The 230,686-nt window shown below is 40.4% G+C and carries 239 protein-coding genes, 1 pseudogene, 5 riboswitches and 1 other annotated feature (1 of these 246 cut by a window edge); of the genes and pseudogenes, 140 read left to right on the top strand and 100 right to left on the bottom strand.

Going from position 1 to position 230,686, the window contains the following annotated elements:
• Both I6758_RS10515 and rbsK read left to right on the top strand, forming a co-directional pair.
• On the top strand, positions 1 to 251 hold the final stretch of the coding sequence (locus I6758_RS10515) for an ABC transporter permease (RefSeq protein WP_330998047.1). The gene continues 835 nt to the left of window position 1, outside the view; only the last 251 of its 1,086 coding nucleotides appear in the window; the start codon falls outside the window, past its left edge; its stop codon occupies positions 249 to 251.
• Between the two features lie 42 nt (positions 252 to 293).
• Positions 294 to 1,214 (top strand): ribokinase, encoded by a 921-nt coding sequence (gene rbsK, locus I6758_RS10510; protein WP_196605209.1) that lies wholly within the window; start codon positions 294 to 296, stop codon positions 1,212 to 1,214.
• 58 nt (positions 1,215 to 1,272) lie between these two features.
• On the opposite strand, the gene I6758_RS10505 is transcribed toward rbsK, so the two are convergent.
• Entirely contained in the window at positions 1,273 to 1,929 is a 657-nt protein-coding gene (locus tag I6758_RS10505) for an RsiV family protein (protein ID WP_196605208.1), read from the bottom strand.
• A gap of 392 nt (positions 1,930 to 2,321) precedes the next feature.
• On the opposite strand from I6758_RS10505, the gene I6758_RS10500 reads away from it, so the two are divergent.
• Positions 2,322 to 3,422, top strand: a complete 1,101-nt coding sequence (locus tag I6758_RS10500; protein ID WP_196605207.1) for a pyridoxal-phosphate dependent enzyme — start codon at positions 2,322 to 2,324, stop codon at positions 3,420 to 3,422.
• An 88-nt stretch (positions 3,423 to 3,510) separates the two neighbouring features.
• Here the strand turns inward: I6758_RS10500 and I6758_RS10495 are convergent, their stop codons facing one another.
• Both I6758_RS10495 and murA read right to left on the bottom strand, forming a co-directional pair.
• Entirely contained in the window at positions 3,511 to 4,587 is a 1,077-nt protein-coding gene (locus I6758_RS10495; RefSeq protein WP_196605206.1) for an NADH:flavin oxidoreductase, read from the bottom strand.
• 151 nt (positions 4,588 to 4,738) lie between these two features.
• A complete protein-coding gene (murA, locus tag I6758_RS10490) occupies positions 4,739 to 6,004 on the bottom strand; it encodes a UDP-N-acetylglucosamine 1-carboxyvinyltransferase (RefSeq protein ID WP_196605205.1) in 1,266 nt (421 codons plus the stop codon).
• 203 nt (positions 6,005 to 6,207) lie between these two features.
• On the opposite strand from murA, the gene I6758_RS10485 reads away from it, so the two are divergent.
• Entirely contained in the window at positions 6,208 to 7,320 is a 1,113-nt protein-coding gene (locus I6758_RS10485; RefSeq protein ID WP_231038631.1) for an aminopeptidase, read from the top strand.
• Between the two features lie 123 nt (positions 7,321 to 7,443).
• On the opposite strand, the gene I6758_RS10480 is transcribed toward I6758_RS10485, so the two are convergent.
• The 6 genes from I6758_RS10480 to I6758_RS10455 form a co-directional block, all read right to left on the bottom strand.
• A complete protein-coding gene (locus I6758_RS10480) occupies positions 7,444 to 8,136 on the bottom strand; it encodes an HAD family hydrolase (protein ID WP_196605204.1) in 693 nt (230 codons plus the stop codon).
• A 181-nt stretch (positions 8,137 to 8,317) separates the two neighbouring features.
• Positions 8,318 to 9,577 carry a class II D-tagatose-bisphosphate aldolase non-catalytic subunit gene (locus tag I6758_RS10475; RefSeq protein WP_196605203.1) on the bottom strand — a complete coding sequence of 420 codons (1,260 nt, stop codon included), beginning with the start codon at positions 9,575 to 9,577 and terminating at the stop codon, positions 8,318 to 8,320.
• Positions 9,578 to 9,605: 28 nt separating this feature from the next.
• Positions 9,606 to 10,667, bottom strand: a complete 1,062-nt coding sequence (locus tag I6758_RS10470; RefSeq protein WP_196605202.1) for a PTS fructose transporter subunit IIC — start codon at positions 10,665 to 10,667, stop codon at positions 9,606 to 9,608.
• Positions 10,668 to 10,699: 32 nt separating this feature from the next.
• Positions 10,700 to 11,020 carry a PTS fructose transporter subunit IIB gene (locus tag I6758_RS10465; RefSeq protein WP_196605201.1) on the bottom strand — a complete coding sequence of 107 codons (321 nt, stop codon included), beginning with the start codon at positions 11,018 to 11,020 and terminating at the stop codon, positions 10,700 to 10,702.
• A gap of 32 nt (positions 11,021 to 11,052) precedes the next feature.
• On the bottom strand, positions 11,053 to 11,502 hold the full coding sequence (locus tag I6758_RS10460) for a fructose PTS transporter subunit IIA (protein WP_196605200.1): 450 nt from the start codon (positions 11,500 to 11,502) through the stop codon (positions 11,053 to 11,055).
• A gap of 17 nt (positions 11,503 to 11,519) precedes the next feature.
• Complete coding sequence (locus I6758_RS10455; protein WP_196605199.1) at positions 11,520 to 13,430, bottom strand: BglG family transcription antiterminator; 1,911 nt, start codon at positions 13,428 to 13,430, stop codon at positions 11,520 to 11,522.
• 340 nt (positions 13,431 to 13,770) lie between these two features.
• Here I6758_RS10455 and I6758_RS10450 point away from each other — a divergent pair, with 340 nt between their 5' ends.
• The 10 genes from I6758_RS10450 (at position 13,771) to I6758_RS10405 (ending at position 23,706) form a co-directional block, all read left to right on the top strand.
• Positions 13,771 to 14,331 (top strand): biotin transporter BioY, encoded by a 561-nt coding sequence (locus I6758_RS10450; protein WP_196605198.1) that lies wholly within the window; start codon positions 13,771 to 13,773, stop codon positions 14,329 to 14,331.
• A gap of 27 nt (positions 14,332 to 14,358) precedes the next feature.
• Entirely contained in the window at positions 14,359 to 15,036 is a 678-nt protein-coding gene (gene bioD, locus I6758_RS10445; RefSeq protein ID WP_196605197.1) for a dethiobiotin synthase, read from the top strand.
• A 22-nt stretch (positions 15,037 to 15,058) separates the two neighbouring features.
• Positions 15,059 to 16,402: an adenosylmethionine--8-amino-7-oxononanoate transaminase gene (bioA, locus tag I6758_RS10440; RefSeq protein WP_196605196.1), complete on the top strand. Its 1,344-nt coding sequence runs from the start codon at positions 15,059 to 15,061 to the stop codon at positions 16,400 to 16,402.
• 290 nt (positions 16,403 to 16,692) lie between these two features.
• Entirely contained in the window at positions 16,693 to 17,631 is a 939-nt protein-coding gene (locus I6758_RS10435; RefSeq protein ID WP_196605195.1) for an NAD(P)-dependent oxidoreductase, read from the top strand.
• Between the two features lie 422 nt (positions 17,632 to 18,053).
• Complete coding sequence (locus tag I6758_RS15155; protein ID WP_196605194.1) at positions 18,054 to 19,238, top strand: methyl-accepting chemotaxis protein; 1,185 nt, start codon at positions 18,054 to 18,056, stop codon at positions 19,236 to 19,238.
• A gap of 144 nt (positions 19,239 to 19,382) precedes the next feature.
• The gene (locus I6758_RS10425; protein WP_196605193.1) at positions 19,383 to 19,574 is read left to right on the top strand and encodes a YwbE family protein; all 192 of its coding nucleotides are present in this window, start codon (positions 19,383 to 19,385) and stop codon (positions 19,572 to 19,574) included.
• A 373-nt stretch (positions 19,575 to 19,947) separates the two neighbouring features.
• A complete protein-coding gene (fabF, locus tag I6758_RS10420) occupies positions 19,948 to 21,180 on the top strand; it encodes a beta-ketoacyl-ACP synthase II (RefSeq protein WP_196605247.1) in 1,233 nt (410 codons plus the stop codon).
• A 25-nt stretch (positions 21,181 to 21,205) separates the two neighbouring features.
• Positions 21,206 to 22,096, top strand: coding sequence for an AraC family transcriptional regulator (locus tag I6758_RS10415; protein WP_196605192.1), 891 nt, complete (start codon positions 21,206 to 21,208; stop codon positions 22,094 to 22,096).
• 223 nt (positions 22,097 to 22,319) lie between these two features.
• Positions 22,320 to 22,778, top strand: a complete 459-nt coding sequence (locus tag I6758_RS10410; protein WP_196605191.1) for a MarR family winged helix-turn-helix transcriptional regulator — start codon at positions 22,320 to 22,322, stop codon at positions 22,776 to 22,778.
• A 121-nt stretch (positions 22,779 to 22,899) separates the two neighbouring features.
• Entirely contained in the window at positions 22,900 to 23,706 is an 807-nt protein-coding gene (locus I6758_RS10405; RefSeq protein ID WP_231038629.1) for an epoxyqueuosine reductase, read from the top strand.
• 149 nt (positions 23,707 to 23,855) lie between these two features.
• Here I6758_RS10405 and I6758_RS10400 read toward each other — a convergent pair whose 3' ends face one another.
• From I6758_RS10400 to I6758_RS10305, 20 genes are all read right to left on the bottom strand, one after another.
• On the bottom strand, positions 23,856 to 24,542 hold the full coding sequence (locus tag I6758_RS10400; RefSeq protein WP_196605190.1) for an ABC transporter ATP-binding protein: 687 nt from the start codon (positions 24,540 to 24,542) through the stop codon (positions 23,856 to 23,858).
• A complete protein-coding gene (locus tag I6758_RS10395) occupies positions 24,535 to 25,479 on the bottom strand; it encodes an oligopeptide/dipeptide ABC transporter ATP-binding protein (RefSeq protein ID WP_196605189.1) in 945 nt (314 codons plus the stop codon). Before I6758_RS10395 ends, I6758_RS10400 begins: the two co-directional genes overlap by 8 nt.
• Positions 25,476 to 26,309, bottom strand: coding sequence for an ABC transporter permease (locus I6758_RS10390; RefSeq protein ID WP_196605188.1), 834 nt, complete (start codon positions 26,307 to 26,309; stop codon positions 25,476 to 25,478). The genes I6758_RS10395 and I6758_RS10390 overlap by 4 nt, the downstream gene beginning before the upstream one ends.
• Positions 26,309 to 27,250: an ABC transporter permease gene (locus I6758_RS10385; RefSeq protein WP_196605187.1), complete on the bottom strand. Its 942-nt coding sequence runs from the start codon at positions 27,248 to 27,250 to the stop codon at positions 26,309 to 26,311. Before I6758_RS10385 ends, I6758_RS10390 begins: the two co-directional genes overlap by 1 nt.
• Before the next feature lie 2 nt (positions 27,251 to 27,252).
• Positions 27,253 to 28,830 (bottom strand): ABC transporter substrate-binding protein, encoded by a 1,578-nt coding sequence (locus I6758_RS10380; RefSeq protein ID WP_231038628.1) that lies wholly within the window; start codon positions 28,828 to 28,830, stop codon positions 27,253 to 27,255.
• Positions 28,820 to 31,138, bottom strand: coding sequence for a TonB-dependent receptor (locus tag I6758_RS10375; RefSeq protein WP_196605186.1), 2,319 nt, complete (start codon positions 31,136 to 31,138; stop codon positions 28,820 to 28,822). The genes I6758_RS10380 and I6758_RS10375 overlap by 11 nt, the downstream gene beginning before the upstream one ends.
• A 138-nt stretch (positions 31,139 to 31,276) precedes the next feature.
• Positions 31,277 to 31,458, bottom strand: a riboswitch (cobalamin riboswitch).
• Between the two features lie 62 nt (positions 31,459 to 31,520).
• Complete coding sequence (locus tag I6758_RS10370) at positions 31,521 to 32,309, bottom strand: putative hydro-lyase (RefSeq protein WP_196605185.1); 789 nt, start codon at positions 32,307 to 32,309, stop codon at positions 31,521 to 31,523.
• Positions 32,310 to 32,382: 73 nt separating this feature from the next.
• Positions 32,383 to 33,753, bottom strand: a complete 1,371-nt coding sequence (accC, locus tag I6758_RS10365; RefSeq protein WP_196605184.1) for an acetyl-CoA carboxylase biotin carboxylase subunit — start codon at positions 33,751 to 33,753, stop codon at positions 32,383 to 32,385.
• 14 nt (positions 33,754 to 33,767) lie between these two features.
• Positions 33,768 to 34,196: an acetyl-CoA carboxylase biotin carboxyl carrier protein gene (gene accB, locus I6758_RS10360; protein WP_196605183.1), complete on the bottom strand. Its 429-nt coding sequence runs from the start codon at positions 34,194 to 34,196 to the stop codon at positions 33,768 to 33,770.
• 15 nt (positions 34,197 to 34,211) lie between these two features.
• A complete protein-coding gene (locus tag I6758_RS10355) occupies positions 34,212 to 35,216 on the bottom strand; it encodes a 5-oxoprolinase subunit C family protein (RefSeq protein WP_196605182.1) in 1,005 nt (334 codons plus the stop codon).
• Positions 35,213 to 35,938, bottom strand: coding sequence for a 5-oxoprolinase subunit PxpB (gene pxpB, locus I6758_RS10350; RefSeq protein ID WP_231038627.1), 726 nt, complete (start codon positions 35,936 to 35,938; stop codon positions 35,213 to 35,215). The genes I6758_RS10355 and pxpB overlap by 4 nt, the downstream gene beginning before the upstream one ends.
• Positions 35,939 to 36,002: 64 nt before the next feature.
• Complete coding sequence (locus tag I6758_RS10345; RefSeq protein ID WP_196605181.1) at positions 36,003 to 36,764, bottom strand: LamB/YcsF family protein; 762 nt, start codon at positions 36,762 to 36,764, stop codon at positions 36,003 to 36,005.
• Positions 36,765 to 37,124: 360 nt separating this feature from the next.
• Entirely contained in the window at positions 37,125 to 38,342 is a 1,218-nt protein-coding gene (locus I6758_RS10340) for an NRAMP family divalent metal transporter (RefSeq protein ID WP_196605180.1), read from the bottom strand.
• A 254-nt stretch (positions 38,343 to 38,596) separates the two neighbouring features.
• Positions 38,597 to 39,376, bottom strand: a complete 780-nt coding sequence (locus I6758_RS10335; protein WP_196605179.1) for an ABC transporter ATP-binding protein — start codon at positions 39,374 to 39,376, stop codon at positions 38,597 to 38,599.
• Positions 39,373 to 40,170: an ABC transporter permease gene (locus I6758_RS10330; RefSeq protein ID WP_196605178.1), complete on the bottom strand. Its 798-nt coding sequence runs from the start codon at positions 40,168 to 40,170 to the stop codon at positions 39,373 to 39,375. Before I6758_RS10330 ends, I6758_RS10335 begins: the two co-directional genes overlap by 4 nt.
• Positions 40,171 to 40,248: 78 nt before the next feature.
• On the bottom strand, positions 40,249 to 41,229 hold the full coding sequence (locus I6758_RS10325) for an ABC transporter substrate-binding protein (RefSeq protein WP_196605177.1): 981 nt from the start codon (positions 41,227 to 41,229) through the stop codon (positions 40,249 to 40,251).
• Between the two features lie 40 nt (positions 41,230 to 41,269).
• Positions 41,270 to 42,433 carry a UxaA family hydrolase gene (locus I6758_RS10320; RefSeq protein ID WP_196605176.1) on the bottom strand — a complete coding sequence of 388 codons (1,164 nt, stop codon included), beginning with the start codon at positions 42,431 to 42,433 and terminating at the stop codon, positions 41,270 to 41,272.
• Positions 42,434 to 42,455: 22 nt separating this feature from the next.
• Positions 42,456 to 42,767, bottom strand: a complete 312-nt coding sequence (locus tag I6758_RS10315; protein WP_231038626.1) for a UxaA family hydrolase — start codon at positions 42,765 to 42,767, stop codon at positions 42,456 to 42,458.
• A 65-nt stretch (positions 42,768 to 42,832) separates the two neighbouring features.
• The gene (locus I6758_RS10310) at positions 42,833 to 44,104 is read right to left on the bottom strand and encodes a radical SAM protein (RefSeq protein ID WP_196605175.1); all 1,272 of its coding nucleotides are present in this window, start codon (positions 44,102 to 44,104) and stop codon (positions 42,833 to 42,835) included.
• Between the two features lie 12 nt (positions 44,105 to 44,116).
• The gene (locus I6758_RS10305; RefSeq protein WP_196605174.1) at positions 44,117 to 44,572 is read right to left on the bottom strand and encodes a hypothetical protein; all 456 of its coding nucleotides are present in this window, start codon (positions 44,570 to 44,572) and stop codon (positions 44,117 to 44,119) included.
• A 411-nt stretch (positions 44,573 to 44,983) separates the two neighbouring features.
• On the opposite strand from I6758_RS10305, the gene ahpC reads away from it, so the two are divergent.
• The 6 genes from ahpC (at position 44,984) to hydF (ending at position 52,345) form a co-directional block, all read left to right on the top strand.
• Positions 44,984 to 45,547, top strand: coding sequence for an alkyl hydroperoxide reductase subunit C (gene ahpC / locus I6758_RS10300; protein WP_196605173.1), 564 nt, complete (start codon positions 44,984 to 44,986; stop codon positions 45,545 to 45,547).
• Between the two features lie 520 nt (positions 45,548 to 46,067).
• Entirely contained in the window at positions 46,068 to 46,565 is a 498-nt protein-coding gene (locus I6758_RS10295; RefSeq protein ID WP_196605172.1) for an NADH-quinone oxidoreductase subunit NuoE family protein, read from the top strand.
• Between the two features lie 19 nt (positions 46,566 to 46,584).
• Complete coding sequence (locus tag I6758_RS10290; protein WP_196605171.1) at positions 46,585 to 47,841, top strand: complex I 51 kDa subunit family protein; 1,257 nt, start codon at positions 46,585 to 46,587, stop codon at positions 47,839 to 47,841.
• Positions 47,841 to 49,583: an NADH-dependent [FeFe] hydrogenase, group A6 gene (locus I6758_RS10285; protein ID WP_196605170.1), complete on the top strand. Its 1,743-nt coding sequence runs from the start codon at positions 47,841 to 47,843 to the stop codon at positions 49,581 to 49,583. Before I6758_RS10290 ends, I6758_RS10285 begins: the two co-directional genes overlap by 1 nt.
• 89 nt (positions 49,584 to 49,672) lie before the next feature.
• The gene (gene hydG / locus I6758_RS10280) at positions 49,673 to 51,091 is read left to right on the top strand and encodes a [FeFe] hydrogenase H-cluster radical SAM maturase HydG (RefSeq protein ID WP_196605169.1); all 1,419 of its coding nucleotides are present in this window, start codon (positions 49,673 to 49,675) and stop codon (positions 51,089 to 51,091) included.
• 42 nt (positions 51,092 to 51,133) lie between these two features.
• Positions 51,134 to 52,345 carry a [FeFe] hydrogenase H-cluster maturation GTPase HydF gene (gene hydF / locus I6758_RS10275; RefSeq protein ID WP_196605168.1) on the top strand — a complete coding sequence of 404 codons (1,212 nt, stop codon included), beginning with the start codon at positions 51,134 to 51,136 and terminating at the stop codon, positions 52,343 to 52,345.
• Between the two features lie 123 nt (positions 52,346 to 52,468).
• Here hydF and I6758_RS10270 read toward each other — a convergent pair whose 3' ends face one another.
• The gene (locus I6758_RS10270) at positions 52,469 to 53,242 is read right to left on the bottom strand and encodes an NAD(P)H-dependent oxidoreductase (protein WP_196605167.1); all 774 of its coding nucleotides are present in this window, start codon (positions 53,240 to 53,242) and stop codon (positions 52,469 to 52,471) included.
• A 232-nt stretch (positions 53,243 to 53,474) separates the two neighbouring features.
• On the opposite strand from I6758_RS10270, the gene I6758_RS10265 reads away from it, so the two are divergent.
• A complete protein-coding gene (locus I6758_RS10265) occupies positions 53,475 to 53,831 on the top strand; it encodes a winged helix-turn-helix transcriptional regulator (protein ID WP_196605166.1) in 357 nt (118 codons plus the stop codon).
• 237 nt (positions 53,832 to 54,068) lie between these two features.
• The gene (locus I6758_RS10260) at positions 54,069 to 54,854 is read left to right on the top strand and encodes an enoyl-CoA hydratase/isomerase family protein (protein WP_196605165.1); all 786 of its coding nucleotides are present in this window, start codon (positions 54,069 to 54,071) and stop codon (positions 54,852 to 54,854) included.
• A 71-nt stretch (positions 54,855 to 54,925) separates the two neighbouring features.
• Here the strand turns inward: I6758_RS10260 and I6758_RS10255 are convergent, their stop codons facing one another.
• Positions 54,926 to 55,474, bottom strand: a complete 549-nt coding sequence (locus tag I6758_RS10255; protein WP_196605164.1) for a flavin reductase family protein — start codon at positions 55,472 to 55,474, stop codon at positions 54,926 to 54,928.
• Between the two features lie 139 nt (positions 55,475 to 55,613).
• Positions 55,614 to 56,825 (bottom strand): MFS transporter, encoded by a 1,212-nt coding sequence (locus tag I6758_RS10250; RefSeq protein WP_196605163.1) that lies wholly within the window; start codon positions 56,823 to 56,825, stop codon positions 55,614 to 55,616.
• A 132-nt stretch (positions 56,826 to 56,957) separates the two neighbouring features.
• Between I6758_RS10250 and I6758_RS10245 the strand changes: the two genes are divergently transcribed.
• Positions 56,958 to 57,842 carry a LysR family transcriptional regulator gene (locus I6758_RS10245; protein ID WP_196605162.1) on the top strand — a complete coding sequence of 295 codons (885 nt, stop codon included), beginning with the start codon at positions 56,958 to 56,960 and terminating at the stop codon, positions 57,840 to 57,842.
• 84 nt (positions 57,843 to 57,926) lie between these two features.
• On the opposite strand, the gene I6758_RS10240 is transcribed toward I6758_RS10245, so the two are convergent.
• From I6758_RS10240 to I6758_RS10225, 3 genes are read right to left on the bottom strand one after another with little or no spacing between them, the layout of a single operon-like run.
• Positions 57,927 to 58,367 (bottom strand): GNAT family N-acetyltransferase, encoded by a 441-nt coding sequence (locus I6758_RS10240; RefSeq protein ID WP_196605161.1) that lies wholly within the window; start codon positions 58,365 to 58,367, stop codon positions 57,927 to 57,929.
• Positions 58,368 to 58,405: 38 nt separating this feature from the next.
• A complete protein-coding gene (locus tag I6758_RS14920) occupies positions 58,406 to 59,269 on the bottom strand; it encodes a C40 family peptidase (RefSeq protein ID WP_231038625.1) in 864 nt (287 codons plus the stop codon).
• Between the two features lie 22 nt (positions 59,270 to 59,291).
• A complete protein-coding gene (locus I6758_RS10225; protein WP_196605241.1) occupies positions 59,292 to 59,603 on the bottom strand; it encodes an ArsR/SmtB family transcription factor in 312 nt (103 codons plus the stop codon).
• Between the two features lie 383 nt (positions 59,604 to 59,986).
• Positions 59,987 to 60,244, top strand: a binding site (T-box leader).
• 66 nt (positions 60,245 to 60,310) lie between these two features.
• Between I6758_RS10225 and trpE the strand changes: the two genes are divergently transcribed.
• The 7 genes from trpE to I6758_RS10190 all read left to right on the top strand — a co-directional run bounded on the left by trpE (position 60,311) and on the right by I6758_RS10190 (position 68,398).
• Complete coding sequence (trpE, locus tag I6758_RS10220) at positions 60,311 to 61,783, top strand: anthranilate synthase component I (protein WP_196605160.1); 1,473 nt, start codon at positions 60,311 to 60,313, stop codon at positions 61,781 to 61,783.
• Entirely contained in the window at positions 61,783 to 62,364 is a 582-nt protein-coding gene (locus I6758_RS10215; protein WP_196605159.1) for an anthranilate synthase component II, read from the top strand. Before trpE ends, I6758_RS10215 begins: the two co-directional genes overlap by 1 nt.
• Positions 62,361 to 63,371 carry an anthranilate phosphoribosyltransferase gene (gene trpD, locus I6758_RS10210; RefSeq protein WP_196605158.1) on the top strand — a complete coding sequence of 337 codons (1,011 nt, stop codon included), beginning with the start codon at positions 62,361 to 62,363 and terminating at the stop codon, positions 63,369 to 63,371. Before I6758_RS10215 ends, trpD begins: the two co-directional genes overlap by 4 nt.
• A gap of 5 nt (positions 63,372 to 63,376) precedes the next feature.
• On the top strand, positions 63,377 to 64,774 hold the full coding sequence (trpCF, locus tag I6758_RS10205; protein ID WP_196605157.1) for a bifunctional indole-3-glycerol-phosphate synthase TrpC/phosphoribosylanthranilate isomerase TrpF: 1,398 nt from the start codon (positions 63,377 to 63,379) through the stop codon (positions 64,772 to 64,774).
• Complete coding sequence (gene trpB / locus I6758_RS10200) at positions 64,771 to 65,958, top strand: tryptophan synthase subunit beta (RefSeq protein ID WP_196605156.1); 1,188 nt, start codon at positions 64,771 to 64,773, stop codon at positions 65,956 to 65,958. Before trpCF ends, trpB begins: the two co-directional genes overlap by 4 nt.
• On the top strand, positions 65,951 to 66,733 hold the full coding sequence (gene trpA / locus I6758_RS10195; protein ID WP_196605155.1) for a tryptophan synthase subunit alpha: 783 nt from the start codon (positions 65,951 to 65,953) through the stop codon (positions 66,731 to 66,733). Before trpB ends, trpA begins: the two co-directional genes overlap by 8 nt.
• 207 nt (positions 66,734 to 66,940) lie before the next feature.
• Positions 66,941 to 68,398, top strand: a complete 1,458-nt coding sequence (locus tag I6758_RS10190) for an HAD family hydrolase (RefSeq protein ID WP_196605154.1) — start codon at positions 66,941 to 66,943, stop codon at positions 68,396 to 68,398.
• 151 nt (positions 68,399 to 68,549) lie between these two features.
• Here I6758_RS10190 and I6758_RS10185 read toward each other — a convergent pair whose 3' ends face one another.
• A complete protein-coding gene (locus I6758_RS10185) occupies positions 68,550 to 69,494 on the bottom strand; it encodes a LysR family transcriptional regulator (RefSeq protein WP_196605153.1) in 945 nt (314 codons plus the stop codon).
• Between the two features lie 160 nt (positions 69,495 to 69,654).
• On the opposite strand from I6758_RS10185, the gene I6758_RS10180 reads away from it, so the two are divergent.
• Genes I6758_RS10180 through ttdB form a run of 3 tightly spaced genes read left to right on the top strand, consistent with a single transcriptional unit; the run spans position 69,655 to position 72,596 of the window.
• Complete coding sequence (locus tag I6758_RS10180; protein ID WP_196605152.1) at positions 69,655 to 71,055, top strand: anion permease; 1,401 nt, start codon at positions 69,655 to 69,657, stop codon at positions 71,053 to 71,055.
• 30 nt (positions 71,056 to 71,085) lie between these two features.
• Positions 71,086 to 71,985: a L(+)-tartrate dehydratase subunit alpha gene (gene ttdA, locus I6758_RS10175; protein WP_196605151.1), complete on the top strand. Its 900-nt coding sequence runs from the start codon at positions 71,086 to 71,088 to the stop codon at positions 71,983 to 71,985.
• The gene (gene ttdB / locus I6758_RS10170; RefSeq protein ID WP_196605150.1) at positions 71,985 to 72,596 is read left to right on the top strand and encodes a L(+)-tartrate dehydratase subunit beta; all 612 of its coding nucleotides are present in this window, start codon (positions 71,985 to 71,987) and stop codon (positions 72,594 to 72,596) included. The genes ttdA and ttdB overlap by 1 nt, the downstream gene beginning before the upstream one ends.
• A 108-nt stretch (positions 72,597 to 72,704) precedes the next feature.
• Here the strand turns inward: ttdB and I6758_RS10165 are convergent, their stop codons facing one another.
• The 8 genes from I6758_RS10165 to I6758_RS10130 form a co-directional block, all read right to left on the bottom strand.
• Entirely contained in the window at positions 72,705 to 73,547 is an 843-nt protein-coding gene (locus I6758_RS10165) for a class II fructose-bisphosphate aldolase (protein WP_196605149.1), read from the bottom strand.
• 30 nt (positions 73,548 to 73,577) lie between these two features.
• On the bottom strand, positions 73,578 to 74,222 hold the full coding sequence (locus I6758_RS10160) for a class II aldolase/adducin family protein (RefSeq protein WP_196605148.1): 645 nt from the start codon (positions 74,220 to 74,222) through the stop codon (positions 73,578 to 73,580).
• 1 nt (position 74,223) lies between these two features.
• Positions 74,224 to 74,709 (bottom strand): hypothetical protein, encoded by a 486-nt coding sequence (locus I6758_RS10155; protein WP_196605147.1) that lies wholly within the window; start codon positions 74,707 to 74,709, stop codon positions 74,224 to 74,226.
• 12 nt (positions 74,710 to 74,721) lie between these two features.
• Positions 74,722 to 76,089: a PTS galactitol transporter subunit IIC gene (locus tag I6758_RS10150; protein ID WP_196605146.1), complete on the bottom strand. Its 1,368-nt coding sequence runs from the start codon at positions 76,087 to 76,089 to the stop codon at positions 74,722 to 74,724.
• A gap of 29 nt (positions 76,090 to 76,118) precedes the next feature.
• A complete protein-coding gene (locus I6758_RS10145) occupies positions 76,119 to 76,400 on the bottom strand; it encodes a PTS sugar transporter subunit IIB (RefSeq protein WP_196605145.1) in 282 nt (93 codons plus the stop codon).
• Between the two features lie 9 nt (positions 76,401 to 76,409).
• Positions 76,410 to 76,895 (bottom strand): PTS sugar transporter subunit IIA, encoded by a 486-nt coding sequence (locus I6758_RS10140; RefSeq protein ID WP_196605144.1) that lies wholly within the window; start codon positions 76,893 to 76,895, stop codon positions 76,410 to 76,412.
• A gap of 19 nt (positions 76,896 to 76,914) precedes the next feature.
• Positions 76,915 to 78,864 carry a BglG family transcription antiterminator gene (locus I6758_RS10135; RefSeq protein WP_196605143.1) on the bottom strand — a complete coding sequence of 650 codons (1,950 nt, stop codon included), beginning with the start codon at positions 78,862 to 78,864 and terminating at the stop codon, positions 76,915 to 76,917.
• 1,036 nt (positions 78,865 to 79,900) lie between these two features.
• Positions 79,901 to 80,254, bottom strand: coding sequence for a MerR family transcriptional regulator (locus I6758_RS10130; RefSeq protein WP_196605142.1), 354 nt, complete (start codon positions 80,252 to 80,254; stop codon positions 79,901 to 79,903).
• An 87-nt stretch (positions 80,255 to 80,341) separates the two neighbouring features.
• On the opposite strand from I6758_RS10130, the gene I6758_RS10125 reads away from it, so the two are divergent.
• Positions 80,342 to 80,728, top strand: coding sequence for a carboxymuconolactone decarboxylase family protein (locus I6758_RS10125; RefSeq protein ID WP_196605141.1), 387 nt, complete (start codon positions 80,342 to 80,344; stop codon positions 80,726 to 80,728).
• Between the two features lie 44 nt (positions 80,729 to 80,772).
• Here the strand turns inward: I6758_RS10125 and I6758_RS10120 are convergent, their stop codons facing one another.
• The 15 genes from I6758_RS10120 to I6758_RS10050 all read right to left on the bottom strand — a co-directional run bounded on the left by I6758_RS10120 (position 80,773) and on the right by I6758_RS10050 (position 93,533).
• On the bottom strand, positions 80,773 to 81,204 hold the full coding sequence (locus I6758_RS10120) for a RidA family protein (protein WP_196605140.1): 432 nt from the start codon (positions 81,202 to 81,204) through the stop codon (positions 80,773 to 80,775).
• 18 nt (positions 81,205 to 81,222) lie between these two features.
• Positions 81,223 to 82,416, bottom strand: coding sequence for a trans-sulfuration enzyme family protein (locus I6758_RS10115; RefSeq protein WP_196605139.1), 1,194 nt, complete (start codon positions 82,414 to 82,416; stop codon positions 81,223 to 81,225).
• A gap of 22 nt (positions 82,417 to 82,438) precedes the next feature.
• On the bottom strand, positions 82,439 to 83,188 hold the full coding sequence (locus I6758_RS10110; RefSeq protein ID WP_196605138.1) for an amino acid ABC transporter ATP-binding protein: 750 nt from the start codon (positions 83,186 to 83,188) through the stop codon (positions 82,439 to 82,441).
• Positions 83,185 to 83,844: an amino acid ABC transporter permease gene (locus tag I6758_RS10105; RefSeq protein WP_196605137.1), complete on the bottom strand. Its 660-nt coding sequence runs from the start codon at positions 83,842 to 83,844 to the stop codon at positions 83,185 to 83,187. The genes I6758_RS10110 and I6758_RS10105 overlap by 4 nt, the downstream gene beginning before the upstream one ends.
• Positions 83,845 to 83,864: 20 nt before the next feature.
• The gene (locus tag I6758_RS10100) at positions 83,865 to 84,662 is read right to left on the bottom strand and encodes a transporter substrate-binding domain-containing protein (RefSeq protein WP_196605136.1); all 798 of its coding nucleotides are present in this window, start codon (positions 84,660 to 84,662) and stop codon (positions 83,865 to 83,867) included.
• Positions 84,663 to 84,941: 279 nt separating this feature from the next.
• Positions 84,942 to 85,820 (bottom strand): DMT family transporter, encoded by an 879-nt coding sequence (locus I6758_RS10095; protein ID WP_196605135.1) that lies wholly within the window; start codon positions 85,818 to 85,820, stop codon positions 84,942 to 84,944.
• On the bottom strand, positions 85,817 to 86,596 hold the full coding sequence (locus I6758_RS10090; protein ID WP_196605134.1) for a sel1 repeat family protein: 780 nt from the start codon (positions 86,594 to 86,596) through the stop codon (positions 85,817 to 85,819). The genes I6758_RS10095 and I6758_RS10090 overlap by 4 nt, the downstream gene beginning before the upstream one ends.
• Positions 86,597 to 86,606: 10 nt before the next feature.
• On the bottom strand, positions 86,607 to 87,335 hold the full coding sequence (locus I6758_RS10085; protein ID WP_196605133.1) for an epoxyqueuosine reductase: 729 nt from the start codon (positions 87,333 to 87,335) through the stop codon (positions 86,607 to 86,609).
• 21 nt (positions 87,336 to 87,356) lie between these two features.
• On the bottom strand, positions 87,357 to 88,553 hold the full coding sequence (locus tag I6758_RS10080; protein WP_196605132.1) for a trans-sulfuration enzyme family protein: 1,197 nt from the start codon (positions 88,551 to 88,553) through the stop codon (positions 87,357 to 87,359).
• 188 nt (positions 88,554 to 88,741) lie between these two features.
• Positions 88,742 to 89,533 (bottom strand): MerR family transcriptional regulator, encoded by a 792-nt coding sequence (locus tag I6758_RS10075; RefSeq protein ID WP_196605131.1) that lies wholly within the window; start codon positions 89,531 to 89,533, stop codon positions 88,742 to 88,744.
• 74 nt (positions 89,534 to 89,607) lie between these two features.
• A complete protein-coding gene (locus I6758_RS10070; protein ID WP_231038624.1) occupies positions 89,608 to 90,123 on the bottom strand; it encodes a chromate transporter in 516 nt (171 codons plus the stop codon).
• Complete coding sequence (locus tag I6758_RS10065) at positions 90,120 to 90,728, bottom strand: chromate transporter (protein ID WP_196605130.1); 609 nt, start codon at positions 90,726 to 90,728, stop codon at positions 90,120 to 90,122. Before I6758_RS10065 ends, I6758_RS10070 begins: the two co-directional genes overlap by 4 nt.
• Positions 90,729 to 90,794: 66 nt before the next feature.
• Entirely contained in the window at positions 90,795 to 91,553 is a 759-nt protein-coding gene (locus I6758_RS10060) for a sulfite exporter TauE/SafE family protein (protein WP_196605129.1), read from the bottom strand.
• 84 nt (positions 91,554 to 91,637) lie between these two features.
• Positions 91,638 to 92,111, bottom strand: a complete 474-nt coding sequence (locus I6758_RS10055; RefSeq protein ID WP_196605128.1) for a YbaK/EbsC family protein — start codon at positions 92,109 to 92,111, stop codon at positions 91,638 to 91,640.
• A 228-nt stretch (positions 92,112 to 92,339) separates the two neighbouring features.
• Complete coding sequence (locus tag I6758_RS10050; RefSeq protein WP_196605127.1) at positions 92,340 to 93,533, bottom strand: MFS transporter; 1,194 nt, start codon at positions 93,531 to 93,533, stop codon at positions 92,340 to 92,342.
• Positions 93,534 to 93,679: 146 nt separating this feature from the next.
• On the opposite strand from I6758_RS10050, the pseudogene I6758_RS10045 reads away from it, so the two are divergent.
• From I6758_RS10045 to I6758_RS09980, 13 genes and pseudogenes are all read left to right on the top strand, one after another.
• Positions 93,680 to 94,521, top strand: a pseudogene (locus tag I6758_RS10045) (helix-turn-helix transcriptional regulator).
• A 231-nt stretch (positions 94,522 to 94,752) separates the two neighbouring features.
• A complete protein-coding gene (locus I6758_RS10035; protein ID WP_196605239.1) occupies positions 94,753 to 95,733 on the top strand; it encodes a YeiH family protein in 981 nt (326 codons plus the stop codon).
• 79 nt (positions 95,734 to 95,812) lie between these two features.
• Positions 95,813 to 96,532 carry an orotidine-5'-phosphate decarboxylase gene (gene pyrF / locus I6758_RS10030; RefSeq protein WP_196605124.1) on the top strand — a complete coding sequence of 240 codons (720 nt, stop codon included), beginning with the start codon at positions 95,813 to 95,815 and terminating at the stop codon, positions 96,530 to 96,532.
• 9 nt (positions 96,533 to 96,541) lie between these two features.
• The gene (locus I6758_RS10025) at positions 96,542 to 97,108 is read left to right on the top strand and encodes a Maf family protein (protein WP_196605123.1); all 567 of its coding nucleotides are present in this window, start codon (positions 96,542 to 96,544) and stop codon (positions 97,106 to 97,108) included.
• 561 nt (positions 97,109 to 97,669) lie between these two features.
• Positions 97,670 to 99,019 (top strand): MFS transporter, encoded by a 1,350-nt coding sequence (locus I6758_RS10020; RefSeq protein WP_196605122.1) that lies wholly within the window; start codon positions 97,670 to 97,672, stop codon positions 99,017 to 99,019.
• Between the two features lie 201 nt (positions 99,020 to 99,220).
• Positions 99,221 to 100,354, top strand: coding sequence for a glycerophosphodiester phosphodiesterase (locus I6758_RS10015; protein WP_196605121.1), 1,134 nt, complete (start codon positions 99,221 to 99,223; stop codon positions 100,352 to 100,354).
• A 209-nt stretch (positions 100,355 to 100,563) separates the two neighbouring features.
• A riboswitch (cobalamin riboswitch) is annotated at positions 100,564 to 100,738 on the top strand.
• 509 nt (positions 100,739 to 101,247) lie between these two features.
• The gene (locus I6758_RS10010) at positions 101,248 to 101,856 is read left to right on the top strand and encodes a LysE family transporter (protein WP_196605120.1); all 609 of its coding nucleotides are present in this window, start codon (positions 101,248 to 101,250) and stop codon (positions 101,854 to 101,856) included.
• 57 nt (positions 101,857 to 101,913) lie between these two features.
• Positions 101,914 to 102,492, top strand: coding sequence for a radical SAM protein (locus I6758_RS10005; RefSeq protein WP_196605119.1), 579 nt, complete (start codon positions 101,914 to 101,916; stop codon positions 102,490 to 102,492).
• Positions 102,485 to 103,006 carry a hypothetical protein gene (locus tag I6758_RS10000; protein WP_196605118.1) on the top strand — a complete coding sequence of 174 codons (522 nt, stop codon included), beginning with the start codon at positions 102,485 to 102,487 and terminating at the stop codon, positions 103,004 to 103,006. The genes I6758_RS10005 and I6758_RS10000 overlap by 8 nt, the downstream gene beginning before the upstream one ends.
• Before the next feature lie 406 nt (positions 103,007 to 103,412).
• The gene (locus I6758_RS09995; RefSeq protein ID WP_196605117.1) at positions 103,413 to 103,703 is read left to right on the top strand and encodes a hypothetical protein; all 291 of its coding nucleotides are present in this window, start codon (positions 103,413 to 103,415) and stop codon (positions 103,701 to 103,703) included.
• 64 nt (positions 103,704 to 103,767) lie between these two features.
• Positions 103,768 to 103,942, top strand: a riboswitch (cobalamin riboswitch).
• Between the two features lie 110 nt (positions 103,943 to 104,052).
• On the top strand, positions 104,053 to 105,378 hold the full coding sequence (locus I6758_RS09990) for a PepSY-associated TM helix domain-containing protein (RefSeq protein ID WP_196605116.1): 1,326 nt from the start codon (positions 104,053 to 104,055) through the stop codon (positions 105,376 to 105,378).
• A 123-nt stretch (positions 105,379 to 105,501) separates the two neighbouring features.
• Positions 105,502 to 106,077 carry an orotate phosphoribosyltransferase gene (pyrE, locus tag I6758_RS09985; RefSeq protein WP_196605115.1) on the top strand — a complete coding sequence of 192 codons (576 nt, stop codon included), beginning with the start codon at positions 105,502 to 105,504 and terminating at the stop codon, positions 106,075 to 106,077.
• Positions 106,078 to 106,095: 18 nt separating this feature from the next.
• Entirely contained in the window at positions 106,096 to 106,779 is a 684-nt protein-coding gene (locus I6758_RS09980; protein ID WP_196605114.1) for a hypothetical protein, read from the top strand.
• Between the two features lie 65 nt (positions 106,780 to 106,844).
• On the opposite strand, the gene I6758_RS09975 is transcribed toward I6758_RS09980, so the two are convergent.
• From I6758_RS09975 to I6758_RS09965, 3 genes are all read right to left on the bottom strand, one after another.
• The gene (locus tag I6758_RS09975; RefSeq protein WP_196605113.1) at positions 106,845 to 108,251 is read right to left on the bottom strand and encodes a DHA2 family efflux MFS transporter permease subunit; all 1,407 of its coding nucleotides are present in this window, start codon (positions 108,249 to 108,251) and stop codon (positions 106,845 to 106,847) included.
• An 11-nt stretch (positions 108,252 to 108,262) separates the two neighbouring features.
• Positions 108,263 to 108,715, bottom strand: coding sequence for a MarR family winged helix-turn-helix transcriptional regulator (locus I6758_RS09970; protein ID WP_196605112.1), 453 nt, complete (start codon positions 108,713 to 108,715; stop codon positions 108,263 to 108,265).
• Between the two features lie 173 nt (positions 108,716 to 108,888).
• Complete coding sequence (locus I6758_RS09965; RefSeq protein WP_196605111.1) at positions 108,889 to 110,133, bottom strand: pyridoxal phosphate-dependent aminotransferase; 1,245 nt, start codon at positions 110,131 to 110,133, stop codon at positions 108,889 to 108,891.
• A gap of 275 nt (positions 110,134 to 110,408) precedes the next feature.
• Between I6758_RS09965 and tsaE the strand changes: the two genes are divergently transcribed.
• From tsaE to I6758_RS09920, 9 genes are all read left to right on the top strand, one after another.
• The gene (gene tsaE, locus I6758_RS09960; RefSeq protein ID WP_231038623.1) at positions 110,409 to 110,894 is read left to right on the top strand and encodes a tRNA (adenosine(37)-N6)-threonylcarbamoyltransferase complex ATPase subunit type 1 TsaE; all 486 of its coding nucleotides are present in this window, start codon (positions 110,409 to 110,411) and stop codon (positions 110,892 to 110,894) included.
• Positions 110,876 to 111,586 (top strand): tRNA (adenosine(37)-N6)-threonylcarbamoyltransferase complex dimerization subunit type 1 TsaB, encoded by a 711-nt coding sequence (tsaB, locus tag I6758_RS09955; protein WP_196605110.1) that lies wholly within the window; start codon positions 110,876 to 110,878, stop codon positions 111,584 to 111,586. Before tsaE ends, tsaB begins: the two co-directional genes overlap by 19 nt.
• Complete coding sequence (rimI, locus tag I6758_RS09950) at positions 111,583 to 112,035, top strand: ribosomal protein S18-alanine N-acetyltransferase (RefSeq protein ID WP_231038622.1); 453 nt, start codon at positions 111,583 to 111,585, stop codon at positions 112,033 to 112,035. Before tsaB ends, rimI begins: the two co-directional genes overlap by 4 nt.
• A 29-nt stretch (positions 112,036 to 112,064) precedes the next feature.
• The gene (gene lgt, locus I6758_RS09945) at positions 112,065 to 112,892 is read left to right on the top strand and encodes a prolipoprotein diacylglyceryl transferase (protein ID WP_196605109.1); all 828 of its coding nucleotides are present in this window, start codon (positions 112,065 to 112,067) and stop codon (positions 112,890 to 112,892) included.
• 33 nt (positions 112,893 to 112,925) lie between these two features.
• Complete coding sequence (locus I6758_RS09940) at positions 112,926 to 114,221, top strand: SpoIID/LytB domain-containing protein (RefSeq protein ID WP_196605108.1); 1,296 nt, start codon at positions 112,926 to 112,928, stop codon at positions 114,219 to 114,221.
• Between the two features lie 108 nt (positions 114,222 to 114,329).
• Positions 114,330 to 115,352 carry a tRNA preQ1(34) S-adenosylmethionine ribosyltransferase-isomerase QueA gene (queA, locus tag I6758_RS09935; protein WP_196605107.1) on the top strand — a complete coding sequence of 341 codons (1,023 nt, stop codon included), beginning with the start codon at positions 114,330 to 114,332 and terminating at the stop codon, positions 115,350 to 115,352.
• A 184-nt stretch (positions 115,353 to 115,536) separates the two neighbouring features.
• Positions 115,537 to 116,010 carry an IS200/IS605 family transposase gene (tnpA, locus tag I6758_RS09930; protein WP_196605106.1) on the top strand — a complete coding sequence of 158 codons (474 nt, stop codon included), beginning with the start codon at positions 115,537 to 115,539 and terminating at the stop codon, positions 116,008 to 116,010.
• A gap of 247 nt (positions 116,011 to 116,257) precedes the next feature.
• Positions 116,258 to 116,704 (top strand): DUF3290 domain-containing protein, encoded by a 447-nt coding sequence (locus I6758_RS09925; RefSeq protein WP_196605105.1) that lies wholly within the window; start codon positions 116,258 to 116,260, stop codon positions 116,702 to 116,704.
• A gap of 67 nt (positions 116,705 to 116,771) precedes the next feature.
• Entirely contained in the window at positions 116,772 to 117,398 is a 627-nt protein-coding gene (locus I6758_RS09920; protein ID WP_196605104.1) for a DUF421 domain-containing protein, read from the top strand.
• 159 nt (positions 117,399 to 117,557) lie between these two features.
• Here the strand turns inward: I6758_RS09920 and I6758_RS09915 are convergent, their stop codons facing one another.
• From I6758_RS09915 to I6758_RS09865, 11 genes are all read right to left on the bottom strand, one after another.
• Positions 117,558 to 118,895, bottom strand: coding sequence for a 4Fe-4S binding protein (locus I6758_RS09915; protein ID WP_196605103.1), 1,338 nt, complete (start codon positions 118,893 to 118,895; stop codon positions 117,558 to 117,560).
• The gene (locus I6758_RS09910; RefSeq protein WP_196605102.1) at positions 118,879 to 119,283 is read right to left on the bottom strand and encodes a hypothetical protein; all 405 of its coding nucleotides are present in this window, start codon (positions 119,281 to 119,283) and stop codon (positions 118,879 to 118,881) included. Before I6758_RS09910 ends, I6758_RS09915 begins: the two co-directional genes overlap by 17 nt.
• Before the next feature lie 337 nt (positions 119,284 to 119,620).
• Positions 119,621 to 120,817 (bottom strand): Na+/H+ antiporter NhaA, encoded by a 1,197-nt coding sequence (nhaA, locus tag I6758_RS09905; protein WP_231038621.1) that lies wholly within the window; start codon positions 120,815 to 120,817, stop codon positions 119,621 to 119,623.
• 392 nt (positions 120,818 to 121,209) lie between these two features.
• Positions 121,210 to 122,052: an aldo/keto reductase gene (locus I6758_RS09900; RefSeq protein ID WP_196605101.1), complete on the bottom strand. Its 843-nt coding sequence runs from the start codon at positions 122,050 to 122,052 to the stop codon at positions 121,210 to 121,212.
• 274 nt (positions 122,053 to 122,326) lie between these two features.
• Positions 122,327 to 122,629 carry a hypothetical protein gene (locus I6758_RS09895; RefSeq protein WP_196605100.1) on the bottom strand — a complete coding sequence of 101 codons (303 nt, stop codon included), beginning with the start codon at positions 122,627 to 122,629 and terminating at the stop codon, positions 122,327 to 122,329.
• 179 nt (positions 122,630 to 122,808) lie between these two features.
• Positions 122,809 to 123,954, bottom strand: a complete 1,146-nt coding sequence (locus I6758_RS09890) for a mannitol-1-phosphate 5-dehydrogenase (protein ID WP_196605099.1) — start codon at positions 123,952 to 123,954, stop codon at positions 122,809 to 122,811.
• An 83-nt stretch (positions 123,955 to 124,037) separates the two neighbouring features.
• A complete protein-coding gene (locus I6758_RS09885) occupies positions 124,038 to 125,930 on the bottom strand; it encodes a PTS mannitol transporter subunit IICBA (RefSeq protein WP_196605098.1) in 1,893 nt (630 codons plus the stop codon).
• Between the two features lie 47 nt (positions 125,931 to 125,977).
• Positions 125,978 to 128,086: a BglG family transcription antiterminator gene (locus I6758_RS09880; RefSeq protein ID WP_196605097.1), complete on the bottom strand. Its 2,109-nt coding sequence runs from the start codon at positions 128,084 to 128,086 to the stop codon at positions 125,978 to 125,980.
• Positions 128,087 to 128,396: 310 nt separating this feature from the next.
• On the bottom strand, positions 128,397 to 129,035 hold the full coding sequence (locus tag I6758_RS09875) for an HAD family hydrolase (RefSeq protein ID WP_196605096.1): 639 nt from the start codon (positions 129,033 to 129,035) through the stop codon (positions 128,397 to 128,399).
• A 124-nt stretch (positions 129,036 to 129,159) separates the two neighbouring features.
• Positions 129,160 to 130,989, bottom strand: a complete 1,830-nt coding sequence (gene glmS / locus I6758_RS09870) for a glutamine--fructose-6-phosphate transaminase (isomerizing) (RefSeq protein ID WP_196605095.1) — start codon at positions 130,987 to 130,989, stop codon at positions 129,160 to 129,162.
• Between the two features lie 373 nt (positions 130,990 to 131,362).
• The gene (locus tag I6758_RS09865) at positions 131,363 to 132,121 is read right to left on the bottom strand and encodes a DeoR/GlpR family DNA-binding transcription regulator (protein ID WP_196605094.1); all 759 of its coding nucleotides are present in this window, start codon (positions 132,119 to 132,121) and stop codon (positions 131,363 to 131,365) included.
• Between the two features lie 185 nt (positions 132,122 to 132,306).
• On the opposite strand from I6758_RS09865, the gene I6758_RS09860 reads away from it, so the two are divergent.
• From I6758_RS09860 to dhaL, 9 genes are read left to right on the top strand one after another with little or no spacing between them, the layout of a single operon-like run.
• Entirely contained in the window at positions 132,307 to 133,161 is an 855-nt protein-coding gene (locus tag I6758_RS09860; RefSeq protein WP_196605093.1) for a sugar phosphate isomerase/epimerase family protein, read from the top strand.
• Positions 133,162 to 133,196: 35 nt separating this feature from the next.
• The gene (locus tag I6758_RS09855) at positions 133,197 to 134,114 is read left to right on the top strand and encodes a cupin domain-containing protein (protein ID WP_196605092.1); all 918 of its coding nucleotides are present in this window, start codon (positions 133,197 to 133,199) and stop codon (positions 134,112 to 134,114) included.
• A gap of 26 nt (positions 134,115 to 134,140) precedes the next feature.
• Positions 134,141 to 135,010: a class II fructose-bisphosphate aldolase gene (locus tag I6758_RS09850; RefSeq protein ID WP_196605091.1), complete on the top strand. Its 870-nt coding sequence runs from the start codon at positions 134,141 to 134,143 to the stop codon at positions 135,008 to 135,010.
• A gap of 52 nt (positions 135,011 to 135,062) precedes the next feature.
• Positions 135,063 to 135,533 carry a PTS sugar transporter subunit IIA gene (locus I6758_RS09845; RefSeq protein WP_196605090.1) on the top strand — a complete coding sequence of 157 codons (471 nt, stop codon included), beginning with the start codon at positions 135,063 to 135,065 and terminating at the stop codon, positions 135,531 to 135,533.
• 59 nt (positions 135,534 to 135,592) lie between these two features.
• The gene (locus tag I6758_RS09840) at positions 135,593 to 135,901 is read left to right on the top strand and encodes a PTS fructose transporter subunit IIB (protein ID WP_196605089.1); all 309 of its coding nucleotides are present in this window, start codon (positions 135,593 to 135,595) and stop codon (positions 135,899 to 135,901) included.
• A gap of 1 nt (position 135,902) precedes the next feature.
• Positions 135,903 to 136,931, top strand: coding sequence for a PTS fructose transporter subunit IIC (locus I6758_RS09835; protein WP_231038620.1), 1,029 nt, complete (start codon positions 135,903 to 135,905; stop codon positions 136,929 to 136,931).
• Positions 136,932 to 136,952: 21 nt separating this feature from the next.
• Positions 136,953 to 137,627, top strand: a complete 675-nt coding sequence (locus I6758_RS09830; RefSeq protein WP_231038619.1) for an HAD family hydrolase — start codon at positions 136,953 to 136,955, stop codon at positions 137,625 to 137,627.
• A gap of 19 nt (positions 137,628 to 137,646) precedes the next feature.
• Complete coding sequence (locus tag I6758_RS09825; RefSeq protein WP_196605088.1) at positions 137,647 to 138,651, top strand: dihydroxyacetone kinase subunit DhaK; 1,005 nt, start codon at positions 137,647 to 137,649, stop codon at positions 138,649 to 138,651.
• Positions 138,648 to 139,289: a dihydroxyacetone kinase subunit DhaL gene (gene dhaL / locus I6758_RS09820; protein WP_196605087.1), complete on the top strand. Its 642-nt coding sequence runs from the start codon at positions 138,648 to 138,650 to the stop codon at positions 139,287 to 139,289. Before I6758_RS09825 ends, dhaL begins: the two co-directional genes overlap by 4 nt.
• Positions 139,290 to 139,303: 14 nt before the next feature.
• Here dhaL and I6758_RS09815 read toward each other — a convergent pair whose 3' ends face one another.
• From I6758_RS09815 to I6758_RS09790, 6 genes are all read right to left on the bottom strand, one after another.
• Entirely contained in the window at positions 139,304 to 140,149 is an 846-nt protein-coding gene (locus I6758_RS09815; protein WP_196605086.1) for a PHP domain-containing protein, read from the bottom strand.
• 134 nt (positions 140,150 to 140,283) lie between these two features.
• A complete protein-coding gene (gene thiC / locus I6758_RS09810; RefSeq protein WP_196605085.1) occupies positions 140,284 to 141,606 on the bottom strand; it encodes a phosphomethylpyrimidine synthase ThiC in 1,323 nt (440 codons plus the stop codon).
• 88 nt (positions 141,607 to 141,694) lie between these two features.
• A riboswitch (TPP riboswitch) is annotated at positions 141,695 to 141,793 on the bottom strand.
• A 104-nt stretch (positions 141,794 to 141,897) separates the two neighbouring features.
• On the bottom strand, positions 141,898 to 142,131 hold the full coding sequence (gene rpsR, locus I6758_RS09805) for a 30S ribosomal protein S18 (RefSeq protein WP_196605084.1): 234 nt from the start codon (positions 142,129 to 142,131) through the stop codon (positions 141,898 to 141,900).
• 17 nt (positions 142,132 to 142,148) lie between these two features.
• Positions 142,149 to 142,574: a single-stranded DNA-binding protein gene (locus I6758_RS09800; RefSeq protein ID WP_196605083.1), complete on the bottom strand. Its 426-nt coding sequence runs from the start codon at positions 142,572 to 142,574 to the stop codon at positions 142,149 to 142,151.
• Between the two features lie 22 nt (positions 142,575 to 142,596).
• A complete protein-coding gene (gene rpsF, locus I6758_RS09795; protein WP_196605082.1) occupies positions 142,597 to 142,884 on the bottom strand; it encodes a 30S ribosomal protein S6 in 288 nt (95 codons plus the stop codon).
• A 143-nt stretch (positions 142,885 to 143,027) separates the two neighbouring features.
• A complete protein-coding gene (locus I6758_RS09790) occupies positions 143,028 to 144,392 on the bottom strand; it encodes an MFS transporter (RefSeq protein ID WP_196605081.1) in 1,365 nt (454 codons plus the stop codon).
• Between the two features lie 378 nt (positions 144,393 to 144,770).
• Between I6758_RS09790 and cysK the strand changes: the two genes are divergently transcribed.
• The 42 genes from cysK to I6758_RS09580 all read left to right on the top strand — a co-directional run bounded on the left by cysK (position 144,771) and on the right by I6758_RS09580 (position 169,364).
• Positions 144,771 to 145,703, top strand: coding sequence for a cysteine synthase A (gene cysK / locus I6758_RS09785; RefSeq protein ID WP_196605080.1), 933 nt, complete (start codon positions 144,771 to 144,773; stop codon positions 145,701 to 145,703).
• 191 nt (positions 145,704 to 145,894) lie between these two features.
• Positions 145,895 to 146,080: a YjfB family protein gene (locus I6758_RS09780; RefSeq protein ID WP_196605079.1), complete on the top strand. Its 186-nt coding sequence runs from the start codon at positions 145,895 to 145,897 to the stop codon at positions 146,078 to 146,080.
• 110 nt (positions 146,081 to 146,190) lie between these two features.
• A complete protein-coding gene (locus I6758_RS09775) occupies positions 146,191 to 146,475 on the top strand; it encodes a zinc-ribbon domain containing protein (RefSeq protein ID WP_196605078.1) in 285 nt (94 codons plus the stop codon).
• Positions 146,476 to 146,611: 136 nt separating this feature from the next.
• Positions 146,612 to 147,412, top strand: a complete 801-nt coding sequence (locus I6758_RS09770) for a basic amino acid ABC transporter substrate-binding protein (protein WP_196605077.1) — start codon at positions 146,612 to 146,614, stop codon at positions 147,410 to 147,412.
• A 37-nt stretch (positions 147,413 to 147,449) separates the two neighbouring features.
• Positions 147,450 to 148,118 carry an amino acid ABC transporter permease gene (locus I6758_RS09765; protein ID WP_196605076.1) on the top strand — a complete coding sequence of 223 codons (669 nt, stop codon included), beginning with the start codon at positions 147,450 to 147,452 and terminating at the stop codon, positions 148,116 to 148,118.
• A complete protein-coding gene (locus I6758_RS09760) occupies positions 148,105 to 148,821 on the top strand; it encodes an amino acid ABC transporter ATP-binding protein (RefSeq protein ID WP_196605075.1) in 717 nt (238 codons plus the stop codon). The genes I6758_RS09765 and I6758_RS09760 overlap by 14 nt, the downstream gene beginning before the upstream one ends.
• 246 nt (positions 148,822 to 149,067) lie before the next feature.
• Complete coding sequence (locus I6758_RS09755; protein WP_196605074.1) at positions 149,068 to 149,313, top strand: L7Ae/L30e/S12e/Gadd45 family ribosomal protein; 246 nt, start codon at positions 149,068 to 149,070, stop codon at positions 149,311 to 149,313.
• Positions 149,314 to 149,363: 50 nt separating this feature from the next.
• Positions 149,364 to 149,741, top strand: coding sequence for a 30S ribosomal protein S12 (rpsL, locus tag I6758_RS09750; protein ID WP_132548344.1), 378 nt, complete (start codon positions 149,364 to 149,366; stop codon positions 149,739 to 149,741).
• 34 nt (positions 149,742 to 149,775) lie between these two features.
• Complete coding sequence (gene rpsG, locus I6758_RS09745; RefSeq protein ID WP_196605073.1) at positions 149,776 to 150,246, top strand: 30S ribosomal protein S7; 471 nt, start codon at positions 149,776 to 149,778, stop codon at positions 150,244 to 150,246.
• A 24-nt stretch (positions 150,247 to 150,270) separates the two neighbouring features.
• Complete coding sequence (gene fusA, locus I6758_RS09740; protein ID WP_196605072.1) at positions 150,271 to 152,349, top strand: elongation factor G; 2,079 nt, start codon at positions 150,271 to 150,273, stop codon at positions 152,347 to 152,349.
• Positions 152,350 to 152,366: 17 nt separating this feature from the next.
• Positions 152,367 to 153,554 (top strand): elongation factor Tu, encoded by a 1,188-nt coding sequence (gene tuf / locus I6758_RS09735; protein ID WP_196605071.1) that lies wholly within the window; start codon positions 152,367 to 152,369, stop codon positions 153,552 to 153,554.
• Positions 153,555 to 153,720: 166 nt separating this feature from the next.
• Positions 153,721 to 154,032, top strand: a complete 312-nt coding sequence (gene rpsJ, locus I6758_RS09730) for a 30S ribosomal protein S10 (protein WP_132548336.1) — start codon at positions 153,721 to 153,723, stop codon at positions 154,030 to 154,032.
• A gap of 15 nt (positions 154,033 to 154,047) precedes the next feature.
• Positions 154,048 to 154,692, top strand: coding sequence for a 50S ribosomal protein L3 (gene rplC, locus I6758_RS09725; RefSeq protein WP_196605070.1), 645 nt, complete (start codon positions 154,048 to 154,050; stop codon positions 154,690 to 154,692).
• Positions 154,693 to 154,716: 24 nt separating this feature from the next.
• Positions 154,717 to 155,340: a 50S ribosomal protein L4 gene (rplD, locus tag I6758_RS09720; RefSeq protein ID WP_196605069.1), complete on the top strand. Its 624-nt coding sequence runs from the start codon at positions 154,717 to 154,719 to the stop codon at positions 155,338 to 155,340.
• Positions 155,340 to 155,621, top strand: coding sequence for a 50S ribosomal protein L23 (gene rplW / locus I6758_RS09715; RefSeq protein ID WP_196605068.1), 282 nt, complete (start codon positions 155,340 to 155,342; stop codon positions 155,619 to 155,621). Before rplD ends, rplW begins: the two co-directional genes overlap by 1 nt.
• 24 nt (positions 155,622 to 155,645) lie before the next feature.
• Positions 155,646 to 156,485, top strand: a complete 840-nt coding sequence (rplB, locus tag I6758_RS09710) for a 50S ribosomal protein L2 (protein ID WP_196605067.1) — start codon at positions 155,646 to 155,648, stop codon at positions 156,483 to 156,485.
• Between the two features lie 54 nt (positions 156,486 to 156,539).
• The gene (rpsS, locus tag I6758_RS09705; protein WP_196605066.1) at positions 156,540 to 156,821 is read left to right on the top strand and encodes a 30S ribosomal protein S19; all 282 of its coding nucleotides are present in this window, start codon (positions 156,540 to 156,542) and stop codon (positions 156,819 to 156,821) included.
• Between the two features lie 21 nt (positions 156,822 to 156,842).
• Positions 156,843 to 157,175 (top strand): 50S ribosomal protein L22, encoded by a 333-nt coding sequence (gene rplV, locus I6758_RS09700; protein ID WP_196605065.1) that lies wholly within the window; start codon positions 156,843 to 156,845, stop codon positions 157,173 to 157,175.
• Positions 157,176 to 157,190: 15 nt separating this feature from the next.
• Positions 157,191 to 157,862, top strand: a complete 672-nt coding sequence (gene rpsC / locus I6758_RS09695) for a 30S ribosomal protein S3 (RefSeq protein ID WP_196605064.1) — start codon at positions 157,191 to 157,193, stop codon at positions 157,860 to 157,862.
• Positions 157,862 to 158,302, top strand: a complete 441-nt coding sequence (rplP, locus tag I6758_RS09690) for a 50S ribosomal protein L16 (RefSeq protein ID WP_196605063.1) — start codon at positions 157,862 to 157,864, stop codon at positions 158,300 to 158,302. The genes rpsC and rplP overlap by 1 nt, the downstream gene beginning before the upstream one ends.
• Entirely contained in the window at positions 158,292 to 158,492 is a 201-nt protein-coding gene (rpmC, locus tag I6758_RS09685; RefSeq protein WP_196605062.1) for a 50S ribosomal protein L29, read from the top strand. The genes rplP and rpmC overlap by 11 nt, the downstream gene beginning before the upstream one ends.
• 35 nt (positions 158,493 to 158,527) lie before the next feature.
• Positions 158,528 to 158,785 carry a 30S ribosomal protein S17 gene (gene rpsQ / locus I6758_RS09680; protein WP_196605061.1) on the top strand — a complete coding sequence of 86 codons (258 nt, stop codon included), beginning with the start codon at positions 158,528 to 158,530 and terminating at the stop codon, positions 158,783 to 158,785.
• Between the two features lie 42 nt (positions 158,786 to 158,827).
• On the top strand, positions 158,828 to 159,196 hold the full coding sequence (rplN, locus tag I6758_RS09675) for a 50S ribosomal protein L14 (protein ID WP_196605060.1): 369 nt from the start codon (positions 158,828 to 158,830) through the stop codon (positions 159,194 to 159,196).
• A gap of 18 nt (positions 159,197 to 159,214) precedes the next feature.
• The gene (rplX, locus tag I6758_RS09670) at positions 159,215 to 159,547 is read left to right on the top strand and encodes a 50S ribosomal protein L24 (RefSeq protein ID WP_196605059.1); all 333 of its coding nucleotides are present in this window, start codon (positions 159,215 to 159,217) and stop codon (positions 159,545 to 159,547) included.
• Between the two features lie 21 nt (positions 159,548 to 159,568).
• A complete protein-coding gene (gene rplE / locus I6758_RS09665) occupies positions 159,569 to 160,108 on the top strand; it encodes a 50S ribosomal protein L5 (RefSeq protein WP_196605058.1) in 540 nt (179 codons plus the stop codon).
• Between the two features lie 19 nt (positions 160,109 to 160,127).
• Complete coding sequence (locus tag I6758_RS09660) at positions 160,128 to 160,313, top strand: type Z 30S ribosomal protein S14 (RefSeq protein WP_132548308.1); 186 nt, start codon at positions 160,128 to 160,130, stop codon at positions 160,311 to 160,313.
• A gap of 29 nt (positions 160,314 to 160,342) precedes the next feature.
• Positions 160,343 to 160,741, top strand: a complete 399-nt coding sequence (rpsH, locus tag I6758_RS09655) for a 30S ribosomal protein S8 (RefSeq protein ID WP_196605057.1) — start codon at positions 160,343 to 160,345, stop codon at positions 160,739 to 160,741.
• A 24-nt stretch (positions 160,742 to 160,765) separates the two neighbouring features.
• A complete protein-coding gene (gene rplF, locus I6758_RS09650) occupies positions 160,766 to 161,317 on the top strand; it encodes a 50S ribosomal protein L6 (protein ID WP_196605056.1) in 552 nt (183 codons plus the stop codon).
• Between the two features lie 27 nt (positions 161,318 to 161,344).
• Positions 161,345 to 161,704, top strand: coding sequence for a 50S ribosomal protein L18 (gene rplR / locus I6758_RS09645; protein WP_196605055.1), 360 nt, complete (start codon positions 161,345 to 161,347; stop codon positions 161,702 to 161,704).
• Positions 161,705 to 161,727: 23 nt separating this feature from the next.
• A complete protein-coding gene (gene rpsE / locus I6758_RS09640; RefSeq protein ID WP_196605054.1) occupies positions 161,728 to 162,228 on the top strand; it encodes a 30S ribosomal protein S5 in 501 nt (166 codons plus the stop codon).
• A 13-nt stretch (positions 162,229 to 162,241) separates the two neighbouring features.
• Positions 162,242 to 162,427 (top strand): 50S ribosomal protein L30, encoded by a 186-nt coding sequence (gene rpmD, locus I6758_RS09635; protein WP_196605053.1) that lies wholly within the window; start codon positions 162,242 to 162,244, stop codon positions 162,425 to 162,427.
• Between the two features lie 24 nt (positions 162,428 to 162,451).
• Positions 162,452 to 162,892, top strand: coding sequence for a 50S ribosomal protein L15 (rplO, locus tag I6758_RS09630; RefSeq protein ID WP_196605052.1), 441 nt, complete (start codon positions 162,452 to 162,454; stop codon positions 162,890 to 162,892).
• 1 nt (position 162,893) lies between these two features.
• A complete protein-coding gene (gene secY / locus I6758_RS09625; protein WP_196605051.1) occupies positions 162,894 to 164,150 on the top strand; it encodes a preprotein translocase subunit SecY in 1,257 nt (418 codons plus the stop codon).
• 14 nt (positions 164,151 to 164,164) lie between these two features.
• Complete coding sequence (locus I6758_RS09620; RefSeq protein WP_196605050.1) at positions 164,165 to 164,809, top strand: adenylate kinase; 645 nt, start codon at positions 164,165 to 164,167, stop codon at positions 164,807 to 164,809.
• 150 nt (positions 164,810 to 164,959) lie between these two features.
• Complete coding sequence (gene infA, locus I6758_RS09615) at positions 164,960 to 165,178, top strand: translation initiation factor IF-1 (RefSeq protein ID WP_132548291.1); 219 nt, start codon at positions 164,960 to 164,962, stop codon at positions 165,176 to 165,178.
• Positions 165,179 to 165,224: 46 nt separating this feature from the next.
• Positions 165,225 to 165,338 (top strand): 50S ribosomal protein L36, encoded by a 114-nt coding sequence (rpmJ, locus tag I6758_RS09610; protein WP_196605049.1) that lies wholly within the window; start codon positions 165,225 to 165,227, stop codon positions 165,336 to 165,338.
• A gap of 18 nt (positions 165,339 to 165,356) precedes the next feature.
• Entirely contained in the window at positions 165,357 to 165,731 is a 375-nt protein-coding gene (rpsM, locus tag I6758_RS09605; RefSeq protein ID WP_196605048.1) for a 30S ribosomal protein S13, read from the top strand.
• Positions 165,732 to 165,743: 12 nt separating this feature from the next.
• On the top strand, positions 165,744 to 166,133 hold the full coding sequence (gene rpsK / locus I6758_RS09600) for a 30S ribosomal protein S11 (protein WP_196605047.1): 390 nt from the start codon (positions 165,744 to 165,746) through the stop codon (positions 166,131 to 166,133).
• A gap of 20 nt (positions 166,134 to 166,153) precedes the next feature.
• Positions 166,154 to 166,741: a 30S ribosomal protein S4 gene (gene rpsD / locus I6758_RS09595; RefSeq protein ID WP_196605046.1), complete on the top strand. Its 588-nt coding sequence runs from the start codon at positions 166,154 to 166,156 to the stop codon at positions 166,739 to 166,741.
• Positions 166,742 to 166,802: 61 nt separating this feature from the next.
• The gene (locus tag I6758_RS09590; RefSeq protein ID WP_196605045.1) at positions 166,803 to 167,762 is read left to right on the top strand and encodes a DNA-directed RNA polymerase subunit alpha; all 960 of its coding nucleotides are present in this window, start codon (positions 166,803 to 166,805) and stop codon (positions 167,760 to 167,762) included.
• 11 nt (positions 167,763 to 167,773) lie between these two features.
• Entirely contained in the window at positions 167,774 to 168,115 is a 342-nt protein-coding gene (gene rplQ / locus I6758_RS09585; protein WP_196605044.1) for a 50S ribosomal protein L17, read from the top strand.
• 181 nt (positions 168,116 to 168,296) lie between these two features.
• A complete protein-coding gene (locus tag I6758_RS09580; protein WP_330998045.1) occupies positions 168,297 to 169,364 on the top strand; it encodes a tartrate dehydrogenase in 1,068 nt (355 codons plus the stop codon).
• A 53-nt stretch (positions 169,365 to 169,417) separates the two neighbouring features.
• Here the strand turns inward: I6758_RS09580 and sufU are convergent, their stop codons facing one another.
• From sufU to I6758_RS09550, 6 genes are all read right to left on the bottom strand, one after another.
• Positions 169,418 to 169,900, bottom strand: coding sequence for a Fe-S cluster assembly sulfur transfer protein SufU (gene sufU, locus I6758_RS09575; RefSeq protein ID WP_196605042.1), 483 nt, complete (start codon positions 169,898 to 169,900; stop codon positions 169,418 to 169,420).
• Complete coding sequence (locus I6758_RS09570) at positions 169,887 to 171,101, bottom strand: SufS family cysteine desulfurase (protein WP_196605041.1); 1,215 nt, start codon at positions 171,099 to 171,101, stop codon at positions 169,887 to 169,889. The genes sufU and I6758_RS09570 overlap by 14 nt, the downstream gene beginning before the upstream one ends.
• Positions 171,088 to 172,161, bottom strand: coding sequence for a SufB/SufD family protein (locus tag I6758_RS09565; RefSeq protein WP_196605040.1), 1,074 nt, complete (start codon positions 172,159 to 172,161; stop codon positions 171,088 to 171,090). The genes I6758_RS09570 and I6758_RS09565 overlap by 14 nt, the downstream gene beginning before the upstream one ends.
• Positions 172,161 to 173,579, bottom strand: coding sequence for a Fe-S cluster assembly protein SufB (gene sufB / locus I6758_RS09560; protein ID WP_196605039.1), 1,419 nt, complete (start codon positions 173,577 to 173,579; stop codon positions 172,161 to 172,163). The genes I6758_RS09565 and sufB overlap by 1 nt, the downstream gene beginning before the upstream one ends.
• A complete protein-coding gene (sufC, locus tag I6758_RS09555; protein WP_196605038.1) occupies positions 173,572 to 174,336 on the bottom strand; it encodes a Fe-S cluster assembly ATPase SufC in 765 nt (254 codons plus the stop codon). The genes sufB and sufC overlap by 8 nt, the downstream gene beginning before the upstream one ends.
• Before the next feature lie 344 nt (positions 174,337 to 174,680).
• The gene (locus tag I6758_RS09550; RefSeq protein WP_196605037.1) at positions 174,681 to 175,637 is read right to left on the bottom strand and encodes an L-lactate dehydrogenase; all 957 of its coding nucleotides are present in this window, start codon (positions 175,635 to 175,637) and stop codon (positions 174,681 to 174,683) included.
• Positions 175,638 to 175,691: 54 nt separating this feature from the next.
• A riboswitch (cobalamin riboswitch) is annotated at positions 175,692 to 175,869 on the bottom strand.
• Between the two features lie 308 nt (positions 175,870 to 176,177).
• On the opposite strand from I6758_RS09550, the gene I6758_RS09545 reads away from it, so the two are divergent.
• Positions 176,178 to 177,008, top strand: a complete 831-nt coding sequence (locus I6758_RS09545) for an energy-coupling factor transporter ATPase (protein WP_196605036.1) — start codon at positions 176,178 to 176,180, stop codon at positions 177,006 to 177,008.
• A gap of 107 nt (positions 177,009 to 177,115) precedes the next feature.
• Here I6758_RS09545 and I6758_RS09540 read toward each other — a convergent pair whose 3' ends face one another.
• Together I6758_RS09540 and I6758_RS09535 are read right to left on the bottom strand one after the other, a co-directional pair.
• On the bottom strand, positions 177,116 to 178,126 hold the full coding sequence (locus I6758_RS09540; protein WP_196605035.1) for a virulence RhuM family protein: 1,011 nt from the start codon (positions 178,124 to 178,126) through the stop codon (positions 177,116 to 177,118).
• Between the two features lie 261 nt (positions 178,127 to 178,387).
• Positions 178,388 to 181,015, bottom strand: a complete 2,628-nt coding sequence (locus I6758_RS09535) for a sigma 54-interacting transcriptional regulator (RefSeq protein ID WP_196605034.1) — start codon at positions 181,013 to 181,015, stop codon at positions 178,388 to 178,390.
• Between the two features lie 245 nt (positions 181,016 to 181,260).
• On the opposite strand from I6758_RS09535, the gene I6758_RS09530 reads away from it, so the two are divergent.
• The 6 genes from I6758_RS09530 (at position 181,261) to I6758_RS09505 (ending at position 186,129) form a co-directional block, all read left to right on the top strand.
• Positions 181,261 to 181,674, top strand: coding sequence for a PTS sugar transporter subunit IIA (locus I6758_RS09530; RefSeq protein WP_196605033.1), 414 nt, complete (start codon positions 181,261 to 181,263; stop codon positions 181,672 to 181,674).
• Positions 181,675 to 181,689: 15 nt separating this feature from the next.
• Positions 181,690 to 182,163, top strand: coding sequence for a PTS system mannose/fructose/N-acetylgalactosamine-transporter subunit IIB (locus I6758_RS09525; RefSeq protein WP_196605032.1), 474 nt, complete (start codon positions 181,690 to 181,692; stop codon positions 182,161 to 182,163).
• 18 nt (positions 182,164 to 182,181) lie between these two features.
• The gene (locus I6758_RS09520; protein ID WP_196605031.1) at positions 182,182 to 182,943 is read left to right on the top strand and encodes a PTS mannose/fructose/sorbose/N-acetylgalactosamine transporter subunit IIC; all 762 of its coding nucleotides are present in this window, start codon (positions 182,182 to 182,184) and stop codon (positions 182,941 to 182,943) included.
• Complete coding sequence (locus tag I6758_RS09515; RefSeq protein WP_196605030.1) at positions 182,943 to 183,761, top strand: PTS system mannose/fructose/sorbose family transporter subunit IID; 819 nt, start codon at positions 182,943 to 182,945, stop codon at positions 183,759 to 183,761. The genes I6758_RS09520 and I6758_RS09515 overlap by 1 nt, the downstream gene beginning before the upstream one ends.
• 80 nt (positions 183,762 to 183,841) lie before the next feature.
• Positions 183,842 to 185,188 carry a sn-glycerol-1-phosphate dehydrogenase gene (locus tag I6758_RS09510; protein ID WP_231038617.1) on the top strand — a complete coding sequence of 449 codons (1,347 nt, stop codon included), beginning with the start codon at positions 183,842 to 183,844 and terminating at the stop codon, positions 185,186 to 185,188.
• Positions 185,189 to 185,463: 275 nt separating this feature from the next.
• Positions 185,464 to 186,129: a TMEM165/GDT1 family protein gene (locus tag I6758_RS09505; protein WP_196605029.1), complete on the top strand. Its 666-nt coding sequence runs from the start codon at positions 185,464 to 185,466 to the stop codon at positions 186,127 to 186,129.
• A gap of 261 nt (positions 186,130 to 186,390) precedes the next feature.
• Here the strand turns inward: I6758_RS09505 and I6758_RS09500 are convergent, their stop codons facing one another.
• Both I6758_RS09500 and I6758_RS09495 read right to left on the bottom strand, forming a co-directional pair.
• Positions 186,391 to 187,524 (bottom strand): SLC13 family permease, encoded by a 1,134-nt coding sequence (locus I6758_RS09500; protein WP_196605028.1) that lies wholly within the window; start codon positions 187,522 to 187,524, stop codon positions 186,391 to 186,393.
• Between the two features lie 35 nt (positions 187,525 to 187,559).
• A complete protein-coding gene (locus tag I6758_RS09495; protein WP_196605027.1) occupies positions 187,560 to 188,171 on the bottom strand; it encodes a MarR family winged helix-turn-helix transcriptional regulator in 612 nt (203 codons plus the stop codon).
• Positions 188,172 to 188,642: 471 nt separating this feature from the next.
• On the opposite strand from I6758_RS09495, the gene I6758_RS09490 reads away from it, so the two are divergent.
• From I6758_RS09490 to I6758_RS09460, 7 genes are all read left to right on the top strand, one after another.
• Complete coding sequence (locus I6758_RS09490; RefSeq protein ID WP_196605026.1) at positions 188,643 to 189,386, top strand: GntR family transcriptional regulator; 744 nt, start codon at positions 188,643 to 188,645, stop codon at positions 189,384 to 189,386.
• Between the two features lie 151 nt (positions 189,387 to 189,537).
• Positions 189,538 to 189,969 carry a PTS sugar transporter subunit IIA gene (locus I6758_RS09485; protein WP_196605025.1) on the top strand — a complete coding sequence of 144 codons (432 nt, stop codon included), beginning with the start codon at positions 189,538 to 189,540 and terminating at the stop codon, positions 189,967 to 189,969.
• A 37-nt stretch (positions 189,970 to 190,006) separates the two neighbouring features.
• On the top strand, positions 190,007 to 190,486 hold the full coding sequence (locus I6758_RS09480; protein ID WP_196605024.1) for a PTS sugar transporter subunit IIB: 480 nt from the start codon (positions 190,007 to 190,009) through the stop codon (positions 190,484 to 190,486).
• A gap of 27 nt (positions 190,487 to 190,513) precedes the next feature.
• Positions 190,514 to 191,320 carry a PTS mannose/fructose/sorbose/N-acetylgalactosamine transporter subunit IIC gene (locus I6758_RS09475; protein WP_196605023.1) on the top strand — a complete coding sequence of 269 codons (807 nt, stop codon included), beginning with the start codon at positions 190,514 to 190,516 and terminating at the stop codon, positions 191,318 to 191,320.
• A gap of 1 nt (position 191,321) precedes the next feature.
• Complete coding sequence (locus tag I6758_RS09470; RefSeq protein WP_196605022.1) at positions 191,322 to 192,146, top strand: PTS system mannose/fructose/sorbose family transporter subunit IID; 825 nt, start codon at positions 191,322 to 191,324, stop codon at positions 192,144 to 192,146.
• A 20-nt stretch (positions 192,147 to 192,166) separates the two neighbouring features.
• The gene (locus tag I6758_RS09465) at positions 192,167 to 193,210 is read left to right on the top strand and encodes a zinc-dependent alcohol dehydrogenase (protein WP_196605021.1); all 1,044 of its coding nucleotides are present in this window, start codon (positions 192,167 to 192,169) and stop codon (positions 193,208 to 193,210) included.
• Between the two features lie 28 nt (positions 193,211 to 193,238).
• A complete protein-coding gene (locus tag I6758_RS09460) occupies positions 193,239 to 194,114 on the top strand; it encodes a class II fructose-bisphosphate aldolase (protein ID WP_196605020.1) in 876 nt (291 codons plus the stop codon).
• Positions 194,115 to 194,607: 493 nt separating this feature from the next.
• Here I6758_RS09460 and I6758_RS09455 read toward each other — a convergent pair whose 3' ends face one another.
• A complete protein-coding gene (locus I6758_RS09455) occupies positions 194,608 to 195,378 on the bottom strand; it encodes a DeoR/GlpR family DNA-binding transcription regulator (protein ID WP_196605019.1) in 771 nt (256 codons plus the stop codon).
• Between the two features lie 387 nt (positions 195,379 to 195,765).
• Between I6758_RS09455 and I6758_RS09450 the strand changes: the two genes are divergently transcribed.
• The 5 genes from I6758_RS09450 (at position 195,766) to I6758_RS09430 (ending at position 200,908) form a co-directional block, all read left to right on the top strand.
• Positions 195,766 to 196,551 carry a triose-phosphate isomerase gene (locus tag I6758_RS09450; protein ID WP_196605018.1) on the top strand — a complete coding sequence of 262 codons (786 nt, stop codon included), beginning with the start codon at positions 195,766 to 195,768 and terminating at the stop codon, positions 196,549 to 196,551.
• Between the two features lie 19 nt (positions 196,552 to 196,570).
• Positions 196,571 to 197,896: an MFS transporter gene (locus I6758_RS09445; RefSeq protein WP_231038616.1), complete on the top strand. Its 1,326-nt coding sequence runs from the start codon at positions 196,571 to 196,573 to the stop codon at positions 197,894 to 197,896.
• 168 nt (positions 197,897 to 198,064) lie between these two features.
• On the top strand, positions 198,065 to 199,357 hold the full coding sequence (locus I6758_RS09440) for a four-carbon acid sugar kinase family protein (RefSeq protein ID WP_196605016.1): 1,293 nt from the start codon (positions 198,065 to 198,067) through the stop codon (positions 199,355 to 199,357).
• Positions 199,358 to 199,421: 64 nt separating this feature from the next.
• Positions 199,422 to 200,447 carry a 4-hydroxythreonine-4-phosphate dehydrogenase PdxA gene (pdxA, locus tag I6758_RS09435; protein WP_231038615.1) on the top strand — a complete coding sequence of 342 codons (1,026 nt, stop codon included), beginning with the start codon at positions 199,422 to 199,424 and terminating at the stop codon, positions 200,445 to 200,447.
• Positions 200,444 to 200,908: a PTS sugar transporter subunit IIA gene (locus I6758_RS09430; protein ID WP_196605015.1), complete on the top strand. Its 465-nt coding sequence runs from the start codon at positions 200,444 to 200,446 to the stop codon at positions 200,906 to 200,908. The genes pdxA and I6758_RS09430 overlap by 4 nt, the downstream gene beginning before the upstream one ends.
• A gap of 97 nt (positions 200,909 to 201,005) precedes the next feature.
• On the opposite strand, the gene I6758_RS09425 is transcribed toward I6758_RS09430, so the two are convergent.
• Positions 201,006 to 201,815, bottom strand: coding sequence for an HAD-IIA family hydrolase (locus I6758_RS09425; protein WP_196605014.1), 810 nt, complete (start codon positions 201,813 to 201,815; stop codon positions 201,006 to 201,008).
• A gap of 654 nt (positions 201,816 to 202,469) precedes the next feature.
• Between I6758_RS09425 and I6758_RS09420 the strand changes: the two genes are divergently transcribed.
• The 5 genes from I6758_RS09420 to I6758_RS09400 all read left to right on the top strand — a co-directional run bounded on the left by I6758_RS09420 (position 202,470) and on the right by I6758_RS09400 (position 206,428).
• Positions 202,470 to 203,840, top strand: coding sequence for a sn-glycerol-1-phosphate dehydrogenase (locus tag I6758_RS09420; RefSeq protein WP_196605013.1), 1,371 nt, complete (start codon positions 202,470 to 202,472; stop codon positions 203,838 to 203,840).
• A 64-nt stretch (positions 203,841 to 203,904) separates the two neighbouring features.
• A complete protein-coding gene (locus I6758_RS09415) occupies positions 203,905 to 204,270 on the top strand; it encodes a transcriptional regulator GutM (protein WP_196605012.1) in 366 nt (121 codons plus the stop codon).
• A gap of 241 nt (positions 204,271 to 204,511) precedes the next feature.
• On the top strand, positions 204,512 to 205,039 hold the full coding sequence (srlA, locus tag I6758_RS09410) for a PTS glucitol/sorbitol transporter subunit IIC (RefSeq protein WP_196605231.1): 528 nt from the start codon (positions 204,512 to 204,514) through the stop codon (positions 205,037 to 205,039).
• Positions 205,040 to 205,052: 13 nt separating this feature from the next.
• A complete protein-coding gene (srlE, locus tag I6758_RS09405) occupies positions 205,053 to 206,030 on the top strand; it encodes a PTS glucitol/sorbitol transporter subunit IIB (protein ID WP_196604290.1) in 978 nt (325 codons plus the stop codon).
• Between the two features lie 44 nt (positions 206,031 to 206,074).
• On the top strand, positions 206,075 to 206,428 hold the full coding sequence (locus tag I6758_RS09400) for a PTS glucitol/sorbitol transporter subunit IIA (protein ID WP_196605011.1): 354 nt from the start codon (positions 206,075 to 206,077) through the stop codon (positions 206,426 to 206,428).
• Positions 206,429 to 206,510: 82 nt separating this feature from the next.
• On the opposite strand, the gene I6758_RS09395 is transcribed toward I6758_RS09400, so the two are convergent.
• The 4 genes from I6758_RS09395 to I6758_RS09380 form a co-directional block, all read right to left on the bottom strand.
• Positions 206,511 to 206,813 (bottom strand): PTS sugar transporter subunit IIB, encoded by a 303-nt coding sequence (locus tag I6758_RS09395; protein ID WP_231038614.1) that lies wholly within the window; start codon positions 206,811 to 206,813, stop codon positions 206,511 to 206,513.
• A gap of 83 nt (positions 206,814 to 206,896) precedes the next feature.
• Positions 206,897 to 207,364 (bottom strand): PTS sugar transporter subunit IIA, encoded by a 468-nt coding sequence (locus I6758_RS09390; RefSeq protein WP_196605010.1) that lies wholly within the window; start codon positions 207,362 to 207,364, stop codon positions 206,897 to 206,899.
• 52 nt (positions 207,365 to 207,416) lie between these two features.
• Complete coding sequence (locus I6758_RS09385) at positions 207,417 to 208,496, bottom strand: NAD(P)H-dependent glycerol-3-phosphate dehydrogenase (protein ID WP_196605009.1); 1,080 nt, start codon at positions 208,494 to 208,496, stop codon at positions 207,417 to 207,419.
• A 238-nt stretch (positions 208,497 to 208,734) separates the two neighbouring features.
• Positions 208,735 to 209,997 carry a PTS galactitol transporter subunit IIC gene (locus I6758_RS09380; protein ID WP_196605008.1) on the bottom strand — a complete coding sequence of 421 codons (1,263 nt, stop codon included), beginning with the start codon at positions 209,995 to 209,997 and terminating at the stop codon, positions 208,735 to 208,737.
• A gap of 472 nt (positions 209,998 to 210,469) precedes the next feature.
• On the opposite strand from I6758_RS09380, the gene I6758_RS09375 reads away from it, so the two are divergent.
• Positions 210,470 to 213,256, top strand: coding sequence for a sigma 54-interacting transcriptional regulator (locus I6758_RS09375; RefSeq protein ID WP_196605007.1), 2,787 nt, complete (start codon positions 210,470 to 210,472; stop codon positions 213,254 to 213,256).
• A gap of 135 nt (positions 213,257 to 213,391) precedes the next feature.
• Here I6758_RS09375 and I6758_RS09370 read toward each other — a convergent pair whose 3' ends face one another.
• The 4 genes from I6758_RS09370 to I6758_RS09355 form a co-directional block, all read right to left on the bottom strand.
• Positions 213,392 to 214,831 (bottom strand): sugar porter family MFS transporter, encoded by a 1,440-nt coding sequence (locus I6758_RS09370; RefSeq protein WP_330998043.1) that lies wholly within the window; start codon positions 214,829 to 214,831, stop codon positions 213,392 to 213,394.
• Between the two features lie 276 nt (positions 214,832 to 215,107).
• Positions 215,108 to 216,286, bottom strand: coding sequence for a Gfo/Idh/MocA family protein (locus tag I6758_RS09365; protein WP_196605006.1), 1,179 nt, complete (start codon positions 216,284 to 216,286; stop codon positions 215,108 to 215,110).
• A 311-nt stretch (positions 216,287 to 216,597) separates the two neighbouring features.
• The gene (locus I6758_RS09360) at positions 216,598 to 217,494 is read right to left on the bottom strand and encodes a helix-turn-helix transcriptional regulator (protein ID WP_196605005.1); all 897 of its coding nucleotides are present in this window, start codon (positions 217,492 to 217,494) and stop codon (positions 216,598 to 216,600) included.
• Positions 217,495 to 217,927: 433 nt separating this feature from the next.
• Entirely contained in the window at positions 217,928 to 218,734 is an 807-nt protein-coding gene (locus I6758_RS09355; protein WP_196605004.1) for a DeoR/GlpR family DNA-binding transcription regulator, read from the bottom strand.
• 412 nt (positions 218,735 to 219,146) lie between these two features.
• Between I6758_RS09355 and I6758_RS09350 the strand changes: the two genes are divergently transcribed.
• The 7 genes from I6758_RS09350 (at position 219,147) to truA (ending at position 225,756) form a co-directional block, all read left to right on the top strand.
• Complete coding sequence (locus tag I6758_RS09350) at positions 219,147 to 219,977, top strand: transketolase (RefSeq protein ID WP_196605003.1); 831 nt, start codon at positions 219,147 to 219,149, stop codon at positions 219,975 to 219,977.
• Entirely contained in the window at positions 219,974 to 220,912 is a 939-nt protein-coding gene (locus tag I6758_RS09345; protein ID WP_196605002.1) for a transketolase family protein, read from the top strand. The genes I6758_RS09350 and I6758_RS09345 overlap by 4 nt, the downstream gene beginning before the upstream one ends.
• A gap of 25 nt (positions 220,913 to 220,937) precedes the next feature.
• Complete coding sequence (gene rpiB / locus I6758_RS09340) at positions 220,938 to 221,399, top strand: ribose 5-phosphate isomerase B (protein ID WP_196605001.1); 462 nt, start codon at positions 220,938 to 220,940, stop codon at positions 221,397 to 221,399.
• Positions 221,400 to 221,565: 166 nt separating this feature from the next.
• Positions 221,566 to 223,083 (top strand): phosphohexomutase domain-containing protein, encoded by a 1,518-nt coding sequence (locus tag I6758_RS09335; protein ID WP_196605000.1) that lies wholly within the window; start codon positions 221,566 to 221,568, stop codon positions 223,081 to 223,083.
• A 233-nt stretch (positions 223,084 to 223,316) separates the two neighbouring features.
• On the top strand, positions 223,317 to 224,186 hold the full coding sequence (locus I6758_RS09330; protein ID WP_196604999.1) for an energy-coupling factor transporter ATPase: 870 nt from the start codon (positions 223,317 to 223,319) through the stop codon (positions 224,184 to 224,186).
• Complete coding sequence (locus I6758_RS09325; RefSeq protein ID WP_196604998.1) at positions 224,176 to 224,979, top strand: energy-coupling factor transporter transmembrane component T family protein; 804 nt, start codon at positions 224,176 to 224,178, stop codon at positions 224,977 to 224,979. The genes I6758_RS09330 and I6758_RS09325 overlap by 11 nt, the downstream gene beginning before the upstream one ends.
• A gap of 3 nt (positions 224,980 to 224,982) precedes the next feature.
• Positions 224,983 to 225,756 carry a tRNA pseudouridine(38-40) synthase TruA gene (gene truA / locus I6758_RS09320; RefSeq protein ID WP_196604997.1) on the top strand — a complete coding sequence of 258 codons (774 nt, stop codon included), beginning with the start codon at positions 224,983 to 224,985 and terminating at the stop codon, positions 225,754 to 225,756.
• A gap of 112 nt (positions 225,757 to 225,868) precedes the next feature.
• Here truA and minD read toward each other — a convergent pair whose 3' ends face one another.
• On the bottom strand, positions 225,869 to 226,657 hold the full coding sequence (gene minD, locus I6758_RS09315; protein WP_196604996.1) for a septum site-determining protein MinD: 789 nt from the start codon (positions 226,655 to 226,657) through the stop codon (positions 225,869 to 225,871).
• A gap of 589 nt (positions 226,658 to 227,246) precedes the next feature.
• On the opposite strand from minD, the gene I6758_RS09310 reads away from it, so the two are divergent.
• Positions 227,247 to 230,686: acyl-CoA dehydratase activase-related protein (locus tag I6758_RS09310; RefSeq protein ID WP_196604995.1), on the top strand; the 3,440-nt coding region annotated here is incomplete at its 3' end.

Genomic DNA, 230,686 nt, shown 5'->3' with positions numbered 1-230,686 from the left:
CTATTGCCGCAGCTGTGCTGGGCGGAACATCCATGATGGGCGGTATCGGCACTATTGGCGGGACGATAATCGGTGCTTTTGTCATTGGTGTTATTTCGGATGGTATGGTCATGTGCGGGGTATCTGAATTCTGGCAGATGATAATTAAAGGCCTGGTTATTATTCTTGCTGTCATAGTAGATCAATTCCAACGTAATATGGAAGCGAAAATAGCATTGCAGGCAAGAAATGATACTAAAGGCGAAGAATAATGTAATATGTTTTTTTAACAAAATACTGCGGAGGAAAGAAGAATGAGAATTGCAGTAATCGGCTCAGTCATGATTGATTTGGTATCATATGCGGATAAAATCCCGGAAGCGGGAGAGACAAAAGAGGCCGATGATTTTTTTATAAATTGCGGCGGCAAAGGGGCCAATCAGGCAATTGCGGCGGCAAAGTCCGGAGCGGATGTGATGATGATCGCCAAGGTCGGGGATGATATGTTTGGAAAAACTGCTATGAGAAATTTCTCTCAATATAATGTAGATACGACATATGTGACAAAAGTACCGGGAGTGGGCAGCGGAATGGCTGCAATTCTTGTCGATGCATCCGCACAAAATCGTATTTTGATTTATAAAGGAGCTAATCTTCATCTTCAACCAGCTGATATTGAAAAATCGGCAGAAGCGCTGAAAAAATGTTCTTTGCTTATTCTGCAATTAGAAATACCATTGGAAACTGTCTGTACGGCTATAGAATTTGCCGGGGCGAATAACATTCCGATCTTGTTGAATCCTGCACCGGCTTGTAAAGAACTGCCTGTGGAAACAGCCTGCAAATGTGATTTCTTTGTTCCTAACGAAACAGAACTTGCTATTTTGACGGGGATGCCGGTTTCAACGGACGACGAAATATTGGCTGCCTCAGAAAAGCTTATAAAGCAAGGAATGAAAAATGTTATTGTCACCATGGGGGAAAAAGGGTCTTTGTGGATGGATGCAAAACACTGTGAAAAGATTGCTCCCTTTAAGGTGGTGCCGGTAGATACGACCGGAGCAGGAGATGCGTTTATCGGCAGTTTTGCTGCAAGTTATGTTGAGACAAGGGATATCCCTCTGTCCATGAGACGGGGATCTGCGTTTGCCGCAATGAGTGTGATGAAAAAAGGTGCTCAGATTTCCTTTCCTGTAAAAGAAGAGTTAGAGGATTTTATACAGGCTGATAATTGAATTAAGAATCAAAAAAGCTGCCGCAATTGTATTTGCAGCAGCTTTTTACTTAAATATTTCAGCCTTTAGGCATAGGAAGAACGATATGGATTATACCTGCAGCCCAAGGCGCAAGTTCATAAGGAGGGTATAAAAGCCCTATATACATGCCATCAGGACGCTTTAAAAGATAATAGTCAGCGGGGATATAAGTTATTTTACTGATTTCATCAGCCGAAAGAGAGGCTGTGCCATCTCCGCCATAGATTTTTGCAGTATTGTTATCAATGGATTCCTGAAGCTGCTGAGGAGTGAAAACAAGATAATGTTCCAAAGGTACCTGTTCTCCGGTAGTTTTATCATATACAGCACCATGGATATAGTAGCTGCCATGGGCGGCATGGTCGTGATACCGATATTCATTGAAGGTCAATGATAAGGTCTGGCTGTCCTCATAATGGAGCTTGTAACTGAAACTGCTGGTTACATCGTCGCTGCTGTCGAAAGCTGCACGCATATCGGCAAGATAAAGTTCTATGTCTTTGTTGATTTTGTAACTGGCATCAAAATCAGCTGTTCGCACGATTGGATATTCGGATTTTTCGTTGCCAAGATAGAAATTGACACTGGTGACGTCACTGGGAGTGATTTTTTTACTGCCGGCATAAACTGTACCCATACAGAGTAAAACAACGGTGAAGAGCATAAGAGTCAATTTAAAAATTACTTTTGGCATGGTGGTTCCTCCTTCATATATAATCTATTCATTATAATAAAAATAACATTAACGGATAGAATTAGTCAATGAAAAATCATTTTTTTTAGAGCATTTTGATATATTAAAAAAATAATATAATAAACAAAACAGTGTTTTTATATCATCAGCATATAGTTGCTATGCAAGAAAATCATAGAAGGTATTACTCCTTGGCATGATACACTTTACAGGAAGTTTTTTATGTTATAATGTGTACAAAAGATCTGTTGATGGAATTATCTTGCAGCGATTGGTATCGTCAGAATTGAGAAAAGGTCATCTGCCTGTATTCTGTGTCTGAAAATAATGGATTTGCAGAAGATAAAGTCATCATGCGGGTTATTTTCATCGGCTGATATGGAGGAATTTATATGAATTTTGTGTGTTCGGATTGCGGTCATAAGGAAAGTGCGGCAACCTATAAAGCTAAATGTGATAAATGTGGGGGATTGTGGAAGCTTGATTATACGGCTCCTAAATTTGATTTGGAGAAGATTGATAAGGACACTTGGAACATTTTTCGCTACCGGGAATTTATGCCTGTAGAGGGTGATTCCTGGCGGAATATTTCATTGGGGGAGGGCATGACCCCTATTATCAATTTCGATGATGATGTTTTGTTTAAAATGGACTATTATATGCCCACCTTATCTTTTAAAGATCGCGGCGCGGCAGTTCTTATATCGCATTGTCACAGCATAGGTGTGAAGGGCGTAGTGCAGGATTCCAGCGGCAATGCAGGAGACAGCGTGGCGGCATACTGCGGCAGGGCAGGCATAAATTGTGAAATATTTGTACCTGACAGTACATCGCCAAAAAAAGTAGGCATGATTCGTGCACATGGTGCTGTCTGCAATGTAATACAAGGGTCACGTGATGATTGTGCCAATGTGTGCCGGGCGAAAGTGGAAAAAGAAGGCGGCTATTATGCCAATCATGTGTATAATCCATTTTTTTATGAAGGAACAAAAACTTATATTTATGAAGTTTACGAACAATTAAAGAAAATCCCAGAAAATATTATAGTACCACTTGGCAACGGAACATTGCTCATCGGCGTGATCAAGGCACTTGAAGAATTTCTTTCGGCAGGTATTATTGATAAGATGCCAAAAATTATTGCAGTTCAAAGTGAAGCCTGCGCACCTTTTGTGGAAGCAGTGAAAAGAAAATCCGCAGTCCCGGTGCAAGTGCAGGTAAAACCAACTTTGGCGGAAGGTATTGCCGTCGGTGTACCGATGCGCGGCAAAGAGATATTGGAATATATTTATAAGTACGATATAACAGTACTTGCCGTTCCGGAAGAAATGATATTGCCGACACGCGGCAAGCTTGCGGCAAAGGGAATTTTTTGTGAGCATACAACAGCGGTCAGTTATGCGGCATATCAGCTTTACTGCAAACAATTCGGCAAAATGGGCAAGTGTCTCATTCCGATGTGTGGCGCAGGATTGAAATCTGAACCATGGTGATTTATTATATAATATAAGTATGCTGTTATTAAAAGGGTCAAACGCAGAGATTATTGAATTTCTGCGTTTGACCCTTTTAATGATTATTTTAACTTTCCTGTTGTTTGCGGATGTCGCGCCAATGCAGGATACAGCGCACTCCATGATGCAGATGAGGTACGGCAAAACAGCGATTGCAGGCAAGGCAGGAAGACTTTTCAGCCGTCCCCGCCGCAAACCTTGTCAATATGTCCGGCTCGCAGATCAATGGACGGGCCAAAGAAATAAGCGGTATTTTGCTGTCAAGCACTTTTGCTATGTCATCGACGCTTTTGATGCCGCCGACAATGCTTATCGGCAGAGGCGCACTCCTGGCAAATTCCGCTATTCTGTCAAAATAGTACAGGGAGTCTGCACGTGGCTGATTGATAAAGTCCACGCCGCTCCATTCGACAAATTCCACGTCTAATTCACGGCATTTATTCATAACATAATTCATATCTGCGGCATAATCGTTGTTATCTGTATCGGTATCGTTATTTATTTTAATGGATACCGGAAAATCAGGACCGCATTTTTCTTTTATGCCGGCTATAATTTGTGCGCACAGACGAAATCGGTTTTCAATATTGCCGCCGTATTCGTCACGGCGTTTGTTAAAAGTTTTATCTATAAAGCGTGATAAAAGATAACTGTGTGCTCCGTGTAGTTGTACACCGTCGACACCGGCCCGCTTCAGGCGGCTGGCTGCATTGATAAATGCTGTTTTTATATGACTGATTTGTTTAAGTGACAGCTCTTCTGCATGGTGATTTTTGGGTAAATCACCTGCACTGACATCGAAAAATTCCTCTGTATCGATAGCACGCGGTCCGGCATGATTTATTTGCGGCATGAAAAGACAGTTATTATGATGTATTAGCGCTGCTGCTTTGCTGAATTGAGCGATATATTTGTCATCGTCAATACGTATCTGTTCTTTGTTAGCAAGGCCGCCGGCAAGTACACAGCAATGTCCGCTTATGATAAGGGCGATATTATTGCTGGAAAGTTTTTCATACATTTGAAATTCCAGATCCGTCATGAAACCGTCTTCCGAGCCTAAAAAACTATGTACGGCTGAGCGAATGAAGGGGTTTTTTAATGTTAAATGCGAAAGTTTTGCAGGTTTGTCTAGGGGAATCATTTCTTACGTCCTTTACAAAAAAATAATGAGAATGTGTTGAAAGAATTTTGGCTGTTGAGGAAGTTGTAGATACTAATACGTATCCGCTCTGTATGAATGCTGATTTTCATAAGAGCGGATTGGATGAGAACAGTTATTTATTATTATTAGTTCAATCGTTTATACGTTTTATGTTTGCGCCCAGGCTGCAAAGTTTGCCGACAAGATTGTCATAGCCGCGGTCAATGTGATGTATATAGCCGATTCTCGTTTCGCCGTCAGCTACAAGTCCGGCCAGCACCATAGCAGCTCCTGCCCGCAGATCAGTAGCTTTTACCTGACAGCCGAGAAGATGGGCAACTCCTTCAACGACAGAAGTTCGTCCTTCTATCTTTATATTGGCGCCCATTCTTTTTAATTCATCAACATGCATGAATCTGTTTTCGAAGACGGTTTCGGTTACGAGACCGGTGCCTTCGGCAACGGTCAGCATGGCCATGAATTGTGCCTGCATATCTGTAGGAAAACCGGGATACGGCATGGTTTTAACATCGACAGCCTTAAGCTTTTTAGTGCCTTTTACACGAATGCCCTTTACGTCTTCAATGATTTCGGCACCGGCTTCCGACAGTTTTGCGATGACTGGTTTAAGATGCTCGCTGATAGCGTTTTCAATATATATGTCTCCCATAGTCATTGCGGCGGCGACCATGTAAGTGCCGGCCTCAATACGGTCGGGAATTATAGTATAATTGCAGCCGGTCAGTTTTTTTACGCCTTCAATCTTAATGACGTTGGTGCCGGCACCGCGGATATTGGCCCCCATCATATTGAGAAAGTTAGCTAAATCAATGATCTCAGGTTCCTGTGCAGGATTCTCCAGAAGAGTTTTTCCCTCTGCCATACATGCGGCCATCATGATATTTTCTGTGGCACCGACGCTTGGAAAATCCAGATAGATTTTAGCACCGCGCAGTTTATCCGGAACGGTGGCATTAATAAAACCATGACCTATTTCTATTTGCGCCCCCAAAGCTTCAAAGCCTTTCAGATGGAGATCTATAGGGCGTGTACCGATCGCGCAGCCGCCGGGCAGAGAAATCTTTGAATGTCCGCAGCGCGAAAGCAAAGGACCCATAATGAGAAAAGAAGCCCTCATTTTACGTATAAGTTCATATGGAGCTTCACATGAGGCTATATTTGTACTGTCGGCTGTAAAGGTATGATTGGTTTCATCAAATTTTACAGTAACGCCAAGTTCGTTTAAAACTTCAGAAATCGTTTCGACGTCGTCCAGACAGGGAACTTCTTCCAAAATACAAGGATGGTCCTGACCCAATAATGTTGCAGCGATAATAGGCAGGACAGCATTTTTTGCACCGCTTATTTTAACACGGCCGCAGAGTTTTCTGCCACCGTTTATGACTAATTTTTCCAATTTATATCCCCCGAAAAATGCTTATATCTCATATAGTTTACCATTTAAAAATACATATGGCAAGCCTTATCTTACGGGCTGTAAACGCTTTGTAAAACAGGCAGGAAGGAGCATTGCCGCAAATGTATTTTTGCGATCGCTGTTGAAAAAAAAGACAGTATGCACTACACTTTTATTGAAACTAATATGAGGGGGAATTTATTTTGGATAAACGTATAGAAACACTGGCACATAATCTTATAAATTATTCTACACACCTCGAGGTAAATGAAAAAATACTTATCGAGGTATTTGACGATGGAATAGAGCTGGGCAAGGCATTGGTAAGAGAAGCCTATAAGGCTGGTGCGGTGCCTTTTCTTAGTGTAAAAATGCAGGAATTGCAGCGGGAATTAATTATGGGTGCTAAAAAAGAGCAACTGCAGTTCATTGCGGATTATGAGTCTATGCGCATGAAAGGGATGAGTGCTTATATCGCGGTGCGCGGCAGCAATAACGTCAGTGAAATGAGCGATGTTCCGCAGGAAGAGATGAAGCTTTATCAAATGTATTGGCTCAAACCGGTACATGGTGATATCAGAGTACCGCAGACAAAATGGTGTATCCTGCGTTATCCGAATTCAGCTATGGCGCAATTGGCGAATATGAGCACAGAAAAATTTACGGATTACTTTTTTGACGTATGCAATCTCGATTATGGCAAAATGCATGAAGCTATGACACCGCTGAAGAAACGTATGGAGAAAACGGATAAGGTTCATATAAAAGGACCGGGCACGGACATAAGTTTTTCCATAAAAAATATGCCGGCTGTAAAATGCTCCGGTGAATGCAATATACCTGACGGAGAATTGTACACGGCACCTGTAAAAAATTCTGTAAACGGAACTATAACCTATAATACGCCGGCGGTTTATCAAGGGGTTACTTTTGAAAATATATCACTTACTTTTAGAGACGGAAAAATAATAGAAGCAACAGCAAATAAAACCGCAGAACTGAATAAAATTCTCGATACGGATGAAGGTGCCCGCTATATAGGCGAATTTTCTTTTGGTTTGAATCCATATATAACTTTTCCAATGAAGGATACCTTGTTTGATGAAAAAATAAGTGGCAGCCTGCATTTTACACCGGGCTGTGCCTATGATGACGCCGATAATACAAATCGGTCATCCGTTCATTGGGATCTTGTGCTGATTCAGACGGAAGCTTATGGCGGTGGAGAAATATATCTTGACGGTGAGCTGATAAGAAAAGATGGCATATTTCTTCCCGACGATCTGCAATGTCTCAATCCGGAAAACTTGAAATAGTATTTTGTGACAGATTGGCAAACCATACTCATGAAATGGCAGGCAGCTTTATTCTCCATATTGAAGTGCCTGCCATTTGTAATATATGGCAGATAAGACAATTTTGATTCTGCGCGTAATATTTTATAAAAGGTTCTTTATCGCAGACAGCAGCATAGAACCGTTGTGCACTTCCCTGTCGGCAAGACTGGGAACGGGGCAAGTACGCTTTCTATGGTTAAACCATATGGTTTTCCAGCCAGCACCATTTGCGCCCTGGATGTCAGTTTCATATGTATCGCCTATATACCAGGTTTCGGCAGCGGATATGCCTAATTTCCTTTCAACAAATTTGAAGATTTTTGCATCTGGTTTCAGATAACCAGTATCTTCCGATATAAAAATTCTGTCAGGGGAAAACCATTGCTCTAAATGCAGAGCGTTGATCTTTAGATACTGAGACTTTCGCATGCCGTTTGAAAGCAAAGCAATAAATATGTGTTTTGTCCTGCAAAAATTGAGTATTTTAACTATATGCTCCGGAATTGATATATGGGACTGATAATACCGATATTTCGTTTCAAAACATTCCGCGGCTTTTCTTGATATTTGAATGCCAACGTCATGGTATGTCTTTTTTATACGGAGATAAAAACAGTCCTCATGAGGAATAAGCCCCTTTTTTTCTGCTTCAAGTATTTGGTCCGAATATATTCTGGAGAGCATAAACAATTTATTACAATCTATATTTTTGTCGTAATATAAATCTTCATGAGCTTGCCGGAAGGGCTGCATCAAATTGTAAAGAGTATCATCCATATCAAAAATAATATTCAAAGTAGCGCTCCTTTTCTATTTAAGGTAAATTTGCAGAGAAAAGTAAATTGGACAGAATATAAAAACCGAATACAGCAAGGCCGGACGCACCTGCAATTATGATACAGCATAGTAATGATTATAGCAATGAAGGCAGAATATTACGTCTATTCTGCCTTCATTGCTGTTCTGTTATATCATGTCACTTCATTAGTTTGGAAGTAAGGCCTTTTAGGTTAAAGCATTCAACATAACGGTCAATAGAATTTTTAATTTTATATATTACATATTTTTCTCCGTCGATTCCGTTGGCGGCCAGATTATCATATAATTTTGCTGTTTCCTGTTTTACTCGATCATTGTTGAATGTGTAATGCCCGCTTATTTCAGTGATAAGAAGCGTTAATTTCTTATCTTTAAAAATTTCTTCGGGGGATAATTTGTCTTTACCGTCAACCATCCATTTTTTCCAACGACCGCTTTTTACGGCTTCTTCCTGTAAGGCTTTACGCAGATCGGAAGCTTTATCCAGAAGTCCCTGTTCTGTCAGTCTGTTTTCGACCTGAGTGAGTTTCAGATATGCCTGCGTTTCAACGGTACCGAATTCAGGAGCCACATTCATTGCTGTTACCCCGAGTGCAGGGTGCTCCAGTAAAATCGCATCGTCAAGATAATCGCCATTATGTTCTTTCAGGCCTACATCATATTTTTTTGCTATTGAAGACAGTTTTTTGCATGAGGTAGAATCAACATGCCCCACATTCTCGGTGAGACGCGTGAGAGTTCCTGTATTTCCCACAATAAACGCAGGGTGGGGGAGATTCCTTTCATCAAGCCGTGAGGTCAACGCTTTTATAAATTTTTCGTAGTTTTCACTGGAAGTCAGCCCGCCGTTAGTTTCTTCTGTTCCCACTTCATAACTGATAGCCGGAAGGCTGCGTGCTATACGTTCTTTTTCTACATACTCTATTAATTCTACGGTGCGATCAATATTGACGTTCATGTCAATAACTTTACCGACGGTATAAGGGTCTTTTGTAGGATCAATATGCAGAAGATCGAAGTTATTTATCAAATCTATTATATATGATTTTTTGCCAAGTGTCATAGCTTCTTTCTCAGGCAAATGCGCGTTGCGTTCGCTGTCACGCTGCCAGGGACCGCCATGATCGCGGCAGAGGTAATAAAGGCCGGTATAGTTTATTTCATCTGCTGCCTTTTTAATTGCGTCAGAAAAACGTTTTTGGTCCCAGCTGCATACATAACCACCGCCTAATTCATCGGCATCCACTTGATTACGGCTGGCGATAAACATTAAGGGAAAATCTTTTTCCTTGGCAAGCAGCATGGAGGCCTTCAGCAAATTTATTGACATCGGTCCGATACCCAGCAAACTGGCTTTGTTTTTGCCTTTCAGGGTTAACATTTTTTTTACGACTTCATTTAACGTAATTTTATGCATTGTGAAGAACTCCTTTGCGTTTACTATATTATTTTATATCATTGGTCTCTATATTCGGCCGCAGGATATGCAGACAGATGGCTGTGACTACCACACCCACAGCCATATCAACGGCATACCATAATGGGGCTTTATTGACTGCTGCGATGACGATGAGTCCTCCGTGCGGGACCATGCATTCAACACCATGCATCATGCCGAGGCCGGCGCCAACGGCACTGCCGATCATTATGGATGGGATGACTGTTTTCAGACTTTTAACGGCAAAGGGTATAGCACCCTCGGTGATGCCGATAAGTCCCATAAAAGCCGCAGATGGTCCCATCCGGCGGTCATCCGCCCCCCATTTGCTGCGTGATACAAAAGTGGATAATGCTATACCGAGCGGAGGGACTGCAACTGCGATGCGATAAGCTCCGTTCGGACCGTATATTCCTTCTGCCATAAGTGCCAGCGTAAAAGCTGTTGCGGTCTTATTGACAGGACCACCCATGTCGAAGGCCGCCATGGCACCGAGAATCAATCCCAGGATTAAAGCGCTGCCTCCCTGCATTCCGGACAATAGGTCTATCAACCATCTCATGGCAGCCCCTATCGGTCCTACCAGTATATATATATATATCAGGGCAACGATCACTGTGGTGACAATGGGGATTATCAATATCGGCATGATCGCTTTGACAGTATCACTGACCTTCCATTTTTTCACCCATCTGGCAAGAAAGCCGCATAATACTCCCAACAGCATTGCTCCCAGAAAACCGGTCTGTACATGATTTTCTCCTATTGGGGTATTGGCTATGAAGCCGGTGATCATACCGGGGGTTATGCCGGGTTTCCCTGCAACAGAATAAGCGATATAGCCAGACAATATCGGGATCATCATGGAGAAACCGGCACTGCCGATAATGCCGATATTTTGTAAAAACGGGTTCGTGACTACCATACCCTTGCCTGCGGTGGCATCGCCGCCGGCTAACGAGAGCGCAAGACATATACCGCCGACAACGACCGTGGGCATCATATAAGAAACGCCTGTACTGAATGCTTTAGTCAAGTCGTCGATGAAGTTTTTCATAGTAGCGGACATCGTTCCATCCTCCTTAATATATGCAATATAAATTATTTTATTAGACCTATTGCTTTGTCGATGACAGCGGCGGGGTTGCGAATGACTTCTGCTGGATTCAATGTCAGGATTCTGCCCTCATCATCTTTTTCTTCAAAACGTTCTTCTCCTTCTATACCTATAGCTATAGCCATGATCACAACGTCAGCATCGGCAATTTCTTCTTCGCTCAGCTCGTTGTCAATCCCCATACCGCCCTGAGTTTCGACTTTTACGTCATAGCCTCTTTTCTTACATTCTTGTTCAATGGCTTCCTGCGCCATATATGTGTGGGCCACGCCCGTTATACAGGCAGCTACTCCTACAATTTTCATATAAATCAAGCTCCTTGTGTTTTAATAATGAATTAAAATTCCCGGTTAATAGAATTTAAAAGACTGAAGGCATCTTCATTTGTTTCACAGTCGAACAGCTTTTTTCTGAATTCATCGTTTATAAGTTTTTTGCTGACTTCGGAAATGGCCTTCAGATGTAATTTATCAGTATTTTTTTTTGGTACACCTATGAGAAATATTGCTTTTACACGATCTTTTGTGTCAGAGTCCCATTCAAACGGTTTTTTTACGGTTGCATAGGCAATAAATGCCTCTTTTACAGCATCTGTTTTCCCATGAGGGATGGCAATCGCATAGCCTATCGAAGTAGAAATTTCCGATTCGCGGCGCAGCACAGTTTTGATAAATTCGTGTTGGTCAGTTAATAGCTTGGCTTCATCAGCTTTTGAAGCAATAAAGCTGATGACTTCGGAACGATTTCGGAATGGCTGGTTAATAAAAATCAGATTTTGTCTGATCACTTTTCACATCTCCCATGTTATGAACTCAGCAAATGAGCTAATTTTTTTCTGAAAATTTTTGCATCTTCATGACCAAATTTTTTGATTTCACTTCTTATATTTGAATGGACCATTTTCTTGTAAAAGGTTGAAAACAATGTCAAATTTGTCACAAATTGCTCCTTGGAAACGGCAAACATAAAAACATAGCGCACATCCGATATTTCCCAGTGTATTGGTTTGTGAAGACGGACGATAACCAATTTACTTTCTTTGACAAAATCTGGATTACCATGCGGGATCGCGATCGAGTCTACATCTGTCGAAGAGATATTTTCTCTTTCTATGACGCTTGCCAAATAGTTTTCTGTTACTAAATTGTCGTCATGAAGTGCGGCAACGGCACTTTTTATGATGTCATTACGTGAGTCGGCCTTTTCCACATCCAGTATTATTGCGTGCATAATGAAAAGTGCTAATAAATTATTGATGCAGTGCATTTCTATAAAATATTTTATTTGCCTGAGTTCATTTTGTGTAAGCAAAGGAGAAATGTAAATTACAGGAATACTTTCTGATTTTATGTTTTCTGTACACAAAACAAGATCAGCATCAATTGTTTTCAGCTGCAGAAAATGCTGAATGGATATGGTATCGGCAATTTCCACGGCGTGAAAGATTCTCTCGACCTTGGTTGCGATCAGACTTGCGGCAGCCATGCCGTAATGACATACAACCAGAATACGAAGTTTTTTTTCACCGCTTTTCATTCGTTCGATTCCCGCCTGAAAATGCAAGGTCAAATAAATCATCTCATCATTGGAGACCTTGTATGAAAATCTTGATGAAATCACTTCAGCTGCAACAGTGGAAATTTCGAAACCGAGTGGATATTGATGCATTATATCGTGCCAGCTGTAATCAGGAGAAAATGCTTTTAATAAATCTCTGCGCAGAACTGTGGTGTAAATATGGATGGAAAGGCCGTTAAGCAGTTCATGATCGGAACTGAAATCTATTGATGTGCGTTCGAGAATTTTTTGAAATATCTCATTTATTACGTCACTCATATCCTGTACAAAGCGAGCGCTGTCTGACATTCTTTGTTTGCGCAGTGTCATAAATAAATAACAAAAATAAAAGGTTTCATTTTTATCACTGAGACACAGTATGGAAGACATTTTTTCAGCTGCCGACAAATATTCTCTTTCTTTATGCATGCCGTGAACAATATCAAAGAAAGCAGCTTCTATACGCATTTTTGGATAATTACGATGATAAAAGCGGATATAGAGGATCTGCAGAAAGAGCTGGCATACCGCTTCGTCAGTGAAGGTAAAAGCTGAAATGCCTTGAAGATAATTAAGCGCATCCGTCCCTTTCGAGATATCGTCAGAAGTAATATACCGCAGAATGGGGAAGTGTCTGACATGAAATTGTTTCAGCTCTTCATTAAAATCGATGCCTTGAATATACGGCTTCATAATCTCCGCGAAGCGGCTTCTTCTTTCGGCTTGGGTGGCAGTGCTGCGGATGCCGTAATGACGTACTGACTGCAATTCCTCAGGGTATTTTTTTAATAAGGCTGCCATAATTTTTTCGATAAGTGATTTGCTGACATATAAGGTATCAGCTATATCCTGCAAAACAATGAAACTATCATTAAAAAGCAGCATTAAGATTATTTGTTTCTCAAGCGGAAATTCAAGCATCAGGCCGGCAGTTTTTAATATATAAGGCATGTTCTCTATACCGTATATATGCAGCTGGCTTCCCGGCAATACTTCCGCCGTGGTACCATAACCCTGCATGAAATCGTTTATGTTTTGCAGATCTGATTTGACGGTTTGCATAGAAATATTCATAATTTCGCCAAGTTCCTTCAAGCCGGCTTTCGGGTTCTCAAGTATGTATTTCATGAGATTTACTTGTCGTCTTATTAATTTCATGTTATTCCCTCCGTCTGGACCAATCATAACAAATCTCTCCTTTCAGTAAAACTCAATATAATTTTGCAAATCCCAAAAAAAATGTGGGTTTTATTTTTTTATGTAATAATAAAAAAATCTTGCAAAAGCAATGATCCATATAAAAAACTACTATTGCGATATATATTCTAACATTTAGAAATGTTTATCAAAATAGAAAAGATTTTAAGCTATTGTTAACTTTTAAAATTATATAGTTGACTATAGCTTATTTTTATGATTTAATAATTAACGAAAAGGAAGAGCTGGCTTGATATATATGTTTTTATTGATAAATTAATAATGCAGGAGTTGGTGAAGTATGTTTGAAAAAATAAATCAACGAGAAATCGTTTTATGCGGACTGTTTACGGCATTGATAGCGATAGGAGCATTTATAAGAATTCCGGTGCCGGTTGTACCGTTTACTCTGCAATTTTTATTTACGATGCTGGCTGGACTTTTGCTCGGCGGCAGATTTGGGGCTATCAGCGTAGGTGTATATGTACTGCTGGGGCTTATCGGTATGCCGATTTTTACTGAGGGTGGAGGTCCGGGGTATATATTGCAGCCTACCTTTGGTTATCTGATCGGTTTTGTCCTGGGCAGTTATTTGACAGGCTGTATTGCCAAAACTAAAAATTGCCCGTCATATAAAAGGCTTTTGGCGGCAAATTTGGCGGGGCTTATCATTGTTTATGCATGCGGATTGTTATACTGTTATTTTATTAGCAATTTTTATCTTGGAAAGTCAGTAAGTGCATGGATGGTATTTTTGTATGGGTTTGTTCTGGCTGTGCCGGGAGATTTTATACTATGTGTATTGGCAGCTGTACTGGGGAAAAAGATGATTCCTGTTTCTTGGTTGATATTGAGAAAATAATGCATTGAGGGGAGAAGTATTATCAGAATGAAAAGAAAAGCAAAAGGGCTGTTTATAACAGCTACGGGAACGGATGTCGGCAAAACATATGTAACGGGATTGATAATAAAAAAACTGCGTGAAGCAGGCTTGAATTGTGGTTATTATAAAGCAGCTATAAGCGGAGCGGACAGTGTGGGTGAAAGTGACGCCGGGTATGTAAATCGTATTGCCAATATTGGACAAACCGATAAAATGCTGGTGCCATATCTTTACAAAGAAGCTGTATCACCTCATTTGGCAGCACGCATAGAAAAAAATCCCGTAGAACTGTCTGTGGTAAAAGAAGGTTTTAGTAAAAACGCACAGCAATTTGATTATCTTACAATGGAGGGCAGCGGCGGTATAATCTGCCCTATTCGCTATGATGCGCGGCAAAAATTGTTTCTGGAAGATTTTATTAAAGAATTCTCTCTGCCGTCTGTTATTGTAGCGGATGCGGGGCTTGGTACAATAAATGCGGTTGTGCTTACGGTGGAGTATATGAAAAATCGTTCTTTGCCAGTAAAAGGGATCATTCTTAATAATTATATGGGGGGAACTATGCAGGAGGATAATATCAGGATGATTGAGGCTATGACAGGGATAAAGATCGCGGCACTTGTGAAGGATGGCGACAAAGATCTTGATATAGAGGCAGAGGCGTTAGCTGCATTTTATGAATGATAATAAAGGTGAGGTGTATTGAATGAATAAGCTTGTTGAAGATGATCTGAAGTATATATGGCATCCATGTTCGCAAATGAAAGATTATGAGGAACTGCCGCCTATAGTTATTGATCATGGAAAAGGCAGCTATCTCTATGACATCAACGGCAATGAATATATAGATATTATCAGCTCCTGGTGGTGTAATTTATTGGGGCACTGCAATCAGGATATAAATGACGCAGTAAAAAAGCAACTCGATAAATTGGAGCATGTTATTTTTGCCAACTTGTCACATGCAGCGGCTATTGAATTATGCAGAGAACTGATAAAAATAGTGCCGAAAGGATTGACTAAATTTAATTTTTCTGATAATGGTTCAGCATCAGTGGAATGTGCATTGAAAATGGCATTTCAATATCATGCTCAAACCGGGCAGTCAAGGCGGACAGGCTTCATGTGTCTGTCTGAAGGATATCACGGTGAAACGATAGGTGCGCTGTCAGTGGGCAGCATGGATCTTTATGCTAAAATCTATAAACCTATGCTCATGGAAACGATCCATGTAGAAGCACCGGACTGCTATCGCTGCCCGTATGATAAAAAGAGAGAAATATGCGGTTGCGAGTGTTTTGAGAAAGCCGAGGCAGCATTTGCCCGTTATGGGCAGGAAACAGCTGCGATGATCATTGAACCTCTGCTGCAGGGAAGCGCGGGGATGAGGATATATCCGCCCCTTTACTTGAGGAAACTGCGGAAGCTTTGCGATGAAACGGGTGTGCTGCTTATCGTCGATGAAATAGCCACAGGTTTCGGACGCACAGGAAAGATGTTTGCCTGTGATTATGCAGGGATAACTCCCGACATTATGTGTATTTCCAAGGGATTGACCGGCGGCTATATGCCGATGGCAATGACAATAACTACTGAAAGGATTTATGCTGCTTTTTATGCGGATTACAGTGAAGGGCGGGCTTTTATGCACAGCCATACATACAGCGGCAATCCTCTCGGCTGCAGTGCGGCGCTGGCAGTGCAGAAAATACTGCGTGAAGGCCGGGTATTGGAACATGCACAAACTACGGGCAGGTATTTACATGCTAAACTCAAGGAAGCTCTGGGAGACTATAAGAATGTCGGAGAGATACGCCATATAGGACTTATTAACGCTATTGAACTGGTTCGAGACAAAGACAGCAAAGAACCATTTGATGCCGGACTGCGTACAGGCTATCAGATATATAAAGAAGCTTTGGAAAAAGGATTATTGCTGAGACCGCTTGGCGATGTGCTGTATTTTAATCCGGCGCTTAATATAGACGAAAAAACACTGGATAAAGCTGTGGAGAAATGTGAAGCGGCAATACGGATGATATTGGGCTGATACATATTTTTGTAATGTATCATTTAAAGAAAACCGGGAGATTTTTACCGGTTTCTTTTTATCCGGGGACTACTATTCATGGTATTTTATTTGCACATTCAAATATTATAAAAGTTATTTCTGGTTGTGTTGCAGCGATAATTGTTTTAAAATAATTTTTGTAGCAGGAAAATATAATTTGACGCTGCACAAATGGTGCATGGCGAAGAGAAACACTAAAATTTCGTATAAACCGAAATATAGGGTGAATTCTCAAAATAATATGTAAAATTAAATTGAGGAGGAATTTTATGAAATTATCAATAGTGGAGTCCATAGGAATTGATGAGAAAAAATGTCAGGAGCTTACAAGGAAGATATTGCATGACAGGATTGAAGTGGCATATTATAACAGCCCCGCCGATGACAAAGAAAAGATAAAGCGTTCTCAGGGAGCGCAGGCAGTTATGATTGCAAACAGGCCCTATAAGGACAATATTCTTGAAAAATGTCCGGAACTTGAAATGCTTTCAGTTGCATTCACCGGTGTTGATCATGTGGGGATGGAATATTGTCATAAGAAGAATATAATAGTGTCAAATTGTGCCGGTTATGCCAATGAAGCTGTAAGCGAGCTAGTCCTTGGCATGTGTATTGCGCTGTATAGAAAATTGGCTGAATGCGGCAAGGCTGTATACGAGGGAAAGACAGGAGCGGGACTTTTAGGACTGGAGCTTGCGGGCAAAACATTCGGTATTATCGGGGCCGGTGCTATCGGGATGAAAACAGCTGCATTGGCAAAGGCCTTTGGCTGTGAGGTATATTGTTATAAAAGAACTCCTCCGCAAAACAGCGAGTATAAATTTTCTGACATGGATAGTATTTTGCGTACTTGCGATATAATTTCTTTGCATATGCCGCTTAACGACAGCACACGCGGAATGATAAATGCCGAAAAAATAGAATTGATGAAAAAAAATGCTATTCTGATAAATACAGCAAGAGGACCTATAGTTGATGCAAAAGCGTTGGCGCAGGCACTTGAAAACGGACAGATTGCAGGTGCAGGGATTGATGTTTTTGATGGTGAACCGCCTATACCGGAAGACAATCCTTTGCTGAAAGCACCAAATATTGTGCTGACACCGCATATAGGTTTTGCCACGAAAGAAGCATTGGAAAAAAGAGCTGTTATTGCATTTGAAAATGTGGCTGAGTGGCTTGATGGAAAACCGCAGAATGTAATGTAGCAGTATGAAATAATTGTTTTGACGGGCATTATCGGCAGAAATTGAAAGGAATATCAACTTTTTTTATCTGGTTGAATAGAAAGTATAAATATGTAAAAGGATTATTATATCTGGGGATAAATATGATGCTTATCGGCATCATAGCATTTTTGAAAACCTTCAGGCTGATATGGATAGAATCAGCCTGAAGGTTTTATCTATTTAATTTCGATATGATATAGTAATTACAGGCTATAGAAAAATAAATCTAAATGTGAAAATATTAACATATAATGATAATTATTTTCACATTTAGATTGTATAAGAACGTAATATATTGTAGACTATTTAAGTAAATAAAATTGAATTATTCATAGCTAAGTGTAATAATTTCAATGGTTCATGGGTTATAAAATAAATGTATGCAATAAAGGGTGAACTTGATGATTTTTTCCAGAGTTAAAAAAGTAGATGAACGGGCTGATGTGGATGCATTGTTACAAAAAATGAAGATCGTACGGGATAATCTCAGCCGGAAAAATTATAAGCAGCAAATCAGCATTGCCAGTGATGATGACAGAGTACTGCAGATAGCAGCGGTGCTGAACGATATTGTTTCCATGTGCGGGCCGGGACAGGAAAAAGTCGTGGTAAAGAATGATTACGCCGAACAGTTGGCGCATGCAGAGACAGAAAATCAAAAGCTCAGGGAAAATATAGCTAATATAGAAACAAGGCTGAAGCTGGTTAACAGCGCTTCGCAAGTTGGATTATGGGATTTGAGTCTTATAGGCGGTAATCCGGATAATCCGGACAATATTTACTGGTGGTCTGATGAATTTCGTCATTTATTGGGCTATACTGATGAAACTGATTTTCCAAATGTTCTTGAAAGTTGGAGTGATTCATTGCATATTGAGGATAAAAACAGAATATTGACCGATTTGTCAGGACATCTGCATAATTTGTCGGGGAAAAATCCTTATCCGATGGAATATAGACTTAAGCTTAAAAATGGAGAATATCATTGGTTCAGAGCCGATGGCGCTACTATTCGCAATGATAAGGGTATACCAGTCAGGGTCGCTGGTTCAATGTATGACATAACGGAAGAAAAGAATAAGCAGGAGCGGGAAAAGCAGTTGGTAGTACATTCCGAGCAGTTTTCTCAGGCAATTAAGCAATTGTCAGATACAGTGGGCAGTATTGCCGAGTCTGCACAGCGTATGACGTCCGCGCAGCAGACAACAATAGGAATGGTTAAAAAAACAAATCAGAGTGTCGAAGTGGCACAAGGTATAACTTTATTGATAAAAGGATTGGCAGACCAAACTAATTTATTAGGTTTGAATGCCGCAATAGAGGCAGCAAGAGCAGGACAGGAGGGCCGCGGTTTCCAGGTAGTGGCAGAGGAAATAAGAAAACTGGCGGGAGAAAGCACAGAAGCTGTAGGAAAAGTTGACAGCAGTTTGAATGAAATGGTGATCTCTGCAAAATCCATTTCCGAACAGGTACATAGCATGGATGAATACATACAAGTTCAGGCTGCTACTACGCAGGAAGTGAATGCCAGCGTCGAAGAAATAAATTCGATGTTTCAAAGTATATTGAGCTTGGTCAGAGAGTAACAGAACCTTTGGGTCTAAAAATATAAAATAACGGATAGATCTTGTTGAAAATATCTGTTTGGGACTGTATCTGTAAAACTATGTTATACTATATTCGATCAGTCACGTTAAAGGGTATAATAATTAGTAGAAATGAGGAATACGATGAACGGAACAGAACGAAAAAATATTCATCCTGGAAGCAGGGTAAAAATAGTACAGAAACAGCATCAAAAGACAGGTCAATTGACCGAAGGTCTCGTAAAAGATATTTTGACTAATAGTCAGGTGCATCACAGGGGAATAAAGGTGCGGCTTGACAACGGCATTATCGGAAGAGTCCAAGAAATTTTATAAGTGGTCAAAATATATCAGTTTATTCAATATATAGCAGCTTTTGCCGGATTGAGGACAATGGCAGCCGTGAAAAATAGAGACATTAACCAGGTTATTCAGAGCCAGCCTGTTATATGTCTCTATTTTTTATCGGCAGTATGAAGTTTTTATGTGTATAAATATTCCATCATGAATTTTGGCAAATAATATTGCTGCAGAGAACGTATATTTTATAGTTAAGAAGCTTGCTGAAATATTCTTAGAAAAAGTGGAGAATATATGTATTTTCAAATAAAAGCAAGGAATGTTCATTTCTAAAATTATTTCTATGATATATTTATTTCAGGCTGATGAGCCTTTGGTTAAATTTAGGAATGAACGGAGCTAATTAATGATAAAGCGAAGAGTTGTTATTACAGGTATGGGAGCGATTACCTCACAAGGTGTCGGTGTACCTGAGATTTGGAAGAAAGTAAAAAAAGGGATATCTGGTATCAGCAGGATTGAAAAATTTGATATAGAAAGATTTCCATCTAAAAATGCCGCAGAAATAAAAGTGTTCAATGCACAGGATTTCCTCAGCAAAAAGGATATAAATCACATGGATTTATTCATACAATATGCATTGGCTGCCTCTAAATTAGCCGTTGAAGAAAGTAAGTTTACTGCAGCGAGTATGGACAGCAGGAGGGCAGGTTCTATTATTGGAACAGGTATTGGCGGTATAGGAACGATAGAAAAGCAATGTAACATTTTGCATAATAAGGGCATCGGACGAGTCAGCCCTTTTTTGATTCCGATGATGCTTCCGAATATGGCAAATGGGCAGATTGCGATAAAGTATGGACTGGAAGGGTTTTCCGAGTGCGTTGTTACCGCATGTGCGTCATCCAATAATGCTATTGGTGATGCATTTCAGTTGATTCGTGATGACAAAATGGATTTTATGCTGGCAGGAGGGGCAGAAGCCCCGATCACTGAGCTTACTATAGCAGGTTTTACAGCAATGAAGGCTATGTCAAAAACAGAGGATGCAGTTACCGCAAGCCGCCCGTTTGATCTTTTCAGAGATGGTTTTGTTATAGGTGAAGGAGCGGCAATACTCGTATTAGAAGAGTTGGAGCATGCCCGCGGCAGGGGAGCGGACATCATTGCTGAAATTGTTGGATATGGCTGTAATAATGATGCTTTTCATATTACGGCCAATAAGCCGGAAGGAATAGCCGAGTGTATGAGGATGGCATTGGCAGACGCGGAAATTTCTCCAAATCAAATTGATTATATAAATGCACATGCAACGTCTACGCCTTTAGGTGATAAGAACGAAACGGAGGCAATTAAAAAGGTTTTCAGCCGGCATGCAAAAAAGATAGCTGTCAGTGCAACAAAATCCATGACGGGACATCTATTGGGAGCAGCGGGCGGCATTGAAACGATATTAACTGCCAAGGCAATACAGGAGCAATATTTACCGCCGACTATTAATTATAAAGCAGCTGATCCTGATTGTGATTTGGATTATATTCCCAATAGAGGACGCTGTCAAAAATGTTTTGCTGCGTTGACAAATTCTTTCGGTTTTGGCGGACAAAATGCTGCACTGGTACTTCGCCGGATTCAAGAGTGAAAATAACTTTTAGGAGCAGTATTCTATGGTCGATACAAGAGACACCATCAATCGCTGCATTTCATTCATAGAAAAAAATATTACAGGAAAACTTAGTTTGGATGAGATAGCGGCACATAGCTTAATATCAAAGTATCATTTGCATCGTATGTTCAGAGCACTGACAGGAGCACCTCTGATGGACTATGTTCACGCAAGAAAATTATCGGAAAGTATAGCCGATTTAATTTACAGTGATTTACGTATTTTGGATATTGCATTAAAGTACGGTTTTGAATATGAGCAGTCCTATATTCGTGCTTTTCGGCAAAATTTTAAGTGTACACCCCAGCAGGCACGCCGTGGAAAAGCATCGCTGAGGATTGTTGAAAAAATGAATATAAATGATATATATGGAGTAGAAAATTCAGCGATCTACAAACCTTTTTTTGTATTTCGCCCAAAGACCTATCTGATAGGAAAAAAGACTAAAATTGTAAATAAATCGGGTGATCGTGCAGCGAATGAACTGGGGAAAAAATTTTTTTATGGTGAACGAAGAAAGATTAAAAATGTATTAAATGAAAATATATATTATGGATATACAGATTGGAGTAATAGTAAAAATGGTTATATTTATTATATGCCTGCAGCACAGGTAGAAAATTTACAGGATGTACCGAAGGATATGGCAGGGATCGAGATTCCTGCCGGTAAGTATGTTGTTTTTCGTTTTGTTGGTTTTTTTCGACCTGAAGATCTTAATGGCCGCAAGATAGGAAGACTTTTAGTGCATATGTATACTAAATGGATTTTTGGCTCAGGCTATCGCTTCTCTGTCCCATTCCGTTTTGAATTAATTGACAGCAGTATAGCCGCTGATGATTACTGCGAGTTGGATATATATCAGCCAATTGAATCGGATCATAAAAATTAGTAAAAGCTGCATTGATATCAAGTAATATTATAGCAATGCAGCTTTTACTGACAGTTTTTTGAAAATAGTCTTGAGCGCTGTCATGCAGCCGCCGGGGTAGCATGGTCGGGAATTTTTTGTATACTGATGCTTGACATGAAGTGAAAAAAAATAGTATTATTATAAATAATAGTGTATATACACATAGACTATATAGAACAAAAACAGCGGAGGCAGTTTATCTATGAAGGAACAAATGAATGAAGTATATCCTAAGCAACCCAGTCGATGTAATTGCATGAATCTTCGCAGAGCCTCCAGAGCGATTACCCAGTTTTATGATGATACACTGAAACCGAGTGGACTCACCGTTACGCAATTGTCCCTTTTGCGGCATCTTGGAACGGTGAAAACAGCCACTATCAGTGAATTGGCAAAAATGGTGCAAATAGATCGCACGACCCTGAATCGGAACATGAAACCGCTGATCAGAGAGGAATTTATTGATGTCAGGCAGGGCAGGGATTCACGTACACGACAGGTAGCATTGACAATTCAAGGAGAAAATGCAGCAATCAGAGGCGCGGAATTATGGGAAGAAGCGCAGAATTCAGTAAAAGAATATATGGGAGATGATTTAACCAGACTTGTTCAATTGCTTTTAAAGTTGGAAACAATTGCGCACTATGAAGAAAAAAGATAGTATGTATGAAAATTCTAGAGCAAAAGTACTATATATGAATATACGTGTATGTGCACGCATTGATCTGTATACAACAGATAGAGATAATATAATAAATAATATTAAGCGGAGTGGGAATAATATGCTGATAAATGATATAAAAGAAAAAGTTAATGAATTTGTTTTAAAAAATCACCTGAATATAGTAGAACATCTTGATACTCTGTCCTCACCGCCAACTTCTTTTGAGCCTATGCAGATATATGAATTACCATTGATTGGTATTGCCGACGCTGAAGATTCATTATGGAATACATTCAAGAGCGTTGATGTGATTGGACCTGATCATATGTCTCCCGGTGAATGGCTTCCCGGAGCCAAGTCTGTGATCTCATATTTTTTGCCATATACCGAGAGAATCCGTGAGGCAAACAGAATTGAAAGGATGACAGCAACAGAGTGGCTTTATGGCCGCTGGGAGGGCGAATTATTCAATCAGGCATTGCGCCGGGTTATTATTGAATTAGTCGAAGAAAATGGCGGTCATGCGATGGCACCTGCTTTGAATGAACGATTTGCTGTCAAAAATCTTCGCGCAAATTGGTCGGAACGGCACGCGGCCTTTGTGGCAGGCTTGGGAACCTTCAGCTTGAGTCGATCGATGATTACAGCAAAAGGCGCCGCCGGACGGTTTGGAAGCGTGATAGTTGATTTTCCATTGGAACCGACGCAGCGATCCTATACGGAATTTGACGAGTATTGTATAAAATGTATGGCCTGTGTCCGCCGCTGTCCGCCGCAGGCTATTGATAAAACGGGAAAGGATAATGAACGCTGTAGAGTGTATATTGCTAAAGAAAAGGAAATGTACACTCCCCGCTACGGATGTGCCAAATGTCAAACAAAAGTACCCTGTGAAAATAGAATTCCGAACAATCGGCTGAGATAAAAATAATATTTCCGGCAAATATATACATTTGCCAGTTGTATTTTAATGCTTTTTGGGGCTGAGGCTGTGGGAAGGTCAATATATAATAATAAATACATTAGGTGTGAGAATTTTACCGGATCTATCGAAAATGGTCTGACTTTATAAAATTATTCAGACACGAATAATTTACCTTGCCTAAGATTTAAAGTTTCATCACAAAACCATTGCAGAATGGTCCGATCATGCGATATAAACAAATAGGTCATGTCCTTTTCAGTTTTTAATTTGCGCAGAAGCTGCATAATTTGCGCTTGAACGGATACATCCAGCATTGAGACAGGTTCATCAAGAATCAATATTTGTGGTTCAAGTAAAAGTGATCTGCAGATACTCAAACGCTGGAGTTCACCACCACTAAGCTGATGGGGATAACGTGACAGCAGCTGTCTGCGAATTTTAACCCAATATAAATATTTATCAATAAATATAGTCCACTCATCTTTTCTGCATAGACTATGTATCTTTATAACTTCTTCCAGCGATTTACCTACCGTAAATCTTGGTTCCCAAAAACATTCCGGTGACTGAGAAATAAATTGTACACGTCGTCTGAAGTGGAGCCAATTTTTGCGGTTGAAAGAGTTTAATGGCTGTCCGTCAAAAAATATTTTTCCTATATCTGGTGATGCAAGACCCAGTAAAATCCTTGCAAGGGTACTTTTCCCTGATCCACTCGTCCCCATTAGACCCAAGGACTGACCTTGCTTTAATTTTAAATTGCAGTGATCTAAAACCAAGTTGGGCGAACCGGCTTTATTTTGCCATGATTTTGTGATGTTCCGCGCTTCAAGCATATAAAAAACACCTGACCTTATGCATGTCGTCAACACTATATAGATTTGGATGGCTGTGTTTGCATTGTTTACTTGCATATGCGCAATGCGGTGCGAATCTGCATTGTCGGGATGACCCGTTTTTGACTGGACCATCTGGAATAGGATTAAAACCGTTTATTGGCAGGGCAGCGATTAACGCCCGAGTATATGGGTGTAAACCATTTGTATATACACTATTGGTGATTTCCATAATTTCTCCCGCATACATAACAACGACAACTTCACATATTTCTTCGGTTAAAGGCAGATCATGTGTAATCAATATCATACTTTGGGTTTTTTTTGTTTTTAAATGCAGCAGATTATGACTTACTTGCTGTCTGCTTTGCTCATCCAATCCTTTTGTCGGTTCATCTGCAAATACCCATTCGGGCTCACAGCATACTGCCATTGCAAATAATATTCTTTGCAGCATTCCTCCGCTCAGTTCATGGGGATACGACTGTAATATTCTTTCTATATCTGATAGACCCAATGAAGTTAAACTATCGCAAAGTTCCTCAACAGAAAAATTCCCTCGGCTTGCATTTTTACCGATATCATCAAACTGTTTTTTAATTTTTCTTATAGGATTTAAAGCGTCACTTGGTGATTGAGGGATAATGCCCCAGTGTTTTGATAAATTTGACTGTATTATAGCAAAGGGAACAGATAAAACATCAAAGCTATTATAAAAAATATGGCCGTGCACAGATGCGTACTTTGGTAATAGGCCTAAAAGGGCCAAAACCAGCACAGATTTACCGCAACCGCTTTCGCCTATGACCGCAGCAGCTATTCCATGACGGAAAACTACATTTATATCGGATAAAACATTAGCAGATTTCATAGAATTTGGGAATGCTACACACAAATGGTCAACACAAAAATCAGAAGTGATTTGTATGTCCTTCATCTTGTGACCTCATTGAAACGAACATCAAATGCCTCACGTAATGACTCACCAACAGCGTTTAAAGAATATATGAGAGCAAGGATACATCCTCCCGGAATCAAAAGTAAGTGAGGATAACTGCGATAATATACCAGAGCATCGCTGACCATAACGCTCCAATCAGGAGCCGGGGGTTGTACGCCGAGGCCCAGAAAACTTAATGCTGATATGGATAAAATACTTCTGCTCATGCGCATTGTGCCCAGAATCAGCAAGCTGCTGAACATATTGGGGACAATATGATTTATAATAATGCGCCGATTGCTGCAGCCGATGCATATGAGGCCCTCAATAAAAGGCTCCCCCTTGAGCTTTAGCGTCTCGGTCCGAATGATTCGTGAAAAATCAACCCATGAAGTAATTATCAGTGCTGTCAGCAAACTTGGCAAACCCGGTCCAAAAAAACCGGCTATAGCTACCATAAAACAGATTCCGGGGATCCCCTGAAAAATATTGCTAAGCAGCATAATGATCGTATCCGGCCACTTGCCATAATATCCGGCCAGGCAGCCTATGGCTGTGCCCAATAAGACTGCTGCCAGACTGGACAGCAGTGCCAATAAAATTGTGTAGCGACTGCCAAATAATATTCTGCTGAATAAATCTCTCCCCAATGAATCTGTGCCAAATAAATGTGTTGCGCCGGGGAACTGTAAACGATGCAGTATATCGGGCTGGAATGGATTAAATGGTACCAGCAGCGGTGCCGCAATTCCGGCAATTATAATTGTAGTTAAAATAAGCACTGCCAATTTAAATTTAATCGTCTTGAAAACAGTTTTATTTATCATCAATATTCCTCGAATCTTATTTTGGGGTTTAAGAGGTAGAGCAGTAAATCAAGTACCAGAGAAATAAGTACATATGTGCAGCCGGTAAACAATACATATCCCTGTAACAATGGATAATCTCTGAAGCGGATTGCCTCTATCGCCATTGAACCGAGTCCGGGCAGGGCAAAAATATTTTCTATTATAATTGAGCCGCCCAATATTTCCCCAAAAAAATTTCCCAAAATCGCTATTATAGGTAAAATAATATTGGGCAGTGCATATAAAAAAACAATCTGTCTATGCTGTATTCCGTGTGCCAAAGCTATAAAGCAGTAAGGTTTTCGTATTTCTTCAGCCAGCTTGTTTTTTACCAGACGACCGACAACTGCTATCGTTGTAATTGACAGGGCCATGGTCGGCAGTAAATAGCCTTTGTAATCTGTCACACCGCTGGTAGGTAGCAGCCGCAAAATTTCACCCATCACAAAAATCAGCAGCAATGCCAGCAAAAATCGAGGTGTCGCTAAAAAAATATCAAATAGATGCGAAAGTATCCTTATTGGCAGTGTCTTGGGGTCTAAAGCGCATAAAGTTCCCAAGATAATACCGCCTAAACCGGTGAGAAGCAATGCCGGTACTGCCAGCTGCAAGGTGACCGGCACTCGCATCCGCAATTCGGATAAAACACTGTTTTTATTGTGATAAGAATGTCCTAAGTCTCCGTATAAAGCCTTCTTGATCCATGAAAAATATTGGCTGTGCCAAGATGCATTAACCCCCATAGTTACGCGCATCTGTTCTATTTGTTCCTGCGTCGGAAAATATATGCCATTTTGGTCAAGGGTCATTTCTGCAGGATCTCCCGGTGCTAAAAAGGCAATGCTAAAGGTGATAATACTTATGCCAAATAAAACAGGAATAACAGACAGCACTCTCTTTACGATAAAATTCATTTTCATATTCATTCGTCCATTTCAATAGCCGACAAAGTAATTCCGTAGGGTTTGGCATCATAGCCGTGCAGACGGCGATCATAAGCAACAATAGTAACATCATTAAACAAAGGAATCACCGGTTGCTGCTCAACTGATATGTCCTGCAGGTGATCGAAAATTTCTTTGCGCTTTTTTTCATCCACGCAATACTTGACTTCCTGCATATATCTGCTGGCCGCTTCATCGTAGAAGCCTATATGGTCACTGACATTTCTGTTCCCCTGCGGCATCATAAAAGAGTGGAAAATAAAATACGGATCTCCATTTGGCATTCCTTGCTGTGATCTGGCCAAATCATATCTGCCATGTCTGAGCGCAGACAACATACTGGAATATTCCATAGACTGAATTTTTATATCAAGGCCAATTTCACTCAGCCAGAAAGCAATGAGTTCAGCTTCGCCTTTTTGTGTAACATCCGCTCCATTGATGCAATATACCATTGTATATTTTTTCCCCTGCAGCACTTCTGCGGCCAGGTGTTTTGCTTTTTCCAGATCATACGCAACTGGAATTTTTTTATAATACGAACTTGTATAATTGAGGATATTCACAGTAGGCGATGCATATCCTGCATATAACGTCTGCACCAATGCAGTACGATTTATCGCCAGACTGACCGCCCTGCGCATCCGTGGGTCATTGAATGGGAACTTTGTGCCATTTACCAATAAAAATCTTATTATCATTGACTTACTGACAGAAACAGCAAATCTATTATCTTTTTTTAATTCCTCTGCTAATACAGGGGTTATTGCATCCAGATCCATAACGCCCATGATTTCGCCTGATTTCAGCGCTGAATAACGAACCTCCGCATTAGGAATATTTTTGACAACGATTTTTTTAGTTTTTGCTGGAATACCATAATAATCGTCATTTCGTTCAAGCTTTACATATTTATTCATATTATTTTCTGTTATTTTGAACGGACCTGTACCAACAGCTGGTCCGTTAAAATTGCCGTCGTCATCAAAACATGCCGGGCTGTATATAGCGCTGCCATAATTCATCATATTATATGGTTGGGTGGCATTTGGCTGCTTAAATGTAAGACAGATAGTGTAATCATCAAATTTTTCATATTTTTCCAATCCCGGATAAAAAGAATCAATGTTCAGCAGATAAAAGTTTGATGTTTTTATTCCCTTTTTCATACGGTCAAAGTTTTTCAGTACAGCATCTGCGTTGAAACTTGTTCCGTCTTGAAAGCGCACACCTTTTTGCAGAGTGAACAGCCATACTTTTCCATTGTCGCGCATCTCCCAGCTGGTCGCAAGGCATGACTGCGGCCTGCCCGTTAATTCGTTGTCAGTGATCAATGGTTCCCATACCTGCAGGATTTTGCTGCAATAGTATCCGTCTTTTTCTCCCGGGGCCAGATGGCGGCCGGCAGCCAGAATAACAGTACTGGCTTCGGAGGAAGTTTCTGTCGGCTTATAATATTTTCCACAGCTGCAGATTAGTATAGTTATACATATGCAGCCAATTATGAAAATAGATTTTTTTAATGTATCCATATTGTCCAATTTTTTAAAAATCAATGCTGACACTTAATGATAAGGTGCGCGGTGTGGACAAATAAAGATTATCACCACGGGCAATCATCCAGTAATCTTTATTCAGCAAATTATAACACATAAGACTTATAGTGGCCGGATATTTCATTATCCTGGTTTTATAATTCACGCCTAAGTCGAAAGTCGTGTATGAAGGTGCCCATAATTTTTCATATAGGACAGGACTACGTCCGGTATACATAATACGACCAATCACATCAAAAGCATTGTCTGCCGCATATTTCAGAACCCCCACTGCGCTCCATGCCGGTCGTCCTGACTCCTGTATGCCATTATATTGGCCGTTTGCACTTTCTTCATATTTGGCGTTTAAATACGATATGCCCCCCATTGCACTCCATTTACGGGCAAAATTACCGCTTACTGCCAATTCAATACCCCGATGACGTAAGCTGCCCTCTTGTTCGTAATATGTCGATGAATCTTGTATAACATCAATATTATTTGCCTGCTTGATATCAAAAGCACTTAAGGTTGTAAGAAACCCTTTATTTGTGTATTTAATGCCGATTTCATTTTGTTTTGTCTTTGCGGGGGGCAAAATGGTTCCGGCATTTTTATATGTCGTACCGACCGGTGTACCCACATCAAAATTTTCGGAATGACTGGCATAAAAATATATATTTTCTGTTGGTTTATATGATACTGCGTATGTCGGACATATCGCATCGCTTTCCATATGTGAAGAAAGAGCGCCGGTGGCTGTATTGTAAGCATCGACCCTGCCATTGTGTTTGTGGACGCCGACCAGCAAATTAAATTTTTTATAATCGATGGAATCAAGAACGGACACGCCCCAAATGTTTGTTTTATTAGATAATGCTTTAAGATAATAGCCATTTGCATCACTCAGCTGATCAATAATACCGGTGTAGATATTTCCCGTGCCGATCATGTATGTATTGACGGACTTAGCCGCTTCGCGCTGGCGCCAGGTGCGGTCGGCGGCAATGGTAACCGTATGCCCTAGTTCCCCTGTTTTAAATGTTCCGGTTGCACCGGTTTGCAGATAATAAGACTCTTGTGGTGTGGTGGTGCTCTGGGTTTTTATTGCAAAATTTCCGGCATTATCGTTCAATGTCACGGCACTGTTTGCATACATGAGATTTTTATCCAGATTATTGCGCATAAAACCAGCGTTGAAAAATACCTTCCACTGTTTATTAAGTACTTGTTCATGGTTTAAAGCAGCGACCCAGCCGTATGAACCTTTTATCATGCCATCGAAAGAGTAATTTTTGCTGGCATCCGGCACAGAAGGAAACCTTGTTACATTATTTCCCAATAAAAACCAGCGCTGTCCATTAGTTATTTCGATATCGCGATACGACATAAACAGATTTGTAGTGCTTTTGGCACTGCGGTGATCAATATCCATAGATATACCCTTGGCTTTTACCTTCTCTTTGTCGATTGAAGTCTGACCGTTCAAATTCTCAGCGTTGATCTGTATGCCCCATTCATTGTCTCTGCCGAATCTCTGACCGATATCTAAATATTCACCCCATAGACTGCTGCCGGAAAAGGTTTGTGTATACCGGTTTAGCGGTTTATCACCGGCACGCTTTGTAACAAAATTTATAATTCCGCCGGCTGTATTCGATTCGTATTGTGTACCTGTTCCGCTGATACCGCTGTTAGGACCTGAAATTATTTCGACTTTTTCCACTACATTTGTAGGTGCGTTAAATTGGGTCCAGATCCCGGGAATACCGTTTACATATGAACTTGTGCCATTGGCTCGGAAACCTCTGAAAGTAAAATCGTTATGCAGCAGACTGCCGGATTGTCGTATAGAAGGCACATTTGCCAGTATACTGTCCAATGGCTGTGTTGGATCGCCAAAAGCTTCTATTGTTTTTTCCGATAAAAAGTAGGAGGAAAATGGGGTGTTCATTGTATCCTGCCTGCCCAGAAAACCGATATTTCCATATCTTTCTGCAAAACCGCCCGCATAAAAACTCCGGGTACCCTTTATCGTAATATCTTCTAAAATATATGCATCTAGAGCTGGCTTTACCGATGGTTTGCTGTTTTCCGATTGGATTGATGTTTCGCCGTGCTGCACGGTTTCAGATACATTTCTTGCGGCTGTCTTTTGCTTCTGACTTGCGCCGGCAGTATCTTTTTTATCCATGTCAGAAGAATCAGTTGAGGCGTTTTGTTGTGTTGCTGCATCAGCAGCAATACATACCGGGGATGTTGCCATACCTCCCAATAAAAAAAATGAACCGGAAAAAACACTTAAAATTAATTGCCTGGTCTTAATCATATTTTTCCTCCTTAAAATAGTTTCCATTGCATTTTATTGCGGAGGAGGAAAAACAAAAAAATTCTTCTGTGAAAAACAACAGAAGAATTAAAAAATGACAAAATAATAATACTATTCCCCTCCTATCACTCGTAGGTCAGCGGTAATGTTAAGCAGGCAGTTCTCCTGACTTAGGATCATCGTCCAAATGAGCCTTCCCAAAATTTTCATTTCAGTGACATTATTCAAATGGACTCTCCATCACAGTGGCGGGACCGTGCTGGTTTTACACCAGCTTCTCTATTGAGCCCGAAAGGGCACCTTACTCCTTACGATATTCAATTTTCCATGTTCAATTATAGTATGTAAAAAAAACACCGTCAAGCAGAATATGGGATCTTTTTTACATTATTGCAAGCTGCGAGTTTGGAATATCAGTTATAAACATGTAGCCAGGAGCATGCGTTATCATAAGCTCTGGCTTAACAGTCATTGCAATTGATTGCGGAGTTACACCGCAGGCCCAGAATACAGGAATCTCTCCGTCCTGTATTTCCGAGCGTTCACCGAAATCGGGTTTGTTGATATCCTTGATGCCGATTGCGGCGGGATCTCCCAGATGGATAGGCGCGCCATGGACAAAAGGCATACGCGTAGTTATCTGCACCGCACGGATCGCATCGGCAGGTTTCATGGGACGCATAGATACGACCATTGGTCCATGAAAAACACCGGCCGGGACACATTCGATATTTGTTCGATACATGGGAACGTTATGATTGTCTGTTATATGGCGCACTTCGAGACCGTCATCCAGCATAGGGCTTTCAAAGGAGAAGCTGCAGCCTAAGAGAAAGGCCACAAGATCATCCGTCCAATATTTTTCCAGAGTAGTAGTTTCTTCAGTCATTTCACCGTGCCTGTAGATACGGTAACGGGGGATATCATAACGCAGATCGGCATTAGGGGCAGTCAGCTTTGGAACAGGGCTGCCGGCCTCTGTGACATCAAGTACAGGACAAGGTTTTTTATTGCGCTGACAAAATAAAAGAAAATCAAATGCCAGCTCCTTAGGCAAAATGGCCATATTTGCCTGAGCATAGCCGTTACACATGCCACTGGTAGGCATATCTATTTTGCCGCTGCGGACAAGATCACGCACCTGGGCCGGTGAGAAATTACTGTAATCCATAGTTTATCCTCCTAAAATAATAAAGATTTTTCAACAGATGATTGGACTTCATACTGAATGTTTAACAGAACTGTTATTTATTTGGCAGCGGTTTTTTTAATATATTTTCGAGATGATCTTCCAGATAATTGGTATCGACTTTTCCCGCACAGAATGTTTCATCAGCAAGCAGGCTGCGATGCATATCTATAGTTGTTTTCACACCGGTAATGGTAAAGTTTTTCAGTGCATCAGACATTTTTTCAATGGCTTTGCCGCGGGTTGGCGCCCATACAATGACTTTGGCTATCATCGAGTCATAAAATGGGGTGATGATATTCCCTGCGTACATGGCGCTGTCAACACGGACACCGCTTCCTGCGGGCGGTTTATATGACTGTATTGTACCGGGGCATGGCATAAAATTATTATAGGGATCTTCTGCGTTGATACGACATTCTATTGCCCAGCCGTTTATATGAATGTCTTCCTGTGTCCATGGCAGAGTTTCACCGGCGGCGACAAGTATTTGGGCTTTTATCAAATCTGTGCCGGTTATCATTTCGGTGACAGGATGTTCTACTTGGATGCGTGTGTTCATTTCCATAAAATAGAAGTTTTTTTGTTCGTCTACGATAAATTCGACAGTGCCGGCCCCGCTGTAATTGACGGCTTTCGCGGCCGAAACGGCAGCCTGGCCCATTTTCTCGCGCAGCTGTTCCGTCATGACAGGAGATGGAGCTTCTTCAAGCAGCTTTTGGTGGCGCCTTTGCAGAGAACAGTCTCTCTCCCCGAGATAGACTGCATGACCGTAGTTGTCCGCCATGATTTGTATTTCTACGTGACGGGAATGAGTCAGATATTTTTCGAGATAAACTCCCGCATTGCCGAAGGACCTTTCAGCTTCCTGCGCAGCCTGATGGAGTGCTTTTTCCAGATCGGCGCTGCTGTCAACGACACGCATGCCTTTGCCGCCTCCGCCAGCGGTAGCCTTTATTAAAACAGGATAACCGATATTGTCGGCTATTTTTTTTGCCTCATTAAAATCAGTTATTAGATCTTTTGTTCCGGGAATGATCGGGACCAGTGCCGCAGACATGGTTCGGCGGGCGATGGCTTTATCCCCCATGCTGGAAATGGCATTGCTTGAAGGACCGACAAAGATTATACCCGCGTTGACACAGGCTTTTGCGAAATTGGCGTTTTCGGCCAAAAATCCATAACCCGGATGGATTGCATCGGCTTTGGCATGAATAGCTATGGTTATTATTCTTGAAATGTCCAGATAGCTTTTTTTTGCCTGAGAGGCACCGATGCAGTAAGCTTCGTCTGCCAGTTTTACATGAAGTGAATTTTTATCAGCCTCTGAATAAACGGCTACTGATAAAATACCCAGCTCGCGGCAGGATTTTATTATACGGACTGCTATTTCACCGCGATTGGCAATAAGAATTTTCCTTAACATGAGTACCTCTGTTTTTAATAAGTTTTTATTTTGAATAACGGTTGACCATATTCAACAAAGTCACCGTCTTTTACGAGAACTTCCACGATTTCGCCTTCTGCCTGCGCCTCAATTTCAGAAAATAGTTTCATGGCTTCTAAAATGCAAATAACTGTATTAGGATGAACTTTGCTTCCGGGCTGGACAAAAGAAGGCATATTAGGTTCGGGCGAACTATAAAAGGTGCCCACCATCGGTGCTGTTATTTCCTCTATTTTGTCGCTTTCTTTATTTACCGCTATTGCCGGAGCAGTGACGTCATCTTTTTTGACAGGGGCAAAATCGGATGGTACACTGTTTTTTTCTAGTACTATTTCTCCGTCACTGAATTTCACTTTAAGACGGTTCAGGGAAGAATGTTCCAGAGCATGCATCAAATCTTTTATTTCATCTAATTCAAACAAAGCATATTCCTCCTGCTAATTTTGCAGCTTGGCATTTACTGCTATTTTAATATTTTCCATATATTTTTCCATTTCGATGAACAGCCTTTCACTCTCTTCGTTGCTGATGAGCTTGAAATGGATATGATCATTGGGCTTCATTTGGGCAATGCGTGCGGCATCAACTGCTATTGCCTGAGCTATGACGGGATAGCCTGCAACGGATTGGTGATCAGCCATCAGTATTATTGGCATGCCCTGAGGAGGAACTTGGATAGTACCGAGGCCGATAGCCTCAGAAATGATTTCCAATGGTTTTTCCGTTTTCAGTGAATCACCTTTTAAACGATAGCCCATTCTGTCTGCATTATTAGTGATAATATAATCAGATGAGAAAAAACTGTATTTTGATTGCTGGTCAAAATATTTATAGTGGAGACCTGCCGTAACACGTATAGGTTTGTGCAGACTTTCCGCAGAAACATGTGTTTTGCCGATGTACCAGCGGGCTTCGGCGAACGACTGGGCGCCGCGGGATAGTAAATGAAAAAGCATTTGCTGTCCGAAAGGGTTAGGCGAGCCTGTATTGAGGCTGTCTCCCTTTTGCAGGGCACGTCCTTTGAAACCGCCGATGCCGGCCCGCATATAAGTGCTTTTGCTGCCCATAACAGCGGTGATATCAAATCCGCCGGCAACGGCAATATAGGCACGGCAGCCTGTATGACAGCTGCCGAATTTCATAATGGCACCTGCTTTTACAGCAACAGGACGCATATAAGGCACGGGCATGCCGTCTATTATCGGTTGAAAATCACCGCCGGTAACAGCAATAAGAGTATCAGCAGTAAATTCTATAGTGGGTCCGAGCAGAGTGATTTCCAATGTGCCTTCATTTTCATCATTGCCGACGAGTATATTGGCAATGCGCATGGAATAAACATCCATGGCGCCGGATACGAGCACACCTATTTTCTGATAACCGTAGCGGCCGGTATCCTGAATACTAGTGAGCAGACCGGGACGGATTATTTGTAAACTCATGATTTATCCCCCTTTAGCTGCTGATATTTTTCCGGTGAAATGGAAATGAACTTCACCATATCTCCAGAATGAAGCAGGCTGGGAGTGAGTGAGTCGGGGCGGAATAAGTCAATTGGTGTGCGGCCGATAAGCTGCCAGCCGCCGGGAGTGCTGATCGGGTAGCCGCCTGTCTGTTTACCGGCTATACCGATGCTGCCTGCGGGAATGGATAAACGCGGTTCCGCTCTGCGCGGTGTGGCGATTCTTTCGTCCATACCGCCAAGATAAGGGAATCCGGGGCAGAAGCCTATCATATAAACTAAATAAGTATTCTGTGAGTGGATCTCGATCACTTCATCGACAGCCAGTTTATTGTGGTCCGCTACGAAGGATATATCAGGACCGTAATCGCCGCCATAGCATACGGGAATTTCTACTGTGTGCGGTTGTGGCTGCGGCAGACGGGAGGCTGCAGTGATATACGATTCGATTATTTCTGAAACGATTTTATATGCAGTTTTATCTTTTGCAGCGTTCTCATTTTTTATAATAAAAGGATTATAAAAAACAGCCACGCTGGTATAAGAAATAACATATTCATAAAATCCGCTAAAAGAATGTTTTTCTATATAATCAGCCAGATTTTTTACTTTTTTATGGATCTGCGGACTTATCTGGTCACCAAAAGTTACTATAAGTCCTGTTTCACCGAGAGGTCTTATAATGTAAGATGTTTTATCCAAAATTTTCCTCCGAGGATAACAATTTTTGAATTCCGCTGGAATGAAAACAGAACAACAAATAAAATCAATCTTTAAATGATTTTATTGATATGCCGGCTTCATTTAAAGCGTTATTTACCTTTTCAGCAAAAAGAAGAGCTTTGGCATTATCACCATGAATGCAGATCGTATCAGTCTGTACCGATATTTCACTGCCGTCTGACGTTGTTACAGTTCCTGTTGTAACCATTTGCAGCACCTGAGAAATAGCTGTTTTATCATCAGAAAAAACAGCACCTGGCAGATTGCGAGGCATCAGGCTGCCGTCAGGCATGTACGCTCTGTCGGCAAATACTTCACTTGCTGTTTTGAGACCTGCATGACTGCCGGCTTTTATAAGTTCGCTGCCGGCAAGACCGTATAAAATGAGACTGCTGTCTATATCATAAACGGCATTGGCAATACCTTCAGCCAGCGCTGCGTCCTTAGCCGCCATATTATAGAGCGCGCCATGCGGCTTGACATGCTGTATTTGTGCGCCTGCTGCTTTGACAAAAGCATATAAGGCACCCACTTGATAGAGCGTTATTTCATAGGCATCCTGCGGTGTTATGTTTATATTGCGGCGGCCGAAGCCGTTCAGATCCATAAGACCGGGATGTGCGCCTATCGCAGTGTGATTTTCAAGAGCCAGAGCAACTGTTTTGTGCATAACATGAGGATCACCGGCGTGAAAACCGCAGGCTATATTTGCTGAGGAGACATATTGCAAAACAGCACTGTCGTTGCCGATTTTATATGCACCAAAACTTTCGCCAAGATCGCTGTTTAAATCTATTTTTTTCATAAAAGACAATCCTTTCTCAAATTATGATCAGCTGAAGAAATGATAGGTATTTATCCGATGACTAACCCGTTCTAATATTCCCTGGATAATTTCGTACTATTCAGGAGGTGTCAAAACGCTGTCTGAATTAAGTCCTCATTTATAAAACATAACAGTTTAAATTTGATTTTTATTGACCAAGAGTAATGAAGAGTAATTATAAAATATATATTATAATTATACAATTTGGAAAAGAAAACTGCCATATCCGATATGGCAGTTTTTCCTCAGAATGGTCCTACGCAGCAGAACCGCGTCTTGGAAAATAAATGATATGAACTTTCTCACAGCGTAAAACTATTATGATGTGAAATTATCCAGTCAGCCAAGAAATTGGTTCATGAACGTATGCACACTCATATATCCCATCATGATGACAACTAAAATACCCGTTACGGTCATCCAAACAGGATGGCGGTATTCACCGACGATTTTTCTGCTGTAAGCTCCGACCAATATGGAAGCTAAAGCCAGCGGAAGGATAAAACCATTGATCGTTCCGACGATGATGAGGACTTTTACCGGCTGACCGATGATAACGAAAACAAGTGTAGAGAATATGATAAAGCCAATAATGATTTTACTGTAATAGGCATCGATTTTACTGCTGAAGGATTTTAAGAAGGACACCGATGTGTAAGCACAGCCTATGACCGAAGTAGTGCCGGCAGACCATATAACAATACCGAAAAGTTTGTAGCCAATGTCACCTGCCGCTGCCTGAAAGACCGATGCCGCCGGATTTGCCGGATCAATGGCATAACCGTGAGTGATTACGCCCAATGCACCAAGAAATAAAACTATACGCATGACGCCGGTTATCAATATACCGCTGATGGCACTTCTTGTAGCCTGCGGTATAAATTTTAATCCTTTTATACCTGAATCAAGGAGCCGGTGGCCGCCGGCAAAGGTTATATAACCGCCGACACTGCCGCCTATCAATGTTATGAGAGCCATGATGTCAATTGTGTCAGGCACAAACGTTTTGACCACAGCATCACCGACAGGCGGAAGAGCTGCCACGGCCACAAATACTGCCAAAAGAATGCGGACAATGCCGAATGTGCTGACAAATTTGTCCATGATTTCACCGATCTGTTTAAAACAAAAAATAGATAATGCAATGATGCCGCAGACTATAGCTGCCGCCTTTACCGGAACGCCGAAAAGAACATTAAGACCGAGAGCCGCACCGGCAACATTGCCGATGTTAAAACACAGACCGCCGATAATAATAAGGACTGAAATAAAATAACCGAGACCGGGAAGAACGGCATTGCCGATTTCCTGCCCGCGTTTGCCGGAGGCTACGATGATTCGCCAAACATTTATCTGTACGATGATGTCGATGACCACCGAAGCCAGGATAACAAAACCAAAACTGGCGCCAGATTTTTGAGTGAATACTGTAGTTTGCATCAGGAAACCGGGACCGATCGCCGTTATAGCCATCAGAAAAATTGCACCGATGTAAGAACGGAGCTGGGTCTTTACTTTAAACCGGTCAGCTTCCTTTTGTATTTGATTTTCTGCCATAAAAATCTAACCTTTCCAATTGTTTTAAATGAGAATAATATAAAAACAGCACTTAAAGCAAAATTATTTACTTCAAGCGCCGTTGCTATAAATAATAATATCATTAAAATGACACATTGTAAATTGAAAAAAGTTATCATTTAATAAAATATTTTATTTGAATTATTTTATATATTAAGAAAAGATGCAAATTACAATAATAAATTTAATAAGATTTCAATTTAAATTATTGTCCCGTTCTGATTTAAAATATTTTATATGTTGAAAGAAAAAGGTATTTCAATTTCATCAAAAAATTCTTTATAGATTTTTTTGCGCAGCAGCAGAAAGTCATAACCATTTCTGTCACGCGGTCTGGGCAGTTCCACTGGTATGATCTTTTTGATAGTCGCCGGCCTGTTGGACATGACTATTACACGATCACTGAGGAATATGGCCTCGTCAATGTCATGAGTAACTAACAATATAGTACTTTTTTCAGTCTGCCATATACGAGTTATTTCCTGCTGCATATGAATACGTGTTATTGCATCCAGTGCACCGAAGGGTTCATCAAGCAGCAATACCTTAGGATGGCTTATGAGGGCACGGGCAATACTCACACGCTGCTGCATACCGCCGGATAATTGCGAAGGATAAGCATCAGCAAAACTTTCCAGGCCTACAAGTTTAATATGCTTTTGGACATCGTTCTTATCATCTTTCGACAATTGCTTATTTTCCAGTCCGAAAGTAATGTTTTTATATACTGATAACCAGGGGAATAAGCGTGCCTCCTGAAAAACAATGCCGATGTCGTGGGTGGAGTATTGCAATTCATGCCCACCCAATAAAATACTGCCGGCAGTCTGACTGCTGAGGCCGATAATCAACTTCAGCAATGTACTTTTTCCGCAGCCGCTTGGACCGATAATACTTACAAATTCACCCGGAGAAACGTCCAGATTTACATCATTGAGAACATCAATTTTTTTATCCTTGATAAAAAAAGATTTACTTATGTTAAGCAATGACAATTTTTCTAAGTTTTTCATATTTTTCTTGTCACTTCTTCCTGGTAAATATTAGTATTCCACCGCAAAAGATGACGTTCGGCCATCTTTACCAACTCTTCGATGACTATACCCGTCAGCCCGATGGAAAACACTCCTACCAGAACGATATCAATCTGAAATAATTCACGGGCGTACATGATCATATAGCCAATACCTGCTGAAGCGGCAATGAGTTCAGCTGCTATCACACTTCGCCAAGCTACATCAATACCGATCCGTATACCCGTAAAAATTTCCGGCAGCGTTGAAGGCAGTATCACGTCAAGCATTGTTGTCTTGTAGTCTTTTCGTAAAACTTTAGCCACTTCCAGATATTTCTTATCCACATTCCTTATTGCCTGAACTACGCTGACTAAAACTGACCAAAAGCTGCCGATGGATATTGCCGCTATTTTGGAAGATTCATCAATACCCAGCCACAATATTAATACAGGAATCCATGCGATGACTGGAATAGGTCTTAAAATACCAAAAATAAAGCGGACTGATTTTTGCAGATTTTTATTTAATGCAACCTGAATACCGACAATTATACCTAAACTGACACCAATGAAAAATCCTTCTGCAACGCGTATTATACTGATAAGCAGGTTTCTTACCAGTTCGCCGTTAGACAGAAGAATGAAGAATTCTTTTATGATCCATGAAGGTGATGGTAAAAATTTGGTTTCTATCAGGTTGAAACGACTGCAAGACTCCCATATAAGCAATAAAATTAAAGGAACTATTATCGATAAATAATTTTCAGTGAACCATAAATATATTTTTTTCATGATATTATCCTAAATATAATTTATTAACGCAGCCAATAAATTATATTTCATAATTGGCTGCGTTCAATTTGGATTAACTTAATTGAGGAAGGATTGATCTACAAAATCATTTATATCAAAATCTTTTTTTATCTTTCCGTCGGCCTTCATCAAATCTTTTATTTTAGTGAAAGTATTGAGATCGTCCTGTGTGAAATATATATCCCAATTAATTGTCTGCAACGATTTTTTCAATGGAGCCTCCGGTATTTTGCTATCATCGGCTATCAATTTCAGGGATTCGTCGGGATGTTCCTTCAAATAGGTGACAGTATCATTGTGTGCCTTTAGAAATCCCTTGACCAGATCGGGATGTTCTTTAGTAAATTCAGTCCTCATTAAATATACGCCGGCTGTTTTTATAATGCCTTTGGAGCTGATCAAAGTTTTACCTGCCTGATCAAGTTCGATATCGGCAACAAAAGGCTGCCATGTAACAACTGCATCGACATTACCGGCCTGCAAGGCGGTTTTTTGATCAGAGGTGGTCATATTTACTATATTAAAATCATTTTGTGTCAAATTATTTTGTTCGATGAGAAACAGGAAAAAAACATAAGCACCTGAACCAAGCTGAACACCGATTTTCTTACCTTTAAGATCGTTCAAGGAGGAAATATTTGCATCGGGACGAACTAACAGGCTGTAATAATAATCATCCGAGTAGGATCTGCCTACTGCCTTTACATCAATGCCATTGCCTTTAGCCGAGATCGCAGGAAGCGGGCCCATGTTGGCCACATCGATCTGCCCGCTGGCGAGTGCCTCATTCATCGGCGGCCCTGCTAAAAATAGTCTGTATTCTATTTTCACATTATCTTTCGCAAATTCATTTTCTAAAATCTTCTTTTGCTTTTGCAGGACAGTCAGTGAGCTGCTGGCCTGATAACCTACCCTTATCACTTTGGTACTGCCGTCCTGAGCCGGCTGGCTGGTCTGTGCCTGTTGAAAGGATAAAGCCGCCTTGATACCGGCTATGACTACTATCGCTATTAATATACCAATAATGACCTTTTTCATATGTATGCTCCTGCTCTGAATAATTTATTTGCGAATTATATCATGCACTGGGATATAATCTGGTTAACACAAATTCCTGCTGACCGAGGACCTCGGCTGCCGTATACTGTCCGCGAGCCGCAGCAGTGAGAGCATCAAGAACTTTATCAGCAGCTTGATCCAAATTGATTTCATGAGTAAGTACACTGCTGATATCTACATCGATATGCTCTGACATTTCGGCTGCTGTTTTAGGATTCGCGGTAATTTTAATTACTGGGACTATCGGATTACCGACAATATTGCCTTGTCCCGTAATAAATAAGTGTAATGCTGCTCCCGCGGCGCCCATAAGTGTTATATATTCTGCCGCAGCTGATGAGCTGTCCATAAAATGAAGACCTTTAGTGTGCGGTTTTTCTGCCAGATCGAGCACACTTTGGATAAGAATTTTTTCCTTGCGGCCGGCTTTTTGAATATTGCCTAAAGCTTTTTCTTCTATAGTAGTGAGTCCGCCGGCAATATTGCCTTCGGTAGGCTGTGAACCCAATAGATCTTCTCCGCTGGCTTCGATAATTTTCAGGTAGTTGCGATGAATTTGCAGGTATTTATCACTTAATTCTTTTGAAGCAAAATGCTGCGCCAATATATGTTCGGCACCAGTGGTTTCTGATGTTTCGCCTATTATAACTGTGCCGCCTTCATTAACTAAATGCTCTGCAACACGGCCTGCTGTCGGATTTCCAGCCAGACCACTGGTAGTATCGGATTCACCGCATTTGAAACTTATTATCAAATCAGCCAAATTTGCTTCTGTTTTTTCCTGTGCGGTGGCAAATTGAACGAATTCTTTTGCTTTACGGGAAGCTCGTTCGATTGTTTTAAGCAAGCCGTAACCTTCGATGCCAAAATATGCCACCGGTTTTCCGGTTTGGGCAATCCCGTCGGCAATTTTTTTTGCCCAGTTCGGCTCAATCCCAATGACGATAGCAGCTGCAACATTAGGATTGGCACCATTTCCGATCAGAGTACGAAAATGCAGATCAAGGTCTTCGCCAAACTGCAAACGTCCATACGGATGGGATAAAGCTATGGTGCCGTTTATTATTTTTGCAACAGATTCGGCGGCGTTATTTGACAGATCGTCAACAGGAATAATTGCTACATAATTGCGTATTCCCAAACTGCCATTTTCTCTTTTATATGCCAAAATTTTTTTACTCATATCTATTATCTCCAGATTTTAATTATTTTTTTACCCAATGGATACTTTTCAAATTATGTGTATGAACCCAGCTGCCTTGGTTGATATCCTTAAAGGCACGACCAATTTTTTCTCCGTATTCGATTATAAATTCACCGGATTTTATAGAATTCAGAGCTATCTTATGACCAAGAGGAATAGAATCAGCAGCGGTTATATTAAGAACACCCTCATCTGCCAAAAAAACACCCTTGACGAATTCGCCCTTTTTTATATCGGTTATTGCGACACCAACACTGTCTTTTTTTTCATGAACTAAAAATTTGTGGTAGGCCATATTATAATCTCCTGTCATTTTTGATAATTCGCCTGATAAGCGAGTTTTATTTATATTTTTTCCGGATATTGTAAAAAAGCTGTTTATAAAATCCTGGCGAGATCAGAATCAGGATGATTGCCGCAGCGTCTGTAATCGTCATGATCAAGACGCAACTTATATTTTTTCCTGAGAGCATGCAGTCCCGAGGCCAATCGAATGTAATATTCCAGTGAAGCGTTTTTTTGATTGCCTATTATTGAGCCCGGACGGGGTGACCAGACGGTAAAAACAGTGTTGACTCCATCTGCAGCGAGGTCCTCAGCTTCTTCCAGAACATTTTTTAAAGCTTCATCTTCGCTTTTAAATCCATAAGGCTGCGCAAGTTCTATTCCAGCAACGATGCAGGTATTTACATAACCGCGGCCAAATATAGGAACAGCTTCCTTAAGTCTTTTTTTCCATTCTTTGTAGCCCACCCAATGAGCTTTTCCGGGACAAAGCCAATTGAACAAGCGCTCGTTAAGTACTTCAATATCAGGAGTGTAGCTTAATATACCTGTCTGCTCATAAAGTCTGCCAAGCTGATCCTGATTAAAAGCCGTAGCAATTAACTGACTGGGGAATTTTTTTGTTTTGAAATTTTTTCCGACGGCTTTTAAAATTTCAATATAATAATCAGTTTCACGGTCAAAAGCATTGACACCGTTGAAATCAGAGCCGGATGTCAAACAAATTGCGGTAAAACGGCCTTTTTGTTTTAAAGCTTCACTGATTGTTTCTTCAACATCTTCTGGCTTTAAGCGTGTAGGCATGCTTAGTTCTTTTTTTTGTTTTTGCAGGTTATTAACAATGTCGCAGAACAGACAATTTTGTTTATCGCTCCAGAAAAAACAATAGCGGTTGGGCATTATGTAAATGCGCTGAGGTCTGGCGCTGGCTATTAAATTCATTGGTATGCCGCTTTTTGTGGTTTTGTCATAAAAATCGGGTTTTGTCCAATATTCTATTTCTTCAAGCTCGTTCTGTCCGTCTACAAGAGTCAATTTGTCATTTCTCAGATCAATTATATAAGGGTTCTGCTCCAGCGGAGTCGGTGTAGTAAGAACAGAGGTGCCGTCACGCAGCATAAATGCTTCAGGCCGATGGGTCAGAATACCATCACGTGTTCCGAAAATATGTGTACCGGCTAACTGATGAACAGTAGGATCGGCTTTTTTCAAAGCTTCATGAGTATAATAAATGCCGCGCCTTTGGATATCTGTTTTTAACATTATAAGATATGGAAACTGCGCATATTTTTGAGTGAGGCTTTTTAGTTCACTGGATAAAGGATATTCAGTGCTGATTTTGTTTTTTAATGAAATTGATACCAATATATTCTCTCCTTATAAAGCCAGTCTGTCTAAATGTTTAAAATAAGGTCTTTGGGCACGTTCTTCTTTTTGTCGTACCGATAAAGTCTCATTGACAACTGCATCCGGTTCAAAGATCCATATAGCAGCCAGATCAGTGTCATTATGTTTTTGCAGAGTTTCAGTATAAAATTTTTGAAATACGGGGCCGCTGACGATGCATTTTACCGGAGTGACATTTATTTGATATGAGGTTTTATTTTCGCTTAAAATAAGAACAGTAACAGAGTTTTTAAACCACATACTGAAAGTCAAATTTCTATTTGTAGTAGATGACTCCAGATATTCCAGATACAGCAGCTGATCATCGCAGATCTGCAGAGAATCCTTTATTACAGTGTGGATTTGATTATTCTCATTTATGGTTGATAAAATTTTTATAGTGCTTTCCTTTTTTAACAGTTCGTAAACTTTTGGATTTAATAACATTTTTTACTCCTTTGCTTTAATAATTTTTGATGTGAAATAATATCGTCAAATAAAAAAAATAAAGACCAGGCGCATGCCCAGTCTTCATTTTTATGATCAACTGTGTAGAATAATTGATTGTATATGAGATAATCACGATCAGCGATAAATTATGTACCAAAATAATAATAGCATTTTTAGAATAAAAAGTATGTCGCAGAAACGACAGTGTACAGATAAATTTTTCATATTATAGATGATATCTAATAATATTTTGCAAAAAAAGTATTGGGATAGTGAATATACTTCATCGCATAAACATATTTTAATTGAATTATTGCAAATTTGATATGAGTTTGATATAATAACCATCAGTAGATGATATTAATTATCATTAGGTACAAACATTATTTATTTGTAAGGAGGAATATTATGTCGTTGATTAATAAGGAAGTCGGTGAATTTTCTACTGAGGCGTATATTGATGAGATGTTCACTACTGTAAGCAAAAAAGATATTCTGGGCAAGTGGTCGGTATTTTTCTTTTATCCTGCTGACTTTACTTTTGTGTGTCCTACAGAACTTGAAGATCTGGCAAACACATATGATAAATTCAAGGAAATCGGTTGTGAAATATATTCTGTTTCATGCGATACCTATTTTGTTCATAAGGCATGGCATGATGCTTCGGATACAATAAAGAAGATAAGATTTCCTATGCTGGGTGATCCCACAGGCACCCTTGCCAGAGATTTTGATGTACTTATTGAAGATTCGGGAGTTGCTGACCGAGGCTCATTTATAATCAATCCGGAAGGAAAGATTGTTGGCTATGAAGTAATTGAAGGCAGCGTCGGGCGTAATGCGGAAGAACTTCTGCGCAGAGTGCAGGCAGCGCAATTTGTAGCTAAACACGGCAGCGAAGTATGTCCTGCCAATTGGCATCCTGGCGCAAAGACATTAAAACCGGGCATTGATTTGGTCGGAGAAATATAGAACCTGTAATAATAATCAAGCTGTAATTGTGTCCGCCTCAAAGCGAAAGAAATGAGCGGACCATATATAAGATTTCTGTCGGCTGATTTTGCAAAAAGCACCCTTTAGAACAAGTTATTTGGGGTGATATCCATAAGTTAGATTTTAGGTTTAACTTTATGGAATCACTTCAATTGTTCTGAGGGGTGTTTTTTTGCTGCTGTTTGCTGGTAAAAACATAACTTAGTGAAATTTTTATTTTGCAGAAGAACTTTTATTTTCTATAAGCATAGAGTATACTAAATTTATCTGATGATTAATACTAATAATATTAAATTTTTCGAAAACTATAATGATATAAAAGACTTTTTAAATAAAAAATGACAAAAAATTTTTATTTATTTTAGTTTAAACAGGCTGAGTTCTATTCTTTTTTTTCATAAGTGATAATGTCAACTGACTGGTATATCAATATTTTCCGAATATCTAAAGCTTTGCAAGTGTATACAGCTAAAAAATAATTTGAAAGCAGGTTGTATTTATGATTGAGGACAGCAGTAAATTTGAAATTACAGATGAGTTAAAAAGCAAAATTGAAAAAATTTTGGACAATCATTATCATGATTTTACTCAGATTGTCGGTATCCTTCTTGATGTGCAGGATGAAATACCGCAGCATTATATTCCTAAGGCGGCAGCATTTTATATTGCTGAGAAATTACCGTTGAAATTATCGGTAATATATGACTGCATAACTTTTTATGACGCACTCAATGAGGAACCGCGCGGCCGTTATCCCATCGAAATTTGTGACAGTGTTGCATGTAAGGTAAACGATAACGATTTTTTATTAGGGTCACTAAAAGAACTTTTAGGTATAGATTTTGGTACAGTAACCTACGATGGAAGATTCACGATAGAGAAAGTTTCTTGTTTTGGTGCCTGTGATCGTGCACCTGCGGTGAGAATCAATAAAACGGTATACGGACCGTTGAAAACAAAAGAACAAGTACGCAAATTGCTTGAGCAGTTTGTTTGAATTATCTGGAGGATTGTTTATGCAGAAGATTAATTATATAACAGAAAACTTTGGTAAGTACGATGTCTTTTCCATAGATTCATATATGAATATTGGCGGGTTTCAGTCTTTGCAGAAAGCGATTGATATGGAAGGGGAGGACATTGCCGCAGTTTTATCAGACGCGGGGATAAAAGGACGCGGCGGTGCGGAATACCCAATGGGCAGAAAATGGAGCCAGGCTCGAGCGGTAAAGAGACCGCATCATTGTGTCATTTGCAACGCGGATGAAGGCGAAACATGTACTTTCAAAGATCGTGAACTTATTACAAATGATCCATTTAATCTGATCGAAGCGATGGTGATCGCAGGCTGGGCCGTTAATGCGGAGGATGGTTATATTTATATGCGCGCTGAATATTCTCATCTGAGGCCAAGACTCATAAATGCTATAAAGCAGGCAAAAGAACGCGGTTTTTTAGGAAAAAATATTCTGGGTACAGGATGGGATTATGATGTACATTTATACAGCGGCGCCGGTGCTTATGTATGCGGAGAAGGAACGGCGCTTATTCGTTCTATAGAAGGAAAGGCGGGAAGACCGCGGATGAAGCCTCCTTTCATGAAGCAAAGCGGACTGTTTGCCCGGCCAACATGTATCAATAATGTGGAGAGTCTGTCTATTGTGCCTCATCTTTTGCATGATGCGGTGCCGTATATGCAGGCAGGAACGAAAGAGTCAATAGGGACAAAAATGGTCAGTGTGGGTGGAAATGTCAATAAACCGGGAGTATATGAAGTTCCCTTTGGTATAACAGTGCGTGATATAGTTTACGGGCTGGCGGGCGGAATACAGGAAGATCACAAAATCAGATTGATACAGTTTGGCGGTGCATCAGGAAAAATATCGGATGACCGTATACTTGACATATCATACAGTTATGAAGATTTTGCAAAAAATAATTTAATAATCGGATCAGGGTCAATATTGGTAATAGATGAACGCACCAGTGTCATAGATTTTCTGCGTTATACGCAGGATTTTTTCCTGCATGAAAGCTGCGGACAGTGCACGCCGTGCCGTGAAGGCAACAGGCATATAAGAATATTTCTGGAGAAAATAAAAAATGGGACTTATACTGATGAAGATATACAGACGATGAAAACCTTTGCCAGAGTTATGCCTATGTCATCTTTGTGCGGGTTAGGAGAAACGGCGCAGAATGCTTTAAAATCGGCATTTGATGTTTTCCCTGAGGTTTTTGCATCAAAAACACAAACGGAGGCTGTTGGCTGATGGAAGAAAAGATTACCTTAAAAATAAATGGTATGCCTGTGGAAGTTAAAAAGGGGACTAAGATATTGGAAGCAGCTAAAGTGCTGCACATTGATATTCCGCATTTGTGTTATCATCCTGATCAGAGAGTCAAGGCCCGCTGCCGTATTTGTTCTGTGGAGGTGGTAGGGAAAAAACGCCTTTTGGCAGCTTGTGCCACTGAATGCTGGGACGGTATGGAAGTTTTTACTGATACAAAAGTAGTACGCGATACACAAAGAGGGATTTTACAGCTGATAATGGCTGACCATGAAGAAAATTGTCTGACGTGTCCGCGTAATGGAAATTGCGTGCTGCAGCATTTATGCAGTCGCTTTAATGTACTTCGTCCTAATTTGACACATGTTGCCGAATCAATACCAGTGAAAACGACTAATCCGAGCCTTGTTCATGATCCGGAAAAATGTGTGAAATGCGGGCGCTGTATACGTGTCTGCAAGGATGTGCAGGGAATAGAGGCAATTGGTTTTGCGGGAAGAAGTACGGGTCTGAAGGTTACTACTCCTTATGAGGAGGAATTTAATAAGACTGACTGTGTCTTATGCGGACAATGCACAGTTGTCTGTCCTGTCGGAGCATTAGTAGAAAAAGACGATACAGACAGGGTTTTGGATGCTATCTTTGATCCTGATAAAACTGTTATAGTGCAGACGGCTCCTTCTGTGCGTGTGGCGCTCGGTGATGCATTTGGGCTGCCGGACGGCAGTATCGTGACGAAGAAAATGGTTTCAGCGCTTCGGATGATTGGCTTTGATAAAGTATTCGACACAAATTACGGTGCGGATCTGACCATAACGGAAGAAGCAGGGGAACTCATTGACAGGCTGAAAAATAATAAAACAATGCCGATGACGACATCCTGCTGTCCGGCCTGGGTCAATTTTATGGAAAAGCACTATCCCGATAAGATCGCACATCTGTCTACAACAAAATCTCCTATGGCTATTTTTTCAGCTATAGCTAAAACACAATATGCCAAACAGGAAAATATAGCTTCGAAAAATGTCTTTTCGGTGGCAATTATGCCATGCATAGCAAAAAAATATGAGGCGAAACGTCAGGAATTGACACAAAACGGGCTTTTCGATACCGATGCAGTTATAACGACACGTGGATTGATAAAGCTCATAAAATATATTGGTATAGATTTCAATAATTTGCCGGAAAGCGAGTTTGATAACCCCATGGGCGAGTCTACAGGCGCCGGAGCTATTTTCGGAGCCACCGGCGGTGTTATGGAGGCAGCTTTGCGCACGGCTTATGAATGGATGACGGATAAGCCGATGCCTACACTGGAATATACACCTGTCAGGGGATTTGAGGGTATAAAGGAAGCCCAGGTGGAAATTGGCGGGCATAATTTAAAGATCGCGGTAGTGCACACTTTGAAGAATGCCGCACTCATCATGGATAAACTGCGTGACGGTAAATGCGACTATGATTTTATTGAAGTAATGGCCTGCCCCGGGGGGTGTGTAGGCGGCGGCGGACAGCCGGTGACTACTACTTTTGCGGCTACAAAAGAACGCATAAAAGCACTTTATACGATAGATAGAAGCAGCAAATTGCGTAAATCACATGAAAATCCTTATCTGAAAAAATTATATGCTGAATTTTTGGAGGCACCGGGCAGTGAAACCGCACATAAACTGCTGCACACGCATTATCATGCAAGAGAAAAGGAATTTGATTTTAGCAAATGAAGAAGATAGAGCGCAGGGCAGGTAATATGCAGGTTTTATCTGGAAACTAATAATTTATGAAGAAGCTGTTTTAGAAAGAAGACGATTTTGTGTATGAGGCCAAGTCAGAACATGCAGATGATTTTATAAACCATGAGGAAGTTATGGAAACTCTCGGCTATGCGGAGAAAAATAAACATAACCGGGTGATGCTTGAAGAAATTTTAGAAAAAGCGCAAAAGAACAAAGGACTGTCGCATCGTGAAGCTTCCGTGCTTTTAGCATGCGATATACCGGAGTTGAACGAGCAGATTTTCAAATTGGCAAAAAAGATAAAAGAGGACTTCTACGGGGACAGGATAGTTTTGTTTGCACCTTTGTATCTGTCCAATTATTGCGTGAACGGTTGTGTATATTGCCCTTATCATGCAAAAAATAAACATATATGCCGACGTAAATTGACGCAGGAGGATATAAAGACAGAAGTAATAGCCTTGCAGGATATGGGACATAAACGTCTTGCCATAGAATGCGGCGAAGATCCTGTGAATAATCCCATTGAGTATATACTGGATAGTATCCATACTATATATAATATAAAGCATAAGAATGGTGCCATACGACGTGTGAATGTCAATATTGCGGCGACTACGCTGGAAGAGTACAGAATGCTCAAAAAAGCACAGATAGGAACTTATATTCTTTTTCAGGAAACGTATCATAAAGAAAATTACGGGAAACTTCATCCGACAGGCCCAAAACATAATTACGATTATCATACAGAAGCTATGGACAGAGCGATGCTGGGCGGTATAGACGATGTAGGCTGCGGCGTGCTGTTTGGACTGTCTACATATAAGTATGAATTTGCCGGCCTTTTAATGCATGCGGAGCATTTGGAGGCACGTTTCGGTGTGGGACCGCATACAATAAGTGTTCCACGCATAAGGCGGGCTGAAGATATTGATCCGGAGACCTTTGATAATGGCATATCCGATGATGTTTTTGCTAAAATAGTAGCGTGTATACGAGTGGCTGTGCCTTATACAGGCATGATAGTTTCTACACGTGAAAGCAGAAAATGTCGCGAAAAAGTATTGGAACTCGGTATATCACAGATCAGCGGCGGTTCGAGGACAAGCGTCGGCGGTTATGCGGAAGAAGAAGCAGAAGAGGATAATTCCAAACAGTTCGATGTCAGCGATAACAGAAGTCTTGATGAAGTGGTTGACTGGCTGATGGAACGTGGTTTTGTACCGAGCTTCTGCACAGCCTGCTATCGTGCCGGACGTGTAGGTGACCGCTTTATGAGTTTGTGCAAAAGCGGTCAGATATCGAACTGTTGTCTGCCGAACGCACTGCTGACGCTCAAGGAGTATTTGTGTGATTATGCAGGGAATGACACAAAGGCGCTTGGGCTTAAAGTAATAGACAAGCAAATAGCGCATATCACTCGGGAGAACGTAGTTAATAAAGTTCGCGAGGAACTCGCGCTTATTGAAGACGGAGCGAGAGATTTTCGTTTTTAAGTGAGCTTTTATATACAGATAAAAAAGTGAAGGAGAGCTTTTATGGATTTGAATGCCACACCTTCGGCGAATCGTACGCATATAGCCTTCTTTGGCGTAAGAAATGCCGGCAAATCAAGTGTTATGAATGCCGTTACAGGGCAGAATATAGCCATTGTTTCTGATATCAAAGGTACAACGACAGATCCGGTGTATAAGGCTATGGAACTTTTACCGCTGGGACCGGTGACAATTATTGATACACCGGGAATAGATGATGAGGGCACATTGGGACAGCTGCGTATTGAAAAAACCAAACAGGTGCTGCGTAAGACAGATATTGCCGTGCTTATTGTTGATGCGGCGAAAAACATGACCTCTGCTGATCATGATATGTTGAAACTGTTCAAAGAGCAAAAAATTCCTTATGTCGTTGCGTACAATAAAATAGATAAAGGTACTGTTCCGCCAGTAAATACAGACAATGAGCATATAGTATTCATCAGTGCAAAGGAAAACAAGGGGATATTTGAACTTAAGGAACGTTTGGCCCATCTTGTAAAAAACGAAGATGAAAAAACCTTGCTTAAAGATATAGTATCCTCGGATGATACAGTCATTCTGGTGATACCCATTGATAAGGCAGCACCGAAGGGGCGGCTTATTTTACCGCAGCAGCAGACCATACGGGAAATACTTGATGTAGGGGCCACTGCGGTAATAACACAGGATGATAAGCTGGCGAAAACAATTTCAGAACTCAACGTGAAACCTAAATTGGTGATCACAGACAGTCAGGCCTTTGAAAATGTGAATAAACAAACACCGAAGGATATATTGCTGACATCTTTTTCCATATTATTTTCACGTTATAAGGGGAATCTTCTTTCACAGATGAAGGCTGTAAAAACTTTTGATTTTTTGAAGGACGGCGATGAAGTATTGGTCGCTGAAGGCTGTACACATCATCGGCAATGTGATGATATAGGTACGGTAAAACTGCCCCGCTGGATAAAAGATTATACTAAAACGGAACCAAAGTTTGTATTTTCCAGCGGAACACAGTTCCCCGACAACTTAGAAAAATATAAATTGATCATCCATTGCGGCGGGTGCATGCTCAATGAAAAGGAAATGCAGTACAGATTAGCTTGCGCCAAAAAGCAGAAGGTGCCGATGACCAATTATGGAACGGCCATAGCGTATATGAACGGCATATTAAAACGTTCGGTGCAGGTGTTTGCCGACATTGATGAGCATTATACCGATTTTTAAGCAGAGATAAGAAAATAGAGGAGTGATATGTATTGCCGGAGCGGAAGAGATTATGTACCTGAAAACAAAAATGGGCGGCTGCACAAATAAAATGCAGCTGCCCATTTTTTGACGGTGTATTATTTATTCTTTTATATGAGCGGACAGTCCGGTCTTACCGACAGCAATATGATCTGCGAGTACATGATGGTCCGGATAATCTCCGTCATTTTGCTGGCGGAAAGCAATAGGTGTCTCTTCAAAGAGATGCTCAAGACGTGACTGCCAGGCCGATTCAGCTGACACTACATCAGTCTGAGTGAGCCGAACCGTTCCATAGACCGCATAGGTTGGCAATACATCCATACCCGAGAAAAAAAGCATTCCGTGCGTGATCGGGAACAGGAGTTGATTCAACGGTCCATTGATACCGCGCGGTGAATAATCCTTTTCTGACCCGCCTGCACATACTGATAATATAGCCCGTTTTCCTTTGAAACCGCCTTCACCATATCGGAAACGATTTCCCGCATCTTTATAACCGTAAGCCAAACCGTAAGCGAATACCCGATCTATCCACCCCTTTAAAATTGCCGGCATACTAAACCACCAAAGAGGAAAATGAAATATAACGGCATCTGCACAAAGGAGTTTTTTTTGCTCTGCTGTAACATCGGTTGTCTGTTGATTTGTCAGAAAGGCATGCCTTGATTCGTCAATGAAGGATAAGCGTTCGGAAAGAACTCTGCCGGGAAAATCATCTTTATCAAAAACTGCCTTCCATTTCATATTATAGAGATCGGATATCATAACATTGTCTCCACGATTCTGAAATGTTTGTTTTGATACATTAACCAATTGACATGTTAACGATGTTGGTTCCGGATGTGCAAAAACGATTAGTATATTTTTTTTCATAATTTACCTCATTCCTCATTTGCATTTTGCAGACAATACTTAAATAAAAGCTGATTGTTTTTATATATATTTAATACATTTATTATCAGGCACAGGCCGATCTTTGTAAATACACACAATAAAGTCACTGAATACTTACTTGCAGGTATGTACTGAAATCAACAGAAAAATGTGCAATAATAAGTGTGTCAGCTGAATTTGGTGGACTAACCAGAAATAAAGAGGTAATTTTATGAAAAAATATCGTTTGGGTATTGAGGCAACCCTTGAAATACTCGGCGGAAAATGGAAAGCGCTAATTATATGCTTATTGATGTCCGGTACAAAAAGAACAGGGGAGCTGCAGCGTCTTATCCCCGGAATTTCCCAAAAAGTTCTTGTACAGCAGCTCCGTGAACTTGAAAGAGATGGTGTTGTGGGACGCCATGAATACAGCGAAATGCCGCCGAAAGTTGAGTATTATATGACTGAATACGGGGTTACGGCAAATAAAATCATTGATATTATGTGTTCATGGGGCAGAGATAATATTAAAATACGGCAACAGCAAGGAGAAGATATAGAATTGTTAGGAAAAGAACAAAAATAAAAATCTTTACTCTTGCTGCTTGGATAGTTTAGATCAAATAGACAGCTTGTGAATCAATTATTGATAGAAAAAATGTTTAGTGCAACAGTTCCGTTAGATATTAAATATGGTTTATGGTAAAATTTATTGAAGTCATTTGTTTTAAAAAAATTTATGTATAATCATCATTTGATTGTTAAATTGATGATTATACAGTTTCGAGCAGGTAGAAATAGAAAAATAGAGGAGTGATATGTATTGCCGGAGCAAAATGACACCGTGATTTTGGAAATAAAAGAAAACATTGCAGTGATTATCTTGAATAGACCAAGGGTAATGAATGCTTTTAATGATGAATTGGTGAAGATGTTTTACAGTATCCTCAAGAAAATAGCCAATGATAGTTCTATAAGAGCAGTTGTTATCACAGGTGCCGGAAAAGCATTTTCGGCAGGTGGTGATCTCAATTATCTTTCGTCTCTCGGACCTGCTGAAGCGAGAGAGTTTATAAAATCGGTAGGAGATATTGTCAGGGAAATAATGACAATGGAAAAACCAGTTGTTGCGATGGTAAACGGAGTGGCTGCGGGTGCTGGTTTTAATCTGGCTTTAGCCTGTGATATTGTTTTTTGCGCTGACTCAGCACGCTTTGGACAAAGCTTTGCAAAGGTGGGACTTATACCTGATTGCGGCGGTCTTTATCTTTTACCGCGGGCTGTGGGCATATATAAAGCAAAAGAATTGATGTTTACAGGTAAACTTATCGAAGCAAAGGAAGCGCTGCATCTGGGAATTGTGAATCAAATTATAGAAAAAGAAAAGTTGCAGGAATTTGTTTGTCAATTCGCACGTGATTTGGCAGAAGGTTCTCCGCTGGCGCTGTCAATTACAAAATCTATGCTTAATCGCAGCGGAGGGATGACGCTTGATGATGTACTTGAAGGTGAAAATGCTCAGCAAACTGTTTGTATGCAGACGGAGGATTTTAGGGAAGGTACAGCTGCGTTCAGAGAAAAAAGAAAACCGGTATTTAAGGGTCGATAATTAAGTATAGAATAAAATCGGCAGCTGCATTTGTTTATGCAGCTGCCAATTTTATTTTTCTATAAAGATCTCTAGACACCGGCAGGAAGTTTATCTTCCATTAGATTTCGCAGGTCAAGTGTCGGTCCGTCAGTGACAAATGTTCCGTCTCCGTTGGCGTGAAATTTACGAATTTCTTTGTGCTCTTCATCATACCAGGCATTGATGCCCTGCAGCACAAAGAAATTTTGTGATTCCAGATAATCAGTTACTTTACATTCGATACAGGCAAGGCATTCACCTATAAGGGGTGCTTTGATCTTTTCAGCAGGTAAAGCAGTAAGACCAAATTGCTGAAATTTGTCTATGGTTTTACCGGAACAATCACCTATATGAACTGTTTTTTCGGCTAATTCTATGGTAGGGACGGCAAGAACACATTCCCTGTTTTTGAGAAGCGCATTGAAGGAATAGTTCCAAGGTCCGGTTGCCACGGCTATTTTTGGTGTGAAATCAAGAACCATATGCCAGGTTATAGCCATAATGTTATAACGGGATTCGTTGTAAGTGGTCACTAAGAGCACAGGACCGGGTTCGATAAAGGTAAATGCTTTTTCAAGCGGATACGATTTCATAGCCATTATAAATTGTCCTCCTGTCGGTAAAATAATATCAATGAATTCGCATGCCATATTGTTTAGGGAAACTGTCTTCATGATAATATTATTATTGTCAGGTTACAATGTATTTTTTGTAAATGATAAATTAAATTTTGTGTATTTAAGCATGAGCCTTTTGCAATGATACGTGCTTTTTCCATAAAAGAGCATTGGATAAGAATAATGCCAGTATTATTGCGCAGCTCAAAAGCAGCACTACACCGATCCAGCCCTGCCAGATAAGGAATTTACCGCCCAATGCACCGATAATACTGGAACCTACATAATAAAACAGCAGATATAATGCAGAGGACTGCGCTTTCCCGGTGGGACTTAATTTTACAACCATACTGCTGGCTATAGAATGACTGCCGAAAAAACCGAAGGTAAAAAGCGCAATACCGAGTATTTTGAGCCAAAGAGGCATAAAAAGAGTGAGCAAAACGCCGGCAAGCATGAAACATAAAGAAATATCCAGCATCTTGAAAGCTCCCCGGTTATTTGCCAGACGCCCCATCAGTGTTGAACTGAATGTACCGACAAGATAGATAACAAAAATGAAGCCGACAATAGTCTGGCTCAGTGAATAAGGTGGATTTATCAGCGGATATTCGACATAATTGTATAATGCCACAAAGCTTCCCATAATAAGAAAACCAATCATATATATACAAAGAAGATTGCCGACCTTTAGATTTGCAGAAAATTGACGGACGATGTCATGAATTTCAAGAGTACGCCTGGTGAAGTTTCGAGAAACGGGAAGATTCCTGAAAAACCAGATACTTATTAGGAGACTTAAAATACTTAATACAGCAATAGCCGCATGCCAGGAAAAAAAATCAGAAATGGTACTGATGATAATTCTGCCGAGAAGACCGCCTATTGAATTGCCACTGACAAAAATACCCATTACAATTGCCGTAATGGAAGGATGAAATTCTTCCTGTATATATGTCATCGCAATAGCCGGATAGCCTGCTAAAAATATTCCCTGAAGAATGCGCAGTGGAAGTATCGCTGAAAAATTATCCGTGCAGGCAACAATTCCCGTTAAAATCGTAGAGCCGATAAGAGAAATGCTCATTATTGTTTTTCTGCCAAATTTATCCGACAGCGAAGGTGTAAGAAGCATTGCCACAGCAAGACTGGCAGTAGCCGTCGAGATGGAAAGACTCGCGGTAGACGGAGAAATAGAATATTCTGAAGAAAAAATAGGAATAAGCGGTTGATAACAATAAAGCAGAGCAAAAGTTACAAAGCTGCCAAAGAATAAGGCAATAATTGTTGACCAATATTCCTTGTCGCCTTTTTGGATGAAATTAGAAGACACTATTATGCAATCCTTTCAATATGAACAGATACTTTTTTTTTAATAATAAATAGTATACAATACAAATTAATATGCGGGAAGAAACAAATTTGCACATGCATTGTGAGTAAATGTCATAGAAGGAGAATGGCGATGGACATAATTAAATGCAAAGTTCTGCTGACAGCAGTCGATGCAGGGAGTTTTTCTGCTGCGGCAACGATCTTGGGGTATACGCCGTCAGGGGTGACCCGAATAATAAATGCTTTGGAAAAAGAAATAGGCTTCGCAATTCTTATGAGAAGTCACAAAGGAGTAAAAATTACGAAGGATGGAGCGCAAATGCTGCCCCTTCTGCGTAAGCTGGTGCATTTTCATGAACAAACAGAACAGCTGGGAGCACAGATTCGCGGGCTTGATGTTGGAAATCTGACAATTGGCACATTTTATAGCATCGCTGCGTGCTGGCTGCCGGAAATAATCAAAGCCTTTCAGTCTGACTACCCTGGCATTAAAGTGCATACAATGGAGGGGGCAAACAGTGACCTGCTGCATTGGTTTGAAGAACATCGGATCGATTGCTGTTTTTTCAGCGAATATCCCGTAGAAGGAGACTGGATACCGTTAAAACGAGATCGGCTTGTCGTTTGGCTGCCGCAGGATCATCCCAAGGCTGATTTATCTGTTTTTCCTATAGAAGAAATTAACGGCGCTCCGTTTATAGAAACATTGCCTGACTGCAACACGGATATTGAACGTTTTCTGCGGGAAAAAAAACTTCGTCCTGATATACGTTTTACGACGATAGATAATTATACAACCTATTCAATGGTCGCAGCGGGACTGGGCATCAGTCTGAACAAGGAACTGATGTCAGTCAATTGGTCAGGCAATGTGGCAATAAAGCCGCTTGATCCGCCATATTATATAACACTGGGAATAGCACTGCCCTCCCTGCATAATGCGTCGCCGGCAACAAAAAAATTTATTGCCTATGCACAAAAAGTGATTCAGAATAAATATGGTGAAAAGATGTGAGTGTTTTTGGGCGCCGACAGAAATTTATCTTCAACAGCATTGGTGAATGTGGGCAGCTGTGTGTTCATATGGAAAGGTATATGATCAAATAATTGTAAGAGTCATCTGGATGTGCGGTATGTCGCATTCGAGAAATTCATCAGAGGTTTGTTGGAAGCCAGCTTTTTCATATAAAGTTTTCACATATAATTGCGCTGCTATTTTTATTTTATCCGCTTTCATTCGCTCTTTTGCAACTTGGATACCGCTGGCAACAATTTTACTGCCTAAACCGCATCTCCTTTTCATGGTCAAAACGCGGCCGATAGTGACTTCTGGAAAAGCAAATCCCCTATCTATCACGCGCAGATAAGCTTGTACCGTATTTTCATCGCGTAAAAATACATGATAGGCATGCAGATCTTTGTCGTCAAGATCTTGATATAAGCATTTCTGTTCCACGACAAACACAGCAAACCGAGCTTTCAATATTTCATAGAGTTCCGAGGTCGATAGTTCTTCAAAACGTTTGACAACTAATTCCATATAAGAGTTTCTCCCGAGTAAAAATATTAATTTATCGTTTATTTTACGATATGTTTGCCGCCTATGAAATAATTTTTCCAATAATCATTATCCAGACGATCGATGCGAACGCCTTTACTGGTGGAAGCATGGATAAATTGGCCGCTTCCCAGGTAAATGCCGCAATGGCTGATATCTGTGAGATCGGTAGAAAAAAATACCAGATCGCCCGGCTGCAATTGATTTACAGGAACTTTTTTGCCGATTTTATATTGTTCATCGGCGGTACGCGGAATAATAATATTATTTTGCTTAAAGATGTACTGCAGATACCCGGAACAATCAAAGCCCTTCGGTGTTTCTCCGCCGTAAATATATGGTGTTCCCATATATTTTTTTGCGGTGGATATTATAGAACCCACTTTGCCGGAAGGAAGAAATACAGGTGTTTCAGGAACGCTTCGGGCGCGGATAGCAGCAATGGCCGCAGCTTCAGACTGTGGCTTTTTTGTGCCTGCGGAGGCAGACTTTTTTTGCACAGGAGGCACATAAACGGAAGCAGTCGTCTGCGGTTTGGCGGCAATATGATTGCCGACGGGAGAAATCGGAGCTGCTGCAGAAACAGAGGCTGGTCTGCCGGTGTCTTTTTCTCCGGTCAGCAGCCACCATGTTTTCCTGTCGACAATACCGGTATCCGGTAAGTTGTTGTCAGCTTGAAAGGCTTTGACTGTTTTTTGTGTGGACTCGTCAAAAATGCCGGTTACACTGACGGTATAATTGCCCTTTAATAATAGCTGTTGCAGCACGGTTACATCATGGCCTTCTGAATGCAGCTTCAGGATCGGTGCAGCATGTAATGTACCAATAGGTGAAAGAAAAAAAATGAATACAGCAGGGATGATGCCTCTTATTATTTTATTCATGGCCGAAAAATCCTTTCTGTTCTCAGTCATGCAATATGTGCTGTAATCCCTGCTTCAGCAATATGACAACATGGTTGTCGTCAAGCGAATACCATGCTTCCTTGCCTTCACGGCGGAATTTTACCAGACGGGCACCGCGCAGAAGCCGCAGCTGATGCGAAATCGCTGATTGTCCCATCTGCAATGTTGCAGCTATATCGCAGACACACATTTCATCATTTGACAAGATGGTAAGTATTTTAATCCGAGTAGGGTCACCAAGAATTTTAAAAGTATCAGCCAGATGGCCCGTTGTTTTTTCGTCTAAAAGATGCAGCTTTGATTTATTGATCATATCCTGATGAACATGGTAGATTTCACACATGTCACAGTCTTTGCTTTCAGGTTCTTTTGGCATAAGTTCTCCTTGTTGTTCGGGAAAATAATTATTAACTAAGTATAGTATAGCAGAATTTTAAGCAGGCACAAAGCAAATATATTAATTTTGATGTTTGGCAAATCAGCGCAGGGATGGGCCTGTATGACATAGAAATTGATTATAGAATAATACTGGGATGGTTATTATTGGGTGAACATATTTTTGTCAGCTTTTTGTTTGGGGCGTCGCTGATTATCTGCAGTGTTTATTTATCTGTAAAATTCACCAAATAATTTTGATATACTCTTGACAACTTTACATCCTCATAGTAGAATAAAACCAAATTAAATATCTGCCTTAAGAAACCATTGATGCGGAGATAAAAATACATCGTGCACTTACAGAGAGCCATCGTTGCTGAGAGATGGCAGGACGCAGGGTATTAAATGGACCGCAGAGGGCACAGTCAAAGGAAGAGAGCAGTCTCTGCCGAGTATTCTGTGACGCAGCACAGGCGTTATCTGTGAGGGATATGTTGGTATCCTGCATTGAGAGGGAAAGTTTTTTCCAAGCAAGGTGGCACCGCGAGTAATTGAAAATATATACTCGTCCTTGACAAAGTAATTTGTCTTAGGGCGGGTATTTTTATTTTGTCCATTTACTATAAAGGGGTGCATAAATAAATGATAAACTACAAACCGGGTCTGGCAGAATTGAAAAAAATGGCAGATAGTTATGATGTGCTGCCGGTGAGCAGAACGCTTTTCGCTGATATTAAAACGCCTATAGCTGTGTTAAAAGCAATGAAAAATGTCAGTGATTGCTGTTTTTTGCTGGAAAGTGTGGAAAGCGGTGAGAAATGGGGCCGTTATTCGTTCCTGGGTTTTGATCCGTCGGTAGAGATAAAATGCAAGGATCATAAAATGATGATCAAAGATAAAAATGGTGAAAAGTCATTTTATACGGAAAATCCTTCTAAAGAACTACGTACTCTGCTGCAGCAGTACAAAAGTCCGCGATTTGATTTTCTGCCGCCGCTGACGGGTGGATTAATAGGTTATTTTTCTTACGAATATATACGATACAGTGAAAAAAAATTAAATTTTGCCGGTAAACAACAAGAGCTTAATGATGTGGATCTGATGCTTTTCGATAAGATCGTCGCTTTTGACAATCTGAAGCAGAAAATATTTTTGATCGCCAATATACGGACGGATGATTTAGAAAAGAACTACGAAAAAGCGCAGGAAGAGCTGGATAATTTAGCAATGCTCGTCAGTAACGGTGCACCATGCAATGAGCAGCCGGGAAAACTTACTACTCCCTTCAGCGGGGAAATGACGGCAAAGGAATATGAAAAATTAGTCGAAAAAACAAAAGTGTATATAAAAGAGGGCGATATATTCCAGGCAGTTCCTTCCAATCGACAGGAAGCCGGATTTACGGGAAGTCTGCTCAATGCTTACCGTATGCTGCGCACGAGCAATCCGTCTCCATATATGTTTTATTTGAGCGGCAGACAGATAGAGCTGACCGGAGCATCACCGGAAACTTTGGTAAAACTCAAAGACGGTGAACTTTCTACTTTTCCGATAGCAGGTACTATGCCGCGCGGGAAAAATGCGGCAGAGGATGCGGCATTGGAAGAAAAATTATGCCATGATGAAAAAGAGCTGGCAGAACACAATATGCTGGTCGATCTAGGGCGAAATGATCTTGGCAAGATAAGTGAATTCGGCACCGTAAAAGTCAAAAATTTTCATAAGATAGAACGCTTTTCTCATGTTATGCACATAACATCGACAGTTACCGGCAGAATACGCAAGGATAAGGATGCACTTGATGCCATAGAGGCCACGCTGCCCGCGGGAACGCTGTCAGGGGCGCCTAAGGTCAGGGCCGTGCAGATTTTGCATGAATTGGAAAAAAGCATGCGCGGCATTTATGGGGGAGCGGTCGGTTATATAGATTTTACCGGCAACATGGATGTATGCATAGGCATACGAATGGCTGTTGCCTATGATAACAAGGTCTATGTCCGTTCCGGCGGCGGCGTCGTTTTTGACAGTGTGCCGCAGACAGAATATATGGAGTCGCAGAATAAGGCCAGAGCTATGATCGAGGCAATTGAAAGAACACAGGAGGTCGGAGAATAATGCTGCTGTTAATAGATAATTATGATAGTTTTTCCTACAATCTTTATCAGCTTTTGGGTGAAATAGACGCTGATATAAAAGTAATCAGAAATGATGAATTGACCGTTGAAGAGATCAGAGCGCTTTCTCCGGCTCGAATCGTTCTGTCACCTGGACCGGGCAGACCGGAGGATGCCGGTATCTGTAAGGATGTCGTGCGCACACTGGGCAGTAAGATTCCCATATTAGGTGTCTGTCTGGGACATCAGGCTATCGGTGAGGTATTTTCGGCAACAGTCGGTTATGCGAAGAAAATCATGCACGGTAAAAAAAGCATGATCACAGTAACAGGCAACATGCCCATTTTCAAGGGAATGCCGGAAAAATTTGAGGCGGCCAGATATCATTCGCTTGCGGTTGACAGGAATACTATTACCGATGAACTGATAGTGACGGCACAGACTGATGACGGTGAAGTAATGGCTATGAGGCATCGCGATTATCCTATTTACGGTGTGCAGTTTCATCCGGAATCTATTCTGACATTTGGCGGAAAATGTATTTTGCAGAACTTTTTGCAGACAGGTGGTGCGGTACAATGATAAAAGAAGCTATTCATCAAATAGTAAAGGGAAATGATCTGGATTATAAAACTGCTAATACAGCCATGCTGGAAATAATGGAAGGTAAAGCTACAAATGCACAGATAGGCGGTTTTTTGACAGCTCTTCGTCTAAAGGGAGAAACAGTCGACGAAATAGCAGCCTGTGCCGCAGCCATGAGGGAAAAATGCACACAGGTAGGACACCGGAGTGACGATGTTTTGGAAATAGTAGGCACCGGCGGTGATGAAGCGAATACTTTCAATATTTCAACCACGGCTTCCTTTGTTGTCGCGGCCGCCGGTGTAACTGTGGCAAAGCATGGCAATCGCAGTGTCTCAAGCAAATGCGGGGCTGCCGATTGTCTGGAATCGCTTGGTGCCAGGTTGGAGCTTGACGCTCTGCAGAATAAAAAAATGCTGGATGATATAGGTATGTGCTTCATGTATGCACCCGTTTACCATGCATCCATGAAATATGCGGCGCCTGTACGAAAAGAGCTGGGTGTCAGAACCATTTTTAATATACTGGGACCATTGGGTAATCCGGCAGCAGCCAATATACAGCTCATGGGTGTTTATGACAAAGAGCTTATACGTCCTATGGCAAAAGTTTTGGCAAAACTGGGAGTGCAAAGAGGTGCCGTGGTCTACGGTGACGGACTTGATGAAATTACAGTGTGCGGCAAAACAACTGTGTGTGAAATTGCTGGCGGCAAATTCAATGAATATGAAATAGATCCTAAAAATTATGATATGGAATATGCTGCACTCAGTGAGCTGGTCGGCGGTGCGGGCATGGAGAACGCGCAGATCACGAAAACGGTTTTATCAGGTGCTCCGGGCGCAAAAAGAGATGCCGTGCTTTTAAACGCGGGAATGTCATTATATTTGGCGGGCAGGGCAGCAAATCTGGCAGACGGCATGGAAAAAGCAGCAAATGCAATTGACAGCGGAAACGCTTATAAAAAGATGGAAGAATTTATAAAAACAACCAACGAGGTGTGACGAGTATGATCCTGGAAAAAATTGCCGCAAAAACACGCATCCGTGTGGAAGAACGCAAGCGGCAAAAATCGCTCGAAAAAGTGAAGAAGGAGGCATATGGCAGAAAAAACAAAAATCCGTTCTTATTTGAAAAAGCTTTGCGTGGAAAAGATATATCCTTTATTTGCGAGGTGAAGAAGGCATCACCGTCAAAAGGCATTATTGCGGAAGATTTCCCTTATCTTGATATTGCCAGGGATTATGAAAAAGCGGGTGCGGCGGCTATTTCTGTATTGACAGAGCCGGAGTTTTTTCTGGGGAGTGACGTATACCTGCGCGAGATAGCCGCTGCTGTGGACATCCCGGTACTGCGCAAGGATTTTACAGTGGATGAATATCAGATTTATGAAGCGGCTATTCTGGGTGCGGGAGCGGTTTTACTGATCTGCGCGCTGCTTTTAACCGAACAGCTGATTCGTTTTCGGCAGATAGCTGATGAACTGGGAATTTCGTGTCTTATAGAGGCACATGACGATGCCGAAATAAAAAAGGCTTTGGCCGCAGGAGCACGTATAATCGGGGTCAATAACCGCGATCTGCGTGATTTTTCGGTGGATATAAACAACAGTATAAACCTCCGCAAAGAGGTGCCGGCAGATGTTATATTCATATCGGAAAGCGGCATTAAAACAGCAGAAAATATTGAAAGATTGCGGAAAAATAATGTACAGGGAGCGCTGATCGGTGAGACATTCATGCGCAGCGCAGACAAAGTGAAGGAACTGACGAAGCTGTATGGGCCGGTCAGGATACCCCGTACGAAAATATGCGGTGTTTCCCGTATGGAGGATATTGATGCGATAAATATGGTCCAGCCGGATTACATAGGCTTTATTTTTGCACCAAGCAGAAGACAGGTCACTTCGTCGCGTGTCCATGAAATGAAAGTGCCGCTTTCATCTTCAATAGATGCGGCAGGTGTTTTTGTCAATGAAGTAACAGCGGCCATAATCAATGCGGCACATTCGCTTGCGCTGGATGTGATACAGCTGCACGGTGATGAAACGGAAGAGGATATCATCCGCATAAAAAAAGAAACAGGCTGTGCTGTATGGAAGGCGGTTCGTGTCAAGGACAGCAGTGATATAGATAAATGGCAAAACTCAGCGGCTGATTTGCTGCTTTTTGATACATTTTCGGGAACTGAAGCAGGCGGTACCGGGCATAGTTTTGATTGGTCACTTCTGGAAAGAGTTGACAGACCCTTTATGCTGGCAGGCGGTCTCAGCAGTAAAAATATTGCCAGAGCAATAAGACAGGCTGCTCCGTGGGGCGTAGATATCAACAGCGGTGTGGAAACAGACGGTGTGAAAGATGCGGTAAAAATAAAAGAAATAATGTCGATCATAAGGAGATTGAAATGAGTAAAAAAGGCAGATTTGGCATTCACGGCGGACAGTATATACCGGAAACACTGATGAATGCTGTAATAGAACTGGAAGAAACTTATAATGAATATAAGAACAATGAAGCATTTGTAAAAGAACTGGACGATTTATTGAAAACATACGCAGGCAGGCCTTCTCTTTTATATTATGCCGATCGTATGACAAGAGATCTGGGCGGTGCAAAGATATATATAAAACGTGAAGATCTCAATCATACAGGCTCACATAAAATAAATAATGCATTGGGGCAGATCCTGCTGGCAAAAAAAATGGGCAAGACACGCGTCATTGCCGAAACGGGAGCCGGACAGCACGGTGTTGCCACGGCAACAGCTGCGGCTTTTATGGGAATGGAATGCGAAATTTTTATGGGCAGGGAGGATACCGATCGACAGCGGCTCAATGTTTATCGTATGGAACTTTTAGGTGCGAAAGTGCACGCAGTGACAAGCGGGACACAAACGCTGAAAGATGCAGTCAACGAAACGATGCGTGAATGGACAAAACGGATTGATGATACACATTATGTACTGGGGTCGGTAATGGGACCTCATCCTTTTCCGACAATTGTCAGGGACTTCCAGAGTATTATAAGTAAAGAAGCAAGACAGCAGATCCTTGATACGGAAGGCAGGCTGCCTGATGTTGTAATGGCGTGTGTCGGCGGCGGCAGCAACGCTATGGGCATGTTCTATAATTTTATCAATGATAAGAGTGTGCGTCTTATCGGCTGTGAAGCGGCAGGGCGAGGTATTGAGACGGGTAAGCACGCAGCGACGCTGACTACCGGTACGGAGGGAATATTCCACGGCATGAAATCCTATTTCTGCCAGGATGAATACGGGCAGATAGCACCTGTATATTCTATTTCGGCAGGCCTGGATTATCCGGGAATAGGACCGGAACACGCATATCTGCATGACACGGGCCGTGCGGAGTATGTGCCGGTAACGGATGATGAAGCGGTAGACGCCTTTGAGTACCTGTCACATGTAGAAGGTATAATACCGGCCATAGAAAGCGCTCATGCAGTGGCGCATGCTATAAAAATAGCGCCAAAAATGAAAAAAGACGCAGTGATGATTATCTGCCTGTCAGGCCGTGGTGATAAGGATGTGGCAGCAATAGCGCGTTACAGGGGGATAGATATACATGACTAAAGTACAGGACGCATTCAAAAATAAAAAAGCCTTTATTGCCTTTATCACCGCAGGTGATCCTGATATGGAAACCACGGAAAAAATAATTATTTCGATGGCGGAAAATGGTGCCGATCTGATAGAAATAGGCATACCTTTTTCTGATCCGGTTGCGGAAGGACCTGTCATAGAACAGGCTAGTCTGCGATCTCTTGCCAACGGCACGACAACTGATAAGATTTTTGCCATGGTGAAAAAAGTACGAGAGAAAGTACAGATACCGATGGCCTTTATGACATATGCCAATCTGCTGTTTGTTTACGGGAAAGAAAAATTTTTTGCCAAATGCCGTGAAGCGGACATAAATGCTATCATTATTCCTGATATCCCTTTTGAAGAAAAAGATGAACTTATATCATACGCAAATAAAGAGGGGGTTGAAATGGTGTCATTGATAGCACCTACTTCTCTGCAGCGTATAGGCATGATAGCAAAAGAAGCGCAGGGCTTTATTTATCTCGTATCTTCATTGGGGGTAACAGGTGTGAGAAGCGAAATAAAGACAGATCTTGCCGGTATAGTAAAAGTTATCCGCCAAAACAGTAAGATTCCAGTCGGCATCGGTTTCGGCATAGCGACTCCGGAACAGGCATATAAAGCGGCAAAAACAGCTGATGCAGCTATAGTGGGCAGTGCAATAGTAAATATTATAGCGCAGCATGGCAGGAATGCACCGGAACCTGTCGGTGCATATGTGAGAAAAATGAAAGAAGCGGTTATGCGGGCGGCAGAATAAAAGCAGATAAAAATAACGTATATATGTTTGCAGCTGCATACTGGATATTCCGGCAAAAAGCTCTCTGATTTCAGAGGGCTTTTTGTTGTTGATAAAAGTTCTTCCAATGTGAAGAATATAATAAAAAAATAATATATTGATAATCAAACATGACTTTAACAATTATATTATAACAGTATAAATATGCTGAAAAAGGAGTTTTAAACCATGAGGCTTTTAAAAAATTTCCGTATGCTGGGTGTTGCTTTGGCAATGACGGTAATCTGTGTATTGGTAAGCCCCCCAGTTACTGAAGGAGCTGCGGCAGTTTCAGAAACAGAAACTGCCAGCACACCGCAGCTGCAAAGTGAGAATTGGGCGCCGGAAGTCAGAGGCACACTAAATGATTTTTTGCTGACTTACGGAAAATATTCACCAAACTATGATAAACATGAGCGTCCCTATGCCGTTTTTGATTTTGATAATACGACATCGGTTTTGGATGTGGAAGAACAGCTGATGATCTGGCAGCTTGAACATCTGGCATTTGCCGTTCCTCCTCAGAAATTGGCTGAAGTACTGGAAACAGGCATACCAATCGAAAAATTATCCTTGACATATGGGGCTGATGACGGTTCCGGTCGGCCTGTGACGATCCAAGCCGGTATAAATGATGCGGTCAGGGCTTATGCTTCTCTCTATAAGGCGGGAGTGGTTTCAGCTGAAGGACGGGAACAGTCCGGACAGATCAAACAGAGTTTTGAATATCAGGAATTTGTCACTAAAATGCGTTGGTTATATGATGCTATATCAGAAACGATGGACACATCGGTCTCTTATCCGTGGGTGACATACTGGTTTACAGGTATGACGCCGGGGCAGGTTTATAATCTTGCTTATGCCTGTGACAGCTATTATGGTGATCCGGCCAAAGCACAAACATGGTCAAAAGGGAAATATACAAGTCCGGCTGACAGAAAAAGTGATACCGGTGTTATTACCGTGTCATATAATCAGGGAATCACCGTTACACCGGAAATCAAGGAGCTATATAAAGCCTTGGCTCAAAACGGTATGGATGTCTGGATCAATTCGGCCTCGGCAATTGACGTAATACGTGCCGCTGTGAAGTATTTTGATATACCGGGGGTAAAAGGCATCGTGGCAATGACTAACCGGCTCGGCAGTGATGGTAAATATATCAATGCCTATGATTATAATGCACATCCTCAGACGCAGGGAGTGGGCAAATCACTGACGATCGAAAAAGTTATCGCGCCGTTATATCATGGGAGAGGTCCGATTTTTACGGCAATGGATTCGCAGGGGGATTTCAACTTTTGTACAGAATTCAAGGATACTAAAGCTGTACTCATTATGAATCGCCGCCGTAAGGACGACGCTGCTTTATGTGCGGCTGTAGCGGAATATCAAAAAAGCCATAACATAACATTGCAGCAGGCCAATGCGGCAGGTGATACGAAATTCGTTCTGCAGGGACGCAACGAAAACACAGGGCGGCTTTGGCCTGATGACCAAACTTTGCTGCTGGGGAAACAGGATAAAGTATTTTTGTCTGATAAAGCAGATAAAGCTGTTACCGAGTTAAATAACGGTGCAAGTATTGCTGAAGTTCTGCAGAAAAACACCAAATTGAAGGACTATAAAGGATATAAGACGCGCTGAGAGAAGCGGATTGGAAATTTGAATAAGCATGGAAATACTCCCTGACTTTTTTAGTCCGGGAGTATTTTTTTCGAAAGAACTGTTTACATATTTTGATTAAGTGAGACAGTTTTTTGTTTTGCCCATAAGGAGATGTGGCATTGAATATTGCTCAAGTAGAGGACTCTTTTTCTTTAGTGGATTGAGCGCAAAAATTCTTTAGCAAACAAATGAATTTTTGTGCAGCCCTGGATAAATAACGATTTTTACGCCAAATGACAATAGCTATGCGGGATGGTTTTTCGATAAGCGATGTATAGCAAGGTGCCAACTTAGGCTGCACAGATTGGATTAATGTGTGAGGTAAAAGTGTGACGCCGATACCTGCTCCAGCAAGCGCCTGTGCAGCATCCATGCTTTGTGTTTCCAGTTTGATCTGAGGAGAAAAACCAGCTTGACGGCATAATTCAAGTAATGTGCAATGCAATTTTTGACCCTGTTCCATCAGAATGAAAGGAGTGTTTTTTAATTTTGATAAATTAATTATTGGCGGTTTTGAGAAAATACCGGGAGATAGATTATATTCACGACAGATAGGGTGATACGGCGGAATGGCTAAGAGGAGTCTTTCCTTAAATAGTTCCTCATAAGAAAAATTTTTTTTGTTAATTGGCAAAAGAGAAATTGATATATCTGTTTCTCCATTTAGGGCAAGTTCTTCCAGCCGTAAAGTCGTATCTTCACATAATTCCAAGGTAATAGCAGGATATTTTTTCTGAAAATAAGGGATAAATTTAGCTAATAAATATGTACTGCGAAATGGAGAGCATCCTATTGTAATATGTCCTTGATTTAAATGCATAACGTCATCTACCTGTTGGTAGAATTGTTCACTTGAGTCAAGAATCTGCCGTGCTGTATTTACATATAATTCACCGATATAAGTTAACTTTAAAGGAGTTACACTTCTGTCAAATATAGGAGCACCAATTTTTTTTTCTACAGTCAATAATAATTGACTTAAAGATGGTTGTGATATATAGAGTTTTTTTGCCGCCAATGAAATGTTTTTTTCTTCAGCTATTTTTAGGACATAACGTAATTGTCTATATTCCATAAATATAAGCGACCTCCATAGGCTTTATACTATGATAATCATAATAAAACAAGTATTTTACTTATATTATATTATAATCTACAATAATTTCATAGAAATATTTATTTTTTTCTATAAAAACTAAATATTGAAATAAATTTAATGCATTAGAGGTGATAAGATGAATCGTTTAGTACGAGGCAGCATCGTATTGGTATCATTAATGTTGATATGGTTGCTTCCTGTTCCTGCTGGTCTTACTGTAGAAGCATGGCATATATTTGCCATTTTTGCAGCTGTAATTTTAGGATTTATTTTGCAGCCAATGCCATTGGGAGCAGTCGCATTGGCAGGTGTTACTTATCCGGCACTTATTGGATTATTGAAACCATCAGAAGTACTTGCCGGTTTCAGTAATACAACAATATGGCTTATAATATCGGCGTTTTTATTTGCAAAAGGTTTTATCAAAACAGGTCTGGGGAAACGTATTGCTTACAAATTAATTTTTTGGTTTGGCAGTAGTAGCTTGAAACTCAGTTATACGCTTGTTATCAGTGACTTCATTATTAGCCCGGCGACACCCTCAAACACAGCACGGTCTGGGGGGATAATGTTTCCTATTGTGAGAAGTCTGGCATCGGTATTTGATTCAGAACCAGGCCCCACTGCCCGCAAGATAGGGGCGTTTCTTTTAGCTGTTTCCTTTCAGGCTGATGCGCCTATTGCAGCAATTTTTTTGACTGCATGCGCACCGAATCCCCTGATGGCTACGTTAGCTAAACAAACTGCAAATTTAGATATTACGTGGGGCCTTTGGGCGATAGCGGGTATTGTACCGGGGATTATTTCTATTATTGTAATTCCCTTCTTCCTTTATCGGACATATACACCAGAAATAAAAGATACACCTGAGGCACAACAGCTTGCGGGAAAAGAACTTAAAAATATGGGTGAAATGACACATAATGAAAAAATTATAAGCGGTGTTTTTATCGGAGCACTGCTCCTCTGGAGTACATCACAATATACACATATAGATGCCACAATAGTTGCCTTACTGGGAGTGTCGGTTATGCTGATATTTCATGTACTCGAGTGGGAGGATGTTATCAGTGAAAAGGGCGCATGGGATAGTATGATGTGGATGGGAGGAATCATCGGTCTTGCTGAGGCACTAAATAAATCGGGTTTTATTCAATGGTTCGCCCAAAATGTTACACAATCATTGAACGGAGTGTCTTGGGTAATAACACTTGGTGTACTTTTTCTTGTATATCTTTATAGTCACTATGCATTTGCAAGTCTTTCCGCTCATGCAACTGCTATATATGCCCCCTTTTTAGCAGTTGCCGTTGCAGCAGGTGCACCGCCTTATTTTGCTGCAATTGGTCTTGCTGTACTTTCAAATCTTATGGCAGGACTTACTCATTATGCTACAGGAGCTGCGCCGGTCTATTTTGGTGCAGGATTTATAGGCCAGAAAGACTGGTGGAGAATTGGTTTCACATGTTCAATAATAAATTTCATCATTTGGATCGGTATTGGTTCGCTTTGGTGGAAACTTATTGGTATTTGGTAGTAATTAATTTTACTAAAGAGGGATGGTATTATGATAGAAAAAGAAGCCGCAGAAAAAATTACGGATACGATGGTAAAATTTATAGATTATACGGGTAAATGTTTGCCCGATGATGTGCGTGGAAAACTTGATGAACTTAGCAGACAGGAAACTATTCCACTGGCAAAAATAATTTATGATACAATGATGAAAAATCAAAAACTTGCGATAGATTTGGATAGACCAAGTTGCCAGGATACAGGAGCTATACAATTTTTCATAAAATGCGGTGCGAAATTTCCTTATATTGGAGAGCTGCCGGCGTTATTGAAAGATGCCACAATGCGTGCAACCAAAGCAGCACCTCTCAGACATAATTGTGTGGAAACTTTTGACGAATATAATACAGGTAAAAATGTGGGAACAGATATTCCCTCAATTTTTTGGGATATTATACCTGATACCGATAAACTTGATATTAACACTTATATGGCAGGTGGAGGATGTTCTCTGCCCGGAAAAGCTATGGTATTAATGCCGGGAGAAGGATATGAGGGTGTCACGAAGTTTGTACTGGACCAAATGACGACGTATGGACTAAATGCATGTCCGCCGCTTTTGGTCGGAGTCGGCATTGGAACCTCTGTCGAAGTTGCAGCTGTGCTGTCTAAGAAAGCACTCATGAGGCCTTTGGGATCACATAATAAGAATGCACGTGCAGCTGAAATGGAAAAACTTTTAGAGGAAGGTATAAATAAAATAGGACTTGGACCACAGGGACTCATGGGGAAAAATTCCGTAATGGGTGTCCATATTGAGAATGCTGCACGTCATCCATCCGTTATAGGTGTGGCTGTAAATGTGGGTTGTTGGTCTCATCGCCGCGGACATATTGTGTTTGACCGTGAACTGAATTATGTTATCGACTCACATTCGGGGGTGAATTTTTAATGGATAAAAAAATATTAACAACACCAATTCAGGCAGAAGATCTTGAAGATATAAATGTAGGAGATATTATATATCTTAACGGATATATCACGACTTGCCGTGATGTCGCACACAGAAGGCTCATTGAAGAAAAACGTGATCTGCCTATTGATATTCGTGGAGGAGCAATTCTACATGCAGGGCCAATAATACGTACATTGGATGAAGATAAATATGAAATGGTTTCGGTAGGACCTACAACCAGCATGCGTATGGAAAAATTTGAAGAAGAATTTATAAAAAAAACAGGTGTTCGGTTGATTGTCGGCAAAGGAGGTATGGGGAAAGGCACTATGGCAGGATGCCAAAAGTATAAGGCATTACATGTGGTTTTTCCTGCCGGATGTGCTGTAGTAGCTGCGAAATGTGTAGAATATATTGAAAGTGCAAAGTGGAAGGACTTAGGGATGCCCGAAACACTTTGGACCTGTAAGGTAAAAGAATTCGGGCCGCTTATAGTATCAATAGACACACACGGACGCAATCTTTTTGAGGAAAATAAGATTATTTATGATAAACGAAAAGATGAAGCGTATAAAGAAATATGCAAGCATGTAAGCTTTATAAAATGAGAGGATATATTATGTTTTTCCCTCTGAGTAATCAGAGGGCTTTTTTCTTTGCCAGAACATGAGCCGGGATATTTCGCGTGAAATGAACTTTACACTGACTTTTAACTATTATATTTTTTGGGTATGAAATACTTTATAATAATGTTCCAGCGTATCTGCCATGCCCTGCTCTATAGAATCTCTTACTTCAAAATAGTTTTCAGGCAGATTTTGTCTTAACCTGGTATAAGCATTAACTATAAAATCAGTATAGATATTTATCTTAGCTATACCGCCAAGTGCACATTTTTCCAAATTTTCGTAACCTGAAGATGAACCTCCGTGCAGTACCAATGGCACATCTATATGTTCTGCTAATTCGCCCAGTCTGGCAAAATTTATTTTTGGCGTTCCTTTATAAAGGCCGTGTGCAGTGCCTATAGAGACGGCCAGACTGTCAAGACCGCTCTGTTCAGCAATTTTTTTTGCTTCGTTAACAGTCGTATAAATACTATTATCACCAAGGTCAGTTTCTCCCTGTCCAACATTTATGCCCGTCCCTACATGACCTATTTCTGCTTCTACTGTTATATTATGCCTGTGGGCGAACATGACGACCTTTTTTGTTATTTCTATATTTCCTGCAAGATCATGCATTGAAGCGTCAATCATTACTGATGTAAAACCAAGTTCCACGGCTCTTTCTATAAAGGCAAGATCCATTCCGTGATCCAAGTGTAAAGCCACTGGGACGGAAGCCTTCTTTATATACAATTTTCCTAGAAGTGCGGCTTCCTCTATATCTAGATATATTGAGTGTGCTTGTGCATATGATAATATCAAAGGCAGTCCCAATTTTTGGGCAGTTCTTATGTGTGTTCTAACCGATAATTGGTCGACAAAATTTGCCGATGGTATTGCAAAACCCCGCTTCTTTGCCTCTTGCAGCATCTCTTTTGTTGATACAAGCATATTATTACCTCTTTTTATAGTTTTATTCGATTATTTATTTTGCCCATAATGATCAAAAATTTTGATAGCCTGACTGATTTGTTCTTTGGTCAGAAAGGCTATATCACTACTGACAGCTCTGGCGGAAAGATAGGTTTTAGCGGCTTCTTCCAAATAAACACAGGAGCAGAGTGCCTGTTTCAAATCTGTTCCTACGGATATTACGCCATGATTTTTTAATATTACCGCCAATTTTTCTCCAATATTTTTTACGGTTTCCACACCCATTTGTTTGCTGGCTGCAGAGCTGAACTTACAGACTTTCACACTGCCCTTGACGGCATTTGCCAATGTCGTAAGAACGCATGGTAATTCATCGGCAACAAGACCGACTGCAGTTGCGTATGGCTGGTGTGTATGAATAATTGAGTTAATATGAGGCATATTATTATATATATACAATAATGCTATTGTATCAACTGAAGGACGTCTTGTACCTTCTAAAATTTTTCCGTCAATGTCCATCATCAGAATATCGTCTGCCGTGAGTTCTTCATACACCATTCCTGAAGGAGTCACCAGGATTTCTCCCGAGGGCATGCGCCAGCTTACATTCCCGCCTGAAAGGGCAATAAGACCATAACGATCAATTTTTATACCCGTATCAATAATTTGCTGCTTTTCTTCTTCAAACAATTTATCTTCCCTCCACATGTGAACACCGATTACCTGCAATGCTTTTCAATGATTCAGGATGTATCCTGTTTTCAAGATTTGTTATATATTTATACAGAGCATTGCCATTGTTAAAACTGTTTGCATTAAACCAAAATCGTCCTTTACCGAATAATGGTTTATTTATTCTAATGAACATATCTCTTGAATATCTTGATTCCCTTACTTTAAAATATTTTATGCTGCAGTAACTATAGTACTGAACTCTTCCCATAGAATAAAATGAAATGTAATCATCAGCTATGATAATTTTATCAGGATAACTGCCGGCAAAAAAAGTATTATAAACAGTATACAGAGATATTATTCCCGCCAAAAGGCAAAACGTGCTGTATTCTGGATAAATAAATAATACTGTCATACAAGCTGTTAATCCGCATACAGAAGTTGCTGCAGGAATTAAAATCCGAAAAATAAATTCTTTTTTCGAACAAATATATATTTTCATAATATTAAACACCTAATTATCATTTACTGCATGTAGTTCGTCAGCTTCTTTCATAATTCTTTTTCTGTTCATCACGGCCATTATTAATGCTACTGCTGCCAATATACATACACCGATCACACCTATATCGCTTAAATGAACAATAGCCCATGTAAGTGGATTAGCTCCATCACAAATACTTGAAATAGCCATAGCTCCTTCCGGCATTTTAAATTTGGCGTTTATTGCCGCTGTGGTCATCAATGGTGAGAGATTCGTAGCAATCAGAAGGCCTGCTGCTATGGTTAAAATGCCTGTCACTAATGCTCTGAAACCGTTGCCGTTTACCATCGGTATTATCAATACAAACATAAAAGGTATGACTGCGAGATCAGCAAAGGGAAGAACTTTGTTTCCCGGAAGTATAACTGCCATAAATACTGTCAATGGTACGAGAATAAGTGAAACTGCCAGTGTTATCGGATGACCTATCCCTATCGCCGAATCAAGGCCGATATAAATCTTACCTCTGTTTTTAAATCTTTTTTCTATGAACTCAGAAGCTGCATCTGATATAGGCAGCAGTCCTTCCATCAGCATTGCCGCCATTTTAGGAATAAGTACAAGAACTCCGCCGAGTGTTATACCAAGAGTGAGTACAGGACCTATATCATACCCGGCAACTATACCTATAATCAAGCCCAGTACACTTCCCACTAAAACAGGCTCTCCGAACACACCAAACTTATTTTGTATTTTATTGAGATCAATATTTATATTCCTCACCACGGGAATCATATCTATCATTTTATTAATTATTAAAGCAATTGGAACATATGCTCCGCTGAAGCCATGTGGCAGCGATATTCCCGCCAGATCGTTGGTTTTTTCCAGTGCCGGTGCAGTATAATCTGCTATGACCATTATTATTATCATATTCAATACAGCTGCTATAATGCCAAATATCTGGCTGTCAGTGATTATCGCAACCAATGCACCGGTGAAAGCAAAATGCCAATAATCCCATATATCGACATCCACCGTCTGTGTCGTATTCGTAAGTAGCATAATAATATTTATCAGCAAACACAACGGTATTATTACCGTTCCTACCGTAGATGCAAAAGCTATAGCCGCCGCTGCCGGCCAGCCTACGTCAATTACTGACAGACTCAAGCCATATCTTTCCACCATCTGCTGTGCCGCCGGACCGAGATTTGAGCTCATAAGACCAATTACCAGATTCAACCCGATAAATCCTATACCTACGGTCAACCCTGCTCTTATTGCTTTTCCTACACCTGTTTTCAGGATGACTCCAAGAATAAATATTATTATGGGCATCATTACTGACGGTCCCAGACCTTGCACAAATTTAAAAGCAGCCAATACAGTATCCATTATTTTCCGCCTTTCTAATTTATCAATTATTATTTTTTCAGTTCAGTAAAAATTTTTTTTACAGTATCTTCAAGACCCCGTCCCGTTAAAAAAGCAATTCCCATTATAAAGGGACATTTTACCTCGGAAACCATTGTGGTGGCCACACACAAATCAAAACTTGATGATTTTGAAGGCACTTCTGCAATTTTGCACTGAGCTAATTCATACTGTCCCTTAAAACCATTATCATCAAGAATTTTTTTCATTTTACTCAATACTGCGGTAGAGGTGCAAACACCGGCGCCGCATGCTACAAGAATTTTTTTCATAATTTTCTCCTACTTTCTTAAAAGTATCTTAAACTTATTTAATAACTCATTCTTTGATTCGCTTTGAATTAAACTTGTTAATACACCATTTTTTTGAAATTCAGTCATCAATGTCTGTAAAAATTCTACTTGGCTATGGGCGGCTTTTATTGCCAGCATAAATATTATTTCTACATTCACTTTTGTCCCAGGTGTGCCCATTTCCTGAAAACTCAAAGGATTTTTTAATACTGCAATACTCACTGCAGGTAAATTGACATGCTGTGTATCGGTATGCGGAATAGCTATTCCTGCTTCGTCAAATTGTAGTCCTGTGCAAAATTTTTTTTCTCGTTCTAAAATAGCTGATATAAAACTTTCTTTTACAACTCCTTCCTTATTCAAATTTGCAGCCATTTTTTTTATCGCATCCATGTCATTCTCAGCCTCAAAATCCATAAATATATATTTAGGATCTATATGCATATCCAATGAGTTGTCATCTTGGAATATCATTAAAATACCTCCTGATTTTTTATTTTTTTAATTCTGTAATCAATGTTTCAAACAGAGGTGATTTTAATAGATTTTCACCGCTGTTTCCTTCTATGAAATTATCATATATTTTTTTGAATATACTTTCCCAAACGCTATGGAGTCTCTGTGGTATTCCCAATAAAAATACTATCTGCACCTTTTCCTTATTCCATAAAACAGGATCCCTCAAAATCGCTGCTGCTATCGCCGGTTTTTCCATATTATTTTCCAAAGGATGAGGAATTGCTATAAAATTAGAAAACTCGGTAGAAGCCATATTTTCTCTGTCAAAAATCGACTTTTTAATTTTTTTGTCAATGTAGCCTGCCTTAATCATATTGTCAGCTATTTTTTCAATAACTTCATTTGATGATGTTGCATTTAAAGAAGAAAAAAATAAACTTTTCTTAAAAAATTCATCATAATTAATATCATTTTTTTCAGATGAGACATTGTTTATTCTTTTTTCTATCTTTGCAAGATCATATTCCGTCATTATAGGCTCTACACGAATTATCTTATCTGATTTTATATGTTCTACCGGTACTGTCGTAAATATAAAATCAGTGTCATTTATTGTCTGACTGTTAAGTTCATAACAGCTCATTACTTTTTTTATCTGCAATATACCGCCAAATCTTCTCTGCAGTTTGCTTTTCAGCAGCAGAGCGGCAGAGAGACCTGTTCCGCAGACAATAACAGCTGTTTTGCCCATTTGATTATTAAGCTTATTACGTTCCAGAGCGGCTCCGAAATGAATAGCCAAAAATCCTATTTCGTTTTCATTGGTTTTTACATTTTCTTCCCGCTCCATTATTTCACTGGCTATCACTGCCATATCAAATGCCAGAGGATAATTATTCTTAATTGAATGTAAAATATCATTTCGTATATTCATATTAAATCTTAGTCTGCTGATTGCGGCTATCAAATGGATCATTATACCGGAAAACAGTTCATCGTCATCAAATAAATTTATTCCGATGGTTTCTTTTATTTTCAATAAAATATCATTAATCAATTTTTGAAAATCATCTCTGTTTTTCGATGATTCGATAAATTTTTGACTGGCAATAAAATGCTGCGTCAAATAATATATTTCATTATTAATATCCACACCAAGCTGTTCTTCAACAATATTAAGTATTTCAGCCGCCGGCAAAAAATACGCTGACTGTTTTAACTTCATACGTTCATTTTCAGTGTATTCTACCGTATTTTTTTTACCTGAGCGTCGCATAGTTATGATAATATGAACCAGCAAATTCTTAAAAGCTATATCAGTCAAATGAATATTATGCTGTAGAATCACTTTCAGCAAAATATGTTTTACCGCTTCAATCTCCTGTCTGGGAAATATATCATTAAAAAATTTATTATTCGACAAATTTAATAACTCGTCTCGATTAAAAACATATTCGGATATGCAATATCTTATCTGTGCCTCATTGCCATTTATCTTTATACCGTTTTTCCTATCGGCAGTAAGTTCAAGATTGAAGCGGGCAACACTCCTTTTTATATCACCGAGATACTTTTTTAACGTTGACAGACTGATAAATAATTCATCAGAGAGGTCTTCCTGTCTGACTACTTTGTTGTGCAATGAATTCAGCAAAATTCTGGCAATGATAAAAGATATACGATCGTTATAGTCTGAAGGAACGATATTTATTCCCTTGTAATCCCTAGATGCATTAATGGAATGTTCATCAATGAAATTTTCGTATTTTTTTTCATCATCAACAATCAATAAATATCCACTGCCCGTTTCAGCAGTGATATGTGCTCCTTTATTCTTTAGAAAACAAGCAACCTCTTTCATATCGGTTCTTATCGTGCGACTGCTCACCCCAATCGAATCTGCCAGATGTTTTCCTGTAATAATTTTGTTACTCTTATTAAGCAATCTCAAAATATGCAAAATTCTTTTATTTTGAATAACCATTTTTATATCCTCCAATATTGTCATTATATAAATATTATTATGATAATTCCAGCTATTAAATTTCCTTAACCTGCGGAAATAAAAGATTTTCTTTTATAGTATCATATTCGTAATATCGGTTATGGATAGTAAAATGTATACGAATCTTTGGATTGAGTTGAAGAGTTGTATATGACGTGCTTTTACAATAAAATGTTATTTTTCTGAGAAATAAACTTTGAACAACAATGATTTCACCGCTTAGTACGAATAGCTTTTTGGCAGTAATAGTAATTTTACATTTAATCCACATTTTTGATTAATTATGCGGAACGCAAATAAATAACAAAAACAGCCAAGCTTTAAAATAGCGCTGGCTGTTTTTGTTGCAGCATTTAAAAAAAGCAATTTATCCCCAATTTTTCAACTGCCCAATATCTGGTGTTTTATGGAACTATTTTTCATATATTTCTTTGTATTTGCCACTTTGGTAAAGATGTTCTAGGTAGCATCTAAAAAAATGTGTAAACCTCCAAAAACAGGTGTAAAGTAAAAATATCTGAACATGGAGGCTTTACTTATGAAAAAAAGACAGCAGTAAACTAAGGGAAATAATCGCCGAACATGTCGTCAAAAGCATGACTGATATCCATGAATTCATCAAAATGCTCACTGCCGAAAATGATGATAAACCAAATTAAGAGAAAATCCTCAATACGACCATTCCTGTAGATACTCCCTAACAAGCAGTGCAAGCGCTATTTAGTAGAGAACCTCAAAATATTCAAATTATGTAGGTTCTATATATCCGATATAACTCTATTTTCATTCAATCGAAGTAAAGTTTTTAAAGGGCATCACTTTTACAAGCAATCCCCTTAAAATATATTACTATTAATTTTATATTAGCTTTTAGGGTTTACACAAAACTTGAAGAACTCTCGAGTATAGACTTACGACCTCCTACGCTATCACAGGAGGTCGTTTTCGCTGTTCACAAATATAAGATTTTTTATTCATGCCCTGTCATCATGCGGTGAATGCATTTTGACGATACTTACTTATTAATTTCTTCTTGGTAAAAAGAAATTTTACTATCAAGATTTTTTAAGTATTCTGCCCATTTTCTTTGTTCGCGAAGAATGTATACTCTATGTTCTTGAAGCATTGCCAAGCGTTCGGGCATGGTAGAATCTCCTTCGTAGCGAAGTTCAGCATATTTTTCGATATCTTTAAGGAGCATACCGGTATCTTTTAATCGCTTTATAAAAAAAATCCAACTAATGTCATTTTCGGCGTAACAGCGTCTGCCTATCCTGTCACGGCTGACGCGCAATAATCTTTTTTTTTCATAATAGCGTAAAGTATACTCACTTATATTTGTTTTTTTAGATAATTCTCCAATTGTCATATATTATATCTCCTATAAAAAATATTGACTTACAGTATAGTCTAAGTAATACAGTTATATTGTAATAATCTAAGGAGGTAACTGCAAATGGAAAAAACACGATTTGAACGCGGTATGGAGCAATTAAAAAGTATTGATGGATTAGGCGGAGAAAAAGTTATTGAATCATTGGAGGATATATCTCCAGATCTGGGAAGGTATATCGTAGAATTTGCATTCGGGGATATTTATACAAGAAACGGGCTGAATTTGCAAGAAAGGGAGCTTATAACAATTACCAGCCTGCTTACTGCCGGTGGATGTGAGCCGCAGCTAGCAGTTCACATTAATGGAGCGTTAAATGTGAAAATTCCACCACAAAAAATAATAGAGACTTTTTTGCAATGTATTCCATATACAGGTTTTCCAAAAGTATTAAATGCTGTGTTTGTGGCCAAAAAGATATTCAAGGAAAAGGGGTTACGGATATTATAAAAAAACAGCTTAATATATGCAAGATAAATATGAAGACACAAAAATTATTTTGCCGCCACAATATCAATTTCGAAATTTGCCCCACCGGGCAGACGGCTGACCTCCATACATGATCTGGCGGGATAGGAGACAGTGAACATTTCCTGATAGACACGATTGATAACAGGAAAATCATCTAAGTCAGTCATATATATATTGACTTTAATTGCTCTTTTCAGACTTGAACCGGCCTGCTTAAGAACGATTTCAGCATTTTTTATTGCCTGTCTGACCTGAGATTCTATATCAGAAGGAATTTTACCTGTGGCAGGATCTATGGCTATCTGTCCGGATATAAATACCAGATCGCCATAGATCATTGCCTGTACATAAGGACCTATTATAGTAGGGGTGTTTTCGTCCATTATGCTTTGTAAGGATTTATCATATTTATTTTCCATTAATTTTATTCTCATGTCATTTTGTATATTTGCCATGAGGCCCCTTTCTTCTTATTATGCATAGACAGACAGTGCCTGGAGAAAATCTTCCACCAGATCGCCGCTGTTTTCAATGCCAACGGAAATACGCATCATACCGTTGGTAATACCGATTTTTAAGCGATCCTTTTCCGGCATATCATAATGAGAGGACAGGACCGGATAAGACAGTGTGGTACGATAACCACCGAGTGTCATTGCGTAATGGGCAAGATTCAGCCTGCGCATGAAAGCATTCATTTTTTTCCTGTCTTCCGGTAAAATAATGCTCATCATACCGCCGAAGCCGTTGGTGAATAATTTGCTGGCCAATTCATATTGTTTATGGGATTTTAATCCGGGATAATTAACTTTTTCTACATATGGAGATTCTTCCAGTGCCTCTGCCAGTTTCAGGGCATTTGCCATTTGTTTTTCGACACGCAGATGTATAGTTCTCATACCGCGTGAAACGAGCCATGAAGTAAAAGGGTCTGCTGTGCAGCCGGTAAGAATCTGCATTTTATATGCCTGCGCTATCAGTTCACTTTTACCGACGATGGCGCCGCATACGGCATCACTGTGCCCGTTGGCAAACTTGGTCAGGCTGATGACTGTCAGATCAGCATTATGCTCAAGCGGTCTGAAACCGACTGCGGTCATAAAGGTATTATCAACCACAAGAAAGGCATTATTAGCATGAGCAATATTGCCAAGCTCATCGATATCAGCAACAGTAATCATTGGATTAGCAATTGTTTCTGTATAGAACAGCTTTGTATTAGAACGAATATTTGCCTTTACCATGTTAAGGTCTGTGAAATCGGTAAAAGTGGTTTCTATACCGTAATTTTTCATTATCTCTGTGAATATTTCTATCGTTTCACCATATAGTGTCTGGTCAGCGATAATATGGTCTCCCGCCTTAACTATAGAGATGATCGAAGTATAGATAGCTGCCATTCCTGATGAACAGACGATTGTATCATCACCGTTTTCTGCCTGTGTGAGCAGTTCTGCCAGAGCACTGCGATTGGCATTGCGATTGCGGTTATAACAAAATCCTTTTTCTTTATATCTTTGTTCAAGATCATCTAAGTCCTCTACATTAAAAGCTGTGGTCATATAGATGGGCATAGCTTCTGGATTGGTCACCGGATAGCGGGTGTATGCGCCGCTGCGTAATAATTCAGTTTCAAAAGAAAATTTTTTATTTGTTTCTTTAAACATTATGAATACCCTCCTGTATTTTCTACAACGGCAGTTTATTGTTTTGGGAAGACAATATCTTGCTTAGAAATGCTTTTGTACGTTCTTTTTGAGGGTGAGAGAAGAGCTCCTGCGGAGAATTTTCTTCAACGATGTATCCTCTGTCCATAAAAATAATACGGCTGCCGACTTCACGGGCAAAACCCATCTCATGTGTTACTACTACCATAGTCATACCCTCTTTAGCCAGATTCTGCATGACTGTTAAAACTTCACCGACCATTTCAGGATCAAGTGCTGAGGTAGGCTCATCAAAAAGCATAATGTCGGGTTTCATGGCCAGCGCTCTGGCTATGGCTATGCGCTGTTTTTGACCGCCTGACAGATCGTCAGGGTAAGCGTCAGCTTTATTGGCAAGTCCTACTTTGGTTAAAAGCTGTGAGGCTGTTTCATAAGCTGTATCGCGGGATTCTTTTTTTACTTTTATCGGCGAGATCATGATATTCTCCAGAACGGTCATATGCGGGAATAGATTGAAGTCCTGAAAAACCATACCGATTTTTTGGCGTATTTTATTTATGTCTACTTTAGGATCAGTTATGTCCTGCGCATTGATATAGACATGACCGCTGTTAATGGTTTCGAGTTTATTCAAACAGCGAAGAAATGTTGATTTACCGGCTCCTGACGGGCCTATGAGCACGACGACTTCTTGAGCTTTAACAGTTAGGCTGATACCTTTTAAAATGACATTTTCATCAAAAGATTTTTTCAGATCTTCTATTTTTATCATTTTACGGGCACCTTCTTTTCGAAATGTTTGAGTATAAAATTGGCGGTAAGAGTGAGTATAAGATAGATTAACGCCACAGATACATAAGATTCCCATACACGGTAATACTGGGCATTCATTGACTGAGCCCAATACATCAATTCTGGAGTAGCTATGGTCGAAGCAAGCGAGGAATCCTTGATAAGACTGATAAATTCATTACCCAATGCAGGAAGAATGCGGCGTATTGCCTGCGGAAGTATGATATAGCGCATGGACTGAATTTTAGTCATTCCCAGAGATCGTGATGCTTCAGACTGTCCTCGGTTTATCGATTGGATACCGGCACGGATTGTTTCGGCGATATAGGCCCCGGCATTCATAGATAATGCCGCAATAGCTGAGACAATACCATTGGCTTCACCAAAAAGAGCGGGAATAACACCAAAATAAATGATAAGTATTTGCACGAAAAGAGGAGTACCACGAAAAAAACCTACATAAGCCTTGAAAATAAAAGCAATAAATTTATTTTCAAGCAGTTCTCCTATGGCAATAAATAATCCCATCAGTGAACCAAGAAAAACTCCTGCTAAAGATAGGCCTATAGTCAATAATGTTCCCATGAGAAAAAAATGGGAGTATTCCGCAATGATATCGAAGCGAAAATCCATCATTTATATGTCCTCCTTCAAGATTATTTTTGCTGTGCCTTAAGTTCATCCAGATTTGGTGCGGTTTTAAACCATTTTTGATAGATTTCAGCATATTTATCATTATTAATGATATGCTGGAGTGATTCATTCATCTTCACAGCCAGATCACTCCCCTTAGGGAACATTATGCCAAAATATTCGGGAGAAAAATTTTCTTTGTCTTCAATGATTTTAAGTTGTTCATCAGGATTTTCCTGAATAAAAATCTTGTTTGCAGTGTCATCGCCGACAACCGCTTTAGCGGTGCCGTGAAGTAATTCTATATAAGTCAGCCCGCCTTTTATTTTCTTGATATGTTCATCATTTTTGCCCATCAGTTTTTCCACGGCCTCCTGCCCGGTGCTGCCACTTTGTACGGCTACCACTTTATCTGTCAGATCACGGGCGCTTTGGATATTGCTGCCATCCTTAACCACTATGGACTGTCTGGAAATAAAGTAAGGATTGGAGAAATCATATGTCTGTCTGCGGTCATCAGTAATGGTAATACCTGCAATTGCTGCATCAGCTGATTTGTCCTTGATCTGAACAAACATCGGATCCCAGCCCACATCCTGAACTGTACAGTCATATCCGGCATCTGCGGCCAGCGCATTAATAAGATCAATATCAAAACCAACTACTTTACCATTGTCCACATATTCAAAAGGATTCCATTTTGCGTATGTGACTACTTTGATGTTTTTCTTGCTGTCCGCCTGGCCGGCAGAAGAACCGCAGCCGGTCATAAGTAATCCGAAAAGGGATAGAATGATCCCTGCAATAATAAATTTTTTCATTTAGTATGCACTCACTTTCTTTTAAAAGGTTGACGATATATATTGCAGAAAAATAATGTGAAGAAAACCCTCCTTAAAATAAACAAAAAGATGTTTCGGAAAATTTTCAAAAAAGAAAACTACCCAAAACATCTTTGTTTTGTCTGTTATTAAACTAAAGTCAATAATAAAAATACAGCCGTTAAACAGGTGGCAGATATTTACTGCAAAAAGTCTGTCAATCTGCTATGGACACATCATAATCTCTATATTTGATACAGAGTCAACAAGAAAATAAAATTATTTTTGCCAGATAAGAATATAGATGCCGCAGATGACTGCTGCGAGTCCGATAATATCGGAACTGCTGATGACCTCACCTAAAATTAGGTTGCCGAAGATAAGTCCGGTGAAAGGTGTGACATTGTTGAATACAGCACCCTTGACACCGATGAGTTCAATGCCCTTATTCCATGCCAGCATGGCTAAAACACCGCCGAAAATAACAACAAATATATATGAAAGCACAGATGTCATATTCGGTACTGTCCAGCTTAAATTTCCTATGCTTAAGATGTAGGGAATAAAAGTGCCTATCCCGGTAAAGCTTGCCAGAGCGGTGACTTGTAATGGCGGCAGGTTTTTCAGAACATAACGGCTGGCTATGATATAAACAGACCAGGACACTTCATTGATAAAGAAAAGCAGATCACCGATGTTAAGAGATTCGTACCAAATATTGCCTATATTGCCTTTGGTCAGCATAAATATGACACCAAAGAAGGAAAGCAGGATGCCGCCCCACTGCAATAAAGAAAGCTGATCCTTGAGAAATATTCTGGCCAGAAATGCTGTAATGGCAGGGACTGCAGCACTGAATAAGACACAGTGGAAAACAGGAGCGTAGCGCAGGCCCTCATATTGAGAAATGCTGCAAATGGTGGTTCCGGTAAGTCCCATTAATATTAAAATAGACCATTCTTTTTTTGACAGCGCAGGCCATAGATTCATATTTTTGACTTTTATTAATGCAAAATAAAAAAGCAGCATAGCAGCAGAGCGAAAAAGAATTATGGTAGATGTCGAATATTGCAGCAATAGCATTTTTAAGGCGATCGGCTGTATTCCCCAAAAAAAAGTGGCGGAAATCAGAGGCAGAATTTTCCCGATATTAGTCAAGTGGCATCATCCTCGATAGGTAATATTTCGGCAAACCTTTTATATTCATCTGCCAAACGCAGAAACTTTTTTCTGTTGCCGGGAGAATCATCAGGGAAACCCTGTCTGTAGCAGTCAGAAAGACGCAGATAATATTCACGGCAGGGCGATTTTTCGGCAGCTCGCAATATTCTGCCAAGACGCCATGAGTAGGCCTGTACTAATTCTGTATGATCAGGATAATCTTTTTTATATAGGTGAAATAAATCTTCCATGGCGAAGACGGCTCTTTCTTCACCCATATCATAGGCTTTGCGCAGATAAAAAACAGCGTTTGGCAGATCTTTGGCAAAGGATTTTCTGTCATCAATAAAAAATAAACCCTGCTCATAAAGTGCAGCTTCGATTTTTTCTGAACAGTTTGCAAATAAGTACCAGATATGTTCTTCGTCTTTAAGGGAATCTGAACCGTAAAGATAACACATGCCTATGTAATAACGGTGACGGGCCTCTTTTTCGCTGGCAGATTTAAGCAGTCTGCCGAAGCAGCTTGCGGCTTTCCGTTTATCTGTGGCAGTACCGTAGCCGTGCATAAAGCACCAGCCAAGCTTGAATAAAGCACCGATTTCTTCATTTGCTGCGTGTTTATAGGCAGCAAAGGCCTTGCGAAATTCGTACAAGCGAAAAGCGTATTCACCATAGAGAAAGAATTCAGCAGCTGTTTCAGGCGGATGTACTAGCCAATGAAGTGTAGCCAAACGTCCTTTTTCATGCTCATTATCTGTATAAAAACTCATGCGGTACTCCTTAAAAACCTTTGTCAGCACATGGCCCGGAGCTGCACACGGGGCAGCCCTGCTGATCATCACGTATATTTTTTCCATCCAGATAGGCATTACAGCGAAACCTGTCGAAAAATTCTTCTGTAAGAGCACCACTGGGGCATTTTTCTGCACAAACCCGGCATTTCCCGGATTTGTAATAAAGACAGTATGATGAGGACGGACGCGTGGATGGCGGTATGGCTGCGTTTATGATCACGCTGCCCAGTCTTCCCGCGGTGCCGAGACGTGTGATAAGCAGATGATTAAGACCAAATGTACCGATTCCGGCAATAACGGCGGATGCTTTGTGGGCCCAGTGCCCTGTGAGCGAAATAGAATCAAAATTTTCTGTCGGCGGGTCCATTGCTCCTTTGATATTAAGAGCAGACATTTTTATCAGGATGTTTTTGCCAATTTTTTCGAGTAATTCGTTCGTGGTGTCGTAGTATTGCGACCACATGGGAACAATATGCTGCTTTTGTCTGATGGCATGTATCAAAGATAATGGAAACGGGATAAAATAGACAATAACTGTTTTGGCGTCCGGCAGCATTTCTTTTGGATGAAACTGTCTGGCGCCGATTTTGTCGTCCAATGTGGCATAGAGAGGATCATCAGCTGCCGCATAGCCTATTATCGGTTCACGATATTCGAGAAAATTATTTGTTACTTCAGTACGGACGATTTTTTCGATTGTATGCGATAGTTTCATAAAATTTTCTCCTGTATAGGATCAGTCTGAGAAGACACTCAGTGCCTGAGTGAAATCCGCTATGAGATCGTCAGCTTCTTCAATGCCGACAGATATACGCATAAGACCGTAAGATATGCCCATCTTTTTCAATTCGTCCTTTGGAACATGATGATGTGAAGAGTGAAGCGGATGAGAAAGTGTAGTCCGTATACCGCCGAGGGTAGGCGCGTAATGAGCCAGATGAAGCCGGTTCATAAAACAGTTTATTTTTGAGGGATCATCTGGCATTTCGAAGCTGAGCATGCCGGTCATAGTGTACTTGTCTTTAAAAAGCTTTTTCGCCAATTCTTTTTGCGGAAAGTTGTCCAAGGAAGGATGATTCACATGCAGGATCTTCGGATGTTTGGCCAGTGCTGCCGCCAAAAGCGCAGCATTTTTCATTTGCTTGCGGACACGCAGATCAAGTGTGTGAATGCCTCGATAAACAAGCCATGCGGCAAACGGACTGCCGGAAGTTCCGGTCAGCATGCGCACAGAATGTATGATATCAAAAATTTTTTCATCTTTTACGGTAATTGATCCGAGCAGAGCATCGCTGTGTCCGTTCATAAATTTTGTAAGACTGCTTATGACTATGTCGGCACCAAGTGCCAGCGGTTTTATCCCTATAGGCGTGGTAAAAGTATTGTCCACCATCATCAGCGCATTTTTTGTGTGGGCTATATCTGCCAGAGCGCTGATATCAGCGAGTCTGTCTGTGGGATTAGAAGCAACCTCTGTATAAACAATGCGAGTATTGCTGCGAATTGCTTTTTTTACCGCGTCAAGATCAGAAAAGTCTACAAAGTCAACATCAACATGCATCTTTTTCAGAAAGATGTTGATGGCATCGAAGGTTTCTCCGTAAATATTTTCATTGGCAAGGAAATGGTCGCCCGGGGCCAAAAGGGCAAAATACGTTGTCGTTATAGCGGCCATTCCTGATGAGCAAATAAGGGTGTTTTTGCCTTTTTCCAGGAAGGAAATCAATTCTCCCAGCGAACGCCTGTTGGGATTTCTCGTACGGATATATGTATAGCCTTTTTTATCATAAGTTTGCTGTACGTCATCAAGATCGCCCATATTGAAAGCTGTGGTCATATAAATAGGCGATGCCTCAGGCTTTAGATGCTGTGAGTAATCTTCACCCTGATATAAAATTTCTGTAGCTTCGGAAAAATTTGTGGAATCTTCCATGTTACATCCTCCTTAATATGAATGCGGATTTAACCGTCAATGCAGGAAGCGGAATCTGTACTGAGGTATGAATTAAGTCTAAAGTCTATAGCAGTTATAAAGTCAAGCTGTTTTTGCCTGTTTCGTAAAAATGGCCTCAGGCGGTATTTTATTGTAAAAATACAAACCTGGGGCCGTCAAAAAACAGTTTACGTTATTAATGCCTGAATTTCATACGGACAATGATGATATTCAATCAGACTGTCTTCATATTCATTAGCAACAGCAAAAGAAGGAGAAGGATGTTCAGCAAAAAACTTTTTTACCAGTTCAGCTTTTATGGCAGAACGATCAGTGACCCACAGACAAAGATAGAGTCCGGCCGGAAGATTCAGATACTTGCCATTGATATCATCCTCAGGTTTCTCTTTTAGATATGTGAAATATTTCTGGGGAGTGAATTTGCCGTTTAGAAAATCGGGAAAATCAATTACGTAACCATACTGGCGCCGATATGGTATATTGGCCTTATTTTTCAATTTTGCCAATCTTGTTTCGACACTTTCAATAGTATCTTGACGGAGATGGTCCACATACATCAGGTGACGTGCCTCGAACTGCAGAATATAAGGAACATTTTCTATACGGTATCGTCCAAGATAACGGAAATAATCTATGTACCATTCAATATCTTCGTAGCGTTCTACCATTTCTTTGAGTTCCCATACAAGCTTTTTTTTCTGTGCCTCAAGATGAATAAGCAGTTTTTCCGGTTTTCCGGCCCGGAGAATTTCCGCTATTTCTGCCAATGACATGCCAAGCGAGCGTAGATATTTGATACGGTCAATATAGTGAAATTGTTTAAAAGAATAGTAACGGTAGCCTGTCTCAAGGTCTATATGCTGCGGGATAACGAGGTTCATATTGGTGTAATTGCGCAAGGTTTGTACGGAAATACCCATAATTTTTGCAGTGTCGCCTATGGAATAAAGTTCCTGCATATTATTACCACATCCTTTCCTGGAAATTGAAAAGACGCATACGGCAAATTTTATGATCTGCCGTAAAGTTTTGATCAGTGGAAAAAAAGAGCACCCGCCGCAGCAGAAATTATCAGAATAAGATTGACCGATATCCGTTTCGTATAGGCAAGAAAAGCACTTGCAGCCGTGATAAAGAGCAGAATGATATCAGGACTGCTGTTGAAATATATAGTTGCAAGGACAACGATACTGAAAGTTGAAACCACAAGTACCATTCCGTCAAGTATTCCCTGTGTGGAAGGGTAAAATCTTATCCGGGCATAAAATTTTCTGACGAGAAGAATAAAAAAAGGAGGCAGTATTAAAGCTATGGCACCAAGAACAGCACCTGTCATGCCGCCCGCCAGATTGGCAAGACTGACAACCCACAAGCCATTGGGGCCGGGAGCAATCTGCCCTATGGCGATAGCTTCGGCAAACTGCTGCTCAGTAGCCCAGCCATTGGCAAGAAAATCGGCATGAAGTGACGGTAAAGGGCCGAAGCCGCCGGTAGAAAATAATACAGCTTTCAGGATAGTCAGAAAAAACAGGCACCAATAGATTATCATTTAGGCGACCTCGGTTTCTTTTTTATAATAAAGGTATAGACAAATATTCCCGAAATGCTTCCCATTATATAGAGCAGGATGACAGAAACGTGAAAAACACAATATAATATGGCCGTAGCAGTCATTATGAGTAAAAAGGAAAGCAGCGGCAGAGCGCCTTCATGGCAGCCGTGCTGCAGAATAGGTTTTATATTGCGCCAGTTAGTGACTATCGATACTCCAAAAATCGCGGCAAATGCAGCTTTCAGACCGTTCTGGACGGCGGGATACTGACTTATGTTCAAATACACTGCAGATAAAGCAAGCGTTATGGCGGCACTGGGGATGATAAGACCCAGTACGGATAAAATACTGCCGCGCCAGCCGGCAAGCTTTCTGCCGATTAAAATAGTATAAGCCAGAATATTGATACCGGGAGTGATCTGTCCGATACCGATAATAGTGGTGTACTCTGCTTCTGTAAGCCAGTGATGTTTGTATATGAATTTATCCTGGATCAGAAATTGAGTGATGGCACCGCCGCCGAAAGAAGTAATGCCAATGCTGCACCATGTAAAAAAAAGTTTTTTCATTGAAAAAGGAGAAATATCACATACTTTTTCCATATAAATATCCTTTGCGAAAGTAAAATTCGGACAGACCAGGACGAGTGTCACCGGCTGATTCCGGCATCAACGGGAAAACATCAGTATAACACCGCCTAGTACAGGCATAGCCACCATGAAAAACCTTAATACAGGCAGGGAAACCATACGGGTGAATTTTGCCCCGATGAAAGCACCCGCCATCAACCCAAGTAATGTCTGAACGAAAAGAGAAAGTTCCAGATGCCCCGAAATGAGGTAACCGAGGCCGCCGAAGGCAGATATAGGGATAATGATCATCATGGTTGTGCCCACCGCTTTATATAAGGGCAGACCAAATATAAGCAGCATGCTGAGCTGAATGAAAGCGGCAGCGCCGATACCAAAGGCTCCTGATAAAAAACCATTTATTATACCTGTAATAAGAGCGATGATCCAAAAGCGGGAAGGAGAGGAAAATGAATGATTTATATGCAAAGTACTCGTTGTAAACTGAGAGTGAAAAAGTCTTACATACAAAAGAAGTGCAGAAATAAGCATCATCGCAGCTGTGGCTGCTTTTAAATCAGCGGAAGAAATATAATTGGAAACGCCGGCACCTATAAAAGCACCGATGGCGCCGCCTATGCCCATGGCACAACCAATTTTTAAATCTACGTTGCCTTCGCGCAAATGGCTTATCGCTCCGGATAAAGTAGTAAACATCATGGTACCGAGAGCTATGCCAAGAGCTGTATGGATTTTCACACCGAAGCCGACAGTCAGAAGTGTGATTGCCACACCGGCGCCGCCGGCACCGACAAAACCTATCATCGTACCCAGTATGAGCATGGCAGCAAATATCATGTAATCGCCTCGCAATTAATATTATCAGCAAAAAAATGAAGCATCATGATACGGAACGCTTCATTAAAAACAAATCGTTGATTTTTAGTGGTCAGAAGTTTTGCTTATATCGATCCAGCCGACAGCATGCGAGTATTTTTCCAACTCAGCTGTTGTCAGTTCAATTGCACTGTTGGAACTGCCGCATGCGGGGAACACAGTGGAAAATCGTTTAAGTGATTCATCCAGATATGTTTTTATTCCTTCTTTCACGGCAAAAGGGCATACTCCGCCTATAGGATGCCCTGTCAAATTTTCGACTTCATCGGCTTTAAGCATAGCAGCCTTTTTACCAAAAAACTGTTTATATTTATGATTGTCAATTTTTTTGTCTCCGGCAACAACGATCAATATGGCTTTATCATTTAATTTTAAAGATAAAGTTTTTGCTATACGTGCTTCGTCACAATTCACCGCTCTGGCTGCCTCTGCGACGGTTGCACTTGAAACAGGAAATTCCATGACAGAATCTGCTCTGCCCAGTTGAGAAAAATAAGCCTTTACGTTATCAATAGACATTTTTACTGCCTCATTTCATACAATATGTTAACAATTATAGTGCAAAAATGTTTAAGCGTAAAGTTTATTAAATATTGGGGCATAAAAAAGATGATCTTTCATGTTTATATGGCTGCCGAAGATTTATATTATCTAAGTAAAATAGAAATTGATAATTGCACTCCTGAAAGAATGCAGTGACAGTTTATTTTTTTGTGCGGAATATCAGCCTGCCGAACGGCAATAAACCTAATCTTTAAACAAGTGTGCACACACAGCGACAGACTGCGATGTCAGTCCGACAATGCATGTTCCGATCCAGCCGAAATGTTGAAATGCCCATGCACCTGTATACGTTCCCAATGCTCCGCCAATAAAAAAAGTAATCATGTATATTGCTGTGATGCGGCTTCGCGCCTTTTCGCTCAATTGCTGAATTTTAGTCTGGCTGCTGATATTACAGCACTGTACACCGATATCCAGCAAAATGATGCCTGTGATCAATCCCCATAAATGATAGCCCCAGATAATAAATACAATATATGAAAAAATAATAATTGATATACTGATGCCAATACTAAAATTTGGTCCTTTTCTGTCTGAAATACTCCCTGCCATCGGAGCCAGTAAAGCTCCCGCAATACCTATTAAACCAAACAGACCGGCAAAATTTGATCCCAGATGGTAATTTTCCTGTAATAAAAATGTGAGCGATGTCCAAAATGCACTGAATGCGCAAAATGCCATCGCACCTATAAGACTTGCCTTGCGCAGTCCCCGAAAATTTTTGACTATTGGAATAATAGACCGCAGCGATTCACTGTAAGTTATTTTTGATAAAGCATCAAACCGAGGCAATTCCAGATGCAAAATTATCATAAGACAGAGCATCATCAATGCCGCTATGAAATAGATGGTTCGCCAATTATATATTTGGGCGATAAAACCGCTTGCCACACGAGATAATAATATCCCCGTGAGGATTCCGCTCATAATACTGCCAATAACTCTGCCTCGCTCTTTTGGCGCAGCTAATTGAGCGCCGAAAGGAAGCAGGATTTGTCCTATAACTGAAGTGAATCCGACCAAAAGTGATGCGGCAGCTGTTACATACAAATCTGGTGAAAAATATATGGTCATAAGCGCACAGCCTGAAGAAAACAGGACAAACAGAACAAGCCGGCGCCTTTCCAGTATATCGGCCAGCGGTAAAATGAAAAAAAAGCCTAACGCCAGACCCAGCTGTGTCAATGTTGCAGTTAATGCGGCACTTGACTGCGTGATATGATACTCAGCGGCCAGCTGATAAAGCAACGGCTGCATATAATAAAGATTGGCCGTCACAATACCGCTGGCTGCCGCCATAACCCAAATAAGTCTTTTTGTGAGCCGAATCTGACCTTCCGGTAAATTTTGTTTGCTGTGTATAAATATTTTTTCCATAAAAGATTCCCGGCTTTCCTGTAGTTTTTAATTTATCACTATATATTGTTTTTTTATAAAAATAACTATACAATGTTTTTATCCTATTACAAGAAGACCAATTATCATAGTATAATTTCTATTAGTATATAACAGGGGGAATTATTATGGATGATAACATAATACAGCGCAGAGAATTAGGAAATTTCTTAAAGACGCGCAGGGAAAAAATACGTCCGCCGCAGGTCGGTCTGCCGGACAGCACGAGGCGCCGCACTCCGGGTCTGCGGCGTGAAGAAGTTGCCTTGCTGGCAGGGGTCAGTGTCACTTGGTATACATGGCTTGAGCAGGGACGTTCCATAAAGGTTTCAGATGAAGTAATGCACAGTATTGCCAGAGCATTGATGCTGAATTCTCATGAAATAGCCTATATCTTCGAATTGTCGCAATCATCCTTGAGACATAATATATCGGGCATGAAGACAGCACATTCTATATTTCAGAATGTATTGGACAGTCTTGTCTGTTCGCCATCAACTATGATGGATAAATATTGGAATGTGATTGCCTGGAACAAGGCTGCTAACGCTGTATTCGTAGATTTCGATAAGCTTGATGTCGTTAACAGGAATATTATCCAACTGATGTTTACCAACGAAAAATATCAAAGCTTATTTCCTGATTGGCCCACAAAGGCAAAAAAATGCTTGCTGTTTTTCGTGTCTCCTGCGCCGAATTTATCAATGACCAGTGGTTAAAGGAATTTGGTGGTTCTTTGCAGGCAAAGAGCAAATACTTCCAACAATGGTGGCCGCTGCATAATGTGGCCGCAGAACAGGAATTGAAAAAAATTATTCGGCATCCGACTATAGGAAAATTGTATTTTGAACATACTGTTTTTTTGACACCGGAAAATAATTTTAAAATATATATTAATACACCTGCAACAGGTACAAAAACAAAAGAAAAAATTGAAAAACTGCTTAACGTGCAGCAGAAAAATATCTAAACAAGACCTTATAATGCGCCTGATATGATTCATAGTCTGCCGTTTAAGAAGAGTCTCCAGTCGACACTGTGCTTTTATTTGGCAGCTATGAATAAATTTGTGCCATATTTATCTTCAGGGAACACTGTTGTTTTTATCCATATTAATTTACCTATGATAAATATAATATATTTGTATTTTACTTATGGATGAACGGCAGGTATACTTATCCTCAGTTGGAAGGAGAGGATAATAGTGCGGAAATATATCAAAGGAACTTTATATGCACTCGTTTTTGCGGTTCCCGCTTATTTTCTTGGGAATATGTTTCCTATTATAGGTGGGCCGGTTTTTGGCATACTTTTGGGAATACTTGCCTCAGGTTTCAGACGGCCGAAATCTTTTGAAGCAGGCATAAAATTTACAGGGAAAAAAATACTGCAATATTCCATAATTCTTTTAGGATTTGAAATGAACCTGTTCAATGTGCTGAAAGTCGGATCACATTCTCTTTATGTAATGATTTTTACACTGCTGACGGCATTTTTGACGGCGTGGCTGATAGGTAAATATCTGGGTCTTGACTATGATACGACTATACTTATCGGTGCGGGTACAGCCATATGCGGCGGTTCAGCAATAGCTGCCCTGGCTCCTGTCATAGGGGCAAAGGATAAGGATATAGCTTTTTCTATATCGACGATTTTTCTTTTTAATGTTATTGCCGTTTTTCTTTTCCCGTTTCTGGGACATACAATGGGAATGTCTGATACAGGATTCGGTATGTGGGCAGGAACAGCTATCAATGATACTTCTTCTGTGGTTGCGGCAGGTTATTCCTACAGTACTGCGGCAGGAGGGTATGCCACTATTGTAAAATTGACACGTGCATTGATGATTGTTCCTGCTTGTATATTTTTCGCGGCACTAACTATGCATAAAGGAAATAAAAACAGAAATTTCAGTATAATAAAAATTTTTCCGTGGTTCATCTTATGGTTTGTCACAGCGGCTGTTGTCAATACAACAGGCATTCTTTCTCCGCAGTTTTCACATACTCTGGCAGGAACAGGAAAATTTTGCATAATATTGGCGATGAGTGCGATCGGTTTGAACACAAATCTTCGATTATTGGTAAAAAATGGTTTTCGGCCTATCTTTCTGGGGTTGTGCTGTTGGTTTGCCGTCGCGGTGGTTTCGCTTGTTGTTCAGCACATGGTGGGGCTTGTATGAGCAGAAGGGAAATATAAAAGATTATCAGTCTATGCTATAATGAATGGCAGAATATAAGTTTATAGGTGGAGGTATAACAATGGCGGATGAAAGAATTATCGCAGCACTTGATGTACGGACGCTGGCAGAAGCTGAGAAACTGGTGGAAAAGCTTGGTGACAGTATCGTCTTCTATAAGGTTGGCATGGAGCTTTTTTATGCCGTCGGTCCGGAGATAATAAAATATTTGAAAGGGAAAAACAAGAAAATATTTCTTGATCTGAAGCTGCATGATATACCCAATACGGTGGCTGAAGGTCTCGTTTCGCTCATGAGGCTTGGTGTCGATATTTTCAATGTTCATGCTTCAGGCGGTTTTACCATGATGAGCAGAGCGGCACAGCGGGTGAGGGAAGAAGCGGATAAAATGGGAATAAACCCTCCCAAATTGATTGCTATAACAGTACTCACAAGTATGGACGGAGATGATTGGGATGGGCTCGGTATGCACATGCCTATAGATGAACAGGCGGTGCGGCTGGCGCTTTTATCTAAGGATGCAGGGCTTGACGGTGTTGTGGCATCTCCTCATGAAGCCGCAAGGATACGAAGGGCATGCGGAAAAAACTTTATGATCGTGACTCCTGGGGTGCGGCCGACAGGCAGTACTGCGGATGATCAAAGCCGTATTGCAACACCTGAGCAGGCATTGAAAAATGGGGCCAGCCAGATTGTCGTCGGCAGACCTATTTATAAGGCTGATGATCCGCGTAAGGCGGCGGAACAAATACTTGCAGAAATAAATCCAGCAGACTGTTGAGAGGTAATTATGATAATATTGGCATCGGCATCACCAAGGCGCAGAGAATTATTGACACAGATAGGCTGTGAATTCATTTTCGAACCATCTGAGACAGAAGAGGTAAAGACAGGCTCTCCTAAGAAACTGGTATGTGAGAATGCTTTATTGAAAGCCGGACAGATAGCGGCAACGCATAAGGACATGTGGGTAATAGGAGCAGATACCGTCGTGGCAATCGGCGAAGAAGTATATGGTAAGCCTGCCGATGAAGCTGATGCCATTTCTATGCTCCGAAAGTTGTCAGGCAGATCACATCAAGTTTATACTGGGATTGCGCTGGTTTATAATGATAAATACTGGCAGGATTTTTCTGTCACTGAAGTTGAAATGGCAGTCCTGACAGAAAAAGAAATAGAAAGATATGCGGCCAGCGGAGAATCTTTGGATAAAGCGGGATCATATGCTATACAGGGGAAAAGTGCAGTTTTTATAAAAAAAATAGATGGTTCATACTCAAATGTAGTGGGACTGCCTCTGCATAAATTATATGCGCTTTGCAAAAAAGCGGGCTGCAATCTGATAGAGGAAAACTAACACATAACTCAGCCGTTTGCCTATATAGTTAGAAAAAAACCGCCAGTCTTCAATGGTGACATTGGGCGAAGCTTCTTCTTCATGGGGCAAGGGTTCACCTTTAGAAAAGTCGATGTAAGAATCATATGCATCAGAGCGAGAATAATTAAAAAAAGATGAAGAAAAGGATCAGAACAAGCAGCAAGGAAATGCAGTACCTGTTGTTGAAATGGTGTATGAGCATAATAACAGCCTTCGTATGTTTTTTAATTGTATATAAAAAACGTATGAGTGTAAGGGAAACACGCTTGATCCGCACAAAAAACATATGAACTTGATTTTATTAAACATCAGGAGTTTCCTCAGTCAGCCGTTATGGACTGGGGGATTTTTCATTTTATGACGGCTGTTATTGCCTGTGTGGCAGCTTCTTTATGTCAGAAAAATTCTTACAAGAAAATCAGATTTTTTCTGCTATATATGTTAAAAATAATGTACTATACTGGCATTGTCAGTAGTGGAAGCGGATTCAACTAAAAGAACAGGTTGAGTTTCATCCATCAAAAAGAAAGGAGTTTTTTTATGTTCAATCTATTATATCAATTTTTTAAAACCGGTCCGGATATCGAACAAATCAAGGAAAACGGAGCTGTCAAGAAAAAATTCAACAGCATGCGTTGGCGTGTATTTGCCTCTATCACGATCGGATACGCATTTTACTACATCATTCGCCAGAGCTATTCGGTCATCAAAAAACCGCTTTTGTCTTCCGGTATTGTAACCCCTGAGCAAGTAGGCATTATTGGCTCTATTTTTTTTATTACTTACGGCTTGGGCAAATTTACCAACAGTTTCCTTGCCGACCGCATGAACAATAAACGGTTTTTTTCATTCGGTCTTTTCATTTCATCTTTGACAATGGTCGGTATGGGGCTTGTAAATTCGTTTGTTCCGTTGGCAGTCCTATGGGGGTTAAACGGATGGTTTCAATCCTATGGCGCGGGTCCATCTATCGTTGCATTGAATCAGTGGTTCAGCAACAAAGAGCGGGGCACTTTGTACGGTGTATGGTTCACGAGCCACAATTTAGGTTCTTCCTTTGCATACTTTGCTATTGCGGCTGTTGTATCTGCTTATAATTGGTCCATGGGATTTATTGCTGCAGGAAGTATCTCTTTAATCGGTACAGCCTTCATTTATTTTGGCATGAGTGATCGCCCGGAAACACAGGGCCTCCCCAATGGGGCTGTTTATTATGGAGAAAAAACGCAAGCGCAGGCAGAGGCAGAAAAACAAAAATCCGTTGGTGCTATGCAATGGAATACCGTTGTCAAAAATCCGGCGGTCTGGATCCTCGGATTTTCTTCTCTTTGTGTATATATTGCCCGATATGCCGTTGAAAGCTGGGGCGTTGTATATCTTACTTCTCAAAAAGGCTATGATATGATGGGAGCTGCCGGCGTCATGGCATATATGCAGGTGGCTGGTATCTTCGGGGCACTGCTGTGTGGTGTTATTTCCGATAAATTTTTTAATCATAAACGGAATGCACCGGCGCTTATTTATGGCATATTATACTCTTTATCAATTGCTGGTTTTGTATGGGCTCCCCAGTCCTTCACCATGGATCTTTTCTGCATGACCTTCTACGGCTTTACTATGGGAGCATTGGTTTGCTATATGGGTGGCCTTATGGCCGTCGATATCGTACCGAAGCGCGTTACTGGTGCTGCTATGGGGATGATTGGTCTGCTGAGCTACGCCGGTGCCGCTATTCAGGAATTCGTCACGGGCAAATTGATGACCATTTCTGTCGTAAACGGTGTTAAAGTATATGATTTTGGCTTGGCAACAGAATTCTGGGTTGGTGCAGCCGTTGTTTCCACCTTACTGGCACTTTTTGTTTGGAATACCAAACCCAGGGAAGATTAACAAGTTGTCTTTTTCCTCTGGATATTGCAGCTTTAGCGTGGGACGGAGGATTACGATTGGATAAACTTAACGGGAATATGTGTATAAAATGCAGAATTTACTTAAGATTAATACAAAAGGGTGGACAGTGTGCTATAGTTGATTAAGCATATGAATAGATTAAGCATACTATACTTGAAGTTTAAAGGAGAGCGTACAGGAATGAAGAGAAAAAAACTTATAATGACTGGGCTTGTGGCAATCAGCCTTTATTGCGGTGCAGGAGTAATATATACGCCGGCTGCACAGGCAAAGGTATCCTATGATGTATTCGATTTTGAAGCGCATCGGGGCGGACGTGATGCCAGACCGGAAAATACGCTGTATTCCTATGCTTATGCAATGGAAATGGGAGCGACATCTATCGAATGCGATATGCAGCTCACAAAAGATGGACAAATAGTTATGAGTCATAATCCGATACTGAATCCTGATATAACCCGTGATGAAACAGGTAAATATGTGTCCGGAGGGAAATATGACATACGTACAATGACAATTGACCAACTGCGCAAATTCGATGTAGGTGTGATGGACCCTAAGAATGGCGAATACTATGATCTGCACGGGCGTACACAAATAACGCATGACGCCAAGATCCCCACGCTTGAAGAGCTGCTGCAGCTTATACAATCCTATGGGGATAAAAAAATCATACTTAATATAGAAACTAAATCTTATCCTGACCCGGCTAGTATAGGCTATAAAAATAATGCCGATCCGAAAAAATTTGTTCAAGTATTCAATGATATCATAAAGAAGTATGGTATGGAAAATCGTGTGGTGCTCCAATCCTTCGATTGGCAGACATTAATCGAAATGAAAAAATTAAACCCCAATATTACTACATCAGCATTATGGCAGGAGCAGCCCTCTTGGGGACGGGATTCCGAATCACTGCGCCGTTATGAGAAAGCGAAGTCGCCCTGGCTTGGAGGGCTTGACATAAAGGACTATAACGGTGACCCTGTGCGCGCAGCGCATGCCATCGGAATGGATATAATATCGCCGTATTTTACAGAACTGTCTAAGCAGGATGTGGAGGAAGCGCATTCACTGGGCATGAAGGTAGTACCGTGGACAGTGAACAAAGAAAGCGATATAAAAATGTTGCTGGATATGGGTGTAGATGGAATAATATCCGACAAACCATGGGTTTTGAAAAAAGTATTGGAAGACCGCAAAATAAAATTGCATGATCCGGTAGTTAATGTACAAAGTCCATACCATACGGGGACAGCCCATAATGAAACAATATCCGGTGAAAGAAAAGGCGGCAATGATGCGGCTTACTGATTCATCAAATGAAAAATAGTTTACAATAATATGGGAGACAAGTAAATATAAGCTTGTTTCCCATATTTATTGGTACAGCTAAGCAGATTGGAAATAATTTAATGTCCATTGAATCTTTTCCCTTGAGATTAAAATTAATACAATTTATCGTGGTATATTTACTGCTGGTCATTGACAATTATAGGAAAGGAAAGTATATTTTTATTGTAACTGAATATTGTTGAACAGGTGTCGTAAGACTTGATAGAGAAGCCGGTAAAAGCCGGCACGGTCCCGCCACTGTAAGGGGAGCTTATCGCATGATGTCACTGGAAATTTTTTCCGGGAAGGCGCGAATGGGCAATGAACCTGAGTCAGGAGAACTGCCTGTTTGAAAATCACCATTATTACCTGCGAGCGATAGGGAGGAGATTATCTTGGTCACTTCATAGATAAAAGCCGTTTCTTTTTAGGAAGGGCTTATTTTTTTGCTGTTTTTCAAGGGAAAAATTTATTACCCAATAATGTAGATCCTGGAATTTTAATAAGAATATAACAAACAAAGAAGTCAAAATATATCATAGAAAGAATAGTTACTAAATTGGAAAAAGTAAATAGGAACATCTGCCTAGTATAATTTTCTATCTAAAATTGTCATGTTTCCGACTGACAAATTGTTATCCTAGGCATATTCTTAAAATATCATTTTTATTATGTAATTGTTTTCTAGCATCATATATTTTGTAAGAAATAATTGTTTATGAGAAAAAGACATAAAATGAGAGTTATTTGGGCAGATATAGTTTAAAATACTAAATTTTATTTCCAATTACTTAATAAATAATGAAAATAGAAGAGATACATAAAACTTTAAATATTGCATATCTTTACTTATTATGTGGAAAGAGTTAAACATGGATTTTTTTGATGGTCTTATTTTAGGATTTACACTGCAGCTTTCAATAGGGCCTGTTTTTATTGCTGTACTGCACCACTCCATTACAAGAGGCTCTATTGAAGCAATTAAAATGGTATTTGGTGTTGCGTTAGTGGATTTTTGTTATATTCTTTTATCAGCAGGAGTTGTTGCTAATTTAATTCAATTACCATCTGTGAATCATATCTTCACTATAATTGCTGCAATAGGACTAATTTTATTTGGAATATCTTATATTGTAACTGGGCTAAGAAAGAAAAACAGTGATATAGGGGAGAAAGAAAAAAATGTCTGCAATAGTTTTTTATATGGCATTAAACTTACATCCATTAATCCACTTACAATAGTTTTATGGGCAAGTACGCTTGGCGCTCTGCTCAGTTTAAAAAAGATCAGTGGATTAATAAATATTGCGTTAACTATATTGGGGTGTGTTTCTGCTACTATTATATTCTTAGGCGCAGTTTCAATTGCCGGAGGGAGGATCAAAAAACACTTGAATATCAAGCTTGTACAACATTTGGATATTGGTGCAGGTGCAATTTTAATTGCTTTTGGTATTACTATTATATCTGGATTCAATTAATATAGCATAGCATTACATATTGTTTGAATAAGTTGAAATTGTCAGGGAGGTATAAGCATGAGTAATGTCTATTCAACAAATTCTCCAAAATATAATTTACATTTAAAATGGAATGATACGAGAAAAGAGGCGTATTTGTATGAAAAATTGCAAAATCAAAAGGTTCAATGTGGATTATGTCCACGTAAATGTGTAATCCAGTCTAACTCTGTTGGTTTTTGTAAGGTGAGAAAAAATATAAACGGAAAATTATATGCTCAGTCGTATGGTAAGGCCGCCCATGTCACGGTCGAAAAAATTGAAACAGAGGCATTATTTAATTATGCTCCTGGAGCACAAATATTATCACTTGGAAATTTTGGATGCAATTTGGATTGCGATTATTGTCAGAATTGGATGTATTCTCAATTTCAATATACTAAACCAGAATATATTCACGAGTACACTACACAGTCTATTGTTGAAATAACCTTAAAAAATAATGTAAAAATACTATCTTGGACGTATAATGATCCTGCAGTTTGGTTCGAATTTGTAATTGATACTGCACGAGAAGCGAAGAAATACGGAATAAAAAGCCTATTTAAATCGGCGTTTTTTCTATCGAGAGATGCCGTAATACAATTATGTGATTGATATTTTTGCTATTTCTATTAAAGCTATGGACGAAGCTTATTATAAACAATTTACAAAGGGATGGTTATTGCCCGTATTGGAAAATACCAAATATATACATTCTACCGGGATACATTATGAACTCAGTAATTTGGTGGTTACTGGTCTAACAAACAATGTTAATAACTACGATAAAATGATTGATTTTATTCTCAGTGAATTATCTCCGGATATCCCTATTCATTTTACAAGGTTTCATCCTGATTACAAATATATGCAATATGCTAAAACTCCAGTTGAAGATGTTATGGAAGCGCGTAAGCGTGCATTAAAACGTGGGTTAAAATATGCATACATTGGAAATGTTTTTGAAAGTATTGGGTTAAATACTTATTGCCCAAATTGTAAAGAACTGCTTGTGGAAAGATATGGTTTGTGCACATATGTAAAAGATTCATTGCTTTCCAACGGTAAATGTTATAAGTGTGGGTATCAAACGGGAATTGAAGAACCATATTTAATGACCAAGAAATAATCTGGTAATATGTTAAATCCATAAAAATAAAGAAAACATTCAATGCTGAGTATTATTTGCACAAGATGAATATGGAAGCACAATAAACAAAGGCAAGAAAAGATGTTACCAGCTTTTCATAGTGAGTAGCAACTCTACGAAAAATTTTGCCATATGACTTATCGTCCAAGATATTACTATCTTTCATTTCATGTAACTTTTATCTATAGTATAAGGTAGTTGTTAAGCTTTTAAGCAAAAACTACAGGGTTTAGCCAGAGGAGGAAAAAGAGGTAACATTTGCCAAAATTACTATATCTATTGCAGTATCAAAATTTTTTAAACAACATGTAATAAAAAGGAAATACGCTTTGTACGTTGGCAGATTTCTGCTTACAAAACTTATTATACAAGGAGAAATTGCAATATGAAGAAACTAGAGCATATTTGGGATAATGAGTTCTTTTTAATGCATATAGAGTTAGAGTCTCAGAGTGATAAATCATATTTTATCTATATAAAGCGGAAATTAGGTTATGAGATATTGGTTGAAGAAAAACATTTTGATAAAACTAACAGTAGGCCAAGGTTTATTATTTCAAGAACACATCCTAAAGAAAAAGGCCTAATCATTGAATATCCTGATGAAATTATTTTGACTGCATATAAAATTGATGATAGAGCTTATTATCCCACACAATACTTTTATAGATTTTAAGTTAGTACATATTTGCAGTAATTTATTGACAATTATAAGAAAGGAAAGTATATTTGTTATTGTAACTGAATATTGTTGAACAGGTGTCGTAAGACTTGATAGAGAAGCCGGTAAAAGCCGGCACGGTCCCGCCACTGTAAGGGGAGCTTATCGCATGATGTCACTGGAAATTTTTTCCGGGAAGGCGCGAATGGGCAATGAACCTGAGTCAGGAGAACTGCCTGTTTGAAAATCACCATTATTACCTGCGAGCGATAGGGAGGAGATTATCTTGGTCACTTCATAGATAAAAGCCGTTTCTTTTCAGGAAGGGCTTATTTTTTTGCTGTTTTTCAGGGAGATGACGAATTTGCGATACTGGTATAAGCTTCATCGATGGATCAGCCTGATTTGTGTAATATTTTTTTTGATGCTTTGCATCACGGGGCTGCCCCTTTTATTTAAAATGGAAATACATGATCACAATATGATGCAGGAAAATATGTACCATAAGGCATTTGACTATTCTTCTGTATGGGATTATGCAGAGACAGGTGCTGATACAATATTGAACAAATATCCGGATAAGGTCGTACGGGCAGTCTCTGTACAGCCGGAGGAAGGGCGTATGCTCTACCGGGTGCAGGATAAATATAGTAAAAAGCTGGTGGATGCACGCTTGAGCATGGGCGGAGAGCAGATCGCGTTTTATCCGGATACGGCTGCGCTGCAAAACTGGCACAGAGAGGACGTAAAATCACAATTCATTGCCCAATTTATGCATGAAATGCATGTGCTGCATATGTATATGGGCTTTGGTAAGGGGGGGATGATATTTTTAGGATTTATGTGTCTGCTGAGTTTTATATCGGTGGTATCGGGAATGTTTATTTACGGACCGTTTATGAAAAAAAATAGATTTGGCAAAATAGACAATAGGACATCGTCTGCAAAGTGGTTCGGTTGGCACAAGTTTTTGGGGATTGCCACAGCGGCGTGGGCGGCACTTTTATGTTTCAGCGGTGTAATGATAGTTATCTTTTCTCTTGGTTATGGAAGTTACATCAGCAGTGCAAAAGCGGAAGCGGCAAAAAATATGTCTGCGCAGGTAACTGCTGACAATATTGGACTTCCGGCAGCGATCAGTTTCATTAATCAGCAATTCAGCAAAGATTATATTTTATCGGTTGATATGCCCGATAAAAAATTGAATCATTCGCGTTATGTTTTTTATATGACACCGGCTAAGGACAGACCCACAGAGTTTATGGGCCAATTGGTTTTTGTCGGCGCCGATGCACAGGGAAATATGCAGTATTATACAAAAGAGCTGCCGGTTTATTTGTCAGCTGCTGCAGCTTCACTGGATCTGCACGTGCATAATCATGATACATTGGCACTTAAAATTATCTGGGCAATTTTAGATATAATCACAATAGTTGTTATCATAGCAGGCTTTGCAGGATGGTGGAAACGTGCAGCAAAAGTAAATAATACTTCTGCGAAAAGCAATTTTTCCGCAGAAGTCCTATCAAATCAAAATATTTGGTTAATGCCTGTTTGGATATTTGGGCTGAGTGTGGCCGGTATGGTATTGCCTTTGTACGGCGCTGCTGGAAATATGGAAGGCAGTGCGGCGTGGACAGCAGCCTTTGTGTTGTGTTTTTGGCAATGGTTCAGAAAAAAGCAGCAGTGAGATGGGGGCAGTCTTTTCAGGATATCTATTTACGCGGGCTTAGAGTATTGTATAGTGGCAAGTGCATGACAAAAATTTTGCTAAATGATATAATAACGTAAATAAGAATTAGGAGAGATAATAATGACCGAACAGGAAGTAAAAGATCTGCTGATGCAAACAAATGCTGTAATGGAGGGACATTTTCTGCTTACGTCTGGATTGCACAGCCCAATGTATGTGGAAAAATTCAACGTGTTGCAGCATCCCAGGTATACGGAGGCTCTTTGTAAAGAGCTGGCTGAACGTTTTGCTGATATGCAGGTTCAGACTGTGGTCGGTCCTATGACAGGCGGTATTTTATTGGCTCACGAGGTCGGCAAGGCATTGGGGACACGAGCTATTTTTACTGAACGTGTAGATGGAAAAATGGCTTTTCGCCGCGGTTTTTCACTTAAAAGGGGAGAACGTGTTCTTATCGTTGAAGATATAGTTACGACCGGCGGTTCAGTCAAGGAAGTTATTGACGTCGTCCGCAGTGAAGGGGCTGTACCTGTCGGTGTAGGGCTGCTTGTCGACAGAAGCGGCGGTAAGGCTGATTTTGGGGATGTGCCTCATAAAGCTCTTCTGAATCTTAGCGTTACAGCTTATAAACCGGAGGAATGTCCTCTTTGCAAAAATAACATTCCAATGACAAAACGCGGTCGTACGGGTAAATAAAATTACAGCGGTGGTAGTATGAAGGCGGCAACAAAAGAAAAAATACTGTCTCAGGTCAAAGCATGGGATTATATGAAAAACCTGCCGGAACAGATGCATGGGTTCAACTATGTTCTGCTGATGGAAGAAAAGGGAGATGTGCTGGATCTTTATCGTTACGAAAATAAAGAAGCACACCGCAGTATAACGGTATATTACCATGAAGAGACCAGTGAGTATAAGCTGCGTATGCGGATTGGGCTGACAGAATTTTGTGTCATAGAATATATTTATGCTGAACTTGAAGCTTTTCAGGAAATACTTCAGGAGAGATGTTCTGGCCTGCTGGCTGATATGCAGACTTTTAATCCGGAACATATAACTTCCATCATTCATGACAAAAAAATTATGCAATGGGATTATAAGAAAAAATTGCCGGAAACTTTTGCAGGATTCAGATTGTTTATAACGCCTGATCAGCCTGTTCGTATTATAAATGGTTCATATATTGTTTTTGATTACAGCGATTTTACCAGCAAAAGTAATTTTATAATTTATTATAATGTTTTTCGTAATGAATTTTTTGGGGAAAGCCGTATTTTTGATATCCCTGAGGTCAGCTATGATTTTGACTCGCATGAATTGCAGGAACTTATCAATAAACTGGATGTGAAGCTTTTTCCTTATTTGCAGGAAATAAGGACGCGGATTGACTCAAAATAATGAAAATCAGCTCTGCCGGTGGTATAGGCAGAGCTGATTTTTATTTTCTGACATAGGGAATACATTCAACTGCGCTGCAGTTTTTTTATATCGCGGAAGATAATAACGGAGCAAATAAGAGCAGCGCATGCCAGAATGAACAATAAAAATAATGCATTTTGACTGCCCAGCATAGTAGCATAAGGCAGCTGGTCCGGCAGACGTTTTTGTTCGGCAGAAATCAAGGCACTGACAACGGCTGTGCCAATTGCTCCCGATAGTTGCTGGAATGTTGTACATACGGCATTTCCATCGGCTCGTAATTTTGCCGGAAGCTGCCGCAGGCCATTCGTCATTGATGTACCGCTGCTGAATCCCTGACCGATTGTGAATATCGTATAGATGAGTACAAAAAGCATTGTTGTCAGATGCTGCGCCAGTATACTGTATAAAAAGGTTGCTGCGATCATGCAGATATTTCCTATGATAATGGGTTTTCTGGCACCGATACGATCCATTATCCGACCGCTTAATGGAGTAATGAAAGCACCGATAATACAGCCTGGCAGCAGCAACAGCCCGGCCACCAATGCTTTTTCCCCGGAAACAAGCTGTGAATAATTGGGGATCAAAAAACCAAGGCCGAGACAGAGAAACTGCACGATGCCTATGACTATTACACTAAGTGTAAATGTTCTTATATGAAAAACAGACGGATAAAAGATGGGATGCGCGCTTTTGCCTGCATACTTATAAAAAATTATAAAAGTCATAATACATATGAAAAATGCACCAAGAATAAAGGGATCGTTCCAGCCAGTGTTCCCTGAAGCGCCGGCAGCAAAAATGAGGCAGCTGAAACTGATGGACAGAAGAAGGAACCCGAGCCAATCAAAAGGTGTCCGCACAGGATTTGCAGTAGAACGTATAGAAAATACACCGACAAAAAAGGCGGCGGCAAGCAGAGGCAGCAGGGCAATAAAAATCATTCTCCAGCCCCAGTAGTTGATGATAAAACCACCGAAGGAAGGCCCGACAGCCGGAGAAATAGCAATTATAAGGGTTGCTGCTCCCATCATTGTGCCCAGATGATTCAGGGGGACCTGATCCAAAACTATGTTGAACATCAGAGGCAGAGCAATTCCTGCCCCAAAACCTTGCAGAATTCTGCCTGCGAGAAGAATAAAGAAGCTTGGGGCAAATGCATCAAGAATTGTACCGGCTGTAAAAAAAATTTCAGCGGTTATGAATAAGGATTTTAATGTGAAATTTTTTTTGAAATAGGAAGAAGCGGGGATAATTACTGAAAGAATCAGCAGATAACCAGTAGTAAGCCATTGTACGGTTGAGGTGTTTATTTGAAATTCTCGCATAAGTGTGGGAAAGGTAACATTCATGGCTGTTTCGATGACGACACCGGTAAATGCCATAATACCTGTGGCAATGATTGACATAATTAATTTTGTATCAATTTTTCGTTCGTAATTTTCCATATGAAAAATTCCTATAATTTAAATTGTATTGGGTGTTTTTCCATGAGCTGCGCCATAATTTTCAAAGTATGGACAGTAGTACGACAGTCCTGCTCATTAAGGGAGCTGAGTAGTTCAGCAAGTTTACAATGATATTGATGGATATATTTGGCAACATATTTTTTGCCAAGCGGTGTCAAGTTGACAGTTGTAACGCGATGATCTTTGCTATAGGCACGGTTTTTGATCAATGTATCAAGTTCTTCAAGCTCATTAATCAATTTTGTGATGCTGGGCATAGTGGTACGGAGAACTTTACTTACATCACTAATGCGTACAATATCCTGGGCTGATAAAATCTCAACGGCATGTAGCACGTGCAGATGGCGCGGTTTCATCCCAAGCGGCAGAGCCGGCATCTTTTCAATAATTTGTTTGCCGTAAAAGCAGGCATCAAGCAGTTCTCTGATTAAATTTGGAGTCATAAATACCACACTTTATAAATAATTATTAAAAGTAATTACTAACAGTAAATATTATAACGGACTTTTTACAAATAGTAAATCCAAAATATAAAAACAGCCTTGGATATTATCCAAAGCTGTCAAAAAAATATTCAGTTCCTAATGATGGATAATTGTAAATAGATGGCTTTGTATCATTCTGCGCTATGCAGAGCCTTCAGCACTTTTACTGCCATTCCACGCATTTTATCGGTGGGAACAGAACAGACAGCAATGCGAACACCTGCCTTAAGCGGTACGGCAAAGATAAGATCATCGTGCATTTTATCACATACTGCGGCGGAATCCTTGGCGGGAATTGAAAGGAAAAAGCCTGCCTTATATGGCAATGCATTCAGGCCGCATGCTTTTGCCTCTTCCATGAATATGGCACCGCGGCGGCGTGTCATTTGATAAAGAGCGTCACGTTCTGCCTCAAATTGTTTTTGGAGAGCAGTATCCTTGTTTATGGCAACGAGCAGAGCCATAGCACCATGATTTATGTTGGACCAGGTGGAACGGCTTGTATATTTGTTTATATCAGCAAACTCTGTGATGACTTCTTTGGAGGATGACAGGCCTATCATCGCCCCGCAGCGCTGACCATAAACAGTATAGCCTTTGGACATGCTAAAGGTAAATATTGTGAGGATATTATCAGGAAGATCAGAGAATTGGCGCATAAACTTGCGTGTTTCATTTTTTTCACCGGCGAAATCAATGTAAGCAATATCGACCATTATGGTAATTTTCTTATCCGATTTTTTTGCATGCTCTCTGCAGACGTCAAGGACATCCGACCAATCTGTTTCAGTGAGGCTGTAACCTGTAGGATTATGTGCAGGGGTATTTATTATTATCAGCAGAGAATTCTGCTTGGACATGAGTTTATCTACTTCAGCGGTAAAACCTGCTATATTGAAATTTTGTTTTTCGTCAAAAAGTGGATAGGTTACGAGCTTTCTGCCCACTTCACGGCAAAGCATATTATATGTACCCCAAAACCAGTCAGAAGTTAGTACGCTGTCACCTGTTTCGGTGTAATTCCAGATTGTATGATGAATACCGCCTGTGCCGCCGGCAGTAGCCACTGCGGCCGTGTACCCGTCTGGCCTATGGTCGCCGAATGTGAGTGAGGTAGTCATATCAAGATAATCGGGAACACCGGAAATAGGAGCGTAAGAAATAAGATCATTTATGGGCAGTGTGCGCAGGACTTTTTCTACGATCGGTATGCAAGCCAATTGCCCATTATCATCCATGATAGCGCCGATTGTTGCGTTTGTTACTTTAGCACTGCCATACTTATCGACAGCTTTCCTGCAAGCAGCGCTTGCTCCGAAAATGACATCCTTTGCTACCTTTCCCACTGAATGAGAGGCGGCCATGCTTGAAGTCAAAATAATTCCCCCTAAAATTTTAATTAATGCAATATTGTTATGAATTTATAAACTTCTGGATAAACTACAGATATCCTGCCAATTTAAAAGAGTATTCTTGTATACTTCTGTATTCTTTAGGATTGCAGAGGAAAAAACTATATGGTCAGGGCAAGCAGCAAAAGAGCATCTGAAGCAAAGGACGATGCTCTTTTTAGACTGCGAAATTTTTGATATTATGCTATAATTAATGAATTAAGATTCGTTATATCAGGCTTGGACAGGGTGTGTAGATATTGGAAGAAAAAATTTTTTTATTGTATACGGATAATCCTGCGCAGACAAAACGTCTGGGAGCTTTTTTGGGAGAAGCCGGCCGCAGTGGTATAGTTGTCTGCCTTGAGGGAGAGCTTGGTGCAGGAAAAACGACGCTTACACAGGGGATGGCAGCTTTTTTGCACTGCAACAGCGCGTCAAGTCCTACTTTTAATTTAATGAATGTGTACGAAGGCGATGTATCTATTTATCATTTTGATCTGTATCGGCTCAACTCAGAAGATGACTTGTATGAAATCGGTTTTTATGAATATGTGCAGGAAAATGGAGAAATAATAATTATTGAATGGCCGGACAGATTTTCTGATGCCCTGCCCGAAGATAATCTATATATCAGAATGTGTGAACAAAAAGACGGAAGACGTAAAATAACTGTAACGCTGAACGGCATGAAATACCAAAAACAGTATGAGGAGTTGAAATATTTATGCCAGTCCTTGCGATAGATGCGGCAACGATGGTTTCTAGTGCTGCCGTGGCAACGAAGGATAGATTGCTCGCGGAAGTTGTTATGCAGCTAAAGAAGCCTCAGTCTGAGGTGCTTATGGGACATATAATGGATGCATTGGCAATAGCGCATGTTGATAAAAGTGAATTGACAGGTATTGCGGTCAATATAGGGCCAGGTTCATTTACAGGTTTGAGAATTGGTCTGGCAGCGGCTAAAATGATGGCCTATGCGCTGGACATACCTATAGCGGGGATCAGGATTGATGAGGTACTGGCCTATCATTATCCTGTCGAAAATATCTACTCAGCAGCTTTTGTTGATGCTCAAAAGGGAAATGTCTATTTTTCTCTTCAAAAATGGGATAAAGGATGTCTGCAGACTGTACGGGAAATGACTGTACTTGAAATGGCTGAGGCTGTAGATATTTGTGAAGGCATGGACAGACCGGTTGTTGCTATGGGGGATGTTGTGCAGCGGCGACTGGATGAATTTGCGCGGTGCCTTAATACCAGACCGGCGCTGCCGCATCATATAATGCCTCGGGCGGCAAATACTGCATTTGCAGGTATACATAGATTGGCATCCGGCAGGTGTGACAATGTCATGACATTGGAACCGTTATATATAAGACGTTCCGAGGCTGAAGAACTCTGGGAAAAGAGACGGAAAGAGCAGGATAAGAATTGAAAATAGGCTTTAGAAGAATGTTGCCTGAAGATGCAGAAGGGGTAGAAAAAGTGGAAAAATCCTGCTTTTCCATGCCATGGTCAAGACAGTCGTTCTGGGAAGAAGCGGCAAAAGAGGATGCCTGTTATTTGCTGGCAGTGGATGAAGAAGGCGGCAGTGAACAAATAATCGGTTATGCGGGAATGTGGCTGGTGTTCGGTGAAGGACAAATCACCAATGTAGCTTTGCTTCCGAAATACAGGGGCAGAAGGATAGCAGGATTATTGCTGAAAAAAATGATAGAAACAGCGAAGATAAAGGATATTTCATCTATAACACTGGAAGTTCGCCCCAGTAATGAAAAAGCAATCCGCCTGTATGAAAAATTTGGTTTTAAAAGTGTCGGCAGGCGCCCGCATTATTATCTGGACAATAATGAAGACGCCGAAATAATGTGGCTGATATTTTGAATGTATTATATGGATGGAGATGATAATAAATGCATCAGTATTTATTTTATATAGGTGATTTTCCCATACGTTCTTATGGTCTGGTCTTGTCGCTGAGTATCATTCTTGCTGTAGGTGTGGGATATTTTCTGGCAAAGCAGGATGGAAGATGGCATGAACATATAGTCGATCTGGGAATTTATTCCGGTGTGGCCGGTATTTTAGGTGCACGCTTGTGGGATGTCTTCTTTTTTGACTGGGACTATTACGGAAATCATATTACAGAAATATTCAATGTATGGCAGGGCGGAATGGCTATACAGGGAGGCGTGTTTTTAGGAACGATAGCGGGGATTATATATGCAAGAAAGCATAATATAGATGTATTGGCATTGGCGGATATTCTGGCACCGGCTATAATTTTGGGTCAGGCGATAGGGCGATGTGCAAATCTGCTCAATGGTGATGCTTTTGGTACACCGACTGGTACAGGATACGGAATTATATACCCTGCTACTACTTTGGCACATCACGTATATGGCAGTCAGCCTCTCTGGCCGGCAGAAGTTTGGGAAGGTCAGCTGGATATGGTCATTTTTGCACTGCTGCTGCTTTTCCGTTCGTTTAAGCATGGCAGAGGACAGGCCTTTACTCTTTATGTGATGCTGTATTCGGCAGCCAGATTTTTTCTCGAATTTTTGCGCGGTGACTACAGTGAATTGGTTTTCGGTATATGTACATCAGCTCAGATGACAAGCATTATAGCGTTTGTACTTGCGCTTGCCGGCTTTATTTACTGTGGCTGGAGAGACAGAAATAGAAAAGATACTGCAGAACCTATAAAAACAGGCAGGACATCTAAAACGAAAAGAAGATAATCTGCTCAGGGCAGCAGTGAAGGAGGCGAAAGTATGAAATGTCTGAAAATGATTGTACGGTTTTTACTCATAACAATTGCCGTGTCAATATCTTCTTCTACCTCGGTATTGGCAGCGGAAGCAAATATCCGCGTTGGTTTGTGGACAGGTCAGTCAAGTATAATGATCTCTGCCAATAAGGTTTTTTCAGTAAAGGATCCAGGGACGAATGATATATTCGGCAAGTATAATGCCGGTGAAAAAATATTGGTAACACAAAAAAACGGACGTCTGTATATAAATAATCTTCCTGCTAAAAGCATGGTGCTTTCTGTTCAGGCAGAGGGAGAAGATGGCCGTACAGAAGTAAATAAGAAAGCATATCGTGGGAGGATTCTCATAAAAAAGGCAGCTGAAGGAATGACAGTTGTAAATGACCTGCCGCTTGAGCAGTATCTGTACAGTGTGGTCCCGGAGGAAATGCCGTCAACATGGCCGGCGGAGGCATTAAAGGCACAGGCTGTAGCGGCGAGAAGCTACGCACTGTATAGTCTTAATCGTCATGAAAATGAAGGGTTTGATGTCTGCGCGCTGGCACATTGTCAGGTGTACGGCGGCAGTAACGTAGAAAATGATATAGCAAAAAAAGCGGTGGATGATACAAGAGGGCAAGTATTGGTTTATGCGCATAAACCTATTTTTGCGGCTTTTCATGCCAGCTCTGGCGGAAATACAGAAAACAGCGAGGATATATGGGGAACCTATATTCCCTATTTGCGCTCAGTAAAAGACTACGACCAGAAATCGCCCGCTTATCATTGGACTTTACAGATATCGCCCACAGACTTGAGTGAAAAATTGAGACAGTATGGCTATGATATAGGAAATCTCCAGACTGTGACATTGTCAGGATTTGGCAGCGGTCAGTCTGACCGGTCTGAAAACGGTGCAGTAAAGACAGTTATATTCAGCGGTGATAAAAGCATTGTAAAATTGACGGGCAGCGAAGTACGCCGTGTAATGGGATTAAAAAGCACTAAATTTGCAATTGATGTAATCATACCTTCTCCAAAAAAAATAAATGTGACAATTGATCAATATTCTGGGTACAGCAAGGATATTGATGTTGATCTGCCGGATTACAAAGTTCCTAAGATGATGACGGGAGCGGGCAACATACACCCGATCACGAATCGCAGCGGAGAAGTTGTGGAAATAGAAGGATATGGATCAGGACACAGAGTGGGCATGTCACAATGGGGTGCAAAGGCACTTTCTGAACAGGGCTATGATTATCAGGCTATTCTGTATGCATACTATAGTGATGTTTCTATAGAAGATTGGTATTGATCAATATCAGTCGGCGGTGCTGTTTCTGCCGCAGCAATGATTATTGTGAATGAATTGGAATCGGCTCTGCAGGACAGGCTGATTAAAAAGGAGATTTAAATACTATCCATGTTATTGACAGATTTTGATTACGATTTGCCCGAAAACCTTATCGCACAGACACCGGGCCCGCAACGTGACCATTCGAGGCTCATGGTGCTGAACAGAAATGATGAAACTATAAAGCATCAGCATTTTTTTGAATTGAAGAAATATCTCAAGGCAGGAGATACGTTAGTTTTTAACAATACAAGAGTAATTCCTGCCAGACTTATCGGCAGGCGGGAAAAAACAGGTGGGAAAGTAGAGGTCTTCCTCCTGCGCAGACTTGAAGGCGATGCATGGGAAGTGCTGGTAAAGCCCGGAAAGAAAGCACTTGTCGGCAGTTTGATAAATTTTGGCACGGAGCTTAGCTGCGAAATAAAAGAAAACACTGATTTCGGCGGCAGAATTGCCGAATTTTCTTATGAGGGCATATGGGAAGAGATACTTGATCGGCTTGGACAAACACCTCTTCCACCTTATATTCATGAGAAACTTGAAGATAAAGAACGTTATCAGACAGTTTATGCCAGAGAAAATGGATCGGCAGCTGCTCCTACAGCAGGTCTCCATTTTACCGAGGACCTTTTGGCTGAATTGAGGGACATGGGAGTGAATCTGGAATTTGTGACACTGCATGTCGGGTTGGGTACTTTTCGTCCGGTTAATGAAAATAATATCGAAGATCATGTGATGCATAAGGAATATTTTCATATTGACAGCCAGACTGCGGCACGGATAAATGATGCGAGAGCACGGGGCGGAAGGATAATTGCAGTTGGCACCACATCAATAAGAACTCTTGAATCGGCAGCTGCGGACGATGGTACTTTACCGGCCAAAAGCGGTGAAACGGGGATTTTTATCTATCCTGGCTACAAATTCAAAATAGTAGATGGGATGATAACGAATTTTCATCTACCAAAATCAACTTTGATCATGCTCATAAGCGCCTTTGCCGGACGGGAATATGTTTTGCGGGCATATAACACTGCTGTCCAGGAAAAATACAGATTTTTCAGCTTTGGTGACGCAATGTTGATATTATAACAACATAAACAATAAGACACGAAATGCCCTGCAGACTTGCGCTGCAGGGCATTTTCTTGTATAAAAGAAAACCACGCGATAGTCGCGTGGTTCAAAAAAGCTTAAGCGGTGAGTCCTAATGTGCTAACCTGAAAATAAGCCTGCCAGCTTAAAATACAGATTATACATTAGGAGATGCCACTAAATGCCGAAACAAGAAAATAATGACACACATAGTTTAGCACATACGAAGTGGAATTGTAAGTATCACATAGTTTTTGCCCCGAAGTATCGTAGAAAGGTATTTTATAAGGAAAAACGGCAAGAACTGCGAGATATAATGAGAACTTTATGTGAATGGAAAGATGTAGAAATTATTGAGGGAGAAATATGTCCAGATCATATACATTTGTTAGTTTGTATACCACCAAAGATAAGTGTTTCAGGATTTATGGGATATCTAAAAGGGAAAAGCAGCTTAATGATCTTTCAAAAATTTGGGAATATGAAATTTGCGTATAGAAACCGCGAATTTTGGTGCAAAGGGTACTATGTAGATACAGTTGGAAAAGACACAAAAGCTATAACAGAATATATAGCAAATCAGTTAAAACGAGATAAGGAAGCAGACCAATTAAGTTTATTTGATCAAAGAGACCCGTTTACGGGTAGCAAATAAAAGTTGCATGGCTGGCAGGCCAATAAAAGGCGCATTTATGCGCAGCCAGTGAAAAAGGGCTATGCCCGAAAAGGAAAAACCACCCGCTATGCGGGTGGATAATTATTACTTATAGAAAAACTAAATGCCATTATATGTGAATATTTTCGTTCATATAATCAGAAGGTTCTTTTAATTTTAGAAAAATTTTTATATAATAGCAATATGAACATACATAATTAAATCATGTGTGAAGGGAAGAAATAATTTGGATTTTTATACTTATAATTTTATTGAAAATCAATCACAGATAAATTATTTCCTTGAATATACTGTATCTTTTTTGATTTTGAGCGGATTTCTCTTTGCCAGTATTAAATATATGCGCAATCGTTTAAAAACAAAAAATAGAGATTTGCTTATTATATTTTTATTATTGATTATTTTATTAATAGGTTTTCAAATGACTGATTATCAAAAAAGTCAGACTGACGCGGAACAAACATCTCAAATGATAGCGTTCATTAAAAGCGTGGCAGAAGAAAGACGTGTTTCTAAAGATATAATAAGTGCTAATTCATCACGTATAAAGAATGAAATGATTATTTGCATAGGGGATTCTTTTTATCAGGTGAACTTCTTTTCGAATTACAGCGCATATGAATTAAAAAGTATTTCTATCATAAGTCCCGATATACGGTTTATTGATAAATAGGGCGTATGAACAATAAAATTTGAAGAAAGGATTATGGTATTTTCCTATATCAATATCATAGAAAAATATGCTTATTTATTATCCTATAATTATGAAACTGACATTGGGTTTATTATGTCTGATACTGCAGATCAATGTACTGGGTAAAGGCAATCTTGCACCAACGTCGGCAATGGATCAAATCCAGAATTATGTTCTGGGCGGTATAATTGGCGGTGTCATTTACAATGACAATATAAGTGTATGGCAGTTCGTTTTAATATTAATGATTTGGACATTATTGGTCCTGGTATTAAAATTTATAAAAACAAATAGCCATCTGGCAAAAGTGCTAATTGACGGACGTCCTGTGCTGCTGATTTTGAATGGTAAAATTTTTGTAAAGCAGTGTATGCTGTATGGAATATCCGCACATGATCTTATTTTGAAACTTAGAGTGTCGGGTGTTTATCATATAAAGAACGTTAAACGGGCGGTCATGGAGCAAAATGGGCAATTAACAATTATCCAGTATGGAGAAAAGGATGTCCATTATCCGCTTATCCTTGATGGGCAAGTTGATGAAACTATCTTAGAATTGATTAATCATGATAAGCTCTGGCTTTTAAATGAGGTCCAAAAAGCTGGTTATCACATTGATGAAATTTATCTAGCTGAGTATATTTCCAATGAATTACATATATACTCCTATTAGACAAATAATATTACAGTGGAAAATATCGAGCCGCAATGTAAAAGGAAGTCATTGTTTGACAGCAGCCGTCGATGCAAAAATCAATACAGCAAAACCGGAGAGAAATGATAAATATTGCAGATATCAGTTCTCTACGGTTTTTTGTGAAGTTTTTATTGCTCAGGTGCGGTGTGCCATTGGTAAAAGGAATATATAGATATTGAGCAGTGTCAACAGAATAAGCAGTACAGCGTAAGGAATATAAGAATTTTTCTTTCTTACGGTCTGACCATAGCTGGATTTAGCTATACGATAAGCGGTGTAAACTGAACCCGCTGCGCCTAAAAACAGTAATAAGAACTGCATTATTTCTATAGTACCTGAAGAGAGTACGGCTGTGGATGCGGGATGACTGGTAAAGCCGAACATTGACAGTGCCGAGTAGAATACGGATTTTCCCTCTGCGAATAAATGAAATAAATTATGAGCCATATGACCGGCAAAGTCCAAGGGAATCAAAGCATAACCGAAGCGTGCAAAATTCATATGCACAGAATCTTTATTGAGACGAGAGCCAAACCAGCTGGCTGCGTAAAGCAACGCAACGGGGATCGACATAGCTACAGCAAAAATTACGGTGAAGGTTATCGCATAATTATTTGTTCCTAAAAATACCTCCAGATGATGCTGTGCTTGTGCCCAGATATCAAGCATTGTAATATTTTGCACAAAGACGATTCCCATAATTATAACGGCTAAAAAGGCTTCATCAAATCTTGGTTTGCGAATGAACCAAAGCTCTTTGGAAGGGATACGCACGGAAAGTTTGATGGAATCATTAGGGCAGTTCTTTACGCAATAACCGCAAAAATTGCAGCGGGCATTGCTTTGCATTGTCCTCGGAAACTCGAACATAGGGCAGCCGGGGGCTTTTTCTCCGCCTTTATAGCAGGCAGCTACCGTACATTTTTGACATTTTTCCGGTGTGCCTCTGAGTTCAAGCGAGGCGCTTCGTGAATAATTTCCGGATAATCCGCCGAGAAAACAAAGATATCGGCACCAGGTTCTTCGTTCAAAGAATGCACCTGAGATGATGACTCCGGTAATGAGCAGCAGCATAATGATTCCGGAGCCGCGCGGATTTTCTACCATGCCAAAGACATGGTCGTTCCACGTGATTAGAATATACAAAAAATCAATGATCCATATGCCATATTTTTTTAAAAAACGAGGTACCGGCCGATGGTTTCCCACAAATTTTTGAATAACGTCACTCAATGTGGCGAACGGACAGATGGCACACCAAAATCTGCCTAACACCAAAAATGTCAGGGGGATTATTGACCACCAGAAAATCCATGTCATGGCCGTTCCAAAATTGTCATGAGGGGAGGAGTCCCCAAATAAAAGTTGATATACGATGACGGCAAATACAGCTGCCGTCGGCCAACGAAATATTCCGGGATACCATCGGCTTTTTAGAAGCTCTTTTAAAAAAATGTTAATTTTTGTCTGCATGATGATATACCCTCTTCTTTTTATACTTCATTGCAGCGGCAACCGCAATGGCAATGATGTTGACAGTTAAAAATACATAAATGAACGGCCAGTCAGGACCGATTCCTGATTTTCCGGTAGTTCTTTCATCATGCGTGTGTCCTTCGGGTTTATCTCCGTGATTGTGTTCTTCCGTGCCTGAATTTTCGACAGCAGAATGGTTCATTTCATCACTTTTCATCTGCATGCTTCCGTTCATGTGCATTTGCTGGTCCATGTTGTCTCCGTGACTGTGTTCTTCCATGGCATGGGGCTGATGTTCAACGTTTTGTTCGGCGGCATAAACATGCGGGTAGATACTGCCCATGATTATAAACAGCACAAAAAATCCCATAAAAAATTTCCGCAAAATTTTGACCTTCTTCCTCAAGATAATTTAGGAACAGACGTGCTTATCAGATTATGTAGCCAGTTATATCAGTATTGTTGACTGAGAAAAAGGATCTACATCAAATAATTTTACAATTTAAATATGCAGAAAATATGGAGAAGCTATGTGAAAGCTATGTGAAATTTACCATGAAATAAAAATAAAACCGCAGCATTATATGCATTTTTATAAGTATATGCATAATGCTGCGGTTTTTTATCTAAGGGACAATTGTTATTTAAGCAAATTAGGCGGTTGGTTTTTGATCCGAAAACAGCTCTTTATCGGATAAGCTGCGTAAGATAAATCGAATAGGCTACGTTGTTCTGTAATCTATGAATTTGAATATAAAGGCACCTGCAAGTCCTGATAAAATTGAACCCAGAATGATCCCCAATTTGGCAGTTGTAAGGTATTCCGGAATATCTGCAAAGGCCAGCGAGGCTATAAAAAAGGACATAGTAAAGCCAATACCGCTTAATACACCTGCCCCCAAAAAATGACTGTAAGTGGTTGATTCTGGCATTTTTATGAAGCCTGTTTTAAATAATAAAAAAACTGTACCAAATATACCCAATGGTTTGCCCAAAGCCAGGCCAGCCAATATTCCTATGCCTTCGTGTGTAAACAGATCGTTTATTTCGGAAAAGTTCAGTTTTATGCCGGCATTAGCTAGAGCGAAAGCAGGCATGATAAACCATGCTGACCATGGAGCGAGAATGTGCTCCAGTCTGTGCAGAAGTGATTTTTTCATGTCTTGTGCGGCATTGGCAGGAATGATCAAGCCTAATGCAACCCCGGCTATAGTCGGATGTATACCGGCATTGTAAAAGGAAAACCAGGCTGCCAGACCTGTGAGCAGGTAGATGGTAATATACTTGCAGTTGTATCTGCTGAAGAGGGCGGCTGTCAATAAGGAGGCCAATCCGCAGCTGAGTGCCGAGATTTGGATATCAGTGCTGTAGAATAAAGCAATTATAATAATGGCGCCCAGATCGTCTACTATTGCCAGTGCAGTTAAAAATATTGCTATACTACGTGGTGCACTGCCTGCTGCCAATGATAAAATACCCAGTGAAAACGCTATGTCAGTAGCCATTGGAATACCCCAGCCTATTGAGGTAGGTTCACCTTGATTGATAATATAATATATACACGCAGGAACGAGCATGCCACCTATGGCAGCTGCAATCGGCAAAACCGTAGCAGATAGAGATTTAAGCTCGCCAAAGAGAAATTCACGTTTTATCTCCAGGCCGATTACGAAAAAAAATATTGTCATCAGCCCATCATTTACCCAATGTAAGACAGACAACTTGATGATGCCCATTGAAAAATACGAATTTAATACTGCTTGATATTCAGCGGATATGCCGCTATTGGCAAGCAGCATTGCTAATATGGCGAATAATAGTAATATTACACTGCTAGAGGATTTGTGCCTGAAAAAATGATTAAAAGGCTTTAGCAGAACAGTAGCTTTTTGGGTTATATTGTATTTCCAATATTTCAATGATATATTCCTTTTATATTTTTGATAATATGATAACTAAAAAAATTTTACTATGGAAGGTAAGCGAATATGTAAATACTGAGGATCAGTGAATATAAAAACGGCACCTTTCACTGGCAGCAGATGCCGTTTTTATATTTGGTGCATGAAAAAAACTCAAAGTCAAATTATATATTGATTATACTATCTATCAGCAGCATAACAGTTACCAAAACTGGTATGATTGAACCCAAAATATCAAACAGAAAATCCTGAATCATTTTCATTCGTAAAATCCTTTTCGATTTATCAAATTGATCAATTAAATTACTTTGTTAATCGGCTCACGAGCTGTAACAGATAAATGTGGAAGACATATTAATTGAATGGCCATTTTTGAGAGCTTATATTATTTAAAACTCCTCATAGACAGCCGGATCCTGAGCGAAGCTGCGGCCGTCAGTCCGAGTCAAACCTGAAATTTGGAGCATTTCTTCATCGGATAATTGAAAATTAAAAATATCAATGTTTTCACGCTGATGAGTAATGCCGGAGGCTTTTGGAATAGGCAGCGCATTGAGCTGTACATGCCAGCGGAGAATAATTTGCGATACGGATTTTTGATGTGTATTGGCAATATTGGCAATGACCGGGTCTGTGAGTAAGGCGTTGCCACGGCCCAAAGGACTCCATGACTGGGTGACAATATGATGGCTGCTGTTATAGTTTCGCTGAAGTTCTTGGTTGAAGTATGGGTGTAATTCAATTTGATTAATACAAGGGCATACATCAGTTTCCTTAAGCAGCCGGTCAATATGTTCAGGAAGAAAATTGCATACACCTATAGAGCGTATATAGCCTCTTTTTCTTGCTTCTATGAAAGCCTGCCATGCTTCCACGTATTGATCGATACGTGGATTCGGCCAATGGATAAGATAAAGATCGTAGTAGTCGAGATCGGCTCTGTAAAGAGATTCTTCGATCGTTTCCAGGGCTTCCCGATAAGCTTGGCGGCGTCCCGGAAGCTTGGAGCAGACAAACAGCTTGTCTCGTCCGATAAAGCATTTTTTTATAGCGTGTCCTACTGTGCCTTCATTTTCGTAATTGAAAGCAGAATCAAGCAGGCGATAGCCTGCATTGACAGCATCTTGTATAGATTTGATGCCGTTTTTACCTTTCAATGTATATGTGCCGAAGCCTATTGCCGGTATTTTAAAACCGTCGTTCAATGTTATATCAGGTATTGTTTTACACATATAATTCACCTCACTATTAATTTTATATAATAATAGTTCTATATTGATGCAATATCCCCTCTTACCGGTGATATATTATCTATTGGCACGGACCGATTATTTATAAAGCAGAAAAATATAAAACGGCAGACCAGGCAAAAAAAGACAAGGATAATTAAGCGCAGGTTTAATTTGCAGCTTTAGTGTAAATAAATCCCGCTGCTTTGAAAAATGGCAGCGGGATTTATCGACAACAAAAGCAAAAGACAAATTTTATTGCAAAATATTAAGGAATTCAGGCAGTAACGGGAAGCTGTTTCCATAAGCGGCGAAAAGCACTTTTTTGAACTTCCGGTGTGCGGATTATCCTTTTTTCCAGTTCATCTTCAGTTTTTATTTCTCTGACAGCAGCATACAGATCATCTAATTTTTTAAAATCTTCCATACGCAACGAATTCAAATAGGCATATTCTGGGATAGCATCCATTTTTTTGCGCAAACGATCACGATAGGCATCGGCATTGGCATTGTGTACACCGTTAACTATTTCGGCAAGTTCCTTTAAATCAAGCATTTCACGCATAGAATCGCTCATCATAACAATATCAAATCCCTTCGTACTTATTAAAAAATATATATTAATTATACTGCGTTGTTTTTTTAGAAGCAATATTTATTGTAAACAAAGTTTTGCTAAAAAGGATGGTGCTAATACCGGGCAATATAAAAGGCACGGTATCGTTTAAATGATGCCGTGCCTTCTTATAAAAATTGTTGCTATATATTATTGTAAGCAGATACTATTTTTCCAAATAAAGGATCGCTGCTTGTAAGCTGAGAATATTTTTCCACAGCTTTTTCGATGCCATTGCTTTTTATGAAATTTTGAATTTCCGCGGCCTGTTCATCTTCTGCGTAATCAAAGTGATATCCGGCGGCGATGGCTGCTGCCAAGTGTTCATTAGGAAGAGCATATTCCTGAGCCAGCATGGCAGGGCCGACCAAACGATCTTTTCTGCCAAGTTTCCTGATCGGTGAACGGCCGACACGGGTAACTTCATCATGCAGATCTTTAAGTGAGATACGTTTCAATATTTTTTGGATGAAGGTTTCCAGCTCTTCTGTTGTGAAAGGAAATTTCTTTGTCATCATGACAGCAGATTCGCGCATGGCAGCTACTACAGAAGCGTAAATGGCCTTATCATTCAACGCGTCATAAATTGTCGGTAATTTTTTTGCATAGCCAAGATATGCTGCCGTAGCATGTCCGCAGTTGAATACATAAAGTTTTCTTTCCAGATACATACCAAGATTGTCAGCGTATTCAGCTCCCTTGATGGGTTGGCTTGACGGATCTTTAAGTTTGTTTTTTTCGATGACAAGTTCAAAAGAAATCTCTATCTGCGGAATACGAATGCCGTCCTGCTCTGTGCTTAATGCAATGCGGTCGACGGCTACGTTAGGAAAACAGCCGATAGAATCAAGCTCTTCTTCCGTCAAAGCGAATTTACATTCTGTCAGAGCTTTTTTCAGCATATCAGTGGCGTAAAATGCGTTTTCGCATGATAAAATATTTACTTTGCTTCCACTTTTAGCAAGACGTTCCTTAAGTCCTTTTGCCAAAGTGCCGGCAATTTTCGGCAGATTATCGACACAAACGGACGTGGTTATTATATCCGCTGCAATGATTGCATCAATAGCCTTTTTCTCATCAGTTATGGGGGAAACCGCACAAACATTATCAATTACTTCTTTACGATAGTTGTCGTTGATAATATATACATCATAACTGTTGGTTTTATTTATATAATCTACTGTGTGTTTGTCTACTTCGATAAAAGTGATCTCAAAGCCGGAATTATGGAGCAGTTCTCCTATAAAACCACGGCCGATATTGCCTGCACCAAAATGTACTGCTTTCAATGTGAACTCCTCCTGAATAGTTGTGTTTAATTTCTGATCAGCCTGAGAAAGATATATCTGTCTCAGAAAAGCTTTATCAATAATTATTTCGTGAATAGATCATAGATTTCCTGCGGTGTTTTTGCATTCTTAAGGATCGTTACGGCATTTTCATTTTCATCCAGCATAGTGGCTATATTGGAAAGTATAGTTAAATGCTCGTTGCCTATGCCGGCTATGCCGATAACTATATAGGCTGTTTCGTCGCCAAATTTCACACCCTGCGGAAATTGCAGTACGGAAAGTCCGGAAGCTTTGATTTCGCCTTTGGCGCTGCTGTCACCGTGCGGTATGGAGACGCCCTTGCCGATGTAGGTACTGATCTGTTCTTCGCGGCGCAGCATGGCGGCAATATAGTCGTTATTTACATATCCGCCGTCTACGAGGATTTGTCCGGCCATTTTGATGGCTTCATCGTGGGAAACGGTGTTTAGGCCGATTTTGATATTTTCGATCTTCAAGACACTGCCGTTAAAAGCAGCCGGTTTGTCATCTGGAACAGCGGCGGGGACATCAGCGGCAGCTGAATTTTGACGTATTCGCTGGGCCAAAAGATCAAAGACATTGTTCTGCAGAAAATCAGTGACGAAGATATGTTCTGCCTGCGGAGATGCTTTTTCTGCCCGTTCCGCCAATTTTTCATGGGAAACGACTATCTGGGCATCGGCAGGAATATTTTCGATGGCGCAATTAGTTATGGAAATATTAGTAAAGCCGGCTTTTTTGAATTTGTTCCGCAGAGCGCTCGCACCCATTGCGGAAGATCCCATTCCTGCGTCGCAGGCATAGATGATTTTCTTTATTTGTGTGCCGGGAATAATTTTATTTTCATTTGAAGCCTTACCAAGATTTTTCATTGATTTCATATCTGCCTTAGCAGCTTCCAGTGCGGTATTGTCCCCAGTATCTTTGGAAGATTTGAGAATGATCGAAGCTATGATGAAAGAGACTGCTGTGGCAACTACTACGGCCGCTATATTGGCAAAATATGCGCCTTTTGGTGTCATGGCCAAAACGGCGAAAATGCTGCCGGGAGAAGCGGGAGCTATGAGACCGCCATTTAAGATATGCAATGTCAGAACACCGCACATACCAGCAGGGATTAAAGCCAGCAGAAGCATTGGTTTCATGAGGATATAAGGAAAATATATTTCATGTATACCGCCGAGAAAATGGATTATGACGGCACCGGGGGCAGAACCTTTGGCACTGCCCTTGCCAAACAGGCAGAAAGCAAGAAGAACACCAAGACCGGGACCAGGATTTGCTTCAATCAGGAAAAATAAAGATTTACCGAAGTTTTGCGATTCTTGAATTCCTATAGGTGTAAAAATGCCATGATTGATCGCATTGTTCAGGAAAAGTATTTTTCCCGGTTCAACGAGTATGGAAACAAGAGGAATAAGGTTTATATTTACGAGAAACTCGACGGCAGCCCGCAGGATATTGTTTAAACCGAGCACGATCGGACCTACGACTACATAGGCAAGCACAGCAAGTATAGCGCCGATGATACCTGCGGAAAAATTGTTGACCAGCATTTCAAAACCGGCAGGGATGCTTTCCTGAAAAGCATCATCAAATTTTTTGATGACCCATCCGCCTAAAGGTCCCATTATCATGGAACCAAGAAACATCGGTATATCCGCACCGGCGATGACACCAGCCGTTGCTATGGCACCTACTACACCGCCTCTGTGATCATATACAGCCCGTCCGCCGCTGTAACCTATCAGTAAAGGTATAAGCCATTGGACCATTGGACCGCTGGCTTTGGCAAGATATTCGTTAGGCAGCCAGCCCGTGGGTATGAATAAAGCTGTCAGCAAGCCCCAGGCAATAAAAGCACCTATATTGGGCATTACCATACCGCTTAGAAAGCGGCCAAAAACCTGAATGCTTTCCTGAATGGTATTTGTTTTAGCATTTTCATTCATGATGTTAATACCTCCGTTTTGTAATTTTTAATAAAATTAATAATAATTTAGGTTAGCAATAGATTGATCTTTTTTTGCAGGAAACTTTTTAGAATTGTTTCCAAAGCTTTTAGAATATCATTTTTTGTCCCATTAGTTATTGTGGAAGAAAAAAGCCAATTTTCGGCCATCGCCTCAGTTATGGCACCCATTGTTTCGGCATTTTCCTGATAACCGTTGATCGGGATGACCAGCGCCACCGCAGCTGTGAGCTTGACAGAAGCATCCGTGTGCGAAAAACCATTTTCTATTCTTGCAATAGACAGACGCGAAGAGCTCACGGGAGCGCGGCAATGCAGAAGCATGATTTTCTGGTCATAAAGAAAGGTACTGCCGTATTTTTCCCTCTCCCATATTGCCTGGGTAACAGCGTCATCGGCATTGTCATCGCTTAGCAAAGATCCTATTTTTTTGATAAGATCATTCACATGTATTGGCCCGGTTTCATCAATAAAGATAAATTTGTTTAGTATATCAAAGATAGCGGTTTGATAGTGAGTAAGCTGCAATAAAGCGTCCTGAAAGGGAAGCTGCTCTTTTGAAGCGGAACGTATATTTTTTGAAGAAGACTTACAGACTAAAAGAAATTTATTGATGGAATGAATATCCTCGGAACGAAGCAGAGCATTTACTACCAAAACGGGAAGCGAAGCGTCGGGAATAGGGACTGTGGATATAATAAAGTCAATATTTTCCTTTGAAAGTTTGTTCGAGTCAAGACGCAGGGCAGAAATAATATCCACGATGTGGATCCTATTAAATTCATGCTTTATGCGAGAGGCAAGAAGTTTAGAAGACCCCAGTCCTGTCGGGCATGCTATGGCCACATGATATTTTGTCTGGGAAGTGTGCTTTGTGTCTTCTAAGGCAGCACCAAGATGCATGGCAATATAAGCTACTTCAGAATCAGGAATATGCGGGCCGACTATTTTATATAAAGGTGTGCAGCATATGCGGCTGAGCTGCATGAGCTGTGCATAATCTTTTTTTATATCGGACAGCAGGGGATTGCGTATTTCCATACCCATTTTCAATCGGCTTATGGATGGACCGAGATGATTTACAAGACCGATAAGCAGTTTTTCGTTATTCTCAAGCTTTTGACCAGTCTCAGCCTGAGCAGTTTTTATAATTTTTTTTGCCAGCTGTACGAGCTGGAAATTGGGAATAAAAGGAGTGCTGCCGGTGTAATATTCATTCCGTGTTCCGAGCAGATGCATTGCGATATATCCTATTTCTTCGCGCGGAACACTGATGCTGAACATTTTTTCTATTGATAAGGCTATTTGTTTGCTGATCGTAAATTCTTTTTTCCCGGAAAGCTGCTTTAAAAATGAATCATCAAAACTTATTTTTTCGTTTTGTCCCATACGCTGTATTGCCAGTGCAAGATGAATCAGCAGACCGACATAGGCATTGTCGGATAATTTAAAAGAATCCTTTGTTTCGATTTGCCGAAGAACGGTTTCCAGCCTGTGCAGGACATGAGTGTCAACAAGATTCAAAAGTCTTTGTGAAGATTGATCGACCAGGTTTTTTACGTCATGTTTTCGGGAAAGTGTATCATGAAGGATACTTACCAAAGATTTTTCATCAATATTTTCATAAATACAATGAAGGATAGCTTTGCGTATATTTTTTTCCGAGCCGCTCACATATACGCCGAGCCCCGGTTTGCGTATGAGTATAAGCTTATGTTTGATAAACCAATCTTCGAGCTTGTCCAGATCACTGCTTATGGTGCTTTCAGCGACATTGAGTTCCGTTGAAAGTTCAAAAAGTTTGATAGGAGCCTGATTTTGCAGCAGCCGTGCTGTTAAAAAGGTAGAGCGTTCTTTGGGTTGATAAATAAGTTTTTCCGGAGCTGTGTCAAATGCTGCTTTTATCCTTATTAAAACATCTTCACTGCCTTGCAGACAAATGCCAACACCCTGTTTTTTGTCCAGATGTGCATGATATTTTCCTATAAGTTTTTCTATTTCTGGAAGATCGCGTATTACTGTTTTTGTACTGACAGATAGCTTAACAGCGATAGCTCTTATCGTCATAAAATTTTTCTGGGCGCACAAAATAAGAATAATGCTTTTTACTCTTGGACTTATTTCCCCTTTATTCAATTTTCATCCTCCTAATGATCACTCAGAAGATTCATCGTTGACAAATTGCTTAATTAAGTTATTTTAATTATAGAATATAATAAAAATATATACAATCAAAAGACATATTGATAAGTACCAATCAATTTAAGACAAAATCGAATAGATAAATTTAATATTTGGAATATACATTGCAAATAATATAATTTTTTGCTGTAAATAAAAGATAGGGGATAGTTATCTTATTGGTTGATAATAAATAAAAAGCCTGCCAAAATGGCAGACTCAAAGAAGGCAATCTTGCATAAAATATATTGTGATGAATAATAAATTAAAGAACCGAAATGTCAATTTGAGTCACACTGTCAACGATCATATCAGCCTTGCTGATATCCTGAGTGCCGCTGTTGGGGTTCTGGAAACCTATACAGGTCATGCCGGCAGACTTTGCCGCAGTGACACCATTATGCGAATCCTCAAGAACGATACATTCCTGAGGCAGGACGTCAAGTCGCTGTGCCGCTGTGAGATAAATGTCAGGAGCGGGTTTGCCGTGCTTTACCTCATTCCCGCTGAGCAGAAATTGAAAATATGCGTTAAAGTTTAGTCTGCTTATATTGGCCTCGATAAATTCAATAGGAGAAGATGACGCAACGGCAGTTGGTACATTATGTTTTTTAAGATCAAGCAATAATTTGTAAATACCATTGATAGCTTCTATTTTATTTGTTTGGACATGTGATAAAATTCTGCTGTTGTATTCATTGATAAATATATCAGCGGGGATCAAGAGTCCCTTTTCTTTTTTCACTTTACGATACATCGCACTGATATTAAGGCCGCTTAGTGTGAACATATATTCTTCATCTGCGGTGATATTGTATTCTTTCAGCATTTCTGAAAGAGTCGCGTTATGCATCGGTTCACTGTCAATAATAACTCCGTCCATATCAAAAATAAATGCTTTCATAAAAACCTCCTGATAATATGCAGTTTAATAATATTGCAGCGGTAAATATGGACTGCGCTGATGAGAAGATATACAAAATGGAAAAGGCTGCCGCAATCAGCTGCGGCAGCCTGCGAATAACTATTTACTCAACTGTTACGGATTTTGCCAAATTGCGAGGTTTATCTACATCGCAACCACGGGTAATAGCAGCATAATACGCCAACAATTGAAGAGGGACTACTGTCAAAAGCGGGATCAAAAGTTCATCGGTAGCAGGAACCTTTATCACATGATCGACGCATTTTATCAGATCATTATTGTTTTCTGAGGTAATACCGATAACAACAGCATCACGCGCTTTTATTTCCTTAATGTTGCTGATGGTTTTTTCATAAACACTTTTCTGTGTTGCCAGCGCTATAACCGGTACACCCTTAATTATAAGTGCCAGCGTGCCATGTTTCAGTTCGCCGGCAGCGTAAGCTTCAGCGTGAATATAAGAAATTTCTTTCAGTTTTAAAGCACCTTCAAGAGCAACGTTATAATCCAAGGACCGGCCTATAAAGAAAACATCCTCGTTAAAGCCATATTGCTTGGCAAATGTTTTGATTGGTTCTGTATCTTCCAGTGTTCTATCAATTTGAGCAGGCAGTTCGCGAAGTTGTTTTAAAAGCTGTTCGGTACGATCGGCAGAGATGCATTTTTTTATTCCGGCCATGTACATTGCCAATAGGAACATAGTCACGAGCTGGGTTGTATATGCTTTTGTAGAAGCAACAGCTATTTCAGGACCAGCCCATGTATAAATGACTTCATCCGCATCTCGAGCAATAGAAGAGCCCACTACATTGGTAATAGCCAATGTTTTTGCACCAAGTCGTTTTGTTTCTTTTAATGCAGCCAAGGTGTCAATAGTTTCGCCTGACTGGCTTATAACTATTACCAGCGTATGTTCATCAACTATCGGATCACGATAGCGGAATTCTGATGCTATATCTAGTTCAACAGGTATGCGGGCAAGTTTTTCAATATAGTATTTGCCGACGAGTCCTGCATGATAAGCTGTACCGCAGGCAACGATAAAAATTTTGTGGAAGGAATCAAGGTATTCTTTATTCCATTTTAATTCGTCAAGCACCACACTGAGATTATCCTTGGCAATACGAGGCATTACTGTGTCACGAACAGCTTTAGGCTGTTCGTATATTTCCTTGAGCATGAAGTGCTCATAGCCGCCTTTTTCAGCAGCTTCTGCATTCCAATTTACTTCAAAAACTTTTTTCGTTACGGGCAGGCCCTCATGATTAGTTATCCATATAGAATCTTTTTTTACTACAGCTATTTCGCCGTCATTGATTATATAATTGCGGCGTGTATAGCCAATTATAGCCGGGATATCCGAAGCTATGAAGTTTTCTCCGTCACCAAGTCCGACAATAAGCGGATTATCCTTTTTGGTGCAGATAAGCTTATCAGGGTCTTTTCTCGACATGAACAGCAGAGAGTATGAACCTTCAATCCTCTTCAGAACTTCGCGGACAGCAGTTTCAAAATCCCCGTCATATATGTCTTCAAGCAAGTGAACTACTACTTCTGTATCCGTTTCGGATAAAAATTTATGGCCTTTTTCTATGAGCTCATCTTTAAGCTGCATGTAATTTTCAATAATGCCGTTATGGACGACAGCAAAGTCACCCTTGCAGTCCATATGCGGATGGGCGTTGATGTCGGACGGACCACCGTGGGTAGCCCATCTCGTATGACCGATGCCAATGACGCCTTTCGGTTCATGTCCCTTGATTTTTGATTTTAACGCATCAAGACGGCCAACTGATTTTTCCAGATTGATTTTATCGCCGTCAAAAACAGCGATTCCGGCAGAATCATAGCCGCGATATTCGAGTTTGGTCAAACCGTCAATGAGAAACGGTTCAGCCTGTTTGCTTCCTACATAACCAACAATTCCACACATAAAGATACCTCCAAAATAAAATAATTATTAAAGATGTATCTGCCGATCCTTATTCTCTGTATTGTGCCATGGGTTATCCCGTGGTTTTGCCAGATTTTGACGACCGGATCACGGCCGAGAGGCATCCGCTGAATAATTCGACGACCTCTTCCTCGTCCTCTCAATAACAAGAGCCAGCGCTAAGCGATATGCTTTTGGGTGAAGCCTGAAACCTCCTTTGCTGATCATCTGTCTGTACCGCGGCAGATTGCAGTACATAGATATGATGGATGCAGAGAAACGCGATGTTTCTGTGTCTTCCATATTCTAATATATACTTGTAATTTGGTCAAGTTATTTGTTAATGGTGATATCTGTGCATGATGCGATGGGCTTAACAAATAGTGATGCTTTTAAGATCAGCATATTTTTCCAGCTCTTCATCATGAAGGGCTCTTTCTGTTACAAAGGCGCTGAAATTATAAAAATCTGCATAACGGTATAGACTTCGGCGCTGAAATTTTGATGTATCTGCAAGTAATATATTTGTGTCGGCTTTTTTTATAATATCTTGTTTTATGCTGAGTTCTCTGAAGGAGTCAATGGAAGGACCTTTTTCTTGAAAACCGCTACAGGATAAAAATGCAATATCAATTTTTATTTGTTCAATAGCCATATGTGTCCATGGGCCAACATAGGATAGGCTCTTTTTTCTTAATTCACCGCCGGTAATCAATATTTGGCAGGAAGCATTGTATAAATTCGCACCAATAATAGCTGAATTTGAGACAATAATTATGTCATCACGCACGGACAATATTTTTGCCAGTTGTAAAGTAGTTGATCCCGAATCTAAAAAGACAACATTATTTTCTCTGATAAGACCAGCTGCTTTTTTAGCTATCAGAGTTTTAGCTTTGAGATTTTTTTCTTCCTTCAGGGAAAAGCTATTTTCGGTATAACTCTTTGCAATATTAACGATTCCATGTCCTTTTTCAAGGAGATTATTGGAGGTAAGATAATCAAGATCTTTTCTCATTGTTACCATAGACACATCAAAATTTTTTGCTAACTCACTAACTGTCACAGAGCCTTTAGCAAGCACATATTGAACTATCTGATTGCGTCTTTCTAAATTTATAGGCTTGGCCATATTTACAAGTCCTTTTTTATTTTTATATACATATTAGCCCAAATGTTAAAAAAAAGCAATAAGAAAGTTAAAAGAAAATAAAAACATCTTTACAGAAGAAATAAAGTGTGATATCATTTCTTTAAAGTTATTTATAAGCTTATTTAATTTCTTTTTAATTTCTTTTATAAGGAGGACATATGGATATGAAATTTGGAGTAGATACCTTTATATGGACAGAGGTATTTACTGAAAAAGATTTGTGGATAATAAAGAAAGCCGAGAATTTAGGATTTAAGGCAATTGATTTTGCTATCGCTCATCCGGAAACATTTCCTACGGAAAAAGTAATAATAGAATTGAAAAAAACCAGACTTGAACCGGTGACAAGTACGACCTTAAATGCTGATAACAGTATTATTTCGATGGATTCTCAAATAAGAAAAAAAGGTATTGATTCATTAAAGAAGCTGATAGATATAAACAGAGCTATCGGTTCTAAAATATTGGGCGGTGTAAATTATGCGGGCTGGGGATGTCTGACCGGCAGGCCGCGTACGGAAATAGAATGGACGCACTCCGTAAATGCGATGCAGGAGGCCGCAGAATATGCGCTTAAAGTACATCCGGAGCTGAAGATTTGTGTTGAGCCGGTAAATAGGTTTGAAACACATTTCATCAATATTGCAGAAGATGGCGTAAAGTATTGCCAGGATGTGGGAACAGGAAATATGGCAGTGCATCTCGATTGCTTTCATATGATCAGAGAGGAGGAAAGCTACACAAAGGCTGTGGAGATATGCGGAGTAAAATATTTAGGCTATGTGCATGTATGCGAAAGCAATCGTGGGATTCCGGGGACAGGGATGGTGCCGTTCAAGGAGTTTTTTACTGCACTAAAAAATATAGGGTATAAAGGACCATGCGTGATAGAATCATTCGATCCAGGTTTTGAAGAACTGAATGGGCAGTGCGCTATTTGGCGGAAGTTTGCAGATACAGGAGAAGAATTGGCAGTTAAGGGATTAGCCAATTTAGAAGCTATTGCAGTCAGAATTTGATTGGCAGAAAAATTATAAATTATGAGGTGTAATAATTGGCGAAATTATTAGATATTTTAGAAAATTTTCCCTTCAAAGTAAAAGATAAAAAACCTATGTTGATAAAAAGAACAGAATATTCTACAGCATTATATCCGCCTGATAATGCATTTACCAGTGATAATACGTTTACGCTTGTATCAACAGATACATTTATGCTGGGAATTTATGAGTTGGGTCCGGGTGGAGTATTTGCTCCGCTTGATATACATCCGGGCGATGAATCGTATTATATCCTTCAAGGACCTGTGGTACAGAGAAGCGGTAATGGACAGTTTGCCTATCTCAGAACAGGAGAAGGGTTATTTATGCCTGAAGGAGCATGGCACTGCTGTCATAATTTTTCTGATGATAAGGCACGCATACTTTATTTCATAACACCTAAGGCTTGGAGTACAGAGATCCCTCCGGCGATTATACCTACTGACGAAGAAACTAAATTTTATAAAGGGCCAAATAACGATAAACTGCCCAACATGAATGAGAAAATATATGATATTTCCAGACAGGGATGTACCGATGATATAGGAAAATGGCCCGTAGATGCAAAAGAGGCAAGACGGACGGGAGCAGTATATGGTGTGCGTGACTTTGAAAAGCTCAATAATGTTCACGGAACAAAACATCCAATGCTTATGCGATTTATTACCAGCAATGATTACGGGCACTTTGGCGAATTTATTCTGCCAAACGGCGGCGGATATGGACCACGCTGTTCAGATATTGATTCACATGAAGGCGATGCAGCTATTTTTTGTATAGATGGTCCTATTACTATAAATCTTCCTGATCTACAAGAAAGTTTTGTATTAGAACGAGAAGATACATTTTTTATACCGGCCAAAGTAAAATATCAATTGGTTAACTTTGAAAAACATCAAATTAAGGCTGTATTTGCAATAACAAAACTTTAATTTTATTAAACATGGGAGGTCATATAATGTTAGTTAATATGCGTGAAATTCTTGAGGATGCCGAAAAAAATCATTATGCAATCGGATGCATAAATTCGCCAAATGAAGAAACGATCAGAGGGCTTATAAAAGCCGCAGAAGAGATGAATACACCGCTTATTATAGATCATGCGCAAGTGCATGACCAGCTCATTCCTATTGAAAGAATAGGTCCGTTAATGATAAAGTATGCTGAAAAAGCCAAAGTACCTATCTGTGTGCATCTTGACCATGGCAGTGATTTTACGTTTGTGATGCGCGCTATACGATGTGGTTTTCCTTCTATTATGTATGACTGCAGTGCAATGTCGTTTGAAAAAAATGTTGAGGAATTGGCAGCTTTTACCAAGATTGCGCATAAGCTTAATATAACAGTTGAAGCTGAACTGGGAGTCATGTCAAGTACGGAAGAAGATTCTCATGGAGGTAAACCGCTTACACGTGAAGATATTAAAAAAAGCTTTACTGATCCGGCTCAGGCTGCTGAATTTGCTGAACGTACAGGTATTGATGCACTGGCAGTATGCTTCGGAACTATGCATGGAATCTATGCGGAGGAGCCGTTGCTTGATATTGAACGTGTGAAGGAAATAAGAAAGCAAGTTAATGACAAGTGCCGGATAGTAATGCACGGGGGCAGCGGTGTAGATGCAGATCAGGTACAGCAGGCCATAACTGCAGGGTGTTCGAAAATAAATTATTATTCTTATATGGCTAAAGCCACAAGCAAACATGTTTGGGAAAAGTTGAACGCAGCGAAGGGCAGTATGTTCTATCATGAAGTTCAAGAAGATGCGTATCATTTTATTAAAGATTATGCTCAAGATATAATAAAAATGTTTCGTAATAATAAATAAATGAGGAGGATGGCATAATGTCAATAATTGTTGGCATTATGCCGATAAACAAATGGGAAAGGTTCTAATATCAAATGCATTGCAAAAAAATGCTGTCGTGTTGAATGTTGATTCATTTAATGACAAAGAGGCAGTCTTTGATTTTTTGGCTGACAGATTAGAGCAGGTGCAGGTTGTGAAAAATAAGGACGATTTTGTTGCTGCTCTTAATTACAGAGAGAAATTGGGACCAACCTATATGGGGAATTTTATTGCCATACCACATGGTAAAAGTAAAACGGTTGTTAATCCGGGAGTGGCTTTTTGCAGATGCAGAAAACCTTTTATCTATAAAAGCGCTGATACGGCAGGAGAGGTGAAATATATTTTTATGCTGGCTATTCCGGAAAGTCAGGCAGCAAATGATTACCTTAGAGTGTTGGCGGCATTAGCAGGGATGCTGGTACATCAGGAATTTATAGATGCGCTGGAAACTATCGAGTCATATGAGCAGCTTCTGCTGATAATTGAAAAATGGCAGTAAAATACAAATAAAGTAAAGAAAATTTGCTTAATTCTTATAATATTAACAGGAGGTTCTGTATGCAGGTTATAGCAATTACTTCTTGTGCTACCGGAGTAGCACACACATACATGGCCGCAGAAGCCATAAAAAAAATATGCAAAGAAAAAAATTATTCCTGTAAAGTAGAAATGCAGGGAGCATTGGGGTTAGAAAATAAATTATCACCCGCTGAAATAGAAAATGCCGATTTAATTGTTTTTGCTAATGATATAAAGGTCGTTAAGGCAGAGAGATTTGATGAATATAAGGATAAAATCGTAAAAGTCAAACCGCATGAAGTAATTCAAAACCCAGAAATAATCTTTAAAAATATAGTGGAGGGATAACATGATGAAGGAGCGACTGCGTGAAATTCAGGAAGCATTATTGTCAGGAGTTTCCTATATGCTGCCATTTGTTATATCAGGAGGAATTTTGATAGCAGTAGGGTTTGCAATCGGCGGTTATAATATACCTGATTCGGTTGAAAAATACGGCGATCTTGCATCAACATCATTTTGGGTGGGTAAGACGGCGTTTTCATTGATGTGTCCGGTGCTGGCTGCTTATGTGGCATATTCAATAGCCGATAAACCTGGAATTTCCGCAGGTATGGTAGGGGGACTTTTGGCATCGGATCAAGGATCGGGTTTTTTAGGAGCATTGATAGCAGGGATTATAGCAGGATATATTGTTAATCAGCTGAAACGAATACCGCTGCCGATGTCCTTGCGATCACTTTTGGCCACACTTATAATTCCTTTGCTGGGAGTCGGTATTATGGGGCTTATAATGGTATATATTATAGGCGGCCCGATTTCATGGCTGAATAAATTTTTACAGGACTTTTTAAATGGATTAAGCGGTAGCGGGTTGGTAGTTTTGGGTATTATTCAAGGTTGCATGCTGGCATTTGATATGGGCGGTCCCTGCAATAAAGTAGCCTATGCATTTGCGATAGCAGCTTCGGAAGCCGGTAATTGGGCCCCGATGTCGGCTAATTTTATTGCGTCAATGTCGCCGCCATTGGGGATTGCTATCGCATGCATGCTGGCAAAAAATAAATTTACAGGTGCTGAAAAGGCGTCGGTACCGGGACTTTTTGCAGGAGCCTTTGGAATGATAACTGAGTTTGCCATTCCGTTTGCGGCATCCGATCCGTTTAGGGTCATTCCAGCATTGATGGCAGGTTCGGCGGTGGGGGCAGTGTTGTCCTACTCATTTGATCTTACAATGAATGCGCCGCATGGTGGTTTGTTTGTGTTTTTTCTCTGCAATAATATATTGTTATTTTTACTGGCATTGATTATCGCAGGTTTTGTAACAGCGGGATGCTTGATTTTGTTCAAAAAGAATACGGAAAATGAAAAGTTATAATAGCGGTGGTGAATAAAAAATATGAATATGTTGAAATACGATGGAATTATTTTTGACTTGGACGGGACATTGCTGGATACACTGGAAGATTTATCAAATAGTGTAAACGAAGCATTAGGTATGTATGGCTATAAAAGATATGCGAAAGAAGATTATAAATTAAAAATTGGCGGCGGATTCAGAGATTTGCTGGAACGCAGTTTACCGACAGATACTCCGGCAGAAATGATTGATAGAATTTTAAGCAGTTTTTTGGCAGTATACGATAAAAATTATAGAAAAAATACAAAACCTTATAATGGTATCGGGCAAACATTGATAAAACTCAGAGATGCAGGAATGTCACTGGCGGTTAATTCCAATAAACGAGATGATTACACCAAAATATTACTGAGTGATAAACTGTCAATGATTTCATTTATTGCCATATACGGGGAAAGAACAAATATTCCTAAAAAACCAGATCCCGCAGCTGCAGAGATAATAATAAAAACAATGAATATTCCCAAAAGCAAAATTATATATGTCGGAGATTCAAAAACAGATATATTAACAGCCAAGAATGCAGGAATAGAAAGTATTGGTGTTACCTGGGGATTCAGAGACAGAAAGGAACTTGAAAAGTATGGGGCAGTGTATATAGCGGACAGACCAGAAGATATTTTAAATATAGTGGGTACCGATATAATAAATTGATTCTAAATAGGAGGACAGTATGCAGAGAATAATAAATGACCCTGATAATATAGTGGATGAAATGCTGGAGGGATTTTTAAAGGCACATGCCGATATTGTGGAAGCGACTGCCAATCCTCGCGTGATAAAAGCCAGGAACATCCCGGGAGCCAAGGTTGGGATAATAACCGGCGGCGGCAGCGGACACAAACCTGCCTTTATCGGCTATGTGGGCAAAAATATGTGCGATGCCGCAGCTGTCGGCGAAATATTTTCCTCCCCTACAGCCGCCGCTTTTCTTGACGCGGCCAAAGTCGCCGATCAGAAAAAGGGCGTGGCCTGTCTCTACGGGAATTACTCCGGTGATAATATGAACGTCAAAATGGCTGTTGCTATGGCAAAAAAAGAAGGAATTGCCATAAAGACCGTAATTGCCAATGATGATGTGGCATCAGCTCCGGCAGACCAGCGGGAGAAACGCCGCGGTGTGGCCGGAGAGATTTTTATGTGGAAGGTCGGTGCTGCCAAAGCGGCACAGGGTGCTTCGCTTGACGAGGTAATAGCCGCAGCGCAAAAAGCCGTGGATTCTACCCGAAGTGTCGGTATAGGCCTGTCTCCATGCACACTGCCGGCTGCCGACCATCCTAACTTTGCAATAAAACCTTCAACGATGGAGATCGGTATAGGACATCACGGAGAGCCCGGCATGAAAGTAGAACCTCTTGGTTCAGCCGAAGATATTGCCAAAATAATGGTCAATATAGTGCTTCCAGATTATCCTTTCAAAGAAGGTGATCAGACTGCCGTGCTTGTTTCCGGACTGGGTGCGACCCCGGTAATGGAGCTTTATGTACTGTACAATGAAATTGAAAAACTGCTTCAGCAAAAAGGAATAAAAATCTATAAAAACTATGTCGGCAACTATTTCACATCCCTGGAAATGAAAGGAGCGACCTTTACAATGATGAAGCTCGACGACGAACTAAAGGAGCTCATCGATATGCCTGCCTGCAGTATGGGGCTTAAAGAGGGCGTCTGCTCATGACAGCATTTGATAATAAAAAAGGCCGTTCTATCCTGCAGGCAATGGTGCGGAGCATACAACAGAACAAAACACATCTAAGCGATATTGACGGACTGATCGGTGACGGCGACCACGGTATAAACATGAACAAAGGATTTTCTCTGTTTGAGAAGGAATATAAAGACAAAGAACTCAGTTTCAATGAAGGACTCGAAAAACTGGGAACAACCCTAATGAATAAAATCGGCGGTTCTATGGGGTCGATATACGGCACATTGTTTATCGGAATGGGTGAAGCTGGCAGCCGGCTGACCAAGATAAGCCTGGCGGATCTCACAGCGATGATCGAAAAAGGATACAGCAAACTCAGTGAAATAATCGAAGCCCGCCCCGGCGATAAAACCCTTATTGATACGCTCGCTCCGGCACTTGAAAGCCTCAAAAAAAGCACCGAGAAAAAGGAAGACTTTAAGACAGCCCTGATAAAAATGAAAGCTGCGGCAAAAGCCGGCAGCGATTCCACCAGAGAGCTTAAGGCCAGATACGGCAGAGCCAGCCGACTGGGCGAGCGCAGCATCGGCGTGCCCGATGCTGGTTCGGTATCCTGCCGGCTGCTGCTGGCAGCTATGGGTGATGCCATTGTTGAGCTGCTGGAATAAAAACAATAGAAAGACTAGTTCCAAGATTTAAATTTTTGCAGATTCTCTATCAGTTTTTCGTCGTGAAAGTTTAAGTTATTATTTATACCTGTTCCAAGTTTAATGGATGGTTTTATTTTTTCACCATGAAAGTCGCTGCCTCCAGTAATAAGAAGGTCATATTTGTGGGCGAAAGCCAGATATTTTTCTATGTCGTTTTTTGAATGTTCGCTATGATAACATTCTATGCCGGCAAGTCCTGTATTTTTTAAATGGACAATCAATGCTTCGATTTCTTTATCTGATTTTTTCTGTAATGCAGGATGTGCAAGGACCGGAATGCCAGACATGGTTTCTATCATTTTTATTGCCTCTTCGGCAGTTGGGCGGGGACGTTTTATTTTGCGGAATTCCTCGGTATCAAGATATCGTTCGAAGGCTTCACTGACCGTAGAAATATAACCTTGTTCGATCATTGCCCGGGCAAAATGCGGTCTTGCAAATATACCGCCGGGAGCATATTTTTCAATGTCTGCCCAAGTCAGATAAATATTTTTATCCGCCAAATAATCAAATATCATTTTGGCTCTTTTTCTGCGCATTTGTTTGTTGGCAGCACAAATATCCTGCGTAGCAGAGCTCTTATAATTGATATTATAGCCTAATATGTGAACATTTTTTCCTTGGGCGTTTATTTCAATCCCGGGGATGAAACGTATGCGGGACTCCTTAGCTGACAATTCTCCCTGCCAGAGGCTGTCTACAGTATCATGATCCGTTATGGCAAGAACAGTAATGCCGGTTTTTTTCGCTAGTTTTATGAGCTGAACAGGAGAGTATTGTCCGTCCGATGCTGCGGTATGACAGTGCAAATCCATCATAATATTAAAACCTCACAATAAAAAGATAATAATATTGTAACGAAAAATAATGATCTAGACAAGTGAAAACAGGAGTTTGCAAATCAAGCTGCAAACTCTTGCTGTGATACTGTTGTGTAATAAGCAAAGGTGGGTCAGCTGCAATCGCCGTCCTCGTCACAGAAAATAACTTTTTCACCGCTGAGAATTTTATTCGTTGTGCGTACTGCACACATTTTGCCGCACATGGAACAGGTATGTTTTTGTGCGAGCGGCACGCTTTCATAATAGCGTTTGGCTTTTTCAGGATCTATAGCTTCTTTGAACATAGCGTCCCAATCTAGTTTTTGACGGGCATCCGCCATACGATTGTCCTGATCTCTGGCACCGGGAAGTTTATTGGCAATGTCGGCAGCGTGCGCAGCAATTTTAGCGGCTATAATGCCGTCACGAACATCAGTCAGATCCGGCAGGCGCAGATGTTCGGCCGGAGTGACATAGCATAAAAAATTTGCACCGTTTGAAGCGGCGATGGCACCGCCGATTGCAGAGGTTATATGATCATAGCCGGGGGCTATATCAGTGACTAATGGGCCCAGTACATAGAAAGGTGCATTATGGCAAAGTCTTTTCTGAAGCTTCATATTGGCGGCGATTTCATCTATGGCCATATGTCCGGGGCCTTCGACCAGCACTTGAACACCGGCTTTCCAAGCACGGTCGGTGAGATAACCAATCTCTATAAGTTCACCGATCTGCCCCGCATCGGTGGAATCGTCAAGACAGCCGGGACGCAATGAATCTCCTATAGAAATAACGGCGTCATGCTCATGGAGTATTTCTAAAACATCATCATAATGTTCAAAAAATGGATTTTCGTTGCCTGTCATTTCCATCCAGGCGAACAGAAGCGAACCGCCGCGGGAAACGATATTCATGCGGCGTCCTGATCTCTTGAAGCCTTCTATTGCGCGGCGATTGATACCGGCATGGATAGTCATGAAGTCAACGCCTTCTTTTGCATGTGCTTCCACCACGCGGAGAAAGTCGTCAGCGGTCATTTTCAGCAGATCCTTCTCCAGATAGCCTATGGCATCATACATGGGAACTGTTCCTATCATAGCAGGTGAATATTCGATAAGTTTTTCGCGAAATTCATGTGTCTTTCCGTAATTGGAGAGATCCATGATAGATTCGGCCCCCATTTTGACGGCCATTTTTACTTTATTCATTTCTAAATCATAATTTTTAGCATCACCTGATATACCCAGATTTACGTTGATTTTTGTTTTTAATCCATCACCGATGCCTTCAGCTGAAAGTGACTGATGGTGGATATTAGCGGGAATAGTAATAACTCCGTTGGCAAGACGCTCTCTGATCCATTCTGCCGAACGGTTTTCTTTTTCTGCAGCCAGTTTGACCTGATCCGTTAAGATACCCTGTTTTGCTGCTTCTATCTGTGTTTTGTAATGCATGTAGTCCTCTTTTCTGCCTTTTGCGGCTTCATATTACAGATAATTTATCCAAATAAAAAAGTCTGCCTTCATAAGAGAAAGCAGACGGTAGATGACAATGTCAGCTTCCCTACGATGGTATTAACCAACAGGTTCAAAGGGTTGGGCAAAATTGCCCTCTCAGCATAAAGCACCCCTGCTGCGTTCAGTCTAGCAAAATAAACAATTAGTGTCAAGGTTCTATCAGTAACTGCTGAATAGATTTTGCAGAATAAATAAAAAGTCGGCGCAAAACTTGCACCGACTTTTTATTTATTCTGCTGTGAAAGGCAATAAAGCAATATTACGGGCACGTTTGATCGCTAAAGTTACCTGACGTTGATGATGTGCACAGTTACCAGAGATACGGCGCGGTAAAATCTTGCCGCGTTCGGTAATGAAACGACGTAATTTAGCAACGTCTTTATAATCAATTGCTTCTACTTTATCTGCGCAGAAACTGCAAACTTTTCTCTTTGGTCTTCTACCTCTATCACGTTTAACCAATGGTATATACCTCCTAATTAAAATGGAATCTCTTCGTCAGGGGGCAGTTCCGAACCGAATGAGGAAGCCGGACTAGATGCGGCAGGCTGCTGGCTTGGTGCTCCGGAATAGTCATTGTCGGAATGAGCCGGGCGTGTACCCATAAATTCTATATCGTTAGCCACTATTTCAGTCACATAACGCTTGGAACCGTCCTGAGCGTCATAATTACGTACCTGCAAATAGCCGTCCACTAGAATTTGGCTGCCTTTAACCAGATTATTACCGCATATTTCCGCTAATTTCTGCCATGCGATGATGGAGAAAAAATCAGCTGTATTCTGCTGATCACGGGAAAATCTTTTGTTTACAGCCAGACGGAACGAAGCTACAGCTTTCCCTGTCTGAGTATAACGAACCTCAGGATCAGTAGCAAGTCGTCCTGCCAGGATGACTTTATTCATATGCGTTTCCCCCCTAAACGAATCATTTTTCGTCTAATCTAACAATCATGTGCTTTAAGATTTCATCAGTAATTTTCATTACACGATCAATTTCATCAGCACAAGCAGATTCAGCACTGATATGAAGCAGACAATAAAAACCGTCCATACTGCCTTTTATTTCATAGGCAAGACGTTTTTTGCCCCAGCGATCTTCTTTATCGATGGTGCCACCGTTGTCAGTGATAAGTTTAGAAAACTTTTCAATTACGGTATTGGTCTGTTCTTCTTCCATTGGTCTTACAATGAATATGACTTCGTACTTTCTCACGAAATCACCTCCCTCTCTGGACTATCGGCCCCAAAACAGGGGCAGGGGATTCAAAAATAAATTTTGAAACCAGTCTAATAAATTATTAACTTTATAAGTATAGCATGGTTGATAAGCTATTACAACAATCAGATCGAGAAAACTTATACTGAGTTATGTTTTTTTGATCCTCTGGCTAATGAACAAAAAATCCCTGCTGTGCAGGTGAGAGATAAGACTATAAAAATTTTCTGCATACCTTCAAGCAAGGCTGGAAGATACGCTGCGGCGACAATATCGTTGGTGTACACAGTCAGCAGCAATGATACGACAGCCATACTGGCCGCCTGCCCAAACATTCGCATGGCAGCTAAAATTGATGAAGCTACACCGTACAGACTGGGGGAAACTGCACCCATGATAGCATTGTTGTTTGGCGAAGAAAAAAGGGCAAAACCTATTCCTATTACAAGTAAGATCAGACCGATATGATAAAATGAAGTTTCATATGTCAAAAACGAAAGTGAAAAAAGGCCGGCAGCGGTCAATGTCATACCGCAGGAAGCAACCAGACGCGGTTCGAATTTATCAGACAGAGCACCGGCAAATGGTGATAATACAGACATCATTATTGGCTGTAAAAGCAGCAGCATGCCTGCGCTGAATGGATTGAGCCCGCGAATAACCTGCAGGTACAGAGACAGAACAAAGGAAATGCCGAATGTTGCGCTGTAGTGGATGAACGCAGCAATATTTGACATGGTGAAGATAGTGTTTTTAAACAAAGAGAGATTAAAAAGTGGAAAAGGTGTATATTTTTGTCTGACTATGAGAATTATTCCTAAGATAAAACCTGAAAGACACAGCCATTTCATGGACGGGTGTCCTGAATAGTTGGAAATTCCGTATAGTATTAAGGAAGAAAATAAAAAATAAAGTACAGAACTGATGATGTCCAGCTTTTCACACTGATTGCCGTACCACTCCTGGCGGACAGTTTGCATTATGCAAATGCTGGCCAAGATGCCAAATGAAGTGAAGATAAATACGGTACGCCAACCCCAAAACTCAGTAAGGGCGCCACCGAGTACCGGCCCCAGAGAAAGTCCGAGATATACGCAGGCCGCAGAATAACCTATTACCTGCCCGCGCTTTTGTGCCGGGTGGCTGGCTATCAGCATAGCCATGCCTGTAGAGAAATTCATGGACATACATACACCTTGAATAAACCGCAGTATGAGCAATATTTTAAGACTGGGAGAAAAAATACACAAAAATGTACTGACCGCTACACCAAAACAACCATATTGGTATATTTTGCGGCGGCCTTTTATATCGGCAATTTTGCCGAAAGGAAGTAAAAAAGAAACAGCGCCTAATAAAAACAAAGTTAAAACCCCTGTAAGCTCTGCAGCGTTCAAGCCGTATTCCTGAGCCATGGAGGGAATGGCAACATTTACAGAGCTGGCCATAAAAGGACCGAAAAAAGAGGTTAACAATACAGAGATAAAAACTTTCTTTTCATCCATTACATTATCCGTCCTATCCCATGTGATCTTTCAAACTATAGAAAATATATTACACTCATTATAATATGGTTTTATTCATAACCCAACAAAATATTTTTAAATAAATTGAAAAATCTGAGACAGCCAACAAGAAATATTTGACTTTATAAATTGAGCGTGCTAAAATTGAAAACATAAACATAAGAAGCGTCAGTTATTGATCAATTTTAGCGGACAGCAAGCTGATTAGAAAACTAAAAGCTTGGAGGGGTGTGAGCGTATCCTTCCAGGCTTTTTTTAGATTATTTAGCTTTACTTGAAGACTATTGGCATATGCGGGCGCTGGGAAAATAAATCATTATTATATGCACTATAACAATATAAATGGAGGTTATTAAAATGGCTAAAGTATATGACAGTATCACACAACTTATAGGGGGAACGCCCCTTTTAAGGGCAAACAATTACATAAAGAGTCACGGCTTAAAGGCTGATATACTCACTAAATTAGAGTATTTTAACCCGGCCGGCAGCACAAAGGATCGTATTGCAAAATCAATGATTGAAGATGCCGAAGAACATGGCATATTGAAGAAGGATTCTGTTATTATTGAACCTACCAGCGGAAATACAGGAATAGGATTGGCTGCTATTGCTGCCGCACACGGTTATAAAATAATAATAACAATGCCGGAAACGATGAGCGTGGAGCGTCGCAATTTGTTGAAAGCTTATGGTGCAGAAATTGTACTGACTGATGGCAAGGCTGGCATGAAGGGCGCTATCGCAAAAGCTGAAGAATTAGCAAAAAAAACTCCCAATGCGTTCATCCCGTCTCAGTTCACTAATCCCGCTAACCCAAAAGCTCATTACCAGACTACTGGTCCGGAAATTTGGGATGATACAGAAGGCAAGGTGGATATTTTTATTGCCGGAGTTGGTACGGGCGGCACTCTTTCGGGCACGGGCAAGTATTTGAAGGAAAAAAATCCTTCAGTAAAAGTTTATGCGGTTGAACCGCAGACATCGCCCGTACTGAGTGAAGGAAAAGCCGGCCCGCATAAAATCCAGGGAATAGGCGCCGGGTTTGTGCCTGATACCCTTGATACAGATATTTATGACGGTATTATAACTGTTTCCAATGAAGATGCATTTAAATACGGCCGTGAATTTTCTCAGTCAGAGGGGGTTTTGGTAGGAATTTCTTCGGGGGCTGCTTTTGCCGCTGCTGTAGAACTGGCTGCAAAACCTGAAAATGCAGGCAAAACGATAGTTGCTGTTCTTCCTGATACGGGCGAAAGATATTTGTCTACAGCCTTATTCAGCGAATGATAAATAGATATAGCTGCAGATGATAAAAACCCGCAGGGCACTTTTAAAGTGCCCTGCGGGTTTTTTAGGAAAAAATAATTTCTATTATCGCGAATTTACTGTCATAAAATGAAATTTTATTGCAAATTACCTGACCTTCCTTTATAATAAAGACAGATTTGCGATATCTATGCCGAAAGGATATGTTCATTATGGATGCTATTATGAGTATTGCTGCAATGTCAGTTGGCATAAGTCAGGAACGGACACAGGACAGTGTGGGAGTGGCAGTTCTTGGCAAGGTTTTTGATGATATGAATTCATCTGCTGAAATGATTACTGAAATGTCTGCCGGCTCGGATCCAAACCTTGGTGTTAATGTGGACCTTAGTGTTTGATTATACGGCTTTGCCGTAAATTTATATAAGCTTATTTTGTTCTATTTTGCACAGCTAGACATTACGGCGATGGAGAACGAACGGGCTTGAAATGTAAGGAGATTTTACAGATGGATTATCAAGACAAGACTTTGGTATGCAAAGACTGCGGCAAAGAATTTACTTTTACCGCAGGGGAACAGGAATTTTATGCGGAAAAAGGCTTTGCAAACGAACCGGGGCGTTGCCATGATTGCCGCGACTCAAAAAAACACAGCCGCGACGGACAGTCGGCGCCGCGTAAAATGTATGAAGTGGTTTGTGCGAAATGCGGCAAGGAGACACAAGTTCCGTTTGAGCCAAAATCTGATCGCCCGGTATACTGCCGTGATTGCTTTAATACTTTTCGTAAATAAGACTGTGTGGCAATAATGAACGGTTACGTGTATGGATAGTCGGCAAAGGAGCATGGGAATGAGCCGTGCTCCTTTTTACGTAGTGAAGCAATAACGCCGCAAGTAAGACTGTAAATTAAAGTATGGGGGATTCAATATGAAAAAAATATTATTCTTATGCATGACGGCTTTGATGAGCGTGGCAATGCTCACCGCTGGCTGTGGTGATAATGCAGCAGACAGGGACTCTTCTTCTAGCTCCAGCACTGCGAAAACATTAAAAATAGGTTCCAGTGCTGATTTTGCTCCTTTTGAATTTCAAGGCGCAGACAGCAATGAATATCAGGGATTCGATATGGATCTCATAAGAGCCATAGGCAAAGAAATGGGCACTGATGTAGAAATAAACAATATCGCTTTTGATGGACTGATACCAGCGCTTCAAAGCGGCAACATAGATATTGCCATTTCAGGGATGTCGATAACTGATGAACGCAAACAGCAAGTGGGATTCTCTGATCCTTATTATGATTCAGGGTTGACGATAGCAGTAAAGGCCGATAATAATGATATCAATTCTTTTGCGGATCTTAAAGGAAAGAAGATTGCTGTACAGATAGGTACTACTGGGGCTGAAGAAGCAAAAAAAATTCCTGACGCACAGGTGAAGGAAATGAACAGTTCAGCGGATACCTTTCTTGAGCTGAAAGCTGGTAATGTCGATGCAGTGGTTAATGACAAGCCTGTCAATGATTATTATATGGTGAAAAACAGCGATAATACGGTAAAACGTGTTGGTGAAAAACTTACTTCTGAAAGCTATGGAATAGCAGTTAAAAAAGATAATACTAAACTTGTGGGAGAGCTCAATGCTGCTCTTAAAAAGCTCAAAGAAAACGGCGAATATAATAAAATTTATAAAAAATGGTTCGGTACTGAACCGACAGATAACAAATAATCGGCAGTGCTGAAAAAATGTATAGGATGTTGACCAGATGAGTTTTAATTTGGATTTAGTTATTAAATCGTTCCCGCTTTTATTGGCTGGCGCGCTGATTACTATAAAGATAACGCTGATCAGTGTGACAATAGGCATTTTTATAGGGTTGTTTGTTGGTATAGCACGCATTGTGAACATAAGGGCTGTAAAATTGTTCGCGGCCGTTTATGTTGATTTTATCCGCGGAACACCTCTGCTAGTACAGATCTTTATAATTTATTTTGCTATGCCTATTGTCCTTGGTATAAAAATCGACCCGCTGATAGCGGCAATCACTGCCTGCAGTATAAACAGCGGTGCTTATGTAGCAGAAATATTTCGCGCAGGGATACAGGCAGTTGATGAAGGACAAATGGAAGCGGGCAGATCGCTTGGATTGACCTGGCCGCAAACTATGCGTTATATCATCATACCGCAGGCTTTCAAAAGTGTTATTCCACCGCTGGGCAATGAGTTTATTGCTTTGCTGAAGGATTCGTCGCTTGTTTCTGTCATAGGCTTTGAAGAACTTACCCGCCGCGGGCAGCTTATAATAGCCAGAACATATGGTTCTTTGGAGATATGGCTTAGCGTAGCCTTTCTGTACCTTATAATGACAGTTACTATATCTCGCTTGGTAGCTTATCTGGAGCGGAGGTTTGATACAAAATATGATAGACGTTAAGAATCTGCGCAAATCATTTGGATCTGCCGAGGTTTTGAAAGGAATAGATCTCAGTATAGAGAAAAGTCAAGTGGTAGTGATAATAGGACCGTCAGGCTCAGGAAAGAGCACTCTGCTGCGGTGCATGAACTATTTGGAAGTACCTACTCAAGGGCAGATATTGATTAATGGAACGGATCTGCAAAAGGCTGACATCAATAAAGTTAGATCTGAAATTGGCATGGTTTTTCAGCGGTTTAATTTATTTCCACATATGACGGTTTTGCAAAATATTCTGCTTGCCCCTATGAAGGTGAGGAATATTGACAGAAAAACTGCAGAGCAGGATGCGCTGGTACTTCTGGAGAGAGTAGGACTGGAAAATAAAGCCGATGCTTATCCGACACAGCTGTCTGGCGGGCAGCAGCAACGTGTTGCAATAGCCAGAGCGCTGGCTATGCGTCCTAAGGTTATGCTGTTTGACGAACCTACATCAGCGCTCGATCCGGAAATGGTCGGAGAAGTTTTGGATGTTATGCGGAATTTGGCAAAAGAAGGGATGACGATGGTTATCGTCACTCATGAGATGGGATTTGCCAGAGAAGTAGGCACAAGGCTGCTGTTTGTTGATGACGGTAAAATAATAGAACAGGGCGAGCCCCGGGTTGTCTTTGAAACACCGAAGGAAGAGAGAACAAGGCTGTTTCTTTCGAAAGTGCTATAAAAAAACTGCCGCAGATATACAGTGTCCCTATAAGCTGGATTTTCGATCTGAACTTATGGGAAACTCAATACATTTGCGGCAGTTTTTTATCTGAAAAGCAATTTTTTTGTTGTTCGAAAAATATAAATGACACACCAGGAGGCGTGTAGTAAAAAATACTTATAAACAAAGTGTTGACATAGGTTTTTGAGCATGGTAATATATATGAGTGTCTAAGACTGCGGTAATGTTACAGGAGTGATATTAATGCTGGAAGAACTGAAAAATGCAAAACGAGTTATTGGAATAAAACAAGTAACAAAGGCTGTCAATAACGGTTTGGCACAGTATGTTTTTTTAGCTATTGACGCAGATGACAGAATCCTTAAACCACTTAGGACTTTATGTGAAACAAAAAGAATTGAAGTGGTGACGGGAGCTACGATGGCAGAACTTGGCAAGGCCTGCTCAATTGAAGTCGGCGCTGCAGCAGCAGCTATAATAAACAAGTAATTGCCGATATGCCCATTAAGGGTTTTATCTTTTAGGAAGGAGGTGCATGTATGCCTACAATTAATCAGCTGATCAGAAAAAGCAGACAGAGCATGCAGGAAAAATCTACGGCTCCGGCACTTAAAAACTGCCCGCAGAAACGTGGCGTTTGCACCAGGGTTTATACTACTACCCCGAAAAAGCCTAACTCCGCATTGCGTAAAGTTGCCCGTGTCCGTTTAACCAATAGTATTGAAGTTACGGCTTATATCCCTGGAATTGGGCACAATCTTCAGGAACATAGTGTTGTTTTGATACGCGGCGGCCGTGTAAAAGATTTACCGGGTGTTCGTTATCACATTATACGTGGTTCACTTGATACCGCAGGGGTTCAAGATCGCGCACAGGGAAGAAGCAAATATGGCGCGAAGCGCGGTAAGAAAAAATAATTTTTAAAATGTTTAATGATAAGGAGGGACATAGATGCCGAGAAAAGGTCCTGTACCTAAGCGTGATGTGTTGCCGGATCCAGTTTATAAATCCAAAAAGGTGACAAAATTCATCAATAAGATAATGCTTTCAGGAAAGAAAAGTGTCGCAGAACAAGTAGTATATGACGCATTTGATCGCATTAAAGATAAAACGGGAAAAGATCCGTTAGAAGTTTTTGAAACAGCATTGAATAATGTAATGCCGGTTCTTGAAGTTCGTGCACGCCGTGTCGGCGGTGCTAACTATCAGGTACCTATTGAAGTTCGCCCAGATCGTCGTATGACGCTTGGAATTCGCTGGCTGGTAAATTATGCTCGTTTGCGTGGCGAAACGACAATGAATGAAAGATTGTCGGGAGAACTCATGGATGCAGCTAACAATACTGGTGCTGCTATCAAGAAAAAAGAAGATACTCATAAAATGGCGGAAGCTAATAAAGCATTCGCTCATTATCGTTGGTAATTTATAGAACAAGGAGCGATGTAAGTGGCCAGAGAGTTTTCACTTGAAAAAACTCGCAACATCGGTATTATTGCCCATATTGATGCCGGAAAAACCACTACGACCGAGCGTATACTTTTTTACACCGGTATTGTTCATAAGATTGGGGAAGTTCATGATGGCGCAGCTACCATGGACTGGATGGCTCAGGAACAGGAAAGAGGCATAACAATTACCTCAGCTGCTACTACCTGCCATTGGAAGGATCATCGTATCAACATTATAGATACACCCGGTCACGTGGACTTTACAGTGGAAGTTGAACGTTCATTAAAGGTGCTTGATGGTGCAGTAACAGTTCTTTCAGGAAAGAGCGGTGTTGAACCGCAGTCTGAAACTGTTTGGCGCCAGGCAGAACGCTACAATGTACCTCGTATGGTTTATGTCAATAAAATGGATATCGTTGGTGCTGATTTTTACAATGTTATTCAGATGATGGTTGATCGTCTGCATGCCAATCCTGTTCCTATCCAGATTCCTATCGGAGCAGAAGAGGACTTTCGCGGTATGGTCGATCTTATAAAGATGGAAGCCATTCTTTATGAAGATAAAGAAGGCAGACTGGAAACATTCGGTCCTATACCTGATGAAGTTAAGGAAAAGGCTGAAGAGTACCGTCAGAAAATGCTTGATGTTATAGCTGAAACTGATGATGAGCTGATGATGAAGTATCTTGAAGGTGAAGACCTTACCGAAGATGAAATCAAAAGAGCAATCAGAAAGGCTACCGTTGAATGTAAAATCTGTCCGGTAGTTTGCGGTTCTTCTTACAAAAATAAAGGCATTCAACCAATGCTTGATGCTGTTATCGCTTTCATGCCTGCACCTATGGATATCCCAGCTATAAAGGGAACAGATCCTGATACTGGAGAAGAAGGCGTACGTGAAGCAAGTGATGATGAACCCTTCTCAGCACTTGCATTCAAAATCATGGCTGATCCGTTTGTCGGTAAACTCGCATTTTTCCGTGTGTACTCTGGTACGCTGTCTGCGGGATCCTATGTGTATAATTCGACAAAAGATAAAAAAGAACGTATTGGACGTATTTTACAGATGCATGCGAATCATCGCAAGGAACTTGATGTCGTATACAGTGGAGATATTGCTGCTGCAGTTGGCCTTAAAGACACGACAACGGGCGATACACTCTGCGATGAAAAGAAGCCGATTGTTCTTGAATCTATGGAATTCCCGGATCCTGTTATTTCAGTCGCTGTAGAACCTAAAACAAAGGCTGATCAGGAAAAGATGGGTATAGCTCTTCAAAAATTGGCTGAAGAAGATCCTACTTTCCGTGTGGCAACTGATCAGGAAACAGGACAAACGATTATTTCCGGAATGGGTGAACTTCATTTGGAAATAATTGTAGACCGTATGCTTCGTGAATTTAAAGTAGAATGTACTGTCGGTAAGCCACAGGTTGCTTATCGCGAAACTATAAAGAAAAACGTCAAAGCTGAAGGCAAGTTTATCCGTCAGTCAGGTGGTAAAGGTCAATATGGTCATTGCTGGCTTGAACTTATACCTCAGGAACCGGGTGCTGGATTCTCTTTTGAAAGCAAAATTGTGGGAGGATCTATTCCTAAAGAATATATCAACCCAATTGAAAATGGCGTGAAAGAAGCTATGGGAAACGGTGTAGTAGCCGGTTATCCTATGGTTGATATCAAAGCCGTTGTGTATGACGGTTCTTATCATGAAGTCGATTCATCGGAAATGGCATTTAAGATTGCCGGCTCCATGGCATTCAAGAGCGGTGCCCAAAAGGCTGATCCAGTGCTTTTAGAACCATATGTAAAAGTCGAAGTTACCGTCCCTGAAGATTATATGGGTGACGTAATCGGCGATTTGAATTCTCGCCGCGGACGTATTGAAGGGATGGAACCTCGTAATGGCGTACAAGTCATTAACGGTATGGTGCCTCTTTCTGAAATGTTTGGTTATGCTACGGATTTGCGCTCAAGAACACAGGGTCGTGGGAACTATTCAATGGAAGTATCTCATTATGAAGAAGTTCCTAGAAATATATCAGATACAGTTGTTTCAAAAAACAAAGGTGAATAAGGGAGGAATTACTCACAATGGCTAAACAAAAGTTTGAAAGAACTAAACCACATGTTAATATTGGTACTATCGGTCATGTTGACCATGGTAAAACAACTCTTACAGCTGCTATCACAAAGGTTCTCTCTACAAAAGGGCTTGCTCAATTTGAAGATTACAGCATGATTGACAAAGCTCCGGAAGAACGTGAACGCGGTATTACAATTAATACTGCACATGTTGAATATGAAACTGAAAAAAGACATTATGCACATGTTGACTGCCCGGGCCATGCTGATTATGTAAAAAACATGATCACTGGTGCAGCACAGATGGATGGTGCTATTTTAGTTGTAAGCGCGGCTGACGGCCCTATGCCTCAGACTCGTGAACATATCCTGCTTGCTCGTCAGGTTGGTGTTCCTGCAATGGTCGTATTTCTTAATAAATCAGATCAGGTTGATGATCCTGAGCTTTTGGAACTCGTTGAAATGGAAGTTCGTGAACTCCTTTCTTCATACGATTTTCCTGGCGATGACATTCCTGTTATTACCGGTTCTGCATTGAAAGCACTCGAAGGCGATCCCGAAGCAGAAAAAAAGATTTTCGAACTCATGGATGCTGTAGATGATTATATCCCTACACCTGTTCGTGATACCGATAAACCTTTCCTGATGCCTGTCGAAGATGTATTCACCATTACAGGCCGTGGCACAGTTGCTACTGGTCGTGTTGAACGTGGTGAAATCAAACTTAATGATGTAATTGAAATTATTGGTCTTTCTGATGAAAGAAAATCGACAACTGTAACCGGTATAGAAATGTTCCGCAAGAGCATGGACAATGCTGTTGCCGGTGATAACATCGGTGCGCTTCTGCGCGGTGTTGATCGTACTGAGATCGAACGTGGTCAGGTTCTTGCTAAACCTGGTTCAATTCATCCGCATACTAAATTCAAAGCTCAGGTATATGTATTGACTAAAGATGAAGGCGGCAGGCATACTCCGTTCTTCTCAAACTACCGTCCTCAGTTTTACTTCCGTACAACTGATGTTACCGGTGTTGTCAAATTACCTGAAGGAACAGAAATGGTAATGCCTGGCGATAATATCGAAATGGATATTGAACTTATAACCCCGATCGCTATCGAAAAAGGTTTGCGTTTTGCTATTCGTGAAGGCGGCCATACAGTTGGTGCCGGCCGTGTAATTGAAATTGATAAGTAATTTTAGAAAATATAAAATTTATATAAGGGCGGCGAAACGCCGCCCTTATATAAGGCTTTTTTTTGTCCAATGCGATGATGTGTTAGATTGCTCGTTTTGTTGGACGAGGTAACTAACACAGAGAAATGTCTGGATCAGAGAATCCGGGCGATAAGGAGGAATTATTTTGTCTAAACAACAGAAAATACGTATTCGTTTGAAGGCTTATGATCACAAAGCACTTGATCAGAGTGCTGTTAAAATAGTTGAAACAGCTAAAAGAACCGGTGCTATGGTTTCCGGTCCGATTCCCTTGCCTACCGAAAAAAATATCTATACAATTTTGAGATCTCCACATGTAAATAAAGATTCTCGTGAACAGTTTGAAATGAGAACACATAAACGTCTTATTGATATTTTAGAACCTACATCTAAGACAGTTGATGCTTTAATGCGTTTGGATTTACCGGCTGGCGTGGATATCGAAATTAAATTGTAATAGGAGGTGGCAAAATTGGCAAAAGCAATTTTAGGTAAAAAACTCGGCATGACTCAGATTTTTACCGAAGAAGGCGGAGTAATACCCGTTACAGTGGTTGAATCCGGTAAAAACGTCGTGCTTCAAAATAGAACAGTAGAAAATGACGGTTACAATGCAGTGCAAATCGGTTTTGGTGAAATAAAAGAAAAAAAAGTAACTAAACCTATGCGCGGTCATTTTTCAAAAGCTGGAACGGTTCCAGTGAAAGTTATTCGTGAGATACGACTGGCTGATGCGTCGGAATATAATGTCGGTGATGCAATCGGTGTTGATATATTTGCTGAAGGCGATCTGGTGGATGTTATTGGTACATCTAAGGGTAAAGGTTTTGCCGGCGGCATCAAGCGTCATAACTTTGCTTGCGGTCCGATGAAACATGGGTCTAAATCTCATCGTGAACCGGGTTCGACAGGCGCTATGATCAGTGGTCATGGCGGAAGAGTTTTGAAAGGTAAAAAATTGCCGGGACGCATGGGGGCAGATCAAGTTACCATTCAACGTTTAAGTGTTGTGCGTGTTGATAAGGATCGTAATCTTTTACTCGTAAAGGGTGCTATCCCTGGCGCAACAAACAGCTTTGTAATGATAAAAGAAACTGTTAAACCAAATAAAAAATAATCGGAAGGAGGATAAAGAGGTAATATGCCTACAGTAGAAGTATTTAATATGACCGGACAAAAGGTCGGTGACGTTCAGCTTGCTGAAAATGTATTCGGTGTTGAAATAAATGAAGGACTGGTACATCAAGCTGTTGTTATGCAGCTTGCATCACAGCGTTTGGGAACACACGCTACTAAAACAAGAGGTTTTGTACGCGGCGGCGGTCGCAAGCCTTGGCGTCAAAAAGGTACGGGACGTGCAAGAAGCGGCAGCACACGCTCTCCTATTTGGGTCGGCGGTGGTACTATTTTTGGACCGCATCCCCGTTCCTATGCATTTTCTATGCCGCGTAAACAGCGCCGTTTAGCAATTAAATGCGCACTTACAGATAAAGTTAACAGCAACGATTTCGTCGTGCTGGAAAATCTTGACTTTGCCGTACCTAAAACAAAAGATGTTGTAAAATTGCTCAATGATTTCAGCGTAGATAATAAGGCACTTTTCATAACTGCTGATTTTGCTGAAAATGTGGAAAAATCTTCCCGTAATATCCCGGGTGTAAAGGCAATAAATTCTAATGGATTGAATGTTTATGATATCTTGAATCATAATAAGCTTTTCATAACGAAAGATGCTGTTACCCGTATTGAGGAGGTATTGGCATAATGGAAGCAAGAGATATTCTTATTAAACCGCTTGTGACTGAAAGATCCACAGATTTAATGGCTCAGGGAAAATATGTGTTTAAAGTTGACAAGAGAGCTAATAAAATTGAAATCGGTAAAGCGGTAGAAGAAATTTTCAAAGTAAAAGTAGCGGATGTAAATACTATAAATGTTACCGGTAAAATGAAACGCATGGGCCGTAATATCGGCAAGCGTTCCGATTATAAAAAAGCTATCGTTAAGCTCGCTGCCGGAGAAACTATTGAATTCTTCGAAGCGTAACTTGAGGAAAAGGAGGTAAATGAAGTGGCAATAAAAAAATTCAAACCATATTCCCCGGGACGAAGATTTATGACAGTATCTTCTTTTGAGGAAATAACAACAGATAAACCTGAAAAATCTTTGGTAGAAGAATTAAAAAAGACAGGCGGTCGTAACATGCATGGCCGGTTGACTGTAAGACATCAGGGCGGCGGACACAAACGTCTTTATCGTATAATTGATTTCAAACGCAATAAGGACACAGTTCCGGCTCGGGTAGCAACTATTGAATATGATCCTAACCGCAGTGCACGCATTGCGTTGCTCAATTATGCTGATGGTGAAAAACGGTATATTCTGGCACCAAATGGATTAAAGGTCGGCGATACAGTTGTATCTGGTCCTGATGCAGATATTAAACCCGGGAATGCACTTCCTATAGTTAATATTCCTGTCGGTTTAATGATCCATAACATTGAATTAAAAATTGGTAAAGGCGGACAACTTGTTCGTTCAGCAGGAACCGCAGCTCAACTTATGGCAAAAGAAGGCAGTTATGCACTTTTGCGCATGCCTTCGGGTGAAATCCGCAAGGTACACGTTAATTGCCGTGCGACTATTGGTCAGATAGGCAATCTTGAACATGAAAATATCTCCATCGGTAAGGCAGGTCGTTCACGCTGGCTTGGTATTCGTCCGGCTAACCGTGGTGTAGCTATGAACCCGAATGATCATCCACATGGCGGCGGGGAAGGCAGAAGTCCTGTCGGACGCAAGCATCCTGTTACCAAGTGGGGTAAATGCGCAATGGGCGCTAAGACACGCCGTAAAAAACCGTCAGATAAATTTATTGTTAAACGTCGCGTAAGTAAGCGCGAAAAATAATAAATTGCAGCAGTAAATATATTGCTGCGCAGCTGGCTGAAAGGAGGATGTATCTTGTCAAGATCGATTAAAAAAGGACCTTATGTCCATCAGAGCGTTGTGAAAAAAATTGATGCGATGAATGCAGCCAACGAAAAAAAAGTTATAAAGACATGGTCAAGAAGCTCGACTATTCTGCCTGCATTTGTGGGTCATACAATTGCTGTACATGACGGACGCAAACATGTGCCTGTATATATAACTGAAGATATGGTCGGACATAAGCTGGGCGAATTTGCACCTACACGTACTTTCAAAGGTCATTCCGGCGAAGAACGCAAAACCGCTTTAAAATAATTGCCGAAAGGAGGAACTTTGGTGGAAGCTAAGGCAACAGCAAAATATATTCGCATTGCTCCGCGCAAGGCTCGCGTAGTTATAGATCTGATTCGCGGCAAAAACGTGACGGAAGCTTTTGCAGTTTTGAAATTTACGCCTAAGGCAGGCGCTGATGTAGTAAATAAAGTATTGAAATCAGCTGTGGCAAATGCTGAAAATAATTTTGATATGAACGTCGATGCTCTTTATGTAGCTGAGGCATATGTTGATCAGGGACCTACTCTCAAACGCATTCATCCGCGCTCTCGTGGGCAGGCATTCAAAATTTTGAAGCGTACGTCGCATGTTACGGTTGTAGTAAAAGAAAAATAAAAGGAGGGAATAGATTTGGGTCAGAAAGTTAATCCGCATGGGATGCGCATTGGCATCGTTAAGACATGGGATGCCAAATGGTATGCCGACAAAGACTACGCAGCAAATTTATATGAAGATATAAAGATTCGCGAATATCTCAAAAACAGTCTCAAACAAAGCGGCGTGTCAAAAATTGAAACTGAACGTTCTAAAAATCGCCTTAAGCTCACAATTCATACTGCAAAACCCGGTATGGTAATTGGTCGCGGCGGTTCTGGAATCGAACAGATCAAAAACAGTTTGAAAAAGTTAACCACAAAGCATGTAGATATAAATATTGCTGAAATTAAGCAGCCGGATATGGATGCGACACTTGTGGCAGAAAATATTGCATCACAGCTTGAACGCCGTATTGCATTCCGTCGTGCTATGAAACAGTCCGTGGGTCGTACCATTCGTATGGGGGCAAAGGGCATAAAAGTTACTGTAGGCGGACGTCTCGGCGGCGCTGAAATAGCTAGAAGTGAATCTCATCGTGAAGGCAGTATTCCACTTCATACATTAAGAGCTGATATTGATTATGGGACAGCTGAAGCACATACGACATACGGTCGTATCGGCGTAAAAGTATGGATATTTAAAGGCGAAATCCTTCCAGAAAAAAAGCAGCCTGTTCAGGTCGCAGCTGAAGGGAGCGAAGCTTAATGTTAATACCTAAGAGAACAAAATTCCGTAAACAATTCCGCGGTAACATGAGAGGAAAAGCTCATCGCGGTAATAAAGTATCACATGGTGAATATGGTCTTCAGGCACTTGAATCCGCATGGATTACCAACCGCCAGATTGAAGCAGCCCGTATTGCTATGACACGTTATATTAAACGTGGCGGACAAGTCTGGATCAAGATTTTTCCTGATAAACCGGTAACTGCAAAACCTGCCGAAACTCGTATGGGTAGTGGTAAGGGATCGCCAGAATACTGGGTAGCAGTGGTAAAACCTGGCCGCATCATGTTTGAAATGGGCGGGGTAACTGAAGAAACTGCAAAAGAAGCTATGCGTCTTGCAGGACATAAGTTACCTATTAAGACAAAGTTTATAAAACGTGAAGAACAGCAAGAGGGCGGTGAAGTAAATGAAGGTTAAAGATATACGTGATATGAGTGACGGTGAACTTAACCAAAAACTTGCTTCGCTTAAAGAAGAGCTTTTTAATTTAAGATTCCAGCTTGCCACAGGTCAGCTTGAAAATCCTATGCGTATTAAAGATATCAAAAAAAACATTGCCCGTATTAAAACAATTCAGCGTGAGCAGGAATTAAAGGCTAATGCTTGATGATGAACGATATGCATAAGGAAGGAGGCTCTTTTATGAGTGAAAGAAATGAACGCAAGACTAAAATCGGTAAAGTCGTAAGCGATAAAATGGATAAAACCGTTGTAGTAGCTGTTGAGGATCTTGAACAGCACTCTCTCTATAAGAAATCTATCAAAAAAACGGTTAAATTTAAAGCTCATGATGAAAATAGTGATGCTCATATCGGCGATACCGTTTCTCTCATGGAAACACGCCCGTTATCCAAGGATAAACGCTGGAGAGTCGTTAAAATTCTTGAACGAGCAAAATAATTTTATTAAAGCCGAAGGATTTTAATAAAGGAGGTAAACCAATTGATCCAACAACAGACAATGCTTAATGTTGGCGATAACACTGGGGCAAAGGAAATAATGTGCATCCGTGTTTTAGGCGGTTCCTATCGCAAATATGCCAATATCGGCGATGTAATTGTCGCCGCAGTAAAATCCGCATCTCCTGGTGGTATGGTTAAAAAAGGAGATGTCATTAAAGCTGTAGTTGTTCGTTCTAAAAAAGGACTTAGAAGAAAAGATGGGTCTTACATCCGTTTTGATGAAAATGCAGCTGTAGTTATAAAAGAAGATAAAACCCCTAGAGGAACTCGTATTTTTGGACCAGTAGCCAGAGAATTACGTGACAAAGATTTCATGAAAATCATCTCGTTGGCTCCAGAAGTACTTTAATGGTGAGGAGGTGCAAGATTGTCGCAATATAAGTTAAAAGTAAAAAAGGATGATACAGTCTTAGTATTATCCGGTAAAGACAAAGGTAAACAGGGCAAAGTTCTGCAAGCTCTACCGAAAAAAGATAAAGTCGTGGTTGAAGGAATAAACAAAGTAAAACGTCATACGAAACCTAATCAGAACGTTCCTAAAGGCGGTATTATTCCTAAGGAAGCACCTATGCATGCATCCAAGGTCATGATCGTATGTTCAGCATGTTCCAAACCGACCCGTGTAGCTAAAAAATTAGTCGATGGGAAAATGGTTCGTGTATGCAAAAAATGCGGCGAACTTTTAGACCAGACAAAATAATAAGGGAAGGAGGAATTATTGATGGATAGATTGCAGGAAAAGTATGTAAAAGAAGTTATTCCGGCTTTGACCGAAAAATTTGGCTATAAAAATGTTATGCAGCTGCCGAAAGTTGAAAAGATCGTTATCAACATGGGTGTCGGTGAAGCTGTCAGCAATTCCAAAGCACTTGATTCTGCTGTTGAAGATTTAACTATCATTGCAGGGCAGAAACCTATTCTTACCAGAGCCAAGAAATCTTTGGCTGCATGGAAATTACGTGTCGGCATGCCTATTGGCTGTAAGGTTACCTTGCGCGGTGTCCGCATGTATGAATTCTTAGATAAATTTGTTAGTATTGCCTTGCCGCGTGTACGTGATTTTCGCGGTGTCAGTGGAAAGGCTTTTGATGGTCGTGGCAATTATTCCGTGGGACTCAAAGAACAATTGATTTTTCCGGAAATTGAATATGATAAGATTGATAAAGTTCGTGGTATGAATATTATTGTTGTAACAACGGCGAAAACCGACGAAGAGGCCAAGGAACTTCTCCGCCTTTTGGGAATGCCGTTCAGCGCATAAAAGGGGAGGTAAATTTTTAATGGCCAAAAAGGCACTGATTGAAAAGTGGAGCAAAGAACCAAAATATAAAGTTCGTCAATATAATAGATGTAAAATTTGTGGCCGTCCGCACGGTTATATGCGTAAATTTGACATGTGCCGTATTTGCTTTAGAGAACAAAGCTATAAAGGCGCAATTCCTGGTGTAACGAAAGCCAGCTGGTAAAGTTAGAAAGAAAGGAGGATATCGATTTTATGGGAATGACTGATCCGATTGCAGATATGCTTACACGTTTGCGCAATGCAAACTCTGTTTTACATGAAAAAGTTGAAATCCCTGGTTCTAATATCAAAAAAGCTATTGCTGATGTTTTGAAAGAAGAAGGTTTTATAAAAGATTACACCTTCACGCAGGATAATAAGCAGGGTGTTCTTACAATTAAATTGAAATACGGTCCTGACAGTGAACAGGTAATAACCGGTTTGAAACGTGTTTCTCGTCCCGGCCTTCGCGCTTATGTTAAAAAAGATCAGCTGCCACGCGTTTTGGGTGGACTTGGTATCGCAATAATATCTACATCAAAGGGTATTATGAGTGATAAGAAAGCCCGCAGCACAGGAGTTGGCGGCGAAGTATTAGCTTACGTTTGGTAATTTTTGGAACTGGGAGGTGTACAAATGTCAAGAATAGGTAGAGCACCTATCGAGATCCCAGGCGGGGTTACAGTGACGGTTGATGATAACAATCATGTAATTGTAAAAGGCCCGAAGGGTGAATTGTCTCGTACGTGCCATAAAGATATAAAAGTAATAGTCGAAGGGAATGTTGTCACTGTACAACGTCCTTCAGACGATAAAAATCATAGAGCATTACATGGTCTTACGCGCAGTCTTGTTAATAACATGGTTGTGGGCGTGACTGAAGGATTCACTAAAAATCTTGAAATCAATGGTGTAGGCTACAGAGCTGCACAACAAGGGAAAAATCTCAATCTTTCTTTGGGATTTTCTCATCCTGTTGTGGTTGAACCACCGACAGGAATTACACTTACTGCTCCGGCGCCTAATAGAATTATTGTGTCCGGAATCGATAAAGAAGTTGTTGGCGAAGTTGCTGCCAAGATTCGCGGCTATAGAGAACCCGAACCTTATAAAGGCAAAGGTATCAAATATGAAAATGAACATATTCGCCGTAAGGTCGGCAAGGCCGGCGGTAAGGGCGCCAAATGATTTTTTTAAGAGAAAGGAGCAATTGACGTGTTTAAAAAGCAGGATAAGAACAAGGCTCGTCAAAAGCGTCATTTACGTGTACGCAATCGTGTGTCCGGTACGCCAGAAAGACCTCGCTTGAACGTATTCCGCAGCCTCAGCAATATATATGCACAGGTTATTGATGATGTGAATGGTGTTACGATAGCAGCAGCAAGTTCAAAAGATAAAGGTTTTGAAAATTATGGCGGAAATGCCGAAGCAGCAAAAGCTGTCGGCACTGCAGTTGCAAAATCTGCTGTAGCTAAAGGAATCACAGAAGTTGTGTTTGACCGCAGCGGATATGTGTATCATGGTCGTATAGCAGCTTTAGCTGACGCAGCTCGTGAAGCAGGACTTAAATTCTAATTTATGGAACAGGAGGTTAATTGATGGCCAGAATAGATGCTAATGCGCTTGAATTACAGGAAAAAGTCGTTTATATAAATCGTGTAGCCAAGGTTGTAAAAGGCGGTCGTCGTTTTTCTTTCAGTGCTTTGGTTGTCGTCGGTGATAAGAACGGTCATGTTGGTGCAGGACTCGGTAAAGCCAGCGAAGTACCAGAGGCAATCAGAAAAGGCATTGAAGATGCAAAGAAAAATATCATTACAGTATCATTAGTAGAAAAGACAATCCCGCATCAGATAACAGGTGTTTTTGGCGCCGGCAAGGTTCTTTTAAAACCGGCAGCAAAAGGTACTGGTGTTATAGCCGGAGGTCCTGCCCGTGCGGTATTGGAACTGTGCGGCATAGGCGATATCCTGACAAAATCGCTCGGTTCATCCAATCCTAACAATATGGTACGTGCTACTATTTGCGGCTTGGATCAGCTTAAAAAAGCAGAAACAGTTGCGCAGCTGCGCGGCAAAACTGTTCAGGAACTTTTGGGTTAAGGAGGTTGTTTCAATGGCAAAACTGAAAGTTACTCTTACCCGCAGCCTTATCGGTCATCCGCAGGATCAGCGCGCGACAGTTAAAGCTTTAGGCTTAAAAAAAATAAATTCCGTGGTAGAAAAAGATGATAATCCAGCTATCCGCGGTATGCTTCATAAAATAGAACATCTTATCAAAATAGAAGAAATAAATGCATAATGAAAAAGGAGGTGCCAGGTGACTATGAACTTACATGAATTAGCTCCTGCTCCAGGATCTAAGAAAACACGTACCCGTGTCGGACGCGGTCTTGGCTCCGGATTAGGCAAAACCTCTGGACGCGGACATAAAGGGCAGAACTCTCGCTCCGGCGGTGGTGTTCGTCCCGGATTTGAAGGCGGTCAGATGCCATTGTACCGCAGATTACCGAAACGCGGCTTTAAAAATATCTTCGCTAAAGAATATGCACAAGTCAATGTTTGCATGCTGGAACGTTTTGAAGACGGCAGTGTGGTTGATGCAGTTGCTTTAGTGGAATCCGGAATATTGAAAAATGTGCATGATGGTATTCGTATTCTCGGCAACGGTGAAATAACGAAAAAAATTACTGTAAGAGCACAGGGATTCACCAAATCTGCCGAAGAAAAGATCAAGGCAGCAGGCGGGCAAATTGAGGTGATCTAAGTTGATTTCAGCCCTTGGGAACATATTTAAAATTCCTGAATTAAGGCAAAAAATCATCTTCACCTTAATAATGTTTGCAGTGTTTCGTTTGGGAACGCATATTCCTGTTCCGGGAGTCAATCCCGACGCACTCGAACATCTTTTTAATAGTGGTAATTTATTCGGATTGATGGATTTATTTTCCGGTGGTGCTTTAAGTAAGTTTTCCATATTTGCAATGAGTATCACTCCTTATATCAACGCTTCCATCATAATGCAGCTTTTAGCTGTAGTAGTTCCTACCTTGGAAGAATGGTCTAAAGAAGGTGCGGAAGGTCATAAAAAAACGACTAAGGTCACCCGTTATTTAACGGTTGTCCTTGCGTTTTTACAGGCTATTGGCATGTCCATCGGCTTACGGGCTGCTATAATAAATCCAAATCCTGCATCCATATTGATTATCGCTATCACATTAACAGCAGGAACTGTTTTTTTAATGTGGGTTGGTGAACAGATAACAGCCAATGGTATAGGAAATGGGATTTCTCTGATAATATTTGCCGGCATTGTAGCGGCACTGCCTCATTCTCTGGGCACTATGTACCAGTATTTGCAGGCAGGAACAATAAACTATTTCAATCTGTTTTTGTTTTTGTTTATAGCATTGGCTATGGTCGTTTTCGTTATAGCGATTCAACAGGGACAGCGCAGAGTGCCTATATCTTACACTAAACGGGTCGTTGGAAATAAAACTTATGGCGGGCATTCGTCTCATATACCTCTTAAGGTAAATCAGGCAGGAGTTATTCCGATCATTTTTGCTTCGTCTCTGCTGATGTTTCCTGCAACTATAGGACAGTTTGTAAGTGTGGGATGGGTGAAAACCGTTGCTTCTTATTTTCAATGGGGAACACTCACGCATACAATAACATATACCTTGCTGATAATTTTCTTTACTTATTTTTATACAGCTGTTACACTAAAAATACCTGATTTAGCTGATAATCTTAAGAAATATGGCGGATTTGTTCCTGGTATAAGACCAGGACAGGATACAGCGGATTATCTTGATCGGATAATGACAAGGATAACGCTGGCTGGTGCGGTATTTTTAGCATTGATTGCTATTTTTCCGATGCTTATTGCTAATGCAACACATATTCAAGGTGTATATTTTGGCGGAACGGCACTGCTCATTGTTGTAGGGGTAGCCCTTGATACTATGAAGCAGATAGAATCCATGGTGGTCATGCGCCATTATGAAGGATTCATGAAATAAGGAGGAATTTTATTGTGCACATTCTGTTAATGGGACCTCCTGGTGCCGGTAAAGGTACGCAGGCGGCAAAATTAGTTGAAGAATTTAAGATACCGCATATTTCTACGGGTGATATGTTTAGAGCGGCAGTTAAAAATCAGACTGAACTTGGGAAAAAAGCAAAAGCCTGCATGGATCAGGGAAAGCTTGTACCTGATGATATCACCATCGGTATAGTCAAAGAACGTCTTTCTCAGGTGGACTGTAAAAAGGGATTTATTCTTGATGGATTTCCCAGGACAGTGGAGCAGGCGAAGAATCTTGACGAGATAATCGATGAATTAGGTTTGAAGCTCACAGGTGCTCTCAATATAGACGTGCCTGCACAGGACCTTGTTGAAAGAGCCGTGGGACGCCGGATATGTAGAAAATGTGGTGCAACGTATCATATAAAGTTTAAAAAATCTCTTAAAGAAGGCATTTGCGATCTTTGCGGTGGGGAGCTTTATCAGCGTGCTGATGACAGTGAGATCACTATGAAAAACCGCCTGTCGGTTTATGATGAGCAAACAAAGCCTCTTATCGAGTATTATAAAGATGCAGATCTATATAAGAAAATTGATGGCAGACAGTCGATGGATAAGGTGTATGGCGACATTGTGGCTGTACTGCGCGGCTGATATAATGGAAAAGTTTATGTCGGATAGTAGTTTTGTGAAGACACTATTAAGACAATTCATTGCAATAATGTTGGGCAAGGATGGTTCCTTAGAAAAAAGGTTGCCTGAAAAATTAGTTCGCCCAACCTTTATTCGAAAGGGAGCAGGTTCATGTCTAAACAAGATGTAATTGAAGTTGAAGGTAGAGTACTTGAAGCATTACCAAACGCAATGTTTCAGGTAGAACTGGAAAACGGCCATGTCGTTTTAGCTCACGTATCCGGCAAGATTCGTATGAATTTTATCCGCATATTGCCGGGTGATAAGGTTACGATTGAGCTTACGCCGTATGATCTTACGAGAGGCCGTATTACCTACAGATTTAAATAAACGGCTTACCGGGATTATAGGAATATTGCTGAAAGGAGTAAATGCAATGAAAGTACGACCATCAGTGAAACGCATTTGCGAAAAATGTAAAATAATTAAACGCAAGGGCCATGTAATGGTCATTTGCGAAAACCCTAAGCATAAACAAAAACAAGGATAATAGGAGGTGTGTTAATATATGGCACGTATTGCCGGTGTAGATTTACCACGCGATAAACGAATGGAAGTCGCTTTAACATATATTTTTGGTATCGGCCCGAAGTCGGCACGTGATATTTTGGCAGTCACAGGAATCAGTCCTGATACTCGCTCTCGCGATCTGACTGAAGATGAAGTAGCCAAACTTCGTGAAACGCTTGAAAAAAGTTATACTGTAGAAGGTGATCTTCGTCGTGAAGTATCACTCAATATTAAACGCTTAGTTGAAATAGGCTGCTATCGTGGCAGACGTCATCGTTTCGGACTCCCTGTACGCGGACAGAATACGAAAAATAACGCGCGTACGAGAAAAGGTCCTAAAAAGACCATTATGGGTAAGAAGAAAGAAGCATAAGGAGGGTTAGAATTGCCAGCAAGTAAATCTCGTCCGAAAAAAAAGGAACGTAAAAATATTGAATATGGCATAGCCCATATTCGATCAACTTTTAATAATACAATAGTTACCATTACTGACAAAAACGGCAACGCTCTTTCCTGGGCAAGTGCCGGCGGTCTTGGCTTCAGAGGATCACGCAAAAGCACTCCGTTTGCAGCGCAGATGGCAGCAGAAGTAGCTGCAAAAGCAGCCATGGAACATGGTTTGAAACAGGTAGAAGTTTATGTAAAGGGACCGGGAGCAGGCCGTGAAGCAGCTATCCGTTCTCTTCAGGCTACAGGTCTTGAAGTGAATATGATCAAGGATGTAACCCCAATTCCGCATAACGGATGCCGTCCGCCAAAACGCAGAAGAGTATAATAGGAGGGAAAAATAGATAAATGGCAATTGATAGAGTACCGTCTCTGAAAAAATGCCGTTCTTTGGGCATAGAAACTGCTGTTGTTGGTCTTGGCAAAAAATCCAAGCGCCAGCCTCGCCGCACAGGCCGCAAGGTAAGTGAATACGGTATGCAGCTCAAAGAAAAGCAAAAGGCAAAATTTATATACGGCGTATTGGAAAAACAATTCCGCCTTTGTTATGATAAAGCTAAAAAAATGCAGGGAGTTACCGGTGAAAATCTTTTGATTTTACTGGAAAGGCGCCTTGATAATGTTGTATTTCGTTTGGGCCTTGCCAATACACGCCGTCAAGCAAGACAAATGGTTACACACGGTCATATTACAATCAACGGCAAACGTCTTGATATTCCGTCTGCTTTTGTTAAAGCAAATGATATAGTGGGTGTAAAAGAAGGCAGCCGTTCAAGCGAATTGTTCAAAGCTATTGCTGAATCAGGCAATAAACTGAGTGTTCCGGCTTGGCTCAGTGCTGGTGAATTAGGCGGCACTGTCAGCAGATTTCCTAATCGCGATGAAATCGATGTTCCAGTAGACGAACAGGCTATCGTCGAATTGTACTCCAGATAATATGTCATATTGGTCATATTGTGGCACTTTATGTGCATAGAATAAAGGAGGGGAACCTTAGATGATCGAAATCGAAAAGCCGAAAATAGAAATTGTAGGAATAAGTGAAGATCAAAAATACGGTAAGTTCATTTGTGAACCACTTGAACGTGGTTATGGGACTACTCTCGGTAATTCGCTGCGCCGCATACTTTTGTCTTCTTTGATGGGGGCTGCGATAACATCAATAAAAATTGATGGTGTGCTTCATGAATTCTCTACAATACCTGGTGTGCGGGATGATGTCACTAATATCATTTTGAATCTCAAATCGTTGTGCCTCAAAATGCATAATGATGAACCGCATACGATCAGTATAGATGTCACAGGTGAAAAAGAAGTAACCGGTGCTGACATTAAAGCTGACGCTGACATTGAGATATTAAATCCCGATCTGCATATAGCAACTGTCGACGAAAGCGGTTCACTCAAAATAGAAATGACTGTTGAACGCGGACGCGGTTATGTACCGGCCGATAAGAATAAAAGAGCCGATCAGCCTATCGGTGTTATTCCTATAGATTCAATTTTTTCCCCTATTCAAAGAGTGAATTATACTGTAGCGGATACTCGTGTAGGAAATGTCACAGATTATGATAAGCTGACTCTGGAAGTATGGACTAACGGTTCGCTGCGGCCAGAAGAAGCTATAAGTAAATCTGCAAGTATATTGATTGCACATTTTAAACTTTTCCAAAGTATGGCAGGCTGTTCAGAAGAAGAAAATGAATCAGAAAGCACTTTTTTGGAAAATGAAGAAGATGATGCAAACAAAGTAATGGAAATGACTATCGAAGATCTTGATTTATCGGTTCGTTCCTTCAATTGTCTTAAACGGGCAGAAATTAATACAGTAGCTGATCTTGTCCAAAAATCCGAAGACGATATGATGAAGGTCAGAAACTTAGGACGTAAATCACTTGATGAAGTGAGAAATAAGCTGAAAGAACTTGGTCTTTCACTTTCACATAATGAAGAATAGGAGGAAAGAAATTGGCTTACAGAAAATTAGGTCGTGACAGCAGTGCCCGTCGTGCTCTTTTCCGCAGTGTGCTGACTTCGTTATTTAAATATGAACGTATAGAAACAACCGAAGCCAAAGCGAAAGAAATCAGTGCTCTTGCTGAAAAAATGATTACTTTGGCTAAACGTGGTGATTTACATGCTCGCCGTCAGATAGCTGCAGATTTGCTTGATGAAGCGGTAATCAAAAAATTGTTTGATGAAACAGCACCTTCGTATAGTGAACGTCAAGGCGGCTATACACGTGTTCTTAAGCTTGGTCCTCGCCGCGGTGATGCCGCTCCGATGGTTATTCTTGAACTAGTAAAATAAAAACTTGTTATTGCAGGTGATGCCTGTCAATGATAAACTTGATATCTATAAGAACTGTCTTTTGGCGGTTCTTATTTTTTTATCCCAATATAGCTATGTTGTATTATTTTAAAATAACTATTGATTTTTTTATTAATAAAGTTTACTTTAAAGATAATACAATGAAAGGATGGCGCTTAATGTGGAAGAATACAATGTTGCAGTTATACCTGGCGATGGAATCGGTACGGAAGTAATAGCTGAGGGCATAAAGGTTTTAAAAAAGGTGGCAGAACTGGATGGCAGGTTTGCTTTTTCATTTGAATACTTTCCATGGGGATGTGAATATTTTTGCAAAACAGGAAAGGTCATGGATGATGACGGATTGGAACGTTTGAGTAAATTTGACACTATCTATCTTGGTGCAGTGGGTGCTCCAAATGTGCCGGATCATATATCTCTGCGTGATCTGCTGATCAAGATACGGCAGGGTTTTGACCAATATGTTAATCTGCGGCCGATTAAACTGCTGAATGGAGTTCCCTGTCCCATAAAAGGAGTAAGGCGTGAAGACGTAAATATGGTCGTAGTAAGAGAAAATTCGGAAGGTGAATATGCGGGTGCAGGTGATTGGCTTTATAAGGGAAAAGAGCAGGAAGTAGTTTTACAGACCAGTGTATTTTCCCGTAAAGGAACAGAACGAATAATTCGCTATGCATATGAATTGGCCAGACGTGAAAAGAAAACAATAACAAGTATAAGTAAGGGAAATGCTCTGAACTATTCAATGGTATTCTGGGATGAAATATTCCGTGATGTAGGAAAAGAATATCCTGATGTCAGACAGTATACATATTTGGTAGATGCAGCAGCTATGTTTTTTGTAAAAGATCCGGCGCGTTTTCAAGTTGTTGTCACTTCAAATTTGTTTGGTGATATATTAACTGATCTGGGAGCCGCTATTGCAGGAGGAATGGGGCTGGCAGCCGGAGCTAATATTAATCCGGATAAAAAATATCCGTCTATGTTTGAGCCTATACATGGGTCCGCTCCTGACATTGCAGGTAGAGGAGTGGCAAATCCTATGGCAGCAATTTGGTCAGCTTCGCAGATGCTGGAATTTTTTGGCAAAAAGGTATGGAGTAATAAACTTATCCTCGCCATGGAAAAAGTTTTGACAGAAAAGACTGTTCTGACAGCTGATTTCGGCGGCAGCGCATCAACTGAAGAGGTTGGGGCAGAGATAATACGGCAAATGATTCTGCTGTGAAAATAAGAAAACTCCGATCATTTATGATCAGAGTTTTCCTTATCAGATGGGGATTATTCAGCAGTCTTTTTTTCCTTGAGCATTTCGTTTAATGTGTGCCAGGCCAAAACTGCGCATTTTACTCGTGCGGGCATATGCGCAATATCCTTTAATGCCATTGCCTCGTCCAATTGTTCCAGCTTTTCTTCATCTTTTTCCTCGCCGCGTACCATCTTTATAAATAAATCAGTTAATTCTACGGCTTCATCGATTTTCTTGCCGATTATCAGGTCGGCCATTATATCGGTCGATGCTTGTGAGATGGCACAGCCTTGTCCGTTAAAAGCAGCATCTTTTATAATATCGTCCTCAATATTGAGTTCTAATACTATTTCATCACCGCAGCTGGGATTGATTCCTTTTTTTACTAAAACCTCATCGCCGCAGTTCGGATTGATGGCTGTTTTGCAATCACTGCTTACAGACAGCTTATGCTTATGGTCAGGATGTGTATTATGCTCCATAAGAATTTCATTGTAAATATTATTGAGCGCCATTGAAATAACTCCTTATGTATTTTGTTCTGTTGATAAGTTTGGTGATATCTTCTTCATCATTATAAAAAGCGATACTTGCTCTGCAGCAAAAATTGCATTTTAAATAGCGCATGAGCGGTTGGGCACAGTGGTGTCCGCCGCGTATGGCAACGTTGCCGGAATCCATAAGAGAAGCGACATCATGAGGATGAATACCTTCAATATTGAAAGCAATAACTCCATGGTGCTGGGAAAAGTCATTATCACCGTATATCGTAACATATGGAAGCTTGCTAAGTTCTTCTCCCGCAAAACGACCCAGCTCAGTTTCTCTTTTGATAATAGTATCATAACCGATTGACTCCATAAAATCAATTGCGGCCGATAAACCCACAGCTCCGCCGACATTCTGTGTGCCGGCTTCAAATTTATAAGGCAGTTCAGCGAAAGTGGCACTTTGTTCATCTACATAATCGATCATTTCACCGCCGGTAAGAAACGGAGGCATTTCTTCAAGATATTTTTCTTTGCCATAGAGGACGCCTATCCCCATAGGCGCATACATTTTATGACCGGAAAAAGAATAAAAATCGCAATCAAGAGCCTGAACATCTATTTTATTGTGAGGAATAGCCTGTGCGCCATCAACAGAAACGATGGTTTTATTGGCATGAGCTATTTTTATGAGTTCTTTCAGATTTTGTTCCGCCCCCAGCACATTTGAAAGTTGTGTCAGAGACAGTATTTTTGTTTTTGCAGAAAGTTTGTTTTTTAATTCATCTATTGTTATAAGTCCATTTTTATCAGGATACAGATAAACCAGTTTTGCCTGATGCCGTTTTGCGGCCTGCTGCCATGGAAGCATATTGCTGTGATGTTCCATGACGGAAATAAGTATTTCATCATCTTTGGACAAAAGAAGATCAGAAAGCGAATAAGCTACTATATTGAGTGATTCGGAAGCGTTTCTTGTATAAATAATTTCCTGCTGTTTTGCGGCGCCGATAAATTCAGCAATTTTTTTGCGGGCATTTTCGTAAGCATCAGTGGCTTTTTGGGAAAGTTCATACAGACCGCGCAACGGATTTGCATTTTCCTGTTTGTAATAATCAGCCACGGCATCTATGACCATATCCGGCTTTTGACTGGTAGCAGCATTATCAAGATATGCCAGATCTTTATAGTGGCGCATAATGGGGAAAAAATTTTTATACTGATTCATTAAAAAGCACTTCCTTACTATAGTTATCGATTTTTGCCGCTAGTATTTCTGGTAATAGATTTTTCAAACGGGAGACAGCAGAATCAAGAAACAGCTGTCGGGCAGCTTTCTCATCAATACCGCGCGATTTCAGGTAAAAGAAACGATCCTCATCCAATGTGCCAATGGCGGCTCCATGCGTACCGGCTACATCATCCTCATCGCATAAAATCAAAGGAACGCTTTTGTTTCTCGCTTTTTCACTCAAAAGGAGTACATTTTCGCTTTCGTTGCCGGATGAACCCTTGCAGCCTCGGTGAAAATCTATGGTACCACGGGCTGTTTTCCTGCTTGCATCCGAAAGCAATCCGGTCATTTTTATGTCAGAGAGAGTTTTTTTGCCGTAATGGCGTACCACATAATTAAGATCAATATCCTGCTCAAGGTGACCGATATAGTCAGATCGTATTGAGGCGGATGAATGATATCCCCGCAGATCTGCTGTTGCGGAGGCAAGTGCAGTTCCCGCGCCCAAAGGAATTTGCAGTATGCTGATTTTGGCATCGTTTTCAAGACGGGAAACAATGTTATTGAAGGATACAGCTGAGCTTCCCAGCAGCTGCAGACAGGTGAGTTTCAGTGAAGCACCATTTGCTGCATGTACTCTGATAAGATCGGCATATTGTGCGGTACTCTGTGCAAGAGAGCTTACCGAGATCATTATGTTGGCGGAGCTGTTCTCTTCAAGGCTTATGTCAAAAATACCTGTAAGCTTATCAGTCGGCTGCAGTGTCAGGTCAAAAATGAGAGGTGCTGCCAAGGTGCTGTTTTGGGGAACAATTATAGATTTTGTCACTGAAGCATTTTTCAGTATATATGCTTCAGTTTTTTTGTCACTGCCGGAAAAGACGATATCGTCAAGTGTACGATTATCATTTATTTTAATAGCATCATTGTCTGTAATAATCTTGGGAGTGACTGCGGAGTCTGGTTCGTTTGACAAATGAAGCTCTTTGCTGTTTACATTGAAACGGTTCCATGTGAGAACAGGAAGTTTATTTGCGTTAAGTGCAGTATACATCAGCCTATGCTCCCTTCCATTTCAAGACGTATGAGATTATTCATTTCTACGGCATATTCCAAGGGCAGTTCTTTTGATATAGGATTGGCAAAGCCATTGACGATGAGCGTTTTTGCTTCTTCTTCGCTGAGCCCGCGGCTCATCAGATAGAAGACCGCATCATCGTCAATACGGCCGATGGAAGCTTCATGACCGACATTGACGTCATTACAGCGGACGTCCATTAAAGGAATGGTGTCAGAGCGTGATTTGTCATCTAGCATAAGCGATTGACAGGAAACGCTGGTTTTGCTTTTATGAGCTTTTTCTGTCACGGTGACGGCGCTTCTGAAAGTACTGATACCGCCGGATTTAGAAAGAGATTTTGTACTGATGACAGAAGAAGTATGAGGTGCGTTATGCAGTATCTTTGTACCGGTGTCAAGATTTTGACCTTCGCCTGCAAATGTTATACCGGTAAATTCTGATTTTGCATATTCACCATTTAAAATAGTCATGGGATATAGATATGAAATATGTGAACCGAAGGACCCGGATACCCATTCCATAACGCCGTTTTTTTCTACTTTTGCTCGTTTAGTATTTAAGTTATACATGTTTTTGGACCAATTTTCAATGGTCGAGTACCTTAAATGAGCTTCTTCACCGACAAATAATTCAACGCAGCCGGCGTGAAGATTGGCGACGTTATATTTCGGTGCAGAGCAGCCTTCGATAAAATGCAAGCGCGCACCCTTATCGACGATGATGAGAGTATGTTCAAACTGCCCGGCTCCGGGGGAATTTAAACGGAAGTAAGACTGCAGGGGAATCTCAACGTCCGTATATGGAGGCACATAGACAAATGAACCGCCAGACCAGACGGCTCCGTGCAGAGCAGCAAATTTGTGATCGGTGGAAGGGACCAGCTTCATAAAATGTTTTTCTATCATTTCGGCATATGGACCGCTTAAAGCTTCTTCAATACCGCTGTAGATTACACCCTTTTCAGCCACTGATTCCTGAATGTTATGATAAACCAACTCTGAATCATATTGTGCGCCGACGCCTGCGAGTGATGTACGTTCAGCATCGGGGATGCCAAGACGTTCAAAAGTGTCTTTAATATCTTCGGGAACGTCATCCCATTTTGCCGCCATTTTAGTATTGGGACGAACGTAGGTAACAATATTATTTATGTCAAGTCCGGAAATATCCGGGCCCCAATTGGGAACTTTTAATTCATTATATATTTGCAGAGACTTGAGACGATGATCAAGCATCCATGCCGGTTCATTCTTTTTTGCACTTATTTGACGGACTATTTCTTCTGTAAGGCCGCTGGCGAGTTTTTCTACGTCTTTTTCTTCTTTTGTAAAATCATATAAGCTGCGATTGACATCAGTTATTGACGAATTCTTAGTTGAAATATCAGACATTTCCATCACCCGCCTGATTTTCAAAACGAATAAAGCCGTTTTCATTTATTTCCTGTATCAATTCACTGCCGCCGTCGGCTACAATACGGCCTTTTACAAGAATATGTACTTTATCTATCTTGAGCCGATTTAAAATATGCATATTGTGTGAAATTATGAGCATTCCCTTTTCGTCCGTCTGCTGGAATTCATTGATACCCTTGAGCATGATATTGACAGCGTCCACATCAAGACCGGAATCAGTTTCATCTAAAACAGCCATTTTGGGAGAAAGCATGAGAAGCTGAAGCATTTCTACTTTTTTTCGCTCACCGCCGGAAAAACCGACATTGAGATCGCGTTCAAGATATTCCTGTTTTAGGTCTAAGACTTTTAATATTTCGTTGAGCTTTTTGCGGAAAAGTTTTCCTGTCAATGGAGTTTCCGCATTCTTTACAGCAGCCCGCAGAAAACTATAAAGAGAAATTCCCGGTATTTCGACAGGCGCCTGAAAGGACAGAAAAATGCCCTTCTTAGCTCTTTTATCGGTAGATAGTTCCGTTATATTTTCTTTTTCAAAAAAAATACTGCCATCAGTGAGCTTGTAAGCCGGATTGGATAGAAGCGACGAGCCGAAAGTGGATTTCCCCGCACCATTAGGGCCCATAAGAACATGAGTTTCTCCCTTTTTTATAGTAAGATTCAATGAATGCAGTATAGGTACGTTGTCTGTAGAGGCAACTGAATAATTTTTTACTTCAAGTAAATTATCGCTCATATTGAAAACTCTCCTTCAAATTTGACTAAGTGATTTGATGTAAGGTTTATTGAATAAAATCTTATAATATGATTAAATTAGTGTATAGCTCATTGATGATATTATACTACTATGATAAGATATAAACAATAGTTATTTTTTCACTTTTATATCTAAAAATGATTTATTGCAAAAATAACAGAAAAATTGCTGTTCTCGAGAGCCTTTTACTTATAAATATAAATAATAGATATATAGGTATTTATAAATAAAGGCTTTCGATACAGTAGTTTTTTATTTTATAAATTAATAACGCCTTATACAAAAGTATAAGGCGTACAAAATGGCAAAATATGATAAACTGCTTACAGGTTTTTGCAGCAGGATAAAGCATTTTTTACACTGGCAGCAGAACTGAACAGTAAATTTTGTTCAGTCTCGGTCAGCTTTACTTCAAACGATTTTACAACCCCCTCCGCACAAAGCATGCGAGGGATACTCAGAGCAATGTCACGCAGTCCGTACTCTCCCTCAAAAACCGCTGACATGGGCAAAATAGTGTGTTCGTCATATAGGATGGACTTTATGAAGCGGCAGGCTACCATGGCTATGCCGGTATTGGTCCAGCCTTTTAGATTTATTATATCATAGGCAACCTGAACGATTTCATCCTCAATTGCCTGTCGGTTTATCTTTTGAGAAAAATTGAAACACTCATCGAGATGTTCAAGAGGCATACCTGCTATATTAACAGTGCTCCATGCCGTGAAAGCAGAATTGCCGTGCTCTCCGAGAATATAACCGTGAATGTTTTTGGGGTCGACGTGGTAATGATCCGCCAGAATGCGTCTGAAACGAAATGTTTCCAGCATTGTTCCGGTGCCGACTATTTTCTCGCGCGGGTAATCAAAATGAGTGGAAATATAGTACGTTGCCACATCGAGAGGATTCGTTATCGCGATTATCATAGCATCCTTGGTATATTTGGTTATTTCGGTCATAATGCTGTTCATTATTTTGATGTTGGTTTTTGCCAATATTAAACGATCGGGTGTTTCACCGGGTCTGATACTGGGACCTGCGGTAATAATTATTATACCGGCATCCCTGCAGTCGGAATAGGTGCCTGCATGCACATTGATATTCGTGCTGTATATGCACGAAGTGGCGTGGCTGGCGTCGAGCGCCTCACCTTTTGCTTTGTCGGCGTTTATGTCCAGCAGGACTATTTCGGACGCCAACTGAAAATCGGTTATTTTATTCAGTATTGCCGAACCGACATTACTGGCACCGATGATCACGATTTTACCCTTGTTAATCATAGAAAATTCTCCTCCCTATCACTCGTAGGTGTACCGCATACATAAATTTACGGTATGGTGACTGATGAACAGGCAGTTCTTCTGGCTTTGCTTCATTGCGTCCTGCACCTTCTCAAGGTTAATACCTCAATGGTCCCTGCAGGTTACTCCGCATCACAGCTGCGGGACAGCTCCGGTTTATTTTTCCCGGATTCTCTATTAAGTCGCTGACACCTGTTCCTTAGACAATAATAGATCTATTATATTAGTTTATGGATTTTAATAAATCAACATAATAAATTCTACATCGACATTGTTGCATATGGCAAAAAAAATGTCAATAGAGAGAAGACTTTATCAAAAAATTAGGATCTTATCACAAAGACATTAGTGATAAATTACAGTTATACGTTTGCAGATATAAAAAGATAATGGGTGATGATTATGGCACAGAAGCAGTTATTGCTGTAAAATAGAGTATAAAATTGCAGAAAATAATTGGTATATACAGCAGCAAGAATTAAAAAGCATCATGATGACTATGGCGGACGGGAGACAAAGATGGATAAAATTGAAGTAAAAAATCTTGCTTATGAATATGTACAGGCAGATAATAAGAAAAAAAAGGCACTCGATAATATAAACCTGATAATAAATAAGGGAGAATTCGTTGCTGTTATCGGCATGAACGGTTCAGGAAAATCCACGCTGGCCAGACATTTTAACGGACTTTTACTGCCATCAGAGGGATCGTGTACAGTGAATGGACTTGATACTAAGGACGAAGCGTCAATATGGCAGATCCGGCAAAAAGTGGGTATGGTTTTTCAGAATCCGGATAATCAGATAATAGCGGCCATTGTTGAAGATGATGTTGCTTTTGGACCGGAAAATCTGGGAATAATGCCGGAAGAAATAAAAAAACGAGTTACAGAAAGCCTCAAGGCGATAGGCATGGAAAAACAACGAAATCTTGCACCGCATCTTCTTTCAGGAGGGCAGAAACAGCTTATTGCCATAGCCGGTGTGTTGGCCATGCGGACGGATTATATGGTGCTTGACGAGCCGACGGCGATGCTTGATCCCTCCGGCAGGGAGGCCGTGATGGAGGCAATTTGTGCTGTGCGTGAAAAATATGGCATGACAGTGATATTGATAACACATTTTATGGATGAGGCAGTATCTGCTGACAGAATAGTGGTAATGAGTAATGGAAAAATCGCTGCGGACGGAACACCGCGTGAAATATTTCGCAACAGCGGGAAGATAAGAGAGTTAGGGCTCGAACCGCCCTTGGCTGCACAAATGGCATACGATTTGAGAAAACGCGGGATGAATATTCCGGCGGATATTTATACGGATAATGACCTGGTAAAATCGCTTCAAAAATGAAGCAGGCGGGTATTGTCATATTTCAAAGATCCACCAATGCTATTGAAAATTTCAACCGCCAATTACGAAAAGTAACAAAAATTTTCCGGCACTCCTTGTTCTAACGTTTACTGTTTTTTCTTCGGTAAATCTGATAAGTTAATATCTTCATTCTCCGGCAGCTGCAGCTGTCGGACATGATAGATTGCATACTCTTCTAAAGCCTTACACTCCATAGCTTCATGCGATATAATTCCCTTGTCCTGCAAAATTTTCCGATGACGGAAAGTCAAGAATTCATTGACGCTGACGGCCCAATCCTGCATAGTCATCACCTGACCATGACGAGCAAGATCCTCTGCATGATCCAGAAACATCGTTACAATGCGATTCAAATCTTCAAATTCGTCCTTTTGCAAATAATTTTTTGCGATCACGACATCTGCTTTACGAACTTTTGCTCCCTTGAAGGAAGTCAGGCCCATGTTATCCTTATGCGCATTAGCACGTTCCATAATGATTTCAGCAGCCGTCTTTCCTGTTACGGCATATAGCATCTTATTTTGAACCGATGCAAAAAAGTCTTTGGTTATCGCTAGAGACGGATTATAATCCACAGATAGTGCATAGATATCTCGTACCTTTTGATAGAAACGCTTTTCTGATGCCCGGATATCACGAATCCGTTCGAGTAATTCATCAAAATAATCTTGTCCGAACTTTTGCGGATCTTTCAACCGTTCATCATTCATGACAAACCCTTTTTTCATATATTCCTTGAGAATATTACTCGTCCAATTGCGAAACTGAATACCAACAGAGGAACGTATCCGATAGCCGATAGCCAGAATCATATCAAGATTATAGAATTTTGTTCGCCGTGAAACATCACGTGTTCCCTCTGATTGAACTAGTAAGTGATCCTTACTAGTTCCCTCTTGTTTCAATTCATTATCATGATAGATGTTTTTTATATGCATGGAAATATTTTGCGGCGTCGTGGCATAAAGTCTTGCTATGTTCACCCGGCTCATCCATATCGTATCCTGATTGAGATACACATCAACTTTAGTATCTCCGAGCTCCGTCTGATAAATCAGGATTTCTCCTTGGGCTGGTTGATGCTTTCCACTCATCATTCAATCTTCTCCTTGATTAGTTTATCCAAATTCTTGGTTTCTTCATTCAACGTTGATTTTTTATCTTCACTTCAGGCATCAAGCTTTTTGCATTCTTTCAGAAAATAGTTCTTATTTGCCGCCTGAATTTCCGTCGTTGTTTTACAATTTTGATAAATATTGGCAATTCCCATGATATTATTTGATTTATAAACATTAAAATTCATTGCTTATTATTTTAGCATATCTTATATATTTTTATTATATTTCGTAGTTTGTAATTTATGCCTGCAGTTTCTGAGGCAAAATCAGAAGAAACATTTCTGCGACATAGGATAATTCGGTATCAGGTATTGCTATTCCGTATGTCTCTTCTATGACAATAAAACTTTTTCGGATTGTGCTAAAAAGCATTTCGTGGCCGCACTTTAATTTGTCATAGTTTTTGTACGGAAGCTCTTCTTTGCGGATAACACGTTCAAGCATGCAAATTGAATGAAAAATAAATTTTACAAATATATGCTCATTGAGCGGTTGGTTATAATGTTTTAATATATCATTAAGCGATTGGCCCAGCAGGTCTGTCGCTTTTTTTACGTCAATAAAAGTAGCGATATCGGCTAGAGCGGTGATTATTTTGTTTAGCAGCCAGGCATCTATGGACGAGGCCCAGGAAAAAAGCGGGGGATTATTAAGCTCAGAAGACAGCTCAGATGCATAAGCAAGCTGGTTATTGAGTAATTTTACAATAGCATCCAATGTAATATCGGGCATCAGGCAGCGCCGTGCAGCCTCAAGTAAAAGAGGCGTAGAAATGTTGCTGATGGTTCTTATGGGAATGGCTGTTTTTGCAGTGATCATATCGCCAAAATCTATCAATGATCCCATATCGACAAGAATCAGAATACCACGCTCATAATGAAGTTTTTCGGCCAACCCCGCGGCGAGTGTCAGAATAGTGTCGACCTTGGCATCAAGAGGCATATCTATAGCGTATATTTCCGAGTTCCCTATCAATGTTTTTACAACCTCAACCATACTGCTGGCAGTGCTGCGTCCGTGGCAGATAACAATTATAGGAAGAGCAGCAGACTTGTTTTGCTTGATGGTGTATAAAAATAAAGCGATAATGGCTGTTTCTTCCGGCGGTATTACTATATCGAACAAGCTGGCCGCATCAGTGCATATCATTTTTGCCAGCTTATATTCATTAGGATGTTTAGCTGTTATTTCGTTAGCATTGATACCTGTTGCGGCTTGACCATTTTCCAGTCTGTCCTTAAGCAGTTCAAGATGAAGTGCCAGACTGTAGATTGTTTTATTGTCAGCAATAGTAATTTCACTGGGATTAAGATGTTTTTTAATTATGGTTGTCAGATCAGTATTGACTATTTTATTAAGAATATCTTTGTCGATTTTTACTTTTTGACTGTCATTGGTTACGGTTTTGTAGTGATGCAGTTTAGAATGGATTTTTTCCTTTATGGTTTCTATAGCGATACCATCATTATAAAAAGATTGAGCTGTTTTAAGAATGTATTCATAAAAACCAGCATCGACAGCATAGTCATCTTTGAGCAGCAGATCGCTTAGCTGATCATTATCACCGTCGAAAATAATAGGTTTAATATCATTGAAATTAAAAGTTTTATAAAGTTCCTGACGATTGGATGCCGATTGAAAAAATTCATTTTTCAAGTTATCAGTCAGCTGCGATAATTTTATGCTTATATTTTGTTTATCCCCTGAACCTGATGATAATACATTTTCTATAAAAGCATTGGCACACAGGACTTGAATGTCATTATGCAATTGACCGATATTGCCGCTGCATTTGTAGGTAAGAAGTACCTTTAAAACTTCTTTGGAAACGACAAGCGGTTTTTTTATAATTTTCGATTCAGTCTGAAAAAAATGATTGATAAGTTTCATGCGCACTTTTAGAGGACGTTCGTTAAGTTCAGGCAAAGTAATAAGAATGGGAATACGGCGGAAAAATGTTTTGAGTATAGCTGACTGGGGATTTTCTGTCGTGGCTGCCAGAATTAGTACATTCGCTTCATGGTAGCTTTCCGTTTCGCCAAGTTTACGATATTTGCCGTGATCAATGAGTGAAAAAAGCATTTCCTGTCCTTCTGGGGGCAGCCGATGTATCTCATCAAGAAAAAGAATACCGCCGTTGGCTTGCCCGACGAGACCGGTAGTGTCCTTAAAGGCACCGGTGAAGGCACCTTTTATATGTCCGAAAAGATGAGATAAAAGCAGCTGTGTATTTTCCGCGTAATCGGAACAATTAAAAATTATAAAGGGAGCATGTTCCGATAATGTTTTCATTTCTATCGCATAACGGTACATTATATTGGCAAAGGTAGTTTTACCGCTGCCGGTAGGTCCTGTTATAAGAGTATGAAGACCGTTGGGCGGATACAGGACAGCTGCTTTTGCCTGTTTGGATTGGGTGTAAAGGTCATCGGTCACTCCTATCAGATTGTCAAAAACATCATGTGGCGCGCTGGCCGGTGTGGTGTCTTTATCTGCCGGTCGTAAGGGTGAAATGTCATCGACGGATAATGACTGAGGTGATGTATCAGCGGCAGAGAGATGCAGGCAGTTTTCGAGAGCGGAGAAGCTGTTGAAAACATTTGCGGTCAGATGTGTATTATAGGCGGTTTCCAGCAAATTTTTTTCAATATAGATGACAGGCTTGCCATTTATTTTTATTACCAGATTTTGCTTTAGGGCGGCGTTGAGTTCCATACTCACATTATTCCGCAATATACCGGTGGCAGCCGCAATATCCATGGTAGTGCAGCCCAGCTGGGGCGATATTCCGGGATAAAGTTTTTCGAGGACAGTGTTTCCGTGCTTTTTGAGAATATGCAATATTTTTTGTTTGCGTGAATAATGCATATAAAAAACTCCTTTATTTCTTAATACAGATCAAAATAATAGCTAATACGGATAATTATAACATAATAATCTGTATTAAAATTAATAAATTTTAGGATAATCCATATAAAAAGAAAAATCTGAATAAAACATTTAAACGTATATAAAATGTGGATATTTTTAGCATGCCAATACACATTTTAATGTGTATTGGCATGCATATTGCTTATATAGTAAGCGAGACAGCAACACAGGGAGGAGTTCAAATGATTGCAGTTTTACTTTTAACTCATGAAGATTTCGGGAAAGCCATGCTTAAAAGTGCCGAATTGGTATTGGGAACTGTAGAAAGAGTAAAGACGCTGGGTCTGCATAGAGGAGATGATATTACAGAATTTTGCGGTAAAGTAAAAAACGAGATCGAAGAGCTGGATCAAAAGGAAGGTGTACTTGTTTTTGCTGATCTGTTTGGTGCAAGTCCATATAATGCAGCGGCCATTGCCAGTTCAAGCATAAATGTGCCGTATAAGTGTATCACGGGATTGAGTTTTCCGATGCTTCTTGAAGCACTGACGATGCGCAGCAGTTATGATTTATCTGGGCTGACAGAACACTGTATAAAATCAGGCAGGGAAGGTATAAAAGAATTATTCGAAGAGTTATCATCAGCAAAAGATTAAAGGAGAAATGCTATTATGTTAAACATTGTATTGACAAGGATCGATGACAGGCTGATACATGGACAGGTGGTTACCGCATGGGCGAAGGTTACCAAGGGAAATCGTATTGTGGTAGTAGATGATGGGGTGGCTAATGATGATTTTATGTCAAAAATAATTAAAATGGCTGCTCCGGCATCTTTCAAAATAGGCATACACACTATAGAGCAGGCGGCAGAAATATTAAAACAGGATGATACCGGAGAAAGAGTGATAGTGCTTGTGAAGACACCTGTGACGGTGCAGGCTCTTATGGATAAGGGGGTAAAAATAAAAGAACTTGATCTTGGCGGTATGGGGGCGACAAAAGGCCGTAAACAGCTCTACCGCAATATCTCCATTTCAGAGGCTGAAAAAGACTGCTTCAGGCAGCTTATAGACAAGGGTGTTCATGTGGTAGTCCAGATAGTGCCGGACGATTCACCTAAAGATATTCAAAATTTCTTTTAAAAAGAAAGGGGTACAAAAATGGAAATGACATTGCTTCAGGCAGCTTTGATAGGATTATTCTATTATCTTTCGTGGAGTCCGTGGCTGACTTATGTCGGTTTTTTCACCTTCAACAGGCCGCTTTTGGCAGGACTTGTAACGGGGATAATTTTGGGACAGCCAATGGAAGGCGCATTGATCGGCGCAGGTATAAATGTTATCTACTTAGGATTTATATCAGCCGGTGGAGCCCAGATGGGAGATCCTTCCTTTGCGGGTTATGTGGGGACAGCTTTGGCTATAGCATCGAATCTTGACGTAGGAACGGCAATGGCTATCTCAGTTCCTTTGGGAACGATTGCAACTGTTTTGTGGATAGCTAAAATGACGGTAAATTCATTTTTTGTGCATTGGGCTGACAGGGAAGTGGAAAAAGGAAATTTGAATATGGTTGCATTTATAAATATAGTGCCGCCGCAGATATTATTATTTGTAATGAGTTTTATTCCCGCAACGCTTGTTGTTTATTACGGACCTACAGCTGTGAACGGCATGCTCAGCCTGCTGACGCCAAATATTCTGCATGTATTCAATGTAATCGGTGCGATGCTCCCTGCACTGGGGATCGCTATGAATCTGAAGCTGATCGGCAATAGTTTTACGATGCCGTTCTTTGTTTTAGGTATATTATGTTCGGTTTATTTCCAAATGGATATTATCATTATTTCAATCATAGGTATAGTTATCGCACTTACAATAAGTGCCGTAAATTATCGCGGTGATAAGGGAGGAAATGCCTAATGGATGGCAATAAACTTACAAGAGCAGATGTGCGAAAATCATGGCTGAACTGGTTTATGTTCGCTCAATCGAATTACAATTATGAACGGTTGCAGGCAGTTGCTTTTGCCCATTCGATGCTGCCCATAATGAAAAAACTTTATCCGCAGGATAAAGAAGAACAAAAGCAGGGGATAACACGCCACATGTCTTTTTTCAACACAGAACCTATTTGCGGTTCTGTTATACATGGTGTGACTGTGGCAATGGAGGAGGAACGTGCCAACGGGCAGCCTATAACCGACGAGGCCTTTAACGGGATAAAAACGGGTCTGATGGGACCACTGGCCGGAGTCGGCGATACCTTGACACAAGGTGTTATTACACCGATCATGCTGGCCATCTGTATCGGCATAACAAATAATAATAATATCGCGGGGCCGATAATTTTCCTCTTAGCACAATTTGTCATAATGACAGGAATTTCTTATAATATGTGGTTTAACGGCTATAAATATGGCAGAAAAGCTGTTGAAGAAATAATGTCAGGCGGCAAGGTCAATAGAGTCATTGAAGCAGCTTCACTTTTAGGAACGATGGTAATGGGCGGACTGGTGGGACGATTTATACCTCTTCAATTCTATTTGAATTTTGAATTGGGCGGGGGTGCCGCGTTCAGCTTACAGCATGATCTGCTCGACAAATTGATGCCGGGGCTGATACCTTTGGTGTTGACTTTAGTTGTTCTGCATTATGTACGCAAGGGAGTATCGCCGATAAAAATGATGGGTGCCTTGATTTTATTTGGTATTATAACAGGCTGTCTGGGGATATTTTGAAATAGGACCGCATTTCTGAACGGAAGATTTATGTCAGCGGCGATCAATTATGCTTGCAATAAACGAAGAGAGGGATTTCATTGCGCACATGGAACGATTATATAGGTAAAAAAATAGATTGCGACTGCGGGAAAGTACATGAATGTGATATGCGGCATGTACATGTAGGTCACGATGCGATCTCTGCAGTAGCGGAATATGTAAAGGAAAAAAAATACAAAAAGATTTGTGTTATTGCTGATATTAATACACAAAAAGCTGCCGGAGAAAAAGTTTACGGAATATTGGAAAAAAATGGTATTGCTTATGACAAATATATATTTTCTGATCATGAGATTGTTCCGGATGAGCTGGCGGCGGGCAGGATCATAACGCATATACCAAACGGATGCGATCTTCTGGTGGGAATAGGATCGGGGGTTATTAATGATCTGTGCCGATTCACGGCACACACCATAAAGGCCGACTATTTTATAATTGCCACTGCGCCATCAATGGACGGGTATGCTTCTGATGTCGCACCGCTCATGGTTGATAATTTAAAAACAACTTATGAAAATATGGGACGTCCGGCAGTGATCGCAGCCGATACAGCTGTTCTGAAAAATGCGCCGATGCATCTGATTACTGCAGGGATAGGAGATATTTTCGGCAAATATGTATGTCTCACCGATTGGAAGCTGGCACACATAGTAAATGATGAATATTATTGTTCAAAATTGGTTGACATGATGTACAGTGCAGTGGCGGATGTAGCTGCGGCAGCTGACAACGGCATAAAAGAACGTGATGAAAAAGCAGTGGGAGCCGTAATGGAAGGCTTGATTCTGGCAGGGATAGATATGAGCTACAGCGGTAATTCACGTCCGGCTTCGGGCAGTGAACATCATATGTCACATTATTGGGAAATGATTTTCCTGCAGCACGGGCATGAAGGCGTGCATCATGGGACAAAAGTAGGTGTGGGAACAATAATAGCATTGCTTTTGTATCAAAAAACAGCTGAAAAACTTAAAAATACAGTAAAATTTGCTAAACCACACTTTGATCAAAACAGATGGGAGGAAAACATACGGCGTGTATATGGTCCTGCGGCGCCGAGTGTGATAGCCCTTGAAAATCGGGTACGAAAAAATGCTGATGAAAATGTGGCTAAGCGTCTTATTATGATCGGAAAACATAAACGGGAAATTATTGAATTGACGGAAAATCTTCCATCCGTTGACAAAATGATTGAGCGCATGAAAAATATAAATGCACCATATCATCCGGAGCAGATAGATGTGACAGCGGAAATGCTCAGAAACGGTATTATCTATGCAAAGGAATTGCGTAACAGATATGGGCTGCTGCAGCTTATATTTGACTGCGGATGGCAGGAAGAACTGGCAGATGCCGTTTGTGCTCAAGTAAAAAAAATAGAATAACAGTTTTAAGTAATCGGCATATTATACAAAAGTCTGATGCCATGGCCAATAAATAAAAATTTGTGTATATTGACAATGGTATTGGTATAGGTTATACTACCACTAATGTCCAAAAGGGAGTAGCTTAAATAGATGAGGTCAACAAACTGGTATTTTACCTGGCCTTATCGTTAGCAAATGCTGATTAGCGAGACTTTCGGCGTGATTTTTATCACACCGGGGGTCTCGTTTTTTTATTTATATATAGAGAGAAAAATTATTGGAGGAATGAAGGAATGACAGCATTTTTAGCTTCGCTGGCTTTTGTGGTTTTGGCAGAAATGGGAGATAAGACACAGCTCCTGGCTATGGCATTTGCTGTGAGGTATCGTTGGCAGACTGTAATGTGGGGAGTATTTGCAGCTACCGTTGTCAATCATCTTTTTGCGGTGCTTATCGGGAATTATCTTACACAGCTGATCCCGATACATTATATTCAAATCGCTGCATCTGTTTCGTTTATAGTATTTGGGTTATGGACGATAAGAGGTGATAAATTAAATGGAGAAGAAAATGCATCTCGATATGGACCTTTTTGGACAATTGTGATTGCTTTTTTTATGGCAGAGATGGGAGACAAAACACAATTGGCTACAATAGCTCTTTCAGCAAAATTCAACACACTGCTCCCAGTATGGATAGGCAGTACCACAGGGATGATGCTGGCCGATGGACTGGGAATTATTATAGGCATTGTTCTGGGGAAAAAGATTCCGGAGCGCACAGTCAAATGGGCCGCTGCAATAGTTTTTATTTTTTTCGGGCTGTTCGGTCTATATGAATCAATAGATAATAGAATGATAGCATTTGGAAGTATTGCTATTGCAATTGCCGTGACAGGAACAGCAATCTATTTTATGTCCTATAGGAACAAGAAGAGTCCTGATAGAAAAATGAAATAGTGATCTGGAATTTGTTCCCGCAGCAATGCAGAGGGAGGCCGTTCTATAAGTAGCGGCCTCCCCCTTTAGGTTTGCAGTCATTGATATAGTATAAAAAGACACAACGTTTGATTTGTGAATATAAATGCATAAATAGATATTGTTACAATATATCCAACATAGAATAAATTTGTTAATATGTTTCTCGATATGTTGTATATGGATTGGATTTGCTGGAATCTCATTAGAGCATACAGCCTGTTATTGCGATTTAGGAAAAAATCAAAAATATAATAATATTATATAAAACAAACTGCCCAGTATAATTAAACTGGAAAAATTGAGTATAGAGTAAGCTTTGATCAATGCACCGCTTTTTTGAGGATGAGCATTATTAAATAGTGTGAATGTTATTATACTAGCCAGTGAGGCAATAGGTGTTCCTAATCCACCGACATTAACACCATAAAGTAGAGCCTGCAAATGGTTTGAAAAAGGAGCCAACATGACTGTACAAGGAACATTACTTATTAATTGACTTAAAAATAAAGCCAATAAATATGTCTGAAAAGCAGTATGCGTCAAATATGGCAAATACATTTTTACCAATGGCATAGCGGAAATATTTCCGATTGCAACGAATAGAAATAAAAAAGTTAAAAGCAAACGATAATCAAGTTTTGTGAGTAAAGATCGTTTGGACAATAATGTGATTATGATTATGCTAAAAACAGTAAAGGTTGTAAAATTAGTGTTGGACATGCTGAGTATAATCAGGACAGTAAATAATGAAATTAAAGAAAAATTAAAGTATTTATCTGTAATTTCTTTTGCAGGGATAGATATTTGGATATATTCTTTTTTTATAATAAAAGTAAGACTTATTAACAGCAGTAGACTTAATAAAAAGAAGGGAAATAATAAAGACAAAAAATTTAAGAAATTCATTTTGTAATATGCATAGATGAACAAATTTTGAGGATTTCCTATTGGTGTAATACTACTGCCTAAATTTGCTGATATTGTCAGCAACACGCAGGGAAAAATAATAGGATAATTGCTGCGTTGAGAAATTACAATTAAAATAGGTATTATAGTGAGTATGGCAATATCATTTGTGATGAACATAGAGGTAAAAAAGGAAATAAGACAAAGTGCTTGTGTCAAACTGCGGTGGTTTTTGCAACTACTTGCTATTCTTACAGCAATGTACTTGAGCATCCCACATTCTTCTATTATCTTTATTACGATCATTAATTCGAAAAGACAAATAATTACATTGAAATTAATGTATTCTAACTTAGGCAGATTTATCATAGAAGTAAAAATAGCACTTAGCAATGAAATTGAAAAAACGATGTTTTTATTAAATTGATTTCTAAGCAAAGACGATAGAACAGTAAATTTTAAAGTCATTTTATAGTCTCCTTTCTGTACGATTAAAAAATAAATCAATCGTCACCATCTAAATTTTTCTTATGTGGAGAACATGATGGATTTACATGTAAAGTCGGATGATCATGTATATGGGGCAAGGGGGCGCCAGGTAAATGATCTTTTAAATGAGGAGGAAGCGGTCTGGTTTCATCAAATTCGTCGCTTAAAATCAATTGTGCTTCGCAAGACGCACAGAGTTTTTTTATTATATTATAAAAAGATATTTTTTCTTCTGATGATAATTCACCGAATAGTAACTCGGCAGGATTAAATTGATTTTGTGAATTTTTTACGATTATTTTACCTGAAGTAGATAAATAAACATGTGTTATGCGCTTATCCGCAATATCTTTTTCTCTCCTTATTAAATCAGCTTTCTCCAATTTATTTAAAAGCTCAGACAATGAGGCCGATCTGATGTCGAGTAATTCCATAAGTTCCTTAAATAATATACCATCGTTATCAGCAATGACATTCAATACACGTATTTGTCCTTGATAGGGAATAAAAGGTGGTTTTAATTTGTAAAGACTTCTTTGATACATTTTGATAAATCTTGTGAATACAGGTAATAATTCATTGACAGAAATTATTAGATCAGTAGTGTTTTGCTTTTCATCTTCCATAAATAAAATTTCCTTCCATTTATAAATAGGTACCTAGCAATATAATGATACAATAATATTACCGTAATTGCAAGGTGCCTATTTAAATTTATATTAGCTTTGTGTTTACACAAAACTTGAAGAACTCTTAGGATGGGTTATGTGTAAGGCCTCTTAATCAAGGTTTCAACTCGGATGTGGATTGTTCCTTGGGTCAGTTATTTACCTACATCAAGGTCAATGGCAGGTTCAAAACTATCTGTGCATTGACCTTGATCTTTTTGCCAGAAAAATCATAGGCTGGAATATGACCTCTGCCCATTCCTATAAATTAATATAGAGTGCGTTGCAAAAAAAAAGAAATAGAATTTTCCGAAATATTTTACAACGGTATTTACAAAAGCAGTAAATGAATATATAATATAACTTGTATATAGTTGTATATAGTCGTTCATAGTTGTATATAACTGATAAACCATGGGGGTAAGCAGGATGCTGGACTTTAAAAAGAATGGCGTAGTGCCTTTATATATGCAGATAGCTGATTGGATAAGAGAAAATATTTATGCGGGCATATGGAAGGCAGGCGAAAGTATTCCTTCCGAATATCAGCTGATGGATATTCTGCGGATAAGCAGAGGCACAATAAAAAAAGCGGTTGAAACTTTAGCTACACAAGGTTTGATATTGAAAATACAGGGGAAGGGCACTTTTGTGGCTGACAGTAATGTGTCCTATTCGCTGGGAACCAATGGGCACGGTTTTTTGTCAATTTCGGAGTCGCTTGACCGCATGGGAATCGATTATGAGACAAAAGTAGTTAAGGCCTGCTTTGAGAAGGCAAATGAAGATATTGCAAAAAAACTGCAGATAAAAAAAGGTGATGCAGTTTTTTATCTGGAACGCATACGCTTGATCAACGGAAATAAGGCAATTTTCATGGAAAACTGGATAAATCCTGTTCTGTGTCCGAACGCGGATAGGAATGATTTTAACAGGAAAACTTTGTTCTCAGTGGTGGAAGGTTCATCACAGCATAAGATAAAATTTATAAAGGGGCATTATGTGGCCAGGAGCATAGGCTGCAAGCGGGGCGCTCTGCTGGGAATAGACAGGGAAACACCGGTTCTGTATGGAGAGCAGCTGGCCCATTTGGATAACGATGTCCCGGTCGATCTTGGAATAATCTGGCTCAGGTCAGATCAGTACTGCTTCAATTTGACTTTGTACAGATGAGTCTTTGTGTGAATCTCAGCGGAGGCAATTTTGTCCTGCGGCTGTGCTTGACTGAATAGAAAGCCGTATACGAACCTGGTGAAGCTGACTTCAGTGCGCAAAATAAATGGTTGACCGCAAATTTTAAAAATTTTTTGAGGTGAGTTGGAAAATGATAGGTATTTTAATTGCTACTCATGCTGATTTCGGACAAGGGGTTATTAACGCGGTAAAGCTCATCACGGGGACCCACGAGAACGTAAAAACGATAGGGCTGAATCACGGGGACGGGATAACCGTATTTGAGGAAAAGGTGTTTTATTATCTGGAGGAAATGGACCAGGGAGATGGCGTTATAGGTTTATGCGATTTTTTGGGCGGTTCACCGTCCAATGCTATGCTCAGATGCATGAAAATGAAAAATTTTCCATGCATCGTGGGAGTAAATATGCCGATGGTGCTTGAGGCCGTTATGAATCGCGGTAATACCGACGTATGGGAGCTGGCTGAAAAATGCCGCACTGCCGGGATTTCTGGGATTGTGTCATTGAATGCTGTTGCACAGAAAATGATGGTTGAGGAGGAAAGCAGCGCTGATTTTTAAATTAAATATAAAGAAAATTCAGAAAGGAGAATTTAAAATGAATATTGAGGGAATAACATTGGTGAGAATTGATGACAGGCTGATACACGGGCAGGTCATGACGTCATGGCTCAATTATACAAGTGCCAATAAAATAATGATTATTGATAATCAGGTAGCGGAAGATCCCTTTATAAAAAGTGTATTAAAAACATGTATTCCGGCAAATGTGAAGCTGGCGACATTTTCTGTGGAGAAAGCAGCGGTCCGGCTGAAAAAAGGCTTTGCCGGTGATAGATGCATCGTGCTTATCAAATATCCGGAAACATTATATGGCTTAATGAAGCAGGGAATAGTATTTGATTCTGTTAATATAGGCGGTATGGGGGTGACGGGAGAAAGAAAAAAATTTTATAAAAATATTTCAATGTCGGAGGAAGAAAAGGCCATGCTTAAAGAGCTTACAGTGAAGGGATCAAAAATTCATGTAAGAATCATCGCTGAGGACAGCGAGACGGATATATCGGGCATGCTGTAAGGATTTTTTATGATAGGAGGCAGGAATATGACTATATCGACCGGACAGGCAGTGGCAATAGGTATTGTTTATTATCTGGGAAATATAGGGACACCGTGGCTGTCCCTGCTGGGCAGCATAAGTGTCGTGTACAAACCGCTGGTCGCGGGAACATTGGTGGGCTTCATTCTGGGCGATCCGGTCCAGGGCTGTATTATCGGAGCGGCAATAAATCTTCCCTATGTTGCGTTTATATCGGCGGGCGGAACGGCGCCGCAGGATCCGGGGCTGGCGGGGACAGTCGGAACGGCATGGGCGCTTGCGGCAGGAGTTTCACCGGCCGCAGCTGTAACAATAGCACTTCCGCTGGGACTTTTAGGGACTATGATATGGGTCTTGCATATGACGCTTGATGTGACATTTGTTCATATGGCTGATAAGGCTGCCGAACGAGGGGATCTGGATAAAATATGTTTTCTGCATGTGGTCCCGCCGCAGCTGCTGATGTTTTTTCTATGCGTGGTGCCGGCTGCTGTCGCCACTTATTTCGGGTCTGAGGCAGTACAGGGAATCATCGCCAATCTGACAGGAACGCCGCTGCATATACTCGAAGTCATCGGCGGGCTGCTGCCGGCTTTGGGGATAGCAATGAATCTGCGTGCCATAGGCAGACCGGGAACCTTGTTGTTCTTTATGGCCGGTTTCGTATTTGTGGTTTATTTGAAGCTGCCGGTTATTGCCGTGGCGGTGCTCGGCGCCGTAATCGCTTATTTTTATACTGTGCTGAGCAACCAGCCGCCGGCTGAGATTGCTGGTGCGGCAGGTGTGGCTGATGACGATGAGGAGGATTTTTGATATGGCGGAAAAGCGTAAAAAATTATCCAAAGGTGATATTGTAAGAGCTTTCTGGCGCTGGACTTTTTTTTCCCATGCCAATTATAATTATGAACGTCTTGAAGCAACAGGTCTGGTTTTTGCTTATAAGCATATAATAAAAAAACTTTACGGTGACGATGAAGAGGCATATATAGCAGCGATCAAGCGCCATATGCAGTTTTTTAACACAGAACCGCATGTCGGCGGTATAATTCCGGGGATCGTTCTGGCAATGGAGGAAGAGCGGGCCAATGGAGAACCGGTCACGGACGAAGCTATAAACGGAGTGAAGACCGGTCTGATGGGGCCATTCGCAGGCATCGGCGATACATTGTGGCAGGGGACTCTGACACCAATACTGCTGGCATTCGGTATAAGCATAGGCTCACAAGGAAATTTGCTGGGACCTCTGGTGTATACTCTTTTGATGTTTGGAATAATGTTTCCGGTGGCATATTTGTGCTGGATGAAAGGGTATGAGCTTGGCAAAGACGGTATAGAAAAAATCCTCGGCGGCAATCAGATAAAAATGATAATAACAGGAGCTTCCTGCATGGGGGCTATTGTTCTCGGTGCATTGTCGGCTCAGTTTGTATCGGTGAAATCCCCGGCTGTGATAGTACTGGGGGCGCTGCAAATGGAAGTGCAGACGGCAGTGTTCGATAAACTGTTCTTGGGAATCCTGCCGCTCGCGGTGACACTGCTGACACTGTACATGCTGAAAAATCGGCAGATGAAGGCGACGACTGTAATGGGGATATTGATAATAATTGGCGCTGTGGGAGGGGCATTGGGAATATTATAAAATATATGGAGGCAGGCTTAATGGAAAAAATGAAGACAGTTGTATTTACGGATGTGAAGAAAGTTCATGTGGAAGAATGTGCAATACCACAGGTGCCTTCTGATAAGATACTGATAAAAGTGGATTCCTGCGCTATCTGTACATGGGAGCAGCGTGTATATCTGGGAATAAAAAAAGTGGAATTTCCTTTTATCGGCGGACATGAGATGGTTGGGAAAATCATTGCAATGGGTGATAAAGTGAATAGGGAGCAATGGCATATAAATGATAAGGCAGCTGTTGGAGTGACGCTGGCCTGCCATAATTGTTTCAGCTGTAAAACTGGCAATGAACAAAACTGCCCCCATTTTGATCACAGCAAGCAGCTGGATGGTCTGCCTCACAGAGGAATGGGCGGGATGAGCTCGCATTTACTGGCGGATCCGGTGAATCTATTTAAATATGATAAGATTTCCGCCCAGGAGGCAACTATCACCGAACCGCTGTCCTGCGTTATTCACAGTGTGGAAACTGCCGACATTCAGCTGGGCGAAGTGGTAGTGGTGATCGGCTGCGGCATAATGGGGCTTTTGCATGTGCTCTTATCTGTGCGGAAGGGGGCGGCTGTCATCGTTTCGGATACCAATGAGGAAAGAACTAAGCTGGCATTGGAATTAGGCGCCAAATATGCGATCAATCCCGTGGCTGAAAATCTTGAAAAGAGAGTCAGCGAAATCACCGGGGGTGTGAAGGCTCAGGCGGTATTTGATACTACACCGATCGGCGAGGTCGTGGAGGAAGCAAGAAAATGCCTTGCCAATAACGGCAGACTGGTGCTCTACAGCTCATTTTATCCGGATAAGCCGATTACCTTCAGTGCCGACTGGGTGCATAAAAGTGCCGTACAGATCATGGGAACCGCCAATTCCAATACACGGGATTTTATAAAAGCTGTTCGGCTGCTGTCATATAAAATCATTGATGTAAGACCGTTTATAAGTGAGGTTTATCCTGTGGAAAGAGTGCAGGAGGCCTTTGAGTCGGCCTGCAGGGGCGATAAATTCAGAGTAGTGATCGATTTCTAAGAATAATTCATGAAAGCCGGGAGAGAAAATGCTGGTAAATTTATCTGATATATTACGCAAAGCAAAGGAAAAAAAATATGCGGTAGGGGCTTTCAACGTCCCCAATCTGGAATCGATAAGAGGCGTGACCGCGGCTGCTGAAGAGCTTGGCGTACCCGTCATACTGCAGCACGCCGAGGTGCATGAAAATTATATTCCGCTGTCTGAAATAGGACCGATCATGCTGATGTATGCTAAAGAGAGCAGTGTGCCCGTAGCCGTTCATTTCGACCACGGCGCCAGCTTTGAAATGTGCATGCGGGCAATACGCCTGGGCTTTACATCGGTCATGTACGATGCGTCGGAAAAGAGCTATGAGGAAAATTTGCGGGAAACCAGTGAAATTGTGCGGATAGCCCATAGCGTAAATGTTTCTGTGGAAGCGGAGCTGGGACACGTATTTACTTCGGCCGTGGGCGGCGGAGAAGGACGCGGTGCGGTCGGAGCAGAGGATTTTCAGTCGCTTGAGGACTGCTATACTGATCCGGCAATGGCAAGGGATTTTGTAGATACCACGAAAGTAGACGCGCTGGCTATTTCTTTCGGCACGACGCATGGTGTGTATTTGACAGAACCCAAGCTTGATTTGAAGCGTATCGCCGAAATTAAGGCCAAGATTGATGTTCCGTTTGTAATGCACGGCGGGTCGGGAGTATCCGATGAGGATTTCAGAACCGCAATATATAACGGTATAACCAAAATCAATTATTACACATACGGAGCTATGTCCGGGGCTGAGGCAGTGAAGAGGGGTGTGGAGGAAGCGGGCGGCAGAAAAATATTTTATCATGATATTGTTAAAATGGGGCAGGACGGTATAAAAGAAAATGTGAAAGCAGCAATGAAAGTATTTTCACTGATATGATGAAACGATAACATAAATTTTTTTGAATCTTTGTTAGATTAAGAAATTTATGTTTTTGCAACCGAAAGGAATTCATTAATTACAAAAGATATCATATGTTTGTGAATTGTTACGCAGGGGGTTATAGGTTGATGAATGGAGAGGGGCGTGGAAGTATAAAAAAACACCAGTTCGAGAAAAATCTCGAACTGGTGTCGTATACAAAGCCGCTTTTATAGAAAAGCACCGAAAATCAGGGCCTATAAATATAAAAAACAATTATATGATACAACTAACCATCGAACAACGGTTTTTTCTTTTTCCGATTGTACGATGGCTTTTACTCTGTTTATTCTATTCTATTTTGGATCAAACTTAAATCAAAATAACATGTTACTTCTAAATAAGCAAATACATCATCATAAGCAAATACATCATCGGATTTCCAGAGAATATGTGGATAGTTTTTAGGGTAAAATGGTGTGTGCATGCAGGTTAAACATTATCTGCTGATTTATACACAGTCAATATTAATTTTTTCTTTTTTGGCAAAAGCCAAATCTTTTTCGCTGATGTCAGTATCTGTTATTAGTTTATGTATTTTGGCAACAGAGCAAACAGGAAAAAGACTTCTATTGCCAAATTTTGAACTGTCAACAAGAACATAAGTGTGCCGGGCAATACTTATGATTTTTTGTTTGATGTTTTTTTGCGGGAGACCAATTGAAGTTAGGCCGTATTCAAAATCTATACCATTGGTTCCAACAAAAGCTTTATTTACATAAAATTGTTCAAGATCATTTTTGGATATATTATCGAGTGTGGCCGGCGGGGTACCGATGACATGCCCTCCCAGCATAAAAAGCTCAATATAAGACAGATTAGATAATGTGGCCGCAGTTGCTATTGAATTTGTAACAACTGAGATAGATTTTTGATTATTTTGGGATATATATTTTGCAAGATAATACGCAGTGGTTGAGTCGTCAATAAAAATAGAGTCCATATTTCCTATATAAGAATAGGCTTTTTCAGCTATTCTTATTTTTTTTTCTTTATGCTGAAAAATTTCTCCCGTTTGAAATTCTATTTTGAAATCTTCGAGTAGTTTTACGGCTCCGCCATAAACTTTTTTTACTAGGTTTTTTTGGTCCAGTTTGATTATATCATTTCTTATAGTAGCTTCTGAACAGTCGAACCTGTGACTTAATTTGGACACACTGACTTCGCCCGACTGATTTACTTCTTTTACTATAAATTCCAAGCGTTCTTTTTGTGTAGACATTATAGTTTCTCCTCACATTATAGTCATGATATATTTTTGATCGTATAAAAATTATTTTTGTTCACAATATTAATGCACATATTTTATAACATCAGGCTGGCATAAGAATCATACATAAATTTAGTATATCATCATAGAACGAAGAATGTATATAGTATATGAAAATGATTTAAATGGAAAATTACATTGAAATAAAATATTGAGTATCAAAAGTAAATAATTTTTAATCAAAAATTATTTACTTTTGATACTCAATATGATAATATTAATTAAAAGCTATATAGCGGCCTATTTGTTTTTGTTTGCAAACCATTATCAGTATTAAGTTCAGGAAGAATAAATTATATCTTGTGAAAAACATGAAAATTTGTAATAGGAGATGACTGAGTGGTGAAATTGTATTTAGGAACTAATTTAAAAATGTATAAAACGATAAGTGCTGTTAAAGCCTATTTAAATGATCTCCAGAAATTGACATCGGATATTGACAGAGAAAAAATGGAAATTTTTGTTTTACCATCATATACTACATTAGCTGCAGCGGTGGATGCTGTTGATAAAAGATATATAAAAATCGGTGCACAAAATATGTGCTGGGAAGAAACTGGCCAATTTACCGGAGAAATATCACCCCTTATGCTGAAAGAGCTTAATGTAGATATAGTTATGGCAGGTCATTCTGAAAGACGCCATGTTTTTGGAGAAACTGACAGTGAAGAGAATAAAAAAATCTTGTCTGCATTGGCACATGGATTTACCGCGCTTTTATGTATAGGAGAAACTAAAGAAGAAAAGCAGTACAATGTCAGCGATGAAGTCTTGCGCAGACAGTTGAAAATAGGGTTATACAATATTGAAAAAAAAGATATAAAAAATGTGATGATCGGTTATGAACCGGTATGGTCTATCGGTATAGATGGTGAACCTGCCAGTGCCGAATATGCAAGGGAAAAGCACGCGATTATAAAAGATACTCTAAAAGAACTTTTTGGCGATGAAGGGACAAGGGTTCCTGTTTTATATGGCGGCAGTGTAAATATGGATAATGCCCGGCAGATTATTTCTGAAAAATATATAGACGGGCTCTATGTCGGACGCAGTGCATGGAAGGCAGAAAAATTCAACGAATTGATACGTTCGGTCAAAGCAGCATTTGATGCTAAATCTAATTAAACAGGAGGGGATTTCAGGTATGGTTCAGAAGATGACAAATTATAGATGGGTTGTCTTGACAGTAATTTTTATAGCTTATACAATAAACTTCGCAGACAGGAGCAATATCGGAATAGCGCTGCCATTTATCTCTGAGGAGTTCCATATTACTAATTTTGAAGCTGGTGCCGTTGCATCGATGTTCTTTTTTGGCTATGCGGTATCTCAGATTCCGGCAGGATATCTATTCACCAAGATGAGTTTGCGAGGCTTGGTTTCTATTTCAATAATAGGTTTTTCTATTATTACTTTTCTTATTGGGACAGCCAGTTCGGCAAGCATGCTTAAATGGCTGCGTTTCGGCTTAGGTTTGACGGAAGGCCCTTGTCCTGTTGGTTTGACATCGACTATAAATAATTGGTTTCCTGCTAAGGAAAAAGCCACGGCTGTCGGTGTATACATCGCTTCAACAATGTTTGCGCCTATAATTGTGCCTCCGTTATGTGTATGGCTGGCAACGACATATGGCTGGCGCTCTATGTTTATCGTTTGCGCCGTTCCCGGATTTATAATGGCTGCTGTGTGGTACTGGCTTATAAGGGAACGTCCGGAGCAAAGTGAATCTGTTAATCAGGCGGAGCTTGATTATATACGAGAAAAAAATATAGATGAAAATAATCAGAAAATAGAAAATGTTTTTAAATCTATGGGACCATTGGATAGGCTGATTCGTGTTAAAGAAGTTGTCAAATTGGAGAAAAGACTTGATGTTTTTAAATCATGGAATATATGGGGAGATACTCTTGCATACTTCATGATGGTCAGCGTTCTGTATGGATTGATGACATGGATACCCACTTATCTGGTAAAAGAAGCCGGTTATTCTTTCACTAAGATGGGGTTTGTGGCGGCTGCACCGTGGATCGGCGGTTTAATAGGAGCTATATCCGGCGGATATATATCGGATAAGATTTTCAAAAAACGCCGCAAACCTACGATGCTCATAACTGCAATATCTACAGTGATAATGATGATAATAATGCTGAATATTCCCAATAGCGTAATGGCAGTTGCTTTATCTTTATTTGCTACCGGGCTTTTGCTGAATGTCGGTTGGCCGGCATTTACGGCATATCCCATGGGCTTAACAAATCAAAAAATATATCCATTGGCTATTTCGGTAGTGAATACTGGAGGAAATCTGGGCGGTTTTTTTGCACCGATGATAGCAGGTGCATTGCTGGATATGTACGGAAACTTTAACACTGTATTTATGTATTTTGGTGTGGCCGCGTTGATTGGTTTTATTTTAATATTAACTTTGGATGAACCTATGGGGAAAGCGGTTGATAAAGTATCAGATTGATAAATAATACTTGAGACAGACTTACTATATTGGTCAAATGAAGTAAGCAGCGAAATGGGATGAATATCCGGCGAATCATAAATTGCTTTTTCATAACAACGGCGAAGGGTTCCGCTGCTTATTTCTAAATTGTTATCTGTTTGCAAATATATTTTCGGGGGAAATGAAATGATAAAATGGGGCGTTGTTGCCGATGATCTTACTGGTGCAAATACTGCGGCGGCACTTTTGACCAATAGCGGCTTTAGGACAATTACGACAGTGGATCACAGGCATATTTCGGAATTTTTGGAAGACAAATATGATGCAATAGTCGTTAATGCAGCCAGTCGCACTCTGAATGGGGAGGATGCACGAGAAAGAGTACGGTTCTGTACAAAAATTTTGTATGATTATGGGATACGTCATTTTTCCAAACGTATAGACAGCACTATCAGGGGAAATCTGGGAGCTGAAACGGAAGGGATGCTCGATGCTTTGCCGGAAGATACCATAGCATGTGTTGTTGCGGCATTTCCTGCCTCTGGCAGAATAGTAGTAGGGAATTATCAATTAGTGAATGGTGTGCCGGTTCATTTAACAATGGCTGGTGCTGATCCGGTAAAACCTGTGCGAAGCAGTCTGATGGTGGACAATTTTAAAAATCAAACAAAATTGAAAATAGGTTGTGTATCACTTAATGACATAACGGCAGGAATTGAAAATACCATAGCGGCTATACAGGAAAATATAGATCACGGTAAAAAAATAATTATTTTTGATGCAATAACATTCAATGATATAGATATTATTGCAAAGGCTATGTCATCATTTGACCGACCGTGGATCGCCGTAGATCCGGGGCCGTATACACAAAAAGGATATGAACTTTTAAATGGAAAGAAAAAGAAGAAATTTAATGGGAAAATATTGATAGTTGCCGGCAGTGCTTCCAGTCTCACCCATGAACAGATGGCTTTTTTGCACGCGCAAACAGATGCAAGAATAATTTCAATTGATATAAGGCGTTTTATTGATTCGGATGAACCTATACCGGAAGAAAAAATAATAGCAAAAAGAGTTGTCGGCTTATCCTATCTCAGCGATGTTATCGGGTTCAGAGTTGAAGGGGATAGTGATATGTTTATTAATATTAATATTGAAGCTGCCAAAAGGGGAATAAAGCCTGACGACATAACAAGGCGGATAACACACGGTTTGGCCAGGATATCATCGCTCATACTGTCGATGGGAATTGATAATTTGAAGGGAATTTATCTTACGGGAGGTGATATGACGGTGGCATTCTGTGAAGAATGCAATGTGAAGGCTTTGGAACTTAAAGGTGAAATACAACCGCATATATCATATGGTTTTTTAGTGGGAGGAGACAGTGATAATCTTCCCATTGTTACTAAAGGTGGTTTAATAGGAGCACCGGATACAGTTTTGACCTGTATAAAATATTTGTTAAATCAATAAATAGCTATATGTGGCTGGAAAATATTATATATGTGAATTACCAATGAAAAGGGAGCGTTAAATTATGAAACCGATAATTGCGATTACAATGGGAGATCCGGCTGGCATAGGCCCGGAAATAGTTTTAAAGACTTTGAATAATGAAGAAATATATGAAGAAGTAAGGCCTTTTATAATTGGTAATGTAAAATTTTTGGAAAGAGTTTCTCAGGTAGTGGATAATAAATCCGTATTCAATATAATAAGTTCACCGGAAGAAGGTAAATTTAAATTTGGTACAGTGGATATTTTGAATATAGACAATGCGGATACAGAGGAAATTCCCTGCGGCGTTATAAGTGCGAAGGCCGGTGCAGCAGCATATGATTACATAAAGAAATCCATTGAACTGGGGCTTGAAAAAAAAGTTGACGGGGTGGCAACCGCACCAATTCAGAAAGAAGCTATTCATATGGCGGGTATTCCTTATATAGGACATACAGAAATGTATCAGGGGATTACAAACAGCCCGGATGCATTGACGATGTTTCACGTCGATAAGATGCGAATTTTCTTTTTGACAAGGCACTTGTCACTGATAAACGCTTGCAAATATGTAACATATGACCATGTGCTGGAATTTATAAAAAACAGTGATAAGGCAATGACTCAGCTGGGAATGCCGAATGCACGTTTGGCATTAGCTGCTCTAAATCCGCATGGCGGAGAAAAAGGATTATGCGGCGATGAAGAAATAACAGCATTGCAGCCGGCTGTTGAGACAGCAAACAAGAACAAAGTTAATGTATTTGGACCTATTCCGGCAGATTCTGTATTTCGGCTTTTTGAATTGCAAAAGTGCGATGCGGTATTGTCGTTATATCATGATCAAGGACATATTGCTGCTAAAGTACATGATCTGACAAGAACGGTCAGCATTACTGTAGGCTTACCATTCATCAGAACATCTGTAGATCATGGAACAGCTTTTGATATAGCCGGTAAAGGAATAGCAAGCGCCAAAAGTATGGAGGAATGCGTAAAAGTAACAGGCACATATGCAAAATCTATACGCCGTTATGAAAATAACGGCACGGGGGCAAAAAAGTGATCACTAAATATTTTATTTCGGGATTAGAGACTAAAACAGATAAAGAAACTATAGAAGTTTTAAGCAACATTTTAATTAAGAATGAAGAGGTTTTACCGGCATATACCTCATCTGTCATTGAAGCAGAGATAAATTTAGCAACGGGGATAGATTTAAATAATATTTCTATCGCCATACCACATACCAATAATGTAGAATTGATTAATAATACGGCAGTAGCAATAGGAATTTTGAAAAAACCTGTTTCATTTGGTTCCATGATAGTGGTAAGTGAAACAACGCCAGTAAGCATAGTCTTTTTACTGGCTGTCAAGGGGATCAATGAACAATTGGCTGTTATTGCGAGATTGATGAAGGCTCTTCAAAATGAAGAATGGGTAGATGATTTTTGTAAGACTTCATCCGAAAATGACATGAGGTTAATTTTTGACAGAATAGATATTGATGGTGAAAATAAATAAAACAAAACAAAAAGGACAGCAGCGGTTAATCTTGGGAAGAGATACGCTGTTGTCCTTTTTGTTTTGATGATTTAGGTGGTTATTAATGTTGTAAATATTATAAAAGTGGGATAACTTCTTTTACGGAGTCAAATATAAGATGAGGTTTGACTTCGGAAGATTCCACATCTTCAAGCTTGGTTTCACCGCTGAGTACGAGCATGCTATAAAGACCGTTATTTTTACCGGCAGCTATATCGGTATAAAGTCGGTCGCCTACCATGATGACTTTGTCGGCGGAAGTATGAAGCCTTGACAGTAAATACTTAATAATATCGGTATTGGGTTTGCCTATGATGCGATCCGGATTTCTGAAGGCTGAAGCATTTATAAAAGCATGAATAGCACCGGCATCTGGTATAAATCCAGTTTTAGTTGGACAATTATAATCTGGATGGGTAGCTATATAAGGTAAACCCGCTCTCACAAAATCGCAAACTTTGCACATTTTCTCATAATTCAGTGAAGTATCAAAAGCTGTGACTACCATATCAGGGGTTTTATCATCAAGTAAAATTCCCCCTTCTTCAAATTCTTCCTTCAGCAAATCATTTCCCAAAAGAAAAACTTTTTTTCCAGGATAATTTTGTTGCAGATAGTAAACTGTTGCTTGTCCTGAAGTGACTATTTTATCTAAATCAACATCTAGGCCCATTTTATGAAGTTTATCAACATAATTTTTAGGATTTTTGGATGAATTATTGGTCAGAAATATATATTTTCGACCGGATGCTTCTATTTTCTTTAAAAAATCCTTTGCACCATCTATCCAATGATCGTCAAGGTAAATGGTACCATCCATATCAAGTGCAAAACAATCAATATTTTTTAAAATGTTGTTTTTATCTTCGTTTGTATTCGCAAACATTTGTTTACACCCCTTTGGTTACTTTCCGTTTATGCTTAGAGTATAACCAATAAATGATGCCTTGTCAAATTATTATTTAAAAATATTGAAATTTATATATTAGCATACTGTTTAAATATTTATATATTCTTTTTTAGAAGCAAGGTAGACAATTTTTTTCCGGATAATAGGCAATAAGGCTGATTATATAAGGAACTTAGGAAGTTTTACGAACAATAATTTAGGAAAAAATATTACTTATGATGTTGAAGCAATGAATGTATTATGTATTAATAAATGTTTTTGCAATAAGTTAAAGGGATGATTTTTTATTGAAAAAGTCTATTCAATAAAAAGTTTATAGCAAAGAATCAATTGTGATAATGTACCAAGGTGGTTTAGAAAAGTATAAAACGGAAATAAGTAATGTAAATTATAAAAAAACACTTGATTTTTAAAAAAAGTTTGCTATAATAAATGTAAATAACGGTAAACATCATATAAACGATAAAAAACAAAAGAAATAAAAATTAAAGCATTTTATCTTCTGATTTTGCTCAAAACGAATGTCCGATCTAAAATATAATTACGGGGACAATTGAGAAGAGCAAAAAATCTTATGTATATCAGGAGAAGGGATGTTTTCATGGTCAGAATGAAGAAAGGATGAATTATATGAAATTAGTGGCACAAGCTGTTGATAAGATGAATATTAATGATTTTATTGGCAAAAAAATTGAATGTGAATGCGGACGCGGACATTATATGAACGTCGATAAGGTAATTATCGAGAATGGTGCTATAAATAAGATCGCTGATGTAATCGGCGAATATAAAAGTCAGCATCCTCTATTGATAGCAGATACACATACATACGAAGTAGCCGGTAAAAAAATAGAGGATATTTTAACGAAAAATGGTGTTGAGTATAAAACTTTAATCTATCAGGTAGAGAGAGATTTAGTTCCGGATGAACAGGCTATGGGCAAACTAATTCTGGCTGTTGATGATTCAATCGACTTCCTTGTAGCAATCGGCTCCGGTGTATTGAATGATTTGACTAAATATATAAGCCGGCGCACCGGAGTCAAATCAATGATCGTGGCTACGGCTCCCTCAATGGATGGTTTTGTTTCAGATACATCTGCCTTGACAATTGACAATTTAAAGACTAGTGTTTCATGTGAATTGCCTAAAGTTATTCTTGGCGATATAGATATATTGAAAAAAGCACCGGAACGAATGATTTTAGCAGGTTTGGGTGATATGATAGGAAAGTGTTCGGCTCTTATCGATTGGCAGTTGAGCCGGATCATAAATAATGAATATTATTGTGAAGCAACTGCCAGAATATCGGAAGATGCTATTCAAAAATGCGTAGAAAATATAGACGGAGTAAAAACACGCACCGATGCGGCAATCGGCAATATTATGGATGGACTTTTACGTACCGGGATTGCCATGAGTTATGTGAATAATTCGCGTCCTGCATCCGGATGCGAGCATCATCTGTCACATTATTGGGAAATGACATTCTTGTTCCAGGGAAGAGAGGCTCTCTTACACGGAACAAAGGTTGGTCTTACAAGTATTATCGCCGGTAAACTTTATGAAACCTTTGCGCAGGAAACAGTGGATTTTGATGAAGCTGTTGATAAAGCAAAGAATTTTGACGAAAAGAAATGGGAAGCTGAAATAAAGGAACTTTATGGAAAAGCAGCCCCCGGTATTTTAAAGAATGCCAAAAAAGACAATAGAAATTCAATAGAAAATCGTCTTAAGAGAATTCAAACTATAAAAGAAAAATTTGCTGAAATATCGGCTTTGGTAAAGACAGCAAAGACAGCGGCATTTATTGAAGGCATTATGAAACGTGCCGGAGCTCCTCTTCGTCCGCAGGAAGTAGGGATTGATGAAGAAATAGTTCACAATAGCATGCTGGTGGCTAAAGAAGTGCGCCAGAGATATACTATCTTGAATATGCTTGCTGATTTGGGGCTGACTGAAAAATATACTCATATTATAGATGATTTCATTAAGCAATAAGCGTTAATATACCGCAGAATGCGGGTGTACTGTTTCTCGCATTCTGCAGTAATAGGAGAAGAGTATGGAAAAAGTATTGTTCGTTGCGTTTGTCTTGTATATTGCCCAATGTTTTTTTATGTATATACAGATGAATCATTTTAAAGCTACGGTAAGAGAATTGATGAGTAAAGGGCATGTTGGCATAGGCGTGCGAAAGCGGAAAATGTCCTCAGGCAATGTTGTCGTTTTGGTAAGTGATGATTCGGGAATGATAATTGAAGCAAAACGGATGAAGGGTATGACCTTACTTGCCAGATTTAAAAATGTTGCCAGATGGGAAACTCGGGACTTTAGAGAGCTCAGACAGGAAGCTGAAAGTGAGAAAAAAAAGGATAAGGCATTGCTGCAGGCTTTGGAAAGTCTGGAAGAAAAGTTGAAAATAGCCTAAAAAATGTTTTTCAATAAATAGTTAGAAAATTTGTAATATCTTATTTATAAAAATTAATATAATTATTACAATGATTGTGCAGCAACAGGAAAATTAACTGCATAAGCTGTGTAGTCTGCCAGACGGTTTATGCAGTTAATTTTCCAATAATAAAAGGGAGTAATATTTTTATATAAAAGAATTGCCCCATATAAGTAAAAAATGTTGAGGAGGAACAAAGATGGATGGAGTAACAGGAATTATGCAGTATCTGGGGGTTCTGGCAGCAGGATTTATCGGCCTTTTTCATAAGGGCGGTGAGAGTTTTGTCGGGATGGTCACAGGCATGCTGCCAACATTGATAGTGCTCATTACGGCTATCAACGCGTTCATAAATGTTTTGGGACAGGACAGAATAAACAGGTTCGCACAATTGACGAGCAAAAATATTATTTTGCGGTACACAGTATTTAACGTAATAGCTATGTTTTTCCTAGGAAATCCGATGGCATATACATTAGGCCGTTTCCTGCCGGAAAAATACAAACCGGCATTTATGGATTCATGCATTACTTTTTGTCATCCGATCACAGGCCTTTTTCCGCATGCCAATCCGGCAGAACTTTTTGTATGGCTTGGGATAGCAAACGGGATCACCCAGCTGGGACTGCCGACGAGCGAACTCGCTGTGCGCTATTTCGTTGCCGGTGTCATAGTAATATTGATACGCGGCATCATTACTGAAAAAATCACATTGTATATGATGAAGAAAAAAGGCATGCAGGTATAAGGAGGATATAAAAATGGCTAATGCAGTAAGAATAGAAAAAGGGCCAAACGGATTCGGCGGACCGCTGACCGTAAAACTGGAAGGCGGCCGAAACAAAGTTGTCTATATAACCGGAGGAGAAAAACCGGCAATAGCAGACAAAATAGCAGAAATACTGGGAGCAGAACTGATCGACGGATTTAAAAACGGCGTGCCGGATGAAGAAATAGCGGTAGCGATAGTAGACTGCGGCGGGACCCTGCGCTGCGGCATATACCCGAAAAAAGGCATTCCCACAGTAAACCTGACACCGGTGGGAAAATCAGGCCCGCTGGCAGCATTTATAAATGAAACAATATATGTATCTGATGTAAAACCGGCAGGAATAAGCGCAGTTTCGGCAGACGGAGCAGTAAGCAGCGCGCCGGCACCCGCGGCAGCACCCGCAGCGGCAAAACCTGCGGGACCGGCAAAAACAGAAAAAGGAAACATACTGACAAGATTCGGCAAAGCAGCCGGCGGAGTAATAGCCATCTTCTTCCAGGCGGGACGTGATACCATAGACATGGTAGTAAAAACGATACTGCCGTTCATGGCCTTTGTCAGCATGATAATAGGACTTATAATGGGATCGGGACTGGGAGACTTCATAGCAGCCCATCTGTCACCGTACGCAGGCTCACTGCCGGGACTGTTTATCATATCAGTGATCTGTTCACTGCCGATCCTCTCACCGATGCTTGGCCCCGGTGCGGTCATCGCGCAGGTCATCGGCGTACTCATCGGCACACAGATAGGAGCCGGAGCCATTTCACCGCAGTTTGCCCTTCCGGCCTTATTTGCCATCGACTCACAGGTAGGCTGTGACTTTATGCCTGTAGGACTCAGTCTTATGGAAGCAAAACCCGAAACGGTAGATATCGGGGTGCCGGCTATACTTGTGTCGCGTGCTGTAGGCGGACCTATCGGCGTCATCGTGGCTTATTTTGTCGGTATCGGATTATTTGCATAATGTTTTTAAGAAGATAATAACGTAATATTTTAGGAGTGGTTAGTTTGAAATATAGAGTGGAAATAACCAGCATAGGGCCTTTAGCCGGAGATCTGCTGGAAGCCGGTGATATGGTCATATTTGAACAGTGTGAAATGGAAGCCTTGGCAGAAGTTTGTTTTATGCATACTAAGGGAGAGCTCAGGGAACTGGTAGCTGTGGGAGACCGCTTTAGTATTGGTGAAAATATATACACTGTAGCTGCTGTCGGGGAAGAGGCGCAGCATACGCTGGCAACACTGGGACACTGTACATTGAAATTTGTCGATAATCATGAGGTTGAGCTGCCGGGACAGATAAATCTCAAGGGAGACAGCGTACCATCTCCTAAAATTGGTGATATTATTACAATTGAGTAAAAATATAATGTAGTATAAAAAGGGGCTGTGCATGAGTGAGTTTTCACTTATGTACAGTCCTTTTTTATAAGAGATACAATAATTATTCTTTGATAGTCTTTAAGTATTCTGCTATATCATTCACTACTGCTTCGGTTCCTATGCCGGTGATAAAAGGCAGCCCCGGAAATCTTTTCACGCCTCCGAGCATGGAATCTGCTACCGTGGTTGTGGGCACGACCACATGAGGATGAAAAGTCGCCAGTTTGGCTGTTATGTCAGTGGCATTACATTCCAGAACGTCTATGTCAATTCCTTTTTCAGTTAAAAGTTTGCGGCATTTTTCAGCGGCAACTGTCGAAGTAGCGATACCTGATCCGCAAATAGCGAGCAATCTGTATTTCATAATAAACACCTCATAATTTCTTTTAATAAAATAAGTTTTTCAGTCAATAAGATTCGATATATACAGTTTTCTTCACTGTGAAATCATACGGTTATTCTTCCTGCCATAAGAGCTGTAATTTCTTTCGCTGAATCTGTTTGAAGAAGATTTTCCATAAGCATATTGTCCTGTAGATTTTCCATAAGCTCGGATAGAAGCTGAAGTTGATTTTCACTTTTTTTCATCGCAAGCATGAAAATTATTTTTACAGATACAGGCTGACTGGCATCTCCCATATTTTGAAAGGTGACGGGAGTTTTGAGTGTACAAATAGCAATCATGGGTTTATTTACGTGACAGCAATCAGTGTGCGGAAGCGCAACACCGCATTTTTCAAAGGGAAGTCCGGTGGGAAATAATTTTTCTCTGGCAATTATCGCATCAGAATAAGTGTCTTTTACATAACCAAAGCTGTACAAAAGAGAACTTATTTTTTTTAATGCTTCATCTGAATTTTTGACTTCCAGCTTTATTTGATTTACGGCTGTATCAAATTGAAATGTTTTTTCCATGCATATTGTCTATTATCTGATTTTTATAATAGACGGTTCACCTCCCTGCGGCTTATAGTTTTCTGTTGCTTATGTTGGCAGCAGTGCAGAGTCTGACAAGCTTTTTAATAGATTCATAACCGGCAGCATCATTATAGAGAATGTCGTAAAGTCCGGACAATAATGGCATCTGAGAGGATCGTATTTTTCCTTCGGTCTCCATAGTTTTCATCAGAAGATAGCCAAATTTTATTGCAGGATATCCTTCTACTGTAATGTCATTTTCTTTCATTTTGGCTATTGCCTGACTGGCGGATAACCCGCTGCCTATGGCTTCTCCGAGTGTGCGATTGCGTCCGGCTTCACCTGTAAGCTCGAGGTCGCCGATACCGGGAAGACCGAGTACAGGACCAAGAGTTCCACCGAGAGCTTTTGCAAAAATGCCCATTTCGGCTACGGCATATGTGAAGAGAGATCCCTTGGTGTTTTTATGCAGAAAATTATTTTTCTGCTGGGGAAATCCTTCAGCCATACCAAGACCGACACAATAGGCATTTTTCATAGCGGCGCAGATTTCCGTACCGATAACATCGGTTGTTATATCTACATTATAAACATCCGTTTCGGCGAAAGAACGCAATTTTTCTGCGGCAGTTATATTTGTGCTGGCATAAGTTACGGAGCTGGGGACACCCCATAATACTTCAACAGCTTTACATGGACCGGCAACAAATACAAAATCTACTTGATGCTTTAATTTATCGGGCAGGCGTTCTTCTAAAATATCCGGCAGAAGGACGATTTCACCGGCTTTGTTATAATTGAAGCCTTTAGTTACGCTGCCAATGAGTATCCCCGGTTTCAGATAGGGAACGATCTGTTCAAAAACATCACCCAGAGCATCGGAGGTGATGGCCATTATTATAGCATCGGCGTCATGAAGTGCCTCTGCCAATTCATGATGATAAAAAAAACTGATATTTTTGGACAATGGATATTTGTGCTTAGGATGATCTCTGCCAGCTTTGAGCGCATCAATTATAGAATTATCAAGGGGAGAACCCCATAATCTCACGTCATTGCCATTATCGGCTATAGGCTTGGTGAAAGCGCTGCCCATTGCACCGGCACCTATGACTGTTATCTTTGCCATTTTTATTACTCCTTTGAAATTGTTTTTATACGGAAGGCTTTTTGGTATATCTTTTATATATTAGCCATGCGGTCCCGCACAATACAACGATTGTGTTTAATATATCCTGATTTGCATAATACATGTCAGCCATACTGCATAAATAGGGTCCCGCCATTATCCGCATTGTCTGAATAAGAAACATAAAAACACCTCGCTGTCCGGGGTACGGGATGAAAAATACCCGGATCGTATTTTTCTATTGGAACAGAGCAATGATTTTGTAAATAATATATGGAACAAAATGAGAACCTCCGTCGAGGGAAGATACTGCAAGGGTGCCTTCAGGAAAGGGGAAGCCGACTTCTTTTGCCATTATTGTACTTACCGGAGCTATATCTGTGGCAATATAAAGAATGAAAACCATAAGAATCGTGCTGATTACAAGGCCGCGGAACACATTGCCGCGCGAAGCGCCAACGGCCCAAAGCAGGCAAAAACAAAGACCTGCTAAATCAGTGAAGGGCATTATGCGATTGCCGGGCAGTACCGCTGCCAGCAGAAGTGTAATGGGGATCATGAGCAGACATACTGCCATTACGGACGGATGACCGACAACTACAGCTGAATCAAGACCTATGAAGACTTTTTTACCAGGAAACCTGCTGTTCAAAAATTCACGGGCACTGTCAGATAAAGGCATTAGCCCCTCCATAAGAATTTTGGACATACGTGGCAGTAAAAACATAACGGCTGCCATGTTGATGCCAAGCTGGATAACTCCTTTAGAATCATAACCGGCGAGGAAACCAATGAATCCACCAAGGATAAGACCGATAAACATTGGTTCGCCGATCACACCAAAGCGTTTTTGAATAGACAGGGGATCTAATTCAATTTTATTTATTACAGGAATTTTATCTATTACTTTATTAAGAAAAATACATATGGGTGCCCATCCGACATCTTCTGTATGCGGCAGAGAGATTCCCGGCATGCCAAAAAATTTTTCAACATAAGGCTGGGTGTAATCTGCCAGTTTGAGAACGATTATGATTGTTATACAAGAAGCAACAATGCCCAGCAGAGCACTGCCTGTTTTGTACATTACCAGACCGCCTGCAAAAATGAAATGCCAGTAATTCCAAAGATCTATGTCCATAGTCTTAGTCCAGTTCATTGTCAGCATAATGATATTTATCAGGACACCTAAAATGAATACAATGGGAACTATGGGTGTACCAAAGCTTATCGCGGCATGAACAGGCCAGCCGACATCGAGCACATCAAGATGAAGACCAAAATTATCCACCATAGCTTTTGCTGCGGGAGAAAGGTTACTGGAAAAAAGACCTATCACTAAAAATATACCGGCAAAACCCATTCCCACAGTCAAACCAGAGCGGATCGCCTGCGAAAATTTTTGCCTTAATCCTAAGCCCAGAAGCATTATGATTATAGGCATCATTACTGTAGCGCCTAAATCCAAGATGAAACGTATAAGATTTTGAATTGCGTCCATGGGATTTTTTCTCCTTTATTAAAAAAATAACGCCGTCGTGCCGCTGCACCAACAGTTTTGAAATAGCAATACTCACGTGAGCGTAAGTGACGGCTGATTTCACGGAAGCCGTATCAGAAAATATAAGCGAAAGCAATGATGCACTTTTTCCGATACTTGATGGAAATAATTACAAACAGGAGCTGCCAATGATAAAAAATACTTGCAAGTATATTCTGCTATTAGAGAATGCAAGAATCATGCCAAGATAGTGTATAGGCCTTTTTAGCTAAGCTGTTGAAAAAATATATACACAAATTGCGTGAAATATGATAGTGTATATAAATAAATTATTAGTGTATATATTATTAAAATTATATTTATAAAAAATTTAAATAAAATTTGCAATAAACAAAAAATATAAATAAATTTTTTTATGAGAGACATAAAATATTTTATATGACTAATATTTTGTATCAATAGGGGGATAATAATGCGGCAAACAGATATGATAATAACTTATATCAAGGAAAAATGCGTGTTTGGTGAAATGATAGAAGCTATACAAAATGGAGATAATCCGGGGATACAGGCTGGTGAGATACAAAAGCATTTTGGTATATTACGCAACAATGCCAGCAGTATTCTAAATTCTATCTGCAAGGATGGGGGACTTGTAAAAATAAACAGCAGACCAGTGACGTTTCTGCCTCATGAAGTTACATGCCGTATGTGTGAGAAATATGGTATAGAAGAGAAAAACATGTATACCCTGGCAGAATTGCAGGAAAAAATCAGTGACAGGCAAATGGAAATGGAAGATCCTTTTATGCGGCTTCTGGGCTGTAACAGCAGTCTGCTTTACCAAATACGGCAGGCAAAAGCAGCCATTGTATATCCTCCGCGCGGTCTTCATACACTGCTTCTGGGGGAAAGCGGTGTGGGAAAGACCACTTTTGCGCAAGCCATGCATGCTTATGGATTGTTGGCAAATAATAAAAACATATCGGAATATCCTTTTATAACATTTAATTGTGCAGACTATTTTAATAATCCGCAGCTTTTGCTGTCACAGTTGTTTGGGCATGCCAAAAATGCGTTTACAGGAGCAGAAGCAGATAAAAAAGGGTTGGTGGAGCAGGCTGACGGCGGAATACTTTTTTTGGACGAGGTACATCGGCTGCCGCCTGATGGACAGGAAATGTTGTTTTATTTGATGGATAAGGGAGAATACAACAGACTGGGAGATGGCAATAAAAGAAAAAGCAACATATTGATTATTGCGGCAACCACAGAAAATCCTTCGGATGTGTTATTGAATACATTTATGAGACGGGTGCCTGTAAATATAATATTACCCAATTATAAAGAAAAGCCGATCGCGGAAAAGGTGGAAATAATAGAGCAATTTTTTCGCTTTGAGGCGATGAATCTGCAAAAAACAATAAATATCGCACCTGAAGTATTGCGGGCTCTGGCCTTATATGAATTTAAAGGAGGCAATATCGGACAGTTGCGCTCGGAAGTAAAATTGCTTTGTGCAAATGCTTTTTTACAGCATTTGCAGAACAACCAAGCTATTTATGTAGGATACCAAATGCTGGATAAGGATATTCGTGATATTTTATTCAATTATGTGAAAATGGATAAAACAGCTACACGATATCTTGATATGTTTTCAGAAGATATAGCTATACAACCTCAGGAAAATACAGGAATCATGTCTGATGAGGTTGAAAATGATGTCTACGATATAATTTTGGATAAATTGAAAAAACTCAAACAACAGGGAGGAAATGTAGAAAATATAACAGACGTATTAAAGAATGAAATAGATGCTTATTTGAGCAGTGTCAATAAATATTTTTCCAATCTGCATTCAAAAATAATAAATCTGCATAAATTGGTGCCCAAAGAGGTCATAGATACCACAATGCAGTTTATCGAATATGCAAGAGAAGAGCTGAAAGTAAATTTCAACAATTATTTTTTGTTTGGCTTATCAATGCATATTCAGGCATTGATCAAAAGGGCCGGCAGAATTTCTGCGGGTGATGACAAGCATCTATTTAAAATAAAAACAGAGCATCCTGATGAATTTAAAGTGGCAGAAAAAATGGTAGAAATGCTCAGTGACAAGTTTGGGATGATAGTACCGGAAAATGAAAAGGGTTTTATTGCACTGCTTTTATATCATAGCAGGGTGGAAGCGGACAGCAAGAAAATCGGTATGATCATTATCTGTCATGGTGATTCCACCGCTTCAAGCATGGCCGGCGCATGTAATGCATTGCTTAATACAGATCTTGTAAAGGCTGTGGATATGCCTTTAAATCAGAGCATTGATGAAACATATGGAAAGCTTAAAGCGATGGCATTGACAATAAGCAAGGGGAAAGGAATTATCCTCCTTGTGGACATGGGATCACTTTTATTTTTTGACAAGCGGCTGACTGCTGATACGGGAATAAAGACCAAGCTTGTAAAATCCGTGTCTACGCCTGCAGTTTTAGATGTACTGCGTCACGTCCTTTATGATATGGATGATATCGATGAGGTTTATGCACAGAAGAATAATCAACAGGAAGAAACTGCTGCCACTGTGAAAAGAAAACCACTTGCTGTATTGGCAGTTTGTGCCACAGGACAAGGCAGCAGTATGATAATAAAGAATATGCTTGACGAGCTTTTGGAAAAATATTATACAGATTCAATAAAAGTTATAGCGACAGATTATGTAAATGCCAGGGAGGTTTTTGAACAGTCCGGTGAATATAGTTATGTTGCAGCAGTTGTCGGGAATATAGATCCGCAGCTGCCCGTACCATTTTTTCCTATTGATCAACTGTTACAGGAACAAACTCAGCAGATATTTTTCCATTTGCTCGACGGTAATATGGAGGGACCGTTTTCGCTGCCTGAACCGTTGCAAATGCCTACATTATATGAAACAGCGAAGGGACTTTTGGAAAAATATGTAAAATTCGTTAATCCCAGGCATGCTATTTTCCAGATACGGAATTTCGTGGAAGCAATAAATTATTCAGATAAAAATAAAAGCATGGTGCTGGATCTGGTCCTTCATATGGGATGCGTATTGGATCGATGTGTGGGCGGGATAAGCATTACCTTTGATGACTTTGATGAGTTTCATCTGAAGCATAAGGAATTGTTCAAACGTGTGCACAAGGTTCTTCAGCCTATAGAAGAAGATTATAATGTGAAAGTGAGCGATGCAGAGGTAGCTTATATAATAAAAATAATCACTACGCATATATAAATATAAAAATCCTCTATTTTGATATTTGGAATTATAGAGGATTTTTTATACAGTACATATTCATATTTTTTTTGATTAAAATAATCATTTTATTTAGAAAATATTGTTAATTAATGTTATTATAATATGCAGTGCTTAAAGTTTTTCTATATATTGTTTTGCCTTTGCCTCATCGATAGCGTTATAACTTCGGAATGATTCTTCGATATTTTCCAGAGAATAACCTTTAGTTTCAGGAACAAAAAGTTTCGTGAAAATCAAAGCGATCAGGCCAATTACGGCAAATATATAAAATGTACCCGATAATCCCACCAGAGACATAAAAACAGGAAATAAAAAACCGATAGTAAAACTGGCAATCCATTGCCAGAAAACTGCAAAACCCATACCCATACCGCGCAGACGCATTGGAAGAATTTCCGAAAGCAGTAGCCAGGTTATGGGACCGATAAGTCCTTGATTGCAGAACATAAATGTTACGGTCATAAAAAGGATAAAATATGGAAAAATTGTTTCATGCGAGAACAGTAAACTGGAAGTCCCTATAATGATATGACAAATCATGGTAGTAATGAAACCCAGCATCAACAATTTGCGGCGGCCATGATTTTTCATCAGGTAGATCGCCATATAAGTGGCAATTACTGAAATAACACCATTGGCTATATTTCCGATCATTGCGGCATTGGTGCTGAAGCCGGCATTTTGTAAAATTTGTGTGCCGTAATACATAACAGAATTGACTCCGCCGGCCTGATTGCACATCGCAATGCCAACGGCGATCAGGATTATGCGGCGAATCCAGGGAATACCAAGTTCACTGAATTTTACCTTCTTCGCCGAATTTTCCCTTTCAATATTTGTTTTGATTTCCTCAAGCTCTGCTACGGCTGATTCTTCAGTACTGCGGATTTTTTTCAAGGTTTCAAGAGCTTCGCTGATCCTGCCCTGGCGCACCATCCAGCGCGGACTTTCCGGCATTTTATACATGGCTATAAACAGGCAGACCGCCGGTATGGTGGCCACGGACAGCATCCAGCGCCAAATGTGTCCGACTTCGCCGAAGAAAATGCCTAGTATGGCATTTATAATAAACGCCAGCAATTGTCCGGAAACTATCATCAGTTCGTTTTGCGTTACCAGACGGCCGCGTCCTTCTACGGGTGAACATTCTGATAAATATGCAGGCACTGTTACCGAGGCACCGCCGACGGCGTTGCCAAGGATAAAACGAAAACACACGAGAACTTCAAAATTAGGTGACAAAGCGCATCCGATAGTGGCACAGAAGAAGATCACTGATAGGATCATCAACATTTTGCGCCGTCCTCTGCTGTCCGCTATGCGTCCGCCGAAAAATGCGCCGAATGCGGCACCGAACAGCAGACTGCTGGCAACGCCGCCTTCCATGGCCGGAGTAAGATTCAATTGATCCGGTTTTGACATGAATGTCAGTGCGCCGTTTACGACTCCTGTGTCATAGCCGAATAATAATGCACCAAATGTCGCTGAAACAGCTATCTTTCGTAAAAACTGATAGCTTTGAGCATTTGCCGAGGTAATCATTGTAGACATCTTTTACCCTCCCGATAGTAAATTTTTTACACTGTGAATAAATGAATTTTTATTTCAAGCGGAGGCTTTTTCTTGCTGAAATTCAGAAATTATTATGCATGGAATATGCCGGTCTTTATATGCCGCTTATAAGAGCGGTATATAAAGACCGGATTAATCATCGGACAAAACAATCATCTAATAACCATAAAAAAACATTATAATTATTAGATGATCCGGATTACAGTACTCATATTATTATATATTTTTTATTTCGCGATGCAGACGGTATGCTGCTTATTTGAAATCAACCCATACGCTGCCTTGCTCCGACGAACGGACACAATTTGTGATCCAGCGGACACCTTCCAGGCCGGCATTGATATCGGGGAACACAAAATCTTCTAGGAAATCTTCCCGGCCTTCATTTTTTGCTTCAATGGCAACGGCAAATTTCAGATATATATTAGCCCAGGCATCGGACAGTCCCTCCACGTGAAGTGCTCCCAGACGTTCATCGGCCAGAGCGGTTTCATCCAGATAATCCATTCCGCGGTATAAAGTCTGGTTGGGTTTTCCCTGAACTTCGTATAAAAGCTGCGTCGGATTGATATCAGTGAACTCTATACTGGCTTTTGACCCGGTAATGCGGATTGTCTGGGAGCCCATGTGTCCCGCATCTACAGATGAGATCCATGCCGAGCCGACGGCACCGTTGTCATAATGCATTAAAATATAAGCATTATCCTCAAGCGGGGCACGGCTGGGAATAAAACTCTGCCGGTCACAAAGGACGCTTTTGATTTTTAATTTCGGCAATATCAGCTGCGACATATAATATGTGTGTGTGGAAAGATCACCGATTACAAATGTGGGACCGGCAATTTGGGGATTTACGCGCCATTTTTGCGCATCGCTGTATTTTTCGGCATCTTCTGTTGACGAGAATCCGTGCGTATAGCGCAGATTCACCATGCGGATATCACCCAGATCGCCGCTTTCGATCATATGGCGGGCCTGCCGCAGCATCTGATATCCCGAAAAACCATATGTTACGCCGACAATTTTTTTCTTTTGTTCGGATAGACGCTTGATTTCCTGCACCTGCTCCACCTGAAAGAAAAGTGGTTTTTCGCAGATGACGTGCAGACCGGCTTCCAGCGCAGCTTTGCAAATTTCGTAGTGCGTACCGTTGGGGGTCGCTATTGATACGACTTCAATGCCGTCGGTGCGTCCGGCTTCCGCAGCAAACATGATTTTGTAATCGGGATAGCAGCGATCTGCCGCAACGCCCAGGTTTGTGCCGAAAGCAAGGCCTCTCTGCGCATCTATATCGAATGCTCCCGCAACCAATTGAAAGGCTGTGTTGTCACGCAGCGCGCCGCTGCGATGCTTATAACCGACCTGGCTTGTCCGCCCTCCGCCGATCATTGCCCAGCGCAAAGGTCTTTTGATTTTTTTTTCTCCATTCAACATAGTTATACAACTCCTTTATATTTTTTACAGCTTTACTTAACTGATGGATTTATTATAGGTGAATAGCTCCTACGGTTCTTTCTTTAAATTGCTCATTTTGGGATATAAAGAGGACTTTTTTTGCAGTAATTGTTGCCTTTTTGCTTAATTATTATAAATATTAAAAATAATACCGCAAATATCATGCAGAATTTTTCTTTTTACGGGTTGCCGAATATGCTGAACCGGGACGGATGCAGAGTGAATGGAACCGGCCGGCCCCGTGTCAGAAAAAAACAGCGTATGTTCCGAATTCAGAACATACGCTGTTTTTAAAATTTATCCCAGAGCCTGCAAAGATAATTCAGCCTTTTATACTGGTTTTCACCGACACGGTATTTTCGGTAACTCCTGGGCGTCATGCCGACAATCCGCTTGAACAGAGTGTTAAAATAACTTATGTTGTCATAGCCTATACTGCCGCTGATCTCAGTGATGCTTTGATCACTGCTGATGAGCAATGACTGGGCTTTCCCGATCCGCCGCCGGATAATATACTGTATGGGTGAAAAACCTGTCTGCTTCTTGAACTGATGTGTAAAATAAGAAGTGCTCATATAAGCTCTTTTGCTTAAATCTTCTATTCTTATATCATTCAGATAATGCTGATCAATATATGCCTTTAGATTGACAAACAGAGAATCCTTCCTGGTGTATGCTTTTTTCTGCCAGGGCATTTGATATATAAGGATCATGAGAAGCACATTCAGTAGATATTGGCAGATTGCTTCACTGTGGGACTGGTTCTGGGCAATCTGTTCGTGCATGGATGAAAAAATGTGCTTAATCTGTACAGACATTTCACCGCAGCTCAATACCGGGCACATGTCGTCGGCTATCAGGTGATTCTCCGGCAGATTGTCTATTTTTAAACCCCTTATAGCACAATTGTATACGCACATACCTGTATGCTGGTCTGCACATTCGTCATGAATAATGCCACTGTTGTAAATCAGCAGGTCACCGGCTTTGGTATGGTACAGCTGATTGTCTATTCGATGTATGCCATATCCTTTATAGATATATACAATTTCTATACGGTCGTGATGAGAATGGAAAACTGTTGGTAGTTTGGTCTGAAATTCATCTGCATTGCATACATAAAGTAATCTGGTATTTGTCTCTAAGCCAGGTCGGAAAATTTTTTTTATATAATATTGTACCGTCATTATAATATGTGCTCCTCATACAAAAAAATATTCAACAATAACATCGCCAAATTTATAGAAATAAATTGGCGATGTTATAATATCCTATATAATATTGTGATTAGATTCTGATTGATAACTTTTGATGAAATTATAACGCATATTTTTTAAAATAGTCAATTTATTTATAAATTTTTTAATAATGGAATTATAATTTCAGACAGGTTTTTGGGATGAAGGTATGCCAGTAGCCTGCTGATTTAAAACAGAAAGACGGTAGATGATATTAGGCAAGAACAGTAAAAATCAGCTTGAAATATAATGTTTTTTCAGACAGCACAGAAATAATTCACGCACGAAGGCCGGGCCCTATCAAAAGGACCCGGCCTTCGTGCGTGAATTATTTTGCGGTCTGCTTATATGCGTTTGGCACGGTGCAACAGCAATATATTATTCAGTATACTATATTGATATTTTTGTCTTGATATTCATGAATTACATCCGGAGAAACTTTTGGATCTGTAATTATCGTGGATATACTGTCTGTCGGACAAAAGTTTGCAGTTGAGACCACATCGAATTTCGATGAATCGACAAGTGCGATTATCTTGTGGGAATGCTTGACAACAATGCGTTTTAATTCTACTTCGTAGGGATTGAAATCAGTAAGCCCCGATTTGATGGTCATGCCATAACCGGAAACAAATGCCAGATCAATATTGAGATTATCAAAAATACCCGAACCAAGAGTGCCTTCTATGTAAGCGGCATCCTTGCCGACGATACCGCCGACAAATATAACTGTAATATTAGGATTGGATATAAGCGCGGACATAATATGAATGCCGTGTGTAACTACGATCAGTTTTTTTTGCATGGCAGCAAGTTTTTTAGCCATTACGAGTGCAGTCGTTCCTGAATCAAGATAGATTGATCCCCGCTCTGTAATATAGGAAAGAGCTTTTTGTGCTATATGTTCTTTCTCTTCAGTGCATTTTTTTTCTCTGGAAAGAAAGCTGTAGCTGTCTTCCTGTCCTTTTTGAAAAATATGCGTTATATCCGGCTGCATTGTCAACTGCTTATCAGTCAGAGTAGCTCCGCCGTGTGTTCTTGTTATAAGATTCCTTTCTTCCAGTTCTTTCATATCGTTTCTTGCTGTTGTGGCCGAAACTGTAAATTTTTCGCAAATTTGCTGAGTAGTTATTTTACCGTGTTCTTTTATATGTTCCAGTATAATATTTTGCCGTTCTATAGCAAACATAGCACAGCCTCCTCGGATAGTAATTTTGAATAATATCATCAATTTGTTAATATTATATAGCAATGCGGAAATTTTGACAATCAATTTCATGATTGTTCCACAAAAAAAATAATAAAAAACAAGCATGCAAAAATAAAAACAAGAAATAAATACAGAGACTGAAAAAATAAAAGTGAAAAAACACTTGAAAAAATTTTGGACTTTGTTATAATAAAAGCAAAAATAGAATAAAAAAACTGTAAAAAAAGATAAACAATATCAAACAAAACAATTACTGCGCATCAAATAAGAAAGTTACCAAAAATAATGAATACGGCTTCTCCGTGTATGCGGAAAATTTTGTTTTATGTTGATAGTTGCTTGTATTTACAGTTCAAACCAGTCTTACTGGTAAATTTAAAGGAGGTTCTAAATGGATAATTTAGCTTTGAAAAAGACTGCCAATGAATTGCGTAAAAATGTTATAATTGAAACATTTCATGCAAAATCAGGTCATCCGGGCGGATCTTTGTCGGCGGCTGATATCTTAACGTATCTTTATTTTGAAGAAATGAATGTAGATCCCAAAAAAGCTGATGATCAGGACCGGGACAGGTTTGTATTGTCGAAGGGACATGCCGCACCGGGCCTGTATGCCGTACTGTCGTTGAGAGGTTACATCCCGGCGGCTGATTTAAAAACACTTCGCCATATCGATTCTTACTTGCAGGGACATCCTGATATGAAGCATACGGCAGGTGTGGATATGTCTACAGGTTCTCTCGGACAAGGAATTTCTGCCGCGGTAGGGATGGCTTTATCTGCAAAAGTACAGGATAAAGGTTTCCGCGTATACACCATGCTGGGAGACGGTGAACTGCAGGAAGGACAGGTTTGGGAAGCGTCCATGTTTGCCGGCAGCCACGGGCTCGATAATCTGACAGTTGTGGTCGACAATAATAATCTGCAAATTGATGGAACGGTTGAGGAAATTTGTTCTCCGTATCCTATAGATGAAAAATTCAAGGCATTTAATTTTCATGTTATAAATATTGATGCGCATGACTTTGATCAGATCAGAGCTGCTTTTAAAGAAGCGGCACAAACAAAAGGAAAGCCAACGGCTATAATTGCTAAAAGTGTAAAAGGAAAAGGCGTTTCCTTCATGGAAAATGCTGTGGGCTGGCATGGAAAAGCTCCTAATGAGGAACAATATAAGCAAGCAATGGCTGAATTGGAAAAAAATGGGGAGGCGTTGGCATGACAGCAGTAAAAATTGCTACAAGAGACAGCTATGGAAATGCTCTTGTAGAATTATACAAAAAACATAATAATATAATTGTTTTGGATGCTGATTTGGCCGCCGCAACCAAGACGGGAATTTTTAAGAAAGCCGTTCCGGACAGACATTATGACTGCGGCATTTCAGAAGGCAATATGATGGGAATAGCTGCCGGACTGGCTTCCACAGGTTTGGTGCCGTTTGTGAGTACATTTGCCATGTTTGCGGCAGGGCGTGCTTTTGAACAAGTAAGAAATTCCATAGGGTATCCGCACCTTAATGTTAAAATTGGTGCTACTCATGCGGGGATATCTGTAGGTGAGGATGGTGCCACACATCAGTGTAATGAAGACATTGCCCTGATGCGCACTATACCGGGGATGGTAGTGCTCAATCCTGCCGATGATATTGAAGCAAAAGCTGCCGTAACGGCCGCATATGATCACGATGGTCCGGTTTATATGCGTTTCGGCCGCTTGGCAATTCCTATTATCAATGATAAGCCGGATTACAAATTTGAGCTGGGCAAGGGTATTGTGCTCCGCGAAGGTAAAGATGCTACCATTATAGCAACGGGACTTTGCGTGAATGCTTCTCTTGAGGCTGCAGAAAAGATGGCACAAAAGGGTATTGATGTGGGAGTTGTAAACATACATACAATAAAGCCGATAGATAAGGAACTGATCATAGAAGTGGCTAAAAAAACAGGTAAGATCATAACTGTTGAGGAACACTCTGTGATCGGCGGCCTGGGCGGTGCTGTATGTGAAGTTCTTTCAGAAAATTGTCCTACACCTGTCCTGCGTTTGGGTGTGAATGATTGTTTTGGGCACTCAGGTCCGGCAGTGGGCTTGCTGCATGAGTTTGGACTTGATGCTGAAGGCATAGATAAAAAAGTAAGTGCATATTTAAAATAATATTGAAGCTAAGGAGAAAAATATCATGAAAATAGCAATCGGCTGCGATGAAGCAGCATATAGTTTGAAAATCGTCTTAAAGGAACACTTGGAAGCAAAAGGCTATGAAGTTGATGATTTTGGTGCAGAAAAAGGCGAAGTTGTTCTTTACCCGGATGTTGCTTATAAAGTGGCAGATGCTGTCGCTCAAGGCAAATATGAACGGGCAGTGCTTGTCTGCGGTACGGGCATAGGAATGTGCATCTGTGCAAATAAAGTGCCGGGTGTACGCGCGGCAGTATGTCATGATCAATTTTCGGCACAGCGCAGCAGAATGAGCAATAATGCGCAGATAATCTGTATGGGAGAACGCGTTATCGGCACTGAGCTTGCCAAAGCTCTTCTTGATACATGGCTTGATTCCGATTACTCTGAAAAATCAAGATCACAGCCAAAAGTAATGCGGATAAATGAACTTGAACAGGATCATATCAAAGCAGCTAAGTGATCAAAAGTCTGCGGCAGATTTAAAGAATCGGAAGGCAGGAGCGTAAAATGGGCATAGTTTGTCATCATTTTACGCTCTTTTTCTTTCACAGCGGCAATAAAACTGCTATTATGATAGTAGCTTTATTATGGTAGATAATATGTTTAAAAATGAAAGGAAGGTTTATATGTCAGATGAAAAAGCGATATTAAGTTTGCAGAATGGCAGTGATGTCCGCGGTGTTGCCGTAGAAGGTGTTGAAGGGGAACCAGTTACTTTGACCGGCGAATACGCTAACAGGATCACAGCAGGTTTTGTGAAATGGCTTGCTGCAAAAAACGGAAAAGCTGTGGCAGACTTGAAAATTGCTGTGGGACATGATTCCAGAATATCGGCGTCCGATCTTAAGAAACAGGCATTGAAGGCAATAATGGGTCTTGGGGCAAAAGCTTATGATTGCAATATGGCTACGACACCGGCGATGTTTATGTCGCTTGTATATGATCAGACTAAATTTGACGGATCAATAATGATAACGGCAAGCCATCTGCCCTTCAATCGCAATGGTTTGAAATTCTTTACTATTGATGGCGGAATGGAAAAAAGCGATCTTACGGATGCATTGAAAATTGCGGTGAATACGGCAAAGATTGATACAGACATAAGCACTGTTCAAAACTGTGAGCTCATAGACCTTTATGCACAGGATCTTTGCGAAAAAATACGCAAAGGCATAAATTCAGAGGAATTTTATCACCCGCTTAAGGGTATTCATATTGTAGTTGATGCGGGCAATGGAGCCGGCGGATTTTTTGTCGAAAAGGTATTGGGCCAGTTAGGTGCTGATACTGCGGGCAGTCAGTTCCTTGAGCCGGACGGGCATTTCCCCAATCATATACCAAACCCGGAAAATAAGCAGGCTATGGAGGCTCTGCGCAGTGCTGTGATCACTAATAAAGCCGACTTAGGTCTCATTTTTGATACTGATGTCGATCGAATGTCAGCTGTCCTGGCAGACGGCAGAGAAATAAATCGTGATGCTCTTATCGCTATGATGGCAGCGATTTTGGCACCCGATTATCCTGAATCTACAATTATAACTGATTCGGTAACCTCCGATAAACTGACTGACTTTTTACAAAATGAACTGCATTTAAAGCATCATCGTTATATGCGCGGCTATAAAAATGTTATCAATGAATGCAGGCGGCTTAACGATAAGGGCGAAATATCGCCTCTTGCCATAGAAACAAGCGGCCACGGCGCTCTTAAAGAAAACTATTATCTGGATGACGGAGCATATCTTGCTGTGAAGCTGCTGGTTGCAGCGGCTATTGCAAAAAAAGAAGATAAATCTTTAGAAAGTCTTATAGAAAAGCTGCAGCCCATTTTTGAAGAGGCAGAATATCGCATGTCTATAAATTGTGAAAACTTTAGAGAATACGGACAAAAGGTACTGAAAACTTTCGAGGAACGTGCTAAGGAAAAAGGATATACAGTTGTCACACCATCTTATGAAGGCGTACGATTGTCATTCAAGGGAAGCGTGAATGGCTGGGCCCTTTTGCGTCAGTCTCTGCATGATCCTAAAATGCCGCTTAATATAGAAGGAAACGGTGCGGGTGACTGTGATAAAATAACGGCTGTCATGCAGGAACTGCTCATCGGCTTTGATCAATTAGATAAAAGTTCTTTGAAGAAATAAAGAAAAATATAGTATATAGCTGACAATAAGAGCATCTATTTGAAGATTTTTCAGAAGATGCTTTTATTTTTCTGCTCAAAAACTCTTTTTGTTTTCTGTGTGTTTTGAACTGAGCCGTATTTTTTAGATAATTTATTTATAAGGTAAATAGGATAAATAATTGCGTTGACAATATTTGCCGATGTATAATATGTGACGACGGAAATAAAAAATAAGGTAATGGTGATAAGCAAGTGTCTATTGAAATAGAAAATCTTACCTATACATATATGAAAAAGACTCCATACGAAAAAGATGCTTTGAAAAATGTAAATCTCAAAATCGAAGAGGGATCATTCGTTGCTATAGCCGGACATACCGGATCAGGAAAGTCTACTTTGATGCAGCATTTAAACGGACTTATATCTCCCTGCTCCGGAACCGTCAAGGTGGACGGAGTGGATATAAACCGCGGGGGAAAAGAAAAAATAAAGGCAAGACACTCGGTAGGAATGGTTTTTCAGTATCCGGAAACACAACTTTTTGAAGAAACCGTATACGCTGATATAGCATTTGGTCCAAAAAATTTTGGCCTTGAGCCGGATGCGGTTGACAAACGAGTAAAAAAGGCGATGTCCTTTGTCGGGCTTGACTATGAGCAGTATAGAGACGCTTCACCGTTTGCACTCAGCGGCGGACAGATGAGGCGTGTGGCAATCGCAGGAATAGTAGCGCTGGAACCGGCATATCTGGTGCTGGATGAACCGACGGCAGGACTGGATCCAAAGGCAAAACATGATTTGCTGGAAAATATAAGAGCTCTTTACCGTAAAGGCAATACCACAATTATAATGGTGTCGCATAATATGGATGATATAATAGGACTGGCAGGACGCATAATTGTGCTGCATGACGGCTGTGTTGCTGCGGACGGAATGCCGCAGGATATTTTTAAAAAGAATGATATTTTGCAGGCTGCAGGACTGCGTGCGCCGCATCTGACACAACTGTTGCGGCAAATAAATGAACAGGCATTTCCGGTAAGAAGTGACTGCTTGAATAAAAGTGATGCGGCAGATGCCGTCTGTGCGGCATATTACGGGAGAGAAAAAGATGCTAGATGATATGATGCTGGGCCAATTTTTCCCTGCTGATTCTGTCCTTCACCGGATGGATGCCAGATTGAAAATCATGCTGTTGTTCATTTTCATTATTGCTATATTTTTATGCGACAGTAAGACTGATTATATCCTTTTGACTTTATTGAACATAATATTGATGACTGTTTCAAAAATACCTTTTGTCATGTACTTAAAGGCTGTTAAACCGATGTTCTGGATAGTTCTATTTACATTCATAATGCATATTTTCAGTGGAGAGGGGACAATAATAGCTGATCTGTGGATTTTTTCAGCTACATGGGAAGGGCTGACAGAAGGGATATTCATAACTTTAAGATTGATATTACTGGTACTGATGGCATCTATACTGACCTTTACCACATCACCTTTAGTTTTAACGGATGCTCTTGAAAGCCTGCTTAGTCCTTTTAAAAAAATAGGCGTGCCGGCACATGAACTTTCTATGATGATGACTATAGCTCTTCGATTCATACCAACGCTCATAACAGAGACCGATAAGATCATAAAAGCGCAAAAGTCACGCGGCGCTGATTTTTCTTCGGGCAATATTATACAGCGGATAAAATATATTATGCCGATATTGATCCCTCTTTTTGTCAGTGCGTTCCGACGTGCCGATGAATTGGCACTGGCTATGGAATCGCGCTGCTATCGGGGCGGGCAGGGACGTACACGTATGAAAGAAATGAAATTTGGCAGACTGGATTTTTTTATCGCGGCAATAGCTGTTTTGATAATTGCGGGAATGATTGTATTAAAAATAAAGGGAATATGACTGATGAGGCAAGAACATAAGGAAACAATGAAAAGAAGACGCCGCAATATAAAACTGACAGTGGCATATGACGGGACTGCCTATCATGGTTTTCAACGGCAAAATAAATGTGTGGCTGTTCAAAATGTATTGGAAGAAATATTGCCGGCTGTCTTTGGCGATTCCATAGAAATAGCAGCGGCAGGAAGAACAGACGCGGGAGTTCATGCCAGAGGGCAAGTGGTAAATTTCTTTTCAGACGGGATGATACCTATAGAGAATATTCCAAAGGCCGCAAACAGACTCTTGCCGAAGGATATAGTAGTGACAGAAGCACAGGAAGCAGACAGAGACTTCAGTGCACTGCATAGTGCAAAGAGTAAGATATATGTTTACCAACTTTATCACAGCAAGGTGCCGGATCCCCTTCTGCATCGGTATAGCTGGCAGTATGAATATAAGTTGTGTTTGGCGGATATGAGAAAAGCCCTGACACTGGTGACCGGCGAACATGATTTTTCAGCTTTTCGGGCGGCAGGAGGTGCTCTCGGGATGAATCCGGTGAGGACTATCTATGAGGCGGAGTGTAAACAGGAAGGGGCTATGCTTACTTTTCGCTTTTGGGGTAATGGTTTTTTATATCATATGGTCAGAAATATTGTCGGCACTGTTGTGAAAGTTGGCAACGGAAGGCTTTCACCGGATAATTTTGCGGAGATAATGCAGGCTAAGGACAGAAACAAAGCCGGAAAAACAGCACCAGCCAGAGGGCTGACGCTGTGGCATGTAAATTATTGAAATAAAAACCCCTGACTAAAAAACATACTGTGCAAAAAGACATTGCTGCTGTTTTTATTTAGTCAGGGGAAATTAATTGATTCTAGTGTAAAAAGAGAATTGCTTATCTAAATTATTTGAAAAGATTTTTGAGCTTGCCGAGAAATGTAGGTTTGCAGCCAAGATCGGGAAAAGGAACCGTTTCACCGCAAAGCCGGTGGGTTATGTTTCTGTATGCCTGTGCAGCGAGAGAATTTTTATCTTCGATGACAGGGCGGCCTTTATTGGTGTATTTTATGATCGTTTCTTCATCAGGTATCTGCCCTATGACGGTTACACCAAGGATATCCTTTATATCTGTTATGTCGAGCATATCGCCGCGGGTTACCATATCAGGACGGATGCGATTGATAATGAGCCTGATGTCTGTGAATTCAGCGCGGTTTAATTCACCGACTACTTTATCGGCATCCCGCAGTGCTGCCATTTCCGGCATAGTTACTATTATAGCCGAATCAGCGGCTGCGATAGCAGTTTTAAATCCCTGTTCGATACCAGCAGGGCAGTCAATTATAATAAAGTCGAATTGATTGCGCATCTGATCGCATATTTTTATAAGATCATCGCCATTGAGAGCTGATTTATCATATTTTTGCGACGTAGGCAGAAGATATAAGCTCTTGTACTGGGGATGGCGGATAAGAGCCTTCTCAAAAGGGATTTTTCCTGCTGCTACATCTATGAGAGTATGACAGATGAAGTTTTCAACGCCGAGTATAAGATCAAGGTTTCTGAGGCCTGTATCAGTGTCTATGAGGGCGACTTTTTTTCCTAAGGAGGCCAGACCAGCACCGAGATTTGCTGCGGTCGTCGTTTTGCCGACTCCTCCTTTACCCGATGTGATAACAATGATTTCGCTCAATTTTTGTTCCTCCAAGCTTATAATATAGCGATTTTTGATAACGCTGGATTTTCCTGGTATAAATGGACATATAATTGCAAAACTTATCGCAAAGAACAATCTTCGTTTATTATAGCATAAATGCCAGGGCTAAATAAGCTCTGATTATAATTCTTATAGGACAATTTGCCAAGCAGGACGCATTACTTATTGAAATTAATTATTGATTATGGTATAACATAATCAGAAGAATTATTGTTTTGATAAGAATAAAGATAAGTATATTTTATAATATCACTTATTATTTTTATGGTTGATTTTTAACAGAATTACCAACAGTTGCCAGTGTGCAAGTGATGATGCACCAATGAAAACTTGTTCGGCCTTATTCCTTCAGAATGCATAGAATCTATTGCTGATCTGTCCTTTACAGTAAACAGCATTTATATTATCATATGCATGACTGTATTTATTGTCCGGCTTATGCTGAATGTTTTGTCAGTTGTTTTGGCTGCAGACGGGCTGTGTGATTTGGGGATAATGGTCTTCCGGTGATCTTTCTCATGGTGGCACCGGGAGCTTTTGTTTATTATATTTTGGGGTGTTAGTTATGAATCCTACTTGGAAAATCGGTATTGATATAGGATCTACTACGATTAAAACTGTAGTTTTGGATGAATCGGACAGAACGGTGTTTAAACAGTACAAAAGACATTTTTCTGAGATTTATAAAGCTTTGAGTGAAGATATTGCTGCACTGAAAGATAAGCTGCATAACCGCAAGTTTTACTGTACATTTACAGGTTCGGCCGGTATGGGACTGGCCGCGGCTATGAAAGTTACATTTGTTCAGGAGGTTATAGCCTGTACACAGGCTGTGAAAAAATGGATACCGCATACAGATGCCGCAGTTGAATTAGGCGGTGAAGATGCTAAAATAACATATTTTGGTACAGCGCCCGAACAGCGGATGAATGGGGTCTGTGCGGGCGGCACGGGATCCTTTATCGATCATATGGCAGCTCTTCTGCATACTGATGCCAGGGGGCTTGAGAAGCTGGCTGAAAATGGTGGTCAGGTTCATACAATTGCTTCACGCTGCGGTGTTTTTGCAAAAACTGATGTGCAAGCCCTTATAAATGACGGAGTATCAAGAGAAGACATAGCATTCTCCATCTTTCAGGCTGTAGTAAATCAGACTATCGGCAATTTGGCGCAGGGCCGGCCTATCGAAGGGAACGTCGCTTTTTTGGGCGGGCCGCTGCATTTTTTGCCTATGCTGCGTGATCGTTTTATAAAAACATTGAATCTGTCGGATGAACATATTGTAAACACGCCGGATGGCTGTTATTTTGTGGCCATGGGAGCAGCTCTTTCTGAAAATGCATCTGTTCTTGATTATGAAAAGCTTCTTACGGCTCTTTTTGCGGGAAAAAACGTAAAGGCGGATATAGAAAAAACACCATTTATTTTATTTAAAAACGAAGAGGAATATGCCGAATTTAAGAAAAGGCACGATCAGGATGTTGTGAAAAGAGGAAATCTGTGTACATACAAGGGACCCTTGTATGTAGGAATAGATGCAGGATCGACAACGACAAAAGTCGTTGCTGTAGGAGCTGAAAAGCAACTTCTGTACACTTCTTATGGCAGCAATAAGGGAGTCCCTCTTGACAGTGTCCTAGAGGCCCTGCGCGATTTATACAGTAAGATAAATGGGGAAACCTATATCAAAAGTGCAGGAACAACGGGATACGGCGAGCATATAGTAAAAGCGGCCGTGCATGCTGATTTTGGCGAAGTTGAAACTTTTGCCCATTTAAGAGCAGCCAGGGAATTTTGTCCGAAAGTCAGCTGCGTACTCGACATCGGCGGGCAGGATATGAAGTGCTTTTTTGTGAAGGATGGACATATAGCTCAAATCATTCTGAATGAGGCTTGTTCTGCCGGGTGCGGCTCCTTTATTGAAAATTTTGCACAGGGACTTTCTATGACAGCCGCTGAATTTGCCGATAAAGGTATTGCCGCGGAGCATCCTGTGGATCTTGGTACACGGTGTACCGTATTTATGAACTCCCGTGTGAAACAGGCGCAAAAAGAAGGTGCGGCTGTTGCCGATATTTCTGCGGGAATAGCGTTGTCTGTCATAAAAAATGCGTTGTTCAAGGTTATACAGATAAAGGATACTGAGGAGCTTGGCGATGCAATAGTAGTTCAGGGCGGTACGTTCTATAATGACGCTGTTTTGCGGTCAATGGAGATTTTGCTTGATAAAAAAGTTATTCGTCCGGATATTTCAGGCCTTATGGGTGCATATGGCATGGCACTGCTGTCGATGGAAAGAAAACAGGAAAAATCTGCATTGCTGTCTGCCGGTGCATTGGTCGGTTTTAAGGCAGAACAGACTTCATATCGCTGTAAGAAATGCGGAAATAATTGTCTTATAACCATGCAGAAATTTCCGGATGGAGGAAGATACTTCATCGGCAATCGCTGTGAAAGAGGAATCGGCGGCGTGAAAAAAACAATGCAGGATTTCCCTAATATTTATAAATACAAATATGATCGGCTTTTCTCTTACTACAAACCACAGTTAAATGCACCAAAGGGGAAAATAGGCTTGCCGCGCAGCCTTAATATGTATGAGGATTATCCGTTTTGGTTTACCTTTTTTACGGAATTGGGGTATGAGGTAGTTCTCTCCGGCAAATCTTCAGCGCAGCTTTATTACAAGGGTATGTCAACGGTACCGTCGGATTCACTGTGCTATCCGGCGAAATTGGTGCACGGACATATAGTGGATTTGATAGAAAAAGGGATAAAAACAATTTTTTATCCATGTATCCCGTCTAATATAAAAGATGAACTTGACAATGGAGACAGCAATTATAATTGTCCTGTTGTGGCATCATATGCGGAAAATATTCGTGCAAATATGGATATACTGCAAAAGAAAAATATAAATTTTCTGCAGCCGTTTTTACCGATAAATGACAAAAAAAGAATGTATATACGGCTTACAGAGGAATTAAAATCACTTTGCTGCGGAAAAAAGGATATACGCAGGGCATTGGAAAATGCTTATGCTGAACTTGAACATTATAAAAGAGATGTTCAGGACTATGGCAAGGTCATAATGGAGCAGATCAGGGAAAAACATATGAAGGCGGTTGTTCTTTGCGGCCGACCTTATCACATAGATCCGGAAATAAATCATGGTATTCCTGAGATGATTCAAAATTATGGTATAGCGGTTTTATCCGAAGATGCGCTCGCTCATTTGCCGATAGAAGATGAAAAGCTCAGCATTGTCAATCAATGGGTCTACCATGCACGCTTGTATCGGGCGGCGCAGTATGTTGCGGAACATCCTGAACTTACTCTGATTCAATTCAGTTCCTTCGGTTGCGGATTGGATGCGATAACTACAGGGCAGGTAAAAGAAATTTTGGAGCGCAGTAATTGTGTATACACAATGATAAAGCTTGATGAAGTAAGCAATCTTGGCTCAGCCAGAATAAGACTGCGTTCTCTTATGGCTGCATGGAAATACGGAATGAGAGAAGGCGGCAGAACGCCGCTTCCGGTTAAAGAAAGAGCTTATTTCAGGCAGGAATGCCAGACAGAGCATACTATTCTCGCACCTCAAATGTCTCCATTGCATTTTGAGCTTATAGAAGCTGCCGTAAAGAAACATGGCTATCGCATTGTTATACCAGAAATGCCGAATCAAGCAGCTGTCGATGAGGGTCTGCGTTATGTGAATAATGATATGTGTTATCCGGCTATCATAGTCATTGGGCAGCTCCTTTATGCGTTAAAATCGGGCAAGTATGATGTGAATAAGACTTCTATTATGCTTTTTCAGACATGCGGTGCCTGTCGTGCTACTAACTATTTGAATCTTATGCGCAAAGCCTTGCATGATGCTGGTATGCCGCAGGTTCCTGTTTTTGCCTGCTGGGGCAGAGAAACAGATTCGTTTAAAATGACTACGGGCCTTTTTATAGATGTATTGAAAGCAACCATTTATGCCGACCTGCTGCAGCG

The sequence above is a fragment of the Pectinatus haikarae genome (genome assembly GCF_015732185.1).
Classification (GTDB): Bacteria; Bacillota; Negativicutes; order Selenomonadales; family Selenomonadaceae; genus Pectinatus; species Pectinatus haikarae.
The sequence above is the reverse complement of the archived record's forward strand: the minus strand, read 5'-3'. Positions and strand labels throughout refer to the sequence as shown.

Bases quoted from the DNA above. Each gene is read 5' to 3' on its own strand.
- trpE (WP_196605160.1), top strand. From the start codon at position 60,311: ATGATAAACTACAAACCGGGTCTGGCAGAATTGAAAAAAATGGCAGAT.
- I6758_RS10165 (WP_196605149.1), bottom strand. From the start codon at position 73,547: ATGCTTGTATCAACAAAAGAGATGCTGCAAGAGGCAAAGAAGCGGGGT.
- I6758_RS10150 (WP_196605146.1), bottom strand. From the start codon at position 76,089: ATGGATACTGTATTGGCTGCTTTTAAATTTGTGCAAGGTCTGGGACCG.
- I6758_RS09360 (WP_196605005.1), bottom strand. From the start codon at position 217,494: ATGACGGTACAATATTATATAAAAAAAATTTTCCGACCTGGCTTAGAG.
- rplW (WP_196605068.1), top strand. From the start codon at position 155,340: ATGGAAGCAAGAGATATTCTTATTAAACCGCTTGTGACTGAAAGATCC.
- I6758_RS10075 (WP_196605131.1), bottom strand. From the start codon at position 89,533: ATGCAGGAACTTTATTCCATAGGCGACACTGCAAAAATTATGGGTATT.
- rplD (WP_196605069.1), top strand. From the start codon at position 154,717: ATGCCTACAGTAGAAGTATTTAATATGACCGGACAAAAGGTCGGTGAC.
- I6758_RS10305 (WP_196605174.1), bottom strand. From the start codon at position 44,572: ATGTTATTAAATCCAAAAGTTTACGAACTGTTAAAAAAGGAAAGCACT.
- I6758_RS09350 (WP_196605003.1), top strand. From the start codon at position 219,147: ATGGATAATTTAGCTTTGAAAAAGACTGCCAATGAATTGCGTAAAAAT.
- rpmJ (WP_196605049.1), top strand. From the start codon at position 165,225: ATGAAAGTACGACCATCAGTGAAACGCATTTGCGAAAAATGTAAAATA.
- I6758_RS09770 (WP_196605077.1), top strand. From the start codon at position 146,612: ATGAAAAAAATATTATTCTTATGCATGACGGCTTTGATGAGCGTGGCA.
- I6758_RS10020 (WP_196605122.1), top strand. From the start codon at position 97,670: ATGTTCAATCTATTATATCAATTTTTTAAAACCGGTCCGGATATCGAA.
- sufU (WP_196605042.1), bottom strand. From the start codon at position 169,900: ATGGCGCTCAATAATATTTACAATGAAATTCTTATGGAGCATAATACA.
- I6758_RS10355 (WP_196605182.1), bottom strand. From the start codon at position 35,216: ATGAGTTTACAAATAATCCGTCCCGGTCTGCTCACTAGTATTCAGGAT.
- I6758_RS10500 (WP_196605207.1), top strand. From the start codon at position 2,322: ATGAATTTTGTGTGTTCGGATTGCGGTCATAAGGAAAGTGCGGCAACC.
- tsaB (WP_196605110.1), top strand. From the start codon at position 110,876: ATGCCAGTCCTTGCGATAGATGCGGCAACGATGGTTTCTAGTGCTGCC.
- I6758_RS10285 (WP_196605170.1), top strand. From the start codon at position 47,841: ATGGAAGAAAAGATTACCTTAAAAATAAATGGTATGCCTGTGGAAGTT.
- I6758_RS09895 (WP_196605100.1), bottom strand. From the start codon at position 122,629: ATGATGAGCGATTCTATGCGTGAAATGCTTGATTTAAAGGAACTTGCC.
- glmS (WP_196605095.1), bottom strand. From the start codon at position 130,989: ATGTGTGGAATTGTTGGTTATGTAGGAAGCAAACAGGCTGAACCGTTT.
- cysK (WP_196605080.1), top strand. From the start codon at position 144,771: ATGGCTAAAGTATATGACAGTATCACACAACTTATAGGGGGAACGCCC.
- sufC (WP_196605038.1), bottom strand. From the start codon at position 174,336: ATGAGCGATAATTTACTTGAAGTAAAAAATTATTCAGTTGCCTCTACA.
- I6758_RS10105 (WP_196605137.1), bottom strand. From the start codon at position 83,844: ATGATGGATTTTCGCTTCGATATCATTGCGGAATACTCCCATTTTTTT.
- I6758_RS10410 (WP_196605191.1), top strand. From the start codon at position 22,320: ATGAAGGAACAAATGAATGAAGTATATCCTAAGCAACCCAGTCGATGT.
- I6758_RS09480 (WP_196605024.1), top strand. From the start codon at position 190,007: ATGAATATTGAGGGAATAACATTGGTGAGAATTGATGACAGGCTGATA.
- I6758_RS09660 (WP_132548308.1), top strand. From the start codon at position 160,128: ATGGCCAAAAAGGCACTGATTGAAAAGTGGAGCAAAGAACCAAAATAT.
- I6758_RS09550 (WP_196605037.1), bottom strand. From the start codon at position 175,637: ATGATTAACAAGGGTAAAATCGTGATCATCGGTGCCAGTAATGTCGGT.
- I6758_RS09370 (WP_330998043.1), bottom strand. From the start codon at position 214,831: ATGTCTACAATGATTACCTCGGCAAATGCTCAAAGCTATCAGTTTTTA.
- sufB (WP_196605039.1), bottom strand. From the start codon at position 173,579: ATGTCTGATATTTCAACTAAGAATTCGTCAATAACTGATGTCAATCGC.
- truA (WP_196604997.1), top strand. From the start codon at position 224,983: ATGAGGCAAGAACATAAGGAAACAATGAAAAGAAGACGCCGCAATATA.
- ahpC (WP_196605173.1), top strand. From the start codon at position 44,984: ATGTCGTTGATTAATAAGGAAGTCGGTGAATTTTCTACTGAGGCGTAT.
- I6758_RS10390 (WP_196605188.1), bottom strand. From the start codon at position 26,309: ATGATAAATAAAACTGTTTTCAAGACGATTAAATTTAAATTGGCAGTG.
- I6758_RS09490 (WP_196605026.1), top strand. From the start codon at position 188,643: ATGCTGGACTTTAAAAAGAATGGCGTAGTGCCTTTATATATGCAGATA.
- I6758_RS10325 (WP_196605177.1), bottom strand. From the start codon at position 41,229: ATGAAAAAGGTCATTATTGGTATATTAATAGCGATAGTAGTCATAGCC.
- I6758_RS09800 (WP_196605083.1), bottom strand. From the start codon at position 142,574: ATGAATAAAGTCATCCTGGCAGGACGACTTGCTACTGATCCTGAGGTT.
- I6758_RS09420 (WP_196605013.1), top strand. From the start codon at position 202,470: ATGAAATTAGTGGCACAAGCTGTTGATAAGATGAATATTAATGATTTT.
- I6758_RS10415 (WP_196605192.1), top strand. From the start codon at position 21,206: ATGGTCGATACAAGAGACACCATCAATCGCTGCATTTCATTCATAGAA.
- I6758_RS09755 (WP_196605074.1), top strand. From the start codon at position 149,068: ATGCTGGAAGAACTGAAAAATGCAAAACGAGTTATTGGAATAAAACAA.
- I6758_RS09325 (WP_196604998.1), top strand. From the start codon at position 224,176: ATGCTAGATGATATGATGCTGGGCCAATTTTTCCCTGCTGATTCTGTC.
- I6758_RS10320 (WP_196605176.1), bottom strand. From the start codon at position 42,433: ATGAGTAAAAAAATTTTGGCATATAAAAGAGAAAATGGCAGTTTGGGA.
- bioD (WP_196605197.1), top strand. From the start codon at position 14,359: ATGAAAAGAAAAGCAAAAGGGCTGTTTATAACAGCTACGGGAACGGAT.
- ttdB (WP_196605150.1), top strand. From the start codon at position 71,985: ATGGATAAAAAAATATTAACAACACCAATTCAGGCAGAAGATCTTGAA.
- I6758_RS09425 (WP_196605014.1), bottom strand. From the start codon at position 201,815: ATGTTTGCGAATACAAACGAAGATAAAAACAACATTTTAAAAAATATT.
- I6758_RS09525 (WP_196605032.1), top strand. From the start codon at position 181,690: ATGTTAAACATTGTATTGACAAGGATCGATGACAGGCTGATACATGGA.
- rplE (WP_196605058.1), top strand. From the start codon at position 159,569: ATGGATAGATTGCAGGAAAAGTATGTAAAAGAAGTTATTCCGGCTTTG.
- rpsG (WP_196605073.1), top strand. From the start codon at position 149,776: ATGCCGAGAAAAGGTCCTGTACCTAAGCGTGATGTGTTGCCGGATCCA.
- pyrE (WP_196605115.1), top strand. From the start codon at position 105,502: ATGACCGAACAGGAAGTAAAAGATCTGCTGATGCAAACAAATGCTGTA.
- I6758_RS10120 (WP_196605140.1), bottom strand. From the start codon at position 81,204: ATGGCAAATATACAAAATGACATGAGAATAAAATTAATGGAAAATAAA.
- I6758_RS09920 (WP_196605104.1), top strand. From the start codon at position 116,772: ATGCTTATTTATTATCCTATAATTATGAAACTGACATTGGGTTTATTA.
- I6758_RS09540 (WP_196605035.1), bottom strand. From the start codon at position 178,126: ATGATGAGTGGAAAGCATCAACCAGCCCAAGGAGAAATCCTGATTTAT.
- I6758_RS09545 (WP_196605036.1), top strand. From the start codon at position 176,178: ATGGATAAAATTGAAGTAAAAAATCTTGCTTATGAATATGTACAGGCA.
- I6758_RS10070 (WP_231038624.1), bottom strand. From the start codon at position 90,123: ATGATAATCTATTGGTGCCTGTTTTTTCTGACTATCCTGAAAGCTGTA.
- rplP (WP_196605063.1), top strand. From the start codon at position 157,862: ATGTTAATACCTAAGAGAACAAAATTCCGTAAACAATTCCGCGGTAAC.
- I6758_RS10140 (WP_196605144.1), bottom strand. From the start codon at position 76,895: ATGATATTCCAAGATGACAACTCATTGGATATGCATATAGATCCTAAA.
- I6758_RS10245 (WP_196605162.1), top strand. From the start codon at position 56,958: ATGGACATAATTAAATGCAAAGTTCTGCTGACAGCAGTCGATGCAGGG.
- I6758_RS10100 (WP_196605136.1), bottom strand. From the start codon at position 84,662: ATGAAAAAATTTATTATTGCAGGGATCATTCTATCCCTTTTCGGATTA.
- I6758_RS09900 (WP_196605101.1), bottom strand. From the start codon at position 122,052: ATGTGTAAAACAATACCTGATATAACATTGAACGACGGTTTTAAAATA.
- bioA (WP_196605196.1), top strand. From the start codon at position 15,059: ATGAATAAGCTTGTTGAAGATGATCTGAAGTATATATGGCATCCATGT.
- I6758_RS09445 (WP_231038616.1), top strand. From the start codon at position 196,571: ATGGTTCAGAAGATGACAAATTATAGATGGGTTGTCTTGACAGTAATT.
- I6758_RS09765 (WP_196605076.1), top strand. From the start codon at position 147,450: ATGAGTTTTAATTTGGATTTAGTTATTAAATCGTTCCCGCTTTTATTG.
- I6758_RS10295 (WP_196605172.1), top strand. From the start codon at position 46,068: ATGATTGAGGACAGCAGTAAATTTGAAATTACAGATGAGTTAAAAAGC.
- I6758_RS09970 (WP_196605112.1), bottom strand. From the start codon at position 108,715: ATGACTCCAAATTTAATCAGAGAACTGCTTGATGCCTGCTTTTACGGC.
- I6758_RS10475 (WP_196605203.1), bottom strand. From the start codon at position 9,577: ATGCATAAAATTACGTTAAATGAAGTCGTAAAAAAAATGTTAACCCTG.
- srlE (WP_196604290.1), top strand. From the start codon at position 205,053: ATGGCTAATGCAGTAAGAATAGAAAAAGGGCCAAACGGATTCGGCGGA.
- I6758_RS10290 (WP_196605171.1), top strand. From the start codon at position 46,585: ATGCAGAAGATTAATTATATAACAGAAAACTTTGGTAAGTACGATGTC.
- I6758_RS09885 (WP_196605098.1), bottom strand. From the start codon at position 125,930: ATGAATGAAAATGCTAAAACAAATACCATTCAGGAAAGCATTCAGGTT.
- I6758_RS09830 (WP_231038619.1), top strand. From the start codon at position 136,953: ATGAATATGTTGAAATACGATGGAATTATTTTTGACTTGGACGGGACA.
- I6758_RS09845 (WP_196605090.1), top strand. From the start codon at position 135,063: ATGGGAAAGGTTCTAATATCAAATGCATTGCAAAAAAATGCTGTCGTG.
- I6758_RS09835 (WP_231038620.1), top strand. From the start codon at position 135,903: ATGATGAAGGAGCGACTGCGTGAAATTCAGGAAGCATTATTGTCAGGA.
- I6758_RS09515 (WP_196605030.1), top strand. From the start codon at position 182,943: ATGGATGGCAATAAACTTACAAGAGCAGATGTGCGAAAATCATGGCTG.
- I6758_RS10065 (WP_196605130.1), bottom strand. From the start codon at position 90,728: ATGGAAAAAGTATGTGATATTTCTCCTTTTTCAATGAAAAAACTTTTT.
- I6758_RS10270 (WP_196605167.1), bottom strand. From the start codon at position 53,242: ATGAAAAAAAATATACTAATCGTTTTTGCACATCCGGAACCAACATCG.
- I6758_RS10240 (WP_196605161.1), bottom strand. From the start codon at position 58,367: ATGGAATTAGTTGTCAAACGTTTTGAAGAACTATCGACCTCGGAACTC.
- I6758_RS09825 (WP_196605088.1), top strand. From the start codon at position 137,647: ATGCAGAGAATAATAAATGACCCTGATAATATAGTGGATGAAATGCTG.
- I6758_RS10025 (WP_196605123.1), top strand. From the start codon at position 96,542: ATGATAATATTGGCATCGGCATCACCAAGGCGCAGAGAATTATTGACA.
- I6758_RS10135 (WP_196605143.1), bottom strand. From the start codon at position 78,864: ATGGTTATTCAAAATAAAAGAATTTTGCATATTTTGAGATTGCTTAAT.
- I6758_RS09395 (WP_231038614.1), bottom strand. From the start codon at position 206,813: ATGAAATACAGATTGCTCGCTATTTGCGGATCAGGTATCGCTACTTCG.
- dhaL (WP_196605087.1), top strand. From the start codon at position 138,648: ATGACAGCATTTGATAATAAAAAAGGCCGTTCTATCCTGCAGGCAATG.
- I6758_RS10450 (WP_196605198.1), top strand. From the start codon at position 13,771: ATGTTTGAAAAAATAAATCAACGAGAAATCGTTTTATGCGGACTGTTT.
- rbsK (WP_196605209.1), top strand. From the start codon at position 294: ATGAGAATTGCAGTAATCGGCTCAGTCATGATTGATTTGGTATCATAT.
- I6758_RS09485 (WP_196605025.1), top strand. From the start codon at position 189,538: ATGATAGGTATTTTAATTGCTACTCATGCTGATTTCGGACAAGGGGTT.
- I6758_RS10405 (WP_231038629.1), top strand. From the start codon at position 22,900: ATGCTGATAAATGATATAAAAGAAAAAGTTAATGAATTTGTTTTAAAA.
- rpmD (WP_196605053.1), top strand. From the start codon at position 162,242: ATGGCAAAACTGAAAGTTACTCTTACCCGCAGCCTTATCGGTCATCCG.
- I6758_RS10145 (WP_196605145.1), bottom strand. From the start codon at position 76,400: ATGAAAAAAATTCTTGTAGCATGCGGCGCCGGTGTTTGCACCTCTACC.
- I6758_RS10125 (WP_196605141.1), top strand. From the start codon at position 80,342: ATGGAAAAAACACGATTTGAACGCGGTATGGAGCAATTAAAAAGTATT.
- I6758_RS10050 (WP_196605127.1), bottom strand. From the start codon at position 93,533: ATGGAAAAAATATTTATACACAGCAAACAAAATTTACCGGAAGGTCAG.
- I6758_RS10345 (WP_196605181.1), bottom strand. From the start codon at position 36,764: ATGAAAAAAATAGATTTAAACAGCGATCTTGGCGAAAGTTTTGGTGCA.
- I6758_RS09465 (WP_196605021.1), top strand. From the start codon at position 192,167: ATGGAAAAAATGAAGACAGTTGTATTTACGGATGTGAAGAAAGTTCAT.
- I6758_RS09850 (WP_196605091.1), top strand. From the start codon at position 134,141: ATGTTAGTTAATATGCGTGAAATTCTTGAGGATGCCGAAAAAAATCAT.
- I6758_RS09535 (WP_196605034.1), bottom strand. From the start codon at position 181,015: ATGCATTATTCACGCAAACAAAAAATATTGCATATTCTCAAAAAGCAC.
- I6758_RS09460 (WP_196605020.1), top strand. From the start codon at position 193,239: ATGCTGGTAAATTTATCTGATATATTACGCAAAGCAAAGGAAAAAAAA.
- I6758_RS10080 (WP_196605132.1), bottom strand. From the start codon at position 88,553: ATGGAAGATTCCACAAATTTTTCCGAAGCTACAGAAATTTTATATCAG.
- I6758_RS10015 (WP_196605121.1), top strand. From the start codon at position 99,221: ATGAAGAGAAAAAAACTTATAATGACTGGGCTTGTGGCAATCAGCCTT.
- I6758_RS10315 (WP_231038626.1), bottom strand. From the start codon at position 42,767: ATGACAGGAGATTATAATATGGCCTACCACAAATTTTTAGTTCATGAA.
- queA (WP_196605107.1), top strand. From the start codon at position 114,330: ATGTTATTGACAGATTTTGATTACGATTTGCCCGAAAACCTTATCGCA.
- I6758_RS10110 (WP_196605138.1), bottom strand. From the start codon at position 83,188: ATGATAAAAATAGAAGATCTGAAAAAATCTTTTGATGAAAATGTCATT.
- I6758_RS10505 (WP_196605208.1), bottom strand. From the start codon at position 1,929: ATGCCAAAAGTAATTTTTAAATTGACTCTTATGCTCTTCACCGTTGTT.
- I6758_RS09335 (WP_196605000.1), top strand. From the start codon at position 221,566: ATGTCAGATGAAAAAGCGATATTAAGTTTGCAGAATGGCAGTGATGTC.
- thiC (WP_196605085.1), bottom strand. From the start codon at position 141,606: ATGCATTACAAAACACAGATAGAAGCAGCAAAACAGGGTATCTTAACG.
- I6758_RS09840 (WP_196605089.1), top strand. From the start codon at position 135,593: ATGCAGGTTATAGCAATTACTTCTTGTGCTACCGGAGTAGCACACACA.
- I6758_RS09355 (WP_196605004.1), bottom strand. From the start codon at position 218,734: ATGTTTGCTATAGAACGGCAAAATATTATACTGGAACATATAAAAGAA.
- pdxA (WP_231038615.1), top strand. From the start codon at position 199,422: ATGAAACCGATAATTGCGATTACAATGGGAGATCCGGCTGGCATAGGC.
- rpsD (WP_196605046.1), top strand. From the start codon at position 166,154: ATGGCAATTGATAGAGTACCGTCTCTGAAAAAATGCCGTTCTTTGGGC.
- I6758_RS09455 (WP_196605019.1), bottom strand. From the start codon at position 195,378: ATGTCTACACAAAAAGAACGCTTGGAATTTATAGTAAAAGAAGTAAAT.
- hydF (WP_196605168.1), top strand. From the start codon at position 51,134: ATGGATTTGAATGCCACACCTTCGGCGAATCGTACGCATATAGCCTTC.
- I6758_RS10225 (WP_196605241.1), bottom strand. From the start codon at position 59,603: ATGATCAATAAATCAAAGCTGCATCTTTTAGACGAAAAAACAACGGGC.
- infA (WP_132548291.1), top strand. From the start codon at position 164,960: ATGTCTAAACAAGATGTAATTGAAGTTGAAGGTAGAGTACTTGAAGCA.
- I6758_RS10375 (WP_196605186.1), bottom strand. From the start codon at position 31,138: ATGATTAAGACCAGGCAATTAATTTTAAGTGTTTTTTCCGGTTCATTT.
- I6758_RS09875 (WP_196605096.1), bottom strand. From the start codon at position 129,035: ATGAAAGCATTTATTTTTGATATGGACGGAGTTATTATTGACAGTGAA.
- I6758_RS10400 (WP_196605190.1), bottom strand. From the start codon at position 24,542: ATGCTTGAAGCGCGGAACATCACAAAATCATGGCAAAATAAAGCCGGT.
- I6758_RS09860 (WP_196605093.1), top strand. From the start codon at position 132,307: ATGAAATTTGGAGTAGATACCTTTATATGGACAGAGGTATTTACTGAA.
- I6758_RS09500 (WP_196605028.1), bottom strand. From the start codon at position 187,524: ATGACTTTAAAATTTACTGTTCTATCGTCTTTGCTTAGAAATCAATTT.
- I6758_RS09345 (WP_196605002.1), top strand. From the start codon at position 219,974: ATGACAGCAGTAAAAATTGCTACAAGAGACAGCTATGGAAATGCTCTT.
- I6758_RS10455 (WP_196605199.1), bottom strand. From the start codon at position 13,430: ATGAAATTAATAAGACGACAAGTAAATCTCATGAAATACATACTTGAG.
- I6758_RS09440 (WP_196605016.1), top strand. From the start codon at position 198,065: ATGATAAAATGGGGCGTTGTTGCCGATGATCTTACTGGTGCAAATACT.
- I6758_RS10340 (WP_196605180.1), bottom strand. From the start codon at position 38,342: ATGGCAGAAAATCAAATACAAAAGGAAGCTGACCGGTTTAAAGTAAAG.
- I6758_RS09475 (WP_196605023.1), top strand. From the start codon at position 190,514: ATGACTATATCGACCGGACAGGCAGTGGCAATAGGTATTGTTTATTAT.
- I6758_RS10060 (WP_196605129.1), bottom strand. From the start codon at position 91,553: ATGATATTTGCTGCCATGCTCATACTGGGTACGATGATAGGTTTTGTC.
- I6758_RS09505 (WP_196605029.1), top strand. From the start codon at position 185,464: ATGACAGCATTTTTAGCTTCGCTGGCTTTTGTGGTTTTGGCAGAAATG.
- rpsM (WP_196605048.1), top strand. From the start codon at position 165,357: ATGGCACGTATTGCCGGTGTAGATTTACCACGCGATAAACGAATGGAA.
- rpsQ (WP_196605061.1), top strand. From the start codon at position 158,528: ATGAGTGAAAGAAATGAACGCAAGACTAAAATCGGTAAAGTCGTAAGC.
- I6758_RS09520 (WP_196605031.1), top strand. From the start codon at position 182,182: ATGGAAATGACATTGCTTCAGGCAGCTTTGATAGGATTATTCTATTAT.
- rpsE (WP_196605054.1), top strand. From the start codon at position 161,728: ATGGCCAGAATAGATGCTAATGCGCTTGAATTACAGGAAAAAGTCGTT.
- I6758_RS10470 (WP_196605202.1), bottom strand. From the start codon at position 10,667: ATGTCCGCTACTATGAAAAACTTCATCGACGACTTGACTAAAGCATTC.
- I6758_RS10385 (WP_196605187.1), bottom strand. From the start codon at position 27,250: ATGAAAATGAATTTTATCGTAAAGAGAGTGCTGTCTGTTATTCCTGTT.
- I6758_RS09815 (WP_196605086.1), bottom strand. From the start codon at position 140,149: ATGATGGATTTGCACTGTCATACCGCAGCATCGGACGGACAATACTCT.
- I6758_RS10425 (WP_196605193.1), top strand. From the start codon at position 19,383: ATGAACGGAACAGAACGAAAAAATATTCATCCTGGAAGCAGGGTAAAA.
- I6758_RS10370 (WP_196605185.1), bottom strand. From the start codon at position 32,309: ATGGATTACAGTAATTTCTCACCGGCCCAGGTGCGTGATCTTGTCCGC.
- I6758_RS09760 (WP_196605075.1), top strand. From the start codon at position 148,105: ATGATAGACGTTAAGAATCTGCGCAAATCATTTGGATCTGCCGAGGTT.
- I6758_RS09940 (WP_196605108.1), top strand. From the start codon at position 112,926: ATGAAATGTCTGAAAATGATTGTACGGTTTTTACTCATAACAATTGCC.
- I6758_RS10115 (WP_196605139.1), bottom strand. From the start codon at position 82,416: ATGTTTAAAGAAACAAATAAAAAATTTTCTTTTGAAACTGAATTATTA.
- I6758_RS10180 (WP_196605152.1), top strand. From the start codon at position 69,655: ATGAATCGTTTAGTACGAGGCAGCATCGTATTGGTATCATTAATGTTG.
- I6758_RS10395 (WP_196605189.1), bottom strand. From the start codon at position 25,479: ATGAAGGACATACAAATCACTTCTGATTTTTGTGTTGACCATTTGTGT.
- I6758_RS10130 (WP_196605142.1), bottom strand. From the start codon at position 80,254: ATGACAATTGGAGAATTATCTAAAAAAACAAATATAAGTGAGTATACT.
- I6758_RS09530 (WP_196605033.1), top strand. From the start codon at position 181,261: ATGATTGCAGTTTTACTTTTAACTCATGAAGATTTCGGGAAAGCCATG.
- I6758_RS09995 (WP_196605117.1), top strand. From the start codon at position 103,413: ATGAAGAAACTAGAGCATATTTGGGATAATGAGTTCTTTTTAATGCAT.
- I6758_RS09380 (WP_196605008.1), bottom strand. From the start codon at position 209,997: ATGGACGCAATTCAAAATCTTATACGTTTCATCTTGGATTTAGGCGCT.
- I6758_RS09415 (WP_196605012.1), top strand. From the start codon at position 203,905: ATGGAAAAAGTATTGTTCGTTGCGTTTGTCTTGTATATTGCCCAATGT.
- I6758_RS09390 (WP_196605010.1), bottom strand. From the start codon at position 207,364: ATGGAAAAAACATTTCAATTTGATACAGCCGTAAATCAAATAAAGCTG.
- I6758_RS09865 (WP_196605094.1), bottom strand. From the start codon at position 132,121: ATGGCCAAGCCTATAAATTTAGAAAGACGCAATCAGATAGTTCAATAT.
- I6758_RS10215 (WP_196605159.1), top strand. From the start codon at position 61,783: ATGCTGCTGTTAATAGATAATTATGATAGTTTTTCCTACAATCTTTAT.
- I6758_RS09470 (WP_196605022.1), top strand. From the start codon at position 191,322: ATGGCGGAAAAGCGTAAAAAATTATCCAAAGGTGATATTGTAAGAGCT.
- I6758_RS09780 (WP_196605079.1), top strand. From the start codon at position 145,895: ATGGATGCTATTATGAGTATTGCTGCAATGTCAGTTGGCATAAGTCAG.
- I6758_RS09375 (WP_196605007.1), top strand. From the start codon at position 210,470: ATGCGGCAAACAGATATGATAATAACTTATATCAAGGAAAAATGCGTG.
- I6758_RS09570 (WP_196605041.1), bottom strand. From the start codon at position 171,101: ATGAATCAGTATAAAAATTTTTTCCCCATTATGCGCCACTATAAAGAT.
- I6758_RS10255 (WP_196605164.1), bottom strand. From the start codon at position 55,474: ATGGCTATGAAATCGTATCCGCTTGAAAAAGCATTTACCTTTATCGAA.
- I6758_RS09565 (WP_196605040.1), bottom strand. From the start codon at position 172,161: ATGTATACTGCACTTAACGCAAATAAACTTCCTGTTCTCACATGGAAC.
- trpA (WP_196605155.1), top strand. From the start codon at position 65,951: ATGACTAAAGTACAGGACGCATTCAAAAATAAAAAAGCCTTTATTGCC.
- I6758_RS09365 (WP_196605006.1), bottom strand. From the start codon at position 216,286: ATGTTGAATGGAGAAAAAAAAATCAAAAGACCTTTGCGCTGGGCAATG.
- I6758_RS09980 (WP_196605114.1), top strand. From the start codon at position 106,096: ATGAAGGCGGCAACAAAAGAAAAAATACTGTCTCAGGTCAAAGCATGG.
- ttdA (WP_196605151.1), top strand. From the start codon at position 71,086: ATGATAGAAAAAGAAGCCGCAGAAAAAATTACGGATACGATGGTAAAA.
- I6758_RS09495 (WP_196605027.1), bottom strand. From the start codon at position 188,171: ATGGAAGATGAAAAGCAAAACACTACTGATCTAATAATTTCTGTCAAT.
- tnpA (WP_196605106.1), top strand. From the start codon at position 115,537: ATGCCGAAACAAGAAAATAATGACACACATAGTTTAGCACATACGAAG.
- I6758_RS10090 (WP_196605134.1), bottom strand. From the start codon at position 86,596: ATGAGTTTTTATACAGATAATGAGCATGAAAAAGGACGTTTGGCTACA.
- I6758_RS10435 (WP_196605195.1), top strand. From the start codon at position 16,693: ATGAAATTATCAATAGTGGAGTCCATAGGAATTGATGAGAAAAAATGT.
- I6758_RS09975 (WP_196605113.1), bottom strand. From the start codon at position 108,251: ATGGAAAATTACGAACGAAAAATTGATACAAAATTAATTATGTCAATC.
- trpCF (WP_196605157.1), top strand. From the start codon at position 63,377: ATGATCCTGGAAAAAATTGCCGCAAAAACACGCATCCGTGTGGAAGAA.
- accC (WP_196605184.1), bottom strand. From the start codon at position 33,753: ATGTTAAGGAAAATTCTTATTGCCAATCGCGGTGAAATAGCAGTCCGT.
- I6758_RS14920 (WP_231038625.1), bottom strand. From the start codon at position 59,269: ATGAATAAAATAATAAGAGGCATCATCCCTGCTGTATTCATTTTTTTT.
- I6758_RS09775 (WP_196605078.1), top strand. From the start codon at position 146,191: ATGGATTATCAAGACAAGACTTTGGTATGCAAAGACTGCGGCAAAGAA.
- I6758_RS10335 (WP_196605179.1), bottom strand. From the start codon at position 39,376: ATGAAAAACTTAGAAAAATTGTCATTGCTTAACATAAGTAAATCTTTT.
- I6758_RS10010 (WP_196605120.1), top strand. From the start codon at position 101,248: ATGGATTTTTTTGATGGTCTTATTTTAGGATTTACACTGCAGCTTTCA.
- srlA (WP_196605231.1), top strand. From the start codon at position 204,512: ATGCAGTATCTGGGGGTTCTGGCAGCAGGATTTATCGGCCTTTTTCAT.
- rplO (WP_196605052.1), top strand. From the start codon at position 162,452: ATGAACTTACATGAATTAGCTCCTGCTCCAGGATCTAAGAAAACACGT.
- pyrF (WP_196605124.1), top strand. From the start codon at position 95,813: ATGGCGGATGAAAGAATTATCGCAGCACTTGATGTACGGACGCTGGCA.
- I6758_RS10055 (WP_196605128.1), bottom strand. From the start codon at position 92,111: ATGTCTATTGATAACGTAAAGGCTTATTTTTCTCAACTGGGCAGAGCA.
- I6758_RS10155 (WP_196605147.1), bottom strand. From the start codon at position 74,709: ATGAAAATATATATTTGTTCGAAAAAAGAATTTATTTTTCGGATTTTA.
- I6758_RS10085 (WP_196605133.1), bottom strand. From the start codon at position 87,335: ATGAAACTATCGCATACAATCGAAAAAATCGTCCGTACTGAAGTAACA.
- rpiB (WP_196605001.1), top strand. From the start codon at position 220,938: ATGAAAATAGCAATCGGCTGCGATGAAGCAGCATATAGTTTGAAAATC.
- I6758_RS10005 (WP_196605119.1), top strand. From the start codon at position 101,914: ATGAGTAATGTCTATTCAACAAATTCTCCAAAATATAATTTACATTTA.
- I6758_RS09590 (WP_196605045.1), top strand. From the start codon at position 166,803: ATGATCGAAATCGAAAAGCCGAAAATAGAAATTGTAGGAATAAGTGAA.
- trpD (WP_196605158.1), top strand. From the start codon at position 62,361: ATGATAAAAGAAGCTATTCATCAAATAGTAAAGGGAAATGATCTGGAT.
- tuf (WP_196605071.1), top strand. From the start codon at position 152,367: ATGGCTAAACAAAAGTTTGAAAGAACTAAACCACATGTTAATATTGGT.
- I6758_RS09790 (WP_196605081.1), bottom strand. From the start codon at position 144,392: ATGGATGAAAAGAAAGTTTTTATCTCTGTATTGTTAACCTCTTTTTTC.
- trpB (WP_196605156.1), top strand. From the start codon at position 64,771: ATGAGTAAAAAAGGCAGATTTGGCATTCACGGCGGACAGTATATACCG.
- I6758_RS10330 (WP_196605178.1), bottom strand. From the start codon at position 40,170: ATGAAAAAAATATATTTATGGTTCACTGAAAATTATTTATCGATAATA.
- I6758_RS09385 (WP_196605009.1), bottom strand. From the start codon at position 208,496: ATGGCAAAGATAACAGTCATAGGTGCCGGTGCAATGGGCAGCGCTTTC.
- I6758_RS09915 (WP_196605103.1), bottom strand. From the start codon at position 118,895: ATGCAGACAAAAATTAACATTTTTTTAAAAGAGCTTCTAAAAAGCCGA.
- rpsL (WP_132548344.1), top strand. From the start codon at position 149,364: ATGCCTACAATTAATCAGCTGATCAGAAAAAGCAGACAGAGCATGCAG.
- I6758_RS10265 (WP_196605166.1), top strand. From the start codon at position 53,475: ATGAAAAAATATCGTTTGGGTATTGAGGCAACCCTTGAAATACTCGGC.
- lgt (WP_196605109.1), top strand. From the start codon at position 112,065: ATGCATCAGTATTTATTTTATATAGGTGATTTTCCCATACGTTCTTAT.
- rpmC (WP_196605062.1), top strand. From the start codon at position 158,292: ATGAAGGTTAAAGATATACGTGATATGAGTGACGGTGAACTTAACCAA.
- I6758_RS10465 (WP_196605201.1), bottom strand. From the start codon at position 11,020: ATGAAAATTGTAGGAGTAGCTGCCTGTATAACGGGCGTGGCCCACACA.
- I6758_RS10185 (WP_196605153.1), bottom strand. From the start codon at position 69,494: ATGGAATATAGACAATTACGTTATGTCCTAAAAATAGCTGAAGAAAAA.
- I6758_RS15155 (WP_196605194.1), top strand. From the start codon at position 18,054: ATGATTTTTTCCAGAGTTAAAAAAGTAGATGAACGGGCTGATGTGGAT.
- rpsH (WP_196605057.1), top strand. From the start codon at position 160,343: ATGGGAATGACTGATCCGATTGCAGATATGCTTACACGTTTGCGCAAT.
- I6758_RS10495 (WP_196605206.1), bottom strand. From the start codon at position 4,587: ATGATTCCCCTAGACAAACCTGCAAAACTTTCGCATTTAACATTAAAA.
- rplF (WP_196605056.1), top strand. From the start codon at position 160,766: ATGTCAAGAATAGGTAGAGCACCTATCGAGATCCCAGGCGGGGTTACA.
- I6758_RS10190 (WP_196605154.1), top strand. From the start codon at position 66,941: ATGAGGCTTTTAAAAAATTTCCGTATGCTGGGTGTTGCTTTGGCAATG.